217 protein-coding genes and 1 riboswitch are annotated in these 217,290 nt (G+C 32.7%); of the genes, 194 read left to right on the forward strand and 23 right to left on the reverse strand.

Annotated features, from left to right (window positions below; genetic code table 11):
- Positions 1–138 precede the first annotated feature (138 nt).
- Both ACODH8_RS02445 and ACODH8_RS02450 read right to left on the reverse strand, forming a co-directional pair.
- A complete protein-coding gene (locus tag ACODH8_RS02445; RefSeq protein ID WP_332465814.1) occupies positions 139–1,296 on the reverse strand; it encodes an FtsW/RodA/SpoVE family cell cycle protein in 1,158 nt (385 codons plus the stop codon).
- 129 nt (positions 1,297–1,425) lie between these two features.
- A complete protein-coding gene (locus ACODH8_RS02450; RefSeq protein ID WP_332465813.1) occupies positions 1,426–2,790 on the reverse strand; it encodes an MATE family efflux transporter in 1,365 nt (454 codons plus the stop codon).
- Between the two features lie 146 nt (positions 2,791–2,936).
- Here ACODH8_RS02450 and trxB point away from each other — a divergent pair, with 146 nt between their 5' ends.
- The 3 genes from trxB (at position 2,937) to ACODH8_RS02465 (ending at position 6,031) form a co-directional block, all read left to right on the forward strand.
- Entirely contained in the window at positions 2,937–3,866 is a 930-nt protein-coding gene (gene trxB, locus ACODH8_RS02455; protein WP_332465812.1) for a thioredoxin-disulfide reductase, read from the forward strand.
- Positions 3,867–3,987: 121 nt separating this feature from the next.
- The gene (locus ACODH8_RS02460) at positions 3,988–5,706 is read left to right on the forward strand and encodes a phospho-sugar mutase (protein ID WP_332465811.1); all 1,719 of its coding nucleotides are present in this window, start codon (positions 3,988–3,990) and stop codon (positions 5,704–5,706) included.
- Positions 5,707–5,725: 19 nt separating this feature from the next.
- A complete protein-coding gene (locus ACODH8_RS02465; RefSeq protein WP_332465810.1) occupies positions 5,726–6,031 on the forward strand; it encodes a metalloregulator ArsR/SmtB family transcription factor in 306 nt (101 codons plus the stop codon).
- Between the two features lie 90 nt (positions 6,032–6,121).
- Here ACODH8_RS02465 and yidC read toward each other — a convergent pair whose 3' ends face one another.
- Positions 6,122–7,057: a membrane protein insertase YidC gene (gene yidC, locus ACODH8_RS02470; RefSeq protein WP_332465809.1), complete on the reverse strand. Its 936-nt coding sequence runs from the start codon at positions 7,055–7,057 to the stop codon at positions 6,122–6,124.
- Between the two features lie 83 nt (positions 7,058–7,140).
- On the reverse strand, positions 7,141–7,413 hold the full coding sequence (locus ACODH8_RS02475; RefSeq protein WP_332465808.1) for an acylphosphatase: 273 nt from the start codon (positions 7,411–7,413) through the stop codon (positions 7,141–7,143).
- 102 nt (positions 7,414–7,515) lie between these two features.
- Here ACODH8_RS02475 and ACODH8_RS02480 point away from each other — a divergent pair, with 102 nt between their 5' ends.
- From ACODH8_RS02480 to ACODH8_RS02590, 23 genes are all read left to right on the forward strand, one after another.
- Positions 7,516–8,286: an RNA methyltransferase gene (locus ACODH8_RS02480; RefSeq protein WP_332465807.1), complete on the forward strand. Its 771-nt coding sequence runs from the start codon at positions 7,516–7,518 to the stop codon at positions 8,284–8,286.
- Between the two features lie 115 nt (positions 8,287–8,401).
- On the forward strand, positions 8,402–8,908 hold the full coding sequence (locus ACODH8_RS02485; protein WP_332465806.1) for an HD domain-containing protein: 507 nt from the start codon (positions 8,402–8,404) through the stop codon (positions 8,906–8,908).
- Positions 8,909–8,985: 77 nt separating this feature from the next.
- Positions 8,986–9,324 carry a helix-turn-helix domain-containing protein gene (locus ACODH8_RS02490; protein WP_332465805.1) on the forward strand — a complete coding sequence of 113 codons (339 nt, stop codon included), beginning with the start codon at positions 8,986–8,988 and terminating at the stop codon, positions 9,322–9,324.
- A gap of 314 nt (positions 9,325–9,638) precedes the next feature.
- A complete protein-coding gene (gene pheS / locus ACODH8_RS02495) occupies positions 9,639–10,685 on the forward strand; it encodes a phenylalanine--tRNA ligase subunit alpha (RefSeq protein WP_332465804.1) in 1,047 nt (348 codons plus the stop codon).
- A 4-nt stretch (positions 10,686–10,689) separates the two neighbouring features.
- Complete coding sequence (gene pheT, locus ACODH8_RS02500; RefSeq protein WP_332465803.1) at positions 10,690–13,107, forward strand: phenylalanine--tRNA ligase subunit beta; 2,418 nt, start codon at positions 10,690–10,692, stop codon at positions 13,105–13,107.
- 78 nt (positions 13,108–13,185) lie between these two features.
- Positions 13,186–14,229: a 3-deoxy-7-phosphoheptulonate synthase gene (locus ACODH8_RS02505; RefSeq protein ID WP_332465802.1), complete on the forward strand. Its 1,044-nt coding sequence runs from the start codon at positions 13,186–13,188 to the stop codon at positions 14,227–14,229.
- 17 nt (positions 14,230–14,246) lie between these two features.
- The gene (gene hisC / locus ACODH8_RS02510) at positions 14,247–15,323 is read left to right on the forward strand and encodes a histidinol-phosphate transaminase (protein WP_332465801.1); all 1,077 of its coding nucleotides are present in this window, start codon (positions 14,247–14,249) and stop codon (positions 15,321–15,323) included.
- Positions 15,324–15,422: 99 nt separating this feature from the next.
- Positions 15,423–16,328, forward strand: a complete 906-nt coding sequence (locus ACODH8_RS02515; protein ID WP_332465800.1) for a YitT family protein — start codon at positions 15,423–15,425, stop codon at positions 16,326–16,328.
- A 225-nt stretch (positions 16,329–16,553) separates the two neighbouring features.
- Positions 16,554–16,994: a MarR family winged helix-turn-helix transcriptional regulator gene (locus ACODH8_RS02520; RefSeq protein ID WP_332465799.1), complete on the forward strand. Its 441-nt coding sequence runs from the start codon at positions 16,554–16,556 to the stop codon at positions 16,992–16,994.
- A 20-nt stretch (positions 16,995–17,014) separates the two neighbouring features.
- On the forward strand, positions 17,015–17,992 hold the full coding sequence (locus ACODH8_RS02525; protein WP_332465798.1) for a beta-ketoacyl-ACP synthase III: 978 nt from the start codon (positions 17,015–17,017) through the stop codon (positions 17,990–17,992).
- Positions 17,993–18,019: 27 nt separating this feature from the next.
- Positions 18,020–18,265 (forward strand): acyl carrier protein, encoded by a 246-nt coding sequence (locus ACODH8_RS02530; protein WP_086342660.1) that lies wholly within the window; start codon positions 18,020–18,022, stop codon positions 18,263–18,265.
- Between the two features lie 84 nt (positions 18,266–18,349).
- Positions 18,350–19,315: an enoyl-[acyl-carrier-protein] reductase FabK gene (gene fabK, locus ACODH8_RS02535; protein ID WP_332465797.1), complete on the forward strand. Its 966-nt coding sequence runs from the start codon at positions 18,350–18,352 to the stop codon at positions 19,313–19,315.
- Positions 19,316–19,327: 12 nt separating this feature from the next.
- Positions 19,328–20,263 (forward strand): ACP S-malonyltransferase, encoded by a 936-nt coding sequence (gene fabD / locus ACODH8_RS02540; RefSeq protein WP_332465796.1) that lies wholly within the window; start codon positions 19,328–19,330, stop codon positions 20,261–20,263.
- A gap of 12 nt (positions 20,264–20,275) precedes the next feature.
- On the forward strand, positions 20,276–21,010 hold the full coding sequence (gene fabG, locus ACODH8_RS02545) for a 3-oxoacyl-[acyl-carrier-protein] reductase (RefSeq protein WP_332465795.1): 735 nt from the start codon (positions 20,276–20,278) through the stop codon (positions 21,008–21,010).
- Between the two features lie 11 nt (positions 21,011–21,021).
- Positions 21,022–22,260 (forward strand): beta-ketoacyl-ACP synthase II, encoded by a 1,239-nt coding sequence (fabF, locus tag ACODH8_RS02550; protein WP_332465794.1) that lies wholly within the window; start codon positions 21,022–21,024, stop codon positions 22,258–22,260.
- A 2-nt stretch (positions 22,261–22,262) separates the two neighbouring features.
- Positions 22,263–22,739, forward strand: coding sequence for an acetyl-CoA carboxylase biotin carboxyl carrier protein (gene accB / locus ACODH8_RS02555; RefSeq protein ID WP_332465793.1), 477 nt, complete (start codon positions 22,263–22,265; stop codon positions 22,737–22,739).
- A 10-nt stretch (positions 22,740–22,749) separates the two neighbouring features.
- The gene (gene fabZ, locus ACODH8_RS02560) at positions 22,750–23,181 is read left to right on the forward strand and encodes a 3-hydroxyacyl-ACP dehydratase FabZ (RefSeq protein ID WP_086342666.1); all 432 of its coding nucleotides are present in this window, start codon (positions 22,750–22,752) and stop codon (positions 23,179–23,181) included.
- Positions 23,182–23,184: 3 nt separating this feature from the next.
- Complete coding sequence (locus ACODH8_RS02565) at positions 23,185–24,543, forward strand: acetyl-CoA carboxylase biotin carboxylase subunit (protein WP_332465792.1); 1,359 nt, start codon at positions 23,185–23,187, stop codon at positions 24,541–24,543.
- A gap of 19 nt (positions 24,544–24,562) precedes the next feature.
- A complete protein-coding gene (gene accD / locus ACODH8_RS02570) occupies positions 24,563–25,426 on the forward strand; it encodes an acetyl-CoA carboxylase, carboxyltransferase subunit beta (RefSeq protein WP_332465791.1) in 864 nt (287 codons plus the stop codon).
- Positions 25,427–25,431: 5 nt separating this feature from the next.
- Entirely contained in the window at positions 25,432–26,223 is a 792-nt protein-coding gene (locus ACODH8_RS02575) for an acetyl-CoA carboxylase carboxyltransferase subunit alpha (protein WP_332465790.1), read from the forward strand.
- A gap of 95 nt (positions 26,224–26,318) precedes the next feature.
- A complete protein-coding gene (lysA, locus tag ACODH8_RS02580; protein ID WP_332465789.1) occupies positions 26,319–27,629 on the forward strand; it encodes a diaminopimelate decarboxylase in 1,311 nt (436 codons plus the stop codon).
- 69 nt (positions 27,630–27,698) lie between these two features.
- A complete protein-coding gene (locus ACODH8_RS02585; RefSeq protein WP_332465788.1) occupies positions 27,699–28,031 on the forward strand; it encodes a metal-sulfur cluster assembly factor in 333 nt (110 codons plus the stop codon).
- A 267-nt stretch (positions 28,032–28,298) separates the two neighbouring features.
- Complete coding sequence (locus ACODH8_RS02590; RefSeq protein ID WP_332465787.1) at positions 28,299–28,856, forward strand: recombinase family protein; 558 nt, start codon at positions 28,299–28,301, stop codon at positions 28,854–28,856.
- Positions 28,857–29,064: 208 nt separating this feature from the next.
- Here ACODH8_RS02590 and ACODH8_RS02595 read toward each other — a convergent pair whose 3' ends face one another.
- Positions 29,065–29,601, reverse strand: a complete 537-nt coding sequence (locus ACODH8_RS02595; RefSeq protein WP_332465786.1) for a hypothetical protein — start codon at positions 29,599–29,601, stop codon at positions 29,065–29,067.
- A 157-nt stretch (positions 29,602–29,758) separates the two neighbouring features.
- Here ACODH8_RS02595 and ACODH8_RS02600 point away from each other — a divergent pair, with 157 nt between their 5' ends.
- The 5 genes from ACODH8_RS02600 (at position 29,759) to ACODH8_RS02620 (ending at position 34,212) form a co-directional block, all read left to right on the forward strand.
- Complete coding sequence (locus ACODH8_RS02600) at positions 29,759–30,472, forward strand: hypothetical protein (protein WP_332465785.1); 714 nt, start codon at positions 29,759–29,761, stop codon at positions 30,470–30,472.
- Positions 30,473–30,617: 145 nt separating this feature from the next.
- The gene (locus tag ACODH8_RS02605; protein ID WP_332465784.1) at positions 30,618–31,103 is read left to right on the forward strand and encodes a hypothetical protein; all 486 of its coding nucleotides are present in this window, start codon (positions 30,618–30,620) and stop codon (positions 31,101–31,103) included.
- A gap of 55 nt (positions 31,104–31,158) precedes the next feature.
- A complete protein-coding gene (locus ACODH8_RS02610) occupies positions 31,159–32,160 on the forward strand; it encodes a WxL protein peptidoglycan domain-containing protein (RefSeq protein WP_332465783.1) in 1,002 nt (333 codons plus the stop codon).
- 45 nt (positions 32,161–32,205) lie between these two features.
- Positions 32,206–32,649 (forward strand): hypothetical protein, encoded by a 444-nt coding sequence (locus ACODH8_RS02615; RefSeq protein ID WP_420503711.1) that lies wholly within the window; start codon positions 32,206–32,208, stop codon positions 32,647–32,649.
- A gap of 66 nt (positions 32,650–32,715) precedes the next feature.
- Positions 32,716–34,212, forward strand: a complete 1,497-nt coding sequence (locus ACODH8_RS02620) for a helix-turn-helix domain-containing protein (protein ID WP_332465781.1) — start codon at positions 32,716–32,718, stop codon at positions 34,210–34,212.
- Between the two features lie 66 nt (positions 34,213–34,278).
- Here ACODH8_RS02620 and ACODH8_RS02625 read toward each other — a convergent pair whose 3' ends face one another.
- Positions 34,279–34,800, reverse strand: a complete 522-nt coding sequence (locus ACODH8_RS02625; protein ID WP_332465780.1) for a hypothetical protein — start codon at positions 34,798–34,800, stop codon at positions 34,279–34,281.
- Positions 34,801–35,167: 367 nt separating this feature from the next.
- On the opposite strand from ACODH8_RS02625, the gene ACODH8_RS02630 reads away from it, so the two are divergent.
- The 17 genes from ACODH8_RS02630 to ACODH8_RS02710 all read left to right on the forward strand — a co-directional run bounded on the left by ACODH8_RS02630 (position 35,168) and on the right by ACODH8_RS02710 (position 52,110).
- Positions 35,168–35,374, forward strand: coding sequence for a hypothetical protein (locus tag ACODH8_RS02630; protein ID WP_332465779.1), 207 nt, complete (start codon positions 35,168–35,170; stop codon positions 35,372–35,374).
- 91 nt (positions 35,375–35,465) lie between these two features.
- On the forward strand, positions 35,466–36,362 hold the full coding sequence (locus tag ACODH8_RS02635) for a Gfo/Idh/MocA family oxidoreductase (protein WP_332465778.1): 897 nt from the start codon (positions 35,466–35,468) through the stop codon (positions 36,360–36,362).
- Positions 36,363–36,466: 104 nt separating this feature from the next.
- Complete coding sequence (locus ACODH8_RS02640; RefSeq protein ID WP_332465777.1) at positions 36,467–38,035, forward strand: metallophosphoesterase; 1,569 nt, start codon at positions 36,467–36,469, stop codon at positions 38,033–38,035.
- Positions 38,035–38,412 (forward strand): DUF3784 domain-containing protein, encoded by a 378-nt coding sequence (locus ACODH8_RS02645; RefSeq protein WP_332465776.1) that lies wholly within the window; start codon positions 38,035–38,037, stop codon positions 38,410–38,412. Before ACODH8_RS02640 ends, ACODH8_RS02645 begins: the two co-directional genes overlap by 1 nt.
- Before the next feature lie 72 nt (positions 38,413–38,484).
- Complete coding sequence (locus ACODH8_RS02650) at positions 38,485–39,159, forward strand: hypothetical protein (protein WP_332465775.1); 675 nt, start codon at positions 38,485–38,487, stop codon at positions 39,157–39,159.
- A 168-nt stretch (positions 39,160–39,327) separates the two neighbouring features.
- On the forward strand, positions 39,328–39,591 hold the full coding sequence (locus ACODH8_RS02655; protein WP_332465774.1) for a CD3324 family protein: 264 nt from the start codon (positions 39,328–39,330) through the stop codon (positions 39,589–39,591).
- 84 nt (positions 39,592–39,675) lie between these two features.
- Complete coding sequence (locus tag ACODH8_RS02660) at positions 39,676–40,206, forward strand: GNAT family protein (RefSeq protein WP_332465773.1); 531 nt, start codon at positions 39,676–39,678, stop codon at positions 40,204–40,206.
- 82 nt (positions 40,207–40,288) lie between these two features.
- On the forward strand, positions 40,289–41,035 hold the full coding sequence (locus ACODH8_RS02665; RefSeq protein WP_332465772.1) for a prolyl oligopeptidase family serine peptidase: 747 nt from the start codon (positions 40,289–40,291) through the stop codon (positions 41,033–41,035).
- Between the two features lie 88 nt (positions 41,036–41,123).
- A complete protein-coding gene (gene wecB / locus ACODH8_RS02670) occupies positions 41,124–42,221 on the forward strand; it encodes a non-hydrolyzing UDP-N-acetylglucosamine 2-epimerase (protein ID WP_332465771.1) in 1,098 nt (365 codons plus the stop codon).
- Between the two features lie 152 nt (positions 42,222–42,373).
- A complete protein-coding gene (locus ACODH8_RS02675; protein WP_332465770.1) occupies positions 42,374–45,214 on the forward strand; it encodes an endo-beta-N-acetylglucosaminidase in 2,841 nt (946 codons plus the stop codon).
- A 324-nt stretch (positions 45,215–45,538) separates the two neighbouring features.
- Entirely contained in the window at positions 45,539–47,866 is a 2,328-nt protein-coding gene (locus ACODH8_RS02680) for a WxL domain-containing protein (protein WP_332465769.1), read from the forward strand.
- Positions 47,867–47,990: 124 nt separating this feature from the next.
- Positions 47,991–49,070: a DUF916 and DUF3324 domain-containing protein gene (locus ACODH8_RS02685; protein WP_332465768.1), complete on the forward strand. Its 1,080-nt coding sequence runs from the start codon at positions 47,991–47,993 to the stop codon at positions 49,068–49,070.
- Between the two features lie 151 nt (positions 49,071–49,221).
- A complete protein-coding gene (locus tag ACODH8_RS02690) occupies positions 49,222–50,244 on the forward strand; it encodes a DUF1002 domain-containing protein (protein ID WP_332465767.1) in 1,023 nt (340 codons plus the stop codon).
- 152 nt (positions 50,245–50,396) lie between these two features.
- Positions 50,397–50,840: a DUF1801 domain-containing protein gene (locus ACODH8_RS02695; protein WP_332465766.1), complete on the forward strand. Its 444-nt coding sequence runs from the start codon at positions 50,397–50,399 to the stop codon at positions 50,838–50,840.
- On the forward strand, positions 50,837–51,127 hold the full coding sequence (locus ACODH8_RS02700; RefSeq protein ID WP_332465765.1) for a DUF1905 domain-containing protein: 291 nt from the start codon (positions 50,837–50,839) through the stop codon (positions 51,125–51,127). Before ACODH8_RS02695 ends, ACODH8_RS02700 begins: the two co-directional genes overlap by 4 nt.
- Positions 51,128–51,478, forward strand: a complete 351-nt coding sequence (locus tag ACODH8_RS02705) for a DUF2200 domain-containing protein (RefSeq protein ID WP_332465764.1) — start codon at positions 51,128–51,130, stop codon at positions 51,476–51,478.
- A gap of 137 nt (positions 51,479–51,615) precedes the next feature.
- Complete coding sequence (locus ACODH8_RS02710; protein ID WP_332525814.1) at positions 51,616–52,110, forward strand: FUSC family protein; 495 nt, start codon at positions 51,616–51,618, stop codon at positions 52,108–52,110.
- A gap of 95 nt (positions 52,111–52,205) precedes the next feature.
- On the opposite strand, the gene ACODH8_RS02715 is transcribed toward ACODH8_RS02710, so the two are convergent.
- Entirely contained in the window at positions 52,206–52,361 is a 156-nt protein-coding gene (locus ACODH8_RS02715) for a hypothetical protein (protein ID WP_332465762.1), read from the reverse strand.
- A 244-nt stretch (positions 52,362–52,605) separates the two neighbouring features.
- Here ACODH8_RS02715 and ACODH8_RS02720 point away from each other — a divergent pair, with 244 nt between their 5' ends.
- The 9 genes from ACODH8_RS02720 (at position 52,606) to ACODH8_RS02760 (ending at position 60,317) form a co-directional block, all read left to right on the forward strand.
- Complete coding sequence (locus ACODH8_RS02720) at positions 52,606–52,938, forward strand: SdpI family protein (RefSeq protein WP_332465761.1); 333 nt, start codon at positions 52,606–52,608, stop codon at positions 52,936–52,938.
- Positions 52,939–53,661: a response regulator transcription factor gene (locus tag ACODH8_RS02725; protein ID WP_332465760.1), complete on the forward strand. Its 723-nt coding sequence runs from the start codon at positions 52,939–52,941 to the stop codon at positions 53,659–53,661.
- Positions 53,661–55,094 carry a HAMP domain-containing sensor histidine kinase gene (locus ACODH8_RS02730; protein WP_332465759.1) on the forward strand — a complete coding sequence of 478 codons (1,434 nt, stop codon included), beginning with the start codon at positions 53,661–53,663 and terminating at the stop codon, positions 55,092–55,094. The genes ACODH8_RS02725 and ACODH8_RS02730 overlap by 1 nt, the downstream gene beginning before the upstream one ends.
- Positions 55,095–55,190: 96 nt before the next feature.
- Positions 55,191–55,475, forward strand: a complete 285-nt coding sequence (locus ACODH8_RS02735; RefSeq protein ID WP_332465758.1) for a UPF0223 family protein — start codon at positions 55,191–55,193, stop codon at positions 55,473–55,475.
- Entirely contained in the window at positions 55,472–56,236 is a 765-nt protein-coding gene (locus ACODH8_RS02740) for an inositol monophosphatase family protein (RefSeq protein ID WP_332465757.1), read from the forward strand. Before ACODH8_RS02735 ends, ACODH8_RS02740 begins: the two co-directional genes overlap by 4 nt.
- Positions 56,237–56,372: 136 nt before the next feature.
- The gene (gene typA, locus ACODH8_RS02745) at positions 56,373–58,211 is read left to right on the forward strand and encodes a translational GTPase TypA (protein ID WP_332465756.1); all 1,839 of its coding nucleotides are present in this window, start codon (positions 56,373–56,375) and stop codon (positions 58,209–58,211) included.
- 179 nt (positions 58,212–58,390) lie between these two features.
- Positions 58,391–58,999 (forward strand): acetate uptake transporter, encoded by a 609-nt coding sequence (locus tag ACODH8_RS02750; RefSeq protein WP_332465755.1) that lies wholly within the window; start codon positions 58,391–58,393, stop codon positions 58,997–58,999.
- Positions 59,000–59,143: 144 nt separating this feature from the next.
- Positions 59,144–59,638 carry a sigma-70 family RNA polymerase sigma factor gene (locus tag ACODH8_RS02755; protein WP_332466071.1) on the forward strand — a complete coding sequence of 165 codons (495 nt, stop codon included), beginning with the start codon at positions 59,144–59,146 and terminating at the stop codon, positions 59,636–59,638.
- On the forward strand, positions 59,628–60,317 hold the full coding sequence (locus ACODH8_RS02760) for a hypothetical protein (RefSeq protein ID WP_332466072.1): 690 nt from the start codon (positions 59,628–59,630) through the stop codon (positions 60,315–60,317). The genes ACODH8_RS02755 and ACODH8_RS02760 overlap by 11 nt, the downstream gene beginning before the upstream one ends.
- Positions 60,318–60,360: 43 nt before the next feature.
- On the opposite strand, the gene ACODH8_RS02765 is transcribed toward ACODH8_RS02760, so the two are convergent.
- Positions 60,361–60,867, reverse strand: a complete 507-nt coding sequence (locus ACODH8_RS02765) for an ECF transporter S component (protein ID WP_332466073.1) — start codon at positions 60,865–60,867, stop codon at positions 60,361–60,363.
- On the reverse strand, positions 60,854–61,249 hold the full coding sequence (locus ACODH8_RS02770) for a DUF4430 domain-containing protein (protein ID WP_332466074.1): 396 nt from the start codon (positions 61,247–61,249) through the stop codon (positions 60,854–60,856). The genes ACODH8_RS02765 and ACODH8_RS02770 overlap by 14 nt, the downstream gene beginning before the upstream one ends.
- Positions 61,250–61,401: 152 nt before the next feature.
- On the opposite strand from ACODH8_RS02770, the gene pcrA reads away from it, so the two are divergent.
- The 25 genes from pcrA (at position 61,402) to ACODH8_RS02895 (ending at position 92,876) form a co-directional block, all read left to right on the forward strand.
- Positions 61,402–63,660: a DNA helicase PcrA gene (gene pcrA / locus ACODH8_RS02775; RefSeq protein ID WP_332466075.1), complete on the forward strand. Its 2,259-nt coding sequence runs from the start codon at positions 61,402–61,404 to the stop codon at positions 63,658–63,660.
- A 48-nt stretch (positions 63,661–63,708) separates the two neighbouring features.
- A complete protein-coding gene (gene ligA, locus ACODH8_RS02780) occupies positions 63,709–65,703 on the forward strand; it encodes an NAD-dependent DNA ligase LigA (protein WP_332466231.1) in 1,995 nt (664 codons plus the stop codon).
- Between the two features lie 50 nt (positions 65,704–65,753).
- Complete coding sequence (gene gatC, locus ACODH8_RS02785; protein WP_332466076.1) at positions 65,754–66,059, forward strand: Asp-tRNA(Asn)/Glu-tRNA(Gln) amidotransferase subunit GatC; 306 nt, start codon at positions 65,754–65,756, stop codon at positions 66,057–66,059.
- Positions 66,059–67,528 carry an Asp-tRNA(Asn)/Glu-tRNA(Gln) amidotransferase subunit GatA gene (gene gatA, locus ACODH8_RS02790; RefSeq protein ID WP_332466077.1) on the forward strand — a complete coding sequence of 490 codons (1,470 nt, stop codon included), beginning with the start codon at positions 66,059–66,061 and terminating at the stop codon, positions 67,526–67,528. The genes gatC and gatA overlap by 1 nt, the downstream gene beginning before the upstream one ends.
- Positions 67,528–68,958 (forward strand): Asp-tRNA(Asn)/Glu-tRNA(Gln) amidotransferase subunit GatB, encoded by a 1,431-nt coding sequence (gene gatB, locus ACODH8_RS02795; RefSeq protein WP_332466078.1) that lies wholly within the window; start codon positions 67,528–67,530, stop codon positions 68,956–68,958. Before gatA ends, gatB begins: the two co-directional genes overlap by 1 nt.
- Positions 68,959–68,982: 24 nt before the next feature.
- Positions 68,983–70,005: a diacylglycerol kinase gene (locus ACODH8_RS02800; RefSeq protein ID WP_332466079.1), complete on the forward strand. Its 1,023-nt coding sequence runs from the start codon at positions 68,983–68,985 to the stop codon at positions 70,003–70,005.
- Positions 70,006–70,023: 18 nt separating this feature from the next.
- Positions 70,024–71,400: a 23S rRNA (uracil(1939)-C(5))-methyltransferase RlmD gene (gene rlmD / locus ACODH8_RS02805; protein ID WP_332466080.1), complete on the forward strand. Its 1,377-nt coding sequence runs from the start codon at positions 70,024–70,026 to the stop codon at positions 71,398–71,400.
- 161 nt (positions 71,401–71,561) lie between these two features.
- Complete coding sequence (locus ACODH8_RS02810; protein WP_332466081.1) at positions 71,562–73,028, forward strand: CoA-acylating methylmalonate-semialdehyde dehydrogenase; 1,467 nt, start codon at positions 71,562–71,564, stop codon at positions 73,026–73,028.
- Between the two features lie 12 nt (positions 73,029–73,040).
- The gene (iolB, locus tag ACODH8_RS02815; RefSeq protein ID WP_332466082.1) at positions 73,041–73,859 is read left to right on the forward strand and encodes a 5-deoxy-glucuronate isomerase; all 819 of its coding nucleotides are present in this window, start codon (positions 73,041–73,043) and stop codon (positions 73,857–73,859) included.
- A 21-nt stretch (positions 73,860–73,880) separates the two neighbouring features.
- On the forward strand, positions 73,881–74,840 hold the full coding sequence (gene iolC, locus ACODH8_RS02820) for a 5-dehydro-2-deoxygluconokinase (protein ID WP_332466232.1): 960 nt from the start codon (positions 73,881–73,883) through the stop codon (positions 74,838–74,840).
- Between the two features lie 14 nt (positions 74,841–74,854).
- Positions 74,855–76,768, forward strand: a complete 1,914-nt coding sequence (gene iolD, locus ACODH8_RS02825) for a 3D-(3,5/4)-trihydroxycyclohexane-1,2-dione acylhydrolase (decyclizing) (RefSeq protein WP_332466083.1) — start codon at positions 74,855–74,857, stop codon at positions 76,766–76,768.
- A gap of 73 nt (positions 76,769–76,841) precedes the next feature.
- Positions 76,842–77,705 (forward strand): metallophosphoesterase family protein, encoded by an 864-nt coding sequence (locus tag ACODH8_RS02830; RefSeq protein ID WP_332466084.1) that lies wholly within the window; start codon positions 76,842–76,844, stop codon positions 77,703–77,705.
- A gap of 16 nt (positions 77,706–77,721) precedes the next feature.
- Positions 77,722–79,329, forward strand: coding sequence for a DUF4091 domain-containing protein (locus ACODH8_RS02835; protein ID WP_332466085.1), 1,608 nt, complete (start codon positions 77,722–77,724; stop codon positions 79,327–79,329).
- A gap of 124 nt (positions 79,330–79,453) precedes the next feature.
- Positions 79,454–80,716 (forward strand): ABC transporter substrate-binding protein, encoded by a 1,263-nt coding sequence (locus ACODH8_RS02840; RefSeq protein ID WP_332466086.1) that lies wholly within the window; start codon positions 79,454–79,456, stop codon positions 80,714–80,716.
- A gap of 75 nt (positions 80,717–80,791) precedes the next feature.
- The gene (locus tag ACODH8_RS02845) at positions 80,792–81,703 is read left to right on the forward strand and encodes a sugar ABC transporter permease (RefSeq protein WP_332466087.1); all 912 of its coding nucleotides are present in this window, start codon (positions 80,792–80,794) and stop codon (positions 81,701–81,703) included.
- 1 nt (position 81,704) lies between these two features.
- Positions 81,705–82,529, forward strand: a complete 825-nt coding sequence (locus ACODH8_RS02850; RefSeq protein WP_332466088.1) for a carbohydrate ABC transporter permease — start codon at positions 81,705–81,707, stop codon at positions 82,527–82,529.
- A 16-nt stretch (positions 82,530–82,545) separates the two neighbouring features.
- A complete protein-coding gene (locus ACODH8_RS02855) occupies positions 82,546–83,145 on the forward strand; it encodes a hypothetical protein (protein ID WP_332466089.1) in 600 nt (199 codons plus the stop codon).
- A 13-nt stretch (positions 83,146–83,158) separates the two neighbouring features.
- Positions 83,159–86,290, forward strand: a complete 3,132-nt coding sequence (locus ACODH8_RS02860) for an alpha-mannosidase (protein WP_332466090.1) — start codon at positions 83,159–83,161, stop codon at positions 86,288–86,290.
- 32 nt (positions 86,291–86,322) lie between these two features.
- Entirely contained in the window at positions 86,323–88,356 is a 2,034-nt protein-coding gene (locus tag ACODH8_RS02865; RefSeq protein WP_332466091.1) for a BglG family transcription antiterminator, read from the forward strand.
- A 14-nt stretch (positions 88,357–88,370) separates the two neighbouring features.
- Positions 88,371–88,688 (forward strand): PTS lactose/cellobiose transporter subunit IIA, encoded by a 318-nt coding sequence (locus ACODH8_RS02870; protein WP_332466092.1) that lies wholly within the window; start codon positions 88,371–88,373, stop codon positions 88,686–88,688.
- Positions 88,688–89,026 carry a PTS sugar transporter subunit IIB gene (locus ACODH8_RS02875; RefSeq protein ID WP_332466093.1) on the forward strand — a complete coding sequence of 113 codons (339 nt, stop codon included), beginning with the start codon at positions 88,688–88,690 and terminating at the stop codon, positions 89,024–89,026. Before ACODH8_RS02870 ends, ACODH8_RS02875 begins: the two co-directional genes overlap by 1 nt.
- Before the next feature lie 14 nt (positions 89,027–89,040).
- Positions 89,041–90,306 carry a PTS transporter subunit EIIC gene (locus tag ACODH8_RS02880; RefSeq protein ID WP_332466094.1) on the forward strand — a complete coding sequence of 422 codons (1,266 nt, stop codon included), beginning with the start codon at positions 89,041–89,043 and terminating at the stop codon, positions 90,304–90,306.
- A 27-nt stretch (positions 90,307–90,333) separates the two neighbouring features.
- Positions 90,334–91,284, forward strand: a complete 951-nt coding sequence (locus ACODH8_RS02885) for an aldo/keto reductase (protein ID WP_332466095.1) — start codon at positions 90,334–90,336, stop codon at positions 91,282–91,284.
- Between the two features lie 14 nt (positions 91,285–91,298).
- Positions 91,299–92,087, forward strand: coding sequence for a sugar phosphate isomerase/epimerase (locus ACODH8_RS02890; RefSeq protein WP_332466096.1), 789 nt, complete (start codon positions 91,299–91,301; stop codon positions 92,085–92,087).
- A gap of 66 nt (positions 92,088–92,153) precedes the next feature.
- Positions 92,154–92,876 carry a 6-phosphogluconolactonase gene (locus ACODH8_RS02895; protein WP_332466097.1) on the forward strand — a complete coding sequence of 241 codons (723 nt, stop codon included), beginning with the start codon at positions 92,154–92,156 and terminating at the stop codon, positions 92,874–92,876.
- A gap of 39 nt (positions 92,877–92,915) precedes the next feature.
- Here ACODH8_RS02895 and ACODH8_RS02900 read toward each other — a convergent pair whose 3' ends face one another.
- From ACODH8_RS02900 to ACODH8_RS02915, 4 genes are all read right to left on the reverse strand, one after another.
- Complete coding sequence (locus ACODH8_RS02900; protein ID WP_332466098.1) at positions 92,916–93,359, reverse strand: MaoC family dehydratase; 444 nt, start codon at positions 93,357–93,359, stop codon at positions 92,916–92,918.
- Between the two features lie 122 nt (positions 93,360–93,481).
- Positions 93,482–94,054, reverse strand: coding sequence for a hypothetical protein (locus ACODH8_RS02905; RefSeq protein ID WP_332466099.1), 573 nt, complete (start codon positions 94,052–94,054; stop codon positions 93,482–93,484).
- Positions 94,051–94,842: a hypothetical protein gene (locus ACODH8_RS02910; protein WP_332466100.1), complete on the reverse strand. Its 792-nt coding sequence runs from the start codon at positions 94,840–94,842 to the stop codon at positions 94,051–94,053. The genes ACODH8_RS02905 and ACODH8_RS02910 overlap by 4 nt, the downstream gene beginning before the upstream one ends.
- A gap of 94 nt (positions 94,843–94,936) precedes the next feature.
- Positions 94,937–97,084, reverse strand: a complete 2,148-nt coding sequence (locus ACODH8_RS02915) for an LTA synthase family protein (protein WP_332466101.1) — start codon at positions 97,082–97,084, stop codon at positions 94,937–94,939.
- A 216-nt stretch (positions 97,085–97,300) separates the two neighbouring features.
- Between ACODH8_RS02915 and ACODH8_RS02920 the strand changes: the two genes are divergently transcribed.
- The 3 genes from ACODH8_RS02920 to ybaK are packed head-to-tail and all read left to right on the forward strand — an operon-like array spanning position 97,301 to position 99,765.
- Positions 97,301–98,485 carry a class I SAM-dependent rRNA methyltransferase gene (locus tag ACODH8_RS02920; RefSeq protein WP_332466102.1) on the forward strand — a complete coding sequence of 395 codons (1,185 nt, stop codon included), beginning with the start codon at positions 97,301–97,303 and terminating at the stop codon, positions 98,483–98,485.
- Between the two features lie 19 nt (positions 98,486–98,504).
- Positions 98,505–99,308 (forward strand): type I 3-dehydroquinate dehydratase, encoded by an 804-nt coding sequence (aroD, locus tag ACODH8_RS02925; protein WP_332466103.1) that lies wholly within the window; start codon positions 98,505–98,507, stop codon positions 99,306–99,308.
- Positions 99,265–99,765 carry a Cys-tRNA(Pro) deacylase gene (ybaK, locus tag ACODH8_RS02930; RefSeq protein WP_332466233.1) on the forward strand — a complete coding sequence of 167 codons (501 nt, stop codon included), beginning with the start codon at positions 99,265–99,267 and terminating at the stop codon, positions 99,763–99,765. Before aroD ends, ybaK begins: the two co-directional genes overlap by 44 nt.
- Before the next feature lie 26 nt (positions 99,766–99,791).
- Here the strand turns inward: ybaK and ACODH8_RS02935 are convergent, their stop codons facing one another.
- Complete coding sequence (locus tag ACODH8_RS02935) at positions 99,792–101,066, reverse strand: NAD(P)/FAD-dependent oxidoreductase (RefSeq protein WP_332466104.1); 1,275 nt, start codon at positions 101,064–101,066, stop codon at positions 99,792–99,794.
- Positions 101,067–101,207: 141 nt separating this feature from the next.
- Between ACODH8_RS02935 and gdhA the strand changes: the two genes are divergently transcribed.
- The 17 genes from gdhA to rpmF all read left to right on the forward strand — a co-directional run bounded on the left by gdhA (position 101,208) and on the right by rpmF (position 117,925).
- Positions 101,208–102,557, forward strand: coding sequence for an NADP-specific glutamate dehydrogenase (gene gdhA, locus ACODH8_RS02940; protein WP_332466105.1), 1,350 nt, complete (start codon positions 101,208–101,210; stop codon positions 102,555–102,557).
- A 120-nt stretch (positions 102,558–102,677) separates the two neighbouring features.
- Positions 102,678–104,030, forward strand: a complete 1,353-nt coding sequence (locus ACODH8_RS02945) for a glucose-6-phosphate isomerase (protein ID WP_332466106.1) — start codon at positions 102,678–102,680, stop codon at positions 104,028–104,030.
- A gap of 85 nt (positions 104,031–104,115) precedes the next feature.
- Positions 104,116–104,793 carry a type II CAAX endopeptidase family protein gene (locus ACODH8_RS02950; protein WP_332466163.1) on the forward strand — a complete coding sequence of 226 codons (678 nt, stop codon included), beginning with the start codon at positions 104,116–104,118 and terminating at the stop codon, positions 104,791–104,793.
- Between the two features lie 103 nt (positions 104,794–104,896).
- A complete protein-coding gene (locus tag ACODH8_RS02955) occupies positions 104,897–105,334 on the forward strand; it encodes an OsmC family protein (protein WP_332466164.1) in 438 nt (145 codons plus the stop codon).
- Between the two features lie 554 nt (positions 105,335–105,888).
- A complete protein-coding gene (locus ACODH8_RS02960; protein WP_332466165.1) occupies positions 105,889–106,218 on the forward strand; it encodes a hypothetical protein in 330 nt (109 codons plus the stop codon).
- Between the two features lie 119 nt (positions 106,219–106,337).
- Positions 106,338–107,159 (forward strand): hypothetical protein, encoded by an 822-nt coding sequence (locus tag ACODH8_RS02965; RefSeq protein WP_332466166.1) that lies wholly within the window; start codon positions 106,338–106,340, stop codon positions 107,157–107,159.
- A 132-nt stretch (positions 107,160–107,291) separates the two neighbouring features.
- Positions 107,292–108,629, forward strand: coding sequence for a UDP-N-acetylmuramate--L-alanine ligase (gene murC, locus ACODH8_RS02970; protein ID WP_332466167.1), 1,338 nt, complete (start codon positions 107,292–107,294; stop codon positions 108,627–108,629).
- 36 nt (positions 108,630–108,665) lie between these two features.
- Positions 108,666–109,139, forward strand: coding sequence for a MaoC family dehydratase (locus tag ACODH8_RS02975; protein ID WP_332466168.1), 474 nt, complete (start codon positions 108,666–108,668; stop codon positions 109,137–109,139).
- Positions 109,129–109,815 carry a Bax inhibitor-1/YccA family protein gene (locus ACODH8_RS02980; protein ID WP_332466235.1) on the forward strand — a complete coding sequence of 229 codons (687 nt, stop codon included), beginning with the start codon at positions 109,129–109,131 and terminating at the stop codon, positions 109,813–109,815. The genes ACODH8_RS02975 and ACODH8_RS02980 overlap by 11 nt, the downstream gene beginning before the upstream one ends.
- A 113-nt stretch (positions 109,816–109,928) precedes the next feature.
- The gene (polA, locus tag ACODH8_RS02985) at positions 109,929–112,580 is read left to right on the forward strand and encodes a DNA polymerase I (protein ID WP_332466169.1); all 2,652 of its coding nucleotides are present in this window, start codon (positions 109,929–109,931) and stop codon (positions 112,578–112,580) included.
- A gap of 50 nt (positions 112,581–112,630) precedes the next feature.
- A complete protein-coding gene (gene mutM / locus ACODH8_RS02990; RefSeq protein WP_332466170.1) occupies positions 112,631–113,470 on the forward strand; it encodes a DNA-formamidopyrimidine glycosylase in 840 nt (279 codons plus the stop codon).
- A 2-nt stretch (positions 113,471–113,472) separates the two neighbouring features.
- Positions 113,473–114,075 (forward strand): dephospho-CoA kinase, encoded by a 603-nt coding sequence (gene coaE / locus ACODH8_RS02995; RefSeq protein ID WP_332466171.1) that lies wholly within the window; start codon positions 113,473–113,475, stop codon positions 114,073–114,075.
- Positions 114,076–114,214: 139 nt separating this feature from the next.
- Positions 114,215–114,688 (forward strand): transcriptional regulator NrdR, encoded by a 474-nt coding sequence (gene nrdR, locus ACODH8_RS03000; RefSeq protein WP_332466172.1) that lies wholly within the window; start codon positions 114,215–114,217, stop codon positions 114,686–114,688.
- Between the two features lie 9 nt (positions 114,689–114,697).
- A complete protein-coding gene (locus ACODH8_RS03005) occupies positions 114,698–116,110 on the forward strand; it encodes a replication initiation and membrane attachment family protein (RefSeq protein ID WP_420517493.1) in 1,413 nt (470 codons plus the stop codon).
- Complete coding sequence (dnaI, locus tag ACODH8_RS03010; RefSeq protein WP_420503675.1) at positions 116,110–117,042, forward strand: primosomal protein DnaI; 933 nt, start codon at positions 116,110–116,112, stop codon at positions 117,040–117,042. The genes ACODH8_RS03005 and dnaI overlap by 1 nt, the downstream gene beginning before the upstream one ends.
- Before the next feature lie 88 nt (positions 117,043–117,130).
- Positions 117,131–117,688: a YceD family protein gene (locus tag ACODH8_RS03015; RefSeq protein WP_332466175.1), complete on the forward strand. Its 558-nt coding sequence runs from the start codon at positions 117,131–117,133 to the stop codon at positions 117,686–117,688.
- 57 nt (positions 117,689–117,745) lie between these two features.
- On the forward strand, positions 117,746–117,925 hold the full coding sequence (rpmF, locus tag ACODH8_RS03020) for a 50S ribosomal protein L32 (protein WP_332466176.1): 180 nt from the start codon (positions 117,746–117,748) through the stop codon (positions 117,923–117,925).
- 86 nt (positions 117,926–118,011) lie between these two features.
- On the opposite strand, the gene plsY is transcribed toward rpmF, so the two are convergent.
- Positions 118,012–118,641: a glycerol-3-phosphate 1-O-acyltransferase PlsY gene (gene plsY, locus ACODH8_RS03025; protein ID WP_420503672.1), complete on the reverse strand. Its 630-nt coding sequence runs from the start codon at positions 118,639–118,641 to the stop codon at positions 118,012–118,014.
- A gap of 167 nt (positions 118,642–118,808) precedes the next feature.
- Between plsY and ACODH8_RS03030 the strand changes: the two genes are divergently transcribed.
- The 8 genes from ACODH8_RS03030 to ACODH8_RS03065 all read left to right on the forward strand — a co-directional run bounded on the left by ACODH8_RS03030 (position 118,809) and on the right by ACODH8_RS03065 (position 125,330).
- Complete coding sequence (locus tag ACODH8_RS03030) at positions 118,809–119,126, forward strand: PadR family transcriptional regulator (protein WP_332466178.1); 318 nt, start codon at positions 118,809–118,811, stop codon at positions 119,124–119,126.
- Entirely contained in the window at positions 119,119–119,709 is a 591-nt protein-coding gene (locus ACODH8_RS03035) for a DUF1700 domain-containing protein (RefSeq protein WP_332466179.1), read from the forward strand. Before ACODH8_RS03030 ends, ACODH8_RS03035 begins: the two co-directional genes overlap by 8 nt.
- Positions 119,696–119,866: a hypothetical protein gene (locus tag ACODH8_RS03040; RefSeq protein ID WP_332466180.1), complete on the forward strand. Its 171-nt coding sequence runs from the start codon at positions 119,696–119,698 to the stop codon at positions 119,864–119,866. The genes ACODH8_RS03035 and ACODH8_RS03040 overlap by 14 nt, the downstream gene beginning before the upstream one ends.
- Before the next feature lie 384 nt (positions 119,867–120,250).
- Positions 120,251–121,300: a phosphate/phosphite/phosphonate ABC transporter substrate-binding protein gene (locus tag ACODH8_RS03045; RefSeq protein ID WP_332466181.1), complete on the forward strand. Its 1,050-nt coding sequence runs from the start codon at positions 120,251–120,253 to the stop codon at positions 121,298–121,300.
- A gap of 81 nt (positions 121,301–121,381) precedes the next feature.
- A complete protein-coding gene (phnC, locus tag ACODH8_RS03050) occupies positions 121,382–122,137 on the forward strand; it encodes a phosphonate ABC transporter ATP-binding protein (RefSeq protein ID WP_332466182.1) in 756 nt (251 codons plus the stop codon).
- Between the two features lie 2 nt (positions 122,138–122,139).
- Positions 122,140–122,952 (forward strand): phosphonate ABC transporter, permease protein PhnE, encoded by an 813-nt coding sequence (gene phnE, locus ACODH8_RS03055; protein ID WP_332466183.1) that lies wholly within the window; start codon positions 122,140–122,142, stop codon positions 122,950–122,952.
- A 15-nt stretch (positions 122,953–122,967) separates the two neighbouring features.
- Positions 122,968–123,777, forward strand: coding sequence for a phosphonate ABC transporter, permease protein PhnE (gene phnE / locus ACODH8_RS03060; protein WP_332466184.1), 810 nt, complete (start codon positions 122,968–122,970; stop codon positions 123,775–123,777).
- Positions 123,778–123,788: 11 nt separating this feature from the next.
- Positions 123,789–125,330 carry a bifunctional metallophosphatase/5'-nucleotidase gene (locus ACODH8_RS03065; protein WP_420517494.1) on the forward strand — a complete coding sequence of 514 codons (1,542 nt, stop codon included), beginning with the start codon at positions 123,789–123,791 and terminating at the stop codon, positions 125,328–125,330.
- Positions 125,331–125,352: 22 nt separating this feature from the next.
- Here the strand turns inward: ACODH8_RS03065 and ACODH8_RS03070 are convergent, their stop codons facing one another.
- Positions 125,353–126,555: an MFS transporter gene (locus ACODH8_RS03070; RefSeq protein ID WP_420517495.1), complete on the reverse strand. Its 1,203-nt coding sequence runs from the start codon at positions 126,553–126,555 to the stop codon at positions 125,353–125,355.
- 205 nt (positions 126,556–126,760) lie between these two features.
- Here ACODH8_RS03070 and ACODH8_RS03075 point away from each other — a divergent pair, with 205 nt between their 5' ends.
- The 11 genes from ACODH8_RS03075 to ACODH8_RS03125 all read left to right on the forward strand — a co-directional run bounded on the left by ACODH8_RS03075 (position 126,761) and on the right by ACODH8_RS03125 (position 139,393).
- Entirely contained in the window at positions 126,761–127,606 is an 846-nt protein-coding gene (locus tag ACODH8_RS03075; protein ID WP_420517496.1) for a DUF4097 family beta strand repeat-containing protein, read from the forward strand.
- Positions 127,607–127,842: 236 nt separating this feature from the next.
- Complete coding sequence (parE, locus tag ACODH8_RS03080) at positions 127,843–129,873, forward strand: DNA topoisomerase IV subunit B (protein ID WP_332466188.1); 2,031 nt, start codon at positions 127,843–127,845, stop codon at positions 129,871–129,873.
- A gap of 23 nt (positions 129,874–129,896) precedes the next feature.
- Positions 129,897–132,347 carry a DNA topoisomerase IV subunit A gene (gene parC, locus ACODH8_RS03085; RefSeq protein WP_332466189.1) on the forward strand — a complete coding sequence of 817 codons (2,451 nt, stop codon included), beginning with the start codon at positions 129,897–129,899 and terminating at the stop codon, positions 132,345–132,347.
- Between the two features lie 290 nt (positions 132,348–132,637).
- Entirely contained in the window at positions 132,638–134,884 is a 2,247-nt protein-coding gene (gene pflB, locus ACODH8_RS03090) for a formate C-acetyltransferase (protein WP_332466190.1), read from the forward strand.
- A 68-nt stretch (positions 134,885–134,952) separates the two neighbouring features.
- On the forward strand, positions 134,953–135,714 hold the full coding sequence (gene pflA, locus ACODH8_RS03095) for a pyruvate formate-lyase-activating protein (RefSeq protein WP_332466191.1): 762 nt from the start codon (positions 134,953–134,955) through the stop codon (positions 135,712–135,714).
- Between the two features lie 117 nt (positions 135,715–135,831).
- Positions 135,832–135,937: riboswitch (guanidine-I (ykkC/yxkD leader) on the forward strand.
- Between the two features lie 51 nt (positions 135,938–135,988).
- Positions 135,989–136,327: a multidrug efflux SMR transporter gene (locus ACODH8_RS03100; protein ID WP_332466192.1), complete on the forward strand. Its 339-nt coding sequence runs from the start codon at positions 135,989–135,991 to the stop codon at positions 136,325–136,327.
- A 3-nt stretch (positions 136,328–136,330) separates the two neighbouring features.
- Positions 136,331–136,645 carry a multidrug efflux SMR transporter gene (locus ACODH8_RS03105; RefSeq protein ID WP_332466193.1) on the forward strand — a complete coding sequence of 105 codons (315 nt, stop codon included), beginning with the start codon at positions 136,331–136,333 and terminating at the stop codon, positions 136,643–136,645.
- Between the two features lie 70 nt (positions 136,646–136,715).
- Positions 136,716–137,642, forward strand: coding sequence for a manganese-dependent inorganic pyrophosphatase (locus ACODH8_RS03110; protein WP_332466194.1), 927 nt, complete (start codon positions 136,716–136,718; stop codon positions 137,640–137,642).
- Positions 137,643–137,695: 53 nt separating this feature from the next.
- Positions 137,696–138,616 (forward strand): DUF1803 domain-containing protein, encoded by a 921-nt coding sequence (locus tag ACODH8_RS03115; protein ID WP_332466195.1) that lies wholly within the window; start codon positions 137,696–137,698, stop codon positions 138,614–138,616.
- Positions 138,617–138,681: 65 nt separating this feature from the next.
- A complete protein-coding gene (locus tag ACODH8_RS03120) occupies positions 138,682–139,026 on the forward strand; it encodes a thioredoxin family protein (protein ID WP_332466196.1) in 345 nt (114 codons plus the stop codon).
- A gap of 10 nt (positions 139,027–139,036) precedes the next feature.
- Positions 139,037–139,393: a hypothetical protein gene (locus ACODH8_RS03125; protein ID WP_332466197.1), complete on the forward strand. Its 357-nt coding sequence runs from the start codon at positions 139,037–139,039 to the stop codon at positions 139,391–139,393.
- Positions 139,394–139,430: 37 nt separating this feature from the next.
- Here ACODH8_RS03125 and ACODH8_RS03130 read toward each other — a convergent pair whose 3' ends face one another.
- Together ACODH8_RS03130 and motA are read right to left on the reverse strand one after the other, a co-directional pair.
- Complete coding sequence (locus tag ACODH8_RS03130) at positions 139,431–140,231, reverse strand: flagellar motor protein MotB (protein WP_332466198.1); 801 nt, start codon at positions 140,229–140,231, stop codon at positions 139,431–139,433.
- Between the two features lie 26 nt (positions 140,232–140,257).
- Entirely contained in the window at positions 140,258–141,025 is a 768-nt protein-coding gene (gene motA, locus ACODH8_RS03135; protein ID WP_332466199.1) for a flagellar motor stator protein MotA, read from the reverse strand.
- Between the two features lie 510 nt (positions 141,026–141,535).
- Here motA and flgB point away from each other — a divergent pair.
- From flgB to ACODH8_RS03295, 32 genes are all read left to right on the forward strand, one after another.
- Positions 141,536–141,922 (forward strand): flagellar basal body rod protein FlgB, encoded by a 387-nt coding sequence (flgB, locus tag ACODH8_RS03140; protein ID WP_332466200.1) that lies wholly within the window; start codon positions 141,536–141,538, stop codon positions 141,920–141,922.
- An 18-nt stretch (positions 141,923–141,940) separates the two neighbouring features.
- Positions 141,941–142,360 carry a flagellar basal body rod protein FlgC gene (gene flgC / locus ACODH8_RS03145; RefSeq protein ID WP_332466201.1) on the forward strand — a complete coding sequence of 140 codons (420 nt, stop codon included), beginning with the start codon at positions 141,941–141,943 and terminating at the stop codon, positions 142,358–142,360.
- 28 nt (positions 142,361–142,388) lie between these two features.
- Entirely contained in the window at positions 142,389–142,721 is a 333-nt protein-coding gene (gene fliE, locus ACODH8_RS03150) for a flagellar hook-basal body complex protein FliE (protein WP_332466202.1), read from the forward strand.
- 29 nt (positions 142,722–142,750) lie between these two features.
- Positions 142,751–144,376: a flagellar basal-body MS-ring/collar protein FliF gene (fliF, locus tag ACODH8_RS03155; protein WP_332466203.1), complete on the forward strand. Its 1,626-nt coding sequence runs from the start codon at positions 142,751–142,753 to the stop codon at positions 144,374–144,376.
- Positions 144,377–144,384: 8 nt separating this feature from the next.
- Complete coding sequence (fliG, locus tag ACODH8_RS03160; RefSeq protein WP_332466204.1) at positions 144,385–145,389, forward strand: flagellar motor switch protein FliG; 1,005 nt, start codon at positions 144,385–144,387, stop codon at positions 145,387–145,389.
- The gene (locus tag ACODH8_RS03165) at positions 145,373–146,212 is read left to right on the forward strand and encodes a FliH/SctL family protein (protein WP_332466205.1); all 840 of its coding nucleotides are present in this window, start codon (positions 145,373–145,375) and stop codon (positions 146,210–146,212) included. The genes fliG and ACODH8_RS03165 overlap by 17 nt, the downstream gene beginning before the upstream one ends.
- Positions 146,205–147,533 carry a flagellar protein export ATPase FliI gene (gene fliI, locus ACODH8_RS03170; RefSeq protein ID WP_332466206.1) on the forward strand — a complete coding sequence of 443 codons (1,329 nt, stop codon included), beginning with the start codon at positions 146,205–146,207 and terminating at the stop codon, positions 147,531–147,533. Before ACODH8_RS03165 ends, fliI begins: the two co-directional genes overlap by 8 nt.
- Positions 147,534–147,550: 17 nt before the next feature.
- Positions 147,551–147,985 carry a flagellar export protein FliJ gene (gene fliJ, locus ACODH8_RS03175; RefSeq protein WP_332466207.1) on the forward strand — a complete coding sequence of 145 codons (435 nt, stop codon included), beginning with the start codon at positions 147,551–147,553 and terminating at the stop codon, positions 147,983–147,985.
- A 17-nt stretch (positions 147,986–148,002) separates the two neighbouring features.
- Positions 148,003–149,586 carry a flagellar hook-length control protein FliK gene (locus tag ACODH8_RS03180; RefSeq protein WP_332466208.1) on the forward strand — a complete coding sequence of 528 codons (1,584 nt, stop codon included), beginning with the start codon at positions 148,003–148,005 and terminating at the stop codon, positions 149,584–149,586.
- A gap of 106 nt (positions 149,587–149,692) precedes the next feature.
- Positions 149,693–150,106, forward strand: a complete 414-nt coding sequence (locus ACODH8_RS03185) for a flagellar basal body rod modification protein (protein WP_420517497.1) — start codon at positions 149,693–149,695, stop codon at positions 150,104–150,106.
- 132 nt (positions 150,107–150,238) lie between these two features.
- A complete protein-coding gene (locus ACODH8_RS03190; protein WP_332466210.1) occupies positions 150,239–151,186 on the forward strand; it encodes a flagellar hook-basal body complex protein in 948 nt (315 codons plus the stop codon).
- 42 nt (positions 151,187–151,228) lie between these two features.
- Positions 151,229–151,435, forward strand: coding sequence for a flagellar FlbD family protein (locus ACODH8_RS03195; RefSeq protein WP_332466211.1), 207 nt, complete (start codon positions 151,229–151,231; stop codon positions 151,433–151,435).
- Positions 151,436–151,449: 14 nt separating this feature from the next.
- Positions 151,450–151,983, forward strand: a complete 534-nt coding sequence (locus tag ACODH8_RS03200) for a flagellar basal body-associated FliL family protein (RefSeq protein ID WP_332466212.1) — start codon at positions 151,450–151,452, stop codon at positions 151,981–151,983.
- 16 nt (positions 151,984–151,999) lie between these two features.
- Entirely contained in the window at positions 152,000–152,383 is a 384-nt protein-coding gene (locus ACODH8_RS03205) for a flagellar biosynthetic protein FliO (protein WP_332466213.1), read from the forward strand.
- Positions 152,367–153,119 (forward strand): flagellar type III secretion system pore protein FliP, encoded by a 753-nt coding sequence (gene fliP / locus ACODH8_RS03210; protein WP_420517498.1) that lies wholly within the window; start codon positions 152,367–152,369, stop codon positions 153,117–153,119. Before ACODH8_RS03205 ends, fliP begins: the two co-directional genes overlap by 17 nt.
- A gap of 13 nt (positions 153,120–153,132) precedes the next feature.
- Positions 153,133–153,396, forward strand: coding sequence for a flagellar biosynthesis protein FliQ (gene fliQ / locus ACODH8_RS03215; RefSeq protein ID WP_332466214.1), 264 nt, complete (start codon positions 153,133–153,135; stop codon positions 153,394–153,396).
- Between the two features lie 14 nt (positions 153,397–153,410).
- Positions 153,411–154,169 carry a flagellar biosynthetic protein FliR gene (fliR, locus tag ACODH8_RS03220; RefSeq protein WP_332466215.1) on the forward strand — a complete coding sequence of 253 codons (759 nt, stop codon included), beginning with the start codon at positions 153,411–153,413 and terminating at the stop codon, positions 154,167–154,169.
- Between the two features lie 4 nt (positions 154,170–154,173).
- Positions 154,174–155,241, forward strand: coding sequence for a flagellar biosynthesis protein FlhB (gene flhB, locus ACODH8_RS03225; protein ID WP_332466216.1), 1,068 nt, complete (start codon positions 154,174–154,176; stop codon positions 155,239–155,241).
- 24 nt (positions 155,242–155,265) lie between these two features.
- Positions 155,266–157,341, forward strand: a complete 2,076-nt coding sequence (flhA, locus tag ACODH8_RS03230; protein WP_332466217.1) for a flagellar biosynthesis protein FlhA — start codon at positions 155,266–155,268, stop codon at positions 157,339–157,341.
- A gap of 44 nt (positions 157,342–157,385) precedes the next feature.
- Positions 157,386–158,096, forward strand: coding sequence for a FliA/WhiG family RNA polymerase sigma factor (locus ACODH8_RS03235; RefSeq protein WP_332466218.1), 711 nt, complete (start codon positions 157,386–157,388; stop codon positions 158,094–158,096).
- On the forward strand, positions 158,093–158,800 hold the full coding sequence (locus tag ACODH8_RS03240; protein WP_332466219.1) for a flagellar hook-basal body complex protein: 708 nt from the start codon (positions 158,093–158,095) through the stop codon (positions 158,798–158,800). The genes ACODH8_RS03235 and ACODH8_RS03240 overlap by 4 nt, the downstream gene beginning before the upstream one ends.
- Before the next feature lie 18 nt (positions 158,801–158,818).
- A complete protein-coding gene (locus tag ACODH8_RS03245) occupies positions 158,819–159,556 on the forward strand; it encodes a flagellar hook-basal body protein (protein WP_332466220.1) in 738 nt (245 codons plus the stop codon).
- A gap of 14 nt (positions 159,557–159,570) precedes the next feature.
- Positions 159,571–160,278: a cell division ATP-binding protein FtsE gene (locus ACODH8_RS03250; RefSeq protein WP_332466221.1), complete on the forward strand. Its 708-nt coding sequence runs from the start codon at positions 159,571–159,573 to the stop codon at positions 160,276–160,278.
- Positions 160,279–160,341: 63 nt separating this feature from the next.
- Positions 160,342–160,704 (forward strand): response regulator, encoded by a 363-nt coding sequence (locus ACODH8_RS03255; protein WP_332466222.1) that lies wholly within the window; start codon positions 160,342–160,344, stop codon positions 160,702–160,704.
- A gap of 36 nt (positions 160,705–160,740) precedes the next feature.
- The gene (gene fliM / locus ACODH8_RS03260; RefSeq protein WP_332466223.1) at positions 160,741–161,745 is read left to right on the forward strand and encodes a flagellar motor switch protein FliM; all 1,005 of its coding nucleotides are present in this window, start codon (positions 160,741–160,743) and stop codon (positions 161,743–161,745) included.
- Positions 161,738–162,757 carry a flagellar motor switch phosphatase FliY gene (gene fliY / locus ACODH8_RS03265; protein ID WP_332466224.1) on the forward strand — a complete coding sequence of 340 codons (1,020 nt, stop codon included), beginning with the start codon at positions 161,738–161,740 and terminating at the stop codon, positions 162,755–162,757. The genes fliM and fliY overlap by 8 nt, the downstream gene beginning before the upstream one ends.
- Before the next feature lie 128 nt (positions 162,758–162,885).
- Positions 162,886–163,158, forward strand: coding sequence for a flagellar biosynthesis anti-sigma factor FlgM (flgM, locus tag ACODH8_RS03270; RefSeq protein ID WP_332466225.1), 273 nt, complete (start codon positions 162,886–162,888; stop codon positions 163,156–163,158).
- A 6-nt stretch (positions 163,159–163,164) separates the two neighbouring features.
- Positions 163,165–163,527: a flagellar export chaperone FlgN gene (flgN, locus tag ACODH8_RS03275; RefSeq protein WP_332466226.1), complete on the forward strand. Its 363-nt coding sequence runs from the start codon at positions 163,165–163,167 to the stop codon at positions 163,525–163,527.
- A 20-nt stretch (positions 163,528–163,547) separates the two neighbouring features.
- Entirely contained in the window at positions 163,548–165,116 is a 1,569-nt protein-coding gene (gene flgK, locus ACODH8_RS03280; RefSeq protein WP_332466227.1) for a flagellar hook-associated protein FlgK, read from the forward strand.
- 4 nt (positions 165,117–165,120) lie between these two features.
- Positions 165,121–166,074, forward strand: coding sequence for a flagellin (locus ACODH8_RS03285; protein WP_332466228.1), 954 nt, complete (start codon positions 165,121–165,123; stop codon positions 166,072–166,074).
- A 148-nt stretch (positions 166,075–166,222) separates the two neighbouring features.
- Positions 166,223–167,419 carry a flagellin gene (locus ACODH8_RS03290; protein WP_332466229.1) on the forward strand — a complete coding sequence of 399 codons (1,197 nt, stop codon included), beginning with the start codon at positions 166,223–166,225 and terminating at the stop codon, positions 167,417–167,419.
- Between the two features lie 125 nt (positions 167,420–167,544).
- On the forward strand, positions 167,545–168,753 hold the full coding sequence (locus ACODH8_RS03295) for a flagellin (protein ID WP_332466230.1): 1,209 nt from the start codon (positions 167,545–167,547) through the stop codon (positions 168,751–168,753).
- 21 nt (positions 168,754–168,774) lie between these two features.
- On the opposite strand, the gene ACODH8_RS03300 is transcribed toward ACODH8_RS03295, so the two are convergent.
- The gene (locus ACODH8_RS03300) at positions 168,775–168,972 is read right to left on the reverse strand and encodes a hypothetical protein (protein WP_332525822.1); all 198 of its coding nucleotides are present in this window, start codon (positions 168,970–168,972) and stop codon (positions 168,775–168,777) included.
- Positions 168,973–169,141: 169 nt separating this feature from the next.
- Here ACODH8_RS03300 and ACODH8_RS03305 point away from each other — a divergent pair, with 169 nt between their 5' ends.
- The 28 genes from ACODH8_RS03305 (at position 169,142) to ACODH8_RS03440 (ending at position 200,210) form a co-directional block, all read left to right on the forward strand.
- Positions 169,142–170,356, forward strand: coding sequence for a flagellin (locus ACODH8_RS03305; protein WP_420517499.1), 1,215 nt, complete (start codon positions 169,142–169,144; stop codon positions 170,354–170,356).
- Between the two features lie 69 nt (positions 170,357–170,425).
- A complete protein-coding gene (locus ACODH8_RS03310; RefSeq protein WP_332465400.1) occupies positions 170,426–170,809 on the forward strand; it encodes a flagellar protein FlaG in 384 nt (127 codons plus the stop codon).
- A 4-nt stretch (positions 170,810–170,813) separates the two neighbouring features.
- Positions 170,814–172,313: a flagellar filament capping protein FliD gene (gene fliD, locus ACODH8_RS03315; protein WP_332465399.1), complete on the forward strand. Its 1,500-nt coding sequence runs from the start codon at positions 170,814–170,816 to the stop codon at positions 172,311–172,313.
- A gap of 27 nt (positions 172,314–172,340) precedes the next feature.
- Positions 172,341–172,682 (forward strand): hypothetical protein, encoded by a 342-nt coding sequence (locus tag ACODH8_RS03320; protein WP_332465398.1) that lies wholly within the window; start codon positions 172,341–172,343, stop codon positions 172,680–172,682.
- Positions 172,683–172,707: 25 nt separating this feature from the next.
- The gene (gene fliS / locus ACODH8_RS03325) at positions 172,708–173,073 is read left to right on the forward strand and encodes a flagellar export chaperone FliS (RefSeq protein WP_332465397.1); all 366 of its coding nucleotides are present in this window, start codon (positions 172,708–172,710) and stop codon (positions 173,071–173,073) included.
- Positions 173,074–173,085: 12 nt separating this feature from the next.
- Positions 173,086–173,868, forward strand: a complete 783-nt coding sequence (locus ACODH8_RS03330) for a C39 family peptidase (protein ID WP_332465396.1) — start codon at positions 173,086–173,088, stop codon at positions 173,866–173,868.
- 78 nt (positions 173,869–173,946) lie between these two features.
- Entirely contained in the window at positions 173,947–174,438 is a 492-nt protein-coding gene (locus ACODH8_RS03335) for a hypothetical protein (protein WP_332465395.1), read from the forward strand.
- Positions 174,439–174,507: 69 nt separating this feature from the next.
- Positions 174,508–175,413 (forward strand): RluA family pseudouridine synthase, encoded by a 906-nt coding sequence (locus ACODH8_RS03340; RefSeq protein WP_332465394.1) that lies wholly within the window; start codon positions 174,508–174,510, stop codon positions 175,411–175,413.
- Positions 175,414–175,628: 215 nt separating this feature from the next.
- On the forward strand, positions 175,629–176,168 hold the full coding sequence (gene pyrR / locus ACODH8_RS03345) for a bifunctional pyr operon transcriptional regulator/uracil phosphoribosyltransferase PyrR (protein WP_332465393.1): 540 nt from the start codon (positions 175,629–175,631) through the stop codon (positions 176,166–176,168).
- A gap of 140 nt (positions 176,169–176,308) precedes the next feature.
- Positions 176,309–177,601 (forward strand): uracil permease, encoded by a 1,293-nt coding sequence (uraA, locus tag ACODH8_RS03350; RefSeq protein WP_332465392.1) that lies wholly within the window; start codon positions 176,309–176,311, stop codon positions 177,599–177,601.
- Between the two features lie 26 nt (positions 177,602–177,627).
- Positions 177,628–178,554, forward strand: coding sequence for an aspartate carbamoyltransferase catalytic subunit (locus ACODH8_RS03355; protein WP_332465391.1), 927 nt, complete (start codon positions 177,628–177,630; stop codon positions 178,552–178,554).
- Positions 178,555–178,564: 10 nt separating this feature from the next.
- Positions 178,565–179,845: a dihydroorotase gene (locus ACODH8_RS03360; RefSeq protein WP_332465390.1), complete on the forward strand. Its 1,281-nt coding sequence runs from the start codon at positions 178,565–178,567 to the stop codon at positions 179,843–179,845.
- 4 nt (positions 179,846–179,849) lie between these two features.
- Positions 179,850–180,923, forward strand: a complete 1,074-nt coding sequence (locus ACODH8_RS03365; protein WP_332465389.1) for a carbamoyl phosphate synthase small subunit — start codon at positions 179,850–179,852, stop codon at positions 180,921–180,923.
- A gap of 1 nt (position 180,924) precedes the next feature.
- On the forward strand, positions 180,925–184,104 hold the full coding sequence (gene carB / locus ACODH8_RS03370) for a carbamoyl-phosphate synthase large subunit (protein ID WP_332465388.1): 3,180 nt from the start codon (positions 180,925–180,927) through the stop codon (positions 184,102–184,104).
- A gap of 25 nt (positions 184,105–184,129) precedes the next feature.
- Positions 184,130–184,909 carry a dihydroorotate dehydrogenase electron transfer subunit gene (locus tag ACODH8_RS03375; RefSeq protein WP_332465387.1) on the forward strand — a complete coding sequence of 260 codons (780 nt, stop codon included), beginning with the start codon at positions 184,130–184,132 and terminating at the stop codon, positions 184,907–184,909.
- Positions 184,906–185,826: a dihydroorotate dehydrogenase gene (locus ACODH8_RS03380; protein WP_332465386.1), complete on the forward strand. Its 921-nt coding sequence runs from the start codon at positions 184,906–184,908 to the stop codon at positions 185,824–185,826. Before ACODH8_RS03375 ends, ACODH8_RS03380 begins: the two co-directional genes overlap by 4 nt.
- Complete coding sequence (pyrF, locus tag ACODH8_RS03385) at positions 185,823–186,536, forward strand: orotidine-5'-phosphate decarboxylase (RefSeq protein WP_332465385.1); 714 nt, start codon at positions 185,823–185,825, stop codon at positions 186,534–186,536. The genes ACODH8_RS03380 and pyrF overlap by 4 nt, the downstream gene beginning before the upstream one ends.
- A complete protein-coding gene (pyrE, locus tag ACODH8_RS03390) occupies positions 186,536–187,156 on the forward strand; it encodes an orotate phosphoribosyltransferase (protein WP_420517500.1) in 621 nt (206 codons plus the stop codon). The genes pyrF and pyrE overlap by 1 nt, the downstream gene beginning before the upstream one ends.
- Before the next feature lie 95 nt (positions 187,157–187,251).
- Complete coding sequence (locus ACODH8_RS03395) at positions 187,252–188,226, forward strand: diaminopimelate dehydrogenase (RefSeq protein ID WP_332465383.1); 975 nt, start codon at positions 187,252–187,254, stop codon at positions 188,224–188,226.
- Positions 188,227–188,613: 387 nt separating this feature from the next.
- Entirely contained in the window at positions 188,614–190,539 is a 1,926-nt protein-coding gene (glgB, locus tag ACODH8_RS03400) for a 1,4-alpha-glucan branching protein GlgB (protein ID WP_332465382.1), read from the forward strand.
- 14 nt (positions 190,540–190,553) lie between these two features.
- On the forward strand, positions 190,554–191,726 hold the full coding sequence (locus ACODH8_RS03405; protein ID WP_420517501.1) for a glucose-1-phosphate adenylyltransferase: 1,173 nt from the start codon (positions 190,554–190,556) through the stop codon (positions 191,724–191,726).
- Entirely contained in the window at positions 191,713–192,891 is a 1,179-nt protein-coding gene (gene glgD, locus ACODH8_RS03410) for a glucose-1-phosphate adenylyltransferase subunit GlgD (RefSeq protein ID WP_332465381.1), read from the forward strand. The genes ACODH8_RS03405 and glgD overlap by 14 nt, the downstream gene beginning before the upstream one ends.
- Entirely contained in the window at positions 192,860–194,293 is a 1,434-nt protein-coding gene (gene glgA / locus ACODH8_RS03415; RefSeq protein WP_332465380.1) for a glycogen synthase GlgA, read from the forward strand. Before glgD ends, glgA begins: the two co-directional genes overlap by 32 nt.
- A gap of 19 nt (positions 194,294–194,312) precedes the next feature.
- Positions 194,313–196,715, forward strand: a complete 2,403-nt coding sequence (locus ACODH8_RS03420; protein ID WP_332465379.1) for a glycogen/starch/alpha-glucan phosphorylase — start codon at positions 194,313–194,315, stop codon at positions 196,713–196,715.
- 16 nt (positions 196,716–196,731) lie between these two features.
- Positions 196,732–198,558, forward strand: coding sequence for a glycoside hydrolase family 13 protein (locus tag ACODH8_RS03425; protein ID WP_332465378.1), 1,827 nt, complete (start codon positions 196,732–196,734; stop codon positions 198,556–198,558).
- A gap of 149 nt (positions 198,559–198,707) precedes the next feature.
- The gene (locus ACODH8_RS03430) at positions 198,708–199,130 is read left to right on the forward strand and encodes a phosphate-starvation-inducible PsiE family protein (protein ID WP_332465377.1); all 423 of its coding nucleotides are present in this window, start codon (positions 198,708–198,710) and stop codon (positions 199,128–199,130) included.
- A 62-nt stretch (positions 199,131–199,192) separates the two neighbouring features.
- Entirely contained in the window at positions 199,193–199,822 is a 630-nt protein-coding gene (locus ACODH8_RS03435) for a YfbR-like 5'-deoxynucleotidase (protein WP_332465376.1), read from the forward strand.
- 187 nt (positions 199,823–200,009) lie between these two features.
- The gene (locus ACODH8_RS03440) at positions 200,010–200,210 is read left to right on the forward strand and encodes a cold-shock protein (protein WP_332465375.1); all 201 of its coding nucleotides are present in this window, start codon (positions 200,010–200,012) and stop codon (positions 200,208–200,210) included.
- 116 nt (positions 200,211–200,326) lie between these two features.
- On the opposite strand, the gene ACODH8_RS03445 is transcribed toward ACODH8_RS03440, so the two are convergent.
- The 3 genes from ACODH8_RS03445 to ACODH8_RS03455 form a co-directional block, all read right to left on the reverse strand.
- On the reverse strand, positions 200,327–201,760 hold the full coding sequence (locus tag ACODH8_RS03445; protein ID WP_332465374.1) for an APC family permease: 1,434 nt from the start codon (positions 201,758–201,760) through the stop codon (positions 200,327–200,329).
- A 211-nt stretch (positions 201,761–201,971) separates the two neighbouring features.
- Positions 201,972–203,684, reverse strand: coding sequence for an NFACT RNA binding domain-containing protein (locus ACODH8_RS03450; protein WP_332465373.1), 1,713 nt, complete (start codon positions 203,682–203,684; stop codon positions 201,972–201,974).
- Between the two features lie 73 nt (positions 203,685–203,757).
- Positions 203,758–205,401 (reverse strand): cell division site-positioning protein MapZ family protein, encoded by a 1,644-nt coding sequence (locus ACODH8_RS03455; RefSeq protein ID WP_332465372.1) that lies wholly within the window; start codon positions 205,399–205,401, stop codon positions 203,758–203,760.
- A gap of 175 nt (positions 205,402–205,576) precedes the next feature.
- Between ACODH8_RS03455 and ACODH8_RS03460 the strand changes: the two genes are divergently transcribed.
- The 12 genes from ACODH8_RS03460 (at position 205,577) to ACODH8_RS03515 (ending at position 215,246) form a co-directional block, all read left to right on the forward strand.
- The gene (locus ACODH8_RS03460; RefSeq protein WP_332465371.1) at positions 205,577–206,200 is read left to right on the forward strand and encodes a hypothetical protein; all 624 of its coding nucleotides are present in this window, start codon (positions 205,577–205,579) and stop codon (positions 206,198–206,200) included.
- A 321-nt stretch (positions 206,201–206,521) separates the two neighbouring features.
- Positions 206,522–207,532: a tryptophan--tRNA ligase gene (gene trpS, locus ACODH8_RS03465; RefSeq protein WP_420517502.1), complete on the forward strand. Its 1,011-nt coding sequence runs from the start codon at positions 206,522–206,524 to the stop codon at positions 207,530–207,532.
- Positions 207,533–207,562: 30 nt separating this feature from the next.
- Positions 207,563–208,564 carry a tryptophan ABC transporter substrate-binding protein gene (trpX, locus tag ACODH8_RS03470; RefSeq protein WP_332465369.1) on the forward strand — a complete coding sequence of 334 codons (1,002 nt, stop codon included), beginning with the start codon at positions 207,563–207,565 and terminating at the stop codon, positions 208,562–208,564.
- A gap of 1 nt (position 208,565) precedes the next feature.
- Positions 208,566–209,444, forward strand: coding sequence for an ABC transporter permease (locus tag ACODH8_RS03475; RefSeq protein WP_332465368.1), 879 nt, complete (start codon positions 208,566–208,568; stop codon positions 209,442–209,444).
- Positions 209,441–210,190 (forward strand): ABC transporter ATP-binding protein, encoded by a 750-nt coding sequence (locus ACODH8_RS03480; protein ID WP_332465367.1) that lies wholly within the window; start codon positions 209,441–209,443, stop codon positions 210,188–210,190. Before ACODH8_RS03475 ends, ACODH8_RS03480 begins: the two co-directional genes overlap by 4 nt.
- 73 nt (positions 210,191–210,263) lie before the next feature.
- Positions 210,264–211,211 (forward strand): haloacid dehalogenase-like hydrolase, encoded by a 948-nt coding sequence (locus ACODH8_RS03485; protein ID WP_332465366.1) that lies wholly within the window; start codon positions 210,264–210,266, stop codon positions 211,209–211,211.
- 101 nt (positions 211,212–211,312) lie between these two features.
- On the forward strand, positions 211,313–211,909 hold the full coding sequence (locus ACODH8_RS03490; RefSeq protein ID WP_332465365.1) for a VanZ family protein: 597 nt from the start codon (positions 211,313–211,315) through the stop codon (positions 211,907–211,909).
- A 16-nt stretch (positions 211,910–211,925) separates the two neighbouring features.
- Positions 211,926–212,435, forward strand: a complete 510-nt coding sequence (locus ACODH8_RS03495; RefSeq protein WP_332465364.1) for a GNAT family N-acetyltransferase — start codon at positions 211,926–211,928, stop codon at positions 212,433–212,435.
- A gap of 93 nt (positions 212,436–212,528) precedes the next feature.
- The gene (locus ACODH8_RS03500) at positions 212,529–213,101 is read left to right on the forward strand and encodes a CGNR zinc finger domain-containing protein (protein WP_332465363.1); all 573 of its coding nucleotides are present in this window, start codon (positions 212,529–212,531) and stop codon (positions 213,099–213,101) included.
- A gap of 205 nt (positions 213,102–213,306) precedes the next feature.
- Positions 213,307–214,377: an NCS2 family permease gene (locus tag ACODH8_RS03505; protein ID WP_332465362.1), complete on the forward strand. Its 1,071-nt coding sequence runs from the start codon at positions 213,307–213,309 to the stop codon at positions 214,375–214,377.
- A 3-nt stretch (positions 214,378–214,380) separates the two neighbouring features.
- Positions 214,381–214,929 carry a phosphoribosyltransferase family protein gene (locus tag ACODH8_RS03510; RefSeq protein ID WP_332465361.1) on the forward strand — a complete coding sequence of 183 codons (549 nt, stop codon included), beginning with the start codon at positions 214,381–214,383 and terminating at the stop codon, positions 214,927–214,929.
- Between the two features lie 104 nt (positions 214,930–215,033).
- A complete protein-coding gene (locus tag ACODH8_RS03515) occupies positions 215,034–215,246 on the forward strand; it encodes a hypothetical protein (protein ID WP_332465360.1) in 213 nt (70 codons plus the stop codon).
- Between the two features lie 42 nt (positions 215,247–215,288).
- Here ACODH8_RS03515 and ACODH8_RS03520 read toward each other — a convergent pair whose 3' ends face one another.
- Complete coding sequence (locus tag ACODH8_RS03520; protein ID WP_332465359.1) at positions 215,289–216,035, reverse strand: hypothetical protein; 747 nt, start codon at positions 216,033–216,035, stop codon at positions 215,289–215,291.
- Between the two features lie 245 nt (positions 216,036–216,280).
- Here ACODH8_RS03520 and ACODH8_RS03525 point away from each other — a divergent pair, with 245 nt between their 5' ends.
- Positions 216,281–216,481: a cold-shock protein gene (locus ACODH8_RS03525; RefSeq protein WP_332465358.1), complete on the forward strand. Its 201-nt coding sequence runs from the start codon at positions 216,281–216,283 to the stop codon at positions 216,479–216,481.
- Positions 216,482–217,290: the final 809 nt, after the last annotated feature.

A 217,290-nucleotide genomic window follows, 5' to 3' on the forward strand; every position in this document is an offset into this window, starting at 1 on the left:
AGCGGATAAAAATGAAATTAGGTGGACTGTGTCCTGTTGATTTCCGTCTTAAGATGGCAGTTTAAGACAATAAAAAAGGAGTAGATTTCTCTACTCCAAAAAAGTCTAACTTTTAGGGTTCACTACATTCACCTCTTTTTATTCGTATACATTCATCTCAAAGATTAAGCCTAAAGCGATTAATGTGGCAATTAGAGAAGTTCCTCCCTGACTTAGAAAAGGAAGAGGGATCCCTGTTAGCGGTAGTAATCCAATAGAAGCCCCAATATTCTCAAAGGTTTGGAAAACTAACATAAAAACAACACCAACACAAATGTAAATATTAAATTTTGAATTACTCTTTAGTCCAGCGTAAAAAATTTGGAAGAATAAATAGAAATATAAAATAATGACTAAAGAAGATCCGATAAAGCCATATGCTTCACCAACGAAGGTGAATATCATATCTGATTCTCGAACTGGTACGTAAACATCCACTCCAGCAGCCCCTTTTCCTAAAATCCCTCCAGAACCCATAGCGATAAATCCTTGGACTTGCTGATAGGCAATTGAGTCGGCAAAGGCATAAGGATCTTTCCAAGCGCGAACTCTATCTAGTTGGTATTGTTTAAAATGGAGAGTCTTTAAAATCTCATTACCTGATTCTGTAAATACGAGATAAATTAAAGCTCCACCTAAGACAAGTAGGATAGCCCCAATAGTCCCTAATATTCGCCAATCAATACCAGCAGCGATTAAAAGAGCTCCTAATACACAAACGAAGACTAACGAAGTACCAAAATCTTTTTGCATAAACATTAAAGCAAATAGAGGAATACTGTAGGCAATTAATCGCCATAATAAATTCATATCAGTAGAAATTGTTTTGATTTTCGTTTTCATATCATATTGAATAAGTTGTTTTGAAATAAATAATATATAAGCGATTTTAGCTAGTTCAGATGGTTGGAATTTCATACCAGCTATGTCTAACCATCTTTTAGTACCTGTAATGTTGTACATAGTTACATCATAGAAGAAGTACAGGGATAACATTAACAATAATGAAAAACCATATATCCATGGAACTAATCGCCAAATCAGTTTTTTATCTATAAATTTAATGACTAACATCCCACCTAAACCAATGCAAATAAAAATAACTTGTTTGATGGCTTGATTGATTGCGGAGACATCTTCATAAGTTGCTACCCAGTATTGTAACCAAACGCTTAATATAAGCATTAAAAAAATTGGCAGTAGCAATCCGTAATTAACTGTAGGTTTATAAAAATACCTCTGTGATCTTCTTGACATATATTCACCCTCTTAATAAAAATTCCGTCGTTTATAAAACTACCATTAATTGATAGATGAAATCAGTAAAAAAAGAGATTATTAATCAAATTTTAAACAATAAAAAAACAACCTAAGTAAAATAGGTTGTTATAATAAATCAATTTTATTTCGCCACACGCCAGATTTCCAACGTTTAAGGAGTAATATCGCCCTGAGTGCTTCATCTATTGTGTAAGCTAGCCAGACTCCCAAAAGTCCTAATTCTAAAGGGATAGCAAGGAAATAAGAGAAAGGTAAACTAATAATCCATAAGACAATTAAACTACAAATAAGCGGGAATTTCACATCACCAGAAGCATTTAGTGAACCAACCATCGTCATATTGATGGCTCTAAAAATTTCTAAGAAAATATCTACAAAGAAAACAACTTTAGCAATAGCAATGATCTCAGGGTTATAGGTAAATATATGCATAATAGGTTCAATAAAAATAAAGGTAGCAAGGGAAATGATGAAAGTAATACCAACCCCAAGGTATATAGTGTTCTTTCCTCTTAAATAGGCTTTATCAAAATCTCTTGCTCCCACATTTCGACCAATAATAATTTGGTTTCCTTGTGCTAAGGAAGAAGCGATTAAATAAATAAATTGCGTGATTGCTGTTACGTATGATTTTGCAATTAAAAGATTAGCTCCTAAAGTAGCAACAATCATAGTTACAACAACTTGAGAACCCATATAAGAAAGGTTTTCTCCAGAAGATGGAAGTCCTAATTTTAATATTTGTTTTAATTTAATTTTTGAAAAGTGTTTAAATGATAATTTTAAAATATTAAAGTTAATTTCTTTTTGAAGAATGAAAAAGCCTAAAATCATAGCAATAGTGTTACTAATAGCAGCAGATATACCTAAACCTGCAACGCCTAAATTAGGTAATCCAAATGGACTATAAAGAGCTAAATAGTTACCAAGGACTGTTAATATAAGGGCAAGCATTGGAATTTGTAACGCTGCTTTGGTTTTCCCGTGGCTTCTAAGGAAAGCAACGATAGCAGCTGAGATAGAAGAAACAAATAAACTAGCCCCATAAATTTGAATATATTTGACACCAAGATCAACAATATCATCAGGTAATCTAATGGCAATTAAAAGTTGTTCTGGAAACAACATAAAGAGAGCACTGATAAGAAATCCAATAATAAATGAGCCTATAATTCCAGTTGTGATAACTTCAGGAATCTCTTCATTTTTTTTAGCACCGATTAACTGAGAAATAATAATTTGCACACCAACTGTAATAAAACCATAAACAAAAACTGACAGAGTTAACAATTGATTAGCTGAACCAACTGCTGCAACGGCCGGTTCTGAATGTTGTGCAATCATCCAGACGTTTATGTTACCAACAAAAACCCGTAAAAAAAACTCAATAAAAATCGGCCAGCTTAAATAGAAAAGTTCTCTATTCGAATGGCGATTTTCTGTAAAAAAATGATTCATTCGTGAAATCATTTAGGCAACCACTCCTTTTTTGCGTTTGTATCATTAGTATTCTATCTTTATTTCAAACAATGTCAATGGTTATTCTAGTTCTTTTTTTGAGCATAAGCGTAGACAAGAATACCTGAAACCGTTAAAGTTAAGAAGTGAATAAAGGTATGGAGGAATGTGTAATGTATGATGTAATAATCATCGGAGCAGGACCTGGTGGTATGACAGCTGCTTTGTATGCGTCTCGAGCAGATTTGAAAGTTTTAGTAATTGAAAGAGGTGCTCCTGGTGGTCAATTAATGAATACTGCTGATGTGGAGAACTATCCAGGATTTTCAATGATTACAGGACCAGATTTAGCAATGAAAATGTATGAAAATTCAACTAATTTTGGAGCTACTCATACCTATGGGAATGTAACGAACGTTGAAGATTTAGGATCAAGTAAAAAAGTGTATTGTGATGATGAAGTTTATGAAGCAAAAACAGTAATCATCGCTTCAGGTAGTGACCATAGAAAAATTGGCGTTCCTGGTGAAGAAGAATACGCTGGTCGTGGTGTTTCTTATTGTGCTGTATGTGATGGGGCTTTTTTCAGAGATCGTCACTTATATGTTATTGGTGGAGGCGACTCAGCTGTTGAGGAAGGGTTATATCTAACTCAGTTTGCAAGTAAAGTAACAATTGTTCACCGTAGAGATGAACTAAGAGCTCAAAAAGTAATTCAAGATCGTGCATTTAAAAATGAAAAAATTGATTTTATGTGGGATACTGTGCCTGTAGAATTTAAAGGCGATGATAAAAAAATCACCTCTATTGATTTTAAAAATGTTAAAACTGAAGAAATTACTAATGCTGAAGCAGAAGGCGTATTCGTCTATATTGGTTTAGATCCATTGACAGAACCTTTCAAAGGATTAGGCATTACTAATGAAGAAGGTTGGATTACTACAAACGAATACATGGAAACGAAAATACCAGGTATTTATGCTATCGGAGATGTTCGTGATACAGTACTACGTCAAATTGCAACAGCAGTTGGAGATGGTAGTATCGCGGGACAAGAAGTATATAAATATATAACAACCGTGTTATAAAACAACTTGGTACTTAAAAGAGTTAATACTTATAGTATTAGCTCTTTTTTTATATATTTTATTTTATTATCCTTTTATGAATGTTATAATAAAACAGAATAATCTTGAAAGGGTGAACAAATTGACTTGGAAAAATACATACCAACAGTGGTTGGACTTTAGTCAAATGGATGAATTAGTAAAAACAGATTTAGAAAATAAACGAGGTAATGAAGAACAACTAAAAGATTCTTTTTATGCACCACTTGAATTTGGAACAGCTGGTATGAGAGGAATTATCGGAGCTGGGATTAACCGAATGAACATTTATACAGTTAGACAAGCGACAGAAGGTTTAGCCCTTTTTATTGATAGTTTAGATGAAGCCGCTAAAAAACGTGGTGTTGCGATTGCTTTTGACTCAAGACATCAATCTCCTGAATTTGCTATGGAAGCATCTAAAACGTTAGCAGCACATGGTATTAAATCATACTTATTTGAGAGTTTACGTTCTACTCCAGAATTGTCTTTTACAGTTAGACATTTTAATTGTATCGCAGGAATTATGATTACAGCTAGTCATAACCCGAAAGAATATAATGGATTCAAGGTTTACGGTTCTGATGGAGCACAAATGCCTCCTCAAGATGCTGATTTAGTAACTAAATATGTTAGATCAATTGACAATCCTTTAACCATCGAAGTCTTACCTCAAAGTGAAGCAGGAGAACTGATCCAAATTGTTGGGGAAGACGTAGATGCTGTTTACTTAGAGCATTTAAAAACAGTAACAGTTAATAAAGATGTTATTAAAAAAACAGAAGATGAGTTAAAAATTGTTTTTACCCCATTACATGGAACAGGTCAAATGATTGGTGAAAAGGCTCTAGCACAAGCTGGGTTTAAAAACGTCTTAGTGGTCCCTGAACAAAGAGAAGCGGATGCTGACTTTTCAACTGTTAAATCACCTAACCCAGAAGAAGCTTCAGCATTTGAGTATGCGATTGCTTTAGGAGAAAAAGAAAATGCAGATATTTTATTAGCAACGGACCCAGATGCTGACCGTTTAGGTGCTGTTGTGAAAAATGATAAAGGCGAATATATAGTACTTTCTGGTAACCAATTAGGTAGCATTATGGTACACTACTTATTACAAGCTAAGAAACAAGAAGGTTCTTTAGCTGAAAATAGTGTAGTTATTAAATCAATTGTTTCAAGTGAATTACCAACTGAAATTTGTAAAAAATATGATGTTGAAATGATTAATGTGTTAACTGGTTTTAAATTTATTGCAGAACAAATTAAATCATTCGAAGCAAATCAAGCTAAATCATTTGTTTTCGGTTTTGAAGAAAGCTATGGTTATTTGGTTCAACCTTTCGTTCGTGATAAAGACGCTATTCAAAGTCTAGTGTTACTTTCTGAAATTGCAGCTCACTATAAAGCTAACAACCAAACTTTATTTGATGCGATTCAAGAAATTTATGCAGAATTTGGTTATTTCGATGAAAAAACAATCTCAGTTACGATGTCAGGTATTTCAGGGGTTGAAAAAATCAAACAATTAATGTCAGACATTAGAACGAATATTCCATTAAATTTTGCAGATGTAGCAGTTGACTATTATGAAGATTATTCAACTCAGAAGAGACATTTTATTGCTGGAGATAGCGAATCAATTGACTTACCACCATCAAATGTTTTAAAATTCTTTTTACATGATGGAAGTTGGATTGCCATTAGACCTTCGGGAACTGAACCGAAAGTGAAGTTTTATTTAGGGGTTAAAGGAGCAAACCATCAAGAAACAACAGAAAAAATAAATAAATTTGAACAAGCAGTTCAATCATTTATTAATTAAGTAAATTGGGGATGTATAGATGACATTAGAACATGTTAATGAGGAATCAATTCTAAAGGTAAGTAAGTTTTTCAAAAGTATTAGTGATCCGACTAGATTACGAATACTAATCGCTTTATCTGAAGATGAATTAAATGTTTCAGCTATCACTGAAAAACTTCAGATGGAACAATCAGCGATATCTCATCAACTAAAGCTTTTACGAGAATCACATTTAGTTAAATCGAGAAAAGAGGGTAAATCAGTTGTTTACTCTTTAGATGATCAGCATGTGACTGATATTCTTGCAAAAACATTCCAACATATGAATCACGTTCAAGATTAATGATAAAAATAGTAGCGTAAGTGAATTGACTTACGCTACTATTTTTTTTGTTAAAAAAAAGATGACCTATAAAAGTCATCTTTTTAATGATTATTTTTTACCTTGTTTACCGGCGTTACGTCCTTTAACATTAGCGTTAGCATTTCTTGCAGCTTGCTTAGGAGCGTTACCTTGTTTCTTAGGTGTTACATCTTTAACAACAGGTTTTACTGTTTTGATTGGATTTTTTTCAAAATGTTCAGCTAGTTCAGCTTTAATTTTTGGTTTGTGATAGAGAGTTGTAATTAAAGATTGAATACAACTAAAAATACCACCGACTACCCAATATAAAGTAACTCCAGCAGGAGAACTAAATGAAATCATGACAATCATTAAAGGTGACATATAGCTCATCATCTTCATTTGTTTCTTTTGTTCTTCAGCCATACCAATCATACTGATATAACTTTGGGCAAAGTAACTAATACCAGCTAAAGCAACTAATAACATACTTGGTTTTCCTAAATCAATTCCTAAGAAAGTTGAATCTGAAATACCAGTAGTAAATTTAGCAGCATAGAATAAAGCCGTAAAGATAGGCATTTGAATTAGAAGTGGAAGACATCCCATACCACCCATAATATTGATGTTGTTATCTTTATAAAGTTGTTGTAATTCAGTTTGAGCTTTCATTTTTTCTTCGTTAGAAGTAGCGCTCTTCATGCGTTTGTTAATATCGTCTGTATAAGGTTTAACAGCTTGCATTTTTTCTTGCTGAATCATTGATTTCTTCATTTGGCTTAAACCAAGAGGCATGATGGCTAAACGAACAACAATCGTTAAGACAATAATGGCTAAACCAAAACCTAATCCCCAGTTATCGGCTAAAAATGTAATAGCATTTCCCATTGGAGCTACTAAAAATTTATAAACCCAGCCGTCCCCAGTTGGTGTTCCAGTCTTTTTGTCGATATCAACACAACCAGATAAGAAAAATATTAAAGCTAATAAACTTGATGAGTACATCAATCGTTTTAATTGTTTCATTCAATTCGTTCCTTTTCTTGTAATATACACAAGCTTTACTATATCTAATTATGTCCCTTTTTTCAATAAAAATCGTTAAAAATTTAGTTTGTCACTGAAAACTTCCTATAATCTTCACAAGTTTCTTTCTCATGAAAGATAACTTGGTCAACTCTACCAAATGGAGCAGGTGATTTTTTTATTGCTTCAATAAAGGCTAACATAGCTTGTTCTTCGCCTTGAGCTTCTATGTAAACATCTCCGTTAGGTTCATTTCGAACAATACCTAAAATCCCCAGTTGATCAGCAACCATTTTTGTTGTATATCGAAAACCAACACCTTGGACTTTACCTGAAACTGTCATACATGTTTTCATTTATCTCTCTCTTTTCTTTTTCTCTTAATTATACAGGATAGATGTTTTTCATATCAATCTTAAAAAAATTTGATATAATATACGAGACTGAGAGGGATATGGATGAAAATAATAGAATCAAACAAAAATGAATGGATCAAACAACTAAAAAAATTAGAAAAGAAAAAGTATCGTGATTTAGAAAATCGCTATCTGATTGAAGGTGAACATCTTGTAGAAGAAGCGATAATGAATCAAGCTGATATTGAGTTCTTATTAATTACAGCAGAAAGTTATGAAACCTATCAACATTTAGTTACTAAAGTTTCTGATGACATACTAGTCCAAGTAACTACTGATATCATCAAACACTTGTCTAGTTTACCTAGTCCGCAACAGGTAATGGCTATTGTAAAAAAAGGAGTAAAAGCAAATAAGGAATCCATTAAAAATCATTTGTTACTTCTTGATAATGTTCAAGACCCAGGAAATGTTGGGACAATGATTAGAACGGCAGATGCAGCTGGCTTTAAAGGAGTTGTTCTTGGAGAAGGTTCTGCCGATATTTATAATACGAAAGTACTCCGCTCAATGCAGGGAAGTCACTTTCATATTCAAGTAGAAGAAGCGACATTAGAAAATTATATTATTGAACTGAAAAATGATGGTTACCAGGTTTATGCCACAGAGTTAAATGATCAGGCTATTTCTTTCAAAGAGATTCCTACTACTGAAAAAATAGCTATTATTATGGGCAATGAAGGACAAGGAGTAAGAAAAGAAATCATCGATTTATGTGATTGTCCTGTATATATTCCCATGTTTGGTCAAGCAGAGTCCCTTAATGTGGCTGTTGCAGCTGGAATTGTCATGTTTTCATTACAAATATTATGAATTTATTAAGTAGGTTCATTAAACTAGCTATTAAACAAACTTCATGATAAACTACAATCACTGAGTTGAATTAAAGTAAGTAAATAAACATTTAACTAAAGGAAAGTGAAGATATATGACATTAAAATGGCAAGATGACGCAGAATACTTAGAGCTAGTCGCAGACTTAATTTTTACAGATGAAGTACAAAATCTAGTGGAATTTAAGCAACATCATTATTCAAATCGTTTAGAGCATTCCATTAATGTCTCTTACAGAAGTTTTTTATTAGCAAAAAAATGGAATGGGGATGTAAAAGCAACCGCAAGAGCAGGCCTTTTACATGATTTGTTTTATTATGATTGGCGTACAACTAAAAGTGATGATGGAAGTCATGCCTATGTCCATCCAAGAGTAGCATTAGAAAACGCTAGAAAATTAACAGAAATATCAAAATTAGAAGAAGATATTATTGTGAAGCATATGTTTGGAGCTACAATTGCTCCTCCGAAATACAAAGAAAGTTACATTGTTACTTTAGTAGATAAATATTGTGCCTGTGAAGAAGTTTTTGTGCCACTTTACAATCAAGCAAAAGTAAAAGCTTTCCAATATTTCGGCTTAGCTAATGTCAATGTTTAAAAATAAGCCGACTTGCTAGAAATAGTCGGCTTTTTGTTTTATACTTAATGATAATACTTCTAAAGAAGGTGAAAGAAATGGAAACATGTGAGAATCAACAATTTATGTTATGCCCTAAATTTGAGAAAACATTTGAAATTTTAGGGAAAAAGTGGAATGGCTTAATCATTGATGTGCTAATTGCAGAAGGACCACAGCGATTTGTACAAATTGCTAATAAGATTCCAGATGTAAGTGATCGCGTTTTAGTAGAGCGATTAAAAGAACTAGAAGAAAAAGAAATTCTTGAAAGAAAAGTTAAATGTGAAGAGAAAAACAGAATTGAGTATGGATTGACAGATAAAGGTTTAGCACTAAAACCTGTTATGGAAGAAATTCAAACTTGGGGAGAAAAATGGGTAGAGGTTAAAATTTAACCTTGACCTTTGATGCTATCTCTTGTAGTATGTAAGGCAAATACAAATATTAATAATAACGTTAAGGGAAAAGAGTAGTTTAAGGAGTTATCAAAAGGGAGACTTGCCACCGACTGAAAGCAAGTTGTTAATGAATTAAGTGAAGTTCACTTCCTAAGTTGTTTAGAAATAGTAATAGACCGGTGGAGTCATCGTTAAAAACAAGAGTGTGTACGCTTTTAGCGTGCAAATTAGGATGGTACCGCGAGACATCGTTCCTTTATATAAGGAATGGTGTCTTTTTTTGTTGCTAGAAAAGAAAGGAATTGAGGAAGATGTCGTTAAAAGAAACATTAGAACAGTTAAAGACAGATGCTTTAGCTAAAATTGAATCAACTCAAACATTAGAGAGTTTAAATGAAATTAGAGTTCAAGTCTTAGGAAAAAAAGGTTCTATGACTGAAGTTTTAAGAGGGATGAAAGATTTAACACCAGAGATGCGACCTGTTGTTGGAGGTTTAGCAAACGAAATTCGTGACCTTTTAACTGGAGAGCTAGAAGAGAAAAAAGTTGTGTTAGAACAAGAAGCATTAAATGCTGCTTTAGAAAAAGAAACAATTGATGTGACATTACCAGGTGATGAGTTAAATATTGGAACGTCTCATATCTTAACTCAAGTTATGGAAGAAATTGAAGATGTCTTTTTAGGATTAGGATATGAAATTATCGAAGGGTATGAAGTGGAACAAGATCACTATAACTTTGAGCGTATGAACATTCCTAAAGATCACCCAGCGCGTGACATGCAAGATTCGTTTTATATCAATGATGAAGTGCTATTAAGAACTCATACATCACCAATTCAAGCTCGTACAATGGAGAAACATGATTTTTCAAAAGGATCATTAAGAATGATTTCACCAGGTAAAGTATTCCGTCGTGACAGTGATGATGCCACTCATAGTCATCAATTCCACCAAATCGAGGGATTAGTTGTTGCAGAAGGAATTACAATGGGAGACTTAAAAGGAACTCTAGAAGTCTTACTTAAGAAAATGTTTGGTGAAGATCGTGAGATTCGTTTACGCCCAAGTTACTTTCCATTTACAGAGCCTTCAGTTGAAGTAGATATTAGCTGTTTCAAATGTGGTGGTAAAGGATGTAATGTCTGTAAACAAACAGGTTGGATTGAAATTTTAGGAGCTGGTGTTATTCACCCACGCGTCTTAGAAATGTCAGGAATTGATTCAACTAAATATAGCGGTTTTGCTTTTGGATTAGGTCCAGACCGTGTGGCAATGCTTAAATATGGTGTTAATGATATCCGTTATTTCTATCAAAATGATTTACGATTCTTAGAACAATTCAGAGTAAAGGGGTAAGACAATGTTAGTTTCATATAAATGGTTAAAACAATTAGTTGATCTTGAAGGGATTTCACCTATCGAATTATCAGATAAAATGTCTCGTTCAGGAATTGAAGTAGAAGATGTAGTTGTCCCAGAAGAAGGACTTAAAAAAATCGTTGTTGGTGACGTTAAAGAGTGTGTTCCACATCCAGATAGTGATCACTTATCAATTTGCCAAGTAGATGTTGGTGAAGAAGAAATTTATCAAATCGTATGTGGTGCACCGAATGTAAAAGCTGGCAAAAAAGTAATTGTTGCTTTACCAAATTCACGTATCACAGGTAATGTTAAAATCAAAAAAGGGAAAATGCGTGGTGAAGTATCTCTTGGTATGATTTGTTCATTAGATGAATTAGGTTACTCAAGTAGTGTTGTACCAAAAGAATATGCTGATGGTATTTATTTCTTACCAGAAACGGCGATTCCAGGAGAGCCTGTCTTTTCATATTTAGAAATGGATGACTCAATTATTGAGCTATCAATTACACCAAATAGAGCTGACGCTTTAAGTTTACGTGGTGTAGCTCATGAAGTAGCTGCCATTTACGACCGTGAAGTAACTTTTCCAACAAAAGAATTAGTTGAAGCAGCAGACACTAATATTGAAGATTATGTAAGTGTTTCAGTGGAAAATACAGATGACACACCAACGTATCGTATGCGTGTGATTAAAGACGTAACAATCAAAGAAAGTCCAATGTGGTTACAGACATTATTAATGAATGAAGGAATTCGTCCAATTAATAACGTAGTGGACGTAACTAACTATACATTACTATTATTTGGTCAACCTCAACATGCTTTTGACTATGACAAATTAGGTAGCAAAGAAATTAAAGTTCGTCGTGCATTAGAAAATGAAACTTTAGTAACTTTAGATGAAGAAGAGCGCACTTTGACAACAGAAAATATTGTCATTACAAACGGCAAGGCACCAATCGCTTTAGCTGGTGTAATGGGCGGATTTGATTCTGAAATTACAGAAACAACAACAACTGTTGCTTTAGAAACAGCGCTTTTCCATCCAACTGTGACAAGACGTACAGCAAGAGGATTTGGTCTATCAAGCGAATCAAGTAAACGTTTTGAACGTGGTATTAACGTTTCAACGATTGAAGAAGCAAGTGCTTTTTCAGCTCAAATGATTGCTGAACTTGGTGACGGAATCGTTGTAAGTGGTGAAGCAGTAAGTAATGAATACGTTAAAGAAGATGTAGTTGTTTCAATTACATTGTCTAAAATCAATAACTCATTAGGAACTGATTTAACAGCAGAGGCTGTAACTGGTATCTTCAAGAGTTTAGGTTTTAAACAAGAACTAAATGAAGAAACTTTTGTAGTAAGTATTCCACCAAGACGTTGGGATATTTCTATCGAAGCCGATTTAGTGGAAGAAGTAGCACGTATTTATGGTTATGATAACTTACCATCAACTTTACCAAAAGGTTCATCTGTTGCTGGAAGATTATCACGTACGCAACAATTAACACGTAACATCCGTAAGCAATTAGAAGGTAATGGTTTATATGAAGCAATTAGCTATATGTTAACAACGCCAGAACTTGCAACGAAATTTGTATTAGAGCCAAAAGGAACAATTGCTCTTGACTTCCCAATGAGTGAAGAACGTTCAGTAGCTCGTCAAAGTTTAGTGTCAGGTTTATTAAAAAATGTGGCATACAATCAAGCAAGAAAACAAAACCATGTAGCCTTTTATGAAATTGGTAATATCTTTGAAACAGTGGAAGGCGAAGCGTTACCATTAGAAACAAAACATTTAGCTATGGCTATTTCTGGAACATGGGAAGAAAAAACATGGGATTCTCCTGCTAAAACAGTTGATTTCTATACCTTAAAAGGAATTGTAGAAAATCTATTTAATTTACTTGGATTAGAAGAAGATGTTTTATTCACTTCAAGCAAAGCGTATCAAGATATGCACCCAGGTCGTACAGCTCAAATTACAATTGGTGAAACTGTATTAGGTTTTGTTGGACAAGTCCATCCTCAAGTAGCAAAAGACATGGAAATTAACGAAACTTATGTGTGTGAGTTAGATTTAGCATTATTATGTGAATTAGCTAAAGCAGAACCTACGTATAAAGAAGTTGGTAAATATCCTTCTATTAAACGTGACATTGCTTTACTTGCTGATCGTGATATTTCAAGTCAAGAAATTATCAACGTTATTAAAGAAAAAGGTGGCAAAAACTTAGTTGATATTCATCTTTTTGATGTATTTGAAGGTGAAAAATTAGGTCACAATAAAAAATCACTAGCTTATTCATTAATCTTTAGAAATGATGAAGCAACATTAGTTGATGAAGAAGTGACTAATGCTGTAGAGAAAGTAAGTGAAGCATTACAAACAAACTTAAATATTGAAGTAAGATAATGAAAAGATTTTACTTACTTGCCTATGTGGGTAAGTAAAGTCTTTTTCTTTATACCTTAATATAGAAGAAAGATGAAAATGGAGGTTAGGGATATGGGTTTTGAAACACTAAGTAAGGCAATTAATAAGGAAGAGTTATTAAATTCTTATCAGCTATCGGGAGCTGATTTAGAACTAAAAAATAAAAGAGACCAAGAACTAAAAGATATCATGACAGGCAAAGATCAACGACTTTTAGCAGTTATTGGACCGTGTTCAGCTCATGATGAAGAAGCAGTTTTAGAGTATACATACCGGTTAAGTCGCTTACAACAGAGTATAGGTAATGAGGTTTTCATAATACCTAGGGTTTATACGAATAAACCGCGTACTAATGGGGATGGATATAAAGGATTATTACATCAACCTTCTGTTACTGGTAAATCGAATTTATTACAAGGTATCCAAGCGGTAAGGAAAATTCATCATCGAGTTATTACAGAAACAGGATTAACGACGGCTGATGAAATGTTATATCCTGAAAACCTTGAATATGTAAAAGATTTATTGAGTTATATTGCAGTTGGAGCAAGATCAGTTGAAGATCAACAACATCGTTTCGTTGCAAGTGGGATTGATCAACCTGTGGGAATGAAAAATCCAACAAGTGGTCAGTTAAATATTATGTTTAATTCAATTTACGCAGCTCAACAAAAACAAGAATTCATCTACAATAATCAAGAAGTAAAAACATCATCCAATCCATACGCTCACGTAGTTTTAAGAGGTGGTTTAGATAGTTACGGCAAAAATATTCCTAACTATCATTATGAAGATTTGCTAAAGGTAAAAGAAATGTATGATGGCTCAAGTTTAGCAAATCCTTTTGTAGTAGTAGATACAAACCATGATAATTCAGGGAAACAACATTTAGAACAAATTAGAATCGTTGAAGAAGTTCTAAACAGTCGCAAGTGGAATCAAGATTTAAAACCATTAGTTAGAGGTTTTATGATAGAAAGCTTTATTGAAAATGGGCGTCAAGAAGTAGATGGAACTGCTTTTGGACAATCTGTAACAGATCCTTGCTTAGGTTGGAAAGAAACAGAAGAACTTTTAGTAACATTAGCTAAAAATAAATAATAATGGAGGAATGTTGTATGAAAGGAAAAGAAACATTAAAAGGTTTAAGACCTTATTTACCAGGTAGACCAATGGAAGAAGTCAAAAAAGAATACGGTTTGGATCGTGTTATTAAGTTAGCTTCTAATGAGAATCCTTTTGGTTTTTCAGAAAAAGTAGGAGATGTTCTAAAAGAAGGATTGACTAACTTACAATACTATCCTGATGGTGGGGCAATTGATTTAAAAGAGGTTTTAGCTGAGTTTCATGGGGTCACAAAAGAACAATTATTAGTTGGAGCAGGTCTTGATGAAGTCATTCAAATCGTTTCAAGAGCTTTACTGACTAAAGGGGACGAAATTATTGTTCCTAATCCAACATTTCCTCAGTACGCTCACCACGCAATTATAGAAGGGGCTGATGTGATTAAAGTAGATGTGAATCCTGCAACTGGAGAAATGGATTTAGAAAAAATGATTGAGCAGATTACTTGGGATACTAAAATTATCTGGCTGTGTAATCCAAATAATCCAACTGGAACTTATGTCTCACAATATAAAATCAAAGATTTTTTAGATAGGATACCAGAACACATTTTAGTGATTAGTGATGAAGCTTACCAAGAGTATGTTACTGAGGAAGAAGTAAGTTCAAGTTTTAATTTCTTAAAAGAGTTTCCTAATCTAATGATTATGAGAACTTTTTCTAAAGCTTATGGTTTAGCAGGGCTTAGAATAGGATACGCGATTATGTCTGAAGAGTTAGCTCAAGTGCTTGAAGTAGCAAGACTTCCATTTAATACAAGCAGTTTAGCTCAAAAAGCAGCTATTACAGCCTTAGAAGATCAGGAATTTATTAGACGTATGACTAAAATGAATTCAGAAGAGCTAGAAAAATGGGAAGAATACTTATCTGAGAGACAGATTCCTTACTATGTTTCTCAAACTAATTTCATCTTCTTTGATGTAGGAGAAAAGGACGGAGCAGTGACTCAAGGCTTATTAGAAAAAGGCTTTATTATTCGTGGTGGATTAAAGCCAGGATGGTTAAGAGTAACGATTGGTGAGAAAAATGATAATTTGATGTTAAGAAACACCTTAAGTGAGTTAATTTAATAACATTTGTTAAAAAGAAAGGGAAATTTAAATGATTTTCCTTTCTTTTTTGTTAGTTAATTGGTACATTATTCTAGAATGATAAAGGGGGAAAAATAGGTGGGTCAATTATCAAAAGCGTATCAACAAAATGAGTTAATTAAAAAGAGTATAATTGTTATATTTGCAGGGTTAGTAATTGCTGTTGCGTTGAATTTATTTTTAATTCCGGCAAACGTCTTTTCAGCAGGAGTTAATGGAATGGCCCAGTTACTTTCCGGGGTATTATTGCAGTCGTTTGATATTACATTAGATACAGGGATATTAATCTTTTTAATGAATATTCCAATTGCTATTTTAGGTTGGATTAAGTTAGGTAAGTCTGCAACTATTTTTAGTTTATTAACAGTTTTATCTGTCACAATTATGACGTTAATTATCCCAGTTGGTCAGGTAACCGATAATCCATTAATGAATGGTATAGTAGGTGGTGTTTTAACAGGTGTTGCTGTAGGGATTACAATGAAATATGGATTTAGTACTGGCGGAATGGATATCGTTTCTCTTGTATTGTCTAAAACAACAGGGCGAACAGTTGGCTCATTAATGTTAGTGATTAATTTATTTATCATTGGTACAGCAGGATTTGTTTTTAATTGGGAATCAGCACTTTATACGATTATTTCTATTTTTTGTACTACACAAGTAGTAGATAAAATTCATACAAGCCATCAAAAAGTAACTGCTTTTATTATTACCTCTAAACAAGAAGAAGTGATTCATTCTATTCAAACTGAAATTTTAAGAGGAATGACACTTTTACCTGGTACAGGAGTTTACTCAAGAAAAGAAACATCTGTCATTATGATAGTTGTCACAAAATATGAATTATATGCGTTAGAACAAGCTGTTTATTTAGCAGATCAAAATGCTTTTATTAATATTATGCCAACGCAAACCGTTTTAGGAGCGTTTTGGAATGAAGATCAACAAAAACAAATGAAACAAATGATAAAAGAGATTTAAACTCTCTTATCATTTGTTTTTTTATTGCCTTAAACGACTGATTTAATAAGGTTTTGTAAAATCAATTGAAATTTTTTGAAAAAAAAGGTTGCAATTTTTTTATTAAGCACATATACTTTGATTATCAAATCATTTGATTATCAAACTATCTCGAAAATAGTTGCTTTTATCTTTTTTTACCCATATACTTTGATTATCAAACTAATAGTGAAAGAGGCATTAGAAATGGACGATAGCATGAATCTAGTCAATGCCCAACTAGTAAGAGTCTTTAATGACATTTTGACAATTGAAGAGACAGAGCTTAAAAAAAGTAGTTTCTCTGATCTATCAATCAAAGAAATGCATACCATAGAGGCCATCGGTATGGGTAGAAATAAAACAACAGGTGAGGTAGCAAAAGAATTATCAGTAACTGTAGGGACACTTACGGTTGCAGTAAACAATTTGGTAAAAAAAGGATATGTTGATAGAGTTCGAAGTGATACCGACAGAAGAATTGTTAGATTAAAACTAACTAACCGAGGTCGTTTATTCTTTAGAGCCCATCAGCACTTCCATAAAAAAATGGTTGAGGCAGCTTTAGAAGATATGGCAATTGAAGAAAAAGAAGCCTTAGTAAAAGGTCTTCAAAGTCTTCATAATTTTCTGAAAAAGTATTATTAGTATAAGGAGATGTAAGTAGTATGCAGTTGTATCCTCAAGTTACGAAAGTGGCAAAATATTTGCCTGATCATAGAGTAACCAATGACGATTTAGCAAAAGTAATGGATACGAGTGATGAATGGATAGCATCTAGAACTGGTATTAGAGAACGTCGGATTTCGATTAAAGAAACCACAAGTGATTTAGCTACAGGCGTGGCTAAGCAGTTAATTCAAGATTTAGATGTCTTAAGCATTGATTTTATCATCGTAGCAACTATGACTGCTGATTATGGGACACCATCAACTGCTTGTCTAGTCCAAAGCAATATTAGAGCAACTAATGCTTTTTGCTTGGATATTAATGCTGCTTGCTCAGGATTTGTCTATGCTCTTTCCACCGCTGAAAAATTTCTTTCAAGTGGAACATATAAAAGAGGCTTAGTCATTGGTGCAGAAACAATGTCGACGATGTTGAACTGGGAAGACAGAAGTACAGCGGTTCTATTTGGGGACGGTGCAGCAGGAATATTACTAGAAAATGTTTCGACAGAAAAACGATTCGTTGATGAGTGGATTCAAGCTGACGGTAAACGTTCTATGGCACTTTTTGGTAAAGAAAATGTTGATGGCAATCCATTTAAAAAGCCTGACAATCGTCAGACGACAGGTATGCAAATGGATGGAAAAAAAATATTTGATTTTGCTTTAAGAGATGTGTCGAAAAATATGATCGGTATTCTTGATAGAAACCCAGAATTCAAAGATTCTTTAGACTATGTTTTAGCCCATCAAGCCAATGTCCGAATTTTAGAAGCTATTTCTAAAAAAACAAAAATACCTATGGCTAAATTTTTACACAATGTGGCTCGCTATGGTAACACATCAGCAGCTTCAGTACCTCTTTTGTTAGCTGAAAAAGTCGAAGATGGTACATTAACCCTTGGAAGTAATCAAAAGATTATTTTAACTGGCTACGGAGCGGGTTTAACTTGGGGAAGTCAATTAATTAAATTATAAAATTATTTTATTGGAGGAATTATTATTATGTCAACTTTTGCAAAAATTCAAGAAATCATCGTGGATCAATTAGGTAAAGAAGAAGAAGAAGTACAATTAACAACAAACTTCCGTGAAGAGTTAGAAGCAGATAGCTTAGACTTATTCCAAATCATGAACGACATCGAAGATGCATTTGAAGATTCAGATGTTAAAATCGAAACTGACGAAGGTTTAAACACTGTTGAAGACCTAGTGAAGTTCGTTGACAAACAAATAGAAGAAAACAAATAATTAGAATAACAAATGAAAATAGCTATGAAGTCACCTGACTTTATTAGCTATTTTTTTAAAGGGACTTATTGAGAGGGTGGCAAAGTGAGCAAATCAAGAATTTGTGACATGTTAGATATCGAATATCCGATATTTCAAGGAGCTATGGCATGGGTAGCAGAAGAAAAACTAGCTAGTGCTGTTTCAAATGCAGGTGGACTAGGATTAATTGCTTCAGGTCATGCACCTAAAGAAATTATTAAAGAGAAAATTGATATCGCTAGACAATTAACAGATAAAACTTTTGGAGTGAACATTATGTTGATGTCTCCATTTGTTGAGGATATTGTTGATTTAGTTATCGAAGAAAAAGTAAAAGTCATTACAACTGGTGCAGGTTCTCCAGGTAAGTATATGAAACGTTTTAAAGAAGCTGGTATTATTGTCATTCCTGTTGTTGCTTCAGTTGCTGTTGCTCGCCGTATGGAAAAAGAAGGCGCAGACGCAGTTGTTGTTGAGGGCATGGAAGGTGGCGGTCACGTTGGTAAATCAACAACTATGACCTTAGTACCACAAGTCGTTGATGCTATCAATATTCCGGTAATTGCAGCTGGTGGTATTGGAGACGGACGCGGAGTTGCTGCTGCATTAATGTTAGGAGCAGAAGCGGTTCAATTAGGAACGAGATTCTTAGTTTCCACAGATTCGATTGCTCATGATAACTTTAAAGGTAAAGTTGTTAAGGCAAAAGACATTGATACAGTCTTAACTGGTCAGTTAACAGGTCATCCTGTACGTGGATTAAGAAACAGCTTAACAAAAGAATACTTAAAAGTAGAACGCTTTGAAGGTGGCCAAGAAAATCCTGATTTTGAACGCTTAGAAAAATTAGGACAAGGGGCATTAAAACGTGCTGTTATTGATGGGGACGTAAAAAATAGCTCTCTTATGGCGGGTCAGATTGCAGGACTCATAAAAACAGACACACAAAGTTGTGATGAAATCATTCAAGAGTTAATGAGTGAAACAACAGAGGTGTTGAGAGAACGCACTAATAAGTGGGGAATATAAGGAGAACATGAGATGAATGTAGCTTTTGTCTTTAGTGGTCAGGGAGCTCAATACTTAGGTATGGGTCGTGAATTTTACACTAATAGTTTGATATTCAAACAATTTATTGACCAAGCTTCTAAGGTATTAGAACTTGATATTCCTCAATTAATGTTTGAAGAAGAAGAAAAATTAAATCAGACTGAGTACACACAGCCAGTTATTTTGGCAATGAGTGTGGCTATTTCAGAAATGGTTAAAGACTCTCTGGGAATTAAACCAGTAATGAGTGCAGGTCTTAGTTTAGGTGAGTATACAGCTTTAGTAGAAAGTGGTTCTCTTGATTTTGAAACAGCCTTAAAGCTTGTTAGAAAAAGAGGGAAACTAATGCAGGAAGCAGTACCACAAGGTGTGGGTGCGATGACTGCTGTTATGGGGATGGACCGAGAGACGATTCAATCTATTTGTGAAGAAGCAAGTAGTGTCGCTGGTGTTTATCCGGCCAATTACAATATGCCTGGACAAATTGTGATTGGTGGATACAAAGAAGGTGTTGCTAAGGCAGAAGAGTTATTAGCTGAAGCAGGAGCGAAACGATTAATTCCATTACAGGTAAGTGGGCCTTTCCATACACCTCTATTAAAAGAAGCTTCTGAGAATTTAGAGGCAGTTTTAAAGGAAATAACGTTTAAAGAGATGACTATCCCTGTTGTGACAAACGTAACAGGTAAAGTTATTCCATCTGAAGAACAGATTATTTCAACTCTAACGAAACAAGTCATGTCACCAGTTTATTTTGAGGACTGTGTGAAAGAGATGATCAATGAAGGTGTGGACACTTTTATTGAAATCGGACCAGGTAAAACATTAACTAGCTTTATTAAAAAAATTGATAAAACAGTAAAAACTCAAAATTGTGAAGATCAAAAAACATTTGAGAAATTAGAAAAATTAATTTCTAATCAATAGGAGGTAAACGACTTGTTAAAAGAAAAAACAGTTGTCATTACAGGAAGTTCTCGTGGGATTGGACGCGGATTAGCTATTCAATTTGCTAAAGAAGGCGCTAATATCGTTTTAAATGCACGTAAAGAAATTGCTCCTGAATTAATAGAAGAAATTGAATCATATGGCGTGAAAACCCATGTTGTTTTAGGGGATATCCAGTATATGGATGATGCTAAAAAGTTAATTACTGAAGCGAAAGAAACATTTGGTTCAATCGACGTGTTAATTAATAACGCTGGTATTACTCGCGATATGTTATTAATGCGTATGAAAGAAGAAGAGTTTGATTCAGTTATCAATGTCAACTTAAAAGGAACTTTTAATACGACTCAACAAGTTTCAAGTATCATGTTAAAACAAAAATCAGGTACGATTATTAACTTATCAAGTGTTGTTGGTTTAACAGGAAACGCTGGACAAGCAAATTATGCAGCTAGTAAAGCTGGTGTCATTGGTCTAACAAAATCAGTTGCAAGAGAACTAGCATCTAGAGGAATCACATGTAACGCTATTGCTCCAGGTTTTATTGAAACTGATATGACTGATGTATTAAGTGACAAAGTCAAAGAAGCAACAATTGCTTCGATTCCATTAAAAAAATTAGGTCAAGTAGAAGATATTGCAAAAGCTGCAGTATTCTTGGCGACTAACAAGTATATTACAGGCCAAGTCATCAATGTTGATGGTGGAATGGTTATGAACGGCTAGGAGGAAATCTCATGAGAAGAGTAGTTGTAACAGGTATTGGAGCCGTAACTCCATTAGGTAATACAGCTGAGGAATTTATGAAAAATGTTTTAGCTGGAAAAAACGGTATTGCACCGATTAAAAGGTTTGATGCATCAGAAACAGGAATTACTGTAGCTGCTGAAGTGAAGGACTTTGATCCAACACTATATATGGAGAAAAAAGAAGCAAAACGTATGGACATGTTTTCTGTTTACGGAATTGCTGCTGCTACACAAGCTATGGAAGATAGTGGATTAGATATTGAAAAAATTAATCCAGACCGTTTAGGCGTTATTGTCAGCTCAGGTATTGGTGGAATGGAAACAATCCAAAACCAAGTTATCCGTATGCATGACAAAGGACCAAAACGTGTAGCGCCTTTCTTCGTACCTATGGCTATTGGAAACATGGCTGCTGGAAACATTTCGATTAAAGTTGGAGCCAAAGGTATTTGTACATCTGTCGTTACAGCATGTGCTTCTGCAACAAACGCGATTGGTGAAGCCTTCCGTAACATTAAACATGGTTACCAAGATGCGATTTTAGCAGGTGGAGCTGAAGCTACAGTTTGTGAGATTGGTATCTCAGGATTTGCAGCTTTAACAGCTTTAACACCAGCAACTGACCCAAATCGTGCGTCGATTCCTTTTGATAAAGACCGCAGTGGTTTTGTTATGGGAGAAGGTAGTGGTGTTTTAGTTTTAGAAGAATTAGAACATGCTTTAGCTCGTGGAGCAAAAATTTACGGTGAAGTTGTTGGATATGGTTCAAACAGTGACTCATACCACATTACAAGCCCAAATCCAGATGGTTCAGGAGCTGGTAAATGTATGCTACTTGCTATGGAAGAAGCTGGAATTACTGCAAGTGACGTGAGCTACATCAATGCCCATGGAACAAGTACACCAGCAAATGACAGCGGAGAAACGACTGCTATTAAATATGCTTTAGGTGAAGAAGCTAAAAACGTGCCTGTTTCAAGTACGAAAAGTATGGTTGGACATTTATTAGGAGCAGCTGGAGCAGTAGAAGCTTTAGCATGTTTAGCAGCTTTAGAAGCTGACTTTGTTCCACCAACAATTGGCCTTGAAACACCAGAGGAAGCTTGTGACTTAGATTACGTTCCTCAAACAGGACGTGCTCATCAAGTTGAATACACGCTATCAAACTCTTTAGGATTTGGCGGACATAATGCCGTTATTTGTATGAAGAAATGGCGAGGTGAGTAAACTTGAACTTTGCAGAAATCAAAGAATTACTAGAATTATTTGAAGCAGGTTCAATTCGTGAATTAGATTTGAATCAAGGTGATTTATCCTTGTATTTAAATAAAAACGAAGAGAGTCGTCCGATGGTTCAAGAAAATTCAGCTCCTGTTGTAGCAGCTACTCCAGTAAATGAAGTAGCAGTACCAACAACAGTTGAATCAACACCTGTAGCAAGTGCTCCTGAAACATCTGTTGTAGAAGCAGAAGGAAAAGCTGTAACTGCTCCGATTGTTGGAGTCATTTACACATCTAGCGAACCATCAGCACCTGCTTTTGTTAAGGTAGGAGATAAGGTAGCTGTAGGAGATACACTATGTATCGTAGAAGCAATGAAAATTATGAATGAAATTAAAAGCGATGTAGCAGGAACTGTTACTGAAATACTAATAAAGAATGAAGATGTTGTTGAATTTGGCCAAGCCTTATTCCGCATTGCCTAGGAGGATAATTATGCAATTAAACGTACAAGAAATCATGGAAATCATCCCAAACCGTTACCCAATTATGATGGTTGATAAAGTAACTGAATTAGAACCAGGAAAATACGTTAAAGCGATTAAAAACGTGACTTACAATGAAAGCTTTTTCCCTGGACATTTCCCAGGAGAGCCTGTTATGCCAGGCGTTTTAATTTTAGAAGCTTTAGCTCAAACAGGTTCAATTCCTTTACTTAAGAGTGAAGAATTCCAAGGCCAAACAGGATACTTAGGTGGAATCGATAAAGTTAAATTCCGTCAAAAAGTTGTTCCAGGAGACGTGTTAGTGATGGAAATGGAAATCATCAAACAAAAAGGAAACATTGGTGTAGGTAAAGCAACAGCGTCTGTTGAAGGTAAAAAAGTTTGTACAGCTTTAATGACTTTCATTATTGGAGCGAAATAGACCATGTTTAATAAAGTTTTAATAGCCAACCGAGGAGAAATTGCCGTTAGAATTATTAGAGGCTGTCGTGAGTTAGGTATTAAAACAGTAGCTATTTTTTCAGAAGCTGACCGAGATGCCCTGCATGTAGAGATGGCTGATGAAGCTATCTGTATTGGGCCAGCTAAAGCGACTGATTCATATCTAAACATGCACAGTGTTTTAAGTGCAGCCATTGTTACTGGAGCAGAAGCGATTCACCCAGGATTTGGTTTCTTAGCAGAAAACAGCATGTTTGCTGAAATGTGTGAAGAGTGCCAAATTAAGTTTATCGGGCCAATGCCTGATACGATTGATTCTATGGGGAATAAAATTAATGCTCGTAAACTAATGATAGAAGCAAAAGTTCCTGTTATTCCAGGAAGTGAAGGAGAAATCTCTACTTTACAAGAAGCTAAAGCGATTGCTGAAGAAGTAGGTTATCCGATTATGTTGAAAGCTGCTGCAGGTGGTGGCGGTAAAGGAATCAGAAAAGTTTTACAAGAATCAGAATTAGAGAAACAATTTCAATCAGCTCAACAAGAAGCTCTTGCAGCTTTTGGTAATGGGCAAATGTATATTGAAAAAGTTATCTATCCAGCAAGACATATTGAAGTACAAATATTAGGGGATCATTACGGTCATATTATCCATCTAGGAGAAAGAGATTGTTCGCTGCAACGAAGCAATCAAAAAGTCTTAGAAGAAGCACCCGCTTTTGGGTTATCTGAAACACTAAGAGAACAAATGGGACAAGCAGCTCTAAAAGCAGCTCAGGCTGTTAGTTATGAAAATGCAGGGACTATTGAATTCTTAGTAGATTTAGATAATAATTTCTATTTTATGGAAATGAACACTAGAATCCAAGTGGAACATCCAGTAACAGAAATGGTTACTGGAGTAGATATTGTTAAGTGGCAATTAAAGATCGCTTCTGGTGAAGCATTAACAATTAAACAAAGTGATATTACATTAACAGGACATGCTATTGAATGTCGTATTAATGCTGAAAATCCAGCGTTTAATTTTGCGCCATCACCTGGAACAGTTAATAATTTGTTGTTACCAAGTGGTGGTATCGGCTTACGCGTTGATAGCGCAATGTATAATGGTTACACGATTCCACCTTTCTATGATTCAATGATTGCTAAAGTCATCGTTCACGGAGAAAACAGGATGGAAGCTTTAGCTAAAATGCAAAGAGCGTTATCAGAACTGGTGACAGATGGATTAGTAACGAATCAAGATTTCCAATTGGATTTAATTACACATCAACAAATCATAGATGGTAAATACGATACAAGCTTTTTACAAGAAACGTTTTTACCTGAATGGACTAAATAAATAGATAAGGAGGAGAGATATGGGGCTATTTAAAAAAAGAGAATATATTCGTATCACTCCGTCCCAATCGGAGAAAAAAGAAAGCAAACAAGCCAAACCTTTCGTCCCTGATGGGGCCTGGGAGAAATGTCCAAGTTGTCATAAACCACTTCATAAAAAAGAACTGGGTGCTGAAAGAACGTGTCATCATTGTGGCTATGGTTTTAGAATTGGTTCAGGTCAGAGATTAAGTTTAATCGTTGATGAAGGAACTTTTGAAGCTTGGGACACAGATATCGCCTTTCGTAACCCAATTAACTTTCCTGATTATGAAGAAAAGGTTCAAAAAGTTAAAGATAAGCTCAATATGGATGAAGGTGTTGTAACAGGTTGTGGCCTAATTAATGGTCAAAAAACAGTTATTGGCATTATGGATAGTCGTTTTATTATGGGGAGTATGAGTAGTATTGTTGGGGAAAAAATTACACGTGCTTTTGAAAAAGCTACTGAGCTAGGATTACCAGTTGTTATGTTTACTGCTTCTGGTGGGGCTAGAATGCAAGAAGGGATTCTTTCATTAATGCAGATGGCAAAAATTTCAGGAGCAGTCAAAAGGCATAGTGAAGCCGGACTCTTTTATTTAACAGTTCTAACAGATCCAACGACTGGTGGCGTTACAGCTAGTTTTGCTATGCAAGGAGATATTATCATTACTGAACCTCAAACCTTAATTGGTTTTGCGGGAAGACGTGTGATTGAGCAGACCATTCGTCAAAAACTGCCAGATGATTTCCAAAAAGCTGAATTTTTATTAGAAAAAGGATTTATTGATAAAATCGTTCCGCGAAATGAACTAAAAAGTACAATAAGTGTCTTCTTAGAGATGCATCAGAAAAGAGGTTAAAAATCATGGTTAAAACAAAATCTGCTAATGACATAGTGAAATTAGCTCGTCAGGCTGATCGATTAACATCATTAGAATTCATAGACATGATTTTTGATTCTTTTGTTGAACTTCATGGAGATAGATACTACGGAGACGATGGGGCTATTGTTGGAGGCATTGCCTATCTTGATTCGATGCCAGTAACTGTTATTGGTATTCAAAAAGGACGAACTTTAGAAGAAAACATTGCAACTAACTTTGGTTCACCAAGTCCTGAAGGTTATCGTAAGTCTTTACGTTTGATGAAACAAGCTGAGAAATTTAATCGTCCAATTATTAATTTTATCAATACACCAGGAGCGTTCTGCGGCATTGAAGCAGAAGAGCGAGGCGAAGGTGAAGCGATTGCTAATAATTTATATGAGATGAGTCAATTAAGTGTACCAATCATTTCAATCTTTACTGGTGAAGGCAGTAGTGGTGGCGCGATAGCTTTAGCTGTTGCAAATGAGGTTTGGATGTTAGAACATAGTATCTACTCAATTCTCTCGCCAGAAGGATTTGCTTCAATTCTTTGGAAAGATAGTTCAAGAGCTGAAGAAGCTGCTGAAATCATGAAGTTAACTTCTTATGATTTAAAAGAATTAGATGTGACTGAAAAGATCATCCCTGAAACAAAAGAGGAGGAACTGATTAGTCCTGAAGAATTAGCTGCAACCATTAAAGCAGAATTGATTGAAAAACTAAGTGAACTAACTACTTGGTCAGCTGAAAAACTTATCGAACAACGTTATGAAAGATTTAGAAAATTTTAAAAGTCAAAAAAGAGTAAAAAGTTACTCTTTTTTTGGCTTTTTTTAAGCTTTTATAGGTATAATAGCAATACGTAAAAAAGGGAAAGAGTGATGAGATGAAGCCATTGTTATTTGGAACAAGTAGAATCAATCAAAAAGGAATCTTAGAGATAGGTCAATGTAGTACGGAAGAATTAGTTAACAATTATGGGACGCCATTATTTGTTTACGATACAAACTTAATTAAAGAGCAAGCACGTGGATTTAAGAAAACATTTGAAGAACTTGGTATGAAGCATCGAGTGATTTATGCAAGTAAAGCTTTTACCTGTAAAGCAATCTACCAACTGTTGCAAAAAGAAGGTTTAGGATTTGATGTCGTGTCCGATGGTGAATTATATACAGCATTATCAGCTGGTGTAGAGCCAAGCATGATAGAATTTCACGGTAATAATAAATCTTACTCAGAATTAAAATCAGCTGTTGATAATCGTGTTGGAATGATTATTTTAGATAATTTTCATGAATTAGAGTTACTTACTAAAATTGTAGAAGAAACAAAAGAGCTACAAAAAGTGATGTTACGTGTAACGCCAGGAGTAGATGCTCATACTCATGATTATATATTAACAGGACAAGAAGATTCTAAATTTGGATTTGATGTTAAAAGTGGTCAAGCTGATCAAGCTTACGAGTTAGTTGCAAAATGTGAATATCTAGAATTATCAGGTATTCACTGTCATATTGGCTCTCAAATTTTCGATACAGCAGGATTTTCATTTGCTACAGAAAAAATGTTGGCCATTTTAATGGATTGGAAAGAAAAATATGGTTACGAAGCTGCAATTCTTAATCTAGGTGGTGGCTTTGGTGTTACATATACATCAGAAGATCAGCCGTTACCGGCTAAAGAATATGTTAAACAAATGGTTGAAAAGGTAAAATCTGAATGTCAAAAATTAGCCTATCCTTTACCTGAAATTTGGATTGAACCAGGCCGTTCTTTAGTGGCAGAAGCTGGAACAAGCATATATACAGTTGGTTCTAGAAAAGAAGTTGAAGGTGTAAGAACCTTTGTAGCAGTTGATGGAGGAATGGGAGATAATATCAGACCTGCTTTATATGGCGCGAAATATTCTGCTTTTCTAGCTAATAAAGCATTAGAAGAAAATAAAGAAACTGTTACTTTAGTAGGGAAATACTGTGAAAGTGGCGATAAATTAATTGAAGACTTGCCACTAGCTGAATCTCAACCAGGAGATATCGTTGCTATGACCTCAACAGGCGCATACGGCTATTCAATGGCAAGTAACTACAATAGAAATCAAAAACCAGCAGTTGTCTTTGTTGAAGATGGAAACTCTCAACTAGTTATTAAAAGGGAAACCATAGAAGATGTGACAAGATTTGATTTAGATTTGAAATAGGCTAGTAGAGATTTACAAATGATTTCTCATCGGTTATGATGAAGACAACGTGAGAAGGAGTGTGGCTCAATGAGTGAAAGATGGTCAGAAGAAGAATTAGAAGATATTAAAGAAGACATTGTCGCTTCTTTAGAATCAGTTATTGATCCTGAGTTAGGCATTGATATTGTCAACCTAGGACTTATATATGAAGTGAATTTAGATGATGATGGTTACTGTGAAGTTAAAATGACTTTAACAACAATGGGATGCCCATTAGCAGACGTTATCACAGAACAAATCCACCAAGCGGTAAGTGAAGTGGATGAAGTTAAAAAAGTAGAAGTTAAGTTAGTATGGTACCCTGCGTGGACGACTGATAGAATGTCGAGATATGCGAGAATTTCGTTGGGGATTAAGTAAGATATAAAAAGACTCCCTTATCAATTTATTAATTGATAAGGGAGTCTTTTTATGCAAAAATCATATCATTTATTAAAAAGAATGTTTTTTTAATGCTAGATAGTCATCAAGAAGAAAGTATCTTAGTGATTTATGAAATCCGTTGTTTAGATTATTCACCTATCATTATTATAAAAATGCTATTTATTACCAATTTTAAATAATAAAAAATATGTCCTAATGATAAAATAAATTTACGAGAGCTAATATTATTTTTGGGGGACTGAAATGAAAAAGATTGGATATATTGATAGTTTTGGTAATAGTATTTTTGAGAAAAAGCAATTAGATATTTATCATGGGATGGGGATAGAAGAAATTTACTTTAATAGAGACATTCTACCAATGTCTGTTGAAAAAATAGAACCATTAATTGATACTTTAATAAAGTCAATGAGTTTAGGAGATACTTTGGTAGTGTATGAGCTAAGGTCTATTAATAAATCTATTGTTGAATTATCAGATTTTTTTCAAAGAGTAAAACATAAAGGGATACAATTAATTATTATCGATAAAGGTGATATCTTTAATGAAATAAAGGATGAAATTTTTATGGATATGGTTTTAGAACTTTCAAGAACTCAAAAAGTGATAGCAAGAGAAAGAACAAAACGTGGCTTAGATATTGCAAGACAGAGAGGAAATATTGGAGGACGTCCTAAGATATCTGAAGATACGATAGATAGAATAAACTATTTGTTTTATAATAAGAAAATGACTTTAAGGGAAATAGCGGAAGAGTGCTGTGTGTCTCTAGGTACTGTTTATAAATATGTAAATGATTAATTAAGTGATCCAAGTGTTGTAACTGTTTTTTTAGCAGCAAAATAGAAATAAAAGTATATTTAAAATAAAAACAAGGCTCCATAAAAAGTCTTAAAATAGAAGAAATCTCATGAAATTAATTTATTAAAACATTGATTTCATGAGATTTCTAATTGGTTAGTTGAATGCTTTCTACTCAAAAAGTTATATTGGGGTCAGTCTCGTTTCTCTAACTTATACTTTTAAAAGTGTCTAGATGAATCATATGAAGCTGCTCTGTAATGCTAATATGGTTGTTGAAGGAAAACTGAGCAATTAAGTAAGGTAAAGAATCTGCCAAATAAAATTCTTCATTCTTAGGGTCAATTGCTACTTCATAGCTTTCGTAGTAATCAGAAAGGTTATCAATGTTTTTTAAATATTGTTCCACTTCTATTGCATCATTGATAAGAGACATAAAGCTATCTTTTAGATGTTCTACAATGCTGTAATCTATGGTTCCGTCTTTCAAAAATTGATTATCATAGAAGTAAGTATCAGCTTGCTCACTACTATCTAAAATCAACTTACCATCTACACAATATTTATAATTCCAACAAACCATATCATATAAACAATCCTCGTTTGACAGTTTTGAGTTATCTAACCAGATAGTAAAATCAAGTGAAGTTCTTGTTAATTTAGTTTCTTTTTCCGTTTCAAGTATTTCTTTTAAGTTATTCAATTTTAGTGTTAACATATCAAATTCTTTTGCATTTAAGCACATAATAAATCCTCCAAAAATATATTCTTGTTCAATTTATTTTACAGTGGAAGAAAACATTTGATTATTTATTTTTCGTCATTTTTAAACTAAATGGAATAAAAGAAAAGTATAAAATCATCGTAAGATAAATAAACTAATATTAGGCTAGGAGCGTTATATGAAGAAGATATATTTTTCCCTACTACTAAGTTTGCTATCGTTGGCTGTTTTTAAAACTGAGGGGTTAGCATCTGAAAAAGATTTTGAAGTTAGTTTCAATAACATTATTTTCGATTTTGAAGATTTAGATTTTACAACTACTAATTTATACAGTCATTCTATAGTGACAGTTTCAAATTTATCAAAAGATAAACAATTGTTCCATATATCAGCAGTAGTATATGGTGATGGTGTAACACTAGATTATGTAGAACAGGACCTGACTTTAAATTCTGGTGAAACAAAAGATTGTGTGTTTCCTATAACATTGGATGCTCAAGTTTATAACTATCTAGAACCTAGTAATTATGGAGTGCAATACAGCATTGACAATAAATTGATTGAAGATTCTTCAGATATAGTTGTTGAAAAGGAAGAAGAGATTGAAATGCCAGAAATTACTTCTGAAGAGGAGGAAAGTGATACTGGCGATTCAGCAATTTTAGAAAGTGATTCTAATGAAACAGAGGTTACAGAGGAAACGCAAGATTCAGAAGAAATAATTGAAAAAACAGAAACATCAGAATCATCTGATGAAGATAACTTCGAGGAATTAGAAGAAAGCATATCTGAAGAGAACGAGGAACAGCTTGTTGAAGATAATTCGTTTATCTATTCATTCTCCCTCTATAGTCTTCCAATTATATTAAAAAAGAAAAATAAACTATCTTAGATGGTTTATTTTTTTTATTAAGTCATTATTTTTATTTGTATGATATTTTACGAACAAAAATAATCATACCCCCGGGGTGTGCTATATTATACGTGTATAAGGTGTTTAGACATTTTATAAATTATTTAAAAGGGGAAATATATACATGAAGAAAACAGCTTTAGTAACAACAATGGTTTTAGGAGCAACACTTTTAGGAACAGGAATTACAGTAAACGCAGCACCAGTAACTGGAGTTGAATCACCTGTTTTACCTTTAGAAGTAAAAGCTAGCACAGCAGTATTTGCTTTTGATAAAACAGAATTATCAGGTGCTATTGATTTTGCAACAATTAATGATGAATTTACAAATAATGAAACATTAACAGGTTCTGTTGCTATTGACGCAACATTAAAAAATAAAGACTTTGGTGAAAAACAAGTGGATATTACTGCTACTGCTAAAGGTACAGGTTTATCAATGGAAGAATCAAAATTCTCAGTTATTGCACCACAAGCAACTAAAAAAACAGAGCAACAATCATTTGATTTTAATTTAGATGCTACTAAATTTGATAGCGAAAAAGCTAATACGTACAACGTAACAATTACAGCTTCAGAAAAAACTGAAGAAGAAACACCAGAAGCTTAATTAGATGCAAAATAGAATAAACGAATACACTCTTTTAAGGGTGTATTTGTCATTTATGATAATAGCATCTTTATTTCTATTAGGGAGTATTGTTAGGGCAGAAGAAACTGCGGGAGTTTCATTGCTTGAGGTCACTCTAGAAGCTAATGAGTATTCAACTTCTGATAAGGATATTCGATTTAAACCAGAAGTAGGAAAAGAATATAACTTTATATCTAAAATTTCAAATACTGGAAGTGAAACAATTGAAGTAAAAGTTTTTCCATCAATAGCTATTTCCAATAATGGTTCAATAGACTATGTTGAAGAAACTCCAAATAACCTAAATGAAACATACAACTTACAAAACTATGTAAAGATTTATTTAGGAAAAGAAGAAATCACTGGTAAAACCATAGATATTAATGCTAACGAAAGTACGCAGGTAAGAATATCTATAAAAATACCTACTGAAATACAAGGGGAAGTATTAGGTGGTATCAATTTTGCACAAGTATTAGACACTCAAAAAAATGAGAACTCAGTTGATGTGATTCAGGTTTATCAGAAGGTTGTTAATGTTAGGTTAAAGATGACAGAGTTTGGTGAGAAAAAAGCTAACACGTATGATGAATTTAGCTTTTCAGCTACTAAAGATATGACGAATTTAGATTATTACTTAGTAAATAATAATCCGTTTTTACATTATGCAGACAAAGGTAGTTACAAGTTATATAACCCAAAAGAAGAAATTATATCAGAAGGTGAATTTTCTACTAACGAAGTAGTTCTTACATCATTATCAAAAACAAGATTAAGTGTACCTTTAAAAGACGGTACTGAGATTATCGATGGAAACTATAAATTTGTAACGATTGTAGATAATGTGGAACAGACATATGAGTTTAACTATACAAAAAAGAACCTGGAAGAATTTGCTGAAAAGAATAAAGACAAGAATAATGTAGTCGTTAATGTGGAAGGGAAATCTTCTTCATTTACTAAAATGTTTTTAGCTTTTATTATCATTGCTAATGTATTAGGTCTATTAATTTATTTTGTAAAAAGAAAGGAATAGGTCGAACCTATTCCTTTTTTTAATTTAATAAGGGAGATAAAAGACATGTTATTAAGAGAAAATTATTTTTATCAACATATTCATAAATTAGTAAAGGTTAGAGTAGATTCAAATAAATGGAACCATTATTTTCATAAAACATTGATTGTTCCTGAACGAACAACAGAAGCAGAACTAAAAAATATTTTAGAACGATCTTTAGGACCAATTAAAATAGCATCCATATTAGAAGAAAAAGTATTATGCTTAGTTAATCCAAAAGAAAAAGTAGTAAGAAATACTGGAAGTATTATTGATAATGTGTGGCAGGATGGTATTGAGTTTAATGTCGCTGTTTACTATTCGAGAAAAAAGACTGCCTATTTTTCAGTAGTTGGAGATTGGAAAACTACTGAATCTGAGATAAAAAAATTGATGTCATTCTTATGTTTAGATGCTTATGAGTTTCATGTTGATGAAATTGGTGATTGCTGGGTTAAAAGAGAGTAGTTATTGTAAAAATATCAGTAAAACTTGTTATAATAACAATATACTATCGAAAAGGAAGAAACCCTGATGCAAAATAAATGGGAAAAATTTTTATTATCAAAAAAACAAGTCCTTAAGCTAGAAATATTTTCAATGTTTGTTAAAGAAAATCATATTACTTTATTGATGGTGGAAGAAAAGTTTAATATCACAAAAAGAGTAGCCAAAAGTTTACTTCAGGAATTAAAAGAAGAAATTAATGATGTAGAAGGTAATGAATCCTTTCAACTAATTCATAGAGACCATAATTACTACATTGGTCCAACATTTGATAGTATTATCTATACGAATACCTATTACACGATTAGAACTAACTATTATAAAAATTCATCTTCATTCTTAGTTATGATGTATATGTTAGAAAATAGAAAAAGTTCTATAGCAGAACTATCTAATGAGTTAGTATATAGTCAATCTTATTCTTACAAACTAGTTGATTCATTAAATGAGTTTTTGGAACAAATGGAAGTCAATGTAATCATTCAAAAAAATGATAACAGTATAGAATTGGTTGGCATAGAAACTGAAATCCGTTTGATGCATTATTACTGCTGTATATATGGATACAGTACTTTTGAATGGCCGTTTCAGTCGTACTCTCAGAGTAAAATAGAAGTTCTTCAAAATTTTACAAATTACATGAAAGATAGAAATTTTTCTAATAATAATAAAAATAAGCGTTCAATGATAGATTCTATTTATATGATGGCCATTGAGAAAGGTAAGAAAACAGAGAGATTTGATGATTCTTCAGTAGAAATATTCTCACTTCTTAAAGATGGAATACAATTAAAGTCACTTGTTAACTATATGAAAAACAATACATCTTTAGATGAAGAAGAAATAGAAAATGAATTATGTAACCTACTCTTTCTAGTAAATCATATACTGCCTGAGTATTTAACGATGGAAGAAAAAATGTTTTTTGGAGCTGAATTTTCTAAATTAAAAGGAAATAAAATTGTAGAGTTGGCATTAGCTTCATTAGATATATTAACTGATTTTAATTATGTATATTTAGAGAATAGATATTACTTTATTTATGAATTAGTGGTGAGAGCTATTATATTTAAGTATTTTCCAATGTGGAAATTTAGTTTGGAATTTTCCATGAGACAGTTTCCATTAGAATTACAAAGAAAATCATTTAATCAGTTATCAGAACTTTATCAAGGTTATTTAGAAGGGGATTCACTTAATTATTATGCTCGTAGAATAGTTGAAATATCATCCCCCTTTGTGTTATTCAAAAATGGAAGTGCTATAAAAGTATATATTGAATTTACTTATAAACCTCATTTTAAACTCATACTTGAGTCCACTATTTTATTTTCATATAAAGAAAATGCGATTCAAATTGTACATGATATCAATGATGCGGATGTGGTAATATCAGATAGTTATCCCAATGTTGATGATGTCGAATATTTCTATTTTTCTGATATTTATGCAAAACAAAATTGGGAAGAGTTAAATAGTTTCCTACAAAATAAAATGCTACAACGAGGTTTTAAGCCTATATAATGTTTAAAAATTTCAGAGTTATCTTGAGAAAATATTTATAACCTCAATGTAAAAAGCGAATCATCTCTATGCCTGAGATGATTCGCTTTTTATTAGATAAAATTGAAAAATTGTTTGATTCACTTGATGAATAAATTCTTCATAGTCATCAGATTCAATTTTGATAGGGTGATATAAAAATTGGTGTGTATAGCGTCCTTTATTTAATCCATCCACATAAAAAACTAGATCTAATCGCTCTATTTCTTTTAAGTCATTTAAACTATCTACAAGGATTGTAAATAGTTGGTTTGAATCCTCAGCTGATCCGAGTAGTTTATTATCTAATCGAATATCAAAATTTAATAGTTCAGAGTAAGAAAATAATTGGATTTGTCCTTTAAACTTAAATAAGTGATTCGTGGTGTCTATCATCAAATCATCTATTTCTTTTGTTAGCAAGAATGTTTTAGCTCGTTCGCTGTTTCTATCTTTCAATGCATTGAGACTAAGGTTCAATTTTTTATTTTCTTGATAGACGCTCAAAATTTTGAAAATAATATAAAGAATAAAAATACTTAATACCGCGATAAATAGAGTGTTAGACATAATAATACCTTCTTTTTTAGTTTATCAATCGTATTATAACATGATTTCACTCATTTTTATGTTGATATCCCATTTGCATTCATATGTAAATCTTGCTAAACTAAGTTATCAATTAAATATCCAATCTATGAAGAGTTGAGGTAGTGATACGACACGAAGACCTCACAGCAACGTGCCTTTAGTAACGTGCTCCAGTCGTAATTCCATGGTGAGACCTAGTTTAGCTCACTTCATAAGTGGCTATTTTTTTTGATAAAAAATCAAGAATGAGGGTGTCAGGATGTATATCAAGATTGACGAAAAAATAGTTAAGGTTCATGTGTTATCAGATAAAGAGAAAGTGTTGTACTTTTAAGAGTTGTGTCAAATGCCTAAAAGAAATCCGTGGCGTGGTATAGAGTTTCAAAAAGCAAAAGAAGTTCTAGAAGAATTAGAGGATGTTCCTTTTTACGCTGAAATGAAACAAGATTTTGAACAGTTAACTCGCTATAGAGAAATCGAAGTACTTAACCTAGCTAACGAACCAAAAGTTACTAATTGGGCTGGTGCTATGGCAAGACATTATAAAAGATAAATGAACTATAAGATTTTGTGTTGCTTATTTCTAGGAAAACAACTTAATTAATGGTACATTTTTAAAAGATAGATTACTAAGGAGAGATGAGATGAAAATTGGTATTATTGGTTTAGGTGGTATTTTTCAAAAAGCTTACCTTCCCGTTATTTCAGCAAATCGTCATGAAATAGATTATTATTTTGCTAGTCAAAATGAAGAAACAAAAGCGATATTAAAAAATGATTTTGGTTTTACTCATTTTTGTGAATCTTTAGAGGATTTAATCGAGTTAAGGGTGGATGCTTGTTTTATTCATTCAGCCACGGTTGCCCATTACAAGCTAGCAAAACAGTGTTTAGAAGCCGGTATTCATGTGTTTATGGACAAACCATTAAGTGAGGAACTTGAAGAAACGACTGAATTATTATCACTTGCTGAAGAAAATAATGTGATGTTAATGGTTGGTTTTAATCGTCGTTTCGCCCCTAGTGTTGCTGCTATTAAGGAGCAACAAAATAAACGAGTTATTTACTTAGAAAAAAATCGAGCTTTTGCTGAAAAAACGCCAAAATTTGGCATTAATGATATGTTTTTACATTTAGTTGATACAGCAGTCTACTTATTAGATGATTCTGATATAAAGATAGAATCCATTAAGATGGTTGGAGATGAGCTTTTAGAATACGCGATTGTCCAATTAGCAACTAAAGAAACGACAGCGATTGTTTCTATGGATATGAAGAGTGGGGCGCATACTGAAATATTCCGTAGTACTTCTCCTGATGGGATTACTCAAGTGACTAATTTAGGCGAAACAACTGTAGAAACACCTAAACATATTCAACATTTAAACACGTCAGATTGGACGCCAACACTTGTAACAAGAGGGTTTGATGGCATGGTTAAAGCCTTTTTATCTTTCTTGCAAACAGGAGATAAGTCTGTGTTAAGACAAGATAATGTGTTATTAAGTCATCAAATTTGTCAAAAAGTACTAGAAAAATAATAGTGAAAGAGACAGCCTAAGGGATGTCTCTTTTTTGATTGAGTTAGTGAGTGAAGTTCTGACTAATAGATGGTAAAATATGGTTGAAAGTTGAGGTGGATAATATGGCAGACAATCAAGAATTACAAATAATCAATCATTACATTGATAATAATCCGAAGAATAAACGTAGAAGTCGAAACAAAATCATTTTAGAAAATAAAAGTTTTGAACTTGTTTTCGATAAACAAAAAGAGGATATTGTCATTACTAAAAAAGATGATTTATACTTTTCAATTATTCCTTATGACACCTCTAGAAAATACATAGAAACAGCCACCTTATTATATAATCAAAATCCTGAATTTTTAGATGAATACTTATTAAAACATCAAGAAAATTTAAGTACATATGTTAAGCTAGCCCTTTTCCAAGTAACAGGGGAACGATATGAATCGACTAGTCCAGAAGTTTTACATGAACTTAGTTTCCTAGAAAAAGATATTTATTTTAAAATTCAAGTAGTTGGTCGGTTATTACAACATGATGAAACAGGACCGCTCTCAGCTACTTTACCTTACAAATTTTTATATCAGTTTAATATGAAAACTGGAATTCACGGCTACATAAATGAGTGGCTAACATTTTTAAAACAAACAAAAGAAACATTGCCATTGTCCATTGGATCAACTCAACAGCTATTAATAGAAGAAAACAATTCATTAACTGATGCTTATAATACTGAGCTTGCCTTACTTGAGGTTCCTTATGGTTTAACGCTGAGAAAAAGTGAGTTATCACAAGCTCAATTAACGGAATTAATGACGATTAGAAAAGATTACAAAGCGCATAGTAAACATCCAAGTGAGATTCAAGAGTACTTCGATTTGGTACATCCTAATCGAACGGATAATTTGATTAATGTCGTTTCTGATATTCAATCTAACACAGGAGAGTTATTGCTAGAATCACCGAACTTCAATATTTTTGCTGGAAATCTAATTCATGAAAAAACAGTTCATCCACCTATACCCAACGATCAATTACAGGGTATCGCAGTTATTGGTAATCATGATATTGTCCAATGTGTAAAGCAAAATTCCAAGAAATATTCTAAAGAATGGCAGGATGGGTTATTTAATGTTGACGATAAAGATTTTCGTGTTTTGAAAATAACGGATGAAGAAGGCTATGACTTGTGTAAAGCAGAGTTAGAAAAACTATATCCTCATATCACTTTTCTAAACAATGATGTTTTTTATCATGAAGGCGTTCGGTACTTGGGATTAACTGTGCCAGTTAGCTATGTACAGGAACGATTTTTAGTCCAAAAGATATTAGCCAGTAAGTTGATTAAGTTATTAGATGGTGATAGAGACATTCCAACGGTAATTATTTCTCATGCGCCACTATTTAATGAGTTAAGTTTATTATCACCTGATAGTTCAAGTTATCAGAAGGAATGGGTATGTGAGAATAGTCAGTTAGCTCAAATTTTCTCTGATTACAATATTTTAGGAGTAATTCATGGTCATCATTTAATTCCTGCGTCATCAGGAATGATTGATTTTCGAGAGTTTATGGGAAAAGAGTTATTCGTCTTGTGTTCTATCTATTCAAGTCTGAATAATGGCTTTGATTTAGATCCTGTCTTAAAGCAGTTAATACGGAAACAAGAAAGGAATGATAGTTGATGTTAGATATAGTGATTTTTAGTTTTGCTGTGTTAATAGTTATTGCTGTCATTGTTGGTTGTTTTATATTAGGTTATCAATTTAGTAAAGGGAAATGGTTAATGTTGATAGCAGGGTATAATGATTTATCTGAAAAAGTTAGGGCTCAGTTAGATGATAAAAAGGTTGGAAAAGATGCAAGTAAAGTGTGTTACTTAACAGGCTTCTTTTTGATTGTGGAAGCTTTATTAGTGTATCTCATTTCTAATATTACTTATCTTCAACAAACTGACCGCTCCTTACTTGTTATTCTATTTCCCGTAGTTATTTATATGTATGTTGTCTTTAAGCAAGTCAAGCAATCTAGTTCTTATTATAATCAATTTAAAAATTATTAGAGGGTTCAAAAACTATTAGTTTCCTTATTTATGTTATGATTAAAGAACTATCATTATTTTAGGAGATGGATCATGGAAATTATACAAACACGACTACAAACAAACTATCTTAAAGAGAATTTACATTTTTATGAGACAGTTTTAGGATTTCAGATAGAAAATCAAACAGAGACTTCATTTGAAGTTATTGTTGGTATTAGTAAGTTAATATTTGAAGCATCAGAATTAGCTGAAGCACCGTATTATCATTTTGCTTTTGACATTCCAACTGGGAGATTATTAGAAGCTAAACAGTGGTTGAGTAAAAGAGTGACATTATCTTTAGAAGACGGAAAAGATCAAATAACATTTGGTAATTCTGGCTGTACTTCTGTTTACTTTGAAGATGCTTCTGGTAACATTGTTGAATTGATAGAGCGTTCGAAAACAAGTCCTGAATTAGAAGGTGTATTTGACAGCTCAAGTGTCTTGAAGTTATCTGAAATGAGTTTGGTTGTACCAAATAAGTTAGAGGTAGCTGAACAACTTATTCAATCAGGGCTACAAAGTATGTTCAATAGTGATATTACAGAAGATGGATTATCTTTTATGACAGACACAGAAAATAAAGTATTTGTTTTATTAGTTAATTTAGAAAGAAAATGGTTGTTCTCAGAGAAAAAATCAAAACCGTTTAAACAAGAAATTTTATTAGATTCAGGGATTATTTTAGGGATGGATGATAATAATCACTTTTATATCCATTAGTCATGATTAGAAAGTAGGTATCTTTATGGTAAATAATTTAAGAAAAACTCATGCAAAGCCTTAAGTAATTAGTCGGTGATACTTTGTATGGGGAGAAAATGCCAATCACCCGTGTTACTTTAAGCTTTGCACCTATATTGATATAACAATATAAGGAGTGCATGAAGCATGGAGTACAAACGAGCAGAAGATATTTTGCCTAAAGAATTATTAAAAGAATTACAATTCTATATTGAAGGAGCTACTTTATATATCCCTAAATCAGCTCATAAACATCAAGCTTGGGGAGAAAAAAGTGGTACAAAAGAAAAATTTCAAAAAAGAAATCGTGAAATAAAAGAGAAATTCCAATCAAAAAACACGATTACAAGTCTAGCACAAGAATATTTTTTATCCGAAGAGACAGTTAGAAAGATTGTCTATAAAAAATAAGTAGGTATAGTTTGCTTAATAAGTAAACTATACCTACTTTTTTGATGTAGATTATTTTATGATAGATACGAGGGGGGATTGAGAATGAAAAGTACACGTATTTATTTAAGAGCCATAGAATCAACTGATGCTCTAGATTATCAAAAAGGAACAACAATTGAAGAAATCCGTTTAATGACTGGAACACCTCGGGAGTATAGTGTTCAAGAGATTGAAGCTCACATTAAGCAAATAAAACAAGATGAAAGTCGAGAAGACTATGCCATTTGTTTAAATGAAACAGATGTGATGATTGGCGAGTTATCCATTCTTGACATAGACAATACGAATCAATCAGCTGTGTTTAGAATAGCGATGAATGATACTGATTATTTAGGAAAAGGAATAGGAACTGAAGCAATTGAGTTAGTCAAAAAACATGTTTTTACCACCTTAAAACTAAATCGCTTGCAACTGGAAGTTTTTAGCCACAATCTAAGAGCTAAAAAAGCGTATGAAAAAGTTGGTTTCATTCAAGAAGGTGTGTTAAGAGAAGCACTTTGTTATAAAGGAAAGTTTTATGATGAAATTATAATGTCCATTTTAAAGAGTGATTTTGAAAGTCTAAATAACTAACTATAAAAAGAAAGTGTAGTATTATAATAATATAGTGATTGTTATTAAATAACTCTTAGCCGAGGTGGAAGGAAGAAGTCTTGTGATACAAATTGAACGATATGAAGTAAACGGATTGCCTTATTTAGAAATTGTTAAAGAGGAATTAAAAAATAAAGTATTGCCAACTGTCTTTTTTTATCATGGTTGGACAAACTGTAAAGAGTCAGTTTTAGTGAATGGTTATGAAGTAGCTCAACAAAATATAAGAGCTATCATTCCAGATGCTATGTTTCATGGAGAACGTAGCGATGGACAACCAATTACAGAGCATTTTGATGACTTTGCCAATATTGTGATGGCAAGTATTGATGAGTTTGCTGTTTTGATGGAAGACTTAGTCAATAGAAAAGTAACAGATAAAGATAGAATTGGCGTGACTGGACTTTCTATGGGTGGTATTACAACGTGTGGTATTATGGCAACCTATCCTGAGGTAAAAGCAGGAGATTGCTTAATGGGTGCCCCTAATTTTCATGATTTTGTGGAGATTGTTGCTAAAGAAGCCTTTGAATTAGAGGAATTGCCAAAAGAATTAGCAACAGATTTCTTAAGAATGAAAGAATATGATTTATCTTTAAAACCAGAAGTAATCAATGGCAGAGCTTTTCATTTTTGGCATGGTCTAAAAGATGACATGGTACCGTATCAACCGACTTTTGATTTCTACGAAGAGCATAGAGACACGCCATACGGAAAGCAGATGAGTTTTAATACAACTAATGATGGACACCGTGTTCCATATAGTATTACTTTGGAAATGGCAAGTTTTTTTGCTAATGTGCTATAACATAAACTAAGGCTATCCTTGTCAAGGGTAGCCTTATTCAGTACAATAGATTGTATTAAGTATAGTAGTAAGACAAAGGATGAAACGAATGAAAAAAGTAATGCTTATTTTTGGGACAAGACCAGAAGCAATTAAAATGGGACCCTTAGTTAAAGAACTTGAAAAAGAATCAGATATAGAAACGATTGTTTGTGTGACAGGTCAACATCGCGAAATGCTTGATCAAGTGTTAAAAATATTCGATATTAAACCACAATATGACTTAGAAATTATGAAACATAAGCAAGATTTATTCGATGTGACCATTAACATTTTAGAAAAATTAAAACCAGTATTAGAAAAAGAGCAGCCTGATATTGTATTAGTTCATGGTGATACGAGTACGACTTATGCAGCAGGACTGGCTAGTTTTTACTTACAAATCCCAGTGGGACATGTTGAAGCGGGTCTTCGTACCTACAATATTTATTCCCCGTTCCCAGAAGAGTTTAATCGTCAATCAGTCGGTCTGTTTTCTACGCTTAATTTTGCGCCAACAGAACAAGCGGCGCAAAACTTAATTAATGAAGGAAAAGATGCCGCTAGTATCTACGTGACAGGAAATACGGCAATAGATGCTTTAAATACAACTGTTGAAGAATCCTATACAAGTCCAATCATTGATTGGGTTGGAGATAGTCAATTGATTGTCTTAACAGCTCACCGAAGAGAAAATTACGGAGAACCAATGAAGCATATGTTCCAAGCAGTAAAACGAATTATTGATGAGCATGAAGAAATTAAAGTGGTTTATCCGATTCACATGAATCCTATGATTAAAGAGTTAGCAGATGACGTTTTTGAAGGAACTGATCGCATCAAACTAATTCCACCAATGGAAGTAGTTGATTTCCATAATTTATTAGCTAAAAGTCATATTATTTTAACTGATAGTGGGGGCATTCAAGAAGAAGCTCCTTCACTAGGAAAACCTGTTCTTGTTATGCGTGACACAACAGAGAGACCTGAGGGGATTGCAGCTGGAACTTTGAAACTAGTCGGAACAGATGAAGAAGTTATTTATAGCCATTTTAAAGAGCTATTAGAAAATGACGTGTTATATAAAGAAATGTCAGAAGCGAGCAATCCTTATGGTGATGGCACAGCTTCTAAAAGAATTGTTGAGATATTAAAAGAAAAAATATAAATATGTCTAAAACGTTATTAACTTGTAAAAGTGACTAACGTTTTTTTATTTAAGTTTAATTTGTTACATAATACCTTTAATTTGATCATTAATTGTTAAAAATGAAAGCGTTATACTTGTTTAGAAGATTATTAAATAACAGGAGGAGACAAATGAAACAATTACATTTAAAAAGTACATCAGCCTTAGTACTTTTAACCGCCGCATCATTTGGTTTAGCCGCGTGTAGTCAAGATGACGCTAAAACAAGTAGTAATATTAAGTTTTCAGAAACAGAAAAAGCAACAATGGATAAAGGGATGGACAATCAACCTGAATCATCGTATTGGTTCCCAGAAGACTTATTAGCATGGGATTATAACCAAGATTTAGATGCAAAATATAATGTTAGTCGTATTCCCTTAGCAGATCGTGTTGATAAGAAAGAGTTACCAAAATCAAACGATACGCAAAACGAAGAAATGAAAGTGGTTGCATTATCGATTATGAATAGCAGTACAAGTGGAAATGCACCGCGAGGATTAAATAATTTTGATGCTAATGTGTTTTCTAACTGGCAATATATTGATCAATTAGTTTATTGGGGAGGTTCATCTGGCGAAGGGATTATTGTTCCACCAAGTCCTGATGTGATTGATGCTGCTCATAAAAATGGGGTTCCTGTTTTAGGTACCATCTTTTTCCCTCAAACGGCACATGGTGGGAAAATTGAATGGTTGGATACATTTTTAGAAAAAGATGACAATGGTGAATTTCCAATTGTTGATAAAATGATTGAAGTAGCTGATGTTTACGGATTTGATGGTTGGTTTATCAATCAAGAAACTGATACTGAAGTAACAAGTTTTGACGATGCTAAGGAAGGCAAAAAAGAAGAAGCCCCTAAAGAAGGTGGCTTAACGAAGAAACATGCCGATTTAATGCAAGAGTTAATTGCTGAATTTAAAGAAAAAGCAGATGATAAACAAGATATTATGTGGTATGACTCAATGACATCAGAAGGTAAAATGGATTGGCAAAATGCGTTAACTGATGAGAATAAAGCTTATATGGTTGATGCTGATATGAAGCCTTTATCAGATAGTATGTTTTTAAATTTCTGGTGGAGTACAGATGAATTAGCTAAAGAAGAACTATTAACTAAATCTAATAAAAAAGCTAAAGAAATTGATGTTAACCCGTATGATTTATTTGCAGGGATTGATGTACAAGAAAATGGTTATGCCACACCTGTTAAATGGGATTTATTTACAGATGATGCAGGTAAACCTTTAACATCTTTAGGATTATACGTGCCATCATGGACATATGCTTCATCAAGTAATCCAGATGAATTCCAAGAAAAAGAAAATGTTTTCTGGGTAAATGGAGAGCAAGATGCTACTAAAGGGAAACTACCTGAAGAGGGAGAATGGCCTGGTATTTCAACATTTGCAGTAGAGCAAACAGCAATTACTAGCCTACCATTTACGACGAACTTTAATTTAGGAAATGGTTACAACTACTTTATTGATGGTGAAAAAGTCTCTAGTATGGAGTGGAACAACCGCAGTATGCAAGATATTATGCCAACACATCGTTGGAACTTTAAACATGGAAAAGGTAATAATCTTGCAGTGACAATGGATTATACGGATGCTTACCAAGGTGGTAACTCACTGAAATTACGCGGAACGATGAATAAAAACGAACCAAGTACAATGAAATTATATGAAACAAAACTAAAATTTGATAAAGAAACAACTTTCACAACAACAGCTAAAGCTTCAGAAAAAACTGACGTTAAACTTGTTTTAACATATGATGATGGCAAAACAGAATCATTTAAAGCTGATAAAGCAATCGGTGAAGAGTGGACGACTGTTACTTTTGATGTTAAAAAAGCAGCTAATAAAACCGTAACAGCTATTGATTATGAATTAACAGCTCAAGAAACAAGTGATACCTATGAATTTAAATTTGGACAACTTGCAGTTAAACCGAAAATGAAAAATGACTCATTATCAGTAAGTGGATTAGAAGTTGAAGATGCAATATTTGACGAAGAAGAAAGCAATTATGCTGGTGTTAGATTAATTTGGGATGATATTGAATCTGATTCATTAGCTTCTTATGAAATTTATCGTGTTAATGAGGATGATACACGTTCATTCTTAGGAACGACAGTATCGAATAACTTCTATGTGAATGCCTTAGAGCGACAAGAAAAAGTGACCAAAACTAAGTTTGAAGTCATTCCTGTTAATACAAATGGTGAACGCGGAAAAGCATCTAAAGCTGTCGCAATGGAATGGCCAGATAACACAGTTCCAAAAGCATCATTTACTGCTTCTCGTACGTTAATTGCTCCAGGTGAAAAAGTAACTTTCAACAATACTTCATCTACTAATACTGATAGTGTGAAATGGGAATTTACTGGTGGGGATGTTGAAACAAGCGAAGAAAACGAAGTAGCCGTTACATTTGATAAACCAGGAACTTATACAGTTAAAATGACTGCTAAAAATGATTCAGGCGAAACACCAATTGAAATGGAAAATCTAATTACCGTAGATGATAAAGCTAAAGGTGATTTAGCCTTACTTTCTAAAGGTGCTAAAGCAGAAGCATCATCATTTGTAAATGACGGTGAAGCACCAGAATTTGCTTTAGATGGTAAATTAGATACTAAATGGTGTGCGACAGGTAATCCACCACACAACATTACAATTGACTTAGGTGAAGTGAAAACGATTAGTGAAGTTCATATTGGACATGCAGAAGCAGGTGGAGAAGCGCCAGATATGAATACAAGAGCTTACACGATTGAAGTCAGTGAAGATGGTAAAGAGTTTACTCAAGTGACTCGTATCATTAATAATGAAAAAGCTGAAACAGTTGATACATTTGCAGCAACTAAAGCTCAATTTGTTAGATTTACGACTGACAAACCAACTCAAGGCGCAGATTCAGCAACAAGAATATATGAATTAGGTGTTTATGGTCTAAAATAAGATTAATCAAACAAAGATTGGCAATTTTGTCAGTCTTTGTTTTTTTGACTTTAAAATGTAAATAGAAGTATGGTAGACGTGTATTCATTGATTCTTAGACAAGTTGAAATGAAATGCACTATAAAGAAAAATACTAATTATTATTGTAGGTGTGATTACGAAAAGTAAAAACCGAACAGTGAAACGATTACATTTTTTTATTATAAAGAATTTTCAATATTTATACATTAAATAACAAATATTCTTTATTTTTACAATAACTATACAGCTCCTTTACATTTCTATGCTATACTCCTCCTGTATCAAAAAAAAGGAGAGAATAGAATGAAACAAATTAAGTTACACCAAATGGTACTTGCTGTGATTTCAGGAGCAGTATTATTCACAATGCCAGTAGGGGCAGAAACTGCGTCAGATCCAGCACCAGAGATTAAACCGAGTCAACCAAATGGTCAAAAAGTACTATTTGACAATACTCATGCACAAACTGCAGGAGCTGCAGATTGGGTTATAGATGGAGCGTTTTCAGATTTTGGAAATGGCTTAGCTGATGCGGGATATTACGTAAAAGAATTACGTAAAACAACGCCAATCACATTAAATGACCTAAAAGAGTATGATGTGTTTGTTTTACCAGAGGCGAACGTTCCATACAAAGTTTCTGAGCAACAAGCCATTGAAGATTATGTAGCAGGTGGAGGATCTGTATTCTACATCAGTGACCACTATAACGCTGACCGTAACAAAAATAGAATCGATGCTAGTGAAGCATTCAACGGATACCGTCGTGGTGCTTTTGAAGATATGACAAAAGACATGACTGCTGAAGAAAAAAATTCTGAAGCAATGCAAGGTGTTGAAAGTAGCGACTGGTTAAGCGAAACATTTGGAGTTCGTTTTAGATATAATGGTTTAGATAATATTAGCGACAGCAGTAAATGGATTTTAAATGATGCATTTGGTATCTTAAATGGTGTTCAATCAGTTGGATTACACGCTGGTTCAACAGTAGCTATTACAGATCCTACTCGCGCTAAAGGTTTAGTTTATCCTCCAACAGGACTTACAAGTGGCGCTAATAAATGGGGCCCTTCTGTAGACCAAGGTGTTTATAATGGTGGTGGAATTGAAGAAGGTGCTTATGTAGCAATCAGTAAAAAAGAAAAAGGTAAAGCAGCTTTCATCGGTGACTCTTCACCAGTAGAAGATTCTTCACCAAAATACAAACGTGACGAAAACGGTAAAAACAAGAAAACTTATGATGGTTGGAAAGAAAAAGACGATGCTAAGTTATTAGTAAACTTAGTTGATTGGTTAAGTGAGCAAGAAGATTATGATACGTTTGAAAATGCAGGTATTCAATTATCTTCAAAAACAGTTTTACATGACTTTGAAGAACCAGCTAAAAGTACTGAGCCTCAAAAAGAGCCTTGGTCAGCACCAGCAAATGGATACAAATGGTATGATAGTAGTACATTTGCACCAGGTAGCTACGGTTCAACATCAACAGCTGAAGTTCCTTCAACAGGAAATGTTTCTTTAGTATTAGATGGAAAACCAGAAGCTAAAAAAGAAAACAAAGTAACAGTTAAAGTAACAGGTTTAGCTCCAAATGCGGTAGCTGATAACTACCAATTAGGATTATATACACCAACTGCTCAAAATGGATTTACTCAAGGTTCACAAGTAGCTAAAACTAAAGTTGGTAACGGTGAATGGTTACCAATTGGTTATTCAGAAAAATTCAGTGTTCAAGCTGATGCTAAAGGTAATGCTGAGCAAGTTGTTTATTTCAGCACTGAATTCGAAGGTAACTACAATATTCGCGTGAAACAAAATAAAGATAACGTTGTAACAAACCCGATTACAATTTTACCATTCACTGATACTCCAGTAGACCCAGGTCAACCTGAAGAGCCAGGAGAAGACGCTAACTATAACGTTAAAGGTGAAATTGCATTTGAGAAAAATGATGGCGCAGTAAAACCTATTGACCCAGAAAATCCAATTGACGAAATGAAACCAGTTAACCCTGATGGATCAGAACCAGGAAACGCTGCTGGTGGTTTATTATCAGTGGATTATGCATCAAGTTTTGCATTTGGTAAACAAAGTATCGAAAGTAAAAATATGATTTATGGCGCTCAACCACAACAATTTAAAGCATCAGATGCTTTAAGAGGTAACTACGTACAAGTAAGTGACCGTCGTGGAACAAACGCTGGTTGGGTATTAAGTATCGTTCAAAATGACCAATTTAAAACAGCTAAAAATGATGTTTTAACAGGTGCTAAACTTTACTTAGGTAATGGATCATTAAACTCTCCTAACATGTTAGAAGAAGGATTCAAACCAGAATTAGCTCCAACAAATTTAGTTAAACAATTATCAGCAACAACTGATAAAGTAACTGGTGGATTAGAATTAATCCCTGGACAAAGTAGCATTATTATGTCTGCTGATAAAGGAAAAGGTACAGGTACTTGGACATTATCTTATGGTCAATCTAAAGATAACAATATTGGTTTAATGGGTAAAAACGATCCAGCTAAATCATCTGTTTTATTATCTGTTCCAAGTTCTTCAAATCCAGTATCTTCAAGTTACGAATCAACATTAACTTATAGATTATCAATGGTACCAGCTCCATAATTGATGGAAGTCTTAAAGGAGTCTGACAAGGATTGTCAGACTCTTTTTATTGAAGTAAGAGAAAAATTACTTTAATGTAAGTAGTTGAAGTATGTTAAATGATTTAAGATGGAAGGAAATACAAATGAACTTTTTAAAAAGATCTTTATTAATAGGAATTGTTATCGTGGCAAGCTTTTTAGGTTTATCTTTGAAAGTAGACGCAAATGAAGTAGGTTTTTCAGCGGAACCAGTCTTACCTAAAAATCAAATTGATGCTCAAAGTGGTTATTTTCATCTTTTGATGAAGCAAGGTGATTCTCAGAAGATACAAGTAAAATTGAAGAATACAAAAGATGAGAAAGTGGAGTTGAGTGCTTGGGTATCAAGTGCTAAAACAAATGTAAATGGAGTCGTTGATTATAGCGATAATAAAGGTGAGGTAGATTCATCCTTACAACATGATTTATCTGATTTAGTAAAGATTGAAAAAGACATTGTCCTTCCGCCAAAATCAGAAAAAACAGTGGATATTGAGGTTAAGATGCCAGACTCTAGAATGGAAGGCATGATAGCTGGTGGTTTAACTTTTGAAGAGAAAAAAGCTAGCGCTACTCAGCAAGTGTCTAGTCAAACTGGCATTAAAAATAAATTTTCTTACGTTATTGCTTTATTGATTCAACAAGAGGAAGAAATTTTACAAGATCCAGAATTAGCGATTGGTAAGGTAGCCCCTAGCCAGTTAAATGCAAAAAGTACCATTTCAGCAGAGTTTAGAAATGTTTCTGGTGTTTTCTTAAATGATATGTCAGTTAAAGTCAAAATTAGTGATAAAAAAACTAAGGAACAGGTTTTTGAGCACTCGAAAGATTCGATGCAAATGGCGCCTAACACGACGATGAATTTTCCAGTTTTTCTAAATGGGGAGAAGTTAAAAGCAGGAGATTATTCTTACGAAGCGACAATTACTGGGAGAGGTTCTGGTGAAGAAGCTGAGAAACAAGAATGGGTCTTAACATCTGATTTTACTGTCGACAAAGATAAAGCTAATGAACTGAATAAAACTGACACTCAATTAGAAAATGATAAATCTATTGCTTGGTGGGTGTGGTTATTAATTGCTTTAAATATTTTAGTCGTTTTAGGGATTATTCTGTATGTGGTTATCAAAAATAAGAATAAAAAGAATAAAAAGAAGAAACGTCGTAAAAAGAAAAAAAGATAATAGATGAGAGATGATACTAGATTACTAGTGTTATCTCTTTATTTTTTTATAAGAATGTGAATTTTTTGTAAAACTGGTCTTAAGAAGGATGAATTATTCTCTTTTCATTGGTATGATAAATTTATAGCTGATATAGCTAACGGAGGTTTTTATGAAAAAATTAAAAATAGCAGCACTTAGTATGCTTCTTTTAACATCTTTAGGCATGGGCACTACAACATTTGCAGCTGAAAAAGCTAAAGATGAAGGATGGGATGTCCCTAATATTGCCCTTGGGAATGGCCTAAGTGAAGAAGAAAAACAAAAAACTCAAGAAATCTTATTAAAAGATTTAGGCAATGTCAAAGAACTAAAAGGCATTGATACTGCTAAGCATAATGACTATTTGGTTGATGGAAATGATCTAGTTAAGTATGTAACAGACGTGCCAGAATTTACTAGTAGTTCTAAAGCTTATTCTAGTGCATTAATTGCAAGAACAAAATCAGGAACAGGTGTAACAGTTGATATTGTGACACCAGAAAATATTACTGCTCGTACAGAAGCCATGTATCGTTCAGCAGCTATTACAAGTGGAGTATATGATGCTTACATTCGTATTGGTAGTGTAAGAACCATGGATGGTAGTGGAGCCTTAGCGGGTATTTATAAGATTTATGACGAGGTAGACCCTGCTAGTGATGATGCTGATCAAAAAAGTCGTGATGAAAAGCGTGAAGTAGCTCAAGAACAAATGCAAGTTGTTGCAGGAATTGACGCGACTAATCAAGATAACTCAGATTATTCATCAGAAAATATTTTAGTTATGCTAGCTGATATTCAGTTAGAGTTACAAAAAATAAATGATAAATTATCAAAATTATCAGAAGATGAACGCGTTAAAGAAGTTGAAACTATTGTTATTCAACAAATTAATAACAATGGATTAGCTGAAGCTATTTCCCCAGAGCAACAACAAGAAATTGTCTCTAACATGGTTGCTTTTACTCATACAGATGCTGTAACAGATTCTGAGATGGCTAAACAGTTAACTGGTTTTAAAGATGATTTAGTTAAAAATGGAAAAGAATTTAAAGATAGTTTATTATCTGACGAAAATGTAGAAAAAGCTAAGAGTGGTTTTGCTAAATTTTGGCAAGGAATCAAAGATTTCTTTAGTAATCTATTTAGTTAATAAATGAAGAGGATGACTTTAAAAGGTTATCCTCTATTTTTATAGACGAATAAATGCGTAAAAGAAACTAATTTTTGGTCCAGACTTTAGTCTATTTAGATATTTTATTCTGAATTTTCATGGTATATTTAATGAAAAAGGATGTGTGATGAGTGACTGTAGAAGAATATATTAATCAAATAGATGAAAAAAGAATCGATGCTTTTAGGCAATTAGTAGAAGTTGTAAGAGATAATATACCAGAAGGATTTGAAGAAGTGATGCAATACGACATGATTAGTTATGTTATTCCTTTAAAATCTTATCCAAAAGGTTATTTAAATAGAGTAGATGAACCACTGCCTTTTATTTCTTTAGGTGCTCAGAAAAAACATTTAGCTCTGTATCACTTAGGGATTATGGGAAACAGTGATTTATTAGAGTGGTTTCAGACAGAATATAGTAAACAGGTGCCAACTAAATTAAACATGGGTAAAAGTTGCATTCGTTTTACAAATGTTAAAAATATTCCATATAACTTAATTGGTGAATTAGTTTCTAAGATTTCAGCTGATGAATGGATTGAAAACTATGAAAAAGCTCAGGTGAAAAAATGATAAAAGAGTATGTTTTTGATTCTAAAATCTATGCTTCTGAGGTAGGTAAGGGTGGTGCTTATGTAATATTTCCTTACGATATTCGAGAAGAATTTGGTAAAGGAAGAGTAAAAGTGGACGTTTTATTTGAAGACATTCCCTATCAAGGGAGTATTGTAAATATGGGTGTTAAAAATACTGACGGTAGTATTTGTTACATAATAGGAATCAAAAAAGCGATACGTTCAGAGCTGAATAAAGAAGTAGGCGATAGTCTGACTATAAAAGTAAAGGAGATTACAATATAAATGGCTAATGAAAGAATATTTAACATGACTTTTGGAAGTGTTTATCCTTTATACTTAAAAAAAGTTGAAAGAAAAGAGCGCACACAGGAAGAATTGGATACCGTGATTACATGGTTAACAGGGTACTCATCTGAGGAAATTCATGAGATTATAGAAGGTACCACGACTTTTACAGTTTTTTTTGAGAAAGCACCTGCTTTTAATCCTAATGCGACACTAATAAAAGGGGTTATTTGCGGTTATCGCGTGGAGGAGATTGAAGATCCTTTGATGCAAAAAATAAGATACTTAGATAAGATAGTAGATGAGCTGGCTAAGGGTAAAAAAATGGAAAAGATTTTACGAGATTAGAGGGTTATTTGCTTTTTTTCAGTTTTAGGCATAGAATAGAAGTTGACTAGGAGTTTTCTTAATTTTATTTAAGAAAGCTTCTTATTTTCGGTTAAGGATAAAAAGTTATTAGGGGATGAAGTTTGTTGAGAATTGGTATGAGAAATATTAAAACTGGATTGAGTGTCTTTGTTTGTATTCTGATTAGTTTTATTTTTAATCGTGATACTTACGTGGTGTCTTCAATTACGGCAGTATTTACTTTAAGAGAAGATATGTACAACACATTGCGTTTTGGTCGGCATCGAGTGGTAGGGAATGTTTTAGGGGCCTTATTTTCAGTTGTTGCTATTTTCATTTTTAAAACCTTTGGAGATGGCAAAATGGTTCAATTAATAACAATACCATTGTTGATTGTAGCTTTGATTTGGGTGTTATCTTCAACGAAGAATTATGAAGGGACAGTGGGTGGTTGTGCTACGCTTTTAACAATCCTTTTTATGATTCCTGACAATCAATCTTACTCATATGCTTTAGCAAGAGTAGTAGATAGTTTTATTGGTATGTTTGTAGCCTTTGGAATTAATCATCTACTACCGAATCCAAAAAATAAAATAATGAAACAAGCTATTAACAATTTTGAGGAGAAATAATCCCTTAAAATTGTTTTTTTGCATAACAAAAAGGTATCCATCCATTTATAAATGATTGAATACCTTCGTCAATAGCTGGAATCGTCCACAGTTGATTACTCCTTAACTAGTTGATTTAATTTACTTTTTGCTTCTTCAATAGTATTACCTTGAGCTGAAATGTTTTCGTTGTTTGCATCAAAAACAATAAAAATATTTGCCTCAGTGTCTAATGTAATACGATATTGAATTTTTTGATTGTTAAATACCATAATAATTCTCCTTTCGATTATCTCTTTTATTGAGAAAGGTTAAACTTTCATGGTAACAAAATTCCTACATTTAATTTATCATATCTTTTTTGAATAATCAAGTAATAACTTTCATAATTTCATGGAAATTTCATACTTTTTCATTAATATGTAAATAATAAGATTAAAATAGCTATTTAATTGTTATTTCAGAATATTAAGAAACAAGGTATAATGGAAGTATTAAATAAGGTTGGTGTAAAGAATGATTTTTTATTTTGTAGGACTAGTACTTTCCGTTATTGGATGTGTCTATTTTGTCATCCCATCCAAAAAGAGAAGTAATAAGTACGGTTACCGTACACAACGAGCAAAATTTAGTGATGCTAGCTATGCATATGCTCAGAAACAAGCAGCTAAATATTTTTTAATAATAGGACTTATTACTTTTAGTATTGGTTTTTTGTTAAAACAAACAGGCTATACTCAATTTATTTTAATTGAAGTATTTGTCATTGTATTACCTATTACAAGAGTTTTTTATTCAATTGAACGCAATTTAGAAAAATTTATTGATAAAGCAGAAGGAGAGAAATAAATGAAACTATTAATGATTGAAGATAATGAATCAGTATCAGAAATGATGAAAATGTTTTTCTTAAATGAAGAGTGGGATGTGACGTTTAAATATGATGGTAAGGATGGGTTAGATGAATTTCTAACAGCTCCAGAAAGCTGGGACATGATTACTTTAGATTTAAACTTACCAACGATGGATGGGGTAACTGTTTGTCGTGAAATCAGAAAAATCTCTTCAACTGTACCAATTATCATGTTGACGGCTAGGGATTCAGAGAGTGATCAAGTGATAGGCCTTGAAATGGGAGCAGATGATTATGTGACTAAACCGTTTAGTCCAATCACATTAATTGCTCGAATCAAAGCTCTTCATAGACGTGCTGTTTTAGGTGAAGAATCACCCAACCTTGCTAATGGTATAGATAATGAATTTGATGTGATTACAGATCATTTTAAAATGAATACAAAAACACGAGAAGCTTATTTAGATGATAAATTAGTAGAAGGATTAACACCGAAAGAGTTTGATTTATTGTTAACATTAGCTAAAAAACCAAGACAAGTCTTTTCTCGTGAGAAATTATTAGAGCTTGTTTGGGATTATCAATATTTTGGTGATGAGCGAACAGTGGATGCTCATATCAAAAAATTAAGACAAAAAATTGAAAAAGTAGGGCCTCAAGTGATTCAAACAGTATGGGGTGTTGGTTACAAATTCGATGATTCAGGAGTCGGTGCTTAATGCGCTATTTACTTCAACAAATGATTGCGTTTTTCGCAATTATTTTGACAGTACTTATTATATTCGGCATGTTTTTCACTCAATTTACTAAAAATACAGTGAGAGAATCTAGCTTTGAACAATTAAAAGGTTATTCTGATACTGTTTATAAAAATATGACTAAGTATAAATGGAACATCAAAGAGTCTCTTGATACGACAAGTGCAGTTGCAGAGAATCAAAATGTTTATTTTTATTTATTATCGCCAGACAGAGTTGTCAATTACCCACCTAATTTAGAAGGTGTGAATGCGTCAAATTTAGTTTCTAAAGAAGAATTAACTGAGATGAAAAAAAATGGTAAACCTATTGAAAAGACCATGGTAAATAACTCTATCGGAGAGAAAAAAACAACCATGACAGTTCACATGCAGCCATTTTTCTCATCTAATAATTTTGAAATGCAATGGATTCTTATTGTATGGCAACCTAATAGCACAATAGAAGAAAGTGTTGGTTTGTTAACTCAAAATCTTTTTAAAGGATTTATTATCTCTACAATAATTGCTTTAATAATCAGCTATATCTTAGCGAAATTTCAAGTGAATCGAATTAATCGAATGAGAACGGCAACCACTCAAATCGCTAATGGAAACTTTGATGTCCATTTGGAAGTTAAAAATAATGACGAGCTAGATGATTTAGCCGAAGACTTTAATCAGATGGCAGTAGCTTTAAAAGATTCGCATAAAGAAATCGAACGGCAAGAAGAGCGAAGACGGAATTTTATGGCTGATGTGGCACATGAAATGAGGACACCGTTAACGACTATAAATGGTTTGTTAGAAGGTCTTGCTTATAATGCGATACCTGAGAATCAAAAAGACAAATGTATCAGCTTAATGCAAAATGAAACGAAACGTTTAATTCGACTAGTTAATGAAAACTTAGATTATGAAAAAATATTAACTAACCAAATCAGCATTGCGATTCAAAAGTTAAATGGTACTGAAATATTAGAAACTATTTTAGAGCAATTAAGTAATAAAGCAAAAGAGAAGAACAACGAATTAATTCTTGAAACGGTAGAATCAGTTGACTTGTACGCTGACTATGACCGATTTGTTCAAGTGATGGTGAATGTCATTACTAATGCTATTCAGTTTACTGAGAATGGCCAAATAACTGTGAATATTTACCGAGGTTATATGGAGACTGTTGTCAGTATAACCGACACAGGAATAGGGATGACTGAAGATCAAGTAAAAAATGTATGGGATAGATACTATAAAGCTGACCCATCAAGAAAAAATACCAAATTTGGAGAGTCTGGCTTAGGACTTTCAATAGTTGATCAACTTGTGAAATTACACGGTGGAACAATTAAAGTTGAAAGTGAAGTTGATAAAGGAACAACTTTTACTATAAGTTTCCCAGATCAGCAACCAGATTAATCAAGATCTTTAAGTGAGCAATCTTTTTGGATTGCTCGCTTATTCTTTGTTTGATACACTAAACATAACAAATTTTTTAAAAAAGGTGAGAGCGTATTGGAAGATTATAATTACCCTCTAAATCCTGAATGGACTACTGATGAAATGGTGTCAGTTGTTAATTTATGGAGTAAGTTAGAAGAAGTTTATGAAAAAAAAGTATCAGCTGAAGACTTTTTAAAAGTGTATGATAACTTTAAAAAAGTAGTCAAAAGTATTGGTGAAGAACGTCAATTAGGTCGTGAGTTTGAAGACGCATCAGGTTATTCTTTGTATCATGTGGTAAAACAAGCCCGTCAACAGAAGACTGGCATGTTAAACAGAAAGGATTTTGACAAATGACCCAAGAGCAATTGATGTTTGAAGTTAAAAGTTGGATTGAAGAGGCTGCTAGTGAGATAAAAGAGAAACTTAAAGGCACGATTCAAGTAGAAGAAAAAAGCAACCGTCATGATTTGGTCACTAATGTAGATAAGGAAACAGAAGCATTTTTAGTGAATAAGATTCGTAACAACTATCCAAATGATAAGATTCTTGGTGAAGAAGGATTAGGAGATGAGCTAGATTCTACAAAGGGTAGAATTTGGATTATCGATCCAATTGATGGCACTTTAAACTTTGTAAAACAACAAGAAAACTTCTGTATTATGATTGGGATTTTTGAAGACGGCAAACCAACATTGGGATTTATTTACGATGTGATAAAAGATGAATTTGCTTATGGTGGGAATGAGACTGGTGTCTTTTTAAATGGAGAAAAACTTAAAACAGTAGAAAATCTAGGACTTAGAGAAGGATTAATTGGAACAAACAGTGTTATGTTTGCTAAAGATATCTTAAATACTCAAAAAATTGGGTTTGAAGCTGTTGGCGTTAGAACCTTTGGATGTGCTGGTTTAGATTTTCTAGCAGTGATTCGTGGGAAACAAGTTGCTTATGTTTCTAATCTATCTCCTTGGGATTTTGCAGCAGGTATTGCTTTAGGTGAACCTTTGGGATTAGTTAGTTCTAAGCTAAATGGAGAAGCTTATGATATACTAGGAGCGCGTCAATATTTTGTTGTTGCAACGAAAAAAACATATGAAGATATTTTTAATCTTTAAGATTTTCAAAAAAAAGTGTGAAAATGAAAACTTTTCACTTTTTTTCATTGGTTTTTTTTGTTATAATGACTAGTCGGTAAAATTAGATAAAATCGTTTATCTAATTGGTTTATAAGAGTGAGGAGAATCTACAATAGTGAAATTAAGAGAAGATATTCGTAATGTGGCAATTATTGCCCACGTTGACCACGGTAAAACAACATTGGTTAACGAATTATTAAAACAGTCTGATACATTAGATGGTCACCAACAAATCCAAGAACGTGCAATGGACTCAGGTGAAATCGAGCAAGAGCGTGGAATCACAATCTTAGCTAAAAATACTGCCATTAACTATAAAGACAAACACATCAACATCTTAGATACACCAGGACATGCGGACTTTGGTGGAGAAGTTGAACGTATCATGAAAATGGTAGACGGTGTTGTTTTAGTCGTAGATGCTTATGAAGGTACTATGCCTCAAACACGTTTTGTACTTAAAAAAGCTTTAGAGCAAAAATTAACACCAATCGTGGTTGTTAATAAAATTGATAAACCAACTGCTCGTCCAGAAGAAGTAGTGGATGAAGTATTAGAATTATTAATTGAATTAGGTGCTGATGATGAGCAATTAGAATTCCCAGTAGTTTACGCTTCAGCTGTAAATGGAACATCTAGTCCATCAGATAACCCAGCAGATCAAGAAGAAACAATGGATTATATTTATGATGCTATTTTAGATCATATTCCAGCTCCAGTTGATAATAGCGATGAGCCATTACAATTCCAAGTATCATTACTAGATTACAATGATTACGTTGGACGTATTGGTATTGGTCGTGTATTCCGTGGAACAATCAAAGTAGGTGACCAAGTTGCCTTAATGAAACTTGATGGCGAAGTTAAGAAATTCCGTGTTACTAAATTATTAGGTTTCTTAGGTTTAGAACGTGTTGAAATTCAAGAAGCTAAATCAGGAGATTTAATTGCCGTTTCTGGTATGGAAGATATCTTCGTTGGGGAAACTGTTACACCAGTTGAACATCAAGAAGCTTTACCAGTATTATTTATTGATGAGCCAACACTTCAAATGACTTTCTTAGTAAACAATTCACCATTTGCAGGCCGCGAAGGTAAATATGTTACTGCTAGAAAAATTGAAGAAAGATTACAAAACCAATTACAAACAGACGTTTCATTAAAAGTTGAAGAAACTGAATCTCCAGATAAATGGACTGTTTCAGGTCGTGGAGAACTTCACTTATCAATTTTAATCGAAAACATGCGTCGTGAAGGATTCGAGTTACAAGTATCTCGTCCAACAGTTATCTACCGTAATATTGACGGAACTGTATGTGAGCCATTTGAAAGAGTTCAAATTGATACTCCTGAAGAATACATGGGTGGCGTTATCGAGTCATTAGGTACTCGTAAAGCTGAAATGCAAGATATGATTAATAACGGAAATGGTCAAGTACGTTTAATCTTCTTAGCACCAGCTCGTGGATTAATTGGTTACTCAACTGAATTCATGTCATTAACTCGTGGTTACGGAATTATGAACCATACATTTGATTCTTACTTACCAGTTATTTCTGGATTAGTAAGTGGTCGTCGTAATGGTGCCTTAGTTTCTATCGACCAAGGTAAAGCAACTACTTATAGTATTATGAGTATTGAAGAACGTGGAACAGTTTTTGTTGCTCCAGGTACAGAAGTATACGAAGGTATGATCGTTGGTCAAAACTCTCGTGAAAATGACTTAGGTGTTAACATTACTAAAGCAAAACAAATGACTAACGTTCGTTCTGCTAACAAAGACCAAACTTCAGTTATCAAAAAACCAAAAATTCTTTCTTTAGAAGAGTCATTACAATTCTTAAATGACGATGAATTCTGTGAAGTAACGCCAGAAAGTATTCGTTTAAGAAAACAAATCTTAAACAAATCTGAACGTGAAAAAGCAGCTAAAAAGAAAAAATCAGCTGAATAATTATTAAATATCAGAAAAACCAACATTGTTTATCTTTGTTGGTTTTTTATTTTGATAATATGAAAATATTATGAGAATTACTGAAAAATAATGAAAAGATTCAGAATGTTATGTATATTAAATTGTCAGCATGAATGAATCAAGTTAGACAGAAGATAAAGTTGGTATCGGAGGAAAATATGAACGAGAAAAAAATTAAAGTAGTTGTAGCAGATCCATCTGCATTAGGGCTATTTGGACTGGCTATGGTAACTTTAGTCGCATCATCACAAAAATTAGGTTTTACATCAGAGGTGTCCCTAGTATTACCATGGGCAATCTTTTTAGGGGCTTCCGCGCAATTAATGGCAGCAGCATATGATTTTAAACACAATAATACATTTGGAGCAACAGCTTTTGCTGCTTATGGATTCTTTTGGTATGCTATGGGATTCTCATGGTTGATTCAAAACGGTGTATTTGGAGAAACTTTGGCAGCTAATGCTGATTCAAAACAATTAGGAATTGCTTTTGTAGGTTACTTAATCTTTACGTTATTTATGACTATTGGAGCTATGGAAACTCATAAAGTTTTATTCACCATTTTTGTTTTAATCGACTTTTTATTTATTGGATTAGCAGGAACTACTTTAGGTATTATGGAAGATGCTATGCATCATTTAGCAGCGTATTCTGAATTAGGTATTTCAGTAGTCTCATTTTATGGTTGTGGGGCTGCAGTTTTAAATACACATTTTGGAAAAACATTCTTACCTGTTGGTAAACCATTTGGTATTTTTAAGAAATAATATAGTAAGTATTTGAAATTAATTGAAAAACTAAAAGGCAATGAAAACTAATCGGTTTTCATTGCCTTTTTTGTTATGATAAATAGATAATAAGTTGTTCACATTTTTGATTAACGATTGTTATATAAGTAGAGGAGGGATGAAGTGAAGCTAAATCATTATGAACAATATCTATTTGAGTTATCTAACGAAATAATAAAATTCTTAGTGAAAAATGGATCATCTATTGAAGATTCTCAGGATATTGTTCAAGAGGCTATCATAAAATTACTTGAAATCGATAACGTTATTCCTTCTGAAAAAATAAGAAGTTGGTTGTATAAAGTTGCGTTGAATTCATTTTACAATTTATATAAAAGGAAAAAAAGATACGATGAAATAATAGAACGATACTTTCATACTGATTTTGACATAACCATCGTTGAGGCAGATTATTCAATTCTATATGCTTCATTGGAAGAACTATCTTCTAAAGAGGTAAATTTATTATTAATGAAGTATGAACAAAAATTATCCTTTAAAGAAATTGGATTTATTCTAAATAGACCTGAGGAAAGCTTGAGAACCGAACTATATCGGGCTAGAAAAAAATTGAAAGCAATTTATTTGAAAAAGGAGGATGAAAATTATGGAATTTAATGAAAAAGAATTCAAAAAAATAGTTAGAAAAGCTAATTATAAAAGAACGGGTGTAGGAATTGTTTTAAGTTTACTATCCTTTATTCTTATATCTACTATAGTCGCTCTAGGAGTTTTAATTCATTTTAATTATATTGACTTTAGTAATAAAGATAATCCAAAAGTAAAAGGTTTACCCAATGCTACTATGCGTACTTTAAAAAAAACAGATGGATTTTTAGATTTACTATTTGCACATAATGGTGGTTTTGAAATAAATAATGATAAAGGAAAGGAAATGACTGTTTTTTTAGATTACTATGAAAAAGGAGAACTAAAAAAACATGACGAAGTCTTTTCAATGATTCAGGATGAACAAAAAAATGATATGAATGGTGTTTTTCATTGGGGGATTTCTGAAGATAGTAAAAAATTATCCGTTTCGTTTGATACTTTGAATGGTGCTGTTATGAAAAGTGGATATGATTTAACGGAACTTAAACTAAATGACTGGACGGGAGCTAGTTTTGCTATGCCGGGAGAAAGGCAAAGTGAATTACCTAAAAAACATTTATTAGCTAAGTTTGTGGATAATAAAGATGGTAGTTTATCAAGTTATAGTGATAAACAAGATGAATTTAAGAGTGAGAGAATTCAAGAAAATGATAGATTAATACTATTTTATGTAGAGTTCAAATAAAATAGTCTGTTTTAGTTCTTTTTGAAACTAAAACAGACTATTTTTATATATCAACTTTCTTTAATAAGGGAACTAAAACAGGATATAGAATAATAAAAAACAAAAAATTCCCTACTGCATGAAAGGTATCAAAGGAAACTCCTTGTAGATAATAAATCCAAAATTTTTGAATTCCAAAGAAGGGTGCTTGAACTAAGGAAATAATGAAACCAAAAAAGTAACCCATTAATCCAGCAAAAATGGCTAGAACTATTAAAGGCATTTTATTTAAAAGTGACCTTAATAAAAATGTGATCAAGCAAATTGATAAAAAAGCAGCGATTTGTGCGAAAGTCCAAATACCCATTCCTAAAAATAAATTGGAAATCATAATGGATAGAACGGCAACAGTGCTGCCAAAATAAAAGCCAAAAACTAAAGTGCAAATAATAATAATCGTTGTTAAAGGCTGAACGTTAGGGATTGATTGAAATAAAAGCCTACCTGTAAAACTAGCCGCACTCATAAGAGCTGCTGTTGTAAGCCATCTAACAGATTTATTTAAATTCATTTAAGCGCCATTCGATTTTATCTGAATCCGAAACGGTCATATCAGCGGCACCTTTATCTGCTTCTTTGTCATTAATGTAGTACATCCAATATTTATTAGCTTTAGCATCCTGCTCTTTCCCATCGATGGAAGTAACAAATCCACCATCTTCTTTGACATCAAAATTGGCTTTTAAAATGTCTAAAACAGAATCTTTTTCTGAAACTTCAACTTCTTTAGAAGTAACTTCTTTTTCATCTTCTACTAAAGTGATAGTTACTTTCATTTCTGTTTGTTGCTGTGAAGAACTTGTTGAAACTGTTGTTGTTTCATTGTTTGTAGAACAACCAGCTCCAACCATTAAGAATGAAGAAAGGACAAGGCCTAAAATAAGTTTTTTCATGAATAATTCCTCCAAAATAATTTTTATTCTTTATTATCTTAACCAAAGTATTAACTTAATGCAAATCAGGATTTTATTCTCATTTTCAAAGATATTTCAGATGTTTTTTGCTATAATAGAAAAGATGTAATAAGAAAGGGTGTTCGCACAAAATGAGTCATGTAAATAGTCTAATAAAAGGCCTAAATGATAAACAAAAAGAAGCTGTCATGCATACCAACGGGCCACTTTTAATAATGGCAGGAGCAGGCAGTGGAAAAACAAGAGTCTTAACTCACCGAATTGCTTATATTATTAAAGAAAAAGACGTAAATCCATGGAACATTCTAGCTATTACCTTTACTAATAAAGCTGCTCGAGAGATGAAAGATAGAGTTGTTAACATCTTAGGGAGTGAAGGAGAAGACGTTTGGGTATCTACTTTTCACTCAATGTGTGTTCGAATGTTACGACGAGATGTTGATGTGATTGGTTATAATCGTAATTTTACAATTTTAGATAGTAGTGATCAATTAACCTTAATGAAACGTATCTTAAAAGAAGAGAATATTGATCCTAAAAAGTATGATCCTCGAAGTATGATTGGTGCGATTAGTAATGCTAAGAATGAATTGTTAACGCCGGAGTTGTACGCAGAACGTTATACAGGTTTCTTTGAAAAAATAGTAGCTACTTGTTACAAACGATATCAAAAAGAATTGCGTCAAAACCAATCAATGGATTTTGATGATTTAATTATGTTAACGATTCGTTTGCTTCAGACAAGTCCAGATGTTTTAAGATATTATCAAAATAAATTTCAATACATTCATGTGGATGAGTACCAAGATACCAACCATGCGCAATATACGTTAGTTAATATGTTAGCAAAACGCTTCAATAATTTATGTGTTGTAGGGGATGCTGACCAAAGTATTTATGGTTGGCGTGGAGCGGATATGCAAAATATTTTAGATTTTGAGAAAGATTATCCAGACGCTACAACGATTTTACTTGAACAAAATTATCGTTCTACTAAAAATATTCTTCAAGCTGCTAATAGTGTGATTGAAAATAATGGCAATCGTAAGAAAAAAGATCTTTGGACAGATAATGAAGATGGTGAAAAAATAATATATTACCGCGGTGAAACAGAACGTGATGAGACACGTTTTATTGTGGGGAATATACAAAAGTTAGTAGCTGAGCAAGGTAAAAAATATGGTGATTTCTGTGTCCTTTACCGAACAAATGCTATGAGTCGTGTAGTGGAGGAAACCTTTTTAAAAGCTAATATACCTTACAAAATGGTTGGAGGTCATAAGTTCTACGACCGAAAAGAGATTCGTGATATTTTAGCGTATCTAAATGTGATTTCAAACGAAATGGATTCCTTAAGTTTTGAGCGAGTAGTTAATGTTCCTAAAAGAGGAATTGGTCCTGGAACAGTTCAAAAGCTACGTGATTTTGCAGAAATTCATGAATGGTCGCTTTTGCATGCGGCAATTGACGTTGATTTAACTAACATCACTGGAAAAGCACGTAATGAAATCGCAGGATTTGGTGCTATGATTCAAGACTTTAAGCAAATGATACCCTTCTTAACAGTGACAGAATTAGTTGAAGAGGTATTAGATAAAAGTGATTATCGTGGTGATTTAAAACGTCAAAATACTTTAGAGTCACAAACGAGATTAGAAAACTTAGATGAGTTCTTAACAGTTACTCAAGAGTTTGATAAACGATTTGAAGCAGGAGAATATGATGTGACAGATGAAACTGAATCTGAGGAAGAAGGACCAAATAAATTAACCCTCTTCTTAAATGATTTAGCTCTAGTTTCTGATATTGATTCTTTAGAAGAAGGTCAAAGTCAAGTAACATTCATGACCCTTCATGCCGCAAAAGGTTTGGAATTTCCATATGTCTTTTTAATGGGGATGGAAGAAGGCATTTTCCCATTAAATCGCGCGATGGAATCAGAAGATGAATTGGAAGAAGAGCGTCGCTTAGCTTATGTTGGAATTACAAGAGCTGAAGAGCAGTTATACTTGACGAATGCTTTTAGTCGAACTCTTTACGGACGTACTCAATACAATAGAGCCTCTCGTTTCTTAGCTGAAATTGACGAAAATGTTATGACTCAATTCGGACAAGAAAATAAGGTTTCTAGACAAAGTCCAATTGGTGAAAGACGAGCTCGTTCAACCTACGTTCAACCTGATGTGAAAGTTGTTTCTAATAAGGTTCAAACAGGTGGAGAAGGAGCGGCTTGGAAACCAGGAGACAAAGCGGAACACAAAAAATGGGGTGTTGGTACCGTGGTAAAAGTAAGTGGTTCTAGTAAAGATTTGGAATTAGATATTGCTTTCCCACAACAAGGTATTAAACGTTTATTAGCAGCTTTTGCTCCCATAACAAAAGTGGATTAATCTTAAGGAGTTGAAAATCAATTGGATAAAAAAGACATTCAATTAAAAATGACCGAGCTGAATCAGCAATTAGTCGAATGGGCTCATGATTATTATGTTAAAGATGCTCCTAAAGTAGAAGATTCAGAGTATGACAAAGTTTACCATGAATTAGTTGCTTTAGAAGAAGCACATCAAGAACTTATTTTATCTGATTCAATTACGCAACGAATAGGTGGAGAGGTTTTAGCTAGTTTTTCTAAAGTCACACATAATGTACCCATGATGAGCTTAAACAATGCTTTTAATAAAAATGATTTAATCGATTTTGATAATAGATTAAAAAAATTAACGACTCAACCTATTCAATATATGGTTGAACTTAAAATAGATGGTTTAGCTATTAATCTTCGTTACGAAGAAGGTAGATTTATTCAAGGAGCAACACGTGGTGATGGTGTTATTGGTGAAGATATTACACACAATTTAAAAACCATTAAATCGATTCCTCTAAAGTTAAATGAACCTTTAAATATTGAAGTTCGTGGTGAATGTTACATGCCGAAAAAATCATTTTTCGAGTTGAATGAAGCTCGTGAGGCGGAAGGTGAGAATGTTTTTGCCAATCCCCGTAATGCAGCTGCAGGGAGTTTAAGACAATTAGACCCAAAAGTTGCCGCTAAAAGAAACTTGAGTACTTTTATTTATACAGTTGCTGATACAAGTGGATTTGATTTTAATAGTCAAAATGACTCTTTAATAGCTTTAGAAAAATTAGGCTTGAAGATTAATAACGAACGTAAACTATGTCAGTCAATTGATGAGGTATGGGATTACATAGAAAACTTCAGAGATAAACGTCATGAATTAGATTATGAAATTGACGGTATTGTTATTAAAGTTAATGACTTTGCAGCTCAACAAGACATTGGGTTTACGGTTAAAGCTCCTAGATGGGCTATTGCTTATAAATTTCCAGCTGAAGAAGCTGAAACGGTGATTCGTGATGTCGAATGGACAGTTGGAAGAACGGGTGTTGTGACACCAACTGCTGTAATGGATCCAGTTCAACTTGCAGGAACAACTGTAGCACGAGCAAGTCTTCATAATGTAGATTTGATTGCTGAAAAAGATATTAGATTACTTGATTACGTGATGATTCATAAAGCAGGAGATATTATTCCTGAAGTAACTCGTGTACTAGTAGATAAACGGAGTGAAGAGAGTGAAGCTTATGTTTTCCCTACTCATTGTCCGACTTGTGAGTCTGAGTTAGAACGAATTGAGTCTGAAGTGGCATTAAGATGTATGAATCCAATGTGTCCTGCTCAAATCAAAGAAGGATTAAACCATTTTGTATCCCGTAACGCTATGAGTATTGATGGTTTAGGACCTCGTGTTTTAGAGCAGATGTATGACAAAGAAATCATTAAAAATGTGGCGGATTTATATTTTGTAACCGAAGAAGAATTATTAACTTTAGATAAAATAAAAGAAAAATCTGCCAATAACATTTTGACAGCTATTGCTCAAAGTAAAGGGAATTCTTTAGAAAAATTATTATTTGGTTTAGGTATTCAACATGTTGGAGCAAAGGCTGCTAAACTGATTGCTGAAGAATTCATTACAATAGAAGAAATAATGGTAGCCGATAAAGAGACTATCAACGCTATTGATACAATTGGGCCAGTTATTGCGGACAGCATTGATAAATATTTTGCTAATGAAGAAGTTAAAAATCTAATAGCAGAACTGAAACGAGCAGGTGTTAACACTAAGTACTTAGGGCAAACTGCAGCAGATTTAGCAGCTGTAGATTCTCCGTTTAAAGATAAAGTAGTTGTCTTAACGGGTAAACTAACTCATTTTAACCGTAATGAAGCTAAAGAGAAAATTGAAGCTTTAGGCGGTAAAGTAACAGGCAGCGTCTCTAAAAAAACAGATATTGTTGTAGCTGGTGAAGAAGCTGGAAGTAAGTTAGAAAAGGCTGAAAAATTAGAAATAACTATCTGGAATGAGAGTCAAATGGTAGAAGCCATTGAAAATAGTACAAAAGTTGACTAAAATAGGATAGGAATATCTTGTAAATAGATAGATGAAGGAGCGAATATGTAATGGTAATTTCGAAAGAAGAAGTTAAAAAAGTTGCAGCTTTATCAAAGCTAGCTTTTAAAGAAGAAGAATTAGAATTATTTACTTCTCAAATGGGGAAAATTATTGATATGGTAGAAGAATTAGGTGAAGTTGATACAACAGGAGTCCCTTTTACTTCTAATGTTGTTTCAGAAATCAGTGTGTTACGTGAAGATGTAGCTGTTAAAGGTGAGTCACGTGATGAACTATTGAAAAACGTTCCTGAAACAAAAGATGGATTTATTAAAGTACCTGCAATTATGGACAATGGGGAGGCTGGCGCATAATGACTGAACTATACAACTTAACATTAAAAGAATTATCAAATAAAATTCAAAATAAAGACGTGTCAGTAACAGAAGTAGTAGAATCTACTTTTTCTCGTATTAAAGAAACTGAGGATCAAATTGGTTCATTCATTACGTTAAATGAAGCTAAGTCTTTAGAACTTGCTAAAGAACTAGATGCCAAAGGACCAGATGCGACTAAACCTTTAGCTGGTATTCCAATTGGAATTAAAGATAATATCGTGACTAAAGATTTATTAACGACAGCAGCAAGTAAAATGTTATATAACTTTGAACCTCCTTATGATGCAACTGTTATGACAAAAATTTATGACAACGGGATGATTCCAGTTGGTAAATTAAACATGGATGAGTTTGCTATGGGTTCTGGAACTGAAACATCTTACTTCAAGAAAACAGTTAATCCTTGGAATTCAGAAAAAGTACCAGGTGGTTCTTCTGGTGGTTCTGCAGCTGCTGTTGCAGCAGGTCAAATTCCAGCTTCTTTAGGTTCAGATACAGGTGGTTCTATTAGACAACCTGCATCATATACTGGGATTGTAGGATTAAAACCAACTTATGGACGTATCTCACGTTACGGTTTAATTGCCTTTTCTTCAAGTTTAGACCAAATTGGTCCAATGACTCGTACAGTTGAAGACAATGCGTTAGTATTAAATGCTATTTCAGGCCATGATGTTAAAGATGGCACTAGCTCAAAACAAGTGGTTCCAGATTTTTCTGGCCTGATTGGACAAGACATTAAAGGTATGAAAATTGGTGTACCAAAAGAATTTATGACTGATGGCGTTAATCCAGAAGTTAAAAAATCAGTTGAAGAAGCTATTGAAACATTACGCCATTTAGGTGCAACTGTTGAAGAAATAAGCTTACCTCATTCTAAATATGGCGTTCAAGTGTACTATATTATTGCTTCATCTGAAGCATCATCAAACTTACAACGTTTTGATGGTATTCGTTATGGTTACCGTTCTGAAAATATTACTAACTTAGATGATGTGTACGTTAACTCTCGTTCTGAAGGCTTTGGTGAGGAAGTTAAACGTCGTATCATGTTAGGCTCATTCTCATTAAGTGCGGGATTCTATGATGCTTACTTTAAAAAAGCGGGACAAGTTAGAACTTTAATCGTTGAAGACTTTAAAAAAGTATTTGCTGATTACGATTTAATTTTAGGTCCTGTTTCACCAACAATTGCTCATGATTTTGGATCAGATAAAGATGATCCAGTTACAGCTTACATGAGAGATGTTTTAACGATTCCAGTTAACTTGGCTGGTTTACCAGGAATAAGTATTCCTTGTGGATTTTCAGAAGGAATGCCTATTGGGTTACAATTAATTGGTAACTATTTTGAAGAAGAAAAGATTTATCAAGTGGCAGATGCCTTTGAAAAAGCAACTGAATTCCACAAACAAAAACCAGTTATTTTAGGAGGGAAAGCATAATGAATTTTGAAACAGTTATTGGATTAGAAGTCCATGTAGAATTAAAAACAAATTCTAAAATTTTCTCACCTTCAGCTGCTGAGTTTGGTGCAGATCCAAATACGAATACAAACGTTATTGATTTTAGTATGCCTGGTGTTTTACCAGTTATGAATAAAGGAGCTTTAGAATTTGGTATGCGTGCGGCTTTAGCATTAAACTGTACGATTTCTCAAAGCACTCACTTTGACCGTAAAAACTATTTTTACCCAGATAATCCTAAAGCTTACCAAATTTCTCAAGCTGATGAGCCAATTGGCCATGATGGTTGGATTGAAATTGAAGTCGAAGGTAAAAAGAAAATTATTCGTATTGAACGCGTGCATTTAGAAGAAGATGCAGGTAAAAATATCCATGGAACTGATGGTTATTCATATGTTGATTTAAACCGTCAAGGAACGCCATTGATTGAGATTGTATCAGAAGCTGATATGAGAAACCCTGAAGAAGCTTATGCTTATTTAGAAGCTATCCGTTCGATTATTCAATTCTCAGGCGTAAGTGATGTGAAAATGGAAGAAGGTTCAATGCGTTGTGATGCTAATATTTCTTTACGTCCTTATGGTCAAGAAGAATTCGGAACAAAAGCTGAACTTAAGAACTTAAACTCATTAAACAATGTAAAAATGGGATTAATTCATGAAGAAAAACGCCAAGCTAAAGTTTTACTTTCTGGCGGAGTGATTCAACAAGAAACAAGAAAATACGATGAAGCAACGAAAACGACAATTTTAATGCGTGTTAAAGAAGGGGCAAGTGATTACCGTTACTTCCCAGAACCAGATGTTCCCCGTATTGAAATTTCTGATGAGTGGGTTGAAGAAGTTCGCCAAAGTATTCCAGAACTTCCAGCAGCAAGAAGAACTCGTTATGTAGAAGAGTTAGGTTTACCAGAATATGATGCAATGGTATTAACTCTATCTCGTGATATGTCAGATTTCTTTGATGCAACTATTTCAGAAGGTGCAGATGCTAAACAAGCTTCCAACTGGTTAATGGGAGAAGTATCGGCTTACTTAAACAGTGAAAGATTAGAATTATTAGAAACAAAACTAACACCAAATAATCTAGCAGGAATGATTAATTTAATCGCTGATGGGACAATCAGTTCTAAGATTGCTAAAAAAGTATTTAAAGAATTGATTGAAAATGGTGGAGATGCAAAAGAAGTGGTTGAAGCAAAAGGATTAGTTCAATTGTCAGATCCGGCTCAATTATTACCAATTATCAATGAGATTTTAGATAATAATGCTCAATCTATTGAAGATTTTAAAAATGGTAAAGGCCGTGCACATGGTTTCTTAGTCGGACAAATTATGAAAGCAACTAAAGGAAAAGGAAACCCTGGAGTTGTTAACAAACTACTTAGTGAAGAATTATCAAAACGATAATTCGTTAATAGAAGGAGTAAGACCATGAAAGCAAGACTAATTTACAACCCAACGTCTGGAAAAGAAATCCTAAAGAAAAATCTAGCTGATATCTTAAATGTGATGGAGCAAGCTGGGTATGAATCAAGTGCTTACGCGACAACTCCAGAACCTTTTTCAGCAAAAAATGAAGCAGAACGTTGTGCTTTAGCAGGATTTGATTTGATTGTAGCAGCAGGAGGAGATGGTACCATTAATGAAGTTATTAATGGTATCGCACCACTTGAAAAACGCCCTAAAATGGGTATTATCCCAGGTGGAACGACAAATGATTTTGCACGAGCTCTTCACATTCCAAGAGACAACGTTGTTAAAGCAGCAGAGGTTATGTTAAAAAATCAAACGATTAAGTCTGATATTGGTAAAGCTGGAGATACTTACTTTATGAATATTGGAGCAGGAGGGTACTTAACGGAATTAACTTATGAAGTACCTTCTCAACTTAAAAGTGTTTTTGGTTACTTAGCGTATCTGGTTAAGGGTGCTGAAATGTTACCACGCGTTAAGCCAATTAACATGAAATTAGTTTATGATGAGGGAGAATACATTGGAAAAGCGTCCATGTTCTTTTTAGGATTAACTAATTCAATTGGTGGGTTTGAGCAAATTGCTCCAGATGCACAATTAGATGATGGTAAATTTTCATTAATTATAGTAAAAACAGCTAATATTTTAGAAATAATGCATTTAATTGGCTTAATGATGAATGGCGGCAAGCATGTTAATGATAACCGTTTAATCTACACTAAAACATCAAAACTTTATGCCGAATCATTAGATGATGACTTTAGAATGATGATTAACTTAGATGGTGAATATGGTGGAGATGCTCCTATGACATTTGAAAATCTAAAACAGCATATTGAAATATATGCTAATTTAGATGAGATTCCAGATTCCGCTGTCTCTGGAGACATGGAAGAAGCTTCTGATTATTTTATAAAAGAATTAGAACAATTAACCAATGAAGACATTGATGGAGATGGAAAAGTTTCTGGAGATGAGTAAAAGAAGAGGAAGAAAATAATGACTAAAACTAAAAAAGAATTACCTGTAGTAAAAAATGACAAGGTATGGCTAACAATCGAAGATATGACACATGATGGACGCGGTGTTGGTAAAGTAGACTTCTACCCAATTTTTGTAGAAAATGCTATTGTTGGAGAAGAAGTTGAAGTACGAGTATTAAAAACAACTAAAAAATTCGCTTATGGTAAAGTCCTACAATGGAAAAAGAAAAGTGAAAATCGTGTTGAAGATGTTGATGCTGATTTAATCCGTACAGGAATTGCTCCTTTAGCCCACATGAGCTACGAGGCTCAATTAGAATTCAAAAAAGAGCAAGTTAAAAAAGCTGTCACACGTATTGGTGGTTTTGACGATGTTGAAGTGAAAGAAACGATTGGAATGGAAACACCATTTAAATACCGTAATAAAGCGCAAATACCAGTCCGTAAAATCAATGAACGATTAGAATTAGGATTCTTTAGAAGAAATAGTCATGATTTAATTCCTATTGAAGATTTTTACATTCAAGAAACAGCTATTGATGAAGCTTTATTAGCTATCAAACCAATTCTAGAGCAATACAATGTTAAACCTTATGATGAAGAAAAACAAACAGGTCATTTAAGAAATATTGTAATTCGTAAAGGTCATTATACAGATGAATTAATGATTGTGTTAGTGACTAAAAAGAAAAAACTATTTAAAATCGGAGAAATCTGTAAAGAAATAGTAGCTGCAGTTCCTAATGTTAAATCAATCATGCAAAGTATTCATACTGAAAACAACAATGTTATTTTAGGTAAAGAATTTGTTCGTCTTTATGGTACTGAATATATCGAGGATCAGCTATTAGGTAATACATACCAAATTTCAGCTAGTTCATTCTATCAAATCAACACAACTCAAGCAGAAGTGTTGTACCAAGAAGCTATCGACCGTGCTGAATTAAGTAAAGAAGATGTTGTCATCGATGCATACTGTGGTATTGGTACAATCGGACTTTCTTTAGCTAAAGAAGTTAAAAAAGTTTACGGAGTTGAAGTAGTAGAAGAAGCTATTATGGATGCTAAGAAAAATGCTGAAATCAATGGTATTGAAAATGTTGAGTTTGAAGTAGGAAAAGCTGAATTTGTGTTTGACAAATGGCTAAAAGAAGGTCTAAAACCGACTGTTATCCTAGTTGACCCACCAAGAAAAGGCTTGACTGAAAGCTTTATTAAATCAAGTGCTGAAATGAACCCAGAAAAAATTGTTTACGTTTCTTGTGACCCAGCAACATTTGCAAGAGATTTAAAACTTTATGGAGAATTAGGTTACACACCTGATTATGTTCAACCGGTTGATATGTTCCCACAAACATCACATGTGGAATGTGTGACAGTGCTTAAAAAATAAATTTTAGAGTAACAAAAGTTAGAAATTCTCTAGCTTTTGTTGCTTTTTTTGTTCTCAAAGTAAAATTAGCAATTGTAAGTGACAAAAATTGTCATTCATAATGTAGATAAAATAAACTCAAACGCTACAATTAACCTATAACAAAAGACCGGAGGGATAATATGTCAGAGATTAGAAAATTGAAGAACTATATTAACGGAGAATGGGTGGCCAGTTCTACAACAACCTATGAAAAAGTTGTTAACCCAGCAACAAAAGAGGTAATGTGTGAAGTTCCTTTGTCGACTTTAGAGGATTTGAATAAAGCAGCTGCAGTTGCTCAAGGTACTTTTCAAGAATGGAAAAATGTAGCAGTACCACGACGAGCACGTATTTTGTATAAATTTCATCAATTATTAATAGAGTCAAGAGATGAGTTAGCAAGATTAATTACTCTTGAGAACGGTAAGGCACTAACAGAAAGTTACGGAGAAGTTCAAAGAGGAATTGAAAATGTAGAATTTGCAGCTAGTGCACCAACTCTAATGATGGGCGATAATTTATCTTCAATTGCAACAGATGTAGAAGCATCTGTTTATAAATATCCAATAGGAGTAATTGGTGGAATAACACCATTTAATTTTCCGATGATGGTTCCATTTTGGATGTTTCCAATGGCAATTGCAACTGGAAATACAGTTGTATTGAAACCATCAGAAAAAGCACCTATGTTAATGGAAAAAGTTATTTCATTACTAGAAAAAGCTGGTCTTCCTAAAGGAGTATTTAATGTTGTTTTTGGAGCTCATGATGTTGTAAACGGTTTATTAACTCATCCAGATATTAAAGGTATTTCATTTGTGGGTTCACAACCAGTAGGTGAATATGTTTACACTGAAGGTTCGAAACATTTAAAAAGAGTTCAGTCTTTAACTGGAGCTAAAAATCATACAATAGTTTTAAATGATGCCAATCTAAATGATAGTATCCCTGCTATTGTAGGTGCTGCATTTGGTTCTGCTGGTGAGAGATGTATGGCAGCTGCAGTCGTAACGGTTGAGGAAGAAATTTATGATGAATTTATTGAGAAATTGACGCAAGAAGCTCATGATATCAAAATGGGTAATGGTTTAGATGATGGTGTATTTTTAGGACCAGTTATTCGTGAAGAAAATTTAAATCGAACAATCGAATACATTGAAACTGGAGTTAAAGAAGGAGCAAAATTAATATGTGATGGTCGCCAAAATATGGATGAGAGTGGTTTTTTTGTTGGTCCAACAATTTTTGAAAATGTTACGACTGAAATGAAAATCTGGAAGGAAGAAATTTTTGCGCCAGTATTATCAGTTATCAAAATTAAGGATCTAAAAGAAGGTATTTTAATAGCGAATCAATCTGTGTTTGCCAATGGCGCTTGCTTATTTACAAATAATGCTTCGGCTATCCGTTATTTTAGAGAAAATGTTGATGCAGGGATGTTAGGTATTAATCTTGGAGTTCCAGCACCAATGGCAATGTTTCCATTTTCAGGATGGAAAGAGTCATTCTATGGAACCTTACCTGCAAATGGAAAAGCAGGCGTTGAATTCTATACACGCAATAAAGTGGTAACAGCACGTTTATCAAGTGAAGATATATATAAATAAAGGAGAATATTGATGTCATATCTAAAAAAAATTCAACGAAATAATCAACTTGCTCCGAACGTAGTTGAAAGACACCATATTACAAGAGAAAATGATGGATTAGAATATATTGAACTGAAACAACTTGTATTTGAAAAAGGTGGAGAATACAGTGAGAGTCTGACTGATTTAGAGGTTTGCTTAGTGATTTTAACTGGTAAAGTTACTGTTTTAACTGAAGAAGAAACTTTTGAACAAATTGGAACAAGAGAAGATGTGTTTGATAAAATTCCAACAGATAGCATCTATCTTTCAAGTGGTAAAACATTTAAAATTATTTCTGAGTCGTCTGCAAAAGTTTTGTTATGCTATGCGCCTAGTTCAAAAGATTTACCTACAAAATTTATTTCAGCAAAGGATAATTTAGTAGAGCATAGAGGAAAATATCAAAACAAAAGAATGGTTCACAATATTCTGGATGATAAAAGTTTGATATCTGATAAATTAATTGTTGTTGAAGTTTTTACAAATGGTGGAAACTGGTCAAGCTACCCGCCTCATAAACATGATCAAAATAATTTGCCAGAAGAATCATTTTTGGAAGAAACATATTATCATGAGATGAATCCAAAACAAGGATTTATTTTCCAACGAGTTTATACAGATGATTTAAGTATTGATGAAACGATGACAGTAGAAAATGAAAACGTTGTCTTAGTGCCGAAAGGGTATCATCCAGTTTCGGTACCTGACGGATATGATAGCTATTATTTAAATATCATGGCAGGACCAATTAAAAAATGGCAATTTAATAATGATAAAAATCATGAGTGGATTATTAATCGAACTTAATAAGAAAGGAGAATGATAATGATAAAAAAAAATTACGATTTGATTGCAATTGGCCGTGCTTGTATTGATTTAAATGCAGTAGAGTATAATCGACCAATGGAACAAACAATGACTTTTAGTAAATATGTAGGAGGCTCTCCTGCTAACATAGCGATTGGAGCATCTAAACTAGGTTTATCATGCGGGTTCATTGGGAAAGTTTCAAACGATCAGCATGGAAATTTTATCAAGAATTATATGAATACCGTTGGAGTTGATGTTAGTAACATAGTTGTAGATCAAACAGGGAAAAAAACAGGTTTAGCCTTTACAGAGATTTTAAGTTCTGAAGAGTGTAGTATCTTAATGTACCGGGATGAGGTTGCAGATTTATACTTATCAACAGAAGATATAGATGAAAACTATATAAAACAGGCAAAAAATTTAGTCGTTTCTGGAACAGGACTTGCTAAAAGTCCATCAAGGGAAGCAGTTCTAAAAGCTATTTCAGTAGCAAAAAAGAATAAAGTGAAAGTTATTTTTGAATTAGATTATCGTCCGTATACATGGAAAAGTAATGAGGAAGTCTCAGTTTACTATTCATTAGTTGCAGAACAGTCAGATATAGTAATTGGAACTAGAGATGAATTTGATATGTTAGAAAATAAGAAAAAAGATGAAAATAAGGACACGACAGCATATTTATTCGAATATGAACCTCAATTAATTGTCATAAAACATGGTGTTGATGGATCTTATGCGTATGAAAAAGAGGGAGCAATACATAGAAGTAGTGCATATAAATCAAAGGTTTTAAAAACTTTTGGTGCAGGTGATTCATATGCAGCAGCATTTATTTATGCCATGGTTCAAGGAAAAGAAATCAGTGAGGCTCTTCAGTATGGTAGTGCATCAGCTGCAATTGTTGTCAGTAAACACAGTTCATCAGAGGCAATGCCAAGTGTACTGGAAATTGAAGAATTAATAAAAGAACAAGCTTAAAAGGACGTGACTTCGTGATAGAAACAATACGATTAACAACAGCTCAAGCTTTAATTAAATTTTTAAACGTACAATATATTTCAATTGATGGAGAAGAAAGCCCATTTGTTGAAGGGGTTTTTAATATTTTTGGGCATGGAAATGTTTTAGGAATAGGTCATGCTTTAGAAACAAATCCAGGTCATTTAAAAGTGATTCAAGGAAAAAATGAGCAAGGTATGGCACACTCTGCAATTGCGTACAGTAAACAGATGCTTAGGCAAAAGATATGGGCAGTGACTGCATCTGCGGGGCCTGGTTCAGCTAACATGATTACAGCTGCAGCAACAGCTCATGCAAACAATATTCCAGTATTATTTTTACCTGCTGATACATTTTCAACACGACAACCTGATCCAGTGTTGCAGCAATTAGAACATGAGTCCAGTATTTCCTTGACAACGAATGATGCTTTTAAAGCTGTTTCGCGATACTGGGATAGAATCGAGCGACCAGAGCAGTTGATGAGTGCGATGATACGTGCTTTTGAAGTGTTAACAAACCCAGCAACAGCCGGTCCTGTAACAATTTGTTTACCGCAAGACACAGAGGCTGAAGCATTTGATTTTGATGTCAATTTTTTCAAGAAAAGAATTCACTATATTGATCGAGTAAAACCAGTTAAACGTGCATTTACTGAGGCTCAAGCACTTATTAAAGAAAGTAAAAGACCCGTAATTATTGTTGGTGGAGGTGCAAAATACTCTCAGGCTGGCTCAGTGATTGAACAATTATCTTCAAAACATCGAATACCGATTGTTGAAACTCATGCCGGTAAATCAACGATTTCTAATAGTTTCTATTACAATTTAGGAGGTACAGGGATTCTAGGAACAGCTTCAGCAAACAAAGCGATTGATTCAGCAGATCTGATTATTGGAATAGGAACAAGATATACGGACTTTACGACATCTTCAAAGACGGCATTTAATTTCGAACAAACTCGTTTTTTGAATATTAATGTTAGTCGCGTGCAAGCTTATAAATTTGATGCAATTCAACTAGTAGGGGATGCAAAGGAAACAGTAAAAGAACTACTAACTTATTTAGAAACATATCAATCTGAATTTGGTGACGAGTTAACAAAGTGGCAAGAAGAATGGCAGAATGAAAGAAATAGATTACATCAGCAGGTGTTTAATAAAGAAAGTTTTATTCCTGAAATTAAAAATCACTTTACTACAGAAATCATGAATGAATATGCCGATACTTTAGAAACTAATTTTACACAGACCAATGCGTTGATTACTATTAACGAGGTAGTAAACGAGAACAGTATTGTTGTTGCTTCGGCAGGTTCTTTACCAGGAGATCTCCAACGTTTTTGGCAAACGAACACTATCAATTCGTATCACTTAGAGTATGGTTACTCATGTATGGGATATGAAATAGCAGGTGCATTAGGAGCGAAGTTAGCACAACCAAAATCAGAAGTATATGCTGTTTTAGGAGATGGTAGTTTTTTAATGCTTCATAGTGAATTAGTAACAGCTATTCAGTATCATAAAAAGATTAATATTATGCTATTTGATAATGCTGGATATGGCTGTATTAATAACCTTCAAATGGCAAATGGTAGTAGTAGCTTTAATTGTGAATTACGGGATATAGATAATAAAATTATGACAATAGATTATGCTAAAATTGCTGAAGGATATGGTTGTAAAGTTTATCGTATTCGAACAAGGGAAGAATTAATTGAAGCTTTAAAAGATGCAGAAAAACAGAGCCAATCAACACTATTCGATATAAAAGTTTTACCTAAAACTATGTCTGACGGATACGGAGGTTGGTGGAATGTTGGTGTTTCAGAAGTGTCTGAAATAATAGAAGTCGAAAAAGCTTTTGAACAAAAAACTGATAAATTAAAAAAAGCCTGGAAGTATTAAAATCTAGATTTTAGAGTGAATCAACATTAGGATGACTGTTAGGTCATCCTTTTTATAGAAAGGATACAGAATGATGATAGTTGAAAATGAACATTTCAAGATAATGCAATTAACAGATATACATTTGGGTCAATTACCTTTCAATTTAGAAGATATAAAAACACTTGATATGATTAGAAAATATATTACGTTAGAAAATCCTGATTTAGTTATTATCACAGGAGATCTTATTTGGTCAGAAGGGGTTAAGAATCCTGCAGCATCATATCAACAATTAATAAATCTTCTAAACGAATTCCCAAATCCTGTAGCTATTACATATGGTAACCATGATTCTGAAGAGTCATTATCGAGAAATGATTTAAGAGAGTTGGAAGATAAGTTAGTAAATATTGTGGAAAAAGAAAATAGTTTTATTGATTCTAGAGGAAGGGAGGCTTATACAGTCGAGCTTTTTAAGGAAGAAAAATTGAAAAATGTTTGCTATTTCTTTGATACAGGTTCGATGTCTCCTTTGGATGATGAAAGCTATGATTTTGTCTCAATAGATCAAATAGATTGGTATGAAAAAACTAGAAACAGTTATAAACAAAATGATTCAGAGACCGAAGACTTATGTTTTTTACATATCCCTTTACCAGAATATGAACAAGCTGGAGAAAAAATAAAGGATGGTTACTTTTGGGAGCAGAATCCTAGAATTGCGAGTCCTAAATTAAATACTGGATTGTTTTCAAGATTTGTATTAAATAATCATATCAAATATATTTTTTGTGGGCATGATCATGATAATAATTTTGTAGGGGAATACTTAGGTATTAATTGTGTATACGGAAATGTATCTGGATATAACTGTTATGGTGATTTACCTAGAGGATATCGAATAATAAGCATTACAGACAGACAAATTGAGACATTTGTTAAATTATATTCATAATGAAGAGGTGAATTAATTGGAATTACTATGCTTAAGTTCACTAGAAAAAGTTTTCTTTGATGGACCAACCTCAAGAAAAGAACGATTAAATGGATCAACACTATTAAAAGAAAAATATTCGATTCAGTTTGCTTTTTATGGATCAGAAAATTTTACCTATACTATTGATTCGTTGGATCAGGATGAACTATCATTTTTTTATGTCAATCAAATTCCTTCAATGACTCCAATCAAAGAAAAAAAAGATAATCATTTTTTAAAAGGTGTTCCAGGTTTTTTCCCAGATTTATTAACACCAGTAAGAGAAACAGGTGAAGTGACAGGAACTATGTATCAATGGCATAGTATTTGGATTGAAATTTATCCTAAAGATTTTAATAATCAAAGGAATCGAATAATTAATTTTAAACTATCTTGTGATGGAAATGAACAGGTATCGACATTTTCATTAAGAGTGATTCCAACACTTTTACCTGAACAGGAATTAAGACATACAGAGTGGTTGCATACTGACTGTTTATCAGACTATTATCAAGTTCCTATATTCAGTGAGCACTATTGGGAGTTAGTAAAAAACTATATAAGTTTCGCGAAAAAACATGGTCAAAATATGATTCTAACACCCTTGTTTACGCCACCTCTAGATACAGAAGTGGGTAATTATCGGCCAGTTATCCAATTAGTTGAAGTGGAAATTATTGATCGTACATATCGTTTTGATTTTTCTAATCTAACAAAATGGGCAAATATTTGTAAGGAAGTAGGAATCAGATATTTAGAGTTTTCTCATTTATATAGTCAATGGGGAGCAGATTATGCGCCACACATTGTTGAAAAAAATGGAGAAACTATATTTGGGTGGCATACTTCTTCAATTAGTAGAGAATATAAAAACTTTTTAAGCCTGTTTATTCCAGAATTAATCAATTGGATTAAAATGAGTCCTTTTCGTAATAATGTTTACTTTCATTTATCAGATGAACCTTCTAATGATTCGATTGAAAGATATGAAGAAATAAGTTTGTTTATTAAAGATTTGGTTCAAGATTACCCTATAATGGATGCTTTATCTAACTATTCTTTCTACCAAAAAAAACTAATTGATATTCCAGTAGTTGCCACAGATCATATTACTCCATTTCTCGAAAATAGAGTTCCTCATTTATGGGCATATTATTGTAGTGCTCAAAGAGACAATGTCTCTAATCGCTTTTTTGATATGCCATCTTATAGGACAAGAATTATTGGGTATCAATTATTTTTGAATGATATTGATGGTTTTTTACATTGGGGATTTAATTTTTGGTATACTCAATATTCAAAAAAATTAGTTAATCCTTTTGTTGAAACAGATACAGGTGGTGCTTTTGCTTCAGGAGATGCGTTTTTAGTCTATCCAGGTGAAAAAGGACCGTTACCATCTATTCGCCTAAAAAATATTCATTATGGGATACAAGACATTCAAGCGTTAGAAAAGTTATGTGAACTGATAGGGCGTGAGCAAGTTAAAAAAATATTATTAAACAATATGGATGAAATAACCTTTTCGGACTATCCTAGTGAGATCAATTGGATTTTAGATAGTAGAGAACAGATAAATCAATTAATATCACAGAGTATTTAAATTCTAAGCTGTATTTGTATAGAATAAAAGAGAAAAGTTAGTGACAAAAATTGTTATTAAAGATATTGGAAGCGCATACCTTTTTTGTTAATCTATAGGTAATTCATTGAAAGGACGGAAAAACATGAAAAAAAGTTATAAATCATTTTTAGCATTAGGTTTAAGTTTAGGGTTAATTGGTTTAGTATCAGCTTGTGGAAAGTCAGATGAAGCAAATAGTAAAACAGGTGGTAAAGTTAAATTAGCTATTAATTTATATACAGGTGCGATTAGTGATGAGAGCATTAAATCAGCAAAAGAAAAATTTCCAGATTATGAATTAACATTTAATACATTGCCAGCAGATCAAAATTTTGATAAGAAACTAAAAACAAGTTTAAATTCAAAATCAGCTCCAGATATTACGACAATAAACAGCAATATAGAAGAATTCCTACCTTATTCAGAAAAGTTTGTAAACTTATTGGATTATGATGTTGTCGAATTAGAAAGTGATTATGTTGATTGGAAATGGGGAAGTGCCATGACTCCAGATAAGAAAAACTTAATTGCTATGCCTTTAGATATTGGGCCAACAGCCTTGTTCTACCATGTAGAAACTTTTGAAAAGGCAGGGTTGCCAACTGATCCTAAAGAAGTCTCTGAAAAAATTAAAACAGATGAGGATTATATGAACGCTGCCAAACAAATTAAGGAAAAAGCAGATAAAGCAACTTGGTTATCTGGAGAAGAATTATTAGCAATTCAATTAAGAAAAATGACAAAGAGCCAATATGATGAGGAAGGTAAACTAATTCTTGCAGATGGCCAAACAAAAGAAGCTTGGGACTTTACAGTGGAAGCAATTAAAAACGGTTACACTCTAGGTGTTCAAGGTAATTCTGTAGATAGTATGGTTGCATTAACTGACGCAATGTACACAGCCAACGTATCTGCTTCTTGGGGTGTTCAAGATATGAAAGATGATTATGATAAACGAGTAGGTCAATGGAGAATTGCTAAAGCACCTGGTAATGCATCCAATTATGGTGGTTCCTACTTAGCTGTTATTGGAACAACGGACCATCCAAAAGAAGCAGCAGAAGTAGTTAAGTTTTTAACAGGACCTGAAATGCAAAAAACAAATATGAAAGAATTAAGTTTATTCCCAGCAAATCAAAAAGTATATGAAGATGACGTTATGGTTAACGAAGATGAATTCTTTGGTGGTCAAGAAATTAATCAATATTTTATTGATGCAGCTAAAAATATCAATTACGTTTATAAAGACACACGTAATATGGCAGCTGAAGATGCACTAATTGAACAAATTAGTCTAGTTGAGTATCAAGATAAAGATCCAGAAACAGCTTGGAAAGATGCTGTTAGTAAGATAGAAAAATTATAGAAAGATGAATCTGGTAGATAAAATCTACCAGATTTAACTTTACTAATAACGTTAAAAAATGAAAAGAGGCTTATTATGGATTCGGGAAGGACAAAAACTAAAAAAGATCGTATTTTGGAAAAAATCACACCATATGCATTTATTTCACCTTTTTATATTCTGTTCTTAATTTTTGGTTTGTTTCCTATTATTTTTTCAGCCATCCTAGCATTCTCAAAATGGGATGGAATTGGAAAAATGGAATATATAGGTTTAGAAAACTTTCAAAGATTAATACATGATGCTGAGTTTTGGGGAGCAGTGTCAAACACGTTAATTATTTGGGTTTTAAGTACGGTTCCAATGTTAATAATGGCATTATTATTAGCATTTACACTGAATTTAAAATTTATTAAAAGAAAAGAAACATTGAAAACTCTATTCTTCTTACCAAATGTTACCTCCGTAGTAGCAGTCAGTATTCTCTTTGGACTAGCATTTTCAAGTCAAACAGGATTTGTAAATGCCATCCTAGAAATGATGGGAAAAGAATCGATTAATTTTATTAGAGATCCTTTTTGGGTCAAAATTGTTATTGCGTTTATTGGGACGTGGCAATATTTAGGTTATAACATGATTATCTACTTTACAGGTTTACAAAAAATTCCAAAAGACTATTATGAGGCAGCAATTATTGATGGCGCAACAACTTTTCAATTATTTAAGTTAATTACAGTTCCTCTTTTAAAGCCCATTATTTTGTTCACCGTAATGATGTCTACAATTGGAGGATTGCAGGTGTTCTCAGAGGCCCAAATTTTAGTTCCAAGTAGTCCAACTGCAGAAGGTGGATCCTTAACTATTGTATATTATTTATACCAAACAGCTTTTGGTCAAAACGTATACGGCTATGGAGCAACAATTGCCTGGGGACTGGTTGGGATTATTTTAATAGTATCCCTGATAAATTGGTACTTAACTACGCGAAAAATAAAAGGGGAGAAGTAGAATGAATAACAAGGTATCGATTTGGCTCATTAGAATAGTTTTATTTATTGGGATTATTTTTTCTCTATTTCCTTTTTATTGGATGATTGTTATGGCTTCACAAGACATGTCAGCACTATACTCAGTGCCACCAGTTCTTACTTTCGGTCCTAATCTATTAGATCATATTAAAATAGTTTTTGAACAGACAACATTTTTAAGATCATTTTTTAATAGTCTGTTTATTGCAAGTACTTCAACTATATTAGTTTTATTTTTTGATTCATTAGCAGGCTTTGCATTTGCAAAACTAAAATTTAAAGGAAAAGGGTTTTTATTCGCTTTTTTACTTGGAACAATGATGATTCCAGGGCAATTAAACATTATTCCACAATTTTTACTAATGGATTTCTTTGGTTGGGTTGGAAGTTATAAGGCACTTATTATACCTTCAATGGCAAATGCATTTGGTATTTTTTGGATTAAACAATACGCAGAAGATGCCATACCAGATAGTATTTTGGAGTCAGCAAGAATGGATGGTTGTAGCACGTTTAGAACTTATTGGAATATAGCTCTGCCTATTTTAAAACCTGCTATGGCTTTTCTTGCTATCTACACATTTATGGGATCTTGGAATGATTATATGTGGCCATTAATTGTATTGAATGATGAATCTAAATATACTTTAATGTTAGCTTTAACTCAATTACAAGGCGTGTATTACACTGATTATACTTTAGTAATTACAGGCTCTTTATTAGCAACTATTCCATTATTAATTGTATTTGCTCTATTTAGCAAACAGATGATGGCTGGATTAACAGCAGGAGCAGTAAAAGAATAAAAAAGTAGGGGAAAAGATGAAAGAAAAAATATACTACTTATTAGATAAGTTAATGAATATCATTGTGATTAGTTTGATTCTTATAGTTGGTAGTTTACCGATTATTACGATGTTACCAACTTTTGCAGCTCTTTTGGGAACCATCTATTTTTTTGATAAAGAGAATGATTGGGCATCTTATCCTGCGGCTTTTGTATATTACTTTAAAAAGTTTTTTAAACAATCTTTTTTATGTCAACTTTTGTTGATGACTGTTTTATTGATTGGAAAAATCAACTTATCCCTATTAGATACTTTACCTTCAGGTCTTAAGTTAGCAGTGTATGCAATAACTCTGTTTTTTTCAGGATTAATTATATTGTTAGTTTTTAGTAGTATCTTTTCTTTACTAATTTATCCAAATGAATTGTTTTTAGAAAGGATAAAAATTTCTTTAGTAATAACAATAATAAAATTACCATATTCTTTTTTACTATTATTTGTATTTTTTTCAGGAATTTCCATAATAGTGTTAGTACCACAGGCGATAATTATTGTTTTAGGTTGTATGTTCAGTCTGTATATTATGATAGAAAAAAATATTTGGAAAGAATTTAAGCATCAAAAAATCAGTTAAAAAGGAGTCTAATATGAACTTTACGAAGAATTTTTGGACAATTGAAAAATTAGCCAGTCGAATTAAAGAAATTAATCAAAAAAGATATCAAACTATTGTTTCTATTAAAGAATTCGATAGTGCACCAGATGATGAAGGGAATAATGGTGTTTATCCAAGTAGTGTAGATTTTTCTTCAAAGAAACCCATTCAGCATATATGGCAAGGATTAGATCAATATATGTGGTTAAAAACTATTGTGGACTTACCTGTTGCACCTTCTAATCATCGTGTTGTTGGTATATTTGATTTTGGAATTACCGAGGGTGGGAACAATGCAGGTTTTGAAGGTCTAGCTTTTCTTAATAATAAAGTCCTACAAGGAATAGATACCAATCATACTGAGGTAGTGTTTTCAAAAGAAGAAGAAGGAAAAAAATCAGAACTTGCCTTTAGACTTTGGTCTGGTTTACCAGGAGACTCAGGTAAAGAAAAAATGCAACACCAATTAAAACAAGCTGATATTTGTTTATTAGATGAAAGAATAGATACCTTTTATTATCAATCAACTAGTATTTTGCAAATTATTGAATTATTAGATGAGAATGATTTAAGTAAAATTCAATTGACAAATATCTTAAATGAAGCTTATTTGATAATTGATTGGGATTCTAATTTACCTGAGAAAGAAAAGGAATCTATTTATAAGGCAGCAAATTTTTTAGATCTTGAATTAAAAAAAATAAATAAAGAAAGTGGAATTGTGATATCTGCTTTTGGACATGCTCATGTTGATGTCGCATGGTTATGGCGTTTAAAACATACTAGAGAAAAAATAGCGAGAACCTTTTCAAGTGTTTTGAGATTAATGGAAGAGAACGGAGATTATCACTTTCTACAATCAATGCCACAACTCTATGATTATATAAAAACAGATTATCCTGAAATCTATTCTCAAATCAAAGAAAAAGTTGCTGAAGGGAAATGGGAAGTTGAAGGTGGCATGTGGGTTGAAGCAGACTGTAATATTCCTTCAGGAGAATCCTTAGTGAGACAGCTATTAATTGGGCAAGCTTTTTTTAAAGATGAATTCAACTATGTTTCTAAGACTCTATGGTTACCAGATGTTTTTGGCTACTCTTGGGCGTTACCTCAAATTTTAAAACTGTCAAATATTGATACATTTATGACTACTAAATTAGGTTGGAATGAATACAACAGTTTACCAACAGATACTTTCACTTGGAGAGGGATTGATGGAAGTGAAATTTTAACTCATATCATTACTACACCAGATGATTATGATCAGCCAGGTTTTACTTATAATAGTCAAATGACTGCTGAAGCTGTTGTAGGTACATGGAATAATTACCATGAAAAAGCAATTAATCAAGATTTATTATTTGCTTTTGGATATGGAGATGGTGGAGGAGGACCTAATAGGGAGATGATCGAAATGAAGAAACATTTGAGTGGTGTAGATGGTTTTCCTGTGATTAAATCAACCAAAGTCAGTACATATTTTGAACGATTAAAAAATACTTTTAATGAAAGTAATCAATATAAGCACGTGTGGAATGGTGAGTTGTATTTTGAGTTTCATAGAGGGACATACACAAGTCAAGCTATTAATAAAAAATTAAATAGACAGTTTGAGTTACGTTTTAGAAAAAATGAAATGATTAAATCTCTATTAACAATACTTAATGATAATACAGGTGATAATGAAACCATGAACGAAATGTGGAAAATCTTATTAAGAAATCAATTTCACGATATTATCCCTGGTTCATCTATTAAAGAAGTGTATGAAGATAGTCTTTTAGAGTATAAAGATCTCGAAGAAAAAATGAATATTGAAGAAACAAAATCTTTTAATCTATTGATTAAAGACTCAGATAAACATATTCATTATTTTGACTCGACTCAATGGGGAAATTCAAAATTAATCAAAATACATAACTTAAATAATCAGGATGTGTACCTGAAAAATGAAAAGATTGTTACCCAAAGAATAGGTTTCAATACGCACTTAGCTTTAGTAGAATCAAAAGCTTTAGCATTTAATAATTTAGAAATTAAAAAATCTAATGATACTAATGAAGAAAATCATTTATCTGTTGTTCAGCCTGAAGATTACAAATTGGAAACCCCTTTTTATGTGGTGAAATTTAATTCCAAAGGTCAAATTTCTTATTTATTAGATAAAGAGGTCTCAAGATTAGTTAATCCTGAGGGCAAACCATTAAATGTGTTCCAAGTTTTTACGGATAAACCCATTCAATTTGATGCATGGAATATTGATTCATTTTATCAAGAAAAGCATGATGAAATTGTTGAAATGATTGCTATGAGTGAAGAGACAGGGGAAATTAGAACAACTATTTCTATCGAATGGATGTATAGAAGTTCATCAATCTGCCAAAAAATTCACTTCTATAAGCATAGTAAACGAATTGATTTTGAGACACATGTTGATTGGCATGAAGCAAGTAAGTTGTTAAAAGTTGCATTTCCAGTAGACATCCATACTACAGAAGCTACTTATGATATTCAATATGGAAATGTTAAACGACCAAATCATTGGAATACTAGTTGGGATTTCGCCAAATTTGAAACGGTTGCGCATCAATGGGTGGATATGTCTGAAAGAGACTATGGAGTTTCTTTATTAAATGATTGTAAATATGGTCATGATATTAAAGACAATGTTATACGACTCACGCTAATAAAAAGTGCTGAATACCCAGATAAAACACAAGATATTGGTAGTCATGAATTTACCTATGCCCTCTTACCGCATAAAGGTGATTTCATTGAGGGAGAAGTGGTTAATGAAGCAAGTGATTTAAATAATCCAATAGAAGCCTATCCAGGAATTGCGCAGTCAACAGATGCTTTAGTAAAAATTAATAGTAACCATGTTATGGTAGATGCAGTTAAATTAGCTGAGGATACAAATGGGTTTATTGTGAGAGTACATGAATTTGGTGGAAAAAGAGAAGAAATCACATTTACCAGTGATTTTGACATTGAAAGAGTTGATGAAAATAATTTAATGGAAGAGTATATTTCGAATACAACTTTAAAATTAGTAAACAATGAAGTAAAAGTCTTTATTAAGCCTTATGAAATTAAGACTTTTAGAATTAATTTTAGAAAATAATTATATAAAATTGTGTTGAAGGAAGGATAATTGTGAGGTTAAGCGAAAGAGAATTAATGCTGTTAGATTATTTGTTAGTAACAGATGAGTATTCAACTTATAAAGATCTTTCTAAAGTATTTAATCTTACTGAGAGAATGGTCAGGTATGATATTGAAAAAATTGATTTGTTTTTAGAAAAAAATCAACTAATGCCTCTGAATCGAAGCTTAAAAAAAGGAATAATGATTGGCAAACGTGATGAAGTAGCGCAATTATTAAGAAAATTTAAGCAACGAGCAACACCAAAAGCTTATAAATATTCGAAAACCGAAATAGAAGAATTCATTTTCCTAACGTTATTAATCACTGATGTTCCAGTTCCAGTTTCATATTTCGAAGAAACACTGTTTATATCAAGAACGAGTGTATTAAATACAATAAAATCTCTAAATCGTTCGTATCAATTCGAAACACTAAAGTTAGTTCATATTAAAAGGAAAGGCTATAAAATTGAAGGAAATCTTTTAGAGGTTTGTCATTCGTTTACAAGTCTTTTATTAGAGGCAATCAATTTAAGAGAGTTTTATACTTTTATTGAAACCGAAGAAGTAATATTTTCAAAAAAAGCAGAACTTCTAATTTTCAATCTATTTAATTTGGATATATTATTCGATAGTTATGAAGATGTTAAAGTGATTGAAAGGTTTATGGGAAAAGATTTTGATGATTCATTTAATACGTTAGTACTGACAATTCTTTATAAAATAAAGATAGTCCATCCACAATGGGAACTACTAGATTTTATGACTAAAAATAAGAATGAATTAAATGACTTGGAATTGTTGTTGCGATTGATGATTAATGAGTCTCCTGAAGTGTCTATGGAGAAAAGTGGAGTTATCTTAAAAAAATATATAAAGGATTTAACAAAAGTAATTGCTGAGCGCTTTGAAAAAAGTGCTAGTGATTTTAGCCCTCAATTTAATGAGCAATTAAATGCCCATGTATTAAATATGATTAATCGCAACAGAAAAGGTATAAAAGTAACGAATCCAATTTATAACGAAATCCTTACAGATTACAAAGATTTATTCTATTATGTTAAACAAGCTGTAGAACCAATTGAAGAAACATATAAGATAATAATAAATGATCAAGAAATTTCATTTTTAGTTATTTATTTTGCATCAGAAATTGAAAACTTAAATGTTTCTTTAGTAAAAAAACCAAATGTACTTGTTGTTTGTGTAGAAGGTTTAGCAGTATCTAAAATGATTAGAGTTCAGTTAAATAAGTTTTTTGAATTTAATAAAATTGATACTTCTTCTCTAAAAAAGTTTTCTAAAAAAGATTTGCATGATTATGATTTTATTATTAGTACTGTTGAAATTCCAGATATTGATTCAGAAAAAATATTAACAATCAGTAATTATCTAACAAAGGATGATTTAGATTTACTTAAATCTTTTTTTAATATGAAACTTATATCAAATAAAGAGCCTGGTCTAAGTAAGTTCAATAAAATAATGGAGACAATTCGAGAAAATACAAATGAAATTACAAATCTAAGTAAATTGGAATTAGATTTAATCAAAATTTTAACAAAAAAAGATAAATTGAATAAGAAGGATATTATTCCAGAAATCTATTTCGGATTAGAAAGTATTTCAATCATAGAAAAACGTATGAGATGGGAAGAAGCGATTAGAATTGGAACCAAAGCTCTAGAAGAAAAACAAGCTACTTTACCTACATATCATGAACGAATTATGACGAATATTAGGAAACACGGTCCTTACATGGTGATAGCTCCCAAAGTGATGATAGTACATGCTGGAATGGAGGATGGTGTGATCCATCCAGGGCTGTATATAACAGTTTTAAAGAACGGAATGAACATGAAAGGAAATTTTCCTGAAGAGGTTCAGCTTTTAATAACAATTGGTTTAAAAGATACGTCAACACATCGAATAATGGAAAATATAGCAAAATTAGCATTTGATAAGGAAAAAATAAAGGAGATATTAGAAGCAACTGATGAAACTGATATTTTTAATATGGTTGTTTCGACACTTTATAAATAGAGGAGAAAATAAAAATGAGCACAGAACAAATTTCATTTGAATTAATTTCAAAGGCAGGAGATGCCTTCGGTTATTTAGTTCAGGCTATACAATTTGCTAGTGAAGGTCAGTTTGAAGAAGCTGATAAAAAGATAAGTGAATCAGAGACTGTTATGAATGATGCACATAAAGTTCAAACATCTATGATCGTAAAAGAAGCACAGGGTGAAGATAATGACATATCGGTATTACTCATCCATGCGCAAGACACGCTTATGAATACAATATTAATGGCAACCTTGACAAAAGAATTTGTTAAAGTTTATAAAAAATTAAGAGAAGAGGAAAAATAATGAATTTTTCAAAATTACATATTCTGTTAGCCTGTAATTTGGGAGCATCTACTGGTGTAATGGTAGCACGAATGGAAGAAGTTGTTAAAAATAGCGAGAAATTAAAAGATAAGGATATTTTGATTTCAGCACATCCAGCGGGTGAATTGGAAGAATATATTGATAAATTTGATGTTGTATTAATTGGCCCTCAAATAAGTCATCGATTTGAAGAATTAAAACAAATAGCAGATGCGCATGGCAAGCCTATAGAAATCATTAACAGTCAAGATTATGGAACTGTAAATGGTGGAAATATAATCAAAGCAGCAATTCTATTGAAATTAAACAATCAGTAAAAGGAGAGCTTTAAATGTCCAAAAATTCTGAAAGAATATCGATGATGCAAAGTCGTCTTACGCCATTATCACAAAAAGTTGAACAACAACGGCATTTATCATCTATAAAAAAAGGGATGATGGATATAAATCCAATACTATTGTTAGGATCCGTTTTCAGTATGCTACTATTTTTAAGCCAATTGTTTACTGTCAACTGGCTTGACCAATATACTAACTTTTTTGAATTACTAATTAAATTAACATTTAATTCTCTAGCTTTGTATGTAAGTATTTCTATAAGTTATCATCATAGTAAACAATTAGAAACGCCATTGTTTTACTCAATCTTTTTAAGTGTTATATCAGTAACAATAGTTCATGCTATTACATTACACAGTACTAATTTTGAAATACAAAATGTGTTTATAGGAATAGTTATATCCCTTATAACAGTTGAATTGATAAATAAAATAAATCTAAAAAAAGAATCAGTTAAACTAAGTTGGATTCCAACGGGTAGTAAAAAAACGTTTATATTAACTTTCTTTTCAGTTTTTTATTTAATCTGTCTCATTTTATTGAGTTACAGCATTTCTAACTTGGGGATAATGGTGATGTTGAAGGATTTCTTTAACTACTTACTTATTCAATTTGACACGCCAATAATTTTATTCATTATTGTTTTTTTTGAAATGTTATTATGGTTTATTGGTCTAAATGGCTACTCGATTTTAGCAGCTATTGTGTTACCAATCGCTACTGATAATTTAATAATCAACAATAATTTGTTATTAAATGGAGGGACTCCAACAAAAATATTTACGCCAAATTTTTGGGACTATTTTGTTGGAATGTCAGGCTCTGGACTAGTAGGTGCTTTAGCAGTACTGGCGTTATTTAGTAAGGTTAGTAGTTTAAAGGAGAAAGGGAAATTAGCCATCGTTCCAAGTATTTTCCATATTTCAGAACCTATTTTATATGGTTTACCAATTGCGTATAATCCTTATTTTTTTATTCCTTTTGTAATAGGGACACCAGTGCTATCAGTTTTACAGTGGTATGTTTTTAAATGGGGCTTAGTTAATTTACCTTCCTATCATGTAGCAGATTTACCTCTTCCAATAGCTCAAATATTATCAACGATGGATTTTAGAGCAGTGATACTTGTAATCGTTATATTTATTTTATCAATACTAATGTATTATCCTTTTTTCAAAAGATTTGAAAAAAGTGTCATTGAAAGTGAAGCTATAGTAGCAGAAGATAACAGATTTAAAGATTTAGACTTAGATTTTTAACCTATTAAAGATAAGAGAGTGATATGAATGAAACACATTATCGTAAATGGCAAAAAAGAAAATAATTCTATTGAAATTAAGTGTACAAATATTTTTATGGGATCAAGTGATTTTTTAAGACTAGATAATAAGGATGAAGCGTGGAAAATACTTGATAGTTATATCGAACAAGGTGGGAATTCCTTTGATACTGCAAGGCATTATCGCCATAGTGAATTGGCTCTTGGAACATGGATGGAAGAGCGAAATATTCGTGATAAAGTAGTCATTGAAACTAAGTGTTGTCACCCTATTAGAAATACAAATGAAAAACCAAGAGTAAATGCTCAAGCGATTGAAGAAGACCTTAGAACAAGTTTAGAATATCTAAAGACAAATCATGTAGAAATGCTAGCACTTCATCGAGATGATCCGACTAAAGAAGTTGGTGAGATTATGGAAGGTTTACATAGACAAGTTGAGTTAGGTAGAGTCTATGCAATAGGACTTTCTAATTGGGAATTGCCTAGAATAAAGGAAGCTATGGCGTATGCTGAGAAAAATAAAATAACTAACATTTCTTTCAATAGCCCAAATTTGAGTTTAGCAAGTGTAAAACAACCAAGATGGCCAAATTGTGTAACAGCAAATGAAGAAATGAAAGAATGGCATCGATTAGTCAATTTACCATTAATAGCATGGTCATCACAGGCAGAAGGTTTTTTTGCTGGAAGATTTGATAAAAATGATTTGTCTAATAAGGAAATTGTGGATGTTTATTATTCTGCAAGTAACTGGGAAAAATTTGATAGAGTGCAACAATTAGCTAAAGAAAAAAATGTTTTACCAATTCAAATATCGTTAGCATATGTTTTAAATCAAGCTTTTCCAACAGCAGCAGTGATTGGTTCAGAAACAATTAATGAATTGTCTTCGTCAATTGATGGTGGAAAAATAAGTTTGACATCTAAAGAAATTGCTTTTTTAAATTTAAAGTAGGAGATGGATAGATTATGGTATTTAAGGATAAAATTGCAGCTCAAATGTATTCTGTTAGAAATGAGTTTCAAGAAGATCCAGAAGGAACTTTGAAAGAGTTAAAAAGAATTGGTTTTACGGCAATTCAAATTGATGGAATGCGTGGTCACGAGGTTAAAGAAATTAGTCGACTAGTTAAAAAACATAATTTTAACATTGCAGGAATGCATATCAAACATGATAGATTTATGACTGATTTAGATGGCATTATAGAGGAATGTTATGAATTTGGTTGTAAAACTATTTATGATAAATACATCGATGATGAAGAGCAACACACCAAAGGGTATATTAAAACTAAAATAAAACTATTAGAAGCAGTCGAAAAGTTAGGACCACTGGGTTTTAGGGTTGGATTACATAATCCAGAGTACGATTATAATAATGTAATCGAAGGCAGAAAGGTATTGGATTATATTACTGATCCTGAAAATGGCTATGTAGTTTATCCAGAACCTGATACTTATTGGATGACAATCGCAGGAGAAAATCCAGTTGAGAGTATAAAAAAATATAGTGGTCGTGCTCCAATTATACATCTTAAAGATTATCAATCAGGTTTTGATTTAACAGACATGGAGAATAATTTAGCTGAGGTTGGAGAAGGTGAAGTAGATATTGTATCAATAGTTGAATGGGGAGAAGCTAATAAGGTAGAGTATTACTGTATTGAACAAGATTATTCTAAAATAGGCATTTTTAAAAGCTTGGAAATAGGCTTTAACAATTTGGTTAAAATAGGTAATCAAATAAATAATCATTAGTATAGAATTAAGAAGACAAGAAATTTACTCTTGTCTTTTTATAATAATGGGTAAAGGAGTCTAAGTATGGAAATAAAAGTGCTTCAAAATAATAAAGAAATTGGTTTAAGAATAATAAATGATTTAAATGAAATTCTCACAAAAAAAACAAATCCTTTAATTTGTATTGCGGGTGGAGATACGACGATACCTATAATGAAATCCATTGTAAATGCGAGTAATCAAGGAGAATTACAATTAAAAGATGCTAAATTCATTAGTTTAGATGAATGGGAGGGAATTGGAAGAGAAATACAAGGGAGTTGTGCCCAAACGTTGTATGACAATTTATATATCCCGCTTGGTATTAGTGAAAATAATATTTGTTTTTTTAATGGCAACAACATACTAGAGAATGAAGTAACTAAAATAAATCAGTTTATTAAAGAAAATAATGGAATTGATTATATAGTTCTTGGAGTTGGAATGAATGGTCATGTCGGCTTTAATGAACCTAATATGAAACAGCAAGAAGGAGCACTAATTGTTGATTTAGACGAAACAACGACGAGTGTTATGAAAAAATATTTTAATAGAGATTATAATATTAAACGCGGAGTAACTTTAAGTTTAAACCAAATACTACAAGCAAAACAAATTATCTTAGTAATAACTGGGGAACATAAACAACATATTGTAAAGAAAACAGTAGAAATAGTAAATGATTCATCCTTTCCAGTTTCTATGTTAAAAAAAGATGACAAGAATATAAGTTTATATCTGGACCAAGATGCTTTTGGTTCAAACTAAAAAAACGTAATAATCTTTAAAAAAGATTATTACGTTTTTTTATCTAAATGTCATCAGATTTGCTGTCATTGTTTCACATACTAATCCGTCCTGATCAATAGCTTTTGATTCAATGACCATATAAATACGGTCTGGTCTTGATTTTGAAGGGTTTATTTCTTTGATAGTACTTTCAACGTGTAAAACATCACCAGGTCTTACAGGTTTATTCCAAGCTAAGTTAACGCCTAATCCAATGGCTCCTTTTTCAAAAGGAATACTGTCAATCCATAATTTCATTGTGACACTAGCAGTATGCCAACCACTAGCAACAAGTTCTTTGAAGAAAGAGTCTTTTGCTTTTTCTTCATCTACGTGAAAAGGTTGAGGGTCATATTTTGATGCAAACTCAATAATTTCCTCTAAAGGAACTTGGTAATTCTCACTAATAAAAGTTTGCCCAACTACAAAATCTTCAGCCTTAATTTTCTCTACATTTGACATTGTTTAAAAACCTCCAGTAAATTGCTTTTTTCTACTTTATAAGTATATTATGAAACAGATTAAAAACAAAATGAGTTGGTTTAAAAAGAGTCTTTAATATAGGTAGATAATAAAAAACCAATCTAATTTAATTTAGATTGGTTTGAGAATAGTTCAGAAAGTAGTAGACATTGATCATAGTAAGGACTCTTTGCCACTTCAATATTAGAGGTGCAAATAACAATAGTCGCATTTTTCTGGTGGGCAATTCGACTGAGAATTGGCATAATATTGATCAAAAATTTCTCAGAATCTATATTATTTTGATGATGGTCAAACAAAATAATTGTTTGGTTTAAGATGATACCTCGACTTATTTGTAAAACAAGTTGTTCGTAGTTAGTTAAACTAGAAGCTGCTTTATTTAAGGTTAATGAGTCTAGTTTGAATTGCTCTAAAAAGTATTGGAGATTTTTTAAAAAATCTTTTTTACTTTTTTTCGAAATATTTAATAGAAGATTATCTGATATGGATAAGAAGGGAATCATGTTATTATCTCTTCCTAAAATCCCATAATATTTTTCTTCTTTGTAATGCTTTAATAATTGGATAATGTTGTCTTGTTTTAATTCATTAGAAGAATCATACAAAAGTGTCATTTTATCTGTAAGTAATTCAAGAGGTAGTCTATTCTCTTTGTGATTGATTTGAATCATTCAATCAGTCTCCTTCGTCTAAATCCTAGAGTCGTGTAACTATAAAATCCTACAATATAAGCAATTAACATATTAATATAGAGTAGGACAAAATTAATGATTAAGGTTTTTATCATATGAGTAGATGAGTTAGTAACCATATTGATATCGAATATGGAAGTTTTGTTATAAGGTATTAAAGTTGTCTCTTCATTTGAGTTGCTAGTTTGATTTGTAAGAGCAGAGCTTTCTATAAAACTTTCCTCTCGTTTCTTTTGAATAACTTCTTCAGTTCCGAAATAGTGTCTAAGGACCTGTTGATTTACTTCTATGCTTTTATCTACAAATTGATTGTGAAAGACCAAAAGTAAACAAAAAATAATAGGCAGACTTAAGATAACAGGAAATAGTAATTCTAGAAGTAAACGAGGAAGTATCTTTCTTCGTTTGATACCAATATAGTTTAGAGAATAAATTTCTTCTTTTCTTGATCTTGTAGCATGAAGGCTAAGGAAAAAGAATACAATAAAAGATGAAATAATTAGTATCAAACGTATATTGTCGTAAAACTTCAAAATGAGATCATTACTAAATAATAATCGTTCATGAAAATGACTATTTGATGTAGGTAAATAATGTTTTAACTGCTCCCATTTATTTAACATGAACGTTAAATTGAATTTTTGTGTCTCAATTAATTGCGAGACAAAAGTTAATAGGAATAAGAATAATGAAAAGAAGAAGAACAAGCTAATGGTCATTCTCTTATGATATTGCGCAGCTTTAAATGATTGCTTTAAATTGGTCATCAACTGTACCTCCATATTAAAATTATACCGAGTAGTTGTGAAAAAAATATGAATAAAAAAGACTTTAGCATGAAAACTAAAGTCTTTTTTTATATTATTCTTCTTTTGTTGTTGTTGAAGTTTTAGTCTCGTCTTTTTCTTTAGGACCATAGTAATCTTGATATGTTCTTGTTTCGTACATATCTTGAGTAGATTTATTACCATGTTGAGAGAAGACGCTTGTTGATTTGTCACCTTTATCTTTTTCAATTTGAAGTAACTTATCTAGAGAATTTTTATAATCATAATCATCTGGATTAACAGGTTCTAAACCACTTTCAGTATAGAATCGTAGTAAATCACCATTTGTTAAGGCATCTGACATGGTTAATTGAGTGCTTGATTTCTCTCGAGCAAACTCAACTTCAGCTGCTTGTTCTTCAGTTAACTCAGTTAATAATTCACCTGTTTCGTTCAAGTAAACAGATTGTCCAATAACGGTATATTTAGGTGTTACGAATGTCCCGTTTCTGAAGGCAACAATTTGATCACGATCTTCAGCGAATAAATCTTGTCCTAATTGGATGTAGTTAGATGTATCAATACCTAATAAATGTAAAAGAGAAGGTAGGATATCTACTTGTCCACCATAAGTTTCAGAAATTTTACCATTGTTTTGTCCAGGAATATGGAACATAACAGGAACACGTTGCATTTGAGCATCATTCCATTCATTCCAGTCATCTTTAGACTCTCCAACTAGTTCAGCTAAGTATTTGTTTCTTGAGTTTGAAATACCATAGTGGTCACCGTACATAACGATGATTGAATCTTCATAAAGACCACTTTTTTTCAAGTAAGTAAAGAATTCTTCTACGGCTTTATCTAAATAATTTGCAGTTGCGAAGTAGCCATTAATAGTTGGATCTGGTGTATTAGCTACAGGGAAACCAGCTTCATCTCCTTTAAATTGAGAATAAGGATAGTGGTTTGTCACAGCAATAAATTTAGAGTAAAAGGGTTGTTGTAAATGTTCTAAATATTGAACTGATTGTTCCATAAACGGCTTATCGTGTAAGCCATATTGGAATGAATTATCAGACGTTACATCATAGTAACTAGCGTCAAAGAAATACTCATAACCTAAATGCTTATAAGTTTCATTACGATTCCAGAATGCTCCACCATTTCCGTGGAATACAGCACTTGTGTAACCAGCTTCTTGATTTAAGATAGCTGGAGCTGCTTGGAAGGTGTTTTTATCACCTAGTTGAGTAAATAGTGGTCCTTGCCCAAGACCGAAAAATGAATTTTCTAACATTGTTTCAGCATCACTTGTCTTACCTGATCCAACTTGATGGAAGGCATTACTAAAGCTATATGTTTCATTTGAATGATATAGACTGTTGATAAATGGTGTTACTTCATGTTCCACACCATTTTCATCTTTTAATTTGTAATCAATTAAAAATTGTTGGAAACTTTCTAAATGAATATAGATAACATTTTTTCCTTTTGCAATTCCAAATGTATCAGGATTTGGAGTTGGTTGATGTTCTTTAACATAGTTTTGTACATCAACTAAATCATTTTCACTGGCTTGAGCACGACGTTGGTTAGCGTGATAAGTTTGAACACCATCATAAACAGTAAAAACGTTCATACCTAAATATTTAACGATGTGGTCACGTGAGAAAGTTCTTTTTAATAATTCTGGTCTGTCCATCTCAGCTAACGTTAAGTTTGCCGCAAATAAGAAGACAGCAAAACTTGTAATAGCTAATGAAGTTCTTGCTTTAATTGGTCGTTCATCAATTTTGATTTTTTTAAATCCAAGTAATCCGATAATAACAATTAAGTCAATCCAGTAAAGAACGTCGTATGGTCTAAACATACGTAGAGCACTTTCTCCTAAACCAGAAGAAACTTTACCAGCTCCTAACATAGTATTAACTGTAATGAAATCAGAAAACTCTCGGTAGTAAATGACATTTGAGAATAATAGTAAATTTGTTAAAGCAGCGATCACAATTAGTGATATATAAGCTGTTTTTGGTCGCTTGACATAAAGTGCAGCTGAAAATAAAAACAGCGTCGAAGCGATGGGACTTAGAAATAAAATGAAGTATTGAAAAGGATTTTCAATTCCTAAGTTAAAATCTACTAAGTAGGCCATGATATTTTTTACCCAAAATAGTATGGCTAAAAGACTAAAAAACCCCAACCTCGTATTTAGTATATTTTTATAGTAATTATGTTTCACATTAGACTTCCTTTCTATATTCCAACCCTTGTTTATTAAATCCGTAGTAAATTAAACATACTATCATATTTTACCTTCTTAAGAAATGGGTGTCAATTAGAAAGGTATTAGAAATAAGGAAATCAGACTTTAGTCTAGGGCAAATAATTGTGGCTCACATTGAAAGAAACTGATATAGTAGATAATGAGAAGAAAATATTAGAAAAGGGCATTTAAATGAGACAAATAAAAATTAATAATAAAGCATTAAACAAATTTAACCAAAAATACCCGTTAATTCATCAAGAAGATCTATTCTTAGAGAATAAATCCATAGAAAATGAATCAGAATGGGTCAAATTTGTTTCTCAGTCAAATTATTTTGTAGGATATGGCTATTTAGGTCAACAAAACAAAGGATTAGGTTGGATAATTAGCTTTGATGAAACTAAAGAAATTAACAAAGAATTAATTAAAGACATAATGAGTAAAGCATTTGATAAGAGAAAACATTTTTTTAAACAAACAGAAACAACAGCTTTTCGTTTGTTTAATGGTGAGGGAGATGGATTTGGTGGTTTTACGATTGACTGGTACGATGGTTACCTAGTCATTTCATGGTATAACGAATCCATTTACGGGTTTAAACCATTACTTTTAGAAGCCATAGAAGAAACACTACCAAACATTAAAGGGATTTATGAAAAAATAAGATATAAAACGGATGAGTTACCAGAATCACAATTTGTTTCAGGGAAAGAGGCTAGTGAACCATTATTAGTTAAAGAAAATAATGTGACTTATGCAACTTATATGAACGAAGGTTTAATGACTGGTATTTTTCTAGATCAAAAAGAAGTTCGTGGGATGTTAAGCGAAGGGCTAGCTAAAAATAAAACAGTACTTAATATGTTTAGTTATACAGGAGCGTTTTCAGTTGCTGCTGTAGCAGGTGGCGCGTCTGAAACAACGAGTGTGGATTTAGCTAAACGAAGTCTAGAAAAAACACAAGAACAATTTTCGGTTAATCAAATGGATTTAGACAAACAAAGAATAATTGTTATGGATGTTTTTAACTACTTTAAATACGCTACTAAAAAAGGGTTAAGCTATGATGTTGTTGTTCTAGACCCACCTAGCTTTGCTCGAAATAAGAAAAAAACATTTTCAGTTGCAAAAGATTATAGTAAGTTAACGACTGAAGCCGTAGAAATTTTAAATAAAGATGGTGTATTAATAGCTTCTACTAATGCAGCTAATGTTCCTTTTGATAAATTCAAAAAAATGGTTGAAAAAGGAATAAACGAGACAGGGCGTAGTGGGCGATTAACGAAATCATTTAGACTACCACAAGATTTTGTTGTGTCTCAAGAGTTTAAAGATGGGAATTACTTGAAAGTACTAGTTTATGAAATAGATTAAAAGATGGGAACGATATAGTATGTCTAATTTGAAGGTAAGAAATATAACACTAGGGGCAGGACAACCAAAAGTTTGTGTCTCATTAGTAGCAAATAATTTTGAAGAATTATTCGCCGAGGCTTTAAGAATTAGTAAAATGGATTGTGATGTGATTGAATGGCGAGCAGATTATTTTATGTATATCAATGACATTTCGTTTATGAGAAAAGCTGCTTATTTTATTCGCTATGCAATAGAAGATAAACCTTTAATATTTACGTTTAGAACGCTAGCAGAAGGTGGCGGGCAAGATATTGAGTTAGATTACTATTTTGAACTTAATAGATACATGGTTCACACTGGTTTAGTTGATATTATTGATATTGAGTTAGCTAAACTTTTAGATTATGAAACAGACTTAATCGAATATGCTAAAAAGAATAACGTTAAAGTATTATTATCAAGTCATGATTTCGACAAAACACCATCAACAGCAGAATTAACTGAAACAGTTTATGACATGAGACATTTAGGTGCAGATATTTGTAAAGTGGCAATGATGCCCCAATCAATGGACGATGTTTTAACAATACTAGAAAGTTCAAATAAAGTTAATTCGGAGAGAGAAGATATTCCGTTTATTTTAATTGGAATGGGTGAAAAAGGTCGTTTAACACGATTAACTGGTGAGTTATTTGGTTCTGTTTTAACTTTTGCTTCTTCAGATAAGTATGCAACTGCTCCAGGACAAATGGCGATTCCTGAACTTAGACAAGGGTTAGATATTATTGGGAATAGAAATGAAGGTGCTTGTTTTGGTAAAGAAAAAACCACTAAAAACTAATGCAGTTAGATTTTTAGAACAAAAAAAAATCCCTTTTACTTTAGCTGAGTATGAAGTAGTAGAAAATCATCTAGATGCGAAAAGTGCCGCAAAGGGGATGGGGATTTCTGAAAACACTATTTTCAAAACGCTAGTAGCTGTTGGGAACAAGACGGGCCCAATAGTCGCTGTTGTACCAGGAGATAAAGAATTAGACCTAAAAAAAATAGCTAAAGTGAGTGGCAATAAAAAAGTTGAGATGCTTCCCATGAAAGAGTTAGAGCCTTTAACAGGTTATGTCCACGGTGGCTGTTCTCCAGTAGGGATGAAAAAACAGTTTCCAACCTTTTTTGCTGTTGAAGCAGAAGAATTGGACATCATTCGTTGCTCAGCAGGTATGAGAGGCCTACAAATAGTAATTAATCCCAATGAATTAATAAAATTATTAAATAGTAAATATGTTGATATAACAGAATAAAAAAACGCCCAGTTTAGGGCGTTTTTTTAATATTTGAAATAACTTGAAATTTCAGCAGCGTGTTTACCTGCAACATGTCCTGTTACAAAGGCCGCTGTAATGTTATAACCACCAGTATAACCATTAACATCTAGTAATTCACCAGCAAAGAAAAGACCGTTAACAAGTTTACTTTCCATAGTTTTTGGATTAACTTCTTTTAGATGAATTCCACCACCCGTTACAAAAGATTTATCTAATGGGTAGGTGTCATATCCTGTAAATGAAAAGTCCTTAACAATAGTAGCAAAATCATTTTTCTCGTTATCAGTTAGTTGTTTGAGAGGTTTATCTAAATCAATCGAAACTTGTTGAAGTAGAAAATCAAGGTATCTTTCAGGTAAAATATTTTTCAGACCATTTTTAACAGATTTATTGCCTGAATCTGTTATTCTTTCTTCTATTAAATGAATCATATCTGAGTGACTTAATTTGGGTAAGGCATCTAAACTGAGATGAACATCTCCATAATTTTTTTCTAGTTCTTTGTTGACGAACATACTACATCTAAGTGCAGCAGGACCAGATACACCAAAGTGGGTGAATAATAAATCCATTTCATGTTCAACAATAAGTTTGTTTTTCTGATCTAACACAGATAATTTAATGTCTCTTAAAGATAAGCCTTGTAAAGTTTTTTCTGTAACAAAAGAATCTTTTGACTTAATAGGTGATTCTGTTGGGAAAAGAGGAGTTACTGTATGACCCAGTTTTTTTGCTAATTTATACCCATCTCCTGTTGAACCTGTATACTGAAATGTTTTTCCACCAGTTGTTAAAATAACGCAAGGTGCTGAATATTCTTTTCCGTCTTCAGTAATAACACCAGCCATCTGTCCTTCTTTTTCAACTAAAGATTTAACTGTTGTTTTTAATATAAAAGTTACACCAAGTTCTTTAAGTTTATTCGAAAGGCCTTCAATAATCGCTTTAGACTGATTAGCGACAGGGAATAGACGACCGTGATCCTCTTCTTTTAGTGGAACCCCATTTGATTCGAAAAACTCCATAATATCGTAGTTGGTAAATTGTGAAAAAGCACTATATAAAAATTTACCGTTACCAGGGATAAAATTAATGATCTCTTCAGGCGGACGATTATTTGTTACATTACAACGCCCACCACCAGTTAATCGTAGCTTTTTACCTAACATTCTATTTTTGTCTATTATAGCAACGTTTGCTCCGTTTTCAGCAGCGGAAATAGCAGCCATCATACCACTTGTTCCACCACCGACAACAATTACGTCAAAATTTGTCATTTAGATGACCTCCTTATTTGCGTTTACTATTCTATCATATTTTAATCCAATAAATAAATTTAAAATATTCTGACAAATTAAGTTGAATTTTGAAAAAATTGAGCTATACTAAATTTATTAAAAAATAAAGGGCGTGTTTACATGACAGAAGTAAAACAATATTTAGAGAAATTAGAAACTAATTTAAAAGAAAAGTATCCTGAACAAAAAGAATACTTACAAGCTGTTGCTGAGTTTATGGGAACAATCTCTCCATTCTTAGAAAAACGTCCTGAGTACGTAGAAAAAAATGTCTTAGAACTATTATTGATTCCAGAAAGAATTATTGAATTTAGAATTCCTTGGATGGACGATCAAGGTGGATGGTGTGTGAATACTGGATACCGAGTTCAATACAACTCTGCTCTTGGACCGTATAAAGGTGGTTTAAGATTCCATCCAACTGTAAACCAAAGTATTATTAAGTTTTTAGGATTTGAACAAATTTTTAAAAATAGTTTAACTAGTTTACCAATTGGTGGAGGAAAAGGCGGGAGTGATTTTGACCCTAAAGGAAAATCTGACGGAGAAATCATGCGTTTTTGCCAAAGCTTTATGCAAGAATTACAAAAATATATTGGGCCGAATGAAGATGTGCCAGCAGGGGATATTGGTGTAGGGGCTAGAGAAATTGGTTACATGTTTGGTGAATACAAACGTCTAAATGGTTATCAAACAGGCGTTTTAACTGGAAAACCTTTAGCTTATTGGGGAAGCCTAGGGCGTAAAGAAGCAACTGGATACGGATTGGTTTATTTTGTACAACATTTACTAAATGATCGAAATGATAGCATTGAAGGTAAAAAAGTACTTGTTTCTGGAAGTGGAAATGTGGCTATTTATGCTGCTGAGAAAGCCCAAGAACTAGGAGCAACCGTTTATGGCTGTTGTGATTCTTCAGGTAGTATCATTGATCCTGATGGCTTAGATTTAGATTTAGTTAAAGAGATTAAAGAAGTCAAACGTGGACGAATCAATTCATACCTAGAGAATCGTCCAAATGCCGTCTTTTATGAGAATACTAATATTTGGGATATTGATTTTAAATATGATATTGCTTTACCGTGTGCGACACAAAATGAAATCCCTGTAGAATCAGCTAAAAAATTAGCGGAAAATGGTGTTCAACTTGTGGCAGAAGGAGCTAATATGCCAACAACTTTAGAAGCTCTTGAAGTGTTAAAAGAAAATGCTATTATTTATTGTCCAGGAAAAGCAGCAAATGCTGGTGGAGTAGCAGTCTCAGCATTAGAGATGGCACAAAACGCACAACGTTTACCATGGACTTTTGAACAAGTTGACCATCAACTAAATCAAATTATGAAAAATATTTATGAAACATCACGTCAAACGTCTCTTGAGTACGTAGGAGAATTTGACTTAGTAGCTGGAGCAAATATTGCTGGTTTTGCTAGAGTTGCAGAAGCAATGGTTAGCCAAGGATTGGTATAGACGTCTTTGTTACAGGTAACAAGTTTTTCTTTTTTCAGAAAATAGATGTGAAACAATCTAAAAAATGGTAGAATGTAAGGGTATTATAGTGAGCAACACTTAAAATATAGGAGGATGGTTATGTCACATATTAGTTTTGATTATTCTAACATTGGTAAATTCGTAGGTGAACACGAGTTAGGATACATGCAAGCTGAAGTTAGTGCAGCGCATAAATCATTAATTGAAGGTACAGGTGCAGGTAGTGATTATCTAGGATGGATTGATTTACCTGTAAATTATGACAAAGAAGAATTTGCAAGAATTAAAGAAGCAGCTACAAAAATTCAATCTGATTCAGAAGTATTAGTTGTCATTGGTATTGGAGGGTCTTATTTAGGAGCGAAAGCTGCAATTGATTTCCTAAATCATTCATTCTATAATTTATTAGATAATGAAGAAAGAAAAGCACCACAAGTCTTTTTTGCTGGAAATAGTATCAGCTCTTCTTACTTAACAGACTTAATCCACATTATCGGTGATCGTGATTTCTCAGTAAATGTTATTTCTAAATCAGGAACAACAACTGAACCAGCTATTGCTTTTAGAGTATTTAAAGAATTATTAATTAAAAAATATGGTAAAGAAGAAGCGAATAAACGTATCTACGCTACAACTGACAAAGAACGTGGAGCAGTTAAAGTAGAAGCAGATGCTGAAAATTGGGAAACTTTTGTTATTCCTGATGATGTTGGTGGACGTTTCTCAGTTCTTACTGCAGTAGGTTTATTACCAATAGCAGTAACTGGAGCAAACATTGATGATTTAATGACTGGAGCAGCTGATGCTCGTACTGCTTATAGTTCAGATGACTTAGCAACAAACGAAGCTTATCAATATGCTGCATTACGTAACGTTTTATACCGTAAAGGAAAAGTAACTGAGTTATTAATTAACTATGAGCCAAGCTTACAGTACTTCTCTGAGTGGTGGAAACAATTATTTGGTGAGTCAGAAGGTAAAGACCAAAAAGGAATCTACCCATCAAGTGCTAACTTCTCAACTGATTTACACTCATTAGGTCAATACATTCAAGAAGGACGTCGTAACATCTTTGAAACAGTTATCAAAGTAGATAAAGCTCGTCACGACTTAACAATTCCTGAAATGGACTTAGACTTAGATGGCTTAGGATATATTCAAGGGAAAGAAATTGACTTTGTTAATACAAAAGCTTTTGAAGGAACTTTATTAGCTCATACTGATGGAGACGTGCCAAACTTTGTTATCACGATTCCTGAAACAAATGCTTACACATTAGGTTACTTAATGTACTTCTTTGAAATCGCAGTTGGTATCTCAGGGTACTTAAACAGTGTGAATCCATTTGATCAACCAGGAGTAGAAGCTTACAAGAAAAATATGTTTGCTCTTCTTGGTAAACCAGGATTTGAAGATTTAGCTAAAGAGTTAAACGAACGTTTAAATAAATAATAATAGGTCTAAGGGGATTTTTTTCGTATACGTTTAAGTGTACAAAGAATTTTCTTAGGCTTTTTTTATAAAGAGGAGAAGTTACATGGAAAAGTCGTCAAAAAGTTATTGGAAGTTAGGGTTAAGTTTGGTGAAAAGTTTATTAATATTAGTTATGTTAAGTATTTTATATGGTTTACCTGACATGTTATTATTTTTTCCTATGCCAGATATGATTATTGCTTTAGTCCAAACGATTATTAATATTTTTATCATTCGATTTTTTATCAACTATTATAAAAAAGGCATTAATAAAAATGGTTTTAAGGTTAATCGTGTATCCCCAACCAAAGAAATTATTTTATTTTTAATAGCTATGTACATGATTGTTATGGGAATGGATTGGGTTTTCAACAATTTATTTACTATTGAAACACCAGAAAATCAACAACTAATTGAAGAATTGTTTTTAAGTGCTCCTATTTCTATGGCTATTTCAGGAGTGATTATTGCTCCGATATCAGAAGAATTAATTTTTAGAGGTATCTTTTTTAATTTGTTTTACAAGCCAGAAGCAAAATTTGGAAAACTTTTCATTATATTAAGCAGTGCTTTAGTATTTGGTTTGATTCATGAAACAAGCCCGTCTTTAAGTTTAATCTACTATTCTGTTATGGGTGCTGTTTTAGGTTTAACCTATCTTTATACAAAAGATATTAGATATAGTATATTTCTTCACTTTGTTAATAACGCTGTTGCATTTGGAGTAATGTACTTACAATAATAGAAAATACCTATCTTTAATGTATTATTTTTCACAAACGATGGGAAACGGTACCTATATGTGATATCTTTAACTTGTAAACGAATTCAAGGGGGAATATCAAATGGCAGTTGAAAAATTTGAAGCAGTAGTGGAAAGTGTATCAGGATTGAAAGTATCATGTAAATCAAGAGAGTTTGAGTTCTTTTTAGATGAGCCAAAAAGTTTAGGTGGGACTAATGTTGGGATGAATCCTGTTGAAGCGCTACTGAACTCATTAGGGGCATGTAAAGTAATCGTTGCTAAAAGTTTTGCTAGATTACATAAAATGAAAATCAATAGCATTCGTATTGAGTTAGAAGGAGAATTGGATACAGATGGTTTTATGGGGAAAAATCCTGATGCTAAAGTAGGATTCTCTAAAATTATTACTAATTTCTATATAGATGCTGATAACACAGACGAAGAGATAGCTGCTTATGTCGATTTTATTAATCGTACTTGTCCAGTAGCTGATACGATTGAAAATGCACCAGAAATGGTTTCTAACATCATTAAATAAATAGTTAATAAAAAGAGATAGCGTTGTAAGTTGCAAACTTATGACACTATCTCTTTTAAATTGACGATAGCCACTATTATTTATTGATAATAATAGTGGCTATCTGATTAGATTGTATTTATATGTAAAGCGTTCCTAACTATTGCTCAATTGAATATCATTTCTCGTTTAAGTGATGCAATCCCTACCTCTAATGCTCATTGCAGCTCTTTAGCTGCGCCAATGTAAATAAACTTCTTAAAAATAAAACTAAATTTTGCTTATAAATAAAATTAATGTAGTTTAAATATAGCATGACGCATTTTAAAAAGCAATTTTTACAAGAAATCTTAACAAAAAGGTAATGATTTGACATACTTGTTACAATCTTGTTTTTATCAACAATATCTTAGAAAAGTTAAAGAAGAAAAAAGTGAAAGCCATTTTTTTAATCATAACTTATTTTTTTGAGAAATATTTAAAATAAATTCAAATAAAATAATTCACAATAACAGAAAATTTTGTTATAATTCTGTTCGTGGTAAACGTGGTGAAAATAGAAGGAAGGTGTAATTATGGCTAACAAAAGCGGACAAGGTAAATCAAAATGGATTCTGATATCAGTATTGATTCTTTATGTTGTGGAATTAGTATGGTTTTTCTATTCACAAATTGTTAGTAAACTCCTTAATGGACAAGCTATTGATTTTCAATCAAAAGAACTAGCAATTATTTTAATACTTGTGTTACTTGCAATAGTGATTTATTTCGTATTGAAAAAATCCAAAAAAATCGGTGGCGTACTTATTTCAGTTCTAATAGGAAGTGTCTTTCTTTTTGGTGTTGTTGCCCCGTTATTAGATGTGTATATCCCTGTAATTTGGAAAATTTTTAAAGGATTCTAAAGGAATCATGAAAGATGTTGAATAAATCAACATCTTTTTTTTATTATTGTTCATTTCTTGTTTTTTTCTTAAGTAGATTATGATAGACTAGACTCAGTGAACTAAAAGGAATGATAGCAATGTTAAATCTTTCAGATAAAAGACAACATTTTCGTTTTCCAGCCTATGATGATGAAATAGGCGTAAAACTTGTAAAAAACAATAAAAGAGAATTTTTAAAAGATATCTTAGATGACGGCTTTGTTTATAAAAAACAAGAGTCTAATTTAGGTAGCCGAAAAAAGAATGAAATAAATAAAATAAAAACATTAAATATTGATCCGATTGATATGGTAGATGAGCCAGATTATTTTGGTTATACTGAAAAAAATACTCCTGTTCAAGAGGAAATTAAAGCCATTCCAAGAGAGAGAACTGCTGTGTTTCTCCAGAAAGAAGTGAAAGTTGATCAAGAACGTAAAACGTTAAACAATCATACTTATGTAGAAACAAGCTCTAAAGAGTATGTCTCTCCTCAATCAACATTTTCAAATAATTTGGTTGAGACAGATACTTATGGCAATGCGAAATATAATAAAGTGGACCGCAAACGCTCAAAATTTGAATCTTCATACAACCTACCAGGAGCAAAAGGTAGTGGAATGTTTAAACCAAAACATATTCCTGCCTCTTTAATTGATGATAGTAATGAAAGACCAAGACATAGTCGTGACGTTATTGTAGATGAATTAAGAAAAGTTTCCAGTGGTGGCTTATTATTACTGGAAGATGATGTGATTTTAGATCCAATCATCGATCAAGTTGAAATGATTTCTGAGGAGAATACTGAATCAATTGGTACTTTCCCAGAAAAGAAAAAAAACCAAAGATTAGAAAAAACACTATCGGGTATCATAGCAGATGAAGGTAGCAGTGGGCTAGATAGTAATTATTTCGATTGATTGAAATGCTTACACGACTTGCTTTTTTCGTGTAAGTATTTTTTATTGATTATTTATAAAAACTGTATGATAATAATGGAGACATTTATTAAAGAACATTAAGAATAATGTACGAAGGAAAAGGGGATTTTTATGGAAATTCATAAAAATAAGACATATCATTTTGTCGGAATCAAAGGATCAGGAATGAGTTCTTTGGCATTGCTATTACATCAAAAAGGATTTAAAGTTCAAGGCTCAGATGTAGAGAAATATTTTTTCACACAAAGAGAGCTTGAGTTAGCAAATATTAAAATTTTACCCTTTAGTGAAGAAAACATTGAAGATGATTTAATTATAATTGCTGGAAATGCATTTCCAGATACTCATGAAGAGATTCAAGCCGCTTTAAAAAAAGGGCTTAAAGTGATTAGATACCACCGTTTCTTAGGTGAGTTTATTAATCTTTATACAAGTATTGCAGTAACAGGATCTCATGGTAAAACAAGTACAACTGGCCTTTTAGCTCATGTGTTATCAGGGATAAAACCAACTAGTTACTTAATCGGAGATGGTACAGGACATGGGGAAAAAGATGCTGAATTCTTTGCATTTGAAGCATGTGAATACCGTCGTCATTTCTTATCATATAAACCAGATTATGCGATTATTACAAACGTTGATTTTGATCATCCAGATTACTACGAAAGCATTGATGATGTTTTTAGTGCCTTCCAAACTTTCAGTGAAGGTGTCAATAAAGGGATTGTTGCCTTTGGAGATGATGAGTACTTAAGAAAATTAAAATCTGATGTACCCGTTTATTATTACGGCGTTAAAGAAGCAGATGATTTCCAAGCGAAAAATATCGAAAGAACAACTGAAGGTTCTAATTTTGATGTCTATCATAAAAATGAAAAAATCGGTACGTTTATGGTGCCGGCATTTGGCTTACATAATGTTATGAATGCTTTAAGTGTTATTTCAATTAGTTATTTAGAGGGCTTAGATATGACTTTAGTAGCTAAAGAAATGAAAACATTTAATGGGGTTAAACGTCGCTTTAGTGAGAAAAAAGTAGCAGATATGATTTTAGTTGATGACTACGCTCATCACCCAGCTGAAATTAAGGCAACCATTGATGCAGCAAGACAAAAATACCCTAATAAAGAAATTATAGCAGTTTTCCAACCGCATACGTTTACAAGAACAATTGCTTTAATGGATGACTTTGCGACGTCTTTAGATTTAGCAGATAGTGTTTACCTATGTGATATTTTTGGTTCAGCTCGTGAAAATGTAGGTGAAGTTAAAATTGAAGATTTAGGAAATAAAATCCAAAAAGGTGGTTCAGTCGTTAAGTTAGATGATATGTCTCCTTTATTAGATCATGAAGATGCAGTTGTTATTTTTATGGGCGCTGGGGATGTTCAAAAGTTTGAAGTAGCTTATGAACGTTTATTAGGTAATACCATTAGAAATAATATGTAATCTGATTGTTTAGAAGCAAGAAGGGTGTGGGAGAAGATGTTAAATCATCCTAAAAGAGTTGGGAAAACTATTACCGAGCTTAAAGAGGGCGAATATTTAAGTATTACTGAAACGATTGAAGATAGTCAATTGTTACTTTATTTAGGGTTAACTAATGATGCTAATCCACTTTTTATTCAACATCAGTATGCAGAAAAAACAGAATATGAAAAACCAATTGTACCTAGTATTATGTTAATGGGAATTATTTCGTCAGTTGTCTCAAAACATTTGCCAGGACCTGGTTCTAATATTGTTAATTTTTCTTTTAATTTAATTCAACCAGTGTATCATTATGAAACATTAACGTTTCATTTTGAAATCATTAGCATTGATGAAATGAAGGAAGTTGTGACGATTTCTGTAAAAGCTCACAATTATAATGAAGAGCGAGTTTTAGATGCTGTTGTTATGGTGAAACCAACAAAAATAAATGAAAATGAGGAAGTGACAGATAATGATGGACAATAATCAAAATGTTGCCAGTACAGCTGGTTTATCAAAATTTTATAGTAAGGTATATGGTTACTTAGGTGCAGGTATCATGTTAAGTGCCCTTACTTCTTACTTAGTGTTAAATGTTTTTGCAAATCAAGTATTTGGATTTCTATTTGCCAACCGATTAAATTTCTTTTTAATGTGGGGAGTTCAAATTGGATTAGTCATTTATTTAGGAAAAAATGCTTTTTCAAACTCAGGCAAATCATTTTTTGGTTACATTGCCTACACAATTTTAACAGGTATTACCATTTCAGCAACTATTGCTATGTACTCAGGTGCAGCAGTAACGATGGCGTTTGTAACAGCTGCAGGAACATTTATTGGTATGTCTTTAGTCGGTGTATTTACTAAAAAAGATTTAAGTGCTATGGGACATGCAATGTATAGCCTATTAATTGGTGCTTTTATTGCGATTCTTTTAAATGTCTTTTTCTTAAAGAGTGGTCCAGTTGATTTAATGATTTCATTAGCAATGGTAGTTATTTTTGCCGGTTTAACAGCTTATGACAATCAAAAAATTAAAGTTCTTTACCAACAAAAAGGTGAGACTGGTGCTTCTAACTTAGCTATTTATTGTGCGTTAACACTTTACTTAGACTTAGTTAACTTATTCTTATCCTTATTACGTATCTTTGGAAGAGACTAAAACAGATGCTTCTAGCTTTTGCTAGAAGCTTTTTTTGTCTTAAAGGTAATTCTTTTCGCATTGTGTCCTTATATTTGTTAGAATAGTTGAGAATAGAAGTTAGGAGTGTCGAGATGAGTAAAAATAAATTATTATTAATAGATGGCAATAGTATCGCCTTTAGAGGTTTTTTTGCTTTATATCAATCATTAGACCGTTTTAAGAATAGCAACGGTTTACATACCAACGCGTTATACGCCGTTCATAATATGTTAGAGAATGTATTAGAAAGAGAACAACCTACACATGTTTTAGTGGCTTTTGATGCAGGAAAAACAACTTTCCGTCATGGGTTTTATGACGACTATAAAGCAGGTAGAGCCAAAACACCAAGCGAGTTTAAAGAGCAAATGCCTTATCTAAGAGACTTAATCGAAGGATTAGGGATGAAACATTATGAACTTGCTGAGTATGAAGCAGATGATATTATTGGAACTCTAGCGACTCAAGCAGATCCAGAAAAATTTGATGTTGTTGTTTTATCTGGCGATAAGGATTTAACACAATTAGCAAGTGATAATATACGAGTAGATGTGACGGTTAAAGGAGTAAGTGAAATCGAATCTTACACACCAGAGCATATTATGGAAAAATATGGTTTAAAACCTAATCAAATTATTGATATGAAAGGTTTAGCGGGAGATCAATCAGATAATATTCCTGGTGTAACTAAAATAGGTGAAAAAACAGCGATTAAACTACTTAAAGAGTTTGAAACTGTTGAAGGTGTCTATGAGAACGTAGATGACATGAAAAAAAGTAAAATGAAAGAAAATCTTATTAATGAAAAAGAGATAGCTTTCATGAGTAAACGCTTAGCAACAATTCATACTGATTCTCCAATTGAAATAAAGGTGGACGATCTTGCTTTTAATGGGAAAAACCTAGATAAATTAATTCCTTTTTATAAAGAAATGGATTTTAATTCCTTTTTAGCGAAATTAGATTCAAGTTTTGTGGAACCGGAAGTAGAAAAGAAAACAGCAATTGAATTTAAAATTATTTCTGATATGACATCTGACATGTTCACAACAGATATGTCTCTTTATGTTGAAATGTTAGATGAGAATTACCATTTGTCTGAAATTGTAGGTTTGGCATTTGGGAAAGATGACACTTATTACGTGACAGATGATGTAACCTTATTAGATAATCCAATATTTAAAGAATGGTTAGAAAACGAAGAGTTAAGTAAAAAAGTTTTTGATACAAAAAGAACTGAGGTAGCATTAAATCGCTACGGAATCCAACTTAAAGGCGTTAAATTTGATATGTTATTAGGCGCTTATCTTTTAGATTCGACGAATAATAGTGAAGATATGGCTGAAATAGCTCAAAGTTTTGACTACTATGATCTTGATAATGATGAAGCTGTTTATGGTAAGGGAGTAAAAAAAGGACTACCTGAAGATGAAACTGCCCTTTTTGAGCATTTAGCTCGCAAAATAAGAACGATTGAAAACTTATATGAGCCAATCTTGCAAGAATTAGAAGATAAAAACCAAATTGATTTGTATTTTGACATTGAATTGCCACTAGCCCATATTCTTGGAGAAATGGAAATTGAAGGAATTACCTTAAATGCGTCAACTCTTCAAGAAATGAAAGGACAGTTTGCCACACGTTTATCTGAAATTGAACAAAAAGTTTACGAGGAAGCTGGGGAAGAGTTTAATTTAAATTCACCTAAGCAACTTGGTGTAATATTATTTGAAAAAATGGGCTTACCAGTCATTAAAAAAACGAAAACAGGTTATTCAACAGCAGTTGACGTTTTAGAGAAATTAAAAGGTGAATCACCTATTATTGAAGATATTTTATCTTATCGTCAAATCGCCAAAATTCAATCTACTTATGTTGAAGGATTACTTAAAATGGTATTTTCGGATAATAAAATCCATACCAGATATGTTCAAACCTTAACTCAAACAGGTCGATTGAGTTCTGTTGATCCAAACCTTCAAAATATCCCAATAAGATTAGAAGAAGGACGTAAGATTAGACAAGCATTTGTACCTCGTCATGATGATTGGCAACTATTTTCATCAGATTATTCTCAGATTGAGTTACGTGTCTTAGCTCATATCTCAGAGGATGTCCATTTAAGAGAAGCTTTTGTTGAGGGACAAGATATTCATTCAAGTACTGCTATGAGAGTTTTTGGTGTTGAAAAAGAAGAAGATGTGGATGGTAATTTACGCCGTCAAGCTAAAGCGGTTAACTTTGGAATTGTCTATGGTATTAGTGATTATGGTTTATCTCAAAATTTAGGTATTACTAGAAAAGAAGCTCAAACCTTTATTGATACTTATTTTGACAAATATCCTGGTGTTAAGACGTATATGGAAGACGTTGTACGTGAAGCTAAAGACAAGGGATATGTGGAAACTTTATACCACCGTCGCCGTTACTTGCCAGATATTAATTCTAGAAACTTTAATATTAGAAGTTTTGCTGAAAGAACAGCGATTAATACACCGATTCAAGGAAGTGCAGCCGACATTCTGAAAATTGCGATGATCCAAATTCATCAAAAATTAAAAGATGAGAACATGGAAGCCACTATGTTGTTACAAGTACACGATGAGCTTGTTTTTGAAGCGCCAAAAACTGAAATCCCTCGTTTGAAAGAATTAGTAGAAGAAACGATGGCTCACGCTGTGGAATTAGCGGTTCCTTTAAAAGCGGATAGTAGTTTTGGTGATACATGGTACGATGCTAAATAACAAATAAAGACTAACGATAAGTTAGTCTTTTACTTATGAGGAGGAGAACAATGCCTGAGTTACCAGAGGTGGAGACAGTCAGAAAAGGACTAGAGAACCTTGTTAAAGGAAAAACGATTAAAGAAGTTGCTGTTTATTGGGGGAAAATCATTGAATCTCCTGAAGTAGAACAATTTAAAACTGCTTTAATAGGTGAAACAATAGAAGAAGTCCATAGACGCGGTAAATATTTAATATTTAAATTAACTCATTTTGATATGGTGAGTCATCTAAGAATGGAAGGGAAATTTGAATTTCATCAGAAAACAGATCCTTTAATGAAACATAGTCATGTGTTATTTACTTTTACAGATGATACCCAGTTACGTTATTTAGATACTAGAAAATTCGGTCGCTTTACGTTACTTGATAAGGACACTTCGTCTGAATACAAAGGAATAAAAAAGCTTGGTCCAGAACCAATTGCCAGCGAGTTTGATATTAGACCTTTTGCAAGAGAATTGAGAAACAGGCATAAGGCTATAAAACCATTATTGTTAGACCAGATTCTTGTCACAGGGCTAGGGAATATTTATGTGGATGAGGTTTTATTTCGCTCACAGATTCATCCTGAACAAGAAGCTAACACTTTAAAAAAAGATGAAGTTATCAGGCTGCATCAAGATATAATCGATGTGTTAGGTGAGGCAGTTGAAGCAGGTGGAAGTACGATAAGAACGTATCAAAATGCTTTAGGAGATGCAGGGTCTTTTCAAGTATCCTTAAATGTGTACGGCTTAGCGGGAGAAAGTTGTCCAAGATGTGGAACTGAGATTTTAAAGAAAAAAGTAGCTCAGAGAGGGACTCATTATTGCCCTCAATGTCAAATTCATGAAGTAAGAGGAGATTAGCAATGACATATATTTTAGGGTTAACAGGTGGGATATCATCTGGGAAAAGTACTGTAAGCAACTATTTTTTAGAAAAAGAAATTCCTGTTATTGATGCTGATTTAGTAGCAAAAGAAGTTGTGGAGCCAAGAACACCAGGCTTAGCTAGAGTTGTGGCTCATTTTGGTTCGAAAATACTAACGCCATCAGGTGAACTAGATCGTAAAGCGTTAGGAAATATTATCTTTAATGATGGTCAAAAGCGAGAAGATTTGAATCAAATTCTCCATGGTGAAATTGGAGAGGTCATTGAAAAGAGAATTAATGATTTAAAACAAGAGGGGAAAGAGCTGATTGTTCTTGATATTCCGTTGTTGTTTGAAGCAGATTATGAATCTGAATGTGATGAAATAATGACTGTTTTCGTGTCAGAGGAAACGCAAAAAGAACGATTAATGAAACGTGATGACATTAATGAAGAGGCGGCTTTAGCTAAAATTAATAGCCAAATGTCACTTATTGATAAAGCGTTAAAATCAGATGTTATTATTGATAACGAAGGAACTATTGAAAATACATTATTACAAGTAGACAGATGGTTAAGTATTTTCCATCAGACAAGGTAAAAGAAGCGATTAGCTTCTTTTTTTGTTTTAGGTGTCAAATGTCAATCAGACTATACCTTTAAGGGGTTATCATGTTATAATAGGCCTATTAATAAAATGAAAATTAACTGAAAAGATAAAAATAGATGAGGTGAAACAGATGCAATGTCCAAAATGTCATTACAACGGTTCGAGAGTTGTCGACAGTCGACCTGCAGATGAAGGTAGAGCAATTAGAAGAAGACGTGAGTGCGAAGAATGTGCTTTTCGTTTTACGACGTTTGAAAGAGTTGAGGTTACACCACTTTTAGTTGTTAAGAAAAATGGTGCACGTGAAGAATTTAATCGAGACAAGGTCATGCGTGGAGTCGTTAGATCCGCTGAGAAAAGACCAGTGCCTTTAGATGAAATGGAAAAAATTGTTGATAACGTTGAAAATAGAATTAGAAATTTAGGTGAAAATGAAGTTTCAACAACATTAATTGGTGAGTACGTCATGGAAGATTTAGTCGATTTAGATGAGATTGCCTACATTCGTTTTGCAAGTGTCTATCGTCAATTTAAAGATATGAGTGTCTTTTTAGAAGAGTTACAAGAAGTCATTGATAAAGAGAATAAAGATTCAGGAAAGTGAGCGGTATAGTTGAGTGAAGCATGGGAAAAGTTAAAACCAAAAGATAAATTTTCAGTCATTAAGGCGTATCATGTTTCTGAAGCTGATTATGTCGTATTAAATATGCTCTACCAACCAATTGTAGGAACTGATGCAATTGGTTTCTTCAATTTATTGTTGATTGAAGAAAAGATAAATGGGGATAAAAGGTTACAACCGCATAGTGTCCTCTTAAATCAATTGGATTTAGGGATTCCACATTTCTTTGATGCTAGAAAAAAATTAGAAGCAGTTGGCTTACTAAAAACATTTGCTAAGCCATTAGAAGAGGCTAATCACTTTATTTATGAAATTCAACCTGTCATGTCACCAAGTAAATTTTTACATGATGACATTCTGTCTTTGTTATTGATAGATAGACTGGGGTATGAAAAAGTGGAAGATTTGAGTCTGTTTTTTCATTATGAACGAAAAGACATGGATGACTATATAGAAGTTACTAAGTCGTTTATGGATGTCTTTCAATTTGATTCATCTAGGTTGTCAGCTAAAGAAAATGAACTTTCAAAGGTAAAAGAAATTGTAACTGAACCATCAGTTAATACACCTATTACAGGTATTACACAAACCTTTGATTGGCAATTCTTTATGAGTCTTGTTGAAAGTTTACATATTGATAACAAGCAGTTACAAACAGATTTAAAACGAACTGTCGAACTGTTTCATCAACTATATGGAATTAACGAACTTGAAATGTTTGATTATGTGAAACAATCAATTGATTATGTCACTAATCGAGTTGTCGAAAAAGATTTCAAACAATTGATATACAAAGGGTACCATAGCAGAAAAAAACAAGAAGTAACTGCGAAAGTTGGGAACCTATCTCCAAAAGAGCAATTTACTGATACGGATAGAGCTCAATTAAGAATGAATACCTTACGTCTGACAGGTTTTTCTGATGACGAGATAAATGTCATTATTTCATGTGATACTATTGCTCCGTTACTCTTTTTAAAAGCCATAAAAACGCAAAAAGGCGGCTTTGTAAGTAGCAATGAAAGATTTACGATTGAAACCTTAAAGAAGCAGTCTAGTTTACCTGATAGCGTTATTAATATGTTGACGCATTATATGTTAGTTGTGCAAGATTTTGCTTCTCTTAATCAAAACATGATGATGTCTATTGCAAATGATTGGGCTCAAAAGAAAATATATTCACCTGAAGAAGCATTAAGTCAAGTGAAGAAACTTCAAGAAGCTAAAACAACTCCTAAGAAAAAGACTAGCAACTACAAAGGCAATCAAAGAAAAGAAACATTACCAGATTGGGCGAAAGAAGACGTTGTTCGTAAAGAAACACCTCTGTCAAAAGAGGAAGAAGCTTTTTTCCAAGAGCAGTTAAAACAACTTACAAGTAAAAGTAAAGAGGGTGATCGTTAGTGGAGAATATTGGTAAAGGAATTGAAAAAACTCTAAAGTCTAAAAATCTAACTGAAAAATTGGATAGTCTAATGGCTGAAGTGATGACCGATAAAGATGTACAGGCATTTATTTTAGAACATAGAGAAGCGTTAACTGATGATGATATTGTTAAAAGTTATGCAAAATTATATGAATTTGTTCAAGAGAAGAAAAAATTTCAATTAAAAGATCCAACAATGATTGCTCCAGGATATGAGCCGCGTTTATTTATGAATTTTCATTTTATCGATGTGACTTATGTCCCTACAGAACACTTATTAGAAAAACAAGCTCAAGCTGAAATTAGAAGCCGTGTGAAAGCTATGGACATGCCAAAAGATATTCGTGAAGCCAGACTAGATAAGTTTGAATTGACCTCAGAAAGAAAAGAAGCGTTTCAAGAAGCTTTTAAATTTATTAATGAGTTTGAAGATAACCCAAAAGCCTTTCATCAAGGTCTTTATTTACAAGGAACATTTGGTGTAGGGAAAACTTATTTATTAGGAGCTATTGCTAATACATTAGCTGAAAAAGGATATCAATCAACTTTAGTTCATTTCCCAACATTTGCTGTTGAGATGAAGCAATCTATTCAAAAAGATACTGTGGGTGAGAAATTAGATGCAGTAAAAAAAGCACCTATATTAATGTTGGATGACATTGGAGCCGATTCAATGAGTAGCTGGGTTAGAGATGACATTTTAGGTGTTATCTTGCAATATCGTATGCAAGAACAGTTGCCGACATTCTTTTCTTCAAACTTTAATATGCTTCAACTTGAAAATGAACACTTGCGAGTTAGCCAAAGAGGAGAAGATGAACCTTTAAAAGCAAAACGTATTATGGAAAGAGTTCGATTTTTAGCAAAAGAGATAAATATGATTGGTAAAAATCGTCGTTTGTATGATTAAAATTTCTTTCATGAAAACAACGTAAAAACTGATTGACAAAGGAATTACCTACTAGTATAATTATTTTTGTTGCTTAAGGGGTGATTAGATGAAATGGGCATTAGCAGAGTTAAACAAATTTAGAAATAGTCAAGTGGATTTTAAAGAAAGCATCGATTTAAAAGAGTCTCTACAAAAAAGAGAACCATCCATTATAGATATGGAGAAAATAGATGTTGAAGGTTTTATCCGAGTTGATTCAACAGGTTATTTGGCTCATTTTAGTGTGCAAACAACTATTACATTACCATCATCTCGTTCGTTAGAACCTGTTCTTGTACCTATATCATTGATTCTTGATGAAGAATATATGACAGAAGCGCAATTAAATGCGTTAGAAAATGTCAATGAAGATGATAAGGAGTTAATCATGCCTTTAGAAAAAGATTTAATTGATTTGACTGAGGCAGTGGAAGATTATATTCTATTAAATCTACCACTTCAAGTATTAACTGAGACAGAAAAGGAAACAACAGACTTACCAAAAGGAGACTTTTGGCAAGTATTATCTGAAGAAGACTTGAAGACACTTGAAGTCGAAGAATCAGAAACTAATATTGATCCTCGTCTTGCGAAATTATCTGAGTTATTCAAGGATGAAGCGTAAGATTGGAATATATGTGTTTTTGAAACACGTTTTTATCTTTAGGGAGGTGTAACCAAAATGGCAGTACCAAAAAGAAAAACTTCAAAAGCTAGAAAAGCTAGACGTCGTACTCATTACAAATTGTCAGCTCCAGGCTTAACAGCTTGTTCAAACTGTGGAGAAATGAGAAAATCACATCACGTGTGTCCTTCTTGTGGCCACTACGATGGAAAAGATGTTATGACAACTGAGGCATAATCATTTTTTTGAAAATGTAAAATCCGTAGACTAACCATGGAGTCTACGGGTTTTTTTATAGAAAAAACAAAAAAGAAAGCTAATCATTAGCTTTCTTTTTTGTTTAATCCAAATGGAATACGACTCTCTGTCCCTGCTTTTATTCGTTTAATATTATCACGGTGACGATAGATAATAAATATAGAAATGGCTGTAGCAAGAAGTGTTAGTAACCAATCTTGTTGCGGTAAGATAATTGGTACAAAGATAGGTAGTATCATGGTAGACAATGTAATAAGAACCGCACTAATGATGCTCGATAGACTTACCATGCTTGTTAAAAATAAAAATAAAACAAATATACTAGCTGAATAAACGAAAAACAACGGGCTATAGGCTAGTAACATACCTGCACTAGTTGCAACAGCTTTACCACCTTTGAATTTTCCGAATATAGGAAAAGTATGACCTAGAATAGCAGCAACACCAAACCATAATGGGTTAACTCCTAAATCAAACCAAGTTGGTAATAAGGTAGCCAAAGTTCCTTTTAGTATATCTAAAAATAAAACGACAATGCCAGCATTTTTACCAAGTACTCTAAATGTATTAGTTGTTCCTGTATTTCCGCTTCCAAAATTTCTAATGTCTTTTTGATAGAATAATTGCCCAATCCAAACACCTGATTGTAGTGATCCTAATAAATAGGCAATGATAAAAAATAATCCAATTTTCAAAACAAAACCTCCTTAGGCTAACAAATATTTTACCATGAATAATAGAGGTCTACAATATAAAAAAGACTGATGAAGGTTAGAGAATAAGACTTGAGACTGATTTTGATAAAATGATATTGTATTTCGATACTATGTGTCATATAGTATATCTTGTAAGGAGGTATAAGATGGATATTCAGTTAAGAAGAGGATTGTTAGATTATAGCGTTTTGGCAGTTTTAAAAGAAGAAGATTCTTATGGTTACATGATAATCAAAAAAATGGATTCTATCTTACCTATTTCAGAATCGACATTATATCCTATTTTGAAAAGGATTGAAGGGAATGGATTGGTTGTCTCTTATTCAGTCGAACATAACGGTCGGTTAAGAAAGTATTATCGTCTAACAGAAAAAGGGCATGATTCTTTAAAAGATTTTGTTGAATCTTGGCATGAAGTAGAGACAGTTATTAATTACATAAAGGGAGCGGTAGATAATGAATAAACAAAATTTTCTGAAAGAGTTAGAGGTTGAGTTGATAGACAAAGAGGTAGGAAACCGTGAAACTTATCTTAACTATTATGAAGAAATATTAAATGATTATATTGAGGACTCTTACACAGAAGAAGAAGCAGTGTTGAAAATTGGATCTATTGAAGAAATAATTCAGATAATCATAGAAGAAAACAAAATGGGTGGAAGTAAGCATACTAAAAAAATGAGTCCTTTAGTGCTAGCTTTATTAATTATTGGGTCTCCTTTGTGGCTTTCCATTTTAATCAGTATATTTCTGTTAGTATTTTCTATTTTACTCATTTTATGGTGCGTTCCATTTACATTAGGAGCTTTGAGTTTCGCTGGGATATTGACAGGAGCTGTTAGTTTGATGGGCCTAGGCTTTAACTCAGATCTTTATTATATAGTAACACAATTAGGAGTGGCCTTAATTGCTTTTGGAGTGGGGTTACTTCTATTACTTGCAACAACAAGTATTATGCATTTTATTCGTAAAGGTTCAAACATGTGTTTACAGGCAATTAATAAATTTATATTATTTGGAGGCGAACTTAGAAATGGAAAATTCTAATAAATGGAAAAGTAAAATAATTGGATTTAGTATCATGTTGATTGTATTAGGTTTTGGGATTATGTTTTTAGGTTATGGTTTATCTGGATTCAATATTGAAAAATATCAAAGTAATGAGAAAAGATGGTATCAAGTGATAACAATTCCGAAAGAATAAAAAATAAAATTATCAAAAATATGATATAAAGCGAACTATTATTATTTATCATACAAAAAAGTACGTATTTATTTTTTGGTTAAAATAACTTTTATTTGATTATTCTTGGTGAGCTAGTAAGTTTTATTGGAATTATAAAGAAAATACACATTATATGAAAAGGTTTACAACATCATCTCCTCGTGTGATTCGCTGAATTAATTAAAAGTAAATGAGAAAAAATAGGTAAAAAAATAGTAAAAATATCAATTCTGTAAATAATAGGTAATTTATTTGTAAAATATTCGGATTTATTATTAATGAAGTAGAATTTTAAGATAACGAGTGATATACTTTGTTAAGTACAAGACGTACGAGATTTAGTATTCTAAGGAGGAAGTATCATTGTTTAAAAAGGTATTCAAATATGCTGGAGTTTTAGCTTTAGCTGTAACATTAACTGCTTGTGGCAGTGGCAAATCTGAAGGAGACAAAAAAGCTGAAGAGGGCGGATTAAAATCAATTGATAAATTATCAGTTGGGTTTGTACCATCTCGTGACCCTGAAGAAATCGTAGCTGCAACAGATCCTTTAAAAGACTTAATGAAGGAAGAGTTAAAGAAAGAAGGATATGATGTTAAAAACATCGATATCACTGTCGGAACTAACTTTGAAGCAGTTGGTGAATCATTATCAGCTGGAACATTAGACGTTGGATTTATTCCAGGTGGAACATATGTTTTATATGATGATGGAGCAGAAGTTATCTTAACAGCAACTCGTGCTGGTCTTTCTGTTGATTCAGATGACGCTAAAGAATGGAATGATAACAAACCAACAGCGCCAACTGACAAACAAGCAAACTCTTACCGTGCATTAATGATCGCTGGACCATCTGAAAAAGGTCAAGCTTTAGCTAAAAAAGTTAATGCTGGTGAAAAATTAACGTTTGACGAATTAAATAGTGCTTCATGGAGTGTTATGAGTTCATCATCTCCAGCTGGTTACATTTACCCAAGTTTATGGTTAAATGAAAACTATGACAAAAACTTATCAGAAATGAAAAACATCGTTCAATCTGACTCATATGGTAGTGCATTTGCTCGTTTAGCATCTGGTCAAGTAGACATCGTATTAACTTATGCTGATGCTCGTCGTGACTTTGAAGAAGCTTGGACTAAAGAGTACAACCGTGAAAAAGGTATCTGGGATGAAACTAACGTTATTGGCGTAACTCCAGCTATCTACAACGATACAATTTCAGTAAGTAAAAGTTCAAAAGTTATGGATGATGATTTGAAAAAAGCTTTACAAAACGCATTTATCAACATTGGTAACAGCGAAAAAGGTAAAGAAGTTATCTCTATCTACAGCCACGAAGGATATCAAGAAGCTACTTCAGCTGACTACGATAACGAACGTAAAGCACAAGAATTAATCCAAGAAAAACAATAATTAAACTATTTTGTTATAGAGAAAATGAGCTGTGGCTATTCTTTAAGAATAGCGACAGTTTATTTTTAAGAAAGGAATATTATGATTAAATTTGAGAATGTCCAAAAAACATACCCAAATGGTTATGTAGGATTAAAAGATGTAAACTTAGAAATTGAGCAAGGTGAATTTGTTGCCATTATTGGTTTATCTGGAGCAGGGAAATCAACGTTAATCCGTTGTATCAATAAAATGCATGATATTACAGATGGAACTTTAGTTGTTAATGGAACAGATGTAAGCAATATTAAAGGTAAAGAAGTTAGAGATTTCAGAAAAACAATTGGGATGATTTTCCAATCATTTAATTTAATTACACGTGCGACAGTTTTAAAGAACGTACTTATATCTTCTGTGCCAGAATTATCATGGTGGAGAAGAATTTTTGGCATTTTCCCAGAAGAAGCAAAAGTAAATGCTTTAGAAAGTTTAGACAACGTAGGAATTCTTGATAAAGCTTATATTCGTGTTGACCAATTATCTGGTGGACAACAACAACGTGTTGCTTTAGCTAGAACTTTAGCTAGAAAACCTGAAGTTATTTTAGCCGATGAACCAGTTGCTGCCTTAGACCCTGTAACAGCTAAAGTAGTAATGGATGACTTTAAACGCATCAATAAAGACTTAAATATTTCCGTTTTGATTAACATCCACCATGTAGATTTAGCATTAGAGTATGCAGATCGTGTTATTGGAGTTAATAAAGGTGAAGTAGTATATGATGGACCATCTGCAGATGTTACTCAAGATGTGTTAGACGAAATATATATGACTAATAATGAAGAAGAAGGTAAATAAAAATGAACTCACTTTGGAAAGGAAAAGAGATTAAGTTATCTAATGGTAAAACGGTTTATCAAAAACCTTCAGTTGTACCTTTGGTTATTTTGATTCTTGTCATATTTACTGTGATTTCAATGAAAGTTACCCAATTTGATATTAAAGCGTTGTTAACTCGTGGCGATCAATTCTTTGTTATCTTAAAAGGAATGTTTCCACCTAACTTAGAATTTATTGGCCGTGTTTGGGGCCCGTTATTTGATACGATTAAAATGTCATTATTAGGTTCTTTAGCTGGTGCGATTGTGTCAATCCCATTAGCATTACTTGCTTCAGCAAATATTGTACATAGTAAAATCATTACAGGATTCTTCAAATTATTATTTAGTATCATGAGAACACTACCAACAATTGTAACGGCGTTAATTGCTACATTCATTTTTGGATTAGGAACGATGGCCGGAACTCTTGCAATATTTATTTTTACAGTAGCGTACGTAGGTAAATTGACTTACGAACAAATCGAGTCATTAGATATGTCGACATTTGAAGCCTTAGAATCAATGGGCTTAACTAGATTCCAAGCTTTTCGTTATGCTGTTGTACCTGAAATTCTACCAACATTTCTATCAACAACCCTGTTTAACTTTGAAGGGAACTTAAGATATGCTTCTATTCTTGGTTATGTTGGAGCCGGTGGATTAGGAATTATTCTAAATGAGCAATTAGGTTGGCGTGCATATGATAATGTAGGGACTATTCTTTTAGTGTTAATATTATCAGTTGCAATTATTGAATCTATCAGTGAATACGCTCGTAAGAAATTACAATAGGCAAAGGAGAAAAGAATGAATCAAAAGATTGAAACAACTTTAAATCAAGAACCTTCTAAAAAAATTCAATACTTGACGTTAACTACTATCATTGTTGCTGCCTTTGTATGGTCATTATCAGCTATTCAATTTAATGCAGTTGATGATGGTGGTTGGAAAATAGCAAGTAAGATTATTCAGGGGATTTTAACTCCCGATACAGAATTTTTATTTAATTTTACAAATCAAGGTGTTCCTTACTTACTTTTTGAAACAATTTGTATTGCATTTATAGGAACTATTTTTGGAGCGATTTTATCAATTCCTGTTGCCTTTTTAATGGCACCAAGTATTGTTCCAAAACCAGTGTACTTAACAACACGTTTCTTAGTTATCGTGATTAGAACAGTACCAGCTTTAGTATATGGATTAATGTTTATTCGTGTAACTGGACCTGGACCTTTTGCAGGTGCGATGACAATGTCATTAACATCTATCGGAATGGTTTCAAAATTATACGTAGATATTATTGAAGATATTGACCGTGGTGTTTTAGAAGCGATGGACTCGATGGGATGTACGACTTATGAAAAAATTAGATTTGGTATTATTCCACAATTAATTGCTAACTTCTCTTCAATTACGATTTATCGTTTTGATATGAACTTAAGGGATGCGACGATTCTTGGTTTAGTAGGAGCTGGTGGTATTGGTTCACCACTTATCTTCGCTATGAACTCGTATCGTTGGCATGAAGTTGGGTCTATCTTAATAGGCTTAATTATCCTAATTCTATTTGTGGAATTGGTATCGAACAAATTAAGAAATAAACTAGTTAATGGATAGGTGTGTTTAGAATGAAGTTAACGATATTATCAACAAGTGATACTCATGGTTATTTATATGCAACAGATTTCCGTGAAAAAAATCAATCTTTAGATTTTGGTTTAACAAAAGTCGTTACTAAAATCAAAGAAATTGAATGCTCATGTGATTTACCAGTATTGAAAATTGACAATGGCGATTTTTTACAAGGCTCTCCATTTAGTTATTATTTAGCTAAAAATAAAGAGCAAGGTTCAATGGCTGATGTGATGAATGCTGTCGGTTATGATTGTGGCGTTTTAGGTAATCATGAATTTAATTACGGTTTAGACTATTTAGAAGAAACCATCGAGAAACTAAATTACCCAATTGTGTGTGCCAATATCTTAAAAAAATCAGGTGACTTTTTGACAGGGCATCCTTATGTTATTGTTGAACGTGGGGGAGTTAAAATTGCTGTTTTAGGTTTAACAACTCAGTATATTCCTCATTGGGAACAACCTGCAACTGTTGAAAATCTAATATTTAAATCTGCTTTAGAAACAGCAAAAGAATTTGTTCCTAAATTAAGAGAATTAGCCGATGTCGTAGTGGTTAGTTATCATGGTGGTTTTGAAAAAGATTTAGAGACTGGTGTTCCAACTGAAGTGTTAACAGGGGAAAATGAAGGTTATGATATTCTTCATGAAGTTCCCGGTATTGATGTTTTATTAACAGGTCACCAACATCGTGTGATTGCTATGAAAGAGGAATTAGTTCCTGTAACACAACCTGGTGACAAAGGTCGTTATTTAGCTAAAGTTGAAGTTGAATTATCATCTGAAAAAGAGATAACGAATACGACTGCTGAATTAGTGACTGTTGAAAATACTGAAGAAGATTCAGATGTTGTTAATCAATTTAGTTCTTTATTAGATCAAGTTCAAATTTGGTTAGACAAGCAACTTGGAAAAGTTAGTGGAGACATGACTATTACTGACCCAATGATGGTTAGACAAAAAAGTCATCCTTACATCGAGTTTATTCAAGATGTTCAAAAGGACGCAACAGGAGCTACTATTTCAGGAACAGCATTATTTGACAATAATGGAAAAGGTTTTGGGGAAACTATTAGTATGCGAGATATCGTAACTAATTATATCTATCCTAATACTTTAGCGGTATTAAAAGTAACAGGAGCTGAATTAAAATTAGCCCTTGAAAGATGTGCTAGTTATTTTGATATCAGCGACAAGGGAGAGCTTTGTGTTAGCAAGGAGTTCTTAGAACCTAAGGTAGAACATTATAATTATGATATGTATAGTGGGATTAATTATGTTTTTGATATCAAGCAACCAAAAGGTGAACGAGTTGTCGAACTGTTTAAAGACGGTGTGGCTATTCAAGAAGATGATTCTTTAGAAATAGTTATGAATCAATACCGTGCTGTTGGTGGTGGCGATTACGCTATGTTTGGTGCTGAAAAAATAGTTCGAGAAATTACAGTTGATATGACTGAATTAATTTCTAATTATCTTGAGAAATATCCAGTTATTAAAGCGATTCAACCCAACAACTTTCAAATTAAATATTAAAAAAGCCTCAAACTGTCAGTGATTAATTGACAGTTTGAGGTTTTAATTTTACAAAAAAGATGCTGACAGCCGTTAAGATTCCTAAGCCTAAGAAATAAATAAAAGCAGTGAGGAATGTTCCGCTACTTTCTACTAAGAAACCAATCACTAATTGAGCCACAGCTCCCCCTACAATACCACCTGAGGCAATTGTAGAGTAACTAGGTGCAAAGGCATTACCTTCGAAAAGTTTCATTGGAATCGCCATTAACGTAACAAAACTAAGTGTTAGAAAAAGTGTTGCTAACCCTAATATAATAATAAAATTAATAGGTTTATTAACAAAGTAAGCACAGAAAACAAGTATGGCTCCGATAATAGATGTTAGGAAAATGACTTCTCTATCTTTACCAAAGAAATATTTACTTACAATATACCCACCAGCTATTGCACCTGTTAATGCAAAAATCCCTACAGCAGAACTAATTAGCCCAGATTGAGTTAAACTAACTCCTGGATATGTTGTTAAAAAGGTAGGTAGCCAGTTGTTTAAACCATAAAGTAAATTGTTAATGAAAAAGGCTGCTGCAAACAATATCCAGATTGTTGGGTTCTTCCAAACTGACAAAATAGAGACTGTATTTGCCCTTTGTTCACTTTTAACTATTTTTTGTTTTCTAGGAATGGAAAAAGCGATAATAATAGCAATGACAATAGCTGTTAATGTTAATATAGAGTACGCAAATTGCCATCCCTTTATTTCAATGATTGGTGAAAGCATAATAGGACCTAAAACTCCAGCAACGCCTGAAGATGAAATTAAGATACCTTTAGCAAACGTTCTTTTTTCAAGAGGGAAGTTATCAATAACTTCTTTACTTGAAGCTGAGGCGTATCCAGAGTGAGCTAGCATACCTGTTAGTAGTCTAACAGCGATCAGCACTTGGACGGTTTGACTTAAACTAAAGATAAAGTCAAAAGTACCAATCAGTAATACTGAAAGAATGACCACGGAACGAGCGCCAAATTTGTTGATAGCAAAACTCATAGGAACTTGCATCAAAGCGTAACCAATAAAAAAAGCACTTAAAATAAGTCCTTTGGTACTTTCGCTCATAGGAATATCTTTGCTAATTGAAACAATGGAAATACCGACAGAAAGTTTATCAATATACACCATGACATAACCTAAAAATAAAGAGCCCAATAATAGGTTTAAATTGACATTATTTTCCTTTTTTGTCACTAATCATCAATCCTTTCTAATGACAGTTTAAAAACTTCTAAATTAAATATACACGTAAAAGATTGCTGTGCAAAGCTTTTTTATTTTAAAGGACCATTTTATAAAAAGGGTGCAGAATTATGTAGAAAATAAGACTTAAGTCCTTTGTTCTACATAGTCTAAAAAAGTATGATAAAATTAGAGAAAGTAAAGAAGGATGGGAGTTATGAAAAAAATAGGGTTAGGTATACTAATTGTGTGTTCTGTTGGGTTATTAACAAGTTGTAAGACTAATGAAGTAGAAATGATTAATACTGAACGTGTTGATAGTAAAAATATTGAGCAAATAAATCTCTCTTATAAAAGTGAAGACCTTCGATTTTTTATTGGGAGTGAAGATGAGATCGTTATAGAAGAATATTTAGGTTCTGAAAAAGATAAGGCAACAGTTAGGACACAGAATGGTAGATTATCGATAGAAAGTGGGAAAAATGACAAATGGCGAATTTTACCAACGCTAACTAATCACGTAGATATTTATTTACCCAAAGAGTATCAAAAAGATTTAATAATAGAAACTAATAGTGGTTTTGTCGAGCTAGCTGATTCTTTTGAACTAAATAAAGTCTCTATTGAGCAAAATAGCGGTGATTTAAAAATAAAAGAAATTAAAGCAGATGAGATGTCTTTTAGAACTAGTAGTGGCTCTTTAAAAGGAGATCTATTAGATTCAGATAATATAAAAGTCGCCAGTAATAGTGGCAGTGTTAAGTTTGGTAAAATTTTAGGAAATGCAGATTTAGAAACTAAATCGGGTTCTATTAAGACGTCATTTGTTTCTGTTAGTAAGAATGTTCAAGCAGTATCTAAAAGTGGTAATGTTTCAATAGAATTGCCCAAAAATCTTAGTTTTGATTTTCAAGGGGAAACCAAATCTGGTAGTTTTTTAACTGACTACGAAATGTCCTTATCGGGACCAGAGGAAGTTGTAACAGCAAGTATTGGAAATGGCGATAAAAAAATTGTTAAGATAAAAACAAATTCTGGAAATATCGAATTAACAAAGAGATAGTGAAAATTAATAAAAGTAGTTTGTTTAGAGACTGCTTTTATTAATTTTAAAATGATTTTTTGCAAGTTTGTCTTTTTTGTTATAAAATAGAAGATGATATAGGAGAGCAATCAACTTGTTAGCAAGTTGTTTTTTTTTGTTCTCTTCAAAAATAAGCTTTATCTTAAAATCGTTTTGAAGTAGTATATAAAGGTATTAGATGTTCAAACATCTAAGAGAAGCAAAGGAGTTTTATTATGTCGAAAAAAATTGAAAGACAATATGATGATACATCGATACAAGTCTTAGAAGGTTTAGAAGCTGTGAGAAAACGCCCAGGTATGTATATTGGATCAACTGATTCTAAAGGGTTACATCATTTAGTATTTGAGATATTTGATAACGCAGTTGATGAGGCTTTATCAGGTTACGGTGAAGAAATAGATGTCGTTATTCATGAAGATAATAGTATCAGTGTTCGAGATTATGGACGTGGTATGCCGACAGGAATTCATGCTTCAGGAAAACCGACTATTGAAGTTATTTTTACTGTGCTTCATGCCGGTGGTAAATTTGGACAAGGTGGCTATAAAACCTCTGGAGGTCTACATGGGGTTGGGGCGAGTGTTGTAAATGCTTTGTCATCATCTTTAACTGTAGAAACTATCAAAGATGGCGAAGAAGTTCATTTAGCTTTTAAAGACGGTGGACACACAGATGGTAAATTAAAAAGAACCAAAGCTCCTAAAAAGAAAAACGGATCTTTAATAACGTTTAAACCAGATCCATCTATTTTTTCAACGACAGTGTTCTCTTATGATATTTTAGCAGAACGATTAAGAGAGTCAGCCTTTTTATTAAAAGGAATCAAAATAACTTTAACAGATAAAAGAAGTGACCAAGAAGAAATCTTCTTATATAAAGAAGGTATTAAAGAATTCATTAGTTATTTGAATGAAGACAAGGATACTTTAACACCAGTTATCTATTTTTCAGGTGAAAAAGAAGGAATTGAAACAGAATTTGCTTGTCAATATAATGATGGCTACTCAGAAAACACTCTATCTTTTGTAAATAATGTTAGAACTAGAGATGGTGGAACTCATGAAATGGGTATGAGAACCGCTTTAACAAAATCATTTAATGAATATGCTAGAAAAGTTGGTTTATTAAAAGAAAAAGATAAAAATCTTGAAGGTAGTGATTTTCGAGAAGGTTTATCTGCCATAGTTTCCATTAGAGTCCCTGAGAATTTACTACAATTTGAAGGTCAAACAAAAGGAAAATTAGGCACACCAATTGCTCGAAGTATTGTAGAATCAGTGATCAGTGAGCAACTTGTATTCTACTTACAAGAAAACAGTGAAATGTCACAAATGTTGATTCGAAAAGCGATTAAAGCACGTGAAGCACGTGAAGCAGCTAGAAAAGCACGTGAGGATAGTCGAAACGGTAAAAAACGCCGTAAAGGTGAATCTTTACTATCAGGTAAATTAACACCAGCCCAATCTCGTAATCCTAAGAAAAATGAATTGTACTTGGTCGAAGGGGATTCGGCGGGAGGTTCAGCTAAACAAGGACGCGACCGTAAATTTCAAGCTATTTTACCTTTAAGAGGTAAAGTAATTAATACGGAAAAAGCTAAGTTACAAGATATTATGAAGAATGAAGAAATAAACACTATGATTTATACAATCGGAGCAGGTGTAGGCGCAGATTTTGAGCTTGAAGATTGTAATTACGATAAAGTTATCATTATGACCGATGCCGATACGGATGGGGCTCATATTCAAGTATTACTCTTAACATTTTTCTATCGTTACATGAAACCATTAGTCGAAGCAGGTAAAGTTTATATTGCATTACCACCCCTATATAAAGTACAAAAGGGAGCAGGTAAAAAGGCAGTGATTGAGTATGCTTGGACTGACGAAGAACTAAAAGAAGTCACTAATTCAATTGGTAAAGGCTACATGTTACAAAGATATAAAGGGTTAGGTGAAATGAATGCTGACCAATTATGGGAAACAACAATGGATCCTGAAACGAGAACCTTAATTCAAGTCACTATTGAAGATGGCGCAAAAGCAGAACGACGCGTAACGACTTTAATGGGTGATAAAGTTGAACCTCGAAGAAGATGGATTGAAAAAAATGTTCAATTCTCATTAGATGAAGGCAGTAGTATTTTGGAAACGAAAGAGCCTAAAAAAGAAGCAGAAAAACTAACTGCTGACGATGCGAATCAAACAAATGATGATTTTGAAGAACTCAGTCTATTTGATTAGTAGAATGAAGGAGAGAATGAAGAATGAGTGAACGAAAAGGCATTCAACAACTAACTCTTGAAGAAATTATGGGAGACCGTTTTGGACGATATTCTAAATATATTATTCAAGACCGAGCATTACCAGATATTCGAGATGGCCTGAAACCAGTACAACGACGAATTTTATATTCGATGAATAAAGATGGTAATACTTTTGAAAAAGCTTTTAGAAAGTCTGCCAAATCTGTAGGTAATATCATGGGTAATTACCATCCTCATGGTGATAGTAGTATTTATGAAGCGATGGTTCGTATGAGCCAAGATTGGAAACTTCGAAATCCTTTAATTGAGATGCATGGTAATAATGGTAGTATGGACGGTGACCCACCAGCTGCAATGCGTTATACAGAGGCACGTTTGTCAGAATTAAGTGGTGAATTACTGAAAGATATTGAAAAAGAAACAGTTGATTTTGTATGGAACTTTGATGATACAGAAAAAGAACCAACTGTTTTACCAGCTAAATACCCTAACCTTTTAGTAAATGGTTCTACAGGGATTTCAGCAGGATATGCAACAGAAATCCCAACACATAACTTAGCTGAAATTATTGATGGAACTATTTATTTAGTAGATCATCCTAATGCTTCAGTTGAGAAATTAATGGAGTTCGTTCCAGGTCCTGATTTTCCAACTGGTGGTATCTTACAAGGCAAAAAAGAACTGAAGAGAGCTTATGAAACAGGTAAAGGTAAAGTTATTTTACGTTCTAAAACCGCTATTGAGCCCTTAAAGGCTGGTCGAGAACAAATTGTGATTACTGAAATTCCTTACGAGGTAAATAAAGCAGTCTTAGTTAAAAAAATGGATGAATTACGTTTAAATCGACGTTTAGAAGGCATTTCTGAAGTGCGTGATGAAAGTGATAGAACAGGACTTAGAATCGTTGTAGAGTTGAAAAAAGAAGTAGATTCGACAGGGATTTTAAATTACCTTTTCAAAAATACTGACTTACAAATTAATTACAACTTCAACATGGTTGCGATTCATGATTTACGACCTGAACAAGTTGGCTTAAAAGTTATTTTAGAGGCGTATATTGCTCACCGAAGAGACGTTATAAAAAAACGCAGTGAGTTTGATTTGAATAAAGCGCGTAATCGTCAACACATCGTTAGTGGACTGATAAAAGCTTTATCTATTTTAGATCAAGTAATTGCTACTATTAGAGGTAGTAAAGATAAAAAGGACGCTAAAATGAATTTAGTATCTGAATACGCATTTACTGAAAATCAAGCAGAAGCTATTGTGTCACTTCAGTTATATCGTTTAACTAACACCGATATAACTGCACTTGAAAAAGAAAATGAAGAACTAGCAGAATTGATTGCTTCGTTGACTTTAATTTTAAATGATGAAAAACAATTACTAAATGTCTTGAAAAAAGAATTAAGAGAAGTGAAAAAACAATATCATTCACCTCGTTTAACTCAATTAGAAGATGAAATATCAGAAATCACTATTGAAACAGCAGTATTAATTCCTCAAGAAGATGTGATGGTTAGTGTAACAAAAGAGGGCTATGTTAAACGTAGTAGCATAAGATCATACAGTGCTTCAAAAGAAGATGCTATTGAAATGAAAGAAACAGATGAGCTGATTTTTGTTTCTCAGCTTAATACTCATGACCATTTATTGTTTGTCACAAATAAAGGGAACATGATTTATCGTCCAGTTCACGAATTGGCTGATAAAAAATGGAAAGACGTAGGAGAGCACTTCTCATTAAGTATTACATCTTTAGAAATGGGAGAAACAATTGTTTCTGTCTTCCCATATACAGAAATGTCAGATAAGAACTTTGTTTTTGTCACAAAAGAAGGGATGATTAAACAATCCCTAATGACTGATTTCGATGTGTGGCGTACTTATAAGAGTCGTCCTACTTTATGTATGAAACTAAAAACAGAAACAGATGAAATTATTTTTGCTGATTTAATAGATGCTTCAAAAACTAAAGAAGTTCTATTAGTAACACACCTTGCATTTGGTTTATACTATGATTTAGAAGAAGTTCCAGTAGTAGGTGCTAGAGCAGCTGGGGTGAAAGCTATTAACTTAAAACAAGATGATTTTGTCGTTGGAAGTATCGTTTTAGAACGAAATGAAGATGCGAGTATTACAATTATTACTCAAAGAGGATCTGCTAAGCGAATGAAGGTAAATGAATTAAGTAAACTTGGAAGAGCTAAGCGTGGTTTAATGGTTTTAAGAGAGTTAAAATCAAACCCTCATCGTGTGTTTAAAGTTATAAAGAACGAAGAAAATCAAGTGGTTGAGTTAGTAACTGAAACAAATCATGTTGTGACAGTTGATTTAAATGAGATTCCTATAAATGATCGTCAATCGAATGGTTCATTTGTTATCGATGAAAAATCAGCAGGTGGTATAAGTAACGTTATTGTTAAATTTATACCTGATCAAGATGAATAAATAAGTTGTTAAAGAAGTAGGCTAGTGGCCTACTTCTTTTTGTTTGTCTAAAAAGCGTTATCTGTTATAATACAGTTATAAGATGTACTATAACAGATAATAAAAATAGTTTCACATGTTCAAATGTTGATTTATAGGGTTTATGAAGGTGTTTATTTAGAAAAATTAAAACTTAAATATTTTTTTCACTATAACACTTGAAAGTTATTGTGTATGTGTTATACTGAGCATGTAAAAAATATTACATTAAAACTTTAAAAAAAGAAATATTACAAGGAGGCTTCTCAATTATGGGACATTGGGATGGATTTAAAGGCGACAAATGGCGTACAAGTGTAGATGTGAGAGATTTTATTCAAAAGAACTACACAGAATACAAAGGTGACGACAGTTTCTTAGAGCCAACTGCAGAGAGCACAGATAAATTATGGACTAAATTACAAGAACTATTTGAAGTGCAACATGAGAAAAATGGTGTGTATGATATGGATACTAATATTCCAGGTACAATCACATCTCATGAGCCAGGTTATTTAATTAAAGAAGAAGAAACAATTGTCGGTTTACAAACTGATGTACCATTAAAACAAGCCTTCATGCCATATGGTGGTATTAACATGGCTAATCATTCATTAGTAGCGAATGGTTACGAAACAGACGAAGAAATGACTAAAATCTTTACTGACTGGAGAAAAACTCATAATCAAGGTGTATTCGATGCTTACACTCCAGAAATGAGAGCAGCTCGTAAAAATAAAATTATTACAGGTCTTCCAGATGCATACGGACGTGGACGTATAATCGGTGATTACCGTCGCTTAGCTTTATACGGAATTGACTTCTTAATCGCTCAAAAGAAAAAAGATTTATCATTAATTGGTAATAAAGTAATGACTGATGATGTGATTCGTTTAAGAGAAGAAGTATCTGAACAAATCAGAGCTCTTGCTGACATTAAAGAAATGGCTACTTACTATGGTTTTGATATTTCTGAACCAGCTAAAAACGCTCAAGAAGCAATTCAATGGACTTACTTTGGTTATTTAGCAGCAATTAAATCACAAAATGGTGCGGCAATGTCAATCGGACGTGTATCAGCATTCTTAGATATTTATATCGAACGTGATTTACAAAATGGTGTTATTACAGAAAACCAAGCGCAAGAAATGATTGACCACTTAATTATGAAATTACGTATGGTTAAATTTGCTCGTACTCCTGAATACAACCAATTATTCTCAGGATATCCAATTTGGGCAACTTTATCATTAGCTGGTATGGGATTAGACGGACGTTCATTAGTAACTAAGAGTGATTTCCGTATCCTACATACATTAACAAACATGGGACCATCTCCAGAACCTAACTTAACAGTTCTTTATTCTTCACATTTACCAGAAGGTTTCAGAACTTACTCAGCTAAAATTGCGAAAGAAAGCTCATCAATTCAGTTTGAAAATGATGACTTATTACGCGCTAACTGGGGATCAGATGATTGTGCGATTGCTTGTTGTGTATCTGCAACTGTAATGGGTAAAGATATGCAATTCTTCGGAGCTCGTGCTAACTTAGCTAAAGCAGTTCTTTACGCAATCAATGGTGGTGTGGATGAAAAAACAAAAGCACAAGTTGCTCCTAAATTCCGTCCAATGACTGGCGAAACTTTAGATTACAATGAATTCATTGAACGTTACAAAGACATTATGGATTGGTTAGCAGAATTATATGTAAATACATTAAATGTTATCCACTTCATGCATGATAAATATGCTTATGAAGCTCCACAATTAGCCTTTATGGAATCAGATTTAAAACGTACATTTGCTACAGGTATTGCAGGTATCTCACATGCAACTGATAGTATCATGGCAATTAAACATGGTAACGTACAAGTAATTCGTGATGAAGATGGTATGGCAATTGACTATGTGCCTCAAAACGAATTCCCAACTTACGGAAATGATAATGAAGAAGCAGATGCAATGGCTAACTGGATTGTTGAATACTTCATGGATCAAATCAAACGTCAACATACTTACCGTAACTCAACACCAACACTTTCATTATTGACAATTACGTCTAATGTAGTATATGGTAAAGCTACAGGTAATACACCTGACGGACGTCGTGCAGGTAAACCATTAGCACCAGGTGCTAACCCAAGTTACCAAGATGGTAAATTCTTAGGTGAGAAAAATGGTTTATTAGCTTCATTAAACTCAACAGCTAAATTAGACTATACAAATGCATTAGATGGTATTTCTAATACTCAAACGATTAATCCTAATGGTTTAGGTAAAGATGATACAACTCGTATCGATAACTTAAGAAACGTAATGGATGGTTACTTTGATAATGGCGGATATCACTTAAACGTGAACGTCTTTACAACAGATCTTTTATTAGATGCTCAAGCGCATCCTGAAAAATATCCTAACCTTACAATTCGTGTTTCTGGTTATGCTGTTAAATTCCGTGACTTAACTGCGGAACAACAAGCTGACGTTATCGCTAGAACTTCACATAGTAGAATGTAAAAATAATAACTAAAGAGATGACTGGTGGCTTTTCGGTCATCTCTTTTTTAAATAAGGAATGGTAGACGATGACAGAAAAAGTAATGGGAAGAATTCATTCAACTGAAAATTTTGGTACTGTAGACGGACCGGGAGTTAGATTTATCGTTTTTATGCAAGGTTGTCGCATGAGATGTGAATTTTGTCATAACCCAGATACTTGGAAAATCAACGGTGGGCGTGAAGTGTCAACCGATGAAATTTTAGAAGAAGCTTTACGTTATCAAAAATATTGGGGCGAAAAAGGTGGCATTACCATAAGTGGTGGAGAACCTTTACTTCAACCTGAATTTATTACCGACTTATTTAAAAAAGCTAAAGCTAAAGGAATTCATACAACCATTGATACGTGTGGACGTCCTTTCACTTATGAAGAGCCTTTTTTCAGTCAATTTAATGAATTAATGAAGTATACTGATTTATTATTATTTGATATTAAGCATATTGATAACGAAGCTCATAAAAAACTTACTAAAAATCCAAATGACAATATTTTGGAGATGGCTAAACATTTATCTGATATTGATAAACCCGTTTGGATTAGACACGTACTTGTTCCTTTCAGAAGTGACTATGATGAGTATTTAGTTCGTCTAGATGAATTTATTAAAACATTAAACAATGTTGATAAAGTAGAAATTTTACCTTATCACACAATGGGTAAATACAAATGGGAAGAGCTTGGTCTAAAATATCCGCTTGAAGGGATTGAGCCACCGACATCAGATCGTGTGAAAAATGCGCAAGATTTATTGCACATTCAAGATTATACAAAATATCAAACAAGATAAGAAACTGGATTTTCAGTTTCTTTTTGTTTAATTGACAAGTATGTAAGAATTTAATGAGCAAAAAAGTAAAAAACTTGAAGTAAGAAATCAGCATGCTATAATCGAATGATATTAATAAAAAGTACTTACTAGGGTTCCGTAATGTTTCATACGCATTAGTCTGGTCCGAGAGTAAGCTCGTAGAGAAATCTACGAAACACGGAGGGACAAAAGCCTGGGAGATACGTTTTTAACGGTCTCTTAGGCTTTTTCTTATGAGAGGGAGGAATTTTGTATGAATCGCAGTTGGCTATCAATTGTCATTGCAGCAGTTTTTGAAGTTATGTGGGTAATTGGATTGAAACATGCTTCAAATCCTTTGGAATGGGGAGGCACACTTATTGCCATTTTTGTAAGTTTTTATTTAATGATTAAAGCAGGAGAAAAACTACCTGTTGGAACAGTTTATGCTGTGTTTGTTGGTTTAGGAACAACAGGGACCATTTTAGTGGATGCTTTAGTGTTTAAACAACCAGTTAGTGCTATGACAATTGTGTTTGTTGCTTTACTATTAGTCGGTGTAATTGGCTTAAAAATGTCATCTGATGACAAAAGCAAGGAAGGGGAGAAATAAACTATGGCATGGATTAGTTTAGTTTTTGCAGGTATTTTTGAAATGTTAGGCGTTAATAGTATCAATCAGTATGTAAATAATAAAACGAAGAAAAATTTGGCTAAATTAATAGGAATGTTTGCTCTAAGCTTTATTTTACTATCCTATTCAATTGAGCAGCTCCCAATGAGTACAGCCTATGCTGTTTGGACTGGGATTGGTGCATCTGGTGGAGCGATTTTAGGAATTGTCATTTATAAAGAGCCAAAAGATGCTAAACGAATTTTCTTTATTTCTTTAATATTAATTGCAGCAGTTGGTTTGAAATTAATTTCTTAAAAAACTTTGGGAATTTATTTTTTATGTTATAATATCAACATATGATATTGTTATTGGAGGAATTATTATTATGTCAAAAGTATTAGTTTTTGGCCATCAAAACCCTGATACAGATGCGATTACATCTGCTATCTCATTTGCGTATTTACAAAACCAATTAGGAGTGGAAGCAGAAGCAGTTGCTTTAGGTGAAGTTAACGAAGAAACAGCATATGCTCTAAATTACTTTAATGTAAAAGCTCCTCGCGTTATTGAATCAGCAGGTTCAGAAACTAACCAAGTTATGTTAGTTGACCACAATGAAGCACAGCAAAGTGTTTCTGATATTAAAGATTTAGAAGTTTTAGCAGTTGTAGATCACCACAGAATTGCTAATTTTGAAACAGCGAATCCACTATTTTACCGAGCTGAGCCAGTTGGGTGTACTAATACAATTATTTTAAAATTATATAAAGAACATAGCATTGAGATTCCAAAAGAAATTGCTGGCTTAATGTTATCTGCTATTGTTTCTGACTCATTATTATTTAAATCTCCAACTTGCACAGAACAAGATGTAAAAGCAGCTAAAGAATTAGCTGAAATTGCAGAAGTTGATGTAGATGTTTATGGTTTAGATATGTTAAAAGCTGGTACTAACTTAAGTGACAAAACAGCTCTACAATTAATTGATGGGGATGCTAAAACTTTCCCAATGGGCGACAAAAACTTACGTATTGGACAAGTAAATACTGTAGATGTCCAAGATGTATTAGGACGTCAAGCTGAACTTGAAGCTGAGATGGCTAAGCAAAATGAAGTAAAAAATTTTGATATGTTTGTTTTAGTGATTACTAATATTTTAGATAGTAATTCAGTTGCATTAGTTGTTGGACAGCCTAAAGAAAAAGTTGAAGAAGCTTTTGGAGTTACTTTAACAAACAATCAAGCCTTCTTAGAAGGTGTTGTCTCACGTAAGAAACAAGTAGTACCACAGTTAACTAAAGCGTTTAGTTAAAAATTTAAGCTTCCAAGAATTATTCTTGGAAGCTTTTTTAAGGAGTTATAGCTATGTTGATAAAAATGAATAATGACACCTTTAAAGCAGTTGAGATGGATTTGTTGAGTGATGATAGGTGTGAAAAATTAATCTCTTTTTTAGATGAAAAAAAACTTGAATCTCCTACTTTAAGAGAAATAAAAAGACATTTTTCGGAAGAATCTCTTGAAGATTCTTTTATTGATGATTTAGTGGGGATTGGCTTAATCAAAAGACACCATGGTAAGTATCAATTAGGCTTTCCGATTGTTACGGGAGAACAGCAGCAACAGACCTTTGAACAAGTAACACATCTGTTAGATAGTCAAATAAAAGAAGTACGTCAGTTGGTAAACAAGTTAGATATCAGTACTTTTGATTTTATCTATCATTTGTTTTTAGATGAAATCAGCAACCAAATAGTCCTTTATGAAGATACTGAATTAGCTAAAAGACTGTTAAGTTACCCCACGCGAATAACAAAAGTTGAAGGTAAAAGAACAACGTATGTCTCGTTAGGAACCTATGTCCCTTATTATAGCCACAATATATCAGATTATTTTAATTATTTAACTCGAAATCAAAGTGATTTACCAGAGCAATTTATTCAATTGAGAGATAGATTAGGAGACATTAATCCAGAGTATTTTATGAACTATTGTGATAGAAAGTTAAGACGAATGGAGAAGGGAAAATTAATTCCAGTTAATAAACCCGATTTATTTTTGGAAGCCTTATGTGATATGGAATATTGTAAAATTAGTGAGGAGTTTTATCAATTTAACATTGAAAAACTTGAATCCTCTTTGATATCGACTTGGTTGAATGAAATAAAAGGAAAATTGAATTGTGAAAATAAAGAACTTTCATTATTTCAATCACTGAGTGTATTAGATTGGTTTTTAGAAAATAATATAATTGAAAAACTTCAAACCCATCATGGTATGTTATAATAAGACATAATCCTTGGATAAACTTACCAATTTATATACAATAAGTAAGTAGAGAGGGGATTAATATGTTTAAAAAAATAAATAATATGACTGAACTTAATCAAAATATTAATGAGTCTCGTTTTTCATTTGTCTATTTTGGACATCCAGACTGTAGTGTATGTCATGGTTTAAAACCTCAAATTGATCAAAAATTAAAAGAGTTTGAGGGAGATGTCAATTTCATAGAAGTTGATACAAATGATGTACCTGAAGTAGCTGGAGAATATTCTATTATGACTGTACCAGTTGTGCTTCTTTTTGTGGAAGGGAAAGAATATATGCGTCAAGCGCGTTTTGTTCCAATTCAACCACTTTATGAACAAATGGATAAAATAGTTACAGGATTTAAGGAAAGTCAATCAAACTAGAGGTGAAATTATGAAAAAATTCTTTTCATTATTGGTAATGTTAGCTATTGTTGCAGGTGGGGGTTATTTTGTTTTTAATGAGTTTGTTAAAACCAAAACACCTGATGTTGTAGCAAAAGATACTGGATCAATCGCTGTAGAAGAGATTAATGACGAAGAATTCGCTAAAATTGATGGTGAAACAAAAGAGTTATTAAAAAAATATGACTTGGTTGAATCGTATGATTCTTTTGAAGAATTAAATAAAACTAAACAAGAGGATGAAAGTTATTTAGTTTCTAAATATGAAGGTAAAAAATTAACTCTTGTGAGTGCTTCTAAGCAAAAAGATGGTACAGTGGTAGCTATTTTTGAAGAACTAAAATAAAAAGCAGATAAATCAATTAATTGATTTATCTGCTTTTTTAGTCACGATTTTTTTTAACAACAAAAATTTCAACACGTCTGTTTTTCGCTCTGTTTTCATCATTATTATTTGGAACTTTAGGTTTGAATTCACCGTAAGCTTGAACAGAAACACGGTCTTCTTCAATACCGTGATGTTTAACTAATTGTTTCATAACTGCCATAGCTCGTGCAGAACTAAGTTCCCAGTTAGAAGAAAACTCTGTTGTGTTATTTGGCACGTTATCCGTATATCCGGCGACAATAATATCGTTGTCTAAATCGGTAAGTGACTCAGCAATTTTTTTTAGTAACTCTTCAACCTCATCAGTCACAGCGGCACTTCCTGGAGCAAATAACAAACCACTTTTAATAGCAATTCGTAAACCATCTTGTTCTAAATCAACGTCAATGTCTTCGCCAAAACCTTCTTTGGTTAAATCCTCTTTGATATTATCTCCAACAGATTGCATCCTTTCAACGTCTGATTGTTTTTCTTTTAACTCTTCAGCTTCTTGATCTTCTTTTTTTGACTTTTTATTTTTATCGTTTTTTTTGACTTGTTTTTCTTCAGTTTTGTCCTCTTTTTCAGCTTCTTTTTTTGGTGGATGTCCTGGGAGAATACCATCACTTCCACTAGGATCTTTTCCTGAAAAAATAATACTGAATTCATTGCCTAATTGTTCTATTTTTGAATCATCCGTTTTTGCCATAGCAAACATTACGATAAATAAAGCCAAAAGTAAGGTTAACATGTCGGCATAAGGAAGTAGCCACCCCTCATCGACGGGTTCTTCTACTTTTTTTGGTCTTTTTTTCATAAATTCACGACAACTTTCTATATAAATTACTTGCGATCATTTTTATCATTTGGATCTAACATAGCTTCAAGTTTTCTTTCAATTGTATTTGGATTATGGCCAGCCTGAATGGCAATAATACCTTCCACAGCTATTAACATATTTTGAACTTCGGCATCAGATTTACGGTTTAAACGAGTTCCAAAAGGAATAAGAAGCACATATCCAAAGAAAATTCCGTAAAGAGTCGCTACAAAGGCCGCAGAAATCATATGTCCAAGGGCATCAATATCGTTTAAATTACCAAGTGCTCCGATTAATCCGATTACGGCTCCTAATACTCCTAGAGTAGGAGAAGAAGAACCGGCAATTTTTAACATACTTGAACCCACTCGGTGACGTTCTTCAAGGGCTGATATTTCATTATGTAAGGTTTCTTCAATTTGTTCTACAGCAACACCATCGACAACCATCTCCATACCATTCTTTAAAAAAGAAGGTTCTAATTGATCAACTGTGGTTTCAAGGGCTAATATACCTTCTTGTCGAGCTTTTTGAGCAAGGGTCATAATCGTATCAACTAGCTCTTTAGAAGATGATCCGGTGTCAGGCTTAAAAAGAACGCCGAATATTTTTGGAAGTCTCTTAATATCACTACTTGGAAATGAATTAACAAGAGCAGCTAACGTACCTACACCAATAATAATAATCGCAGCAGGGTTTAGCAGTACCATAACGTCAGCACCTTTTACAATCATACCCACCACAACAGAGACAAACCCCATAATAATTCCTAATAATAAAAAGATATCCATTTCTAATCACCTAACCTATTTTATTTGTGTAAAAATAAAGAAAATATTTTATATTGTTTCATTGATTATAAATTCACATTATAAAAATACTACATTTATTGTTATCGGTACAATTCTAACAAATATTAATAGAAAAAATCAAAAAAAATGAGAAAATATTCATTTTAGGTGTTTTAATATCGAAAACTCATTGTAATTTATAAAAAAGTAGGATATATTTAAATAGTTATTTAAACTACATTAAAAAAATAAAATGAATTCTGAATCACAAATCGCTAATATACTATTTATCACTTATAGACTTATATCGGTTTATTTTACGTTTTATTTATTTTAAATTATCTATTAGTTCATTAATTAACGTCTAGTTATTAGATGTTAATAATTATTTTAATAATAATTTTGATGGTTAAATATATTAATAGAAATAAAAAAATAAATAAATTGTTATTGAATTAAAAAAACGATGTTATTTTAATTCAACTTTATCAGAATTAGTAAGGAGAAAAAATGACTTTTAACAATGTGAATATGTTAAATATGGCAATGGATGCTTCTGACTTGAGGCAAAAAACAATTTCAAATAATATTTCAAATATTAATACACCAGGATACAAAGTTGAAAGAGTTGTATTTGAGGAAAAGCTAAAACAAGCTAAAGGAACAGATGACTTAGGTTTAGTAAGAACAGATGATAAGCACTTGTTCATTAATGGTTATAAAAATTTAAATCCAGAGATTGCTAAAAAAACAAATACTTCAATAAAAGATAATGGAAACAATGTAGATTTAGACTATGAGATGAGTGAGAAGGTTGTCAATGAGCTTTATTACAGTGCTCTACAGAGACAGGTTAGCCACGAACTTTCACAATTAAATTATGTAATCAATCATTAATAGTAAGGAGTGAATAAAATGGGTGTATTTGATTCCTTTAATATCAATACAAGTGGATTGACCTTGGAGAGAATGAAATTAGACACGATATCAACAAATATCGCTAATGTTAATACAACAAGAACAGAAGAAGGCGGAGCTTATAAAAGAAAGACAGTCACTTTTCAAGAATCTTTGAGAAAAGAAACTGGCAGTCAACAGAAAAAAAGTTTCGGGGTTAGAACAACAGGTATTCGAGAAGATCAAGATACTAAGACCATTTATCAGCCAGATCATCCTGATGCTGATGAAGAAGGGTATGTTGAACTGCCGAATGTTAATTTAAGCGATGAGATGATTAACATGATGAATACACTAAGAACATATGAAGCAAACGTAACAGCTTTTGAATCAAGTAAAGCGATGATGAGAAAAGCACTTGAAATTTCAAAAGATTAATCCCCATTATATAGAAAGGAAGTAAAAAATGGATAATATAATTAGTCAACATGGTAATGCTATCAAAGATTATCAAACCCAATTAAAAGAAGCTTTTGGAGCAACGTCTCAAAATAAATTAACAGAAGAAACAACTCAAGAAAGTGAGTTTTCAAATTATTTATCAGAGGCTATTAATAAAGTAGATAAAGAAGTTGCTAATAGCAGTAATAATATTGAAAAATTAATTACAGGTGAATTGGATAATATGCACACAGCAATGATTGATATGAACAAGTCTCAACTCGTTTTACAGACAGCCGTTCAAGTGAGAAATAAATGTGTGGAATCATACAACGAAATCAAAAACATGCAATTTTAATTGAATGGCGAAGGGAAATGAAGTAGTAGATGGAAAAAGTACAGGAGCTGAAAGATACTGTCGTTGAGAAGTGGAAAAATTTAGGTCGATTAGCAAAGATTAGTATTATTTTAGCTTCAGTCAGCTTAATACTAATTATTGGTTTCTCAACTATTATGAATAACAAAACAAATTATGCCGTTTTGTTTTCTGATTTGTCAGATGTTGATTCAGGAAATATCACAAAAAACTTAGAAGAACGTGGCGTGAAATATAAGTTAGAAGATAATGGAAGTAAAGTTTTAGTCGAAGCAACAGAGATTGATAAGATCCGAATCGACTTAGCCGTTGAAGATCAACTTCCAAATAAATCAACTGGATTTGAAATATTTGACCAAAAAAATATGATGGCAACAGATGAAGATAGGAAAGTAATGTACCAACGAGCAGTTACTGGTGAATTACAAAGAGCTATTGAATCTTTAGAGGCTGTTAAAGAAGCCAAAGTCATGTTAGTAACACCTAACAAAAGTATTTTTGAAGAAAAAAATAAGGAAGCATCAGCTTCAATTATTCTAAAGTTAAAACCCAATCAAGGATTAAGTGAAGAGGCTATCAAAGGAATCGCTTCATTAGCAAGTGGTGCTGTTGAAAATTTACCTCAGAAAAATATAAAAATTGTTGATGAGCAAGGAAATGTCCTTTCTGATATTTTAAATGAAAATAAAGATATCAGTTCGACAGATTTAGCAGGAAAATATCAAAAGTTAAAAGATGATATTGAAGTAAGAATGGAAGAAAAAACAAATGATTTACTTGGAACACTATTCTCTGAAGATAAAATCAATGTGGCAGTTAATGTAGATTTAGATTTTGATTCAATTGAAAAAACAACTGTGACATATGATGATCCTAAGACGAGAAGTGAAGAAATACATGCCAGCTCAGATGGAGCAGGTATTGATACTCAAAAAATCGAAGGTGGCAATGTCGAGGATAATGTTTCAAATGTCATTGGGACAGATGGAGCTAATGGTAAGAACTATAACCATATTATCAACAATGAGCTTGATACAGAAACAACAAAAGTGTTAAATGCACCTGGTGTTGTTAAACGTGTAACGGCTTCTGTTTTAATAAACGAAAACCTTTCTGTTCAAGAAAAGAACCAAATTGAATCGTTAGTTCAATCAGCAGTTGGTTATGACCGTGAGCGTGGGGATCAAATAACGATTCAAGGGATGACTTTTACAACGCCTGATACAGAAGTGAAAGAAGAAGTTATTAATAAAGGACGTAGCTTGAGTGATTTATTCTTAAATCCAATTACAATTGCAATCATTGCTGTTTTAATTATTACAATTGCTATTGGTACTTACTTAGCTATTAAGAATAAGAGAAAAGAAGATGCGGAATTTGCAGAATATGAAGCATTGGATGTAACGAAAACAATTGTAGAAACAGAACCAACTGAAGTCGAACCAACAATAAAAGTAGAAGAAAAGGAATATCCTAAGCCAATGGAAAAATTATCTTTAAGTTCTATGGAAGAAGAAGATTTCGAAAAAGATGCAGTTGTAAAAACAATCGATAAGAAAGAACAAGCAAGACGTTATGCAAAAGAGAATCCTGAGGTAGCAGCGGATTTAATTAAAGTTTGGATGAAAGATGAGTAGGTGAATCAATGGAAAATGTAGATGGAACAAGAAAAGCAGCTCTTTTATTGATTTCCCTAGGAACTGAAACAGCCGCTTCAATAATGAAGTTATTACCTGAGAAGCATATTCAAAAAATTAGTTATGAAATTGCTAATATCGATTTTGTAGATGAAAAAGATAGAGATGCAGTAATCGATGAATTTATTACAATGTCAGCAGCAAGAGGCCATGTGATTGATGGGGGAATGAATTACGCCGCTGATTTATTAAACAAAGCTTTAGGTGCTCACAAAGCAAATGAAGTTATCGGGGTTCTTAACCAAATCCAATTAAGAAAACGTCCATTTGATATCGCGAGAAAAGCTGACCCACAACAGTTAACTAATATTTTATTAGGTGAAGCTTCTCAAACTGTCGCTTTAATATTGTGTTACATGCAACCTGATAAAGCCGCAGACGTTTTAGCAAATTTCCCAGAAAACAGACAATCTGAGATTGCTGAAAGAATTGGAACGATTTCTAGTACTTCCCCAATTATTATTGAAAAAATTGAGAAAGTAATTGAGAATAAATTCTCTAATTTTGTTGAGAATGAAGCTGAGAATGTTGGTGGAGTGAATACACTGGTAGATATCTTAAACTCTGTTGGTAGAAGTACAGAGAAAAATATTATTAGTGAACTTGAAAAACGCCAACCACAATTATCTGAAGAAGTTAAAGCTAATCTATTTACCTTTGAAGATATTACTATTCTTGAAAAATCAGATGTTCAAAAAGTTCTTCGTGAAGTTAACCATGATGTTCTGGTTATGGCTCTTAAAGGAGCAACTGAAAATATCAAGGAATTCATTTACAGTAATCAAAGTTCTCGTTCTGTAGAAATGCTAAAAGAAGATTTACAATTCTTAGGACCAGCTCGTTTATCAGCTGTTGAAGAAGCACAACAAAATATTGTTGCAATTATTCGTAAGCTAGATGAGCAAGGTGAAATTTATATAGGAAGAGGAGATCAAGATGCTGTCATCTCATAATTTTTATAAATCATCAGAGATGGTTGAAGAAAAAAAAGTCAGAAAGATTGAAACTTCTTATACCATTAAAAAAAAAGAACCAGCTCCTTTAAGCGAGGAAGAAAATAAGATACTAAAAGAAAATTATGCTCTAAACCATCATCAGCAACATCAATTTAAACTGTTCATGATGGATTTAGAAAATAATAAAAAGCATTTAAAAACAGTTTTTAAAAAAGAAAGAGATAAATTTTTTACTGAATTAAGAGAAATGAAACAACAAGTTTTAGAGCAAGCTAAACTTGAAGGAGAAGCTCTAAAAGAAGAAGCCTATCAAGAAGGATTAAAAGAAGGACAAAAAGATGGTTACGAATCTGGTCTTGAAAATGGATACGAAGCAGGTAAAAAAGAAGCGAATCATTTAAAAGAAAATGCTAATCAAGTGATTGAACAAGCACGAGAAGAAATGAGACTTTATCAAAAGAATAATCAACATGAATTTATTGAGTTAGCGACGATTATGGCTGAAACAATTATTAATCGAGAATTAAGTCTTTCTGAAACAGATTTAAAATTTTTACTTGATCCAATTATTAATAAACTTGAAAAAGCAGACAATTTTATTACTGTTTATGTTCCTAAAGCTAATTTAGAGAATACTAAAAATTATATGAATGATCTTAAAGATACATTCAGTGATATGAAATTTGCAGTATTAGTAGATGAGTCATTAGAAAAAAATGGTTGTGTCATTGAGACTAATTATGAAGTAATTGATTTACAACTTCGCAAACAATTAGACCAGATGCTAGCAGAATTAACGAAAGAAGGTCCATATGAATAATTTTGAACCACTCAGAGTTGTGAAAAATCGGTTATCTAAAAAAAGTTACGCTACAGTATTAGGTAAAGTTAGTCAGGTAGTTGGTTTAATCATCAAAGTTGAAGGTTTGGATGTTTTTGTTGGTGAAGTTTGTGAAATAGAAATCTCGAAAACTAAAAAAATAGTGCTTGCCGAGGTAGTAGGATTCATTAATAAAACAGTTTTATTAATGCCATTAGATGAGTTAAATGGAATTGGACCTGGTTGCTTAGTTCGACCAACTGGATCAGCACTGGAAGTTGAAATCAATGATGACCTATTAGGTAAAACACTTGATGGGTTAGGACGAGTCTTAACGGGTGAAGAAATTTCTAACGGGAAAAAATACCCAGTAGATCAAGAATCACCAGATCCTTTCAAAAGAAGACGAATTGAAGACGTTATGAGTACAGGTGTCAAAGCGATTGATGGCATTCTTACTGTGGGTGAAGGTCAACGTTTAGGAATTTTCGCCGGAAGTGGTGTGGGTAAGAGTACTCTACTAGGTATGATTGCTAGAAACTGTGAAGCAGATGTTATTGTTATTGGCTTAATTGGCGAGCGTGGGCGTGAGGTAACTGAATTTATTGAAAATGATTTAGGTCCTGAAGGCTCCAAAAAATCAGTTATTGTATGCGCCACATCAGACCAACCACCCTTAGTTAGACTTAAAGGTGCATTTGTGGCAACTGCAGTAGCAGAGTATTACCGTGATCAAGGAAAAAAAGTGATCTTAATGATGGATTCAGTCACACGTTTTGCGATGGCACAACGAGAGATTGGGTTAGCTACAGGAGAGCCACCAACATCGAAAGGTTATACGCCATCAGTTTTCGCGATGCTACCTCGTTTATTGGAAAGAAGTGGTATGTCAGATAAGGGTTCTATAACTGCCTTTTATACTGTTTTAGTAGAAGGTGACGACATGAATGAGCCTATTGCTGACGCAGTGAGAGGGATATTAGATGGCCATGTGGTGCTATCTAGGAAAATTGCTGGTGAAAACCATTATCCAGCAATAGACATCCAACAAAGTTTAAGCCGTTTAATGAAAAGTATTGTACCAAAAGAACAAAACGAACAAGCTGGTAAGTTAAAAGAAAACTTAGCAATTTATGCAGATGCGAAAGATTTAATAGATATTGGAGCCTACAAAGTAGGAACCAATCCAAAAGTGGATCAAGCTATCGAACTTCAAGGAATCATTAAAAACTTTTTAGTTCAAAAGGTAGACGAACCATCTAGTTATAAAGAAACCGTTGAAAAATTAAATCAAGTTTTTACTTTAAAACAAGCTAGATAATAAGAGGTGTATGCCGAATGAGTCGATATAAATTTTCACTTGATAATGTTCTAAATTGGAGACAATCTGAAGAAGATGAAGCCAAAAGAAGTTTTTTAGTTTATCAAGAAGCACAGAGAGAACAAGAAGAAATATTAGAATCTATTGTATCTGCTAGTGAAGAAATGAAAAAATCAACTTTAAACTTAGTCGATATTAATTGTTTAAGACAACAATATGAATATAAAAATCATTTAGAAAATGAGATTGTGAAGCAACAACAAACAGTCAACCAGTACATGAATGAGACAGAGAAAATGAAAGAGGTCTTTGTCGGTGCTCAAAAAGAAAGAAAAATAATGGAACGCTTAAAAGAAAAGCACTACGAACATTATCTTTCTGAAATCAAATACGAAGAGCAAAAAGAGTTAGATGAAATGGGAACACTCAGATTTGGAAAATCTGCAGTGTAAAAGGGGAGGCTCAATCAATGCCAGATATGATGAACATCGATGTGTCAGTTTTATTGAATCAAGAAGCGGTAAATATGACTGGAAGCACTCATTCTGAAAATTCAGAGCTATTTACAGAGTTATTAAATCAGCATTTACATAAAAATGAAGAGAAAAGATCTGAGATAGAGCCTGAGCTTAACGTTTTTACTGATTCAAATGGCATCGAAGAAAAAGTGGAATTAACGGATACAACTGAATCTGATATAAAAACTAATGATAAAAAGTCAATTTCTGATTTAGAAGATAATACCTCTAAAGGCTCATCAGTAAGAAAAAAAACGCATGATTCAGAAAAAGATTCAAAATTAGAGCTTATAAGTAATGGTGTGATTAGCAATATCTACTCTACTAGGATGGAGATAGCACCTTTCAATGAAGAGTTCGTGATCGATTCAATTAAAGCAGAGATGGAACAAAATGTTGTGTTAGCTCCTCAAATTGTGACAGAATTCAAAGATGATTTGAATGAAGAGACAATGGATGTGTCTAACTTAACAAGCATGGATTTAGACATAGCAAGTCAATTGCAATTTAAAGATAATATAAATATAAATCAACAAAATGAAATTGAAGCAAGTAATATTATTGATTTAAGGTCAGAACTTAATTTACCTAACAAGGTTCTAACACGAGAATTTATTAATCAGTTAACTTCAATAAATGATGCGAATGAACAAGCAGATATTTCGATGTTTCCTTTAAAAGAGGCAGAGCAAGACATCTCTATGGACTATAAATTTTCAACAATTGAAAATCAAGATAAGGTTGTTCATTTATCGGATAATTTAAGTGTCGAAAATAGTTTAAAAAAAGAGATGCTGAATCTAGCAAACAGTAAACAACAAACTGACGAACTAAATGTTACAGAAAACACAACTTTAGATTTTGTAAGTGATGTAGCAGTAGATGAACTGGTGACTTCAGGTAATACAGTAGAAGAAATTATAAATCACGATGAAGATATTTCATTAAAAGCAGATAGTGAAGAGTTATTGATTGAAAATGAGGAATTTGGAGCTAATAAGTCTGTATTAATTCCAGATCATTCTATTCAATCAACAGACATGACTACATCAAAGGAATCAAACCAGCTAAATAGTTCTGAGAGAATATTGTTTGAAGAAGAAACGGTGCCAAACATTGTATCAAAAGTTGAAATAGAAGCTAATAACGTAACTGAATTTGAACCTGCACAGTTTAAACTAGCAATGAAACCTGAAAATTTAGGGGAACTAGAAGTAGTTTTAACTAAAAAGGATGGTAAGTTATCCGCAGAATTTATGGTGAAAGACAATGTTGTGAAAGAAGCATTAGAACAACAATTACCAAAGTTACAAGATAGTTTATTTCAACAAAATATTGCTATTGAAAAAGCAACTGTTGTTGTTAAGCTACCTACCCCACATGGTTTTGATTTTGGTGGTGATTTAAGCCAAAGGCAACAAAATAAACAAAATCAATTTAAAGGGAATCAACAAAAGAGAAATTATGATTCATCTGAAGACTTTAAAGAAATAGAAGTTATTAAAGAACAAGATTCAATTAATATTTTAGTTTAAGTAAGAGGTGAATGAATATGCCAGAGATGTTTGGTATGGAAAGAACAAATAATGATTATACAGGTGGTTACGCACCGACTAATAAAAAAATCAAAACGGTTTAGATATGGATGGCTTCTTAAAAATATTAGCTGCTTCAATGGCCAATCCAAGTTTCGATGGTTCAGATGGTGGAAATGGAACAGACTACATCACACAAATGGTAACCTTTGCTACTTTAGAACAATTACAAGAAATTGGTGAGGATTTAGAGTATACCATGATGATGGCCCATCAACAGCAAGCCATAGGTTTAATTGGTGAAACCGTAACTGTTGTAGTTGGAAAAGATGAAACAGTTGAAGGCGTTGTTGAACAAGTTAAATTTTATGGTGGTATGGCAACAATCGTCATTGATGGCGAAGATTATCTAATGAGCCAAGTATCTACTATTGGAGCTGGTCCTAAAAAAGAACCTGGAGACGGTGGAGAAGTTGAAGAAAAACCAGATCCTAAGCCGGAGGAACCATCAACTGATTAAAATCTGACAAAACAAGTCATAAAAATATAAACCAGATTTTACAGTGATATAAATGAGTTTTTAGATAAAAATTTATTTATATTGACTGAAAAATAAAAAAAGCACTTTAAGTGTATTTAAGGGGAGAAACTAATGCTAAACTCGATGAATTCAGGCGTAAGTGGCATGAAGAGTCAACAGACAAAAATGGATGTTACGGCAAATAATATTGCAAACGTTAATACTTATGGATATAAGTCAGAACGTGTAACTTTCCAAGATGTGATGAGTAACACTGAAGCAAATGGACAAGCACCAGGAATGAACGGAAGCGGTGGAGTTAATCCTAAGCAAGTAGGTCTAGGTGTTCAAGTAGGTTCAATTGATAAAAATAATACAATTGGAACCCCTCAGCCGACAGGTCGTCCGCTAGATTTTGCTTTAGATGATCAAGGATACTTTGTTTTACAAAAAGATGATGGCGATGAAACTAAATATTACACTCGTAATGGAGCCTTTACATTAGATGCAAATGGTACATTAACAAATGTTGATGGCTATAAGGTAATGGGATATCAAACGGCAGATGGGCAACCGATTCAAAATAATAAAGAGTTTAATGCTCAAGAAGATTTATCTGAACCAGTTGGACCAATTACAATTCCAAATAAATTAACAGTCCCTGAATTAGATGAAGAAGGTAATCCTGTTTTAGATGATGATGGTAATCCAGCTATGAAAGAAATCACTTTAATGAACTTCACAATTGGACAAGATGGTTTAGTTACAGGTCGTTATAGCGATGATAATACTTATGTGATCGGTCAAGTAGCTGTAACAACATTTGCCAATCCAGATGGGTTAGAAAAAACAGGTGGAAATAACTATGTTCAATCAGGTAACTCTGGTGAACCAAATTATGTAAGAGCTGGAAGTAGTGGAAGTGGTCGTTTAATTCAAGGTGCCCTTGAAGGATCTAACGTTGATTTAGCTACTGAATTTACAGATATGATTATTACAAGTAGAGCATACCAAGCCAATTCAAGAACAATTACAACTTCTGATGAAATGTTACAAGAGTTAATTAACTTGAAACGATAATTAGTTAGTGCAGTTCAGGGCTTGGAAGAAAGAAGGTAAAGAATGATTAAAGTAACTGGAATCGACAATCAAGAATTTTACTTAAATTCTAGTATGATTTATCGGATTGACCAAGCTCCTGACACTGTCATTACATTGTCGGATGGTAAAGCGATTATGGTCATGGAAAGTATTGATGAAATAATAGAACGTATAAAGACATTTCAAAGAGATGTTTTCCAAATGAATCATCTTCAAAGTGATAAGTAAAGGAGGAGTTAGAGATGGCAAAAGAAGAAGTTGTAGAAGAACAAGAAGTTCTTGAAGAAGAACAAGAACAAGAAGTGAAAAAAAAGAGTAAACCGACTGGAAAAATAATATTGATTGTTGTTATTTCAGTGGTTTGTGTTGTAGCTGCTACAGCCGGTACTATTTTAGGCAATGTTTTGTCAGGAAAAGTTCAACCAAAACAAGCAACAGAAGCAGTTGAAAATAAATACAATAAAGATGAAGTATCCGTACCTTTAGACGAATTTTTAGTTAATTTAGCTGATAGTGAAGATGGAGAAACTTCTTACATCCGCACAGAAATTTCGTTACTAACAAATAACGCAAAAAATGCTGAAATTATTGAAAGTAATAAAGACTTGGTACGTGATAGTGTCATTAATAAATTGAGACAAAAAGATGCCAGTGCTATTTTAGCAGATAAAAACGGAGTTAATAATCTGAAAGAAGAATTAAGAGATCAGATTAATAAAGATTATGGCTCAGCTTTAATCAGGGAAGTTTTTATTACTAATTTAGTGATTCAATAGACGAGAAGGAGAAAGAATGGCAAGTATTTTTTTACTTTTTAAAACCATAGTATTCTTGTTAGTGATTATTGTTTTAATAAAAATATCATTAACTAGCATGAAAAAGTACTCTCATAATCAAAGTAAAAGTATTGAGATTGTTGAGCGACTAACAGTCGGAAAAGAATCTTCACTTAGTATTGTTTTAGTTTGTGGGAAATACTATTTAATGAGCATGACACCAAGTACTAATGAATTAATAAGGGAATTAGATGAAGAAGATGTTAGGTTATTGTTGGAGCAAAAAGAAACAGAAGCAGCATTAAGAGTTAAAAATCAGGAAAAGGTATTATCATATGTTCCAGATTTTTCTAGTGTGTTAAAGAAAAGAAAGGGGACAAAGAATGAAAAAATTAATTAAATCGTTGATGGCATTTATTATTCTTTGTCTATCTTTTACACCATTAAAAGTAATTGCAGCTGATGTGGATGAATTAACTGATACAGTAGGAAAATTGGTGGGTACAACAGGAAGTACAGAACCAGTGAAATTATTCGTACTGATGACAGTTTTAACACTGATACCAACAATACTGATACTGACCACTTCCTTTACCCGAATTATTATGGTTTTATCATTTGTAAGAAACTCATTAGGAACACAACAAACGCCTCCTAATCAAGTATTAATTGGGATTGCATTATTCTTAACGTTTTTCATTATGCAACCTACTTACTCGGAAGTAAATAAGACTGCTATTCAGCCTCTCGTTAAAGATGAAATTAGTCAATCTGAGGCAATCGTTTTAGCAGAAAAACCGCTAAAAGAGTTTATGTTAAAACAAACACGAGAAAAGGATTTGGAATTATTTGTTAAAAATTCTAATCAAAAAAAAGTAAACAAACCTGAAGAATTACCAATGCACATTGTAACACCAGCCTTTTTAATCAGTGAACTTAGAACAGCTTTTAGTATAGGGTTCTTAATATTTATACCGTTTCTGATTATCGATATGGTCGTTTCAAGTATATTAATGTCAATGGGGATGTTTATGTTATCGCCAGTAATGATTTCTTTACCTTTTAAGTTGTTACTTTTTGTATTAGTCGATGGTTGGTATTTAATTGTCGAAACTTTAGTAAGAGGTTTCTTATAGAAAGGATCATTATATGACAATAGAACTTGTTTTGGACGTTATGCATCAAGCTTTTTTAAAAATTATCTTGATTGCAGGACCGATATTGCTCGTAGCGATGGTTGTAGGATTAGTGATAAGTATTATTCAAGCAACCACACAGATTCAAGAGCAAACCTTAAGTTTTGTGCCTAAGTTATTAGTTGTTTTTTTCTTTTTGATTATCCTAGGCAATTTCATGTTAAATATTTTAGTTGAATTTACAAAAGATTTATTCAACATTATGGCTTCGTTGTAAAGTAGGTGCTGACAATGAACGCTATGTTAATAACGTATATATTGGTTTTTGCTAGAATTTCTAGCTTTATGGTTAGTGTTCCTGGCTTTTCAATTAAACAAGCACCGATTATTTTAAAAGTTGCCCTTAGTTTTTTTATCTCAGTTATCGTCTACAGTATGATTCCTGACTTAATTGTTGTCCCTAACCTGATTGTCTTTACTTTTTTAGTTATTAAAGAAATATTAGTTGGGATAGCTTTGGGATTTGTTGTTCAGTTAATTTTTTCAGCTGTTGAAATGGCAGGGCAGTTAATTGACTTTCAAGTAGGTTTTTCTATGGGAGCAGCCTATGATCCAACCGTTGGTATTCAAGCTTCTAACTACGGTCGTCTTTATTATTGGTTAGCTTTAATGCTGTTTTTCTTATCAGATATGCACCATATTGTTTTAAAGAATTTAATTAGTTCTTTCGACATGTTGCCATTAACAGAAGCTAGTTTAGGTGGTAATACGGTAGAAGGAATTGTTCGATTATTTGTTGAAATGTTTCAAGTTAGTTTTATGTTAGCAGCTCCGGTTGTCTTAGTGGCTCTAGTAACAGACTGTGTACTTGGAATTGTTTCAAGAAGTGTGCCACAGATTAACGTATTAATGTTAGGGATGCCAATGAAAATATTGATTAGTTTCTTTTTCATTTTGTTATTTTTACCCAATTTTATGCAATTAGTTAATAATATTTTTCCAGAAATAGATCGATACATGAAAGAATTTGTAGAGTCGTTAGCGAGGTGAGGAAATGTCTGATAAGGATGGAAAAACAGAAAAACCCAGTCCCAAGAAGCTGAGGGATGCTCGAAAAAAAGGAGAACTTGTAAAAAGTCCAGATTTAGTGTCAGCTACCTCATTTTTAATTTTCTCAGTTTTTTTTATCCCGTTATGGGAGTCGGTCATAAGACAGTGTACTCGCTTACTGCAAAGTAGTTTCTCAATTCAGTATCATCATGATGGTTTAGAGAACAATATAAATGCATTAGGTGTTCAAAGTATTTTAACTTTTTTACTCATTATTGCACCGTTTTTCGGGATTGCTTTTTTTAGCGCTTGGATAAGTAATTTACTTCAAGTTGGATTTCTATTTACAGGAACTCCTTTGAAACCAAGTTTTAAAAAGCTTAACCCTATTAGTGGTTTTAAAAATTTATTTAATAAAAAAGCATTATTCACTCTTTTAAAAAATTTAGGTAAGTTAGCTCTAGTTTTTTATATCACGTTACAAGAAATTAGTTCTGTATTAGATAGCTTTTTTAATGCAGGATTTGTTGGTATTGAAGCGTTACCGATTTTTATTTTAGACTTTCTTCAAACACTAAGTTTAAAAATTGCGATGATCTTGTTTGTTTTAGGTATCATTGATTACGGCGTTCAGTGGTTCTCATTTAGGAAAAAAATGAAAATGAGTAAGCAAGAAGTAAAAGATGAATACAAACAACAAGAAGGAGATCAATTAGTTAAATCTCAACGAAAAAGTAAGTATATGCAATTAATTAATGGGATGATGAGTCAAGTAAAGGATTCAACCGTTGTTGTTACCAATCCAACCCATTTAGCAATTGCTATCAAATATGACAAAGAAAACAACGGTGCGCCAGTAGTGGTTGCTAAAGGAGCAGACAATATTGCTCAAATGATAAGGGAAGAGGCCAAGAAAAATAATGTGCCGATTTTAGAGAACAAACCTGTCGCCCGTTCACTATATAAAACAACTGAAGTAGGGCAAGCTATTCCAGTTGATATGTATGAAACAGTAGCCGAAATATTAGCATTTGTCTATCAGGCAAATGAGCAAAATAAATATAAAATATAACCTAATAAGGAGGAACTTATAACTGTGGTTTCAAAAATAAATCTAAGAAGTTTTAATTATTCTGATATCATTGTGTCATTTGTTGTCGTATCTGTTATCGGATTAATTATCATACCACTACCCAGTTCTTTTCTTGATTTTTTAATCATCATTAATATTACAGTAGGAATAAATATTCTTTTAATCACGCTTTTTACTAAAAATGTATTAGAATTCGCAACTTTTCCAACTCTGTTACTTTTAACAACCATGTTTAGACTAGGTCTTAATATTGCGTCAACGAGACTTGTTTTAACAAAAGGAAATGCGGGAAAAGTTATTGACGCTTTTGCTGACGTTGTTGCTGGTAATAATTATGTGGTTGGTGCTGTAATCTTCATTATCATTACCATTATTCAAATGGTAGTTGTTACAAATGGTGCGGGTAGGGTTTCAGAAGTATCCGCTAGATTTACATTAGATGCAATGCCAGGGAAGCAAATGGCCATCGATGCGGATTTAAGTTCAGGACTTATTACTGAAGATGAGGCGAAAGAAAGACGTAAAAATTTACAAAGAGAAGCTAGTTTTTACGGTGCCATGGATGGAGCTAGTAAATTTGTAAAAGGTGATGCGATTGCAGGGATTATTATTACCTTAATCAACCTTGTTGGTGGGATATTAATTTTCTCAGTTGGACAAGGAATGGAAGTAACAGAAGCATTAAATAAATTTGGTAAGTTAACAATTGGTGATGGGTTAGTCAGTCAAATACCTTCACTATTAATATCAGTATCTTCAGGTATTATTGTAACGCGTTCAGATGATAACAATACATTTGGATCAGCCATCAGTAAAGATTTCTTCCCTAATCCGTTAATTGCAGGAATTGTAGCCGCAGTTCTCTTCATTATGGGATTAGTACCAGGGTTCCCATTAATTCCGTTCTTTATTTTGGGAGCAGGATTTGGATTTATTGCTTTTAAAAAATATCAAAATCAAGATTTAGAAGATCAAAAATTAGCTGAACAAAAACAAGAAATGTTATTACTTCAAAAAGAGCAAGAACTAGAAGAAGACGATACAGTTTCTTCTTTCCAAGTAGAGCCAGTTTCCATTGAAATCGGTTATACATTGATTCCAATGACAGATGATAGTTTAGATAATTCTTTAATGAAGCAAATTATTAATATTAGAAAACAATGTGCTCATGAATTAGGTGTTTTATTAACACCTATCAGAATTAGAGATAACTTGCAATTAGGTCCAAATGACTATTGCATTAAAATCAAAGGGAATGAAGTGGCTCGTGGTGAAATCTATACCAACAAATTAATGGTAATCAATCCTGAAAATGAACAACTGAATTTAGAGGGGATTGAAGCGAAAGAACCAGCCTTTGGTTTAGATGCTTTATGGATTGATGAACGAGATAAAGATGTTGCTGAGATACATGGAGCGACAATTGTTGAACCTGTTACCGTTATTGCAACACATTTAAAAGAAGTCATTTTTAGTAATACTGCAGAATTATTAGGCCGTCAAGAAGTTAAACACTTACTAGAAGGTATCAAAGATAAATATAATGTAGTTATTGATGAATTGATACCAGATATTTTACGTTTAGGTGAGGTACAGAAAGTATTACAAAATTTATTAAGAGAGCAAATTCCAATTAATGATTTAGTGACCATACTTGAAACCTTAGCAGATTTTGGGATGATGACTAAAGATATTGAAGTTTTAACAGAGCATGTTAGACAAGCACTGAAACGAACTATTTCAAAACAATATTTAGGAACAGATGGTGTCTTAAGAGTAATCACGATTCATCCTGAGCTTGAAGATATGATTGCTAAGAATACCCAAAAAACAACATCAGGTTCGATTCCAGTTCTTAAACCAGAAATAATCAATCAAGTATTTGACTCAATAAACAGTGTTCATCAGAAATTAACAGCCGAAAATGTACCACACGTTATTTTAGCCTCGCCTAATACACGTGTCATGTTTAAAAAATTAATTTCATATAATTTTCCAAACTTAGCAGTGCTGTCATTAAATGAAGTTCCTAATGAAGTTGCTATTGAAACAGTTGGTATGATTTCACTAAATGGTTAAGAAATCTTCAAACTTGATACGTAATATGGAGGGGAGGCGTTAGTGTGTACGAAGTTGATTATGAGCAAGAAATTGTCAAGCATTTGCCATTTGTTAGGCGGGTAGTCAATCGAATAGACATTAAATCCACAGAATATGATAAAGATGATTTATTTAATATTGGTGTAATCGGATTAATGGATGCACTAAAAAAATACGATGCATCCAAAAAAGTAACATTTGAAAGTTATGCTTATATTCGAGTAAAAGGAGCCATTATTGATGAAGTTAGAAAAACGTCAAGGATGTCTCGTACAAGAATGTCGCATCTAGATAGTTATTATAAAGCAAAAGAAAAAATAGAACGTGAAAAAATGTGTGAGGCAACGGATCAGGAGATTTGTAAAGAACTTGATATTAGTAGTAAACAATTAGCGAAAATTCATGAGACAGTTCATTACTTAGCCAATTTGTCTTTAGACGATACCATTTTTACTAACCATGGTGAAACCATGGAATTAAAAGATTTAGTGGAAGACACTAGTAAAGTTCCAATTGATCAACTTCTAGAAGACGATGAAAAAAGAGCAGCTTTAAGAAGAGCTGTTGAAAAATTACCTGAAAGAGATCAAATTGTTTTAAATCTCTACTATGTTGAAGAGCTAACACTAAAGGAAATTGCTGACATATTGGATATATCAGTTCCTAGAGTTTCTCAAATACACGGTAAAACATTGATAAAACTAAAAAAACTAATTGAGGATGATTTAGAATGATTCGAAGTACCTACACCCTACAAAGAAATTTAAGTGTTTTACAAACAAAACAAGAAAATACAAGTTCTAATGTTGCCAACTTGAATACTACTGGTTATAAATCACAACAAGTTGTTCAAAAAACGGACAAAGAATATCAATTACATAATTATACGGCAGGACCGAAAGCTAACAAACGCCAAAATATTGGTGGTTTTACTTTTGGGAATAAAGTTGATGAAATCGTTAAGGATATGTCAGCAGGGACATTTAAATCAACTAATAAAAAAAGTGATTTTGCGGTGTTTGGTGAAGGGTACTTCAGTGTTCAATTACCAAATGGAGAGACTGGTTATACTAAAAATGGTCACTTTCAAGTGAATGATCAAAATCAATTAGTCACTCAAGAAGGTTACTTAGTATTATCACAAAACGGTGGACCTATAGATGCTAGAGAAGCTAATCCACAATTTCAATTAATAAGATTTACAGATCAAGGAGATTTAGTCGCAAGAGGAGAAACAACTTTTACTGCAACTAACCCAGGAGTTCAAGATAGAGAAAGTACTGTGAGAACAAGTATGTTAGAAGGTTCAAACGTTAATATGGTTGATGAGATGACTAATTTAATGGATACAGCTAGACAATTTGAAATCAATCAAAAAGCATTATTAACCTCTGATGAAACCCTCAGAAAATTAGCCAATGAAGTTGGTCGTGTTTAGAAAGAAGGAAAAAATAAAATGAATCCAAGTTTAGCGATTAGTAAGAGTGGTATGAACGGCTTACAAACTAATTTAGATATTATTTCAAATAACGTAGCTAATTCGAGTACAGTTGGCTTTAAAGAACAGAACACAAATTTCCATGAACTTTTAAGAGAAGATACAACTTCAAGAGATCAATTATTAATTAATGGTATTTCTAGAGGTATGAAGACCGAGATGGGGCAGTTAAACCTAACTCAAGGAGGGTTAATACCTAGTACGAATGATTTTGACTTAGCCTTAGTAGGGGATGGCTTTTTTGGTGTTAGACTTCCAAATAATGAATTAGTTTATACAAGAGACGGTTCATTTAGAATGGATTCAGAAGGAACACTTAGAACAAGCACTGGTAATAGAGTTGAGATGACTTATCAAGTTCCTCAAAATCAGTGGCCTACAGGAAAACCAAGCGTAAATGAAAATGGTCAAGTCACTGTAAAAGGACAACTTGTAGGTGAAATTGCCGTTTTTAATAGTGATCAAGCTGAACAATTAACTGAGATTGGTGGCAATTTATATCAATTACCTAATGGGGTTAATTCGCAAAGAATGGCTAATCCATCAATTAAACAGCATTATTTGGAAGCATCAAATGTTGATTTAGCAACTTCAATGACAGATATGATTGTCACTCAAAGAGCGTATTCTTTAAACGCTAAAGTGATTCAATCAACTGATGACATGATGCAAATTATTAATAATTTTAAACAGTAAAAGGAAGGTATTTTATGATTAGGTTTATAAATGTACTTAAAAACTATACAAATGTTATAGCGTTAAACAATGTTTCATTAGAGGTTGAGCAAGGGGAGTTTGCTTATTTAGTTGGTCCAAGTGGTGCAGGAAAGTCAACATTAATAAAACTCTTAACTTGTGAAGAGCGTCTAACAACAGGTAGTTTAACGATTGGTAACATAGATGTGAAACAATTACCTGATCATAAAATACCTGACTTTCGCAGACAAATAGGCGTTATTCCGCAGGACTTTTTCTTGATTGAGGGTTTAACGATTTATAAAAATTTAGTTTATGTCCTTAAAGCAATTGAGACTGAACGGAAACTAATTAAAGAAAAAGCTCTTAGAGCCTTAGAAGAAGTAGGCATGTTAGAGTTCAAAAATTTTTATCCTAGCGAATTATCAGTAGGTCAAATTCAAAAGATTGCTATTGCTAGAGCAATCTTAAATGAACCTAAAATACTATTAGCGGATGAACCTACAGGGAATTTAGATAGTAAATCAGCTATTGAGGTTATGAAAATTTTATACCAACTAAATCAAAAAGGGACAACAATATTAATGGCAACTCACAATTCTACGATAGTTAATACCATAAGATATCGTGTTCTTGAAATTAATAAAGGATGTATTGTAAGAGATCAGCACCAAGGAGCGTATGGTAGGTGGACTGATAATAGAGATGTATTCGTCATCTAGAAACACCGTTATCAAATATGTGCGTGCAAAAATCTAATTGGAATTTGGAAAGTAGGGGAAAACATGTCAAAGACTGTTTTAGTTGTAGATGATGCTGTTTTTATGAGAATGAAGCTCAAGGATTTATTGGAAAAAAATGGATACGAAGTAATAGGGGAAGCTCAAAACGGTGTCGAAGCCATTGAAAAATATAAAGCAATCAAACCTGATGTTATTCTAATGGACATTATTATGCCAGAAATGGATGGTATTGAAGCTATCAAACGAATAAAAAAAATGGATTCAGAAGCTAAAATTATTGTTTGTAGTGCTATGGGACAACAATCAATTGTAATGGAAGCTATCCATGAAGGGGCTATAGATTTTATAGTCAAACCATTTAATGCAAATAGAGTAATTCAAGCATTAGAGAAAATAGAAGATTAAGAGAACGGAAATTTTTATTGAAAATGAGGGATTAAATTGACCCAATTATTAACACAACAAGAAATAGACTCATTGTTAAGTGCCATTAGTCGTGGTGAAATTGATGAGGAATCTTATTTACATAAACAAGAGAAGAGCAATATAAAAAGTTATGATTTCAAGCGACCTACAAAACTGTCTAAAGATTATATTAATACACTATTTATGATTTTTGAAGATTTTTGTAAGTATGCAGGAAATCATCTAACAACGCAGATGAGAACCAATGTATCAGTTCAATTAGCTTCTGTTGAACAGATTAGCTACGATGAATTTATTCATTCGATTCCAAAATTTACATTATTAGGTTTATTTCACTCAGCACCATTAAATGGCATTCAAATGATTGAAATCAATCCTCAATTTTGCCAATTATTAGTTGAACTGTTATGTGGTGGAAATGAATCAGGAATTGATAAAAATAGTAAAAAAGAAAAGAAAAGTTTTACCGATATTGAATTATCTATTTTAGAAGAAATTTTTAAGGTGTTTATCTTAGCTTTTGAAAATGTTTGGTCTGAAGTTGAAACGTTAGATTGCCAATTAGATGGGCTAGATACAAATCCACAGCTATTACAAAATATGTCACCTAATGAACCCGTAGTATTAGTGACCTGTCGCGTGACAATTCTAAATCAAAAAACATTTATTAATTTATGTGTTCCGTATATTTTCTTTGAGGCTATTATGGATAAATTGAGTCTTAAAAACTGGTTTGATTCTGATAATCAGTTTAGTCAAGAAGACACAGAGAACCTGCAAAAAAATATTGAAGGGGTTCAATTAGAATTAAAAACGTTATTAGGTCGTAACACAATGACTTTATCAGATATTGTTAAACTAGAAGTGGGAGATGCTATTAGTTTAAATCAAAAAATTTCGGATCCACTTAATATGTACATTGAAGATGAATTATTTGCCTTGGTGAAACCAGGTCAAAAAGAGAGTTCACTCGCTATAGAAGTATTAGAATTATCAGAAGGAGAAACAGATCATGAATGAAAATATAACCCATTTTGAAGTTGATGAAAATGCATTAAATCTTATTGGAGAATTTGGTAAAGTAACAATGACTCAATGTAGTAGTACACTTTCATCTATTCTAAACAAGAATGTTACAATTACAAATCCTAGAGTAGAACATGTTCCTTTTAAAAATATTTTAGAAGAACTATCTATTCCTAAAGTATCTTCGATTGTTGAATTTAAAGAAGGATTAAAAGGAATTAGTATGTTACTTTTAAATGTTTCTGATGCCATTATCATTGCTGATATTATGACAGGTGGAACAGGAGAACCTATTAATACTAATTTTACTGAGATGGAATTAAGTGCAGTAAGTGAAGCCATTAATCAAATGATTGGTTCTTCAACAACTTCAGTTGCCACTATGATTGGTCAAAAAGTTGATATTTTCCAACCAAAAGTAAACTTATGGGAAAGTGAGTCTGAAGTTGATTATAAAGAAATCGGCTTAGATACTTTCGTTTCTAAAGTGACATTTGATTTAGAAGTTGAGGGTGTCATTCAAAGTGAGATATCTCAAGTCTTTTCAAAAGAGATGATGGAAGATATTGCCCAGTTAATGTTAAATCATACGAAAAATGAATCAGAAAGAAGTGTTAGTATGCCAGAGAATGAATTAGAAGAAAATACAGGAAAAAAAGAAAGAACAAGAAAACAAAGAACACGTAAAATTAGCATTCAACAACCAGAATTTGAAGATTTAGAAGAAGAACAAGTTGAATTAACAAATGATAATTTAGATTTATTAATGGATGTGCCTTTAGATTTTAGTGTTGTTTTAGGAAATAGTCGCAAATCTATCAAAGACATATTAAAATTAGGTGTAGGCTCTGTAGTTGAATTAGATAGATTAACAGATGAACCTTTAGATATTTATGTGAATAGTAAATTGATTGCTCAAGGAGAAGTTGTTGTTATTAACGAAAACTTCGGTATTAGAATTACAAGTATCTTATCTCAAAAACAAAGAATTAATAATTTAAACTAAAACTGAATAAGTCTAGAATGACTTATTCTTTTTTTTAGATTTAGTATTAACATTTTGAGTTAGATGCCGATAAAGAATATGTATAGACGTAGATGCTTAGAAAAACATCTGTAGAAGGAGACATTAATATGAAAATAAATAATCAATATTCATCTTATCGTGAGGCATATAGCTCACAAGTTAATTCAGAATCTGTAGGAAAAGAATCAGTAACACCTAAAAAAGAATCAGTAGAAATTGATATCTCTACAGCAAGTAAACAAATTCGTTTAGGTGAACAAGTAGAAGATAAAGAGCACGCAAAAAAAATATCTGACATAAAAAAAGCAATTAATGACGGAACTTATAGTGTTTCTTCAAAGGAACTTGCTGATAAAATGTTTGATCAATTAAAAGGATAAAAAAATATGGAATCTACAAGACAATTGACACAAGTTTTTAAACAACTTTTACGTTTACTAAAAAAAGAAAATAAAGCTTTGATTAATAATGATGGGGCTCAAATTGAAAAAATTGTTAAACAAAAAGAACAACTAATAGATTCATTGAGTCAAATAAAACGACCATTATTAGACAATGAATTAAAGTTAGCCAATGAAATTAAACAATTACAAGATGACAATCTATTATTAACACGTCAAGCCATGACATTTAACAATAACTTTTTGCAACTTGTAGGTGAAAGTGCAAAAAAAGTAAACGCAACTTATTCAAAAAAAGGAAGTCTTTCTACTCAGGAAGATGTTAGTTTTGTTAATCATTCAATGTAAATAATTTTAGGAGGCTTTCGATGACTGGTTTATTCGGAACAATGGGAACCGCATCTAGTGGGATGAATACCCAACAGACAGCATTAGAAACATCATCACACAATATTGCAAATGCAAACACACCTGGTTATTCAAGACAAAGAGCAGAAATGCAAGCTAATACTCCGTATAACTATACAGGTATTGGTCAAATTGGAACAGGGTCTAAAGTCACATCAATAACAAGAGCATCTGATCAATTTGTTCTTGCAAGTATTAGAAAAGAAAATGCTGTTTACAATCAATATAAATACAAAGCAGATGTTTTGAATAAAATGGAAGTTATTTTTAACGAAACTCCAGGGCAGACAAGTTTGTCGGATGATTTGAATGCGTACTTTGATGCTTGGGGTCAATTAGCAAACAATCCAGACTCTAATACAGCTAAAACAGTAGTTGTGGAGAATGGAAATGCGCTAGTAGATGATATGAATCATATTGCTAAAGAGTTAGATGCTTTGCAAAATGAAACAGTCTCTATTTTAGAAAAAACAGTTATGGATTTTAACAGTAAGTTAGAAGAATTAAATGAATTAAACCAACAAATTTTTAAAGCGTCTCAAGATGGCGGTGTCCCCAATGATTTATTAGACAGACGAGATATGTTATTAGAAGACTTATCAAGTTTTGGTAATATCGAAACTCAGTTTGACGAGTATGGTCGTGCAACTGTTAGCTTAGGTGGAGAAACTTTAGTTGGTCCAGGACAAGAAATGAAACAAATTAGTGTAGTTGTTGGAACGGATGAAAATGGCAATCCTATTGTTTCTGATGGTGGCGATCTGACTAGTGATAACATTACCTTAGAAAATGGCGAAAGTTATCCAGTAGGGCAACTTCTTATCTCTAATCCCAAAGATACTCCTCCAACTTATGCTCCTGTTGAAGTAGAAAGTGGAGCTGCCAAAGGTCTTCAAGAAGGTCTTGTCGAAATTGATAAACGAACACAAGAATTTAATGAGTTTGTTTATAATTTTGCTATGGCTGTTAACACTGTTCATTCAGATGGTGGAAAAGGAATTGATTTTTTTACTTTTGACAATCCTGATGATCCTAACTTTGCTAAAAATATTAAAGTAAATGAAGAAATCAGAAATAATCATTCTTTAGTTAATGCTGGTAAAGAAGTCGGTGGAGTAGATGAGAACGGTAATTACTTGCCAGGTTCAGGACCTTCTGGAGACGGTTCTCGTGCTCAGGCTATGTCAAAACTTGCTGATACAAGATTAACCTATCCATATTCAGATTTTGAATACGATGAAGATTCAATGACAATTGTGAATCAACCTGGTGGATCAACGCCCCTTGATGCGTATAAAGATATTGTCACTAAAAATGGTATTGCTAAACAGCAAGCTGATAATAAAGTAACGTCACAAGAGTTTTTATTGTACCAATTAGAAGATAGAAAATATGCAGTGTCTGGTGTAAATATTAATGAAGAAATCACTGATGTCATGAGATTCCAAAGAGCGTTCCAAGCAAACGCAAGAGTGATTTCCGTTGTTTCTGATTTACTAGACACACTAATCAATAGAACAGGAGTATAGTTAAATGAGAGTATCTGATGCTAATATGCACGCTTCTTTTCAAAGAAACGTCAATAATAACATGAAACAACTAAATAAATACTCGTACCAATTAGGAACATTTACAGAAATTAGTCGTTCATCAGACAATCCATTGGCTTTTTCTAAGATATTAGGAATGAATCAATCTATTGTGAAAAATGAAGGATACAATAAAACAATCAATGAATCAATTTCTTGGACTAACACGCAAGATGTAGCATTAGACTCTGCAACACAATCAATGCACAGAATTAGAGATTTAATGATTGCTAGTGCGAATGATACAGTTGGTCCAGAAGAAATGGAAATTAACAAACAAGAGATGATTGGTGAAATTGAGAATATTGTTGATTCTTTAAATGCCACTTATGATGGTCGTTATGTTTTTGGAGGTCAAAACACTGACATTCCACCTTTTGAAATTGTTAAAGCTGAAAATGGTGATATTGAGGCGATTAAGTATCATGGAACTCCAGATAACTTACCTAGAGAAATTTCAAATGGTGTCAATGTTAGTCTAACAACAGATGGAACTATTTTTCTGAATAGTTCAGTCGATGCAGATGGCAATCCAGATGATGCTAACAACTTTATTAAAGACTTAATGACAGCAATGAATGAAAATGATAAAGAAGCCTTATCAGGAACTGCTGCAACTGGAGATCAAGAAGCGACTGGTCTTTTAACTCGCATGGATAGTCATATTAATAATATGGTTGATACTAGAGCGAAAATTGGTGTGACTTCAAATCGTTTGGAAGCAGTTAAAGAAAGAAATGAAGCAGAAAATCTTCAATTAAAAGAAGATCTTTCTGAATTACAAGATATTGATGTGGCTGAAAAGTATATTGAATTTAGTAATCAAATGTTATCTTATCAAGCATCTTTGTCTGTAGGAACAAAATTATTACAAACAAGTATTTTAGATTATATTTAAGTAAAAGGATAAGACTCTAATTGGGTTTTATCCTTTTTTATTTTTAAAATTAATAATTTTTTAACAATTCACCTTAATTTGTTTAAATTATATCCGATAAATATAATGTGGAGGGAAACCTTTCAAATAAAAAAATGGAGGCTACACTATGAGAATTAATACAAACGTACCAGCATTAAACACTTACTCAAGATTAACATCAGCAAACAATGCTAAATCGGATTCATTAGCAAAACTATCTTCAGGATTACGTATCAACCGCGCAGGAGATGACGCTGCAGGTCTTGCTATTTCAGAAAAAATGAAAGGCCAAATTGGTGGTCTTAAGCAAGCGACACGTAATGCTCAAGATGGTATTTCTTTAATCCAAACAGCAGAAGGTGCTTTAAACGAAACTCAAGATATCGTCAACCGTATGCGTGATTTAGCTACTCAGGGGGCTAATGATACATTAAGTAATGATGATCGTGCAGAAATCAACAAAGAATTTAACTCATTAAAAGAGGAAATCAACCGTATTTCTCAAACAACTAACTACAATGGTAAAACATTATTAGATGGTGAATATGATTCAAGTTCAAAAGCAGTTACAGAGCATAATGGCGATATCGATATGTACATGACTGTTAATTATACTGATAAATCATTAAATGGCGAATTTGAAATTTCATATGGTCGTACAGATGGAGAAGCAAAAGTGGAATTAAGTGGTACAGGAGCCGCAGACTATACACTAATTAATAATAATGATGGAACTTATAATGTTTATAAAACTACTGATATAACAGTGGTAGTAGATGAGAACGATGATCCAACTGGTGAGTTAATTGTCAATAAAGGTGCACAATCAGCAGCTACAGTAAAATTAACAACAGAAGGTCGCTATGGAGAAGATAATGTAGACGCAGCAACAACTTCTCATAAAACAACTTTTGATAACAGTAATGATAAAAAAGGATTAAATTTCCATGTTGGAGCTAATACAAGTGATGTTATCAATGTTGAACTTGGAACAACTAATACAACAACTTTAGATATTGAAAGATTACAATTAACTGATAGAGAAGCTTCAGAAGCTGCTATTTCTCAATTAGATGTAGCCTCTTCTAAAATCTCAAGCACTCGTTCTGATTTAGGTGCAGCACAAAACAGATTACAACACACAATCAATAACTTATCTGTAGCTCAAGAAAACTTAACAGAGGCTAACTCACGTATTAGAGACGTAGATATGGCTGAAGAAATGATGAGCTTTACAAAGAATAATATTCTTTCTCAAGCAGCTACATCAATGTTATCTCAAGCTAACGCAATGCCACAAAGTGTATTATCATTATTACAATAATCAAAATAAAAAATCGATCCTTATGGGTCGATTTTTTTATTAAAAGACTTAACAAGTAAAAAAAACAACCGATAAATATAATGTAGAGGGAAACCTCAGTAAAATAAAAATTTGGAGGCTACATTATGAGAATTAATACAAATGTACCAGCGTTAAACACTTACTCAAGATTAACATCAGCAAACAATGCTAAATCGGATTCATTAGCAAAATTATCTTCAGGATTACGTATCAACCGTGCAGGAGATGACGCTGCAGGTCTTGCTATTTCAGAAAAAATGAAAGGCCAAATCGGTGGTCTTAAGCAAGCGACACGTAATGCTCAAGATGGTATTTCTTTAATCCAAACAGCAGAAGGTGCTTTAAACGAAACTCAAGACATCGTTAACCGTATGCGTGATTTAGCTACTCAAGGGGCTAACGATACCTTAAGCAATGATGACCGTGCTGAAATTAACAAAGAGTTTAATGCCTTAAAAGAAGAAGTTGACCGTATTTCTCAAACAACAAACTATAATGGTAAAACATTATTAGATGGTGAATTCGATTCATCAACTGTTGGTGGAGATATGACGAAAACAAATAATGTTGATATGTACATGACAGTAAATATCACTGATAAAAAGTTTGAGGGAACAGTTGATTTAACTTATACTCGAGATGAAAACGGTAAACCAGGAGTTACTGGTGGAAGCGGCATGAGAACAGTTGATAATAACGATGGAACTTTCAGTATTTATAAAGATAGTGATTTTGCTTCTTCAGATCCAGATGCTAAATTAAATGATGGTGCTAAATCTATTGGAACAGTAAAATTAACAACTGAAGGACGCTATGGTGAAGGCTCATTAGGGATGAAAGATGATAGTGGTACACAAGTTATCGATACAGATACAGCTGCTACATTTAAGCAAATATTTGCAGAAAAAGATATCGCAAAAACAGGATTAAACTTCCATGTTGGAGCAAATACAAGTGATGTTATCAATGTTGAACTTGGAACAACTAATTCAAAATCATTAGGAATTGATGTATTAGATTTATCTGATAGAGAGTCAGCAGAAATGGCTATTGGTCAATTAGACTTAGCTTCATCAAAAATCTCAAGTACTCGTTCAGACTTAGGTGCAGCACAAAACAGATTACAACACACAATCAACAACTTATCTGTAGCTCAAGAAAACTTAACTGAAGCAAACTCACGTATTAGAGACGTAGATATGGCTGAAGAAATGATGAGCTTTACGAAGAATAACATTCTTTCTCAAGCAGCTACATCAATGTTATCTCAAGCTAACGCAATGCCACAAAGTGTATTATCACTTTTACAATAATAAAAATAAAAAAATCGATCCTTATGGGGTCGATTTTTTTTCTGGTGTTAAATTAACTTTAGGGCCACCTATTTCTTCTTTAATTATATTATTTTCTTTTTTAGGTAATAATAAAAAGAAAATAATAATAAGAATTATAATACCACTTATTTTTTTTATTCTATCTGTTTCGAAAAATAGTGATATGGTGTTCTTTAAATTTCGTAGTTTATTTTTCATAAAGTAATCTCCTTATCTAGTTATTTTAACATAGGTTTTTTATTATAATTTTACTAAAAATAAAAATTTTAAATTTTTTTAATAAAAATAGTTAACAAGTAAAAAAAAACAACCGATAAATATAATGTAGAGGGAAACCTCAGTAAAATAAAAATTTGGAGGCTACATTATGAGAATTAATACAAACGTACCAGCATTAAACACTTATTCAAGATTAACATCAGCAAACAATGCTAAGTCGGATTCATTAGCAAAACTATCTTCAGGATTACGTATCAACCGTGCAGGAGATGACGCTGCAGGTCTTGCTATTTCTGAAAAAATGAAAGGCCAAATCGGTGGTCTTAAGCAAGCAACACGTAATGCTCAAGATGGTATTTCTTTAATCCAAACAGCAGAGGGCGCTTTAAACGAAACTCAAGACATCGTAAACCGTATGCGTGATTTAGCCACTCAGGGAGCTAATGATACATTAAGTAACGATGATCGTGCAGAAATTAATAAAGAATTCAATGCTTTAAAAGAAGAAGTTGACCGTATTTCTCAAACAACAAACTATAATGGTAAAACATTATTAGATGGTGAATTCGATTCATCAACTGTTGGTGGAGATATGACAAAAACAAATAATGTTGATATGTACATGACAGTAAATATCACTGATAAAAAGTTTGAAGGTAACATTGATTTAGTTTATACAAATGATGGTAATGGAAAAGTTGGTGTACAGGGATCAGCTACTTCAGATGTTAAAACTGTTGATAATAACGATGGTACATTTTCTATTTATCATAAAGATCAATATGATGATTTTGATGCAGGAACACTTAAGGCTGATGCTAAATCATCAGGAACAGTGAAGCTAACAACAGAAGGTCGTTATGGTAAAGAAGAGATTGGTTATAAAACTGCAGCTGATGGCACGCAGTCTGCTGATGCGACATCCACAGCTACATTTAATCAAACATTTGGACAAAAAGATATCGCTAAAACAGGTTTAAACTTCCATGTTGGAGCTAATACAAGTGATGTTATTAATGTTGAACTTGGAACAACTAATTCAAAATCATTAGGAATTGATGTATTAGATTTATCTGATAGAGAATCTTCAGAAATGGCTATCGGTCAATTAGACTTAGCATCTTCAAAAATCTCAAGCACTCGTTCTGACTTAGGGGCAGCACAAAATAGATTACAACACACAATCAATAACTTATCTGTAGCTCAAGAAAACTTAACAGAAGCTAACTCACGTATTAGAGACGTAGACATGGCTGAAGAAATGATGAGCTTTACTAAGAATAATATTCTTTCTCAAGCTGCTACATCAATGTTATCTCAAGCTAATGCAATGCCACAAAGTGTTTTATCATTATTACAATAATAATTTTAAGCCGACTATTAACTGGTCGGCTTTTGTTAAACAAGTAATTAATTGAGGAGGCAAATCAAAATGGAAGTAAATCCTATAAATTGGTTAGATTCTCGTAGTGTGGTTGAAAAAGTAGAACAAACAAATAGTATTTCAAGTGAATTATCAAGTATGCATCAGAATGATTTTTATAAAAAAAATAAAAATAAAAAACATAAATACGTTCATGAGCCTAAGTATTCTGAAAAAACTCTTATGGAAATAATAGAAAAAACTAATCGACATTTTAATGAAAATAATGTTAAAATGAAACTTGAGATTCATAAGTTAACTAATAGATTGGTTATTAGACTAATTGATACAAAAAGTAATGAAGTGATTAAAGATATAAATTCTGAAGAAGTTTTTGATGAAATTGTCTCCAATTGGGGACTTATTGGGAATTTAATAGATATGGAAGGATGAGTAGATGCCAATCGTTACAAGTGATACAGGAATTAGTTCAACATTGGGGAGTTATTCAGGAATTACTTCTCAAGAAATTGATCAACTAATTGAGGCGGAATCAACCCCCTTAATAAGGATGAATAACCAGAAGTCTTTATTACTTGAGCAACAAAATGCATGGAAAGATGTTCGTTTAAGGTTGAATACTTTTTCTAAAAATGTAGAGACTTTACAAAAAAATGAAACATGGAATTCAAAAATTGCTACTAGTTCAAAACCAGATAAAGTAACTATCACTGGTACTGATAAGGCAATGGAAGACACTTATGATGTGACTGTAGAACAACTTGCTACTCCTTCAAAACAAGTATCTGGTGATATAGAAAAACTTGAAGATAAAACTATTTATGATGAGTTAGGAACTTCTGGTACTTTTGAATTTGCTGCAAAAGATGAAGAAAAAGATCCAATAATTATTGAAATTGAAGAAACAGATAGTTTAAAAGATATTTCAAATAAAATTAATGCTGAATCAAAAGAAACTGGAGTTAAAGCGACCATTGTTAATGGCCATTTGGTTATTAGTAATGTAGAAACTGGTGATTCTGAATTAAACATGACAGGATCTACAGAACTGTTAAATGATTTAGGATTAAATCCTGATTCAGAAACCAATAAACCAACCTATACGCAAGGTCAAAATGCTTTGTTTACAGTTGATGGAATGAAAATTGAACGCCCGTCAAATACTGTAAGTGATGTAATTGAAGGAGTTACGTTTCATTTACACGGTGAAACAGAAGAGCCAGCACGTGTAGGGCTAGTTCGTGACTTAGATAAACCACTAGAGGCTGTAAACTCATTTGTAGAGCAATATAATTCATTAATGGATTTTATAAATGAAAAATCAGAAGTTGGAGATCCTAGTAAAAAAGATAACAAACAAGGTCCTCTAGCAGGAGATAGTACAGCTCGCCGTTTACAGACAGATTTAAAACTTCTAGTAACAGGAATGCCAGACGCTAATCCTCATACTACCTATAAATACCCGGCTGATGTCGGATTGTCAGTTGACAAAAATGGTTATCTAAAGCTAGATGAGCAAGTATTTAAGGATTGCTTAAAAGATGACCCTCAAAATGTTCAAAACTTTTTTATTGCGACAGAAAAAATAGTTGTTGATAAAAAAGATGAACTTGGTAACATCATGGAAGATGAAGAAGGTAACCCAATAAAAGAAACTCAAACAAAAGAGTATGGGTATACTGTCAAAATCAATGAATTGATGAACTCATACTTAAAAGATGAAGCTGGAAAGAAAAGTATTTATACAACGAAGGAAGAATCTTTTGAGAGAAGCATCAAGGAGTTAGATGACAGAATTGATCGTTTTAGCGAGAAGCTTGATAAAAAAAGAGCTTATTATGTTCGAACTTTTTCGAGATTAGACCAAGCTATGATGCAAGCCGATCAACAAATGGCATTCTTAGTGACACAAATGGATGCATTAAATACGAAGTAATAATCTTACTTTTTAGGAGGAACTTTTTTGACAACTACATCTCAAGACTCACAATTAATTATTGAGAAAATGTTCATTAATAGTAGGAAATGGTATTTAGGTTTGGAACTTGAAAAATCGATAGAGATTCTAGAATCTCATACAGAATTAATGACACACTACCAAGAATTACCCACACATTATTTTACAAAAAAGGAGATTGAACAACTTCAACAATTATCAGGTAATATCAAAGAGTTGATGAGCTACTTAGATGTTGAAAGAAAAGACCTCTTTGAAAAAATTAGTATGATGAATGATTCGGAAAAAATAGCGACACAATATATTAAACAATTTTCAGATTCTTATTTTGTAGACAAAGATTTTTAAAAACAGAAATAGCAAGGAGTTAATTATGACATATACAAATAAAGGGAATACAGCTTACTTAAACAATCAAGTATTGTCTGCTTCTCCAAAAAAATTAATAGAGATATTATTTGAAGCTGGCATTAAACATTCAAAAATGGCTATTTACCAATTAGAACAAGGAAATTTACAAGAGGTAAATACACAATTAGTCAAAGTACAAAATATTATTTTAGAGTTGAAATACTCTGTTCAACCAATGGATGATAGTGACATTCCAGATCAATTGATTTCTTTATATGATTTTATGTATGGAAAATTACTCCAAGCTAATGTTGAGAAAGAAAAAGAATCTATTGTGTTGGTACAAAAGATGTTAGAAGAGTTGTTAGAAACCTGGGCACAACTGTGAGGTTTGAGTTAAATGAAAAAATTCAGTAAGGGGTTTTTATTAGTACTGTTAATTGCTACGGTTGTTTTCGGAACAAAAGTAGTGATAGAAATGGCGATTACCAATCGCAAAGCTGCGTTAGATACGAATCGAACGCAGTTAACCAAAAAAACTGATTTATTGGCTGGTTACACAGAAGCTTCAGATGAAGAAGATTTTCAAGCAACGAGCTATCAACTGCCAGTGCCATTAATTAATCAACTAGCTGACCCTCAACTTGAATACGGGTGTGAGGTGACTGCTTTAAGTATGGTACTTCAATATTACCATTTAGATTATACTAAAAATGACTTGGCAGAAAAAATAACTAAAGAGCCATACAATGACAAAGAAGGGGTATTTGGAGATCCCGATATTGGATTTGTAGGAGATATGACTGGTAAAAAATCAGGCATGTCAGTTAATGTTAAACCGATAGTTGAATTAGCTGAAAAACTTGTCCCATCACCCTATGAAGTTGTTAACAGCACAGGAAGTAGCATCGATGACCTATTAGATGTGGTTCAAGATGGAAATCCAGTTTGGGTGATAGTCACAACGGATTTTAAAACACCAAAACAAGAGGATTTTATTGATTGGCCAACAAGAAATGGTAATAAAAAAGTGTTACCTAAACATCATGCTGCTGTTATTTCAGGTTTTACAGAAACAGAAGTAATCTTAAATGACCCATACGGAAAAGTTCAAAAAATAGAAAGAAAACAATTTAGTGACCTTTTTGAAGCTATGGGCCAACAGAGTTTTTATATAAAGTAGCTAATTAGAGACGTCTAATTAGCTTTTTTTGACTAAATATTTGTTACATTTGATTTTAGTAAGGAAGAAGGAAATGTTTTGAAAGTTTTAGAACAGGAAGTAGAAACACAAATATTACAAGGAGTCTCAATTAAGCATTCTCTCCAAGAAGATAATAAGTACCGAATAACTGAAAAAATAATGAAGCAATTTATTACAAACGGATACAACAAAGTATATGTTGTTCAACAATATCCAGATAATTTTATTCAATCCAGTGAAGTGATATCTTTTATTGGTGTGGAATCAGATGACTCTAAACAATGTGATCTTATTAATCAAGAAATAGAGTTGCCTATGACAAGCTATGTATCTACCACTTTTGAGCCGTCGAAAACAGATATTGACCACGCGTATCAAACCGTTTATCAAGAATTAGTTAAACAAAAAATTAATGTACTAAGTAATTATGATGTGGAATTGGTTGACCATAATAATAATATGACAAACATTATGATTCCAAAAGAAGAAAAGCATATTCAAAATACTAATTATTTTACCTTTGAAGAATACTTAGAATTAAATTGGTAAAAATTAATAGCATCATTTCCATTGATTTTATGATAAAATAGATAAGAATTTACACAAAGGAGCGTATCAATGGAAATATTAAAATATACAATTGAATCTGAAAAGGGACGTTTGGATAAAGTCCTTGTTGAGGCTTTTCCTCAATTCTCACGATCTCAAATTCAATCTTGGTTAAAAGATGACCGCGTAACAGTTAATGGTGAAACAAGTCGAGCGAATTATAAAGTAAAAGAAGCTGACGAGATTATTATTAATCGTCCAGCACCACAAGTAATCGAAGCAAAACCACAAGATATTCCTTTAGAAATCATTTATGAAGACGATTCAGTCATGGTTATCAACAAACCACAAGGAATGGTAGTACATCCTTCAGCGGGACATCCTGATGGTACTTTGGTTAATGCATTAATGTTTCATAGTGATCGATTATCAACTATTAATGATGTGATTCGTCCAGGGATTGTTCACAGAATTGATAAAGATACGTCAGGGCTATTAATGGTAGCAAAAAATGATGTGGCTCATGAGTACTTGGCAGAACAATTAAAAGAGAAAAAAGCCTTAAGAAAATATGTTGCTTTAGTTCATGGGGAAATCCCACATGAAAAAGGAACTATTACAGCACCTATTGGTAGAAGTAAAGATAACCGCCAAAAACAAGCCGTTGTAGCTGAAGGAAAACCAGCTGTTACTCACTTTACTGTCTTAGAGCGTTTTGAAGACTTTACTTTAGTTGAATGTCAACTTGAAACAGGACGTACTCATCAAATTCGTGTTCATATGGATTATATAGGATATCCAATTGCGGGTGATCCATTCTACGGTCCTAGGAAAACATTAGAAGGCCCTGGTCAGTTTTTACATGCTAAAACACTTGGTTTTAAACACCCAGTAACTCATGAAGAAATGACTTTTAGTTCAGACATACCAACAATTTTTGAAGAAACATTAGAAAACTTGAGACAAAATCGTTGATTTTTAAATTTCTTTAGGTTATGATAAGTCCAACAAATAAATAGAAGTCCTTTAAGAGTAGTCCTGTGAGGCTAAGAAGGAATCCGTTGAATGTTTCAGCATAATGGGTGGATTGTATCCATCAGATGCGAAAGATGATTTTTTAACGTAACCAATTCCTCTTATCTCTTTATGGATAAGAGTTTTTTTATGGACTTTTTTAGGAGGAACCCTTAATGAGCGAAAAAGAGATTGTTGACAAAATGACAATGAACAGAGCCTTAACACGTATCACTTATGAAATTATTGAAAGACATAAAGGTATTGAGGATATTGTTCTAATCGGTATTAAGACTAGAGGGATTTATCTAGCGAACCGAATTGCTGAAAGATTGAAACAATTAGAAGGTATTGAGGTTCCTGTGGGAGAAATTGATATTACACTTTACCGTGATGACAAACATCAAATTAGTAATGACGAGCCAACAATTAACGCTTCAGATGTGCCGTTTTCAATTGAAAACAAAGAAGTTATTTTAGTAGACGATGTGATTTTTACAGGTCGAACTATTCGCGCAGCACTTGATGCAACAATGGATTTGGGTCGACCAGATAAAATCTCATTAGCAGTTTTAGTAGATCGTGGTCATAGAGAGTTACCTATTAGAGCCGATTATGTAGGTAAAAACATTCCCACTTCTAAATCAGAACAAATTGAAGTGTCTGTTGAAGAAGTAGATGGCAAAGATGGTATTTTAATCAAAAAAGATAATTAAATAAAGCTTTTTAATCAAGTACAGAGAGACTAGGAAGAGCGTTTTAGACAAATACAGGATTTAGTGTATCCATCTGTCTATTTTCGTGTACCTCGTTTCGAACTTGAAACGAGGTTTTTTTATTGAAAAGGGGAAGAAAAATGAGTCAAGAATTTAGAAATGAAGATGTGGTATTAGATATTCAAGATAAGCCTAGTGGGGTGAAATGGTTAGGTCTGAGTTTGCAACATTTGTTTACCATGTTTGGAGCAACAGTATTAGTTCCTATCTTAGTAGGAATTAACCCAGGAATTGCTCTTTTCAGTTCAGGTTTAGGAACTTTGGTTTACTTATTCGTCACAAAAGGAAAGATTCCAGCTTACTTGGGAAGTAGCTTTGCCTTTATCGCAGCAATGAAAATGTTAATGGACGGAGCAGGTTATCCGGCAATTGCACTAGGTGCAGTTACAACAGGAGCGGTGTACTTGATTGTTTCATTAATTGTAAAAAAATCAGGTTCAGCTTGGTTAGATAAAATTTTACCGCCAATCGTTGTTGGACCAGTTGTTATGGTAATCGGTTTAGGGCTTGCTAGTACAGCAGCCAACCAAGCTATGTTTGAAAATCTTGGAACACCAGAACAAATTTATAACGTTAAATACATAGCAGTTGCACTTATTACATTAGTACTAACTCTAATCTTCAACATGTATCTAAAAGGTTTCATGGGCTTAATTCCAATCCTTTTAGGAATCGTGTGTGGCTACATTGTAGCTTTACTCTTTGGAATTGTGGATATTGAACCAATTAAAGAAGCAGCTTGGTTTGCAATGCCAAACTTCCAAGTACCTTTTGTAACGTATACACCTAAGTTTTACTTAACAGCCATCTTAACTATGGCACCAATTGCTTTTGTTACAATGACCGAACACATCGGTCACTTAATGGTTTTAAATAAATTAACGAAAAGAAATTTTTATGAAAACCCAGGCTTACACAAAACACTTATGGGAGACGGATTAGCACAAATCGTAGCAGGTTTTGTAGGGGGACCTCCTGTAACAAGTTATGGAGAAAACATCGGTGTTTTAGCAATCACAAGAGTTCATAGTGTGTTCGTCATCGGAGGAGCAGCAGTTCTTGCGATGGTTCTAGCCTTCGTTGGTAAATTAACAGCAGTTATCCAAAGTATTCCTGGGCCAGTTATTGGTGGAATTAGTTTTATCTTGTTTGGAGTAATTGCCTCAAGTGGCTTAAAAATCTTAATTGATAACAAAATTGATTTTAACTTAAAACGTAACTTATTAATCGCATCAGTCATCTTAGTAGTAGGAATCGGTGGATTAACATTTGAAGCAGGTCCAGTCGCTCTATCAGGAATGGCACTAGCAACATTATTTGGAATTATCTTAAATCTAGTTTTACCACAACAAGCAAAAAGTGAAGTAGAGTAAGCCAACAAGTCTTAGGAGGAACAAGGATGATTATTACATCAGAAAGAATCAGTTTAAAACATCTTTTAACAGCAGAATCTTTAAGTGATCAAGAAGTAATGGGGTTAATCGAAAGAGCCCAAGCCTTTAAAAGAGGAGAAAAAGCTGAATTACAAGATCAACAGTTTTTTACAGCAAACTTATTTTTTGAAAACAGTACCCGAACGCATAAAAGTTTTGAAGTAGCAGAGAAAAAACTTGGTATAGATGTAATAGAATTCGATGCCAAAACGAGTTCAGTTTCTAAAGGGGAATCTTTATACGACACGGTGCTGACAATGTCGGCAATCGGTGTGCATGCATGTGTTATCAGACATTGGGAAGAAGATTACTACAATGAACTGATTCAAAGTAAGACAATTACAACCTCAATTATTAATGGAGGAGATGGTAGTGGTAATCATCCAACGCAATGTTTACTCGATTTACTGACAATATACGAAGAGTTTGGTCGCTTTGAGAACTTGGATATTGCGATTTGTGGGGACTTAACTCATTCCCGTGTAGCAAATTCAAATATGAAAATGCTTAAACGTTTAGGAGCTAACCTTTATTTTTGCGGACCAGAAGCATGGTATAACAAAAAATACGAAGCCTACGGAACATTTATGCCAATCGATGAAGTAGTGAATAAAGTAGATGTTATGATGATGTTAAGAGTACAACATGAGCGTCATGAAGATAACAGTGAATTTTCTAAAGAAAACTACCATCAAGAGTATGGCTTAACAAATGAGAGAGCAACTAAAATGAAAGACAAAGCAATCATCATGCATCCAGCTCCAGTGAATAGAGATGTGGAGTTAGCAGATGAGTTGGTAGAATCATATCAATCAAGAATTACTCAACAAATGACAAATGGAGTCTTCATGAGAATGGCGATTTTAGAAGCCATCTTACATGGGAAAGCATAGGAGGATATCAATGAAAACTTTAATTAAAAACGGTTATATCGTTACTAAAGACAACGAACTGAATCAAGTAGACGTTTGGATAGAACAAGGAAAAATCAAGGGTATCGGCCAGTTTGAAAAAGAAAACATTGAATTTGAACAAGTTATCGATGCTAAAAAAGGACTTATCACACCAGGATTTGTTGATGTCCACGTTCACTTTAGAGAGCCAGGGTTTGAGTATAAAGAAACAATCGAAACTGGAAGTGCTTCAGCAGCAAGAGGTGGTTTTACAACAGTTTGCGCTATGCCAAATTTAAAACCAGTTCCTGATAATAAAGAAACACTTGAAATGATTAATAACAAAATTAAATCTGATAGCAAAATCAAAATATTGCAATATGCTTCAATTACAAAAGACTTAAATTCAGAGGAACTAGTTGATTTCAAAGCACTAAAAGAAGCAAAAGCATTTGCCTTTACAAATGATGGTGTGGGAGTTCAAACAGCAGGCACCATGTACTTAGCTATGCAAGAAGCAGCTAAACTTGATATGGCCATTGTGGCTCATACTGAGGATGAATCTCTCTTGTTTGGTGGAGTTATGCATAAAGGAGAGATTTCTGAAAAATTAGGTCTACCAGGAATCATGAGCGCAACTGAATCTTCTCAAATCGCTAGAGATGTTTTACTCGCTCAAGAAACTGGCGTTCACTATCACGTCTGTCATGTATCAACAAAAGAAAGTGTTGAAGTCATTAGACAGGCTAAGAAACACGGTATTCACGTAACTTGCGAAGTTTGTCCACATCATTTGATTATGACAGATAATGACATCACACTTGATCATGGGAATTTCAAAATGAATCCACCACTAAGAGCTAATGAAGATCAACAAGCTTTAATTAACGGCTTACTAGATGGAACAATAGATTGTATCGCAACAGATCACGCACCACATAGTTGTTGCGAAAAAAATCAAAGTATGATTGATTCACCATTTGGAATCGTCGGAAGTGAAACAGCCTTTAAATTAATGTACACGCATTTTGTTGAAACAGGAAGATTTACATTAGAACAAGTAGTTTATTGGATGAGTGAAGCACCATCAAGAATCTTCAAACTTGATACAGGTACATTGAATATTGGTTCAGCAGCAGACATTGCGATTTTTGACTTAGAAACAGAAACAACCATTGAGGATGATTTTTTATCAAAATCAAGTAATACACCATTTATTGGTGACAAAGTAAAAGGTGATACATTATATACACTAGTTGATGGAAACCTAGTTTGGCATAAGGGAGAGTAAATAGATGAAACGATTGTTGATATTAGAAGATGGAACATATTTTGAAGGTGTTGGATTTGGTGCACCTAACATAACAACAGGGGAAGTTGTTTTTACCACAGGAATGAGTGGTTATCAAGAAGTGTTAACAGATCCGAGTTTTAAAGGACAAATGATTCTGTTTACGTACCCAACAATCGGAAATTACGGCATTAATCGAGATGATTTTGAGTCAATGGAACCTGCTTGTAGTGGAGTCATTGTAAAAGATCACGCTCGAGTAGCATCAAACTGGCGTAGTCAAATGACATTAGATGAATTTTTAAAACAGAAAAAAATCCCGGGTATTTCAGGAATTGACACAAGAGCATTAACAAAAAAATTAAGAGAATCTGGGACCATTAAAGGAAGCATTATTGATGTTGTAGAAGATTTAGAGCATGAATATGATCAATTAAAAGCAACTGTATTACCTGGAAATCAAGTGGCAGAAGTATCAACCACTAAAGCTTACAGTATTCCAGGAACGGGAAAAAATGTTGTTGTCGTTGACTTTGGTATGAAGCATTCATTACTAAGAGAATTAGTATCAAGAAAATGTGGTGTTACTGTAGTACCTTACAACTATTCAGCTGAACAAATTTTAGCTTTATCTCCTGACGGGGTTCTATTATCAAATGGACCTGGAGATCCTAAAAATGTAATTGACGCAACAAAAATGATTAATGGCATTCAAGGGAAATTACCAATTTTCGGTATTTGTTTAGGACATCAATTACTAAGTTTAGCTAATGGTGCTGATACATTTAAACTAAAATATGGACATCGTGGCAGTAACCATCCTGTAAAAGAAATTGCTTCAAATAATATTTACTTTACATCTCAAAATCATGGTTACGCGGTTTCAAGAGACAGTTTAGACACAACAGATTTAATGATGACACATATTGAAATTAACGATGAAACAGTTGAAGGAATCAAACATAAAAAGTATCCATCATTCTCAGTGCAGTTCCATCCAGATGCAGCACCTGGGCCACATGATGCGGTTTCACTTTTTGATGAATTTATTGAATTAATGGATAACTGGGGGAAATAAGATGCCAAAAAGAGATGATATTAAAAAAATACTAGTGATTGGCTCTGGCCCAATTATTATTGGTCAAGCAGCAGAATTTGATTATGCCGGAACACAAGCTTGTCTTGCTTTAAGAGAAGAAGGATATGAAGTAATTCTGATTAATTCAAACCCAGCAACTATTATGACAGATAAAAATATTGCCGATAAAGTATATATCGAACCCATTACCTTAGAGTTCGTAGCTAAAATCTTACGTAAAGAAAGACCAGATGCTATCCTTCCAACACTTGGTGGTCAAACAGGATTAAACATGGCTATGACTTTATCTGAAAGTGGTATTTTAGAAGAGCTAGACATCGAACTTTTAGGAACTAAATTATCAGCTATTGATCAAGCAGAGGACAGAGATTTATTCAAACAATTAATGGAAGAATTAGGTGAACCTATTCCAGAAAGTGTCATTGTAAACACAGTAGAACAAGCTCTAGATTTTGCTAAAGAGATTGGTTATCCCTTAATTGTTCGTCCAGCATTCACTTTAGGTGGAACTGGTGGAGGTATGTGTGACGATGAAGAAAGTTTAATAGAAATTACTAAAAATGGTCTTCATTTATCACCGGCAACTCAGTGTTTAATTGAAAAAAGTATTGCTGGATACAAAGAAATAGAGTTTGAAGTTATGCGTGACTCAAATGACAACGCTATTGTTGTGTGTCACATGGAAAACTTTGACCCAGTTGGCATTCATACAGGGGATTCAATTGTATTTGCTCCATGTCAAACCCTTTCAGATGTTGAAATTCAATTACTAAGAGATGCTTCCTTAAAAATTATCAAAGCCTTAAAAATTGAAGGTGGTTGTAATGTCCAACTTGCTATTGATCCACATAGCTATAAATACTATGTGATTGAAGTAAACCCACGTGTTAGTCGCTCATCAGCATTAGCAAGTAAAGCAACAGGTTTCCCAATTGCAAAATTAGCTGCAAAAATCGCAGTCGGTTTAACTCTTGATGAAGTAAAAAACCCAGTAACTGAAACAACTTATTCAATGTTTGAACCAAGTTTAGACTATGTCGTTAGTAAAATTCCTCGTTGGGCCTTTGATAAGTTTGAAAAAGGAAATAGAATTTTAAGTACTCAAATGAAGGCAACTGGTGAAGTAATGGCTCTAGGTAGAACTATTGAAGAGTCACTATTAAAAGCTGTTAGATCTCTTGAAATCGGCGCATATCATATCGAGTTAGAAGAGTTAAAAGAACTCTCAGATGATGAAATCACTTATGGCATGATTAATGCTCAAGACGACAGACTTTTCTACGTAGCAGAAGCCATTAGAAGAGGAATTACAATTCATGACATTGCTAACTTTACTAAAATTGACTTATTTTTCTTAGATAAAATTTTACACATTATCGAAATTGAAAATGAATTAGCAGAAAATGTTGACTCCCTTGAAGTACTTAAAAAAGCTAAGAACTTTGGATTAGCCGATAAATTAATTGCTGAGAAATGGAATCAATCAGAAGCAGCTATTTACGAAACGAGAAAAGCAAATGATATTTTACCAGTCTATAAAATGGTAGATACTTGTGCAGCTGAATTCGAATCAAAAACGCCTTACTTCTATGGAACATATGAAACAGAAAATGAAAGTATTAAATCTGACAAAGAATCGATTTTAGTTCTTGGTTCTGGGCCAATTAGAATTGGACAAGGAGTTGAATTTGACTACGCAACCGTTCATTCTGTTCAAGCGATTCAAGCAGCAGGTTACGAAGCAATCATTATGAACAGTAACCCAGAAACAGTTTCAACAGACTTCTCAATTTCAGACAAATTGTATTTCGAGCCTTTAACATTAGAGGACGTTATGCATGTGATTGAACTAGAGCAGCCAAAAGGAGTTATTGTCCAATTTGGTGGTCAAACAGCGATTAACCTAGCAGAAGGCTTATCAAAAAATGGCGTACACATTATCGGAACAACCATTGAAGATTTAGATCGTGCTGAAAATCGTGATAAATTTGAGCAAGCTTTACAGGAGTTAGGTGTGCCACAGCCAAAAGGTGCTACAGCAACAAATGTTGAAGATGCCATTAAAATTGCTGAAGAAATTAAATACCCAGTCTTAGTTAGACCAAGTTACGTTTTAGGTGGTCGTGCAATGGAGATTGTGTGGAGTACAGAAGATTTAAAACGCTACATGAAAGAAGCCGTTAAAGCTTCACCTGAACATCCAGTTTTAATTGACCGCTACTTACTCGGAGTAGAGTGTGAAGTCGATGCGATTTGTGATGGAGTAGACGTCTTACTACCAGGAATTATGGAACATATTGAGCGAGCTGGAGTTCACTCAGGAGACTCAATGGCTGTTTATCCACCACAAAACTTATCTCAACAAGTTATTGATAAAATCGTTGATTATACCAAACGTTTAGCTTTAGGATTAAATTGTCGCGGAATGATGAATGTCCAGTTTATCGTTCATGAAGAAGAGGTTTATGTGATTGAAGTAAACCCAAGAGCAAGCCGAACAGTTCCTTTCTTAAGTAAAGTGACTGAAATTCCGATGGCTCAAGTGGCAACAAAGTGTATTTTAGGAGAGTCTTTAAAAGAACAAGGTTATGAAAGTGGACTTTATAAAGAATCTAACTATGTTCATATCAAAGCACCTGTATTCTCTTTTGCTAAGTTACATGAAGTTGATACGCAACTTGGACCAGAAATGAAATCAACTGGTGAAGTAATGGGAACAGACATAACTCTAGAAAAAGCTTTATACAAAGCCTTTGAAGCAAGTGGTATGCACTTACCAAATTATGGTTCAGTATTGTTTACAATTGCTGATGAAACCAAAGATGAAGCGTTAAAATTAGCTAAGAGATTTAGTAATATTGGTTATGGATTAATCGCAACTGAAGGAACAGGAGAGTTCTTTAGAAGTCATGGATTGGAAGTTAAGATTGTCTCAAAAATAGATCAAAGCGGTCAATTAAATGTACTAGATATTATCCGCTTAGGTCAGACTCAGCTAGTTGTGAATACAACTGGGAATGAATCACAACCAAAATCTGACGGTTTTAAAATTAGACGTTCAACTGTAGAGAATGGTGTACCGTTAATGACATCATTAGATACAGCAGATGCTATATTAAAAGTACTAGAAGATAGAAGTTTCTCAGCTATAGCATTATAAAAAAACAAAAAGGAGAGGGAAGAATATGAAACAAGAAATGATGCTCGTTGTTGAGCAAAAAGAGATTGCAAAAAATATTTTTGAATTGACCTTGAAAGGAGAATTGGTGAAACAGATGGCAACATCTGGCCAATTCATTCATATTCGTGTCCCTCGCTCTGATTTGTTATTAAGAAGACCAATCAGTTTAGCAAGTGTTTCAATGGAAGAGTTAACCTGTAAAGTAATTTACCGTGCTGATGGAGATGGTACTAAAGCAATTAGTGAACTGACATCTGGAGATAAATTAGATGTTATGGGCCCTCTAGGAAATGGTTTTGATACTAACTTTATTCAAAATGAAGATTTGGTTTTCATTGTAGGTGGAGGGATTGGCGTTCCTCCTTTATATGAACTAGGAAAACAATTAAAAGAAAAAGAAGCTAATATCGTTTTTATGCACGGATTTGCTAACAAAGATGCTGTATTTTATGAAGAAGAATTCTCAAAATTAGGTGAAGTTATGATTATAACGGATGATGGTTCTTATTGTCGAAAAGGTCATACAGGACATTTAATTGAAGCATCTTTAGAAAAATATGGCCAACCTAAAGCAGTCTATTCATGTGGACCAACTGGTCTTTTAAGAGCTGTTGAAACAAAATTTGCTGATCATCCTCACGTATATTTATCAATGGAAGAACGTATGGCATGTGGTGTTGGTGCATGCTACGCCTGTGTGTGTCAATCAAAAACGGATCCAACAGAAAACAAAAAAGTGTGCGATGAAGGCCCAGTATTTAAGTTAGGAGAGATTATCATATGAGTCGATTAAGTGTGAGTTTACCAGGATTAGAATTAAAAAACCCAATTATGCCTGCTAGTGGATGTTTCGGTTTTGGGGATGAGTATGGAAAATACTATGATTTAAGTTTATTAGGTTCCATTATGGTAAAAGCTACTACCTTGGAGAAACGTTATGGAAATCCTGCTCCTCGTGTTGCTGAAACACCAAGCGGTATGCTAAATGCGATAGGATTACAAAATCCTGGTTTAGAAACTGTTATGGCACATCAATTACCTAGTTTAGAAAAATATGATTTACCTATTATCGCTAATGTGGCAGGTTCTTCAGAAGAAGAGTATGTAGCAGTTTGTGCCAGAATTGGAGATGCTCCTAACGTTAAAGCTATTGAGTTAAATATTTCTTGTCCAAATGTTAAAGAAGGCGGAATTGCCTTTGGTACAAGCGCAGAAGTAGCAGCAAGTTTAACAAGAGCCGTTAAAAAAGTGGCTAAAGTACCAGTTTATATTAAATTATCTCCTAATGTTACTAATATTGTTCCGATTGCAAAAGCGGTAGAAGAAGCTGGCGCTGATGGTATTACGATGATTAACACACTTTTAGGGATGCGCATTGATTTAAAAACAAGAAAACCAATTCTTGCTAATGGAACAGGTGGTTTATCAGGCCCAGGCATTAAACCAGTTGCTATTCGTATGATTAATGATGTAACTCGCGCTGTTAATATACCGGTTATTGGTATGGGAGGCGTTAGTACTGTAGATGACGTGATTGAAATGTTTTTAGCAGGAGCAAGTGCTGTAGCTGTTGGAACAATGAATTTTACAGATCCGTACATTTGTCCTAAATTAATTGAAGAGTTACCTGCAAAATTAGATGAATTAGGAATTGAATCGATTGAAGCATTAATAAAAGAAGTAAAGGAGTCACGTCAATGAACAGACCAATAATCGCATTAGATTTTCCAAATCAACAAGATGTTATCGTTTTTTTAGAACAATTTCCAAAAGAGGAATCATTATTTGTTAAAGTCGGTATGGAATTGTTTTATAAAGAAGGACCACAAATTGTTAAACTGTTAATTGAAAGAGGCCATGATGTTTTTTTAGATTTAAAACTTCATGATATCCCTAATACAGTCCAATCAGCAATGAAAAATATTGCTTCATTAGGTGTTAAAATTACTAATGTTCATGCTGCTGGTGGAAAAGAAATGATGAAAGCAGCACTTAAAGGACTTGAAGAAGGAACTAAAGAAGGTAACAACAGACCAGAATTAATTGCAGTAACTCAGTTAACATCGACAAGTGAAGAACAAATGCAACATGATCAATTAATTCAAGTAAGTTTAGAAGAAAGTGTTGCTCATTACGCTAAAATGACAGCTGAATCTGGATTAGATGGTGTGGTGTGTTCCGCTTTAGAAGTAAAAAAAATTAAAGACGAAACGAATGAAAAATTTGTTTGTTTAACACCAGGAATTCGTCCGACCAACGCTGCTGTAGGAGATCAAAAGCGAGTTGTAACACCAAGCCAAGCTAACCAAATAGGTTCAACTTATATTGTAGTTGGCCGTCCGATTACACAATCTTCAACGCCTTACGAAAGTTATATTACTATAAAAAATGAATGGAATGGGGAAAAGTAATGAAACAAATTGCAGAAAAATTATTAGAAATTAAAGCGGTGGCTTTAAGTCCAAATGAACCTTTTACATGGGCAAGTGGTTTGAAAAGTCCAATCTATTGTGATAACCGCTTAACAATGAGTTTCCCAGAAGTTCGTCGTTTAGTTGCTAAGGGATTAGCTGAAAAAATCAAAACAGAATTTCCTGAAGTGGAAGTGATTGCTGGGACTGCAACTGCAGGAATTCCACATGCTGCGTGGGTAGCAGAACTATTAGATTTACCAATGGTTTACATTCGTGGAAAAGCGAAAGATCATGGTAAAAAGAATCAAATTGAAGGGCAAATTTCAGAAGGACAAAAAATGGTTGTGATTGAAGACTTAATCTCAACAGGTGGAAGTGTTCTTGAAGCTTGTGTTGCAGCTGAAAATGAAGGTGCTAATGTATTAGGAGTTGCAGCAATCTTTACTTATGAATTGCCTAAAGGAATTGAAAATTTTGCAGAAGCAAAAGTTCCTTTCATTACTTTAACAAACTATACAGAGTTAATTGAAGTAGCAACAGAAAAAAACTATATTGCTGAATCGGATGTTGATTTATTACAACAATGGAAAAAAGACCCAAAAAATTGGCAAAAATAATACCTTTTAACTAGACTAATGGATAAAAAAACGGTATGCTTTTTTCAACACTTTTTATGAGATAATGATTAAAATTAAATGTTGGAGGAATGAGTATGCATAATATAGCTATTGTCGGTTATGGAAACCTAGGCCGAGGTGTTGAATTAGCTTTAAAAAATCACGATGATCTTAATCTAGTAGGAGTATTCACCAGACGAGATCCAAGTCAAGTAAGTACCATAGAGGTGAAAGCTTATACCATGTCAGATTTATTAACGATGACAGAAAAAATAGATGTTTGTATTTTATGTGGTGGATCTGCAACGGATTTACCAGAGCAAACGCCTGAACTTACAAAGTATTTTAATACGGTAGATTCTTTTGATACTCACGCCTTAATTCCTGAACACTTTGAAAAAGTAGATCAAGTGGCAATGGAAAATAAACATGTGTCAATCATCTCTGTTGGATGGGATCCAGGATTATTTAGTTTAAATCGTACCCTAGCTGAAAGTATTCTACCTAAAGGAAACACCATTACTTTTTGGGGTAAAGGAGTTAGCCAAGGACATTCAGATGCGATTAGACGAATTAACGGTGTTAAAGATGGGATTCAATATACATTACCTAATGAAGAAGCAATCAGCGCGTTTAAATCTGGAAGTGTTACGGAACTTGCTACAAGTGAAAAACATACAAGAGAATGCTTTGTTGTGTTAGATGACAGTGCTGATGCTGAAAGAATTCGTGAAGAAATCGTCACTATGCCTAATTATTTTGATGAGTATAATACTACAGTACATTTTATTTCTCAAGAGGAATTAGAGCAAGAGCATAAACAAGGAATGCCACATGGTGGAAAAGTTATTCGTGTAGGACAAACAAGTGATGTGAACAAAGAAGTAATGGAGTTTTCCTTAGCGTTAGATAGTAACCCTGAATTTACAGCAAGTGTCCTCGTAGCTTATGCTAGAGCTTGTGCTAAATTAGCTAAAGAAGGTGTGATGGGAGCTCAAACTGTGTTTGATATTGCACCTAAATACCTATCAAAAGATTCTAATGAATTATTGAGAAAACATTTATTATAAAAAAGAAAACAATTATCGTTTATTACGGTAATTGTTTTTTTATATTAATAATACATTATTAAAAAAAGAAACAATTGTTATCTATTTTGTTTTTTTCTCATTATTATTTTTTAAAGCTATTTGAAATATTAAAATTAAATAGTGAATAATGTCACTTAATTACTGTTTGTAAGTTATGTATCAGACTTAAATAGATAAAAACATTAATATCAATTGGAGCTAAAAAAAGGTTTTCAACTAAATTTATACAAAGAAAAATGAGTATTTGTTAAAAAAACGTTATTTAAATATAAAAAATGCTCGTTTTTTTACATTTGTTTGTGTTATGATATTTTTATAAAATATTGTTTTACTCAAAGCATTAATGAAAGGGTGATGATTTGATTTATGGCTGTAAAAGAACCAAATAAATCCAATGATACAAAATTAGATGGGAAAGATCTCTACATAACAGGAGAAAACTTTGTTAGTCAAGAAACATTAGGGGTTCACAAAGAATATATAAATGAAGAAATAGTATACTCCTTTCGAGTGTGGGCTCCAAATGCACAAGAAGTCTTTTTAGTAGGGGATTTCAACGAATGGCAAGATACTTTACCAATGATAAAAGATGAGGCGACAGGCATTTGGGAAATTAGGAGCACTATACCTAATGAATTTGATTTTTATAAATACCACATTACTCAAAATAACGGTAGAAAAATAATGAAGTCAGATCCTTTTGCTAGAATGTTCGAAAAACGACCTAATAATGCGTCTGTAATTTATATAGAGAATGAAAAGAAATGGAAAGACGCTCTATGGAAGGGGAGAAATAAACGGACGAATCATTCCAAGCGACCTATTAATATTTATGAAGTACATGCTAGCTCATTTAAGCATAAATTAAGTGGTGAATCCTATACCTTCAGAGAATTAAAAGAGGAGCTAATACCTTATTTAATAAAAATGAACTATACCCACGTTGAATTTATGCCTTTAATGGAACATCCTTTAGACCAATCTTGGGGCTATCAGTTAACAGGATACTTTGCTTTATGTTCAACTTACGGCACTCCTGAAGAATTTAAAGATTTTGTTGAAGCGTGTCATTTGAATAATATTGGAGTGATTGTTGATTGGGTACCTGGTCATTTTTGTATTAATGATGATGCTTTGGCTTATTTTGACGGAACCCCTCAATTTGAATACATAGATGAAGATCGAGCAATGAATCGTAGATGGGGGTCTATTAATTTTGATTTAGGAAAACCTGAAGTTCAAAGTTTTCTGATATCAAGTATTTTGTATTGGATTGAGAATTTTCATATTGATGGTATTAGAGTAGACGCTGTTTCAAGTATGATTTATCGAAACTATGACGATGGTCCTTATACGTTAAACCATGAAGGTGGAAATGAAAACCTAGAAGGCTGTTATTTCCTAAAAAAATTAAATGCTGTAGTGAAATACAAGCATCCTGACGTATTGATGATTGCTGAGGAAAGTTCAGCGGATACTAAGATTACAGGAACAATAGAAGAATCTTTAGGTTTTGATTACAAATGGAATATGGGATGGATGAATGACGTCCTAAAATTTTATGAAATGGATCCTTATTACAGAAAAGATAATTTTAATCTTATGACTTTTTCTTTTATGTACATGATGGAGGAACGTTTCATTCTACCTCTTTCTCATGATGAGGTTGTTCATGGTAAAAAAAGTTTAATGCATAAAATGTGGGGCGACCGCTATAAACAGTTTGCTCAGCTAAGAAATTTATATACGTTTTTAATAACTCACCCTGGGAAAAAATTACTATTCATGGGAAGCGAGTGGGGGCAATTTTTAGAATGGAAATTTAATCAACCCTTAGAGTGGATAGATTTAGAAGATGAATTAAATCAGAAAATGCAATCATTTACTTCTTCGCTAAATGATTTATATAAAAATGAAACATCACTTTGGGAATTAGAAGATAGTCGTGAAACAATTGAAATTATTGATGCTGATAATAGAGATGATACAGTTCTATCCTTCATTAGAAAAGGTAAGAAAAAGAAAGATTTTCTTATTGTTATTTTAAATATGACCCCTGTTGAAAGAAAAGATTTTCAAATCGGTGTCCCTTATGAGGGTGAGTATCAAGAAATTTGGAATACTGAAATGAAAGAATTTGGTGGGACATGGGAAGCACATAATAGTAATTGTGAAAGTTCAAACGATGAAATGAAACATTTTGATCACTCCATCAAAACAACAGTTCCAGCATTAGGAGCCTTAATTATTAAGCCGAAGCAAATTAAAATAAAAAGAACTAACAAAAAATAGTTGAAAGGAGGCTGATGGATGAAAATTCATCAGAAGTATTTATGAAAACAGAAACTTTAGCAATGATTTTAGCAGGTGGAAAAGGATCAAGACTTGGTAAATTAACAGAAAATATTGCCAAACCAGCAGTACCTTTTGGAGGGAGATACCGTATTATTGATTTTACTTTAAGTAACTGTATTAATTCCAATATTTCAAATGTTGGGGTCATTACACAATACGAACCACTTGTGTTAAATTCTCATTTAGGAAATGGTGAGAGTTGGGGATTAGACGGAGTTAATTGTGATTTAACCATTCTTCAACCATTTTCATCTAACGAAGGAAGTAAATGGTTTGAAGGAACTGCGCATGCTATTTTTCAGAATATGGACTACATTAACAGAATGGATCCAGAATATGTCTTAATCCTTTCAGGGGATCATATTTACACAATGGATTATGAAAAAATGTTAGAAGATCATAAAAAAAATAACGCTTCATTAACTGTTTCTGTTATTGAAGTACCTACGGAAGAAGCTTCTCGCTTTGGCATTATGAATACTGATAAAGAAAATCGTGTGGTTGAATTTGAAGAAAAACCAGAAAATCCTAAAAATAACCTTGCATCAATGGGCATCTATATTTTTAATTGGGCACTTTTAAAAGAGGTTTTACTATCTAAACATGAACAAGAAGATACAATGTTAGATTTTGGTCAACATGTTATTCCTTTCTTTATCGAAAGTGGCGAACCAGTATATGCTTATCGCTTTGAAGGCTACTGGAAAGATGTAGGAACAGTAGAATCATTATGGCAAGCGAATATGGAGTTTATTAACCCGGAAAACGAATTAAACATGAGAGATAGAAATTGGCGTATTACAACCAAACATCATGTCTCACCACCTCAATTTGTAACAGAAAATGCTTCAGTCAATGACTCATTAATAGCTAATGGCTGTCATATTTCAGGGGATGTTAAAAATAGTATTATTTCAACAGATTCACAAATTGGAGACGGAGCACAAATCAAAGATAGTATCATTATGTCTGGTGCTAAAATAGGGAAAAATGCAGTGATTTCAAAAGCTATTATTGGAGAAAAGGCTCAAGTAGGTGACTTTACTGTTATCGAAGGAAATAAAGAAGTTGCAGTTGTTGGAAATTCAGAAATAATAGGAGAATACTTTAATGAAGCCAAATAAAACATGTGCCATAATTGCAGATATTAAAAAAAGAGATGGGTTACTACCTCTGACAGCCAAACGACCAGTATCTTTGTTACCATTTAACGGTATTTATAGAATGCTAGATTTAAATCTTTCAAATATTAAACTGGCGAATATTAACTCAATATTTATGATTTTTAATCAAGGAATGACAAACTCTGTAATAGATCACATTAGTGGTGGAAAAGAGTGGAATTTAAATAACCTTCCAAATAGATCATTTATGCATTTTTACCAAGAAGATTTAGAAAATGAAGAAGATCACTACTATGATGCAATCATTGAGTATATTGAAAAATCAGATTCTGAGTTTACTTTATTTATGGGAAATAAAATGTTATATAATATTGATTTAAATGAAGTTCTTAATGTTCATAAAACGCATAAAAAAGATATAACAGTAGTTTATAAAAAAATGCCAAGTGAAAAATTAACAGCTGATGAAATCATATTTGAAATGAATGAAGAGAATCAAGTAATTCATTCAAGTCAGTACATCCCTAAGGCTAACACAAACTCAATTGAAAATATGTTTATTAATTTATCTGTTGTAAATTCAGAATGGTTAGTAAACGAGCTTAATAAATGGAAAAAACAACCGACAATTACTAAGGTAGAAGATATTATTAGAGAAATGATTAAAACTAATAAAACCTGGGCGTATGAGTATGATGGTTATTTAAGTAATATTCATGATATTAAATCTTATTATAACGCGAACATGTCAATGCTAAATTCTGATAAGTATTTATCTTTAGCTGAGGCTAGTAAAATGATTTACATGAAAAATGTGAACGAAGTGCCAACCTATCATTCTTCTTCAAGTGAAGTTAATAATAGTCAGATAGCAGCTGGTTGCTTAATGTATGGAAATGTAGATCATTCAATACTTTCTACCGGTTCTGTTGTTAGAGAGAATGCGACAGTTAGTCATTCAATTGTTATGTCTAAATCTGAAATCAAAGAAAATGCAGTTGTAGAATTTGCTATTTTGGATAAAAATGTGGTTGTAGAAGAAGGCGTAAGAATAGTAGGTACTGCTGAAAATCCAATAGTTATTAAAAAGAACAGTATCGTAACAGAAGATTTAGTAACGGAGGAATCAGTTAATGAACGTGTTATTTTGTACAGCGGAATGTAGTCCATTCTTTAAAACAGGGGGCTTAGGAGATGTAGCAGGTGCTCTTCCTAAAGAACTAAAGAAACAAGGCGTAGATGTAAGAGTGGTATTGCCTTTTTCTTCAAAAATTTCCTATGAGCTACGACAACAATGTGAAGAAATTTATGTCTTTACCGTAAATGTAGGATGGAGACAACAATATTGTGGTATTAAGTATCTACATTTAAATGATATCGACTACTATTTTATTGACAATGAATATTATTTTAATCGACCTAATATTTATGGTGATTATGATGATGGCGAAAAATTTGCTTTCTTTCAAATGGCTATTATTGAGATGATGGAAAAAATAGACTTTATTCCAGATGTGTTACATCTTAATGATCATCATACGGCTATGATTCCATTTCTACTAAAAGAGAAGTACAACTGGATAAATTGTTATCACGGAATTAAGAGTATCCTTACGATTCATAACTTAGAGTTCCAAGGTCAGTACGGTTCAGATATTCTACCAGAATTATTTGGTATGGGAACTGAAAGATATGACGATGGAACGATTCGTTTTAATGATGCTGTTAATTTTATGAAAGCAGGAATTCTTTATGCTGACCGTATTACAACGGTTAGTCCTAGTTATGCTAGAGAGATTCAAACGCCTGAATTTGGTTTTGGACTAGATCCGATTTTAAGAATGGAATCTCATAATTTAAGTGGTATTTTAAACGGAATAGACTACGATTTGTTTGACCCAGAAACAGATGCATTGTTACCGTTTCACTACAATGAAAAGAAACTTGAAGGTAAAAAACTAAACAAACAGGAATTACAAAAAAGAGTTGGGTTACCTGTTCGAGAAGACGTACCAGTTATTGGTATTGTTAGTCGATTAACTTACCAAAAAGGTTTCCATATTTTATTAGCTGAGATGGAGAATTTGTTACAATTTGACGTACAGATTGTGTTATTAGGAACGGGAGATCCTAATTTTGAACGTCAATTTAGTTATTTTGGTTATCATTATCCTGAAAAAGCCAGTATGAATATCAACTTTGATGTGGCTCTTGCTCAACAAATATATGCTGGAAGTGATTTATTCTTAATGCCTTCAGGTACTGAGCCTTGTGGTTTATCTCAAATGATGGCGATGAGATACGGAACGCTACCCATTGTTCATGAGATTGGTGGCTTAAGTGATACAGTGACTCCGTACAATCCGATTACAGGGGAAGGAACTGGATTTGGATTCAACGAGTTTAACTCATATCAATTAATGGAAGCTATTAAAAAAGCTATTTTCTTATTTAAAGATTACCCTTCGATTTTTAACAACTTAGTGCAACAAGGGATGGAAAAAGATTTCAGTTGGAATCAATCATCTCATAAATATATATCACTCTATACAGAACTAAACGGATAGAAATGAAAGGTGGAGAAGTATGACATTAACGAAACAGGATTTTAAGAAGGAATTTGAAAAAAGACTACAAGAAAGATTTGCTTTATCGATTGAGGACGCTTCTAATCAAGAACTTTATGAAACTTTAGGTAGATTGGTGACTTCTCATTATAGTAAAAATTGGAAGGAAACATGGGAAAAGCGTTACGACCAAAAGCAAAAACAAATGTTTTACTTTTCTATTGAGTTTTTACCAGGAAAAATGCTTAAGAATAACCTATTAAATCTAGGTATTCTTGAGACAGTTACAAATGGTTTAAAAGATTTAGGTATTGAATTAGATGATTTAGTAAATGAAGAACCAGATATGGCTTTAGGTAACGGTGGTTTAGGAAGATTAGCATCTTGTTTTATGGATTCTTTAGCTTCTATTGAAATGCCTGGTAACGGAATGGGAATTCGTTACGAGTGTGGATTGTTCAAACAAAGATTTATTGATGGTCACCAAGTAGAGTTACCAGATGAGTGGTTAACAAGTGATAACATTTGGGAAGTTCGTCGTGAAAGTCAAGCTGTTAACGTTCATTTTGGTGGAAGTGTTGAGCTAAGTCAAAGTACAGATGGTCAGTTAAGACCAACTTATACAGATGGTTACACCATTCGTGCCGTACCTTATGACACAGCCATGACTGGTTATGAAAACTCAACAGTCAATGACATGCGTTTATGGAGTGCTGATATTAGTGAAGTTGATCGTATTAACTTCCAACACTTTAAAGATCGTAAAGAATTAGATTACTTAACATCAGTTCTTTATCCAGATGATTCAGATGATAGTGGTCGTCGTTTTAGATTATCACAAGAATATTTCTTTGTTTCAGCAGGGATTCAAAATATATTAAACCAATACAAGTTGTTAGAAGTACCTGTATCAGAAATCAATGACTATGTTGCGATTCATATTAACGATACTCATCCGGCATTATGTGTCCCTGAATTTATGAGATTATTAATTGATGAAGAAGGTTTATCTTGGGATCAAGCTTGGGAAATCACTGTTCAAGTAATGAGTTATACAAATCATACCATTATGCAAGAAGCCTTTGAAAAATGGCATGTATCATTAATAAAAGAAGTTTGTCCAAGAATTCTTCAAATTATCGAAGAAATTGACCGCAGATATGTTGAATCAATGACGGGTAGATTAGATCATGATTTAATTGAACGCACTCGTATAATTCAAGGCGAGCAAGTTCACATGGTACATTTATGTATCATTGGTTCTCACTCAACGAATGGTGTGGCGAAACTTCATTCTGAATTACTTCAAACTGAAGTGTTAAAAGATTTCTTTGAAATTTATCCAGATCGTTTTAATAATAAGACAAATGGTATTGCACCAAGAAGATGGTTACAATTAGCGAACCCACTATTATCAGAAACACTAGATAATAAAATCGGTAAATCATGGAGAAGTAATATTCAAGATTTAGAATTATTAATGAAACATCAAAATGATAAAAAATTATTGGCTGAATTAGCTAAAGTTAAACTAGAGAACAAAAAGAGATTGGCGGATTACATTAAAGAGCATAACAATGTTGAAGTTTCTCCAAACGCTATTTTTGACGTCCAAATTAAACGTCTACATGCTTATAAACGCCAATTAATGAATTTAATGCATATTCTAAAACTTTACTTTGATTTAAAGGATAATTCCAAATTAGATGTAACACCACGCGTATTCATCTTTGGAGCTAAAGCAGCACCAAGTTATCGTTTTGCCAAATCAGTTATTAAATTAATCAATGAAACAGCTGAGTTAATTAATAACGACAAAGATATTAACGATAAAATCAAAGTGGTATTCCTTGAAAATTATAACGTGAGCTTAGCTGAAATTATTATTCCAGCAGCAGATGTGAGTGAACAAATTTCTCTAGCTTCTAAAGAGGCATCTGGAACGTCTAACATGAAATTTATGATGAATGGTGCTGTAACTTTAGCAACTCTTGATGGAGCTAATATTGAAATAAAAGATGCTGTTGGTGATGACAATATTGCTATCTTTGGTTTAACTGAAGAAGAAGTTTACCGTTATTATGATGAAAGAAACTATGATTCAAAAGATTTATACAACAATAATTTAACCATTAAACGTGTAGTAGATGCCTTTATTGATGGAACAATTCCAAATTCATCAGTAGAAGGACAAGAAATTTATGATTCATTAATTACTTACAATGATGAATTCTTCTTATTAAGAGATTTTGTCGCTTATTGTGAAGCACACGAGTGGATTGATCAAAGTTACAAAAATAAAGATAAGTGGAGCAAGATGAGTTTAGCTAACATCGCTCATGGGGGACATTTTTCTGCAGATGAGACTGTAAGACGTTACTCTGAAGAAATTTGGAACTTAAAGCCACTTCAAGAAGATTAAAAGAAGGTGATTTACTTTGGATATCCAATTTAATTCTTGGTTACCAAAATTCAAGCAGCCGTTTGGTGCTGTTAAAACTCAATCGGAAGTTACTTTTCAGATTGAACTAAATGGTGATGAAAAGATTCATGATGTCTCTTTACTAATAAATAAAGACTCCGAAACTTCTCAGGAATTCAAAATGGATAAACAGAATGATAATCAATACAGCTATGTCTTTGATATGAATCAAGGACGAGGGCTGTATTATTATTGTTTTAAGGTCTATGCTGAAAATAATGGACATCACTATGTTTTATATTATGGAAAAAATCAATTTAGTGGCTCTGGCCGTCAATATTGTCATTTTGAAGAAATTGATTGGTATCAATTAACCTGTTATGAGCAAGAGGATAATGCGCCTAAATGGTATCAAGAGGCTGTATTCTATCAAATATTTCCAGATAGATTTAATAATGGGAACAAAGATAATAAAGTTAATTATCCGAAGAAAAATACATTTATTTATGGAACTCAAACTGATAAACCAATGTATATTAGAAATGAAGATGGTAGTATCAATAGATGGGATTTTTTTGGAGGTAATTTACTAGGAATAAAGGGGAAGATACCTTATTTTAAAGAACTTGGTATAACAGCTTTATACTTAAACCCCGTATTTGAAGCTACAAGTAATCATCGTTATGATACCAATGATTACTTTAAAATTGACCCGATGTTAGGGACTAACGAAGAATTTAGAGAACTAGTGGATGAACTTCATAAAAATGATATCAGAATAATTTTAGATGGTGTTTTTTCTCATGTTGGAAAAGACAGTAAGTATTTTAACTACTCTAGAAATTACGGCGAAAATGAAGGAGCTTATCAAACAAAAGAATCTCAATACTTTGATTGGTTTACATTTCATGAGTATCCTAATAATTATGAATCTTGGTGGGGAATAACAGATTTACCAGAAGTGAATAAGTGGCATCCTGATTTTCAACAGTTCATTTATGGTAACGAAGGTGTGCTTGATTTTTGGCATTCCTTTGGGATTGATGGGTGGCGAATTGATGTAGCTGATGAATTTCCAAACTTCTTTTTGTCTGGTTTAAGAGATCGGTTAGAGACCTTTAAGGATAATGTGTTGATAGGTGAAGTTTGGGAAGATGCTTCCAATAAAGTCGCTTACGGAGAAGATAAACAATATGCGACTAATAGAGATTTGCATGGTGTCATGAACTATCCTTTTAAGGAGATTATTTTAGATTTAGTGAATCAAAATCACTCTCTAGTACATTTAGGAAGTCAATTACTAAATATCATAGAAAATTACCCAATGTTCTTCTTAAATAACGCTTTAAATAATATTGGAACTCATGATACAAAAAGATTGTTAACAGAATGTTATGATTCTGTTGATAGAGTCAAACTAGCTTTTACCATATTGTTTGTTTTACCAGGAGTCCCCTGTATTTATTACGGAGATGAGGTAGGAGTAACTGGAGGAGCAGATCCTGAGAATCGAGCTTTTTATCCTTGGTTAGATGGAAATGAGTCTCTGAAGGAAACATGTCAAGAGCTGATACAATTAAGAAGAAATCAATCGGCATTAGTAAATGGAACGTGTCACATATTGATAGATGAAGAAAATCATTTATTAGGTATTCTAAGAAAAGACAAAACTAATCAATTTTTTTCAATATTTAACTTTACAGATGATGACAAACCTTTTAAAAAAGAGAATTGGTTTGGTTTAGATATGGAAAAAGCAGAAGTTGATAATTTGTTAAACCAATTTAGCTATCCTGACATAGTGGTTAAAAATAAAGCAATCTTTTTTCAAAATAATATTTAAATAATAAATACTCACAATCAAAACGATTAAGTTTCTAGTTGTGAGTATTTTTTTGTGAAAAAATATGATAAAAAAGAATTGACTGTTTATTTAGTTATAGATATTATTAATTACTGGTAAAAATATAAATTAAAGAAAGGAGATTTTTTATGGTAGAGCTCTATAAAAAAATTCTTGAAAAAGTAATTAAAAGTTTTCTATTTATCTTAGCCACATTAATTGTTATTTACATGGCGAGAGACCTAATTGAAGTGTTCAAAATTATTATGACGGCTCAAATTAAAGGATCACTAGTGGAAATATCTGATTTTATTCTCGCTTTTTTTATGCTGTTTGAGTTTATTGTGATGATTATTAAGTATATTGAAGATACACATAATATTCCGATAAAATATCTAGTTATCATAAGTATTACAGCAATACTGAGACAATTACTAGTAGTTCATGATAACGGACTCCAAACGTTATTCCTAACATTGTCTATTTTAATTTTAGTAGTGGTATTATTTGTCATTGAGTTAATTAAAGAAAAAGAAATTAATCGAGGCAAATACAAAAAAGAGAAAAAATAAGCGAAATCATTGACTAACTTTTTAAACACGCGTATGATTGTTAAAAGTTTAGAGGTGATTATATGGGATTAAATGAATTTATTTTAGGTTTAAATAGTTTAGAAAAAATTAATCGAGCACCAGGTTTCTTTAAATATACAGAACATACAGTAGCTGCTCATTCGTATCGAGTGGCTTCTATTTCTCAAGTTTTGGGAGATATTGAGGAGCTAAATGGTGTGACGATTAATTGGAAATCGTTGTATGAAAAATCTTTAAATCATGATTACACGGAACGATTTATTGGAGATATTAAAACGCCTGTTAAATATGCTAGTAAAGAACTTAGAGGTATGCTGCAAACTGTAGAAGAAAAAATGACCGAAGAGTTTATTACCCAAGAGATTCCTAAAGAATTTCAAGAAATCTATCGTCGTCGTTTATTCGAGGGAAAAGATCAAACGGTGGAAGGTGAGTTATTAGCGATTGCTGATAAAATAGACTTATTGTACGAATCATTTGAGGAGATTGTAAAAAATAATCCCGAAGAAGTCTATCAAGCGATGTTTATTGAATCAGTTCAAACCATTCAGTCATTTTCTCATAGACCATCTGTTATTTATTTCTTTGAAGAGATCTTTCTAGAGTTGCTTAGAAAAGATTTCTACGGAAAAGAAGATTTTATGGTAAGTATTAATAATATTATTATGTAAACTGGATAAATTTTATTAAATATATGTTAAAAAAGCATTGTAGTCTATATAATGGTATGTTAGAATAGTTATTGTAGTAATTGGATACGAGATTAGGAAATATTTATATTATATATAATTCTCCTATTAAGCGTCACATTTATTGCAAGAATACGCGTACAAAGATGCGCAATAGGAGGAAAAGCACATGGCTAACGGTACAGTAAAATGGTTTAACGCAGAAAAAGGATTCGGATTCATCACTCAAGAGGACGGAACTGACGTATTTGCTCACTTCTCAGCTATCCAAGGTGAAGGATTCAAAACTTTAGAAGAAGGACAAGCAGTTTCTTTCGACGTAGAAGAAGGACAACGTGGACTTCAAGCAACAAACATCGTTAAAGCTTAATTATAGCTTTCTTAAACACTAGAGATTTTATCTCTAGTGTTTTTTTATATTTATTTTTTGTTTTTTAATCAAAAAACAGCTCGCCAATGAATGGCAAGCTGTTGATTAAACAATTATTAATTGTTTTTTTGCGCTTTTCTAGCAAAGTAAGGGAAAATTAACCCTAAACTAATTAAAATAATTGGTGTTAAGATATTCATGATTAATTGGAAGATGAAAGCTCTTGGCTCATCAGCATAAGAAATCTTTGGTACAGCTCCTAGAATACAAGCAAATGCTGTAAATAAGAAGCACCATAATCCTACCATATAACCAATTTTTGGGTTTTTAATGAATTTGTAATCTGATTGGAATTCTTTATGCATTTTGTTAACCATCATATAAGCAAAGAATACCCATAGATAGCGTAATGGCATAACAATTGAGTTTAGGTTAAGTAACCATTTATAGTTTTCATTCATGTTTTCGATTCCTAAACCAGGAACAATGATCAAGATACTTACTAAGATTCCTGTAAGGATATATCCTTTAACAGGTGTTCCACTACTATTAGTTTTTGAGAAGCTCTCTGGAATAAATTCTTTATCTGAGTCAGCTAATAAAATCTTAAGTGGTGCATCAATTGAGAACGCAAGAGCTGAAATTTGAGCAAGCATTTGAGCGATTGCATAGATGATAACAAAGAAGTTACCAACTTTATAATAAGCACCCAGTCTTCCAAAAGCTTCATAAGCTCCATTAGCCATTAAATCGTTAGGGATGTTGTTAGAATCAAATAACATTCCCATTGAGAAAGATCCTAAGATGGCACAAACTGCAATCATAATAGCTAATACAAGCATTCCTTTAGGGAACTCTTTAGAAGCATTTTTTGTTTCATTGACATAAGGTGAGATTTTTTCAGCCCCACCTACGGCAAATACTAACATTGAAATAGTTGTGAAATAGGCAAAGTCAAATTTTGGCATATAAGATTTAATATTCCCCATATCAGGTGTTGCAAATGTTGCGCCAGTAATAGCTGGTGCTGATACAGCAAGTAAAATGAATAATAAAGACATAATAAACATAGCTGTTCCGGCAATTCCACCAATACGTTTAAGTGTTGTTAAACCTTTTGATGAGATCCATAAAAAGAATAGGAAAATAATTAAACAAATAAATGCAATAGTAGTAGCACTCGCTGTATTAATAAAATCTCCATTTTGTTTAAAAATCCAACTAATGGAAATTAAAATTCCTTGTGGTTTTTGAGCTAGGTAGGGGATATGTACAACCCAATAAGTCCATGCTGCAAAATAACCAATTTTTTTAGTAGTCGTATTTTTAACCCAACTACTAACTCCTCCAGTACTGTCTTTAAATGTTGAACCTAATTGACCAACAATCAAAGCATAAGGAACAAAGTAAAGAGCCATAATTAATACCCATGACACAATAACAGATAAACCTTGTGTAGCGTAGTTATTTACGACGTTTCCAAGTCCCCAAACAGATACAAAGGCAATGATGGCTACGTTATACCATCTCAGTTGCTTTGAATCTTTCATGTTATCACTCCTTTTAATTTTTGATACCTTTTCTATGATAATGATTTTTAATCTAAGTGACAATCAAATTTTCACAAAAATGAGACCAAATGAAGATTGGGTTAAAAATCATTCCTAAATATTAATATTAGATAACAAAAAATAGTCAATTTGCAATGTTATTATAGTAATAAAAAAGCCTCTGAGGATTAATCTCAGAAGCTCTTAAGTATTAGATTATTTGTCCTTGATTATTTAATGCATTTTCAACAAACTCTTTTTCTGGTGTAATAAAAAGGGTTTGTTGATTCTCATAAATAACAAATCCTGGTTTAGCTCCGTTTGGCTTTTTGACATGTTTCACTTGAACATAATCAACAGGAACTTGTGAAGATAAACGATACTTAGAATAATAAGCAGCTAGTTTAGCTGCTTCTAATAAAGTAGATTCATCAGGATTAGAATCTCGAATGATGACGTGAGAGCCTGGAATGTCTTTAGCGTGTAACCAAATATCGTTTTTAGAGGCTGTTTTAAGCGTCAACTGATCATTTTGTAGATTATTTTTACCAACTAAGATAGTTGTTCCAGTTGTGGAAATAAATGTTTCTGGACTGCTTTTCTTAACTGTTTTCTTTTTAGATTGCTGTTTGTCTTTAATGTATTTTTCAGCAATAAGTTCTTCCCGTATTAAATCAATATCTTTTGGAGAAGCTAGATCTAATTGATTTTCAACTGATTCTAAATAAAGTAACTCGAAACGGGTTTTTTCTAATTGCTCTTCAACAATTTTTACGCTTGTTTTTAATTTTTGGTAACGTTGAAAGTATTTTTGAGCATTTTGATTAGGTGACAAAGCTTCATTTAGAGAAATATCTATTAATTCGTTCTCTTCGTAATAGTTTTCTAGCTGTACTGTCTTAGCTCCACGAGGAACTTGATGCAAGAAGGTAGTAAGAAGTTCTCCCTTAATGCGGAATATTTCAGCATTTTCAGCATCCACTAATGATTTTTCTAATTTAGTTATTTTATTTAATAACTTAGATTGATCGTTTTTAACTTTTCTAAATAGCTCCCCAGCTTGTTGTTTCACACGATCTCTTTCAGCTTTCCCTTCATAATAACCATCTAATAAAGAACTTAATGAAGCATAAGAAGTACTATCATCTCCTAAGGTATGAAACAGGATAGGAGTAAAAAATTCTTTATTATTGTAGTGATAAAGGAGAGGGAATACTTGATTGTCTAGCTCGTTGAAAAAGCTATTCCAGGTGTTAAAACGCTCTTTAGAATCTCTTTGTAAACGATAAGCTAATTCAGTTGCAGTGTCTTTTCCAAAACCTTGAAAATTGGTTTGAAGAAAAGAAGCATCTAAGGAATCTGTTGTATTGATTAATTCAAATAGTTTATTGTCAGAAACAGTAAATGGATTAATTCTCTCTTGTTTAGGTGGAGCGATATAAGTGATGCCTGGTAAAATAGTTCGATAAGAATTCACACTAGAACCAAGATGTTTTATAGCATCAATTATTTTTTCTGTCTGTTGGTTATAAAGGATAATGTTACTGTGTCGACCCATTAACTCAATAGATAAGATAATATTTTCTAAATCACCTAGCTCATTACGGTTAGAAAAAGTAAAATTAATCACTCGGTCGTTATCAACTTGTTCAATTGAGTGAAGGATACTCCCTTCTAAATATTTACGCATCACCATACAAAAATTGGGTGGGGTAGGCGGGTTCTTATATTGTATATCTGTTAATTGTACGCGAGAGTATGAAGGGTGAGCAGACAATAGTAAGGTTTGATTTTTACCTTGGCTACGAATAATTAACATTAATTCATTTTCATAAGGTTGATGTATCTTAGAAATTCTGCCACCAACTAATTGATTGGTTAATTCTTTTGTCATCAGGTGTGTAAAAATACCATCAAAAGACATAGTAAAACCTCCATTTTTTTAGTAGTAATAGAAAAAAGAGACCTGTTGTTTCGAGCAACAGGTCTCTTACTTTTTAATTCGGGCCATTTCCTTTGAACCAACCAGTTTTAGCGTTGATTGTGACAACGTAAAGTGGAAATTCTTCTGGTTTGCTTTTCGGAAATATTTTTGAGTTGGTTGTTGCGTAAAGGTCGTAGAAACCTTCGCCATTTTCAACATATTTAGGAACAAGTGTATATCCGCCTTCAACAACATAGCCACGACTGATAACTTCAGAAATAACTTTTTCCTGAACACCAGGTGCCCAAGCCCAAGCGGCATCATTGTAATCGATAACAGCATCTTCACGGTTACCCCAACGGTAGTTACCGCCAGGTCCTGTTAGTTGACCATTATTTGCTGTGTTGTTGTTATTATTGATTATCGGCTCAGGGGTTGTTTCTGGTGCCAATTTAGCTAAACGTTCTTGCTCAGCTTGTGCGGCTAAGGCTTCTTGTTCTTTTTTCTTTTCGTCAGCTTTAACTAAGAAAGTATCGACCTCTTTTAACTGCTTGTTATACTCTTCTTTAGCTTCTTGGTCTTTTAGCTCATTGACTAGTTTTTCAGCAGCTTTATAATCATCTCTAGAGGCATTTTTTACGACTTCATTATCTTTAAAGACAAGCGCCATTTTTTCACTTACTTGTTGTAAAATTTCCTTTTGAGCTTTTGCTTCTGCTAAGGCTTTATTAAATAAAATATCAAAGCCATCTTTTTCTTCCTCAATAGGAGTTAGTCCTAAAGCAGAGTCATCTTTAACAAAAACGTCAGATGCAAGTGATTTACCAGTCATAATTGGAGATTTAAAGAGAGTATTAACACTTTCTTGTTTCCCAAATTTAATTTCAGCTTCATTCACTATTTTTTCAAGTTGATCATAATTTGATGAAGTTTTTAGTTTAGTCACTTCATTTTTTGCTTTTTCAATATCTTCTGATGTAATTCCTTCTTTTAAAAAGACTTGATCTTCGGAAGTAAACAAAGAAGCCAGATTACTCTCAGTTGTTTTGACAAGTTCAGTTTCAGCTTTTTTTGCTGCTTCTTTTTGTTGATTAGAGTAAAAAGTACCACCACCAATAGCAAGAACAGTCGCTGCCGCCAAACCAATGATTGCTTTTTTCTTTTTATTCGATTTGTTCTCTTGAGTGGATTGAGAGGGGATCGTTTCCTCGTTTTCAACTATTGGAGATAATACAACCTTGTCTATTGTTTCTTCCAGAACGGTTTCATACGTAGTGTCAGAGTTATCTTCCGTAGTAGAGATTTCTTCAACAAATGCTGTTTCTTCAAAAGTTAAGTTTTCATTATTGTCTTCTTCTGACATATCAACACTAGCTTCAGTCTTCTCAATCACTTTTTCAATAGGAAGTTGAGGTAAGCTATCGACTTCTGAATTGCCAACTTTTTCTTCAGTCACAGTCTCATTTTTTTCTGTTAGTTCATCTGTTTCATCATCAACTTTTTTAGTGCGATGTTTGAAACGAGATTCAGTTTGGTTATTAGCTTTTTCTTTTTCTTCTATTTCTTTGAATGTCTTAAATTGTTTGGTTTGATTGGGGTCAAAATTGTTTTCTTCTTGTTCGCTAACAGGGATAAACAAATCACAGTTAGGGCAAAACTCTTCCCCGTCTTTAAATTGATGACCACAATTAGGACATTTATTTACTTTATTTGTCAAAATAGTTACGCTCCTAATCATTTATAATATAGCTTTACAATTATACTATTATATACTAATCTTGGCAAAAAATATAGATAGAACCATTATAAGAGCATCATTGAAATAGTTTCTATTCTCAATCAAAACAATTTAGGTTATAATTAAGCCATTATGATTTTAAGGTGGTATTTTAATGAGTAGCATAATAGATGAGCTTACGAGTCTTTTGAAAAAGAAAAAAACAATCGCATTATTAATAAGCTTAGTAATCGCGATAATATTAATGAATGTCTTAATCAAAGTTTTCAGAGACGACATAAGAGAGCAACAAATTGTGTCCGTTGGTGATGTTGTTTATGTTAATAAGCAATTTATTCCAATCAAAGAATCAGAGATTGCAAAAATAACTAAAAATAAAGAGCTCACAGTCTTAGCTTTAGTTGAAACAGCAGATAATAAGGGATTAAAAAAAGTTGAAAAAATGTTTGATTCAAAAACCCCGATAGAGGGACTTCCTAAACAGGTCTATGTTTATGAACCAGTTTACGATAGTGCTCAAATAAAAAAAGAATTAAGTATTAAGGATAAAAATACATTTATTGTAATCGAAGATGGGAAAGAAATAGACCGCGTGTCTTTTAACGACTTAGCTATTGGGTATGAAGAGATAGTTGATGAAATTGATACTATTGTCAATCCGAAAATCAACAGAAAAAATCCAGTTCGTGTTGCTACTGAAGATACTGTTAATGAAGAACTTAATCAAGAGGCAGCAGATAACCAAGGAACTCATACGTCGGAAGTTACTTTTGAATAAGTGTTGACATTTATTTTTTGAAGGTGTAGGATAAATTTAATAATTAATGAAAAGAGGCCATTGCTATGAATAAAACAAATCAAATAATTAAATTAAATAAATTTTCATGGCAAACTTGGCGTAGATAGTTGTATTTAGGCTAAATTTTTGGCGTGGATACAGCATTTTAGAATTTTTCTAAATGAGTGTATCTATGTCAGGTAAAAAAGACTTTTTGACCGCATAGATGATTATGCGGTTTTTGTTTATCTCGAAATAGAGTAGGCACAAACCAATGGATATTGGTTTGTGCCTATTTTTTATTGTTTAGGAGGAAAAAAGATGGATTCAATATATTTAACTGGTGATAGACCCACAGGCAAATTACACTTAGGTCATTATGTCGGTTCATTAAAAAATAGAATTATCGCGCAAGAACAAAAGAAAACAACTCAATATATTATGATTGCTGATCAACAAGGATTAACGGATAACGCGGATAATCCGCAAAAGATCAGACAGCATGTTAATGAGGTTCTACTAGACTATTTATCAGTAGGGATAGATCCTAGTAAGTCAACTATTTTTGTTCAATCTCAGATTCCACAGTTAGCTGAGCTGACAATGTATTATCTAAATTTAGTAAATGTATCAAGATTGTACCGTAATCCAACGGTCAAATCAGAGATGAAAGAAAAGAAATTTACGAAAAGCGTACCAACTGGTTTTCTGATTTATCCTGTTAGTCAGGCAGCAGACATAACAGCTTTTAAAACAACTCATGTTGCTGTTGGTGGAGATCAATTGCCAATGATTGAGCAAACTAAAGAGATTGTCCGAAGTTTTAATCGCACTTATAAAACCTCTACACTAATCGAACCTAATATCATTCTACCTAGTAAACAAAATCAGAGATTAAGAGGACTTGATGGACAAGGGAAAATGAGTAAATCTTTGAATAATGCTATTTACTTATCAGATGATGAAGAAACAATTAAGAAAAAAGTAATGAGTATGTATACTGATCCAAATCACATTTACATAAATGACCCTGGGAAAATTGAAGGTAATATGGTATTTGACTATCTTGATATTTTCTCACAGGATCAAAATAAAGTGGCAAAACTGAAAGAAGAGTACCAAAAAGGTGGTTTAGGTGATGTTAAAATCAAACTCTATCTAAATGAGGTTCTCCAAGAGTTATTATCTCCTATTAGAAAAAGGAGACAGAGTTTTGAAAGAGAAGAGGAGTATCTAAAAGAAATATTAAAATCAGGTTGTTTATTAGCAGAAGAAAAAGCTGATAATACCTTAAATGAAGTGAAAGAAGCAATGGGAATCAATTACTTTTAAATAAAAACAAGTTGTTAGGAGAAATGGATAATGAAAAACAAGAAATTATTATTAGTCGTAGGAGCAATCGGATTATTTTTAATAGGAAGCTTTATTAAAGATAATAAAGAGATGGAAGAAAAAGAGAGAAATGATTTACCTGTCATTGGTGTTTTACAATTTGTAAGCCATCCAGCATTAGATGATATTTATCAAGGGATGATAGATCAACTAAAAAAAGAAGGGTATGAAGATGGAAAAACAGCTAAAATCGTTTTTCAAAATGGACAAGCAGACCAAAGTAAGTTAACTAGTATGAGTCAGCATTTGATAAATGAAAAAGCTGATATTTTAGTAGGCATAGCAACACCTTCTGCTCAAGCCTTAGCCAATCAAACCTCAGACATCCCTATTATTTTAGGAGCTATAAGTGATCCTAAGAGTGCGGGACTTGTAGAAGATAATAATAAACCAGGTGGCAATATCACAGGAGTAAGTGATCAATCTCCAGTTGAAGCACAACTAGAATTAGTTAATAGCTTGTTACCTAATAAAAAGAAAATGGGTATCTTATATTCATCTGCAGAAGATAATTCAAGTTCTCAAGTAAAAAAAGTAAAAGAACAAGCTGAAGGACAAGGCTACCAAGTATCGGAGTATGCTGTCCCTTCTACAAATGAAATTTCTCAAATGATGCAAGTTTTAGCAAGGGAAGTAGACTTATTATATATTCCCACAGACAATACAATGGCCAATGCGATGCAAACTATTGTTGATGTTGCCAATCAATATAAACTTCCAGTCATTCCATCTGTAGATACAATGGTTGAACAAGGAGGACTTGCTACTGTGGGGATTAACCAATACGAATTAGGTGTTCAAACTGGCAAGATGGTAGCAGAGGTATTAAAGGGAAACAGTGTACCAGCAACAACACCTATCTATACGTTTGAGACAGGTGATATTATTATCAATCAAAAACAAGCAGAGTTTTTAGGAATTTCAATTGATAAAGAAATACGTGATAAAGCAATTATTAAAGGAGGAGAATAAAATGATAGTTTCAGCAATTGCACAAGGCTTTTTATGGGCCATATTAGGATTAGGGATATTCTTAACCTTTAGAATATTAAATTTTCCAGATTTAACCACAGAAGGAAGTTTTCCTCTAGGAGGAGCTGTTTGTGTCACAGCAATCACTCAAGGAGTCTCTCCTTTTATAGCAACTCTCCTAGGTGTACTAGCAGGAATGTTAGCAGGATTAGTTACAGGGTTACTTTATACAAAAGGAAAGATTCCTATTATTTTATCAGGTATCTTGGTAATGAGTGGTTTAAATTCAGTTATGCTATTTATTATGAAATCTCCTAACCTATCTTTACTCAATCAGGACAAAGTATTTGATGTCATTAATTTTTTACATTTACCACCTAACTATGACAAGATTGTTATGTCACTCATTATATTAGTAATTGTTATTGGTGGTATTCTCCTATTTTTAAATACACATTTAGGGCAAGCATACATCGCCACTGGGGATAATGAAGAGATGGCTAAGTCATTTGGTATTGAAACTGATAAAATGAAAATCTTAGGACTGACAATCTCTAATGGGATTATTGGCTTAGCAGGAGCCATGATTGCTCAAAGCGAAGGCTATGCAGACGTCAATAAAGGAATTGGTGTAATTGTTATCGGATTAGCCTCTATTATCTTAGGAGAGTTACTCTTTGGAGAATTAACATTAGCTGAAAGACTGATAGCTATTGTAGTTGGTAGCGTCTTGTATCAATTACTTATCTTATTAGTTATCACCTTAAAACTAGATACTACTTACTTAAAACTCTATTCGTCTGTGATATTAGCAGTTTGTTTAATGGTTCCTCAAATAAGAATTAAGTTATTGCCAAATCGAAAAGAGGTTAAAAAATGAAAAACGTATTAAGTATCCAAGATGGGTATAAAGAACTAGAATCTGGAAATGTTATTATGAATAAACTAAATCTTGATATTCAAGAAGGAGATTTTGTGACTATTCTAGGTGGAAATGGAGCTGGAAAGTCAACACTGTTTAATAGTATAAGTGGGAAAATGTCTTTAACGACAGGTCATGTTTTTATTAATGAGACGGACGTCACGAGATTAACAGAAGAAAAAAGAGCTGAATTTATTGGTCGAGTGTTTCAGGATCCTAAACAAGGAACTGCCCCTCGAATGACAGTTGAAGAGAATTTGTCATTAGCTAGTCTTAGAGGTAAAAAGAGAGGTTTAACATTTAGAAATATAAAAGAAAAAAAAGAATACTATTATGAATTATGTAAAAAAGTAGGGAATGGACTAGAAAATCACTTAGAAACACCTGCAGGTAATTTATCAGGTGGTCAACGACAAGCATTAAGTTTACTGATGGCAACCTTAGTCAAACCGCAAATATTACTTCTAGATGAGCATACAGCAGCACTGGATCCTAAAACAGCGAATCAAATTATGCATTTAACCAAAGAAATAGTAGAGGATAATCAACTAACTTGTTTGATGATAACCCACCGAATGGAAGATGCTTTAGTCTATGGAAATCGCTTGATAGTACTTCATCAAGGGGAAATCAAATATGATATTCCGAAAGAAGAAAAAGAAAAATTAACCCTGCCAGAGCTCTTAAGTTTTTTTAATGAATAGGATTACTTATAGCAAGCCAATATCTTTTCTTATATAATAAAGATAACTAATGAATAAGGGAGTCTTGATAAGAATGGTAAAACGTCTATTAAGTTGTACAGCAAGTGAGATAAAAAAAATGACACCAATGGAATTAAAACAATCAATTAAAGCTTCAGAAGGTCGTATTATTTGCTCTGAAAATGTTGCTATCTCTCAATCGGTTGCAGGTGGCATTACAAATGCAGAGCTTGCGGCTTCATACGGAGCAGATTTAATTTTATTAAATGCTTTTGATGTATTTAACCCTGTTGTTATGGGACTTCCAGGCAGTGAAAATTTACAAGATATTATAGATGAAGCAAATGACCCTCTTCACTTGAAAAAGAATCCTATTGATCAATTAAAATATTTAACTGGTCGTCCAGTTGGCGTGAATCTAGAACCAGTAGATTTAAATTCTAAAATGAACGAACCCCTTCAAGAAATTTCAGAAGGAAGAAAATGCACGAAAGAAACCTTACAAGAAGCTCAAAAACTTGGGTTTGACTTTATCTGTTTAACTGGAAATCCAGGGACAGGTGTGACTAATGATAAAATAGCAGACGCGGTGAAACTAGCTAAACAACACTTTTTTGGTTTAATTATTGCTGGGAAAATGCACGGAGCAGGTGTTGATGAGGAAGTCGTTAATATGAAAGCAATAGAATCTTTTATTAGCACTGGAGCTGATATCATTCTTTTACCAGCAGTTGGAACAGTACCTGGTGTGACCGATGAAGATGTCAGAGATGCAGTGAAGTTAATCAGAAAATCAGGTGCTTTGTCTATGTCAGCTATTGGAACAAGTCAAGAAAGCTCTGATCAAGAAACAGTTAAGCAAATCGCTATTAGAAATAAGATTTGCGGAGTAGATATTCAACATATTGGAGATGCTGGCTATAGCGGCTTAGCACCTGTTGAGAACATTTATGCATTGTCAATTGCCATTAGAGGTTTGAGACACACAATGAACCGAGTTGGAACATCAATCAATAGATAAATAGAAACATAAAATTATTATGTTAACCGAATTAAATAATTCTAAAGTCTCATGTTAAAAAGGACCTTCTTAGATATAATATTATCTGAGGAGGTTTTTTTATGTTGAGTATAGCGACAGCATTTATTCTTATTACAATATATAATTTTAAGCAACAGAAACTATTTGAACGCGTTTTAAAATACAAGGAACAAGCTCATTATGTGATTGGTTATTTTTTCATGTTTTATCTAGTGGTGATGTTAAAAGAAATCATTGGTTTTCCTAGTTTATCTAATTGGAGACGAGTTCTAAATGTTCAAGGAAATATATTTGATCCTAATATTAGTTTAATTCCTTTTCAACAAGGCATCTTGTATTCGGATTACTTGAATATTCTTATGTTTATTCCATTAGGGATTATATTGCCATTAATGTGGCGAAAATATCATCAGTTTAGCAAAACTCTATCTTATGGTTTTGGACTATCATTATTGATTGAAATTAGTCAACTATTTACAAGATTTAGAGCAACGGATATCAACGACCTTATTATGAATAGTTTAGGAGTATGTATGGGGTGGTTAATTTATCGTATTTTTTCAAAACTGATTTTGAAGAAGATTGATCCAATACCATTGTTTCAATCTAGTCGATTTCTCGCATTTGAACCGAAATTATACGTCTTAATTGCTGCAGTTGCTAGCTTTTTAAGTTAGAGGAGGATTTAATTTTATGATTCAACTACTAGAAGTCGATCAAGTATCAGATATCGATTTAATGAATATTAAACAAGAATTTCTTAAAAATAAAGAAATTATACATGGTTGTAATGGTCTGACTAATTTTAAAGAAATCAATCAGTGGAGAAAATATGTACAGAGATTAGAATACAATCCTCCAAAGTCCCAAGTAAAAACCAAACAATTTATTATAAGTGATAATTCTCGTTATCCTTTAGGTGTTATTGATTTTAGATTTAAATTAAATGACTATTTACAAAAAGAGGGAGGACACATTGGTTACTCCGTTAGAAAAAATGCTAGAGGATTAGGTATTAGCAAACAAGCTTTAGAACTTTTATTAGAATGGATCAAAAAAGAAAACATCTTAAGTGAGGTTTTATTGACCTGCCAAGAGAATAATTCGTTCTCTAAAAATACGATTTTGGCTTGTGGTGGAAGATTGGAAAGAGTTATAGTTGTCAATAATAAATTCGTTGAGCATTATAAAATCATGATATAACCATTCGCACTATCTTTTACAGGTTATATCATGTTATAATTAACCCGAATTACACTAATCAACAGGTTAATTATACTTAAAAGGAATGATGAAATGGAAAATCTGCCAAATATTACTGAGAACTTAGCTTTGAATTTTTGTAATTCTAAGCTTCATAGAAATGGAAAAATAATCGAATTTATTCATAGTATTGAAGATCTGAGTAGATGGTCAGAGATTCCATTAGACAATCAAGATGAATACAATAGGCAACTTTCTATCTTTCATTCTTTTGTTGAAGAAATCGATTCAATTGATGAATTGCTGACTTTTAGAAATGAACTTCATGAGCAACTGAAACAATGTGCTTTGGATTCACATGAATTAGCTAAATTAATTGAGCTAATTGAAAGTTATTTGTCCAACCAACCCTTTCGAATTATTTTCGTTGAAAATTGGGAACCATTATTGGTTCCGATTAATATGGGAATCGAAGGAATAAAAACTTTAATGTATCAATCCTTAATGGATTTATTAAAAAGTAAAGAACTTTATAAACTAAGTTGTTGTGCCAATCATAATTGTCCGTTGATCTTTATTAATCATAGTGGCAGAAGAAAATGGTGCTCAATGAAAATTTGTGGTAATCGTAATAAAGTGGAACGCTATTTAAAGAAAAATGAGTAAAAGAGTGCAGCTAAAATTATAGTTGCATTCTTTTTTTGTTCGTTAATTCGTGTATCGTTATAGTTCTTTTATACAAAACGATAATAATATGAAATTAAAAGCGAACGTTTGAAGTTATTTTAATTAAAATAGATAAGTTTTTGTTGTAATAAACAATTCTCTCGTTTAGAATAGTCGTATATTTAAGGAGAAAGAGGAGTGTTTTATGGAATTTTTTCAAGATATACTAGCTGCTATTGGAGTTGTTATTAATGGTATTCCCCAGGGGATTTTAGCATTATCATTAGGATTTGCAGCATTTCCGACAGCTTTGGCCTTTGGTTTTTCAGCTATAGCTAATGCAGTGACTGGCTCAGTAGCACCGATTTCATTTCAAGTGGAGTCAATTACAGTAGCTGGTGCTTTAGGAGGTAATAAAAGAGAGCGTATTTCGATAATTCTTTGGGCTGCTGTCATTATGACGGTCATCGGGTTGTTTGGATGGATGAATACCTTAGTTGATTTTATGGGAAATGATATTACATCAGGAATGATGGCGGGAGTTGGTTTCATACTAGCTAGAACGGCTATTAAAATGACCCGAAGTAACAATGATGTTGGTTGGTTATCAATGATATCTGCCATTTTAGTTTATATTTTTACAAAAGATCTTGTTTATACCATCTTAATTTCAGTCGTCTTATCTACGCTTTACTCTGTTTATTATAAAAAAGCAACAATTGAGTTACCAGATGGTGTAGGAGATCAGAAACTTTCACTTATTAAACCTATGTTTACAGGAAGAATATTACGTGGAGCATTAGCGTTAGCTTGTTTAAATATTGGCTCTAACATTTCTTTCGGGATGATTACAGGAAGTATGGCAGGCGGTGAAACAAACCCTGTTAATATTGATGTGTTAACAGTTGTTAGTTCTATTGCAGATATTATCTCTAGTGCTTTTGGTGGTGCTCCTCTTGAGTCGATTATCTCAGCAACAGGTAGCGCTCCTCATCCTGTATTTTCAGGTGTTTTGATGATGCTTATTATGGCAATTATTTTAGCCACAGGTGTTTTACCTAAATTAGGTAAATATGTACCAACTGAATCTATTGCTGGTTTCTTATTTGTTTTAGGAGCCTTTGTAACAGTTTCAGGGAATATTCAACCAGCAGTGAGTAACAATCCTCTTGTAGGAAGTGTGACAATGGTTGTTACAGCTTTATTTGACCCATTTTTTGGAATGTTAGCAGGTTTAGTGATTAAATTTATTTTACCAATGATAGGAGTCGTGTAAAACATGAAAAAAACATATGAATTAAAAGTAGCAGGCCTTAGTAGACAGTTACCCATAATAGAAGTGTCAGATGATTTAGCTATTGCATCATTTGTTTTATTAGGTGATGCCGAAATGACAGTTAGAGCATCTGAAGAGTTAGCTGAAAAATTACCTACTGACATTGATTATTTAATGACCGCTGAAGCTAAGGGGATTCCATTATTACAAGAACTTGCAAGAGTTTTGAACTACGAAAAGTATATTGTAGCTAGAAAAAGTATCAAAGCGTATATGGCTTCACCTCTTGAAGCCTCAGTTGTTTCGATAACGACACAAAAGGAGCAAACTCTCTTTTTAGATGGACATGATGCCGAGGCGATTATAGGAAAAAAAGTTGCTATTATTGATGATGTTATAAGTACAGGTGAATCACTACAAGCACTTGTGACACTTGCAGAAAAGGCAGGGGCACAAGTTGTTGCTCAAGCTGCTATTCTAGCAGAAGGAGACGCAGCAGATAGAAACGACATAATTTTTCTAGAAAAGCTTCCACTATTCCCATTAAAATAAACAAAAGAATATACTTGGGCTGAAATAAAACGTATACTAAAATAGATTATGAAGATTAATTATCTAATACATATAATAAAAATAAACGAATAGGGGATTTTTTCATGTGCTGGAAAGGCAACAAATATAATTTAACGGCAGGTATCTTGATTATTTCGTCATTAATTATTTTGACTATTTTAGATCAAACGATTTACGCTCAACTAGGATTCAAAATAGCAGCACTTATGCAGTTTGTCGGGATATCTTTAGCCGTATATAATATGATTGCAACCAAATGGCGTTATTATAAAAGTAGAAAACAAGCAAAAAAATAGTAGCAAAAAGCCTAACAAAACTAAATTTGTTAGGCTTTTTTATTACCATTCTTTACTAAAAAATAGTGAATAATCTTGTTTAGAAAAATCACTTAACTCAATGCTACAGTCTTTAAAAGCATCTTCCCAGCTAGGGTCACGTGTCTCTTTGTATCCTTTTTCAGCTAGTAAGTAGTTTTCTGTTTTTAGAATCCAAACGATGGCTTGTTGATTAACTAACTCAGCTACACGATTAGATATTGTCACATCATCTGCATTAGTAGTGCTTAGTTCTTCGATTAATTCAGTTACAAAGTTGATAAACATTTTGCCAGTAATCGCGTGATCCCAATGTAACATGACATTAGAGTTTAATGCTTTATCATCTTTTGCTAATGCTTTGTTTAATTTAGCTAAGTCTTGGTCATTTAAATTCTCAGCAACTGAAAGGAAGCTAGGTTCTTCAATTTGGTCAATAATAGTGTCCATACTGATTTTTAAGCTATAATCATGGTTACGCAAATCATCAACTCCTAAACTCTTAGCAAATGTTGCTGCAGCATCAGATACTAAAATGTTGAAGGGAAGGGTATTACGCCATGAAGATGTCATTGCAGTGATTGTTTCAGTTACAAGCATTTCAGTAAGGCGTTTTTGATCTTCGTTTGTTTCATTATTTAATTTTGTAGTTAATTCTACAGCCACTTTTACTAGCTCAGTAAAGTAAGCAGTACGGCCATTAATAACGATATCACGGTTGTTACGAATAACTTCAAGTGATACAGGTTTATTTTGTATATTTTTATTCAAATTTTCCAGCTCCTAAATCTATTTTTGCACTTAGTTATTATAGCATTATTTTAAAGTTTAAGTTTAAAATAATTAGAATATCTTTATTTTAACGATTATAATACATTTAAACTTAAAAAGTGTTGCATTATAACACGTTGAGTGTTATTCTAATAGAGTAGTATTTTGAGCGTTATAGGGTCATTAAGTTAACTCCTATTAGCAACACATTTATTGCAGTAATTTTAGAATAGGAGGAAACAAACATGGCATCAGGAACAGTTAAATGGTTTAACGCAGAAAAAGGTTTCGGTTTCATCACTCAAGAGAACGGAGAAGACGTATTTGCACACTTCTCAGCTATCCAAAGCGAAGGATTCAAAACTTTAGAAGAAGGTCAAGCAGTGACTTTCGAAGTTGAAGAAGGACAACGTGGACTTCAAGCAACTAACATTGAAAAAGCTTAATTAAATTTAAACTTAACAAAAGACACTTAGGAGATTATCTCTTGAGTGTCTTTTTTATTTCTATACTTAAAATGTTGTTTAGAGCAAAAAAAAGGACCGATCTATGATTTCTCACAAATCGGAAAGCTTATAATTCTTTTAGAATTACATGAGTAACTTAACGGTAACGCTCAGTACATTATACATAGTTCAGAGCTATAAGGAAAGATATTTGATTGGATTAAAAGTGATACGCCACATATATAAACTAGTCTAGAGTTAAACCCCGATTTTTTTATTGGGTATCAGGTATAGGAAGTGTATGAACAGCAGGAATGAAATGAAAAGAATATTGATATCTGTGTCTATCAAATTAATATATCAGAAACATAACATAGAATTGATAGCTAGAAAAAAGTTATAAGTTATGTCTATTGAAATTGAATTTGTTTGAAAAACGTTTTTCATCAGGTATGATAAGACTATTATTTTCCATACTTCAAAATAATAGTCAAAGTGGTGGTAGGTTAAGCATTCCTTTTAATAAAAATATTATTGGTTTACATAATATATATTAAACCAAGTTAAATATAAAGTTTAAAGAGAGGCTATTTTCTTAGTTTTAATCAATTTCATTTGATTTACTATATCTTTATAGATAAGTTCTTTATATACTTAGTTTATATTATGCTTGGGAGGTATTGGTTGCGTCAAGAATTATGTGTAAATGGAAAAAACCATTCTGTCGGTTAAGTTAAAACATTGATTCTAATGTATCTTGTATTTCTTTAAAACCTTTATGAATCCGACACAAAAATTTCTGATTATAG

Origin of the sequence: Vagococcus fluvialis (genome assembly GCF_048815235.1) — a bacterium.
Classification (GTDB): domain Bacteria; phylum Bacillota; class Bacilli; order Lactobacillales; family Vagococcaceae; genus Vagococcus.

Excerpts from the sequence above, each read along its gene's own strand:
- ACODH8_RS02445 (WP_332465814.1), bottom strand. The coding sequence starts at position 1,296 with ATGTCAAGAAGATCACAGAGGTATTTTTATAAACCTACAGTTAATTAC.
- ACODH8_RS02450 (WP_332465813.1), bottom strand. The coding sequence starts at position 2,790 with ATGATTTCACGAATGAATCATTTTTTTACAGAAAATCGCCATTCGAAT.
- trxB (WP_332465812.1), top strand. The coding sequence starts at position 2,937 with ATGGAGGAATGTGTAATGTATGATGTAATAATCATCGGAGCAGGACCT.
- ACODH8_RS02465 (WP_332465810.1), top strand. The coding sequence starts at position 5,726 with ATGACATTAGAACATGTTAATGAGGAATCAATTCTAAAGGTAAGTAAG.
- yidC (WP_332465809.1), bottom strand. The coding sequence starts at position 7,057 with ATGAAACAATTAAAACGATTGATGTACTCATCAAGTTTATTAGCTTTA.
- ACODH8_RS02475 (WP_332465808.1), bottom strand. The coding sequence starts at position 7,413 with ATGAAAACATGTATGACAGTTTCAGGTAAAGTCCAAGGTGTTGGTTTT.
- ACODH8_RS02480 (WP_332465807.1), top strand. The coding sequence starts at position 7,516 with ATGAAAATAATAGAATCAAACAAAAATGAATGGATCAAACAACTAAAA.
- ACODH8_RS02485 (WP_332465806.1), top strand. The coding sequence starts at position 8,402 with ATGACATTAAAATGGCAAGATGACGCAGAATACTTAGAGCTAGTCGCA.
- ACODH8_RS02490 (WP_332465805.1), top strand. The coding sequence starts at position 8,986 with ATGGAAACATGTGAGAATCAACAATTTATGTTATGCCCTAAATTTGAG.
- pheS (WP_332465804.1), top strand. The coding sequence starts at position 9,639 with ATGTCGTTAAAAGAAACATTAGAACAGTTAAAGACAGATGCTTTAGCT.
- pheT (WP_332465803.1), top strand. The coding sequence starts at position 10,690 with ATGTTAGTTTCATATAAATGGTTAAAACAATTAGTTGATCTTGAAGGG.
- ACODH8_RS02505 (WP_332465802.1), top strand. The coding sequence starts at position 13,186 with ATGGAGGTTAGGGATATGGGTTTTGAAACACTAAGTAAGGCAATTAAT.
- hisC (WP_332465801.1), top strand. The coding sequence starts at position 14,247 with ATGAAAGGAAAAGAAACATTAAAAGGTTTAAGACCTTATTTACCAGGT.
- ACODH8_RS02520 (WP_332465799.1), top strand. The coding sequence starts at position 16,554 with ATGGACGATAGCATGAATCTAGTCAATGCCCAACTAGTAAGAGTCTTT.
- ACODH8_RS02525 (WP_332465798.1), top strand. The coding sequence starts at position 17,015 with ATGCAGTTGTATCCTCAAGTTACGAAAGTGGCAAAATATTTGCCTGAT.
- ACODH8_RS02530 (WP_086342660.1), top strand. The coding sequence starts at position 18,020 with ATGTCAACTTTTGCAAAAATTCAAGAAATCATCGTGGATCAATTAGGT.
- fabD (WP_332465796.1), top strand. The coding sequence starts at position 19,328 with ATGAATGTAGCTTTTGTCTTTAGTGGTCAGGGAGCTCAATACTTAGGT.
- fabF (WP_332465794.1), top strand. The coding sequence starts at position 21,022 with ATGAGAAGAGTAGTTGTAACAGGTATTGGAGCCGTAACTCCATTAGGT.
- fabZ (WP_086342666.1), top strand. The coding sequence starts at position 22,750 with ATGCAATTAAACGTACAAGAAATCATGGAAATCATCCCAAACCGTTAC.
- ACODH8_RS02565 (WP_332465792.1), top strand. The coding sequence starts at position 23,185 with ATGTTTAATAAAGTTTTAATAGCCAACCGAGGAGAAATTGCCGTTAGA.
- accD (WP_332465791.1), top strand. The coding sequence starts at position 24,563 with ATGGGGCTATTTAAAAAAAGAGAATATATTCGTATCACTCCGTCCCAA.
- ACODH8_RS02575 (WP_332465790.1), top strand. The coding sequence starts at position 25,432 with ATGGTTAAAACAAAATCTGCTAATGACATAGTGAAATTAGCTCGTCAG.
- lysA (WP_332465789.1), top strand. The coding sequence starts at position 26,319 with ATGAAGCCATTGTTATTTGGAACAAGTAGAATCAATCAAAAAGGAATC.
- ACODH8_RS02585 (WP_332465788.1), top strand. The coding sequence starts at position 27,699 with ATGAGTGAAAGATGGTCAGAAGAAGAATTAGAAGATATTAAAGAAGAC.
- ACODH8_RS02590 (WP_332465787.1), top strand. The coding sequence starts at position 28,299 with ATGAAAAAGATTGGATATATTGATAGTTTTGGTAATAGTATTTTTGAG.
- ACODH8_RS02595 (WP_332465786.1), bottom strand. The coding sequence starts at position 29,601 with ATGTGCTTAAATGCAAAAGAATTTGATATGTTAACACTAAAATTGAAT.
- ACODH8_RS02600 (WP_332465785.1), top strand. The coding sequence starts at position 29,759 with ATGAAGAAGATATATTTTTCCCTACTACTAAGTTTGCTATCGTTGGCT.
- ACODH8_RS02605 (WP_332465784.1), top strand. The coding sequence starts at position 30,618 with ATGAAGAAAACAGCTTTAGTAACAACAATGGTTTTAGGAGCAACACTT.
- ACODH8_RS02610 (WP_332465783.1), top strand. The coding sequence starts at position 31,159 with ATGATAATAGCATCTTTATTTCTATTAGGGAGTATTGTTAGGGCAGAA.
- ACODH8_RS02615 (WP_420503711.1), top strand. The coding sequence starts at position 32,206 with ATGTTATTAAGAGAAAATTATTTTTATCAACATATTCATAAATTAGTA.
- ACODH8_RS02620 (WP_332465781.1), top strand. The coding sequence starts at position 32,716 with ATGCAAAATAAATGGGAAAAATTTTTATTATCAAAAAAACAAGTCCTT.
- ACODH8_RS02625 (WP_332465780.1), bottom strand. The coding sequence starts at position 34,800 with ATGTCTAACACTCTATTTATCGCGGTATTAAGTATTTTTATTCTTTAT.
- ACODH8_RS02630 (WP_332465779.1), top strand. The coding sequence starts at position 35,168 with ATGCCTAAAAGAAATCCGTGGCGTGGTATAGAGTTTCAAAAAGCAAAA.
- ACODH8_RS02635 (WP_332465778.1), top strand. The coding sequence starts at position 35,466 with ATGAAAATTGGTATTATTGGTTTAGGTGGTATTTTTCAAAAAGCTTAC.
- ACODH8_RS02640 (WP_332465777.1), top strand. The coding sequence starts at position 36,467 with ATGGCAGACAATCAAGAATTACAAATAATCAATCATTACATTGATAAT.
- ACODH8_RS02645 (WP_332465776.1), top strand. The coding sequence starts at position 38,035 with ATGTTAGATATAGTGATTTTTAGTTTTGCTGTGTTAATAGTTATTGCT.
- ACODH8_RS02650 (WP_332465775.1), top strand. The coding sequence starts at position 38,485 with ATGGAAATTATACAAACACGACTACAAACAAACTATCTTAAAGAGAAT.
- ACODH8_RS02655 (WP_332465774.1), top strand. The coding sequence starts at position 39,328 with ATGGAGTACAAACGAGCAGAAGATATTTTGCCTAAAGAATTATTAAAA.
- ACODH8_RS02660 (WP_332465773.1), top strand. The coding sequence starts at position 39,676 with ATGAAAAGTACACGTATTTATTTAAGAGCCATAGAATCAACTGATGCT.
- wecB (WP_332465771.1), top strand. The coding sequence starts at position 41,124 with ATGAAAAAAGTAATGCTTATTTTTGGGACAAGACCAGAAGCAATTAAA.
- ACODH8_RS02675 (WP_332465770.1), top strand. The coding sequence starts at position 42,374 with ATGAAACAATTACATTTAAAAAGTACATCAGCCTTAGTACTTTTAACC.
- ACODH8_RS02680 (WP_332465769.1), top strand. The coding sequence starts at position 45,539 with ATGAAACAAATTAAGTTACACCAAATGGTACTTGCTGTGATTTCAGGA.
- ACODH8_RS02685 (WP_332465768.1), top strand. The coding sequence starts at position 47,991 with ATGAACTTTTTAAAAAGATCTTTATTAATAGGAATTGTTATCGTGGCA.
- ACODH8_RS02690 (WP_332465767.1), top strand. The coding sequence starts at position 49,222 with ATGAAAAAATTAAAAATAGCAGCACTTAGTATGCTTCTTTTAACATCT.
- ACODH8_RS02700 (WP_332465765.1), top strand. The coding sequence starts at position 50,837 with ATGATAAAAGAGTATGTTTTTGATTCTAAAATCTATGCTTCTGAGGTA.
- ACODH8_RS02705 (WP_332465764.1), top strand. The coding sequence starts at position 51,128 with ATGGCTAATGAAAGAATATTTAACATGACTTTTGGAAGTGTTTATCCT.
- ACODH8_RS02710 (WP_332525814.1), top strand. The coding sequence starts at position 51,616 with ATGAGAAATATTAAAACTGGATTGAGTGTCTTTGTTTGTATTCTGATT.
- ACODH8_RS02715 (WP_332465762.1), bottom strand. The coding sequence starts at position 52,361 with ATGGTATTTAACAATCAAAAAATTCAATATCGTATTACATTAGACACT.
- ACODH8_RS02720 (WP_332465761.1), top strand. The coding sequence starts at position 52,606 with ATGATTTTTTATTTTGTAGGACTAGTACTTTCCGTTATTGGATGTGTC.
- ACODH8_RS02725 (WP_332465760.1), top strand. The coding sequence starts at position 52,939 with ATGAAACTATTAATGATTGAAGATAATGAATCAGTATCAGAAATGATG.
- ACODH8_RS02730 (WP_332465759.1), top strand. The coding sequence starts at position 53,661 with ATGCGCTATTTACTTCAACAAATGATTGCGTTTTTCGCAATTATTTTG.
- ACODH8_RS02740 (WP_332465757.1), top strand. The coding sequence starts at position 55,472 with ATGACCCAAGAGCAATTGATGTTTGAAGTTAAAAGTTGGATTGAAGAG.
- ACODH8_RS02750 (WP_332465755.1), top strand. The coding sequence starts at position 58,391 with ATGAACGAGAAAAAAATTAAAGTAGTTGTAGCAGATCCATCTGCATTA.
- ACODH8_RS02760 (WP_332466072.1), top strand. The coding sequence starts at position 59,628 with ATGGAATTTAATGAAAAAGAATTCAAAAAAATAGTTAGAAAAGCTAAT.
- ACODH8_RS02765 (WP_332466073.1), bottom strand. The coding sequence starts at position 60,867 with ATGAATTTAAATAAATCTGTTAGATGGCTTACAACAGCAGCTCTTATG.
- ACODH8_RS02770 (WP_332466074.1), bottom strand. The coding sequence starts at position 61,249 with ATGAAAAAACTTATTTTAGGCCTTGTCCTTTCTTCATTCTTAATGGTT.
- pcrA (WP_332466075.1), top strand. The coding sequence starts at position 61,402 with ATGAGTCATGTAAATAGTCTAATAAAAGGCCTAAATGATAAACAAAAA.
- ligA (WP_332466231.1), top strand. The coding sequence starts at position 63,709 with ATGACCGAGCTGAATCAGCAATTAGTCGAATGGGCTCATGATTATTAT.
- gatC (WP_332466076.1), top strand. The coding sequence starts at position 65,754 with ATGGTAATTTCGAAAGAAGAAGTTAAAAAAGTTGCAGCTTTATCAAAG.
- gatA (WP_332466077.1), top strand. The coding sequence starts at position 66,059 with ATGACTGAACTATACAACTTAACATTAAAAGAATTATCAAATAAAATT.
- gatB (WP_332466078.1), top strand. The coding sequence starts at position 67,528 with ATGAATTTTGAAACAGTTATTGGATTAGAAGTCCATGTAGAATTAAAA.
- ACODH8_RS02800 (WP_332466079.1), top strand. The coding sequence starts at position 68,983 with ATGAAAGCAAGACTAATTTACAACCCAACGTCTGGAAAAGAAATCCTA.
- rlmD (WP_332466080.1), top strand. The coding sequence starts at position 70,024 with ATGACTAAAACTAAAAAAGAATTACCTGTAGTAAAAAATGACAAGGTA.
- ACODH8_RS02810 (WP_332466081.1), top strand. The coding sequence starts at position 71,562 with ATGTCAGAGATTAGAAAATTGAAGAACTATATTAACGGAGAATGGGTG.
- iolB (WP_332466082.1), top strand. The coding sequence starts at position 73,041 with ATGTCATATCTAAAAAAAATTCAACGAAATAATCAACTTGCTCCGAAC.
- ACODH8_RS02830 (WP_332466084.1), top strand. The coding sequence starts at position 76,842 with ATGATAGTTGAAAATGAACATTTCAAGATAATGCAATTAACAGATATA.
- ACODH8_RS02840 (WP_332466086.1), top strand. The coding sequence starts at position 79,454 with ATGAAAAAAAGTTATAAATCATTTTTAGCATTAGGTTTAAGTTTAGGG.
- ACODH8_RS02845 (WP_332466087.1), top strand. The coding sequence starts at position 80,792 with ATGGATTCGGGAAGGACAAAAACTAAAAAAGATCGTATTTTGGAAAAA.
- ACODH8_RS02850 (WP_332466088.1), top strand. The coding sequence starts at position 81,705 with ATGAATAACAAGGTATCGATTTGGCTCATTAGAATAGTTTTATTTATT.
- ACODH8_RS02855 (WP_332466089.1), top strand. The coding sequence starts at position 82,546 with ATGAAAGAAAAAATATACTACTTATTAGATAAGTTAATGAATATCATT.
- ACODH8_RS02860 (WP_332466090.1), top strand. The coding sequence starts at position 83,159 with ATGAACTTTACGAAGAATTTTTGGACAATTGAAAAATTAGCCAGTCGA.
- ACODH8_RS02870 (WP_332466092.1), top strand. The coding sequence starts at position 88,371 with ATGAGCACAGAACAAATTTCATTTGAATTAATTTCAAAGGCAGGAGAT.
- ACODH8_RS02875 (WP_332466093.1), top strand. The coding sequence starts at position 88,688 with ATGAATTTTTCAAAATTACATATTCTGTTAGCCTGTAATTTGGGAGCA.
- ACODH8_RS02880 (WP_332466094.1), top strand. The coding sequence starts at position 89,041 with ATGTCCAAAAATTCTGAAAGAATATCGATGATGCAAAGTCGTCTTACG.
- ACODH8_RS02885 (WP_332466095.1), top strand. The coding sequence starts at position 90,334 with ATGAAACACATTATCGTAAATGGCAAAAAAGAAAATAATTCTATTGAA.
- ACODH8_RS02890 (WP_332466096.1), top strand. The coding sequence starts at position 91,299 with ATGGTATTTAAGGATAAAATTGCAGCTCAAATGTATTCTGTTAGAAAT.
- ACODH8_RS02895 (WP_332466097.1), top strand. The coding sequence starts at position 92,154 with ATGGAAATAAAAGTGCTTCAAAATAATAAAGAAATTGGTTTAAGAATA.
- ACODH8_RS02900 (WP_332466098.1), bottom strand. The coding sequence starts at position 93,359 with ATGTCAAATGTAGAGAAAATTAAGGCTGAAGATTTTGTAGTTGGGCAA.
- ACODH8_RS02905 (WP_332466099.1), bottom strand. The coding sequence starts at position 94,054 with ATGATTCAAATCAATCACAAAGAGAATAGACTACCTCTTGAATTACTT.
- ACODH8_RS02910 (WP_332466100.1), bottom strand. The coding sequence starts at position 94,842 with ATGACCAATTTAAAGCAATCATTTAAAGCTGCGCAATATCATAAGAGA.
- ACODH8_RS02920 (WP_332466102.1), top strand. The coding sequence starts at position 97,301 with ATGAGACAAATAAAAATTAATAATAAAGCATTAAACAAATTTAACCAA.
- aroD (WP_332466103.1), top strand. The coding sequence starts at position 98,505 with ATGTCTAATTTGAAGGTAAGAAATATAACACTAGGGGCAGGACAACCA.
- ybaK (WP_332466233.1), top strand. The coding sequence starts at position 99,265 with ATGAAGGTGCTTGTTTTGGTAAAGAAAAAACCACTAAAAACTAATGCA.
- ACODH8_RS02935 (WP_332466104.1), bottom strand. The coding sequence starts at position 101,066 with ATGACAAATTTTGACGTAATTGTTGTCGGTGGTGGAACAAGTGGTATG.
- gdhA (WP_332466105.1), top strand. The coding sequence starts at position 101,208 with ATGACAGAAGTAAAACAATATTTAGAGAAATTAGAAACTAATTTAAAA.
- ACODH8_RS02945 (WP_332466106.1), top strand. The coding sequence starts at position 102,678 with ATGTCACATATTAGTTTTGATTATTCTAACATTGGTAAATTCGTAGGT.
- ACODH8_RS02950 (WP_332466163.1), top strand. The coding sequence starts at position 104,116 with ATGGAAAAGTCGTCAAAAAGTTATTGGAAGTTAGGGTTAAGTTTGGTG.
- ACODH8_RS02955 (WP_332466164.1), top strand. The coding sequence starts at position 104,897 with ATGGCAGTTGAAAAATTTGAAGCAGTAGTGGAAAGTGTATCAGGATTG.
- ACODH8_RS02960 (WP_332466165.1), top strand. The coding sequence starts at position 105,889 with ATGGCTAACAAAAGCGGACAAGGTAAATCAAAATGGATTCTGATATCA.
- ACODH8_RS02965 (WP_332466166.1), top strand. The coding sequence starts at position 106,338 with ATGTTAAATCTTTCAGATAAAAGACAACATTTTCGTTTTCCAGCCTAT.
- murC (WP_332466167.1), top strand. The coding sequence starts at position 107,292 with ATGGAAATTCATAAAAATAAGACATATCATTTTGTCGGAATCAAAGGA.
- ACODH8_RS02975 (WP_332466168.1), top strand. The coding sequence starts at position 108,666 with ATGTTAAATCATCCTAAAAGAGTTGGGAAAACTATTACCGAGCTTAAA.
- ACODH8_RS02980 (WP_332466235.1), top strand. The coding sequence starts at position 109,129 with ATGGACAATAATCAAAATGTTGCCAGTACAGCTGGTTTATCAAAATTT.
- polA (WP_332466169.1), top strand. The coding sequence starts at position 109,929 with ATGAGTAAAAATAAATTATTATTAATAGATGGCAATAGTATCGCCTTT.
- mutM (WP_332466170.1), top strand. The coding sequence starts at position 112,631 with ATGCCTGAGTTACCAGAGGTGGAGACAGTCAGAAAAGGACTAGAGAAC.
- coaE (WP_332466171.1), top strand. The coding sequence starts at position 113,473 with ATGACATATATTTTAGGGTTAACAGGTGGGATATCATCTGGGAAAAGT.
- nrdR (WP_332466172.1), top strand. The coding sequence starts at position 114,215 with ATGCAATGTCCAAAATGTCATTACAACGGTTCGAGAGTTGTCGACAGT.
- ACODH8_RS03015 (WP_332466175.1), top strand. The coding sequence starts at position 117,131 with ATGAAATGGGCATTAGCAGAGTTAAACAAATTTAGAAATAGTCAAGTG.
- rpmF (WP_332466176.1), top strand. The coding sequence starts at position 117,746 with ATGGCAGTACCAAAAAGAAAAACTTCAAAAGCTAGAAAAGCTAGACGT.
- ACODH8_RS03030 (WP_332466178.1), top strand. The coding sequence starts at position 118,809 with ATGGATATTCAGTTAAGAAGAGGATTGTTAGATTATAGCGTTTTGGCA.
- ACODH8_RS03035 (WP_332466179.1), top strand. The coding sequence starts at position 119,119 with ATGAATAAACAAAATTTTCTGAAAGAGTTAGAGGTTGAGTTGATAGAC.
- ACODH8_RS03040 (WP_332466180.1), top strand. The coding sequence starts at position 119,696 with ATGGAAAATTCTAATAAATGGAAAAGTAAAATAATTGGATTTAGTATC.
- phnC (WP_332466182.1), top strand. The coding sequence starts at position 121,382 with ATGATTAAATTTGAGAATGTCCAAAAAACATACCCAAATGGTTATGTA.
- phnE (WP_332466183.1), top strand. The coding sequence starts at position 122,140 with ATGAACTCACTTTGGAAAGGAAAAGAGATTAAGTTATCTAATGGTAAA.
- phnE (WP_332466184.1), top strand. The coding sequence starts at position 122,968 with ATGAATCAAAAGATTGAAACAACTTTAAATCAAGAACCTTCTAAAAAA.
- ACODH8_RS03065 (WP_420517494.1), top strand. The coding sequence starts at position 123,789 with ATGAAGTTAACGATATTATCAACAAGTGATACTCATGGTTATTTATAT.
- ACODH8_RS03075 (WP_420517496.1), top strand. The coding sequence starts at position 126,761 with ATGAAAAAAATAGGGTTAGGTATACTAATTGTGTGTTCTGTTGGGTTA.
- parE (WP_332466188.1), top strand. The coding sequence starts at position 127,843 with ATGTCGAAAAAAATTGAAAGACAATATGATGATACATCGATACAAGTC.
- parC (WP_332466189.1), top strand. The coding sequence starts at position 129,897 with ATGAGTGAACGAAAAGGCATTCAACAACTAACTCTTGAAGAAATTATG.
- pflB (WP_332466190.1), top strand. The coding sequence starts at position 132,638 with ATGGGACATTGGGATGGATTTAAAGGCGACAAATGGCGTACAAGTGTA.
- pflA (WP_332466191.1), top strand. The coding sequence starts at position 134,953 with ATGACAGAAAAAGTAATGGGAAGAATTCATTCAACTGAAAATTTTGGT.
- ACODH8_RS03100 (WP_332466192.1), top strand. The coding sequence starts at position 135,989 with ATGAATCGCAGTTGGCTATCAATTGTCATTGCAGCAGTTTTTGAAGTT.
- ACODH8_RS03105 (WP_332466193.1), top strand. The coding sequence starts at position 136,331 with ATGGCATGGATTAGTTTAGTTTTTGCAGGTATTTTTGAAATGTTAGGC.
- ACODH8_RS03110 (WP_332466194.1), top strand. The coding sequence starts at position 136,716 with ATGTCAAAAGTATTAGTTTTTGGCCATCAAAACCCTGATACAGATGCG.
- ACODH8_RS03115 (WP_332466195.1), top strand. The coding sequence starts at position 137,696 with ATGTTGATAAAAATGAATAATGACACCTTTAAAGCAGTTGAGATGGAT.
- ACODH8_RS03120 (WP_332466196.1), top strand. The coding sequence starts at position 138,682 with ATGTTTAAAAAAATAAATAATATGACTGAACTTAATCAAAATATTAAT.
- ACODH8_RS03125 (WP_332466197.1), top strand. The coding sequence starts at position 139,037 with ATGAAAAAATTCTTTTCATTATTGGTAATGTTAGCTATTGTTGCAGGT.
- ACODH8_RS03130 (WP_332466198.1), bottom strand. The coding sequence starts at position 140,231 with ATGAAAAAAAGACCAAAAAAAGTAGAAGAACCCGTCGATGAGGGGTGG.
- motA (WP_332466199.1), bottom strand. The coding sequence starts at position 141,025 with ATGGATATCTTTTTATTATTAGGAATTATTATGGGGTTTGTCTCTGTT.
- flgB (WP_332466200.1), top strand. The coding sequence starts at position 141,536 with ATGACTTTTAACAATGTGAATATGTTAAATATGGCAATGGATGCTTCT.
- flgC (WP_332466201.1), top strand. The coding sequence starts at position 141,941 with ATGGGTGTATTTGATTCCTTTAATATCAATACAAGTGGATTGACCTTG.
- fliE (WP_332466202.1), top strand. The coding sequence starts at position 142,389 with ATGGATAATATAATTAGTCAACATGGTAATGCTATCAAAGATTATCAA.
- fliF (WP_332466203.1), top strand. The coding sequence starts at position 142,751 with ATGGAAAAAGTACAGGAGCTGAAAGATACTGTCGTTGAGAAGTGGAAA.
- fliG (WP_332466204.1), top strand. The coding sequence starts at position 144,385 with ATGGAAAATGTAGATGGAACAAGAAAAGCAGCTCTTTTATTGATTTCC.
- ACODH8_RS03165 (WP_332466205.1), top strand. The coding sequence starts at position 145,373 with ATGCTGTCATCTCATAATTTTTATAAATCATCAGAGATGGTTGAAGAA.
- fliI (WP_332466206.1), top strand. The coding sequence starts at position 146,205 with ATGAATAATTTTGAACCACTCAGAGTTGTGAAAAATCGGTTATCTAAA.
- fliJ (WP_332466207.1), top strand. The coding sequence starts at position 147,551 with ATGAGTCGATATAAATTTTCACTTGATAATGTTCTAAATTGGAGACAA.
- ACODH8_RS03180 (WP_332466208.1), top strand. The coding sequence starts at position 148,003 with ATGCCAGATATGATGAACATCGATGTGTCAGTTTTATTGAATCAAGAA.
- ACODH8_RS03185 (WP_420517497.1), top strand. The coding sequence starts at position 149,693 with ATGGATGGCTTCTTAAAAATATTAGCTGCTTCAATGGCCAATCCAAGT.
- ACODH8_RS03190 (WP_332466210.1), top strand. The coding sequence starts at position 150,239 with ATGCTAAACTCGATGAATTCAGGCGTAAGTGGCATGAAGAGTCAACAG.
- ACODH8_RS03195 (WP_332466211.1), top strand. The coding sequence starts at position 151,229 with ATGATTAAAGTAACTGGAATCGACAATCAAGAATTTTACTTAAATTCT.
- ACODH8_RS03200 (WP_332466212.1), top strand. The coding sequence starts at position 151,450 with ATGGCAAAAGAAGAAGTTGTAGAAGAACAAGAAGTTCTTGAAGAAGAA.
- ACODH8_RS03205 (WP_332466213.1), top strand. The coding sequence starts at position 152,000 with ATGGCAAGTATTTTTTTACTTTTTAAAACCATAGTATTCTTGTTAGTG.
- fliP (WP_420517498.1), top strand. The coding sequence starts at position 152,367 with ATGAAAAAATTAATTAAATCGTTGATGGCATTTATTATTCTTTGTCTA.
- fliQ (WP_332466214.1), top strand. The coding sequence starts at position 153,133 with ATGACAATAGAACTTGTTTTGGACGTTATGCATCAAGCTTTTTTAAAA.
- fliR (WP_332466215.1), top strand. The coding sequence starts at position 153,411 with ATGAACGCTATGTTAATAACGTATATATTGGTTTTTGCTAGAATTTCT.
- flhB (WP_332466216.1), top strand. The coding sequence starts at position 154,174 with ATGTCTGATAAGGATGGAAAAACAGAAAAACCCAGTCCCAAGAAGCTG.
- ACODH8_RS03240 (WP_332466219.1), top strand. The coding sequence starts at position 158,093 with ATGATTCGAAGTACCTACACCCTACAAAGAAATTTAAGTGTTTTACAA.
- ACODH8_RS03245 (WP_332466220.1), top strand. The coding sequence starts at position 158,819 with ATGAATCCAAGTTTAGCGATTAGTAAGAGTGGTATGAACGGCTTACAA.
- ACODH8_RS03250 (WP_332466221.1), top strand. The coding sequence starts at position 159,571 with ATGATTAGGTTTATAAATGTACTTAAAAACTATACAAATGTTATAGCG.
- ACODH8_RS03255 (WP_332466222.1), top strand. The coding sequence starts at position 160,342 with ATGTCAAAGACTGTTTTAGTTGTAGATGATGCTGTTTTTATGAGAATG.
- fliY (WP_332466224.1), top strand. The coding sequence starts at position 161,738 with ATGAATGAAAATATAACCCATTTTGAAGTTGATGAAAATGCATTAAAT.
- flgM (WP_332466225.1), top strand. The coding sequence starts at position 162,886 with ATGAAAATAAATAATCAATATTCATCTTATCGTGAGGCATATAGCTCA.
- flgN (WP_332466226.1), top strand. The coding sequence starts at position 163,165 with ATGGAATCTACAAGACAATTGACACAAGTTTTTAAACAACTTTTACGT.
- flgK (WP_332466227.1), top strand. The coding sequence starts at position 163,548 with ATGACTGGTTTATTCGGAACAATGGGAACCGCATCTAGTGGGATGAAT.
- ACODH8_RS03285 (WP_332466228.1), top strand. The coding sequence starts at position 165,121 with ATGAGAGTATCTGATGCTAATATGCACGCTTCTTTTCAAAGAAACGTC.
- ACODH8_RS03290 (WP_332466229.1), top strand. The coding sequence starts at position 166,223 with ATGAGAATTAATACAAACGTACCAGCATTAAACACTTACTCAAGATTA.
- ACODH8_RS03295 (WP_332466230.1), top strand. The coding sequence starts at position 167,545 with ATGAGAATTAATACAAATGTACCAGCGTTAAACACTTACTCAAGATTA.
- ACODH8_RS03300 (WP_332525822.1), bottom strand. The coding sequence starts at position 168,972 with ATGAAAAATAAACTACGAAATTTAAAGAACACCATATCACTATTTTTC.
- ACODH8_RS03305 (WP_420517499.1), top strand. The coding sequence starts at position 169,142 with ATGAGAATTAATACAAACGTACCAGCATTAAACACTTATTCAAGATTA.
- ACODH8_RS03310 (WP_332465400.1), top strand. The coding sequence starts at position 170,426 with ATGGAAGTAAATCCTATAAATTGGTTAGATTCTCGTAGTGTGGTTGAA.
- fliD (WP_332465399.1), top strand. The coding sequence starts at position 170,814 with ATGCCAATCGTTACAAGTGATACAGGAATTAGTTCAACATTGGGGAGT.
- fliS (WP_332465397.1), top strand. The coding sequence starts at position 172,708 with ATGACATATACAAATAAAGGGAATACAGCTTACTTAAACAATCAAGTA.
- ACODH8_RS03330 (WP_332465396.1), top strand. The coding sequence starts at position 173,086 with ATGAAAAAATTCAGTAAGGGGTTTTTATTAGTACTGTTAATTGCTACG.
- ACODH8_RS03340 (WP_332465394.1), top strand. The coding sequence starts at position 174,508 with ATGGAAATATTAAAATATACAATTGAATCTGAAAAGGGACGTTTGGAT.
- pyrR (WP_332465393.1), top strand. The coding sequence starts at position 175,629 with ATGAGCGAAAAAGAGATTGTTGACAAAATGACAATGAACAGAGCCTTA.
- uraA (WP_332465392.1), top strand. The coding sequence starts at position 176,309 with ATGAGTCAAGAATTTAGAAATGAAGATGTGGTATTAGATATTCAAGAT.
- ACODH8_RS03355 (WP_332465391.1), top strand. The coding sequence starts at position 177,628 with ATGATTATTACATCAGAAAGAATCAGTTTAAAACATCTTTTAACAGCA.
- ACODH8_RS03360 (WP_332465390.1), top strand. The coding sequence starts at position 178,565 with ATGAAAACTTTAATTAAAAACGGTTATATCGTTACTAAAGACAACGAA.
- ACODH8_RS03365 (WP_332465389.1), top strand. The coding sequence starts at position 179,850 with ATGAAACGATTGTTGATATTAGAAGATGGAACATATTTTGAAGGTGTT.
- carB (WP_332465388.1), top strand. The coding sequence starts at position 180,925 with ATGCCAAAAAGAGATGATATTAAAAAAATACTAGTGATTGGCTCTGGC.
- ACODH8_RS03375 (WP_332465387.1), top strand. The coding sequence starts at position 184,130 with ATGAAACAAGAAATGATGCTCGTTGTTGAGCAAAAAGAGATTGCAAAA.
- ACODH8_RS03380 (WP_332465386.1), top strand. The coding sequence starts at position 184,906 with ATGAGTCGATTAAGTGTGAGTTTACCAGGATTAGAATTAAAAAACCCA.
- pyrF (WP_332465385.1), top strand. The coding sequence starts at position 185,823 with ATGAACAGACCAATAATCGCATTAGATTTTCCAAATCAACAAGATGTT.
- pyrE (WP_420517500.1), top strand. The coding sequence starts at position 186,536 with ATGAAACAAATTGCAGAAAAATTATTAGAAATTAAAGCGGTGGCTTTA.
- ACODH8_RS03395 (WP_332465383.1), top strand. The coding sequence starts at position 187,252 with ATGCATAATATAGCTATTGTCGGTTATGGAAACCTAGGCCGAGGTGTT.
- glgB (WP_332465382.1), top strand. The coding sequence starts at position 188,614 with ATGGCTGTAAAAGAACCAAATAAATCCAATGATACAAAATTAGATGGG.
- ACODH8_RS03405 (WP_420517501.1), top strand. The coding sequence starts at position 190,554 with ATGGATGAAAATTCATCAGAAGTATTTATGAAAACAGAAACTTTAGCA.
- glgD (WP_332465381.1), top strand. The coding sequence starts at position 191,713 with ATGAAGCCAAATAAAACATGTGCCATAATTGCAGATATTAAAAAAAGA.
- glgA (WP_332465380.1), top strand. The coding sequence starts at position 192,860 with ATGAACGTGTTATTTTGTACAGCGGAATGTAGTCCATTCTTTAAAACA.
- ACODH8_RS03420 (WP_332465379.1), top strand. The coding sequence starts at position 194,313 with ATGACATTAACGAAACAGGATTTTAAGAAGGAATTTGAAAAAAGACTA.
- ACODH8_RS03430 (WP_332465377.1), top strand. The coding sequence starts at position 198,708 with ATGGTAGAGCTCTATAAAAAAATTCTTGAAAAAGTAATTAAAAGTTTT.
- ACODH8_RS03435 (WP_332465376.1), top strand. The coding sequence starts at position 199,193 with ATGGGATTAAATGAATTTATTTTAGGTTTAAATAGTTTAGAAAAAATT.
- ACODH8_RS03440 (WP_332465375.1), top strand. The coding sequence starts at position 200,010 with ATGGCTAACGGTACAGTAAAATGGTTTAACGCAGAAAAAGGATTCGGA.
- ACODH8_RS03445 (WP_332465374.1), bottom strand. The coding sequence starts at position 201,760 with ATGAAAGATTCAAAGCAACTGAGATGGTATAACGTAGCCATCATTGCC.
- ACODH8_RS03450 (WP_332465373.1), bottom strand. The coding sequence starts at position 203,684 with ATGTCTTTTGATGGTATTTTTACACACCTGATGACAAAAGAATTAACC.
- ACODH8_RS03460 (WP_332465371.1), top strand. The coding sequence starts at position 205,577 with ATGAGTAGCATAATAGATGAGCTTACGAGTCTTTTGAAAAAGAAAAAA.
- trpS (WP_420517502.1), top strand. The coding sequence starts at position 206,522 with ATGGATTCAATATATTTAACTGGTGATAGACCCACAGGCAAATTACAC.
- trpX (WP_332465369.1), top strand. The coding sequence starts at position 207,563 with ATGAAAAACAAGAAATTATTATTAGTCGTAGGAGCAATCGGATTATTT.
- ACODH8_RS03475 (WP_332465368.1), top strand. The coding sequence starts at position 208,566 with ATGATAGTTTCAGCAATTGCACAAGGCTTTTTATGGGCCATATTAGGA.
- ACODH8_RS03480 (WP_332465367.1), top strand. The coding sequence starts at position 209,441 with ATGAAAAACGTATTAAGTATCCAAGATGGGTATAAAGAACTAGAATCT.
- ACODH8_RS03485 (WP_332465366.1), top strand. The coding sequence starts at position 210,264 with ATGGTAAAACGTCTATTAAGTTGTACAGCAAGTGAGATAAAAAAAATG.
- ACODH8_RS03490 (WP_332465365.1), top strand. The coding sequence starts at position 211,313 with ATGTTGAGTATAGCGACAGCATTTATTCTTATTACAATATATAATTTT.
- ACODH8_RS03495 (WP_332465364.1), top strand. The coding sequence starts at position 211,926 with ATGATTCAACTACTAGAAGTCGATCAAGTATCAGATATCGATTTAATG.
- ACODH8_RS03500 (WP_332465363.1), top strand. The coding sequence starts at position 212,529 with ATGGAAAATCTGCCAAATATTACTGAGAACTTAGCTTTGAATTTTTGT.
- ACODH8_RS03505 (WP_332465362.1), top strand. The coding sequence starts at position 213,307 with ATGGAATTTTTTCAAGATATACTAGCTGCTATTGGAGTTGTTATTAAT.
- ACODH8_RS03510 (WP_332465361.1), top strand. The coding sequence starts at position 214,381 with ATGAAAAAAACATATGAATTAAAAGTAGCAGGCCTTAGTAGACAGTTA.
- ACODH8_RS03515 (WP_332465360.1), top strand. The coding sequence starts at position 215,034 with ATGTGCTGGAAAGGCAACAAATATAATTTAACGGCAGGTATCTTGATT.
- ACODH8_RS03525 (WP_332465358.1), top strand. The coding sequence starts at position 216,281 with ATGGCATCAGGAACAGTTAAATGGTTTAACGCAGAAAAAGGTTTCGGT.